198 protein-coding genes, 4 tRNA genes, 1 other RNA gene and 1 pseudogene (1 of these 204 cut by a window edge) are annotated in these 230,686 nt (G+C 51.3%); 88 read left to right on the top strand and 116 right to left on the bottom strand.

Features of this window, described 5'->3' with window-relative positions; genetic code table 11:
- The 3 genes from Q1A69_RS01020 to Q1A69_RS01010 all read right to left on the bottom strand — a co-directional run.
- On the bottom strand, nt 1-420 hold the beginning of the coding sequence (locus Q1A69_RS01020; RefSeq protein ID WP_299579733.1) for an FHA domain-containing protein. The gene continues 621 nt to the left of window position 1, outside the view; 420 of the gene's 1,041 nt are visible here — the first part of the coding sequence; its start codon is at nt 418-420; its stop codon lies beyond the left edge, outside the window.
- Nucleotides 411-1,709: a serine protease gene (locus Q1A69_RS01015; protein ID WP_299579730.1), complete on the bottom strand. Its 1,299-nt coding sequence runs from the start codon at nt 1,707-1,709 to the stop codon at nt 411-413. The genes Q1A69_RS01020 and Q1A69_RS01015 overlap by 10 nt, the downstream gene beginning before the upstream one ends.
- Nucleotides 1,710-1,822: 113 nt before the next feature.
- Nucleotides 1,823-3,604, bottom strand: coding sequence for a PLP-dependent transferase (locus tag Q1A69_RS01010; RefSeq protein ID WP_299579727.1), 1,782 nt, complete (start codon nt 3,602-3,604; stop codon nt 1,823-1,825).
- Nucleotides 3,605-4,141: 537 nt separating this feature from the next.
- On the opposite strand from Q1A69_RS01010, the gene Q1A69_RS01005 reads away from it, so the two are divergent.
- Complete coding sequence (locus Q1A69_RS01005) at nt 4,142-4,624, top strand: hypothetical protein (RefSeq protein WP_299579724.1); 483 nt, start codon at nt 4,142-4,144, stop codon at nt 4,622-4,624.
- Here Q1A69_RS01005 and Q1A69_RS01000 read toward each other — a convergent pair.
- The 5 genes from Q1A69_RS01000 to Q1A69_RS00980 form a co-directional block, all read right to left on the bottom strand.
- Entirely contained in the window at nt 4,621-7,170 is a 2,550-nt protein-coding gene (locus Q1A69_RS01000) for a serine/threonine-protein kinase (protein WP_299579721.1), read from the bottom strand. The genes Q1A69_RS01005 and Q1A69_RS01000 overlap by 4 nt on opposite strands.
- A gap of 441 nt (nt 7,171-7,611) precedes the next feature.
- Nucleotides 7,612-8,589, bottom strand: coding sequence for an FHA domain-containing protein (locus Q1A69_RS00995; RefSeq protein WP_299579718.1), 978 nt, complete (start codon nt 8,587-8,589; stop codon nt 7,612-7,614).
- Nucleotides 8,590-9,371: 782 nt separating this feature from the next.
- Nucleotides 9,372-9,938, bottom strand: a complete 567-nt coding sequence (locus Q1A69_RS00990; protein WP_299579715.1) for a YceI family protein — start codon at nt 9,936-9,938, stop codon at nt 9,372-9,374.
- Nucleotides 9,935-10,546, bottom strand: coding sequence for a cytochrome b (locus tag Q1A69_RS00985; protein ID WP_366525537.1), 612 nt, complete (start codon nt 10,544-10,546; stop codon nt 9,935-9,937). The genes Q1A69_RS00990 and Q1A69_RS00985 overlap by 4 nt, the downstream gene beginning before the upstream one ends.
- A gap of 279 nt (nt 10,547-10,825) precedes the next feature.
- Nucleotides 10,826-11,491, bottom strand: a complete 666-nt coding sequence (locus Q1A69_RS00980) for a hypothetical protein (protein WP_299579709.1) — start codon at nt 11,489-11,491, stop codon at nt 10,826-10,828.
- A gap of 346 nt (nt 11,492-11,837) precedes the next feature.
- Here Q1A69_RS00980 and Q1A69_RS00975 point away from each other — a divergent pair, with 346 nt between their 5' ends.
- Nucleotides 11,838-13,346, top strand: coding sequence for a dipeptidase (locus Q1A69_RS00975; protein WP_299579706.1), 1,509 nt, complete (start codon nt 11,838-11,840; stop codon nt 13,344-13,346).
- Nucleotides 13,347-13,456: 110 nt separating this feature from the next.
- Nucleotides 13,457-14,362, top strand: coding sequence for an acyltransferase (locus Q1A69_RS00970; RefSeq protein ID WP_299579703.1), 906 nt, complete (start codon nt 13,457-13,459; stop codon nt 14,360-14,362).
- Nucleotides 14,363-14,500: 138 nt separating this feature from the next.
- Here the strand turns inward: Q1A69_RS00970 and Q1A69_RS00965 are convergent, their stop codons facing one another.
- Nucleotides 14,501-14,938 carry a host attachment protein gene (locus Q1A69_RS00965; RefSeq protein WP_299579700.1) on the bottom strand — a complete coding sequence of 146 codons (438 nt, stop codon included), beginning with the start codon at nt 14,936-14,938 and terminating at the stop codon, nt 14,501-14,503.
- 343 nt (nt 14,939-15,281) lie between these two features.
- On the opposite strand from Q1A69_RS00965, the gene Q1A69_RS00960 reads away from it, so the two are divergent.
- From Q1A69_RS00960 to fghA, 6 genes are all read left to right on the top strand, one after another.
- A complete protein-coding gene (locus tag Q1A69_RS00960) occupies nt 15,282-15,710 on the top strand; it encodes an Hsp20/alpha crystallin family protein (protein ID WP_299579697.1) in 429 nt (142 codons plus the stop codon).
- 69 nt (nt 15,711-15,779) lie between these two features.
- Nucleotides 15,780-16,196, top strand: coding sequence for a CBS domain-containing protein (locus Q1A69_RS00955; RefSeq protein WP_299579694.1), 417 nt, complete (start codon nt 15,780-15,782; stop codon nt 16,194-16,196).
- A gap of 226 nt (nt 16,197-16,422) precedes the next feature.
- A complete protein-coding gene (locus tag Q1A69_RS00950) occupies nt 16,423-16,998 on the top strand; it encodes an alkylphosphonate utilization protein (RefSeq protein ID WP_299579691.1) in 576 nt (191 codons plus the stop codon).
- A 239-nt stretch (nt 16,999-17,237) separates the two neighbouring features.
- Nucleotides 17,238-18,242 (top strand): AraC family transcriptional regulator, encoded by a 1,005-nt coding sequence (locus Q1A69_RS00945; RefSeq protein WP_299579688.1) that lies wholly within the window; start codon nt 17,238-17,240, stop codon nt 18,240-18,242.
- A gap of 219 nt (nt 18,243-18,461) precedes the next feature.
- Nucleotides 18,462-19,595: an S-(hydroxymethyl)glutathione dehydrogenase/class III alcohol dehydrogenase gene (locus tag Q1A69_RS00940; RefSeq protein WP_299579685.1), complete on the top strand. Its 1,134-nt coding sequence runs from the start codon at nt 18,462-18,464 to the stop codon at nt 19,593-19,595.
- Between the two features lie 18 nt (nt 19,596-19,613).
- A complete protein-coding gene (gene fghA, locus Q1A69_RS00935) occupies nt 19,614-20,471 on the top strand; it encodes an S-formylglutathione hydrolase (RefSeq protein WP_299579852.1) in 858 nt (285 codons plus the stop codon).
- Nucleotides 20,472-20,684: 213 nt separating this feature from the next.
- On the opposite strand, the gene Q1A69_RS00930 is transcribed toward fghA, so the two are convergent.
- The gene (locus Q1A69_RS00930) at nt 20,685-21,110 is read right to left on the bottom strand and encodes a hypothetical protein (RefSeq protein ID WP_299579682.1); all 426 of its coding nucleotides are present in this window, start codon (nt 21,108-21,110) and stop codon (nt 20,685-20,687) included.
- A gap of 272 nt (nt 21,111-21,382) precedes the next feature.
- Here Q1A69_RS00930 and Q1A69_RS00925 point away from each other — a divergent pair, with 272 nt between their 5' ends.
- Nucleotides 21,383-23,590: a DPP IV N-terminal domain-containing protein gene (locus Q1A69_RS00925; RefSeq protein ID WP_299579679.1), complete on the top strand. Its 2,208-nt coding sequence runs from the start codon at nt 21,383-21,385 to the stop codon at nt 23,588-23,590.
- A 487-nt stretch (nt 23,591-24,077) separates the two neighbouring features.
- On the opposite strand, the gene katG is transcribed toward Q1A69_RS00925, so the two are convergent.
- Nucleotides 24,078-26,348, bottom strand: a complete 2,271-nt coding sequence (katG, locus tag Q1A69_RS00920) for a catalase/peroxidase HPI (protein ID WP_299579676.1) — start codon at nt 26,346-26,348, stop codon at nt 24,078-24,080.
- Nucleotides 26,349-26,936: 588 nt separating this feature from the next.
- Between katG and Q1A69_RS00915 the strand changes: the two genes are divergently transcribed.
- On the top strand, nt 26,937-28,916 hold the full coding sequence (locus Q1A69_RS00915) for an alkyl sulfatase dimerization domain-containing protein (protein ID WP_299579673.1): 1,980 nt from the start codon (nt 26,937-26,939) through the stop codon (nt 28,914-28,916).
- On the opposite strand, the gene Q1A69_RS00910 is transcribed toward Q1A69_RS00915, so the two are convergent.
- The 10 genes from Q1A69_RS00910 to Q1A69_RS00865 all read right to left on the bottom strand — a co-directional run bounded on the left by Q1A69_RS00910 (nt 28,827) and on the right by Q1A69_RS00865 (nt 40,200).
- Nucleotides 28,827-30,875, bottom strand: coding sequence for a DNRLRE domain-containing protein (locus Q1A69_RS00910; protein ID WP_299579670.1), 2,049 nt, complete (start codon nt 30,873-30,875; stop codon nt 28,827-28,829). The two genes, Q1A69_RS00915 and Q1A69_RS00910, sit on opposite strands and share 90 nt — an antisense overlap.
- Before the next feature lie 88 nt (nt 30,876-30,963).
- Nucleotides 30,964-31,605, bottom strand: coding sequence for a DUF1566 domain-containing protein (locus Q1A69_RS00905; protein ID WP_299579667.1), 642 nt, complete (start codon nt 31,603-31,605; stop codon nt 30,964-30,966).
- Complete coding sequence (locus tag Q1A69_RS00900) at nt 31,602-33,191, bottom strand: ethylbenzene dehydrogenase-related protein (RefSeq protein WP_299579664.1); 1,590 nt, start codon at nt 33,189-33,191, stop codon at nt 31,602-31,604. Before Q1A69_RS00900 ends, Q1A69_RS00905 begins: the two co-directional genes overlap by 4 nt.
- A gap of 153 nt (nt 33,192-33,344) precedes the next feature.
- Nucleotides 33,345-33,947: a glutathione S-transferase family protein gene (locus Q1A69_RS00895; protein ID WP_299579661.1), complete on the bottom strand. Its 603-nt coding sequence runs from the start codon at nt 33,945-33,947 to the stop codon at nt 33,345-33,347.
- Between the two features lie 85 nt (nt 33,948-34,032).
- Entirely contained in the window at nt 34,033-34,284 is a 252-nt protein-coding gene (locus Q1A69_RS00890; RefSeq protein ID WP_299579658.1) for a YdcH family protein, read from the bottom strand.
- A 734-nt stretch (nt 34,285-35,018) separates the two neighbouring features.
- A complete protein-coding gene (locus Q1A69_RS00885) occupies nt 35,019-35,711 on the bottom strand; it encodes a TetR/AcrR family transcriptional regulator (RefSeq protein WP_299579655.1) in 693 nt (230 codons plus the stop codon).
- A 205-nt stretch (nt 35,712-35,916) separates the two neighbouring features.
- Nucleotides 35,917-36,936 (bottom strand): cytochrome d ubiquinol oxidase subunit II, encoded by a 1,020-nt coding sequence (locus Q1A69_RS00880; protein ID WP_299579653.1) that lies wholly within the window; start codon nt 36,934-36,936, stop codon nt 35,917-35,919.
- Nucleotides 36,929-38,323: a cytochrome ubiquinol oxidase subunit I gene (locus tag Q1A69_RS00875; protein ID WP_299579650.1), complete on the bottom strand. Its 1,395-nt coding sequence runs from the start codon at nt 38,321-38,323 to the stop codon at nt 36,929-36,931. Before Q1A69_RS00875 ends, Q1A69_RS00880 begins: the two co-directional genes overlap by 8 nt.
- A gap of 200 nt (nt 38,324-38,523) precedes the next feature.
- A complete protein-coding gene (locus Q1A69_RS00870) occupies nt 38,524-39,081 on the bottom strand; it encodes a GbsR/MarR family transcriptional regulator (RefSeq protein WP_299579647.1) in 558 nt (185 codons plus the stop codon).
- A 177-nt stretch (nt 39,082-39,258) separates the two neighbouring features.
- Nucleotides 39,259-40,200, bottom strand: coding sequence for a DUF1853 family protein (locus Q1A69_RS00865; RefSeq protein WP_299579644.1), 942 nt, complete (start codon nt 40,198-40,200; stop codon nt 39,259-39,261).
- A gap of 225 nt (nt 40,201-40,425) precedes the next feature.
- On the opposite strand from Q1A69_RS00865, the gene Q1A69_RS00860 reads away from it, so the two are divergent.
- The gene (locus tag Q1A69_RS00860; protein ID WP_299579641.1) at nt 40,426-41,328 is read left to right on the top strand and encodes a bile acid:sodium symporter family protein; all 903 of its coding nucleotides are present in this window, start codon (nt 40,426-40,428) and stop codon (nt 41,326-41,328) included.
- A 7-nt stretch (nt 41,329-41,335) separates the two neighbouring features.
- On the opposite strand, the gene Q1A69_RS00855 is transcribed toward Q1A69_RS00860, so the two are convergent.
- Nucleotides 41,336-42,025, bottom strand: coding sequence for a Crp/Fnr family transcriptional regulator (locus tag Q1A69_RS00855; RefSeq protein ID WP_299579639.1), 690 nt, complete (start codon nt 42,023-42,025; stop codon nt 41,336-41,338).
- A gap of 81 nt (nt 42,026-42,106) precedes the next feature.
- Between Q1A69_RS00855 and Q1A69_RS00850 the strand changes: the two genes are divergently transcribed.
- The 3 genes from Q1A69_RS00850 (at nt 42,107) to Q1A69_RS00840 (ending at nt 44,582) form a co-directional block, all read left to right on the top strand.
- Nucleotides 42,107-42,874 carry a class II aldolase/adducin family protein gene (locus tag Q1A69_RS00850; RefSeq protein ID WP_299579636.1) on the top strand — a complete coding sequence of 256 codons (768 nt, stop codon included), beginning with the start codon at nt 42,107-42,109 and terminating at the stop codon, nt 42,872-42,874.
- A gap of 277 nt (nt 42,875-43,151) precedes the next feature.
- On the top strand, nt 43,152-44,063 hold the full coding sequence (locus Q1A69_RS00845; RefSeq protein WP_299579632.1) for a hypothetical protein: 912 nt from the start codon (nt 43,152-43,154) through the stop codon (nt 44,061-44,063).
- 258 nt (nt 44,064-44,321) lie between these two features.
- Nucleotides 44,322-44,582 (top strand): hypothetical protein, encoded by a 261-nt coding sequence (locus Q1A69_RS00840; protein WP_299579630.1) that lies wholly within the window; start codon nt 44,322-44,324, stop codon nt 44,580-44,582.
- Nucleotides 44,583-44,670: 88 nt separating this feature from the next.
- Here the strand turns inward: Q1A69_RS00840 and Q1A69_RS00835 are convergent, their stop codons facing one another.
- The 3 genes from Q1A69_RS00835 to Q1A69_RS00825 all read right to left on the bottom strand — a co-directional run bounded on the left by Q1A69_RS00835 (nt 44,671) and on the right by Q1A69_RS00825 (nt 49,050).
- Nucleotides 44,671-47,037, bottom strand: coding sequence for an autotransporter outer membrane beta-barrel domain-containing protein (locus Q1A69_RS00835; RefSeq protein WP_299579628.1), 2,367 nt, complete (start codon nt 47,035-47,037; stop codon nt 44,671-44,673).
- A gap of 41 nt (nt 47,038-47,078) precedes the next feature.
- Nucleotides 47,079-47,843, bottom strand: a complete 765-nt coding sequence (locus Q1A69_RS00830) for an OmpW family outer membrane protein (RefSeq protein ID WP_299579626.1) — start codon at nt 47,841-47,843, stop codon at nt 47,079-47,081.
- A gap of 253 nt (nt 47,844-48,096) precedes the next feature.
- A complete protein-coding gene (locus Q1A69_RS00825; RefSeq protein ID WP_299579624.1) occupies nt 48,097-49,050 on the bottom strand; it encodes a LysR family transcriptional regulator in 954 nt (317 codons plus the stop codon).
- 126 nt (nt 49,051-49,176) lie between these two features.
- Here Q1A69_RS00825 and Q1A69_RS00820 point away from each other — a divergent pair, with 126 nt between their 5' ends.
- The 4 genes from Q1A69_RS00820 to Q1A69_RS00805 are packed head-to-tail and all read left to right on the top strand — an operon-like array spanning nt 49,177 to nt 51,913.
- Nucleotides 49,177-49,380, top strand: coding sequence for a hypothetical protein (locus tag Q1A69_RS00820; RefSeq protein WP_299579622.1), 204 nt, complete (start codon nt 49,177-49,179; stop codon nt 49,378-49,380).
- A 2-nt stretch (nt 49,381-49,382) separates the two neighbouring features.
- Nucleotides 49,383-50,312, top strand: a complete 930-nt coding sequence (locus tag Q1A69_RS00815) for a sodium-dependent bicarbonate transport family permease (RefSeq protein WP_299579620.1) — start codon at nt 49,383-49,385, stop codon at nt 50,310-50,312.
- 6 nt (nt 50,313-50,318) lie between these two features.
- Nucleotides 50,319-50,810, top strand: a complete 492-nt coding sequence (purE, locus tag Q1A69_RS00810; RefSeq protein ID WP_299579618.1) for a 5-(carboxyamino)imidazole ribonucleotide mutase — start codon at nt 50,319-50,321, stop codon at nt 50,808-50,810.
- A gap of 5 nt (nt 50,811-50,815) precedes the next feature.
- Nucleotides 50,816-51,913, top strand: a complete 1,098-nt coding sequence (locus tag Q1A69_RS00805; RefSeq protein ID WP_299579616.1) for a 5-(carboxyamino)imidazole ribonucleotide synthase — start codon at nt 50,816-50,818, stop codon at nt 51,911-51,913.
- Nucleotides 51,914-51,933: 20 nt separating this feature from the next.
- Here the strand turns inward: Q1A69_RS00805 and mnhG are convergent, their stop codons facing one another.
- The 19 genes from mnhG to Q1A69_RS00710 all read right to left on the bottom strand — a co-directional run bounded on the left by mnhG (nt 51,934) and on the right by Q1A69_RS00710 (nt 74,670).
- Nucleotides 51,934-52,278, bottom strand: coding sequence for a monovalent cation/H(+) antiporter subunit G (gene mnhG, locus Q1A69_RS00800; protein WP_299579614.1), 345 nt, complete (start codon nt 52,276-52,278; stop codon nt 51,934-51,936).
- Nucleotides 52,265-52,603 carry a cation:proton antiporter gene (locus tag Q1A69_RS00795; protein WP_299579612.1) on the bottom strand — a complete coding sequence of 113 codons (339 nt, stop codon included), beginning with the start codon at nt 52,601-52,603 and terminating at the stop codon, nt 52,265-52,267. The genes mnhG and Q1A69_RS00795 overlap by 14 nt, the downstream gene beginning before the upstream one ends.
- Nucleotides 52,603-53,076, bottom strand: a complete 474-nt coding sequence (locus Q1A69_RS00790) for a Na+/H+ antiporter subunit E (protein ID WP_299579609.1) — start codon at nt 53,074-53,076, stop codon at nt 52,603-52,605. The genes Q1A69_RS00795 and Q1A69_RS00790 overlap by 1 nt, the downstream gene beginning before the upstream one ends.
- A 17-nt stretch (nt 53,077-53,093) precedes the next feature.
- Entirely contained in the window at nt 53,094-54,599 is a 1,506-nt protein-coding gene (locus Q1A69_RS00785) for a Na+/H+ antiporter subunit D (RefSeq protein WP_299579606.1), read from the bottom strand.
- Nucleotides 54,596-54,970: a Na+/H+ antiporter subunit C gene (locus Q1A69_RS00780; protein WP_299579603.1), complete on the bottom strand. Its 375-nt coding sequence runs from the start codon at nt 54,968-54,970 to the stop codon at nt 54,596-54,598. The genes Q1A69_RS00785 and Q1A69_RS00780 overlap by 4 nt, the downstream gene beginning before the upstream one ends.
- Nucleotide 54,971: 1 nt before the next feature.
- Entirely contained in the window at nt 54,972-55,388 is a 417-nt protein-coding gene (locus Q1A69_RS00775) for a Na+/H+ antiporter subunit B (protein WP_299579600.1), read from the bottom strand.
- Nucleotides 55,385-57,670, bottom strand: coding sequence for a hydrogen gas-evolving membrane-bound hydrogenase subunit E (gene mbhE / locus Q1A69_RS00770; protein WP_299579597.1), 2,286 nt, complete (start codon nt 57,668-57,670; stop codon nt 55,385-55,387). Before mbhE ends, Q1A69_RS00775 begins: the two co-directional genes overlap by 4 nt.
- Before the next feature lie 262 nt (nt 57,671-57,932).
- Complete coding sequence (locus Q1A69_RS00765) at nt 57,933-58,628, bottom strand: pirin-like bicupin family protein (protein ID WP_299579594.1); 696 nt, start codon at nt 58,626-58,628, stop codon at nt 57,933-57,935.
- 293 nt (nt 58,629-58,921) lie between these two features.
- On the bottom strand, nt 58,922-59,821 hold the full coding sequence (locus Q1A69_RS00760) for a LysR family transcriptional regulator (protein ID WP_299579591.1): 900 nt from the start codon (nt 59,819-59,821) through the stop codon (nt 58,922-58,924).
- A 199-nt stretch (nt 59,822-60,020) separates the two neighbouring features.
- Nucleotides 60,021-60,998 carry a glutathione S-transferase family protein gene (locus Q1A69_RS00755; RefSeq protein WP_299579588.1) on the bottom strand — a complete coding sequence of 326 codons (978 nt, stop codon included), beginning with the start codon at nt 60,996-60,998 and terminating at the stop codon, nt 60,021-60,023.
- 71 nt (nt 60,999-61,069) lie between these two features.
- Nucleotides 61,070-61,498: a DoxX family protein gene (locus Q1A69_RS00750; protein ID WP_299579585.1), complete on the bottom strand. Its 429-nt coding sequence runs from the start codon at nt 61,496-61,498 to the stop codon at nt 61,070-61,072.
- Nucleotides 61,499-61,683: 185 nt separating this feature from the next.
- Nucleotides 61,684-62,421 (bottom strand): OmpW family outer membrane protein, encoded by a 738-nt coding sequence (locus Q1A69_RS00745; protein WP_299579582.1) that lies wholly within the window; start codon nt 62,419-62,421, stop codon nt 61,684-61,686.
- Nucleotides 62,422-62,704: 283 nt separating this feature from the next.
- Entirely contained in the window at nt 62,705-63,919 is a 1,215-nt protein-coding gene (locus tag Q1A69_RS00740) for a hypothetical protein (RefSeq protein ID WP_299579578.1), read from the bottom strand.
- An 84-nt stretch (nt 63,920-64,003) separates the two neighbouring features.
- Nucleotides 64,004-64,891, bottom strand: coding sequence for a hypothetical protein (locus tag Q1A69_RS00735; protein ID WP_299579575.1), 888 nt, complete (start codon nt 64,889-64,891; stop codon nt 64,004-64,006).
- A gap of 963 nt (nt 64,892-65,854) precedes the next feature.
- The gene (locus Q1A69_RS00730; RefSeq protein ID WP_299579572.1) at nt 65,855-66,814 is read right to left on the bottom strand and encodes a hypothetical protein; all 960 of its coding nucleotides are present in this window, start codon (nt 66,812-66,814) and stop codon (nt 65,855-65,857) included.
- A gap of 434 nt (nt 66,815-67,248) precedes the next feature.
- Nucleotides 67,249-70,449 (bottom strand): DEAD/DEAH box helicase, encoded by a 3,201-nt coding sequence (locus Q1A69_RS00725; protein ID WP_299579569.1) that lies wholly within the window; start codon nt 70,447-70,449, stop codon nt 67,249-67,251.
- A 151-nt stretch (nt 70,450-70,600) separates the two neighbouring features.
- Nucleotides 70,601-73,633, bottom strand: coding sequence for a DUF2339 domain-containing protein (locus Q1A69_RS00720; protein ID WP_299579566.1), 3,033 nt, complete (start codon nt 73,631-73,633; stop codon nt 70,601-70,603).
- Nucleotides 73,634-73,701: 68 nt separating this feature from the next.
- Nucleotides 73,702-74,259: a DUF4166 domain-containing protein gene (locus tag Q1A69_RS00715; RefSeq protein WP_299579563.1), complete on the bottom strand. Its 558-nt coding sequence runs from the start codon at nt 74,257-74,259 to the stop codon at nt 73,702-73,704.
- 51 nt (nt 74,260-74,310) lie between these two features.
- On the bottom strand, nt 74,311-74,670 hold the full coding sequence (locus tag Q1A69_RS00710) for a hypothetical protein (protein ID WP_299579560.1): 360 nt from the start codon (nt 74,668-74,670) through the stop codon (nt 74,311-74,313).
- 421 nt (nt 74,671-75,091) lie between these two features.
- Between Q1A69_RS00710 and Q1A69_RS00705 the strand changes: the two genes are divergently transcribed.
- The 3 genes from Q1A69_RS00705 to Q1A69_RS00695 all read left to right on the top strand — a co-directional run bounded on the left by Q1A69_RS00705 (nt 75,092) and on the right by Q1A69_RS00695 (nt 77,265).
- A complete protein-coding gene (locus tag Q1A69_RS00705; RefSeq protein ID WP_299579557.1) occupies nt 75,092-75,724 on the top strand; it encodes a hypothetical protein in 633 nt (210 codons plus the stop codon).
- Nucleotides 75,725-76,160: 436 nt separating this feature from the next.
- Nucleotides 76,161-76,571, top strand: coding sequence for a thioredoxin family protein (locus Q1A69_RS00700; RefSeq protein WP_299579554.1), 411 nt, complete (start codon nt 76,161-76,163; stop codon nt 76,569-76,571).
- On the top strand, nt 76,564-77,265 hold the full coding sequence (locus Q1A69_RS00695) for a cytochrome c biogenesis protein CcdA (RefSeq protein WP_299579551.1): 702 nt from the start codon (nt 76,564-76,566) through the stop codon (nt 77,263-77,265). The genes Q1A69_RS00700 and Q1A69_RS00695 overlap by 8 nt, the downstream gene beginning before the upstream one ends.
- A 359-nt stretch (nt 77,266-77,624) precedes the next feature.
- On the opposite strand, the gene Q1A69_RS00690 is transcribed toward Q1A69_RS00695, so the two are convergent.
- Nucleotides 77,625-78,749, bottom strand: a complete 1,125-nt coding sequence (locus Q1A69_RS00690; protein WP_299579548.1) for an alkene reductase — start codon at nt 78,747-78,749, stop codon at nt 77,625-77,627.
- A gap of 147 nt (nt 78,750-78,896) precedes the next feature.
- Here Q1A69_RS00690 and Q1A69_RS00685 point away from each other — a divergent pair, with 147 nt between their 5' ends.
- Entirely contained in the window at nt 78,897-79,820 is a 924-nt protein-coding gene (locus Q1A69_RS00685; protein ID WP_299579545.1) for a LysR family transcriptional regulator, read from the top strand.
- Nucleotides 79,821-79,947: 127 nt separating this feature from the next.
- Here the strand turns inward: Q1A69_RS00685 and Q1A69_RS00680 are convergent, their stop codons facing one another.
- Nucleotides 79,948-82,113 carry a winged helix-turn-helix domain-containing protein gene (locus Q1A69_RS00680; protein WP_299579542.1) on the bottom strand — a complete coding sequence of 722 codons (2,166 nt, stop codon included), beginning with the start codon at nt 82,111-82,113 and terminating at the stop codon, nt 79,948-79,950.
- 220 nt (nt 82,114-82,333) lie between these two features.
- Between Q1A69_RS00680 and Q1A69_RS00675 the strand changes: the two genes are divergently transcribed.
- Both Q1A69_RS00675 and Q1A69_RS00670 read left to right on the top strand, forming a co-directional pair.
- Nucleotides 82,334-83,179 (top strand): alpha/beta hydrolase-fold protein, encoded by an 846-nt coding sequence (locus Q1A69_RS00675; protein ID WP_299579539.1) that lies wholly within the window; start codon nt 82,334-82,336, stop codon nt 83,177-83,179.
- Between the two features lie 57 nt (nt 83,180-83,236).
- Nucleotides 83,237-84,439 (top strand): serine hydrolase, encoded by a 1,203-nt coding sequence (locus tag Q1A69_RS00670; RefSeq protein WP_299579536.1) that lies wholly within the window; start codon nt 83,237-83,239, stop codon nt 84,437-84,439.
- 167 nt (nt 84,440-84,606) lie between these two features.
- Here the strand turns inward: Q1A69_RS00670 and csrA are convergent, their stop codons facing one another.
- From csrA to Q1A69_RS00645, 5 genes are all read right to left on the bottom strand, one after another.
- Nucleotides 84,607-84,819, bottom strand: coding sequence for a carbon storage regulator CsrA (gene csrA, locus Q1A69_RS00665; RefSeq protein WP_299579533.1), 213 nt, complete (start codon nt 84,817-84,819; stop codon nt 84,607-84,609).
- Nucleotides 84,820-85,448: 629 nt separating this feature from the next.
- Entirely contained in the window at nt 85,449-85,748 is a 300-nt protein-coding gene (locus tag Q1A69_RS00660; RefSeq protein ID WP_299579530.1) for a hypothetical protein, read from the bottom strand.
- Between the two features lie 705 nt (nt 85,749-86,453).
- The gene (locus tag Q1A69_RS00655) at nt 86,454-87,077 is read right to left on the bottom strand and encodes a hypothetical protein (protein ID WP_299579527.1); all 624 of its coding nucleotides are present in this window, start codon (nt 87,075-87,077) and stop codon (nt 86,454-86,456) included.
- Between the two features lie 370 nt (nt 87,078-87,447).
- Nucleotides 87,448-87,669 (bottom strand): hypothetical protein, encoded by a 222-nt coding sequence (locus tag Q1A69_RS00650; protein ID WP_299579524.1) that lies wholly within the window; start codon nt 87,667-87,669, stop codon nt 87,448-87,450.
- 447 nt (nt 87,670-88,116) lie between these two features.
- Entirely contained in the window at nt 88,117-88,569 is a 453-nt protein-coding gene (locus Q1A69_RS00645) for a nucleoside deaminase (protein ID WP_299579521.1), read from the bottom strand.
- Nucleotides 88,570-89,566: 997 nt separating this feature from the next.
- On the opposite strand from Q1A69_RS00645, the gene Q1A69_RS00640 reads away from it, so the two are divergent.
- Genes Q1A69_RS00640 through Q1A69_RS00630 form a run of 3 tightly spaced genes read left to right on the top strand, consistent with a single transcriptional unit; the run spans nt 89,567 to nt 90,994 of the window.
- Complete coding sequence (locus Q1A69_RS00640) at nt 89,567-89,722, top strand: hypothetical protein (protein ID WP_299579518.1); 156 nt, start codon at nt 89,567-89,569, stop codon at nt 89,720-89,722.
- Nucleotides 89,723-89,757: 35 nt separating this feature from the next.
- Nucleotides 89,758-90,060: a helix-turn-helix transcriptional regulator gene (locus tag Q1A69_RS00635; RefSeq protein ID WP_299579515.1), complete on the top strand. Its 303-nt coding sequence runs from the start codon at nt 89,758-89,760 to the stop codon at nt 90,058-90,060.
- Nucleotides 90,035-90,994: a reverse transcriptase family protein gene (locus Q1A69_RS00630; RefSeq protein ID WP_299579513.1), complete on the top strand. Its 960-nt coding sequence runs from the start codon at nt 90,035-90,037 to the stop codon at nt 90,992-90,994. The genes Q1A69_RS00635 and Q1A69_RS00630 overlap by 26 nt, the downstream gene beginning before the upstream one ends.
- A gap of 1,640 nt (nt 90,995-92,634) precedes the next feature.
- Here the strand turns inward: Q1A69_RS00630 and Q1A69_RS00625 are convergent.
- The 10 genes from Q1A69_RS00625 to Q1A69_RS00580 all read right to left on the bottom strand — a co-directional run bounded on the left by Q1A69_RS00625 (nt 92,635) and on the right by Q1A69_RS00580 (nt 99,923).
- On the bottom strand, nt 92,635-92,823 hold the full coding sequence (locus Q1A69_RS00625; protein WP_299579510.1) for a hypothetical protein: 189 nt from the start codon (nt 92,821-92,823) through the stop codon (nt 92,635-92,637).
- Nucleotides 92,820-93,146 (bottom strand): hypothetical protein, encoded by a 327-nt coding sequence (locus Q1A69_RS00620; RefSeq protein WP_299579507.1) that lies wholly within the window; start codon nt 93,144-93,146, stop codon nt 92,820-92,822. Before Q1A69_RS00620 ends, Q1A69_RS00625 begins: the two co-directional genes overlap by 4 nt.
- Before the next feature lie 10 nt (nt 93,147-93,156).
- Nucleotides 93,157-93,378: a hypothetical protein gene (locus Q1A69_RS00615; RefSeq protein ID WP_299579504.1), complete on the bottom strand. Its 222-nt coding sequence runs from the start codon at nt 93,376-93,378 to the stop codon at nt 93,157-93,159.
- 111 nt (nt 93,379-93,489) lie between these two features.
- Nucleotides 93,490-93,918 carry a hypothetical protein gene (locus tag Q1A69_RS00610; protein WP_299579501.1) on the bottom strand — a complete coding sequence of 143 codons (429 nt, stop codon included), beginning with the start codon at nt 93,916-93,918 and terminating at the stop codon, nt 93,490-93,492.
- 477 nt (nt 93,919-94,395) lie between these two features.
- Nucleotides 94,396-94,602 (bottom strand): hypothetical protein, encoded by a 207-nt coding sequence (locus Q1A69_RS00605; RefSeq protein ID WP_299579498.1) that lies wholly within the window; start codon nt 94,600-94,602, stop codon nt 94,396-94,398.
- 46 nt (nt 94,603-94,648) lie between these two features.
- Nucleotides 94,649-95,881, bottom strand: a complete 1,233-nt coding sequence (locus tag Q1A69_RS00600) for an integrase arm-type DNA-binding domain-containing protein (RefSeq protein ID WP_299579495.1) — start codon at nt 95,879-95,881, stop codon at nt 94,649-94,651.
- Nucleotides 95,882-96,066: 185 nt separating this feature from the next.
- Nucleotides 96,067-96,456: a transfer-messenger RNA gene (gene ssrA / locus Q1A69_RS00595) on the bottom strand.
- 166 nt (nt 96,457-96,622) lie between these two features.
- Complete coding sequence (locus tag Q1A69_RS00590; protein WP_299579492.1) at nt 96,623-97,969, bottom strand: sodium-dependent transporter; 1,347 nt, start codon at nt 97,967-97,969, stop codon at nt 96,623-96,625.
- Between the two features lie 40 nt (nt 97,970-98,009).
- Nucleotides 98,010-98,489: an SsrA-binding protein SmpB gene (gene smpB, locus Q1A69_RS00585; RefSeq protein WP_299579489.1), complete on the bottom strand. Its 480-nt coding sequence runs from the start codon at nt 98,487-98,489 to the stop codon at nt 98,010-98,012.
- A gap of 15 nt (nt 98,490-98,504) precedes the next feature.
- Nucleotides 98,505-99,923 (bottom strand): sodium-dependent transporter, encoded by a 1,419-nt coding sequence (locus Q1A69_RS00580; RefSeq protein WP_299579486.1) that lies wholly within the window; start codon nt 99,921-99,923, stop codon nt 98,505-98,507.
- A 194-nt stretch (nt 99,924-100,117) separates the two neighbouring features.
- On the opposite strand from Q1A69_RS00580, the gene Q1A69_RS00575 reads away from it, so the two are divergent.
- Nucleotides 100,118-100,558, top strand: a complete 441-nt coding sequence (locus tag Q1A69_RS00575; RefSeq protein WP_299579483.1) for a type II toxin-antitoxin system RatA family toxin — start codon at nt 100,118-100,120, stop codon at nt 100,556-100,558.
- Complete coding sequence (locus tag Q1A69_RS00570) at nt 100,555-100,905, top strand: RnfH family protein (protein WP_299579480.1); 351 nt, start codon at nt 100,555-100,557, stop codon at nt 100,903-100,905. The genes Q1A69_RS00575 and Q1A69_RS00570 overlap by 4 nt, the downstream gene beginning before the upstream one ends.
- Here Q1A69_RS00570 and Q1A69_RS00565 read toward each other — a convergent pair.
- Nucleotides 100,902-101,246: an outer membrane protein assembly factor BamE gene (locus tag Q1A69_RS00565; protein WP_299579477.1), complete on the bottom strand. Its 345-nt coding sequence runs from the start codon at nt 101,244-101,246 to the stop codon at nt 100,902-100,904. The two genes, Q1A69_RS00570 and Q1A69_RS00565, sit on opposite strands and share 4 nt — an antisense overlap.
- A gap of 278 nt (nt 101,247-101,524) precedes the next feature.
- On the opposite strand from Q1A69_RS00565, the gene fur reads away from it, so the two are divergent.
- Nucleotides 101,525-101,935: a ferric iron uptake transcriptional regulator gene (gene fur, locus Q1A69_RS00560; RefSeq protein WP_020414626.1), complete on the top strand. Its 411-nt coding sequence runs from the start codon at nt 101,525-101,527 to the stop codon at nt 101,933-101,935.
- A 45-nt stretch (nt 101,936-101,980) separates the two neighbouring features.
- Here the strand turns inward: fur and Q1A69_RS00555 are convergent, their stop codons facing one another.
- Both Q1A69_RS00555 and recN read right to left on the bottom strand, forming a co-directional pair.
- Complete coding sequence (locus Q1A69_RS00555) at nt 101,981-102,583, bottom strand: 1-acyl-sn-glycerol-3-phosphate acyltransferase (protein WP_299579474.1); 603 nt, start codon at nt 102,581-102,583, stop codon at nt 101,981-101,983.
- Between the two features lie 291 nt (nt 102,584-102,874).
- Entirely contained in the window at nt 102,875-104,545 is a 1,671-nt protein-coding gene (gene recN, locus Q1A69_RS00550) for a DNA repair protein RecN (RefSeq protein ID WP_299579471.1), read from the bottom strand.
- A gap of 230 nt (nt 104,546-104,775) precedes the next feature.
- On the opposite strand from recN, the gene grpE reads away from it, so the two are divergent.
- The 3 genes from grpE (at nt 104,776) to dnaJ (ending at nt 108,850) form a co-directional block, all read left to right on the top strand.
- Nucleotides 104,776-105,417: a nucleotide exchange factor GrpE gene (grpE, locus tag Q1A69_RS00545; protein WP_299579468.1), complete on the top strand. Its 642-nt coding sequence runs from the start codon at nt 104,776-104,778 to the stop codon at nt 105,415-105,417.
- Nucleotides 105,418-105,540: 123 nt separating this feature from the next.
- A complete protein-coding gene (gene dnaK, locus Q1A69_RS00540) occupies nt 105,541-107,487 on the top strand; it encodes a molecular chaperone DnaK (protein ID WP_299579465.1) in 1,947 nt (648 codons plus the stop codon).
- A gap of 235 nt (nt 107,488-107,722) precedes the next feature.
- Nucleotides 107,723-108,850, top strand: coding sequence for a molecular chaperone DnaJ (dnaJ, locus tag Q1A69_RS00535; protein WP_299579462.1), 1,128 nt, complete (start codon nt 107,723-107,725; stop codon nt 108,848-108,850).
- Nucleotides 108,851-108,931: 81 nt separating this feature from the next.
- On the opposite strand, the gene Q1A69_RS00530 is transcribed toward dnaJ, so the two are convergent.
- Entirely contained in the window at nt 108,932-109,387 is a 456-nt protein-coding gene (locus Q1A69_RS00530; RefSeq protein WP_299579459.1) for a hypothetical protein, read from the bottom strand.
- 242 nt (nt 109,388-109,629) lie between these two features.
- Between Q1A69_RS00530 and dapB the strand changes: the two genes are divergently transcribed.
- From dapB to greA, 7 genes and pseudogenes are all read left to right on the top strand, one after another.
- Entirely contained in the window at nt 109,630-110,445 is an 816-nt protein-coding gene (gene dapB / locus Q1A69_RS00525) for a 4-hydroxy-tetrahydrodipicolinate reductase (protein ID WP_299579456.1), read from the top strand.
- Between the two features lie 84 nt (nt 110,446-110,529).
- A pseudogene (locus Q1A69_RS00520) lies at nt 110,530-110,937 on the top strand (ATP-dependent zinc protease); the annotation flags it as partial.
- Between the two features lie 84 nt (nt 110,938-111,021).
- Complete coding sequence (gene rimK, locus Q1A69_RS00515; protein ID WP_299579850.1) at nt 111,022-111,963, top strand: 30S ribosomal protein S6--L-glutamate ligase; 942 nt, start codon at nt 111,022-111,024, stop codon at nt 111,961-111,963.
- 3 nt (nt 111,964-111,966) lie between these two features.
- Nucleotides 111,967-112,728, top strand: coding sequence for a YfiR family protein (locus tag Q1A69_RS00510; RefSeq protein WP_299579453.1), 762 nt, complete (start codon nt 111,967-111,969; stop codon nt 112,726-112,728).
- A gap of 332 nt (nt 112,729-113,060) precedes the next feature.
- Nucleotides 113,061-114,209: a glutamine-hydrolyzing carbamoyl-phosphate synthase small subunit gene (gene carA / locus Q1A69_RS00505; protein WP_299579449.1), complete on the top strand. Its 1,149-nt coding sequence runs from the start codon at nt 113,061-113,063 to the stop codon at nt 114,207-114,209.
- A 112-nt stretch (nt 114,210-114,321) separates the two neighbouring features.
- Complete coding sequence (gene carB, locus Q1A69_RS00500; RefSeq protein ID WP_299579446.1) at nt 114,322-117,549, top strand: carbamoyl-phosphate synthase large subunit; 3,228 nt, start codon at nt 114,322-114,324, stop codon at nt 117,547-117,549.
- 85 nt (nt 117,550-117,634) lie between these two features.
- Nucleotides 117,635-118,111, top strand: coding sequence for a transcription elongation factor GreA (gene greA, locus Q1A69_RS00495; RefSeq protein WP_299579443.1), 477 nt, complete (start codon nt 117,635-117,637; stop codon nt 118,109-118,111).
- Between the two features lie 54 nt (nt 118,112-118,165).
- On the opposite strand, the gene Q1A69_RS00490 is transcribed toward greA, so the two are convergent.
- From Q1A69_RS00490 to Q1A69_RS00445, 10 genes are all read right to left on the bottom strand, one after another.
- The gene (locus Q1A69_RS00490) at nt 118,166-119,044 is read right to left on the bottom strand and encodes a hypothetical protein (RefSeq protein WP_299579440.1); all 879 of its coding nucleotides are present in this window, start codon (nt 119,042-119,044) and stop codon (nt 118,166-118,168) included.
- Between the two features lie 442 nt (nt 119,045-119,486).
- Nucleotides 119,487-119,834 carry a hypothetical protein gene (locus Q1A69_RS00485; RefSeq protein WP_299579437.1) on the bottom strand — a complete coding sequence of 116 codons (348 nt, stop codon included), beginning with the start codon at nt 119,832-119,834 and terminating at the stop codon, nt 119,487-119,489.
- 764 nt (nt 119,835-120,598) lie between these two features.
- Entirely contained in the window at nt 120,599-121,489 is an 891-nt protein-coding gene (locus Q1A69_RS00480; RefSeq protein ID WP_299579434.1) for a hypothetical protein, read from the bottom strand.
- A gap of 371 nt (nt 121,490-121,860) precedes the next feature.
- Entirely contained in the window at nt 121,861-122,883 is a 1,023-nt protein-coding gene (locus Q1A69_RS00475; protein ID WP_299579431.1) for a hypothetical protein, read from the bottom strand.
- Between the two features lie 508 nt (nt 122,884-123,391).
- Nucleotides 123,392-124,342: a hypothetical protein gene (locus Q1A69_RS00470; protein ID WP_299579428.1), complete on the bottom strand. Its 951-nt coding sequence runs from the start codon at nt 124,340-124,342 to the stop codon at nt 123,392-123,394.
- 694 nt (nt 124,343-125,036) lie between these two features.
- Nucleotides 125,037-125,576 (bottom strand): hypothetical protein, encoded by a 540-nt coding sequence (locus Q1A69_RS00465; RefSeq protein WP_299579425.1) that lies wholly within the window; start codon nt 125,574-125,576, stop codon nt 125,037-125,039.
- A gap of 33 nt (nt 125,577-125,609) precedes the next feature.
- Nucleotides 125,610-126,482 (bottom strand): CsgG/HfaB family protein, encoded by an 873-nt coding sequence (locus Q1A69_RS00460; RefSeq protein WP_299579421.1) that lies wholly within the window; start codon nt 126,480-126,482, stop codon nt 125,610-125,612.
- A 30-nt stretch (nt 126,483-126,512) separates the two neighbouring features.
- Entirely contained in the window at nt 126,513-126,932 is a 420-nt protein-coding gene (locus tag Q1A69_RS00455; protein WP_299579418.1) for a curli assembly protein CsgF, read from the bottom strand.
- Nucleotides 126,932-127,360 carry a CsgE family curli-type amyloid fiber assembly protein gene (locus tag Q1A69_RS00450; protein ID WP_299579415.1) on the bottom strand — a complete coding sequence of 143 codons (429 nt, stop codon included), beginning with the start codon at nt 127,358-127,360 and terminating at the stop codon, nt 126,932-126,934. Before Q1A69_RS00450 ends, Q1A69_RS00455 begins: the two co-directional genes overlap by 1 nt.
- Nucleotides 127,357-127,950, bottom strand: a complete 594-nt coding sequence (locus tag Q1A69_RS00445; protein ID WP_299579413.1) for a LuxR C-terminal-related transcriptional regulator — start codon at nt 127,948-127,950, stop codon at nt 127,357-127,359. Before Q1A69_RS00445 ends, Q1A69_RS00450 begins: the two co-directional genes overlap by 4 nt.
- A gap of 692 nt (nt 127,951-128,642) precedes the next feature.
- On the opposite strand from Q1A69_RS00445, the gene Q1A69_RS00440 reads away from it, so the two are divergent.
- The 3 genes from Q1A69_RS00440 (at nt 128,643) to Q1A69_RS00430 (ending at nt 132,043) form a co-directional block, all read left to right on the top strand.
- The gene (locus Q1A69_RS00440) at nt 128,643-130,115 is read left to right on the top strand and encodes a hypothetical protein (RefSeq protein WP_299579411.1); all 1,473 of its coding nucleotides are present in this window, start codon (nt 128,643-128,645) and stop codon (nt 130,113-130,115) included.
- 82 nt (nt 130,116-130,197) lie between these two features.
- Nucleotides 130,198-131,109, top strand: a complete 912-nt coding sequence (locus tag Q1A69_RS00435; protein WP_299579410.1) for a glycerophosphodiester phosphodiesterase — start codon at nt 130,198-130,200, stop codon at nt 131,107-131,109.
- Between the two features lie 22 nt (nt 131,110-131,131).
- Nucleotides 131,132-132,043 (top strand): MBL fold metallo-hydrolase, encoded by a 912-nt coding sequence (locus Q1A69_RS00430; RefSeq protein ID WP_299579408.1) that lies wholly within the window; start codon nt 131,132-131,134, stop codon nt 132,041-132,043.
- 109 nt (nt 132,044-132,152) lie between these two features.
- Here Q1A69_RS00430 and Q1A69_RS00425 read toward each other — a convergent pair whose 3' ends face one another.
- Both Q1A69_RS00425 and Q1A69_RS00420 read right to left on the bottom strand, forming a co-directional pair.
- Nucleotides 132,153-135,266, bottom strand: a complete 3,114-nt coding sequence (locus tag Q1A69_RS00425) for an efflux RND transporter permease subunit (RefSeq protein WP_299579404.1) — start codon at nt 135,264-135,266, stop codon at nt 132,153-132,155.
- 116 nt (nt 135,267-135,382) lie between these two features.
- Nucleotides 135,383-136,501, bottom strand: a complete 1,119-nt coding sequence (locus Q1A69_RS00420) for an efflux RND transporter periplasmic adaptor subunit (RefSeq protein ID WP_299579401.1) — start codon at nt 136,499-136,501, stop codon at nt 135,383-135,385.
- A 134-nt stretch (nt 136,502-136,635) separates the two neighbouring features.
- On the opposite strand from Q1A69_RS00420, the gene Q1A69_RS00415 reads away from it, so the two are divergent.
- Complete coding sequence (locus tag Q1A69_RS00415) at nt 136,636-137,277, top strand: TetR/AcrR family transcriptional regulator (protein ID WP_299579398.1); 642 nt, start codon at nt 136,636-136,638, stop codon at nt 137,275-137,277.
- On the opposite strand, the gene Q1A69_RS00410 is transcribed toward Q1A69_RS00415, so the two are convergent.
- From Q1A69_RS00410 to Q1A69_RS00395, 4 genes are all read right to left on the bottom strand, one after another.
- On the bottom strand, nt 137,254-137,547 hold the full coding sequence (locus tag Q1A69_RS00410; RefSeq protein WP_299579395.1) for a GFA family protein: 294 nt from the start codon (nt 137,545-137,547) through the stop codon (nt 137,254-137,256). The two genes, Q1A69_RS00415 and Q1A69_RS00410, sit on opposite strands and share 24 nt — an antisense overlap.
- 56 nt (nt 137,548-137,603) lie before the next feature.
- Complete coding sequence (locus tag Q1A69_RS00405) at nt 137,604-138,365, bottom strand: ABC transporter permease (RefSeq protein WP_299579392.1); 762 nt, start codon at nt 138,363-138,365, stop codon at nt 137,604-137,606.
- Nucleotides 138,362-139,327 (bottom strand): ABC transporter ATP-binding protein, encoded by a 966-nt coding sequence (locus Q1A69_RS00400; protein WP_299579390.1) that lies wholly within the window; start codon nt 139,325-139,327, stop codon nt 138,362-138,364. The genes Q1A69_RS00405 and Q1A69_RS00400 overlap by 4 nt, the downstream gene beginning before the upstream one ends.
- Before the next feature lie 63 nt (nt 139,328-139,390).
- Complete coding sequence (locus Q1A69_RS00395) at nt 139,391-140,617, bottom strand: MFS transporter (RefSeq protein WP_299579387.1); 1,227 nt, start codon at nt 140,615-140,617, stop codon at nt 139,391-139,393.
- Between the two features lie 264 nt (nt 140,618-140,881).
- On the opposite strand from Q1A69_RS00395, the gene soxR reads away from it, so the two are divergent.
- Nucleotides 140,882-141,370: a redox-sensitive transcriptional activator SoxR gene (gene soxR, locus Q1A69_RS00390; RefSeq protein ID WP_299579384.1), complete on the top strand. Its 489-nt coding sequence runs from the start codon at nt 140,882-140,884 to the stop codon at nt 141,368-141,370.
- A gap of 61 nt (nt 141,371-141,431) precedes the next feature.
- On the opposite strand, the gene Q1A69_RS00385 is transcribed toward soxR, so the two are convergent.
- From Q1A69_RS00385 to Q1A69_RS00345, 9 genes are all read right to left on the bottom strand, one after another.
- The gene (locus Q1A69_RS00385; RefSeq protein ID WP_299579381.1) at nt 141,432-142,157 is read right to left on the bottom strand and encodes a dienelactone hydrolase family protein; all 726 of its coding nucleotides are present in this window, start codon (nt 142,155-142,157) and stop codon (nt 141,432-141,434) included.
- A 1-nt stretch (nt 142,158) separates the two neighbouring features.
- Nucleotides 142,159-142,602: a VOC family protein gene (locus Q1A69_RS00380; protein ID WP_299579378.1), complete on the bottom strand. Its 444-nt coding sequence runs from the start codon at nt 142,600-142,602 to the stop codon at nt 142,159-142,161.
- Between the two features lie 341 nt (nt 142,603-142,943).
- A complete protein-coding gene (locus tag Q1A69_RS00375; RefSeq protein WP_299579375.1) occupies nt 142,944-145,712 on the bottom strand; it encodes a nitrate reductase in 2,769 nt (922 codons plus the stop codon).
- Nucleotides 145,712-146,149: a nitrite reductase small subunit NirD gene (gene nirD, locus Q1A69_RS00370; protein WP_299579372.1), complete on the bottom strand. Its 438-nt coding sequence runs from the start codon at nt 146,147-146,149 to the stop codon at nt 145,712-145,714. Before nirD ends, Q1A69_RS00375 begins: the two co-directional genes overlap by 1 nt.
- A gap of 86 nt (nt 146,150-146,235) precedes the next feature.
- Nucleotides 146,236-148,773, bottom strand: coding sequence for a nitrite reductase large subunit NirB (nirB, locus tag Q1A69_RS00365; protein ID WP_299579368.1), 2,538 nt, complete (start codon nt 148,771-148,773; stop codon nt 146,236-146,238).
- A 326-nt stretch (nt 148,774-149,099) separates the two neighbouring features.
- The gene (locus Q1A69_RS00360) at nt 149,100-150,878 is read right to left on the bottom strand and encodes a bifunctional protein-serine/threonine kinase/phosphatase (RefSeq protein ID WP_299579365.1); all 1,779 of its coding nucleotides are present in this window, start codon (nt 150,876-150,878) and stop codon (nt 149,100-149,102) included.
- Complete coding sequence (locus Q1A69_RS00355; protein ID WP_299579362.1) at nt 150,868-152,331, bottom strand: NarK family nitrate/nitrite MFS transporter; 1,464 nt, start codon at nt 152,329-152,331, stop codon at nt 150,868-150,870. The genes Q1A69_RS00360 and Q1A69_RS00355 overlap by 11 nt, the downstream gene beginning before the upstream one ends.
- A gap of 181 nt (nt 152,332-152,512) precedes the next feature.
- Nucleotides 152,513-153,547: a CmpA/NrtA family ABC transporter substrate-binding protein gene (locus Q1A69_RS00350; RefSeq protein ID WP_299579359.1), complete on the bottom strand. Its 1,035-nt coding sequence runs from the start codon at nt 153,545-153,547 to the stop codon at nt 152,513-152,515.
- Nucleotides 153,548-153,584: 37 nt separating this feature from the next.
- Nucleotides 153,585-154,172 carry an ANTAR domain-containing protein gene (locus Q1A69_RS00345; RefSeq protein ID WP_299579356.1) on the bottom strand — a complete coding sequence of 196 codons (588 nt, stop codon included), beginning with the start codon at nt 154,170-154,172 and terminating at the stop codon, nt 153,585-153,587.
- Nucleotides 154,173-155,031: 859 nt separating this feature from the next.
- Here Q1A69_RS00345 and Q1A69_RS00340 point away from each other — a divergent pair.
- The 4 genes from Q1A69_RS00340 (at nt 155,032) to Q1A69_RS00325 (ending at nt 160,209) form a co-directional block, all read left to right on the top strand.
- Nucleotides 155,032-156,597, top strand: coding sequence for a Re/Si-specific NAD(P)(+) transhydrogenase subunit alpha (locus Q1A69_RS00340; RefSeq protein WP_299579353.1), 1,566 nt, complete (start codon nt 155,032-155,034; stop codon nt 156,595-156,597).
- A 15-nt stretch (nt 156,598-156,612) separates the two neighbouring features.
- The gene (gene pntB, locus Q1A69_RS00335; RefSeq protein ID WP_366525533.1) at nt 156,613-158,004 is read left to right on the top strand and encodes a Re/Si-specific NAD(P)(+) transhydrogenase subunit beta; all 1,392 of its coding nucleotides are present in this window, start codon (nt 156,613-156,615) and stop codon (nt 158,002-158,004) included.
- A 209-nt stretch (nt 158,005-158,213) separates the two neighbouring features.
- Nucleotides 158,214-159,830, top strand: coding sequence for a S41 family peptidase (locus Q1A69_RS00330; protein WP_299579347.1), 1,617 nt, complete (start codon nt 158,214-158,216; stop codon nt 159,828-159,830).
- 1 nt (nt 159,831) lies between these two features.
- Nucleotides 159,832-160,209, top strand: coding sequence for a hypothetical protein (locus Q1A69_RS00325; protein ID WP_299579344.1), 378 nt, complete (start codon nt 159,832-159,834; stop codon nt 160,207-160,209).
- A gap of 44 nt (nt 160,210-160,253) precedes the next feature.
- Here the strand turns inward: Q1A69_RS00325 and yhbY are convergent, their stop codons facing one another.
- Nucleotides 160,254-160,556, bottom strand: a complete 303-nt coding sequence (yhbY, locus tag Q1A69_RS00320) for a ribosome assembly RNA-binding protein YhbY (protein ID WP_299579341.1) — start codon at nt 160,554-160,556, stop codon at nt 160,254-160,256.
- A gap of 143 nt (nt 160,557-160,699) precedes the next feature.
- Here yhbY and rlmE point away from each other — a divergent pair, with 143 nt between their 5' ends.
- From rlmE to cueO, 10 genes are all read left to right on the top strand, one after another.
- Nucleotides 160,700-161,323, top strand: a complete 624-nt coding sequence (gene rlmE / locus Q1A69_RS00315; RefSeq protein ID WP_299579338.1) for a 23S rRNA (uridine(2552)-2'-O)-methyltransferase RlmE — start codon at nt 160,700-160,702, stop codon at nt 161,321-161,323.
- Between the two features lie 176 nt (nt 161,324-161,499).
- Nucleotides 161,500-163,428: an ATP-dependent zinc metalloprotease FtsH gene (ftsH, locus tag Q1A69_RS00310; protein WP_299579336.1), complete on the top strand. Its 1,929-nt coding sequence runs from the start codon at nt 161,500-161,502 to the stop codon at nt 163,426-163,428.
- A gap of 97 nt (nt 163,429-163,525) precedes the next feature.
- Nucleotides 163,526-164,365, top strand: coding sequence for a dihydropteroate synthase (gene folP, locus Q1A69_RS00305; RefSeq protein WP_299579333.1), 840 nt, complete (start codon nt 163,526-163,528; stop codon nt 164,363-164,365).
- Between the two features lie 125 nt (nt 164,366-164,490).
- On the top strand, nt 164,491-165,843 hold the full coding sequence (gene glmM, locus Q1A69_RS00300) for a phosphoglucosamine mutase (RefSeq protein ID WP_299579330.1): 1,353 nt from the start codon (nt 164,491-164,493) through the stop codon (nt 165,841-165,843).
- A gap of 130 nt (nt 165,844-165,973) precedes the next feature.
- Nucleotides 165,974-166,708, top strand: a complete 735-nt coding sequence (gene tpiA, locus Q1A69_RS00295; protein WP_299579327.1) for a triose-phosphate isomerase — start codon at nt 165,974-165,976, stop codon at nt 166,706-166,708.
- Between the two features lie 68 nt (nt 166,709-166,776).
- Nucleotides 166,777-167,217 (top strand): preprotein translocase subunit SecG, encoded by a 441-nt coding sequence (secG, locus tag Q1A69_RS00290; protein ID WP_299579324.1) that lies wholly within the window; start codon nt 166,777-166,779, stop codon nt 167,215-167,217.
- Nucleotides 167,218-167,224: 7 nt separating this feature from the next.
- A tRNA-Leu gene (locus Q1A69_RS00285) sits at nt 167,225-167,310 on the top strand.
- Nucleotides 167,311-167,683: 373 nt separating this feature from the next.
- Complete coding sequence (locus Q1A69_RS00280) at nt 167,684-169,909, top strand: hypothetical protein (RefSeq protein ID WP_299579321.1); 2,226 nt, start codon at nt 167,684-167,686, stop codon at nt 169,907-169,909.
- A 34-nt stretch (nt 169,910-169,943) separates the two neighbouring features.
- A complete protein-coding gene (locus Q1A69_RS00275; RefSeq protein WP_299579318.1) occupies nt 169,944-170,198 on the top strand; it encodes a hypothetical protein in 255 nt (84 codons plus the stop codon).
- A gap of 310 nt (nt 170,199-170,508) precedes the next feature.
- Nucleotides 170,509-172,080, top strand: coding sequence for a multicopper oxidase CueO (cueO, locus tag Q1A69_RS00270; protein WP_299579315.1), 1,572 nt, complete (start codon nt 170,509-170,511; stop codon nt 172,078-172,080).
- 58 nt (nt 172,081-172,138) lie between these two features.
- On the opposite strand, the gene Q1A69_RS00265 is transcribed toward cueO, so the two are convergent.
- Entirely contained in the window at nt 172,139-173,200 is a 1,062-nt protein-coding gene (locus Q1A69_RS00265; protein ID WP_299579312.1) for an NAD(P)/FAD-dependent oxidoreductase, read from the bottom strand.
- Nucleotides 173,201-173,632: 432 nt separating this feature from the next.
- Nucleotides 173,633-174,091 carry a helix-turn-helix domain-containing protein gene (locus tag Q1A69_RS00260; protein WP_299579309.1) on the bottom strand — a complete coding sequence of 153 codons (459 nt, stop codon included), beginning with the start codon at nt 174,089-174,091 and terminating at the stop codon, nt 173,633-173,635.
- Between the two features lie 339 nt (nt 174,092-174,430).
- Here Q1A69_RS00260 and Q1A69_RS00255 point away from each other — a divergent pair, with 339 nt between their 5' ends.
- The 3 genes from Q1A69_RS00255 to Q1A69_RS00245 all read left to right on the top strand — a co-directional run bounded on the left by Q1A69_RS00255 (nt 174,431) and on the right by Q1A69_RS00245 (nt 179,624).
- The gene (locus Q1A69_RS00255; RefSeq protein WP_299579306.1) at nt 174,431-175,807 is read left to right on the top strand and encodes an MFS transporter; all 1,377 of its coding nucleotides are present in this window, start codon (nt 174,431-174,433) and stop codon (nt 175,805-175,807) included.
- A 136-nt stretch (nt 175,808-175,943) separates the two neighbouring features.
- The gene (locus Q1A69_RS00250; RefSeq protein WP_299579303.1) at nt 175,944-176,465 is read left to right on the top strand and encodes a hypothetical protein; all 522 of its coding nucleotides are present in this window, start codon (nt 175,944-175,946) and stop codon (nt 176,463-176,465) included.
- A gap of 771 nt (nt 176,466-177,236) precedes the next feature.
- Complete coding sequence (locus tag Q1A69_RS00245; protein WP_299579300.1) at nt 177,237-179,624, top strand: glycoside hydrolase family 19 protein; 2,388 nt, start codon at nt 177,237-177,239, stop codon at nt 179,622-179,624.
- A 162-nt stretch (nt 179,625-179,786) separates the two neighbouring features.
- Here the strand turns inward: Q1A69_RS00245 and Q1A69_RS00240 are convergent, their stop codons facing one another.
- The gene (locus Q1A69_RS00240; RefSeq protein ID WP_299579297.1) at nt 179,787-180,182 is read right to left on the bottom strand and encodes a nuclear transport factor 2 family protein; all 396 of its coding nucleotides are present in this window, start codon (nt 180,180-180,182) and stop codon (nt 179,787-179,789) included.
- A 191-nt stretch (nt 180,183-180,373) separates the two neighbouring features.
- On the bottom strand, nt 180,374-181,372 hold the full coding sequence (locus Q1A69_RS00235; protein WP_299579294.1) for a hypothetical protein: 999 nt from the start codon (nt 181,370-181,372) through the stop codon (nt 180,374-180,376).
- Nucleotides 181,373-182,754: 1,382 nt separating this feature from the next.
- Here Q1A69_RS00235 and Q1A69_RS00230 point away from each other — a divergent pair.
- Entirely contained in the window at nt 182,755-184,143 is a 1,389-nt protein-coding gene (locus tag Q1A69_RS00230) for an MFS transporter (RefSeq protein ID WP_299579292.1), read from the top strand.
- 549 nt (nt 184,144-184,692) lie between these two features.
- Nucleotides 184,693-185,853 carry an NnrS family protein gene (locus tag Q1A69_RS00225; RefSeq protein ID WP_299579288.1) on the top strand — a complete coding sequence of 387 codons (1,161 nt, stop codon included), beginning with the start codon at nt 184,693-184,695 and terminating at the stop codon, nt 185,851-185,853.
- Between the two features lie 73 nt (nt 185,854-185,926).
- Here the strand turns inward: Q1A69_RS00225 and Q1A69_RS00220 are convergent, their stop codons facing one another.
- The gene (locus Q1A69_RS00220) at nt 185,927-186,349 is read right to left on the bottom strand and encodes a GFA family protein (RefSeq protein ID WP_299579285.1); all 423 of its coding nucleotides are present in this window, start codon (nt 186,347-186,349) and stop codon (nt 185,927-185,929) included.
- A gap of 92 nt (nt 186,350-186,441) precedes the next feature.
- On the bottom strand, nt 186,442-187,236 hold the full coding sequence (locus Q1A69_RS00215; RefSeq protein WP_299579282.1) for a PhzF family phenazine biosynthesis protein: 795 nt from the start codon (nt 187,234-187,236) through the stop codon (nt 186,442-186,444).
- 172 nt (nt 187,237-187,408) lie between these two features.
- Between Q1A69_RS00215 and ubiM the strand changes: the two genes are divergently transcribed.
- The 14 genes from ubiM (at nt 187,409) to Q1A69_RS00145 (ending at nt 200,814) form a co-directional block, all read left to right on the top strand.
- A complete protein-coding gene (ubiM, locus tag Q1A69_RS00210; protein WP_299579279.1) occupies nt 187,409-188,575 on the top strand; it encodes a 5-demethoxyubiquinol-8 5-hydroxylase UbiM in 1,167 nt (388 codons plus the stop codon).
- Between the two features lie 270 nt (nt 188,576-188,845).
- Nucleotides 188,846-188,922, top strand: a tRNA-Met gene (locus Q1A69_RS00205).
- A 40-nt stretch (nt 188,923-188,962) separates the two neighbouring features.
- A tRNA-Met gene (locus Q1A69_RS00200) sits at nt 188,963-189,039 on the top strand.
- A 39-nt stretch (nt 189,040-189,078) separates the two neighbouring features.
- A tRNA-Met gene (locus tag Q1A69_RS00195) sits at nt 189,079-189,155 on the top strand.
- A 136-nt stretch (nt 189,156-189,291) separates the two neighbouring features.
- Entirely contained in the window at nt 189,292-189,756 is a 465-nt protein-coding gene (gene rimP, locus Q1A69_RS00190) for a ribosome maturation factor RimP (protein WP_299579276.1), read from the top strand.
- 42 nt (nt 189,757-189,798) lie between these two features.
- The gene (gene nusA / locus Q1A69_RS00185; RefSeq protein WP_299579272.1) at nt 189,799-191,301 is read left to right on the top strand and encodes a transcription termination factor NusA; all 1,503 of its coding nucleotides are present in this window, start codon (nt 189,799-189,801) and stop codon (nt 191,299-191,301) included.
- A gap of 65 nt (nt 191,302-191,366) precedes the next feature.
- The gene (gene infB / locus Q1A69_RS00180) at nt 191,367-194,231 is read left to right on the top strand and encodes a translation initiation factor IF-2 (RefSeq protein ID WP_299579269.1); all 2,865 of its coding nucleotides are present in this window, start codon (nt 191,367-191,369) and stop codon (nt 194,229-194,231) included.
- Between the two features lie 88 nt (nt 194,232-194,319).
- Nucleotides 194,320-194,718 (top strand): 30S ribosome-binding factor RbfA, encoded by a 399-nt coding sequence (gene rbfA / locus Q1A69_RS00175; protein ID WP_299579266.1) that lies wholly within the window; start codon nt 194,320-194,322, stop codon nt 194,716-194,718.
- 3 nt (nt 194,719-194,721) lie between these two features.
- Nucleotides 194,722-195,663, top strand: a complete 942-nt coding sequence (gene truB, locus Q1A69_RS00170; protein WP_299579263.1) for a tRNA pseudouridine(55) synthase TruB — start codon at nt 194,722-194,724, stop codon at nt 195,661-195,663.
- A gap of 145 nt (nt 195,664-195,808) precedes the next feature.
- Complete coding sequence (gene rpsO / locus Q1A69_RS00165; RefSeq protein WP_299579259.1) at nt 195,809-196,078, top strand: 30S ribosomal protein S15; 270 nt, start codon at nt 195,809-195,811, stop codon at nt 196,076-196,078.
- A gap of 263 nt (nt 196,079-196,341) precedes the next feature.
- A complete protein-coding gene (gene pnp, locus Q1A69_RS00160) occupies nt 196,342-198,465 on the top strand; it encodes a polyribonucleotide nucleotidyltransferase (protein ID WP_299579256.1) in 2,124 nt (707 codons plus the stop codon).
- 143 nt (nt 198,466-198,608) lie between these two features.
- Nucleotides 198,609-199,259: a hypothetical protein gene (locus tag Q1A69_RS00155; protein ID WP_299579253.1), complete on the top strand. Its 651-nt coding sequence runs from the start codon at nt 198,609-198,611 to the stop codon at nt 199,257-199,259.
- Complete coding sequence (locus Q1A69_RS00150) at nt 199,252-199,668, top strand: GFA family protein (RefSeq protein WP_299579251.1); 417 nt, start codon at nt 199,252-199,254, stop codon at nt 199,666-199,668. The genes Q1A69_RS00155 and Q1A69_RS00150 overlap by 8 nt, the downstream gene beginning before the upstream one ends.
- Before the next feature lie 177 nt (nt 199,669-199,845).
- Nucleotides 199,846-200,814 (top strand): zinc transporter ZntB, encoded by a 969-nt coding sequence (locus Q1A69_RS00145; RefSeq protein ID WP_299579247.1) that lies wholly within the window; start codon nt 199,846-199,848, stop codon nt 200,812-200,814.
- A gap of 452 nt (nt 200,815-201,266) precedes the next feature.
- Here the strand turns inward: Q1A69_RS00145 and Q1A69_RS00140 are convergent, their stop codons facing one another.
- From Q1A69_RS00140 to dksA, 12 genes are all read right to left on the bottom strand, one after another.
- Nucleotides 201,267-201,419: a hypothetical protein gene (locus tag Q1A69_RS00140; RefSeq protein ID WP_299579244.1), complete on the bottom strand. Its 153-nt coding sequence runs from the start codon at nt 201,417-201,419 to the stop codon at nt 201,267-201,269.
- Between the two features lie 150 nt (nt 201,420-201,569).
- Nucleotides 201,570-202,607: an endonuclease/exonuclease/phosphatase family protein gene (locus tag Q1A69_RS00135; RefSeq protein ID WP_299579241.1), complete on the bottom strand. Its 1,038-nt coding sequence runs from the start codon at nt 202,605-202,607 to the stop codon at nt 201,570-201,572.
- A 390-nt stretch (nt 202,608-202,997) separates the two neighbouring features.
- Complete coding sequence (locus tag Q1A69_RS00130; RefSeq protein WP_299579238.1) at nt 202,998-203,789, bottom strand: thioesterase family protein; 792 nt, start codon at nt 203,787-203,789, stop codon at nt 202,998-203,000.
- A 91-nt stretch (nt 203,790-203,880) separates the two neighbouring features.
- Nucleotides 203,881-204,693: a 3-methyl-2-oxobutanoate hydroxymethyltransferase gene (gene panB / locus Q1A69_RS00125; protein ID WP_299579235.1), complete on the bottom strand. Its 813-nt coding sequence runs from the start codon at nt 204,691-204,693 to the stop codon at nt 203,881-203,883.
- A 5-nt stretch (nt 204,694-204,698) separates the two neighbouring features.
- Complete coding sequence (locus Q1A69_RS00120; RefSeq protein WP_299579232.1) at nt 204,699-205,385, bottom strand: deoxynucleoside kinase; 687 nt, start codon at nt 205,383-205,385, stop codon at nt 204,699-204,701.
- 108 nt (nt 205,386-205,493) lie between these two features.
- Nucleotides 205,494-205,976: a 2-amino-4-hydroxy-6-hydroxymethyldihydropteridine diphosphokinase gene (folK, locus tag Q1A69_RS00115; RefSeq protein WP_299579229.1), complete on the bottom strand. Its 483-nt coding sequence runs from the start codon at nt 205,974-205,976 to the stop codon at nt 205,494-205,496.
- Nucleotides 205,976-207,430, bottom strand: a complete 1,455-nt coding sequence (pcnB, locus tag Q1A69_RS00110) for a polynucleotide adenylyltransferase PcnB (protein ID WP_366525528.1) — start codon at nt 207,428-207,430, stop codon at nt 205,976-205,978. The genes folK and pcnB overlap by 1 nt, the downstream gene beginning before the upstream one ends.
- A gap of 774 nt (nt 207,431-208,204) precedes the next feature.
- Nucleotides 208,205-209,596 carry a sigma-54 dependent transcriptional regulator gene (locus Q1A69_RS00105; protein ID WP_299579226.1) on the bottom strand — a complete coding sequence of 464 codons (1,392 nt, stop codon included), beginning with the start codon at nt 209,594-209,596 and terminating at the stop codon, nt 208,205-208,207.
- Between the two features lie 127 nt (nt 209,597-209,723).
- A complete protein-coding gene (locus Q1A69_RS00100) occupies nt 209,724-212,684 on the bottom strand; it encodes an ATP-binding protein (protein ID WP_299579223.1) in 2,961 nt (986 codons plus the stop codon).
- Complete coding sequence (locus Q1A69_RS00095) at nt 212,674-212,850, bottom strand: hypothetical protein (RefSeq protein WP_299579220.1); 177 nt, start codon at nt 212,848-212,850, stop codon at nt 212,674-212,676. Before Q1A69_RS00095 ends, Q1A69_RS00100 begins: the two co-directional genes overlap by 11 nt.
- Nucleotides 212,851-212,984: 134 nt before the next feature.
- Nucleotides 212,985-213,857, bottom strand: a complete 873-nt coding sequence (gluQRS, locus tag Q1A69_RS00090; protein ID WP_299579217.1) for a tRNA glutamyl-Q(34) synthetase GluQRS — start codon at nt 213,855-213,857, stop codon at nt 212,985-212,987.
- Between the two features lie 78 nt (nt 213,858-213,935).
- Nucleotides 213,936-214,373, bottom strand: coding sequence for an RNA polymerase-binding protein DksA (dksA, locus tag Q1A69_RS00085; RefSeq protein WP_299579214.1), 438 nt, complete (start codon nt 214,371-214,373; stop codon nt 213,936-213,938).
- Nucleotides 214,374-214,627: 254 nt separating this feature from the next.
- Between dksA and sfsA the strand changes: the two genes are divergently transcribed.
- Nucleotides 214,628-215,326: a DNA/RNA nuclease SfsA gene (sfsA, locus tag Q1A69_RS00080; protein ID WP_299579211.1), complete on the top strand. Its 699-nt coding sequence runs from the start codon at nt 214,628-214,630 to the stop codon at nt 215,324-215,326.
- 51 nt (nt 215,327-215,377) lie between these two features.
- Here the strand turns inward: sfsA and Q1A69_RS00075 are convergent, their stop codons facing one another.
- From Q1A69_RS00075 to Q1A69_RS00060, 4 genes are all read right to left on the bottom strand, one after another.
- On the bottom strand, nt 215,378-215,722 hold the full coding sequence (locus tag Q1A69_RS00075; RefSeq protein ID WP_299579208.1) for a Rieske (2Fe-2S) protein: 345 nt from the start codon (nt 215,720-215,722) through the stop codon (nt 215,378-215,380).
- A gap of 87 nt (nt 215,723-215,809) precedes the next feature.
- On the bottom strand, nt 215,810-216,865 hold the full coding sequence (locus tag Q1A69_RS00070; protein ID WP_299579205.1) for a trypsin-like peptidase domain-containing protein: 1,056 nt from the start codon (nt 216,863-216,865) through the stop codon (nt 215,810-215,812).
- Nucleotides 216,866-216,995: 130 nt separating this feature from the next.
- A complete protein-coding gene (gene htpX, locus Q1A69_RS00065) occupies nt 216,996-217,880 on the bottom strand; it encodes a protease HtpX (protein ID WP_299579202.1) in 885 nt (294 codons plus the stop codon).
- Between the two features lie 145 nt (nt 217,881-218,025).
- Nucleotides 218,026-218,310, bottom strand: a complete 285-nt coding sequence (locus Q1A69_RS00060; RefSeq protein WP_299579199.1) for a TfoX/Sxy family protein — start codon at nt 218,308-218,310, stop codon at nt 218,026-218,028.
- A 246-nt stretch (nt 218,311-218,556) separates the two neighbouring features.
- Between Q1A69_RS00060 and Q1A69_RS00055 the strand changes: the two genes are divergently transcribed.
- The 3 genes from Q1A69_RS00055 (at nt 218,557) to Q1A69_RS00045 (ending at nt 220,762) form a co-directional block, all read left to right on the top strand.
- On the top strand, nt 218,557-219,273 hold the full coding sequence (locus Q1A69_RS00055; RefSeq protein WP_299579196.1) for a M15 family metallopeptidase: 717 nt from the start codon (nt 218,557-218,559) through the stop codon (nt 219,271-219,273).
- Nucleotides 219,274-219,458: 185 nt separating this feature from the next.
- Complete coding sequence (gene cysE, locus Q1A69_RS00050; protein WP_366525536.1) at nt 219,459-220,217, top strand: serine O-acetyltransferase; 759 nt, start codon at nt 219,459-219,461, stop codon at nt 220,215-220,217.
- 50 nt (nt 220,218-220,267) lie between these two features.
- Entirely contained in the window at nt 220,268-220,762 is a 495-nt protein-coding gene (locus Q1A69_RS00045; protein ID WP_299579190.1) for a hypothetical protein, read from the top strand.
- Nucleotides 220,763-220,884: 122 nt separating this feature from the next.
- Here Q1A69_RS00045 and ppa read toward each other — a convergent pair whose 3' ends face one another.
- Nucleotides 220,885-221,421 carry an inorganic diphosphatase gene (ppa, locus tag Q1A69_RS00040; RefSeq protein ID WP_299579187.1) on the bottom strand — a complete coding sequence of 179 codons (537 nt, stop codon included), beginning with the start codon at nt 221,419-221,421 and terminating at the stop codon, nt 220,885-220,887.
- 162 nt (nt 221,422-221,583) lie between these two features.
- Here ppa and Q1A69_RS00035 point away from each other — a divergent pair, with 162 nt between their 5' ends.
- The 5 genes from Q1A69_RS00035 (at nt 221,584) to Q1A69_RS00015 (ending at nt 228,132) form a co-directional block, all read left to right on the top strand.
- The gene (locus Q1A69_RS00035) at nt 221,584-222,957 is read left to right on the top strand and encodes a glutamine synthetase (RefSeq protein WP_299579184.1); all 1,374 of its coding nucleotides are present in this window, start codon (nt 221,584-221,586) and stop codon (nt 222,955-222,957) included.
- 89 nt (nt 222,958-223,046) lie between these two features.
- Nucleotides 223,047-224,435: an aldehyde dehydrogenase family protein gene (locus Q1A69_RS00030; protein WP_299579181.1), complete on the top strand. Its 1,389-nt coding sequence runs from the start codon at nt 223,047-223,049 to the stop codon at nt 224,433-224,435.
- 718 nt (nt 224,436-225,153) lie between these two features.
- The gene (locus tag Q1A69_RS00025) at nt 225,154-226,338 is read left to right on the top strand and encodes an iron-containing alcohol dehydrogenase (RefSeq protein WP_299579178.1); all 1,185 of its coding nucleotides are present in this window, start codon (nt 225,154-225,156) and stop codon (nt 226,336-226,338) included.
- A gap of 63 nt (nt 226,339-226,401) precedes the next feature.
- On the top strand, nt 226,402-226,992 hold the full coding sequence (gene msrA / locus Q1A69_RS00020) for a peptide-methionine (S)-S-oxide reductase MsrA (protein WP_299579175.1): 591 nt from the start codon (nt 226,402-226,404) through the stop codon (nt 226,990-226,992).
- Nucleotides 226,993-227,070: 78 nt separating this feature from the next.
- The gene (locus Q1A69_RS00015) at nt 227,071-228,132 is read left to right on the top strand and encodes an alpha/beta fold hydrolase (RefSeq protein ID WP_299579172.1); all 1,062 of its coding nucleotides are present in this window, start codon (nt 227,071-227,073) and stop codon (nt 228,130-228,132) included.
- A 152-nt stretch (nt 228,133-228,284) separates the two neighbouring features.
- Here Q1A69_RS00015 and Q1A69_RS00010 read toward each other — a convergent pair whose 3' ends face one another.
- Entirely contained in the window at nt 228,285-229,757 is a 1,473-nt protein-coding gene (locus tag Q1A69_RS00010) for a PLP-dependent aminotransferase family protein (protein ID WP_299579169.1), read from the bottom strand.
- 729 nt (nt 229,758-230,486) lie between these two features.
- Nucleotides 230,487-230,686, bottom strand: a 200-nt coding sequence (locus Q1A69_RS00005; RefSeq protein ID WP_299579165.1) for a hypothetical protein, incomplete at its 5' end; no start/stop codon positions are given.

Raw genomic sequence — 230,686 nt, 5'->3', positions numbered from 1 at the left:
TACGGCGAGTACCAGAAGAGCGGCATATAAAGGCCGAGACATACTGGAAAAGAGGTTTTCCAGTGAGTGCAGGGGGGTAGCTTCGGCTACGTGGTCATCACAATTGAATACCCGTAACCGCGATTTGCCACATTGAATAAGATCTCCGGAGGCAATCTGGTGGGAGGATATTTCTCCAGGTTTCACCGATCGATCTTTGAGGTTACCCAGCAGCTGGCTGCCATTCACGGAATTCAAATCGTGCAGTGTGTAATTGCCGCTGTCATCCCGGCGAATCTCCGCGTGCCGACCATCCGCGTGTATATCCTCAAGAATGGCATCATTGTTGTAGGCGCGCCCCAGGGTGAATTTGTCGCCATCCATGCGGTAGCGCATCTGTACCCGGTGAGCACGGTTGAGTTCTTCAATTATTAGTGCCATTGGATCTCACTCGTGAACTTCTCGGCAAAGGCGTCGGCGGACTCCCGGGTGAAGCCGGATAGGGTGAAGTGGCTGACCAGCGCGCGATTTTTCTGGTCCACGCTGAGGCTTAGGAAAAAGATATCGTAAAGATCGGGAAAGTTTTTATAGCGCCTTACACAGTAACTGGTGCGACTGATCAGGGGCTTTTTACTGCGTTCTGGTTTTGATAGGGGGCCGTTGCCATTGCGGGGTTGGGAGGTGAAATTTTGGCGGCAGCGGAAATTAGTGACGTCTTCTTCTCCAGCACTATTGCCGGGATAAAAGGTACTCATCTGATGCTCGTATTCCGCGTAGAAACGCGCGGGTAACAAGTCTTTGGCTTCAAGCCAAAAAAATTCGTATTCCACCCGGCCGGTATTGAACTCATCGGAGAGAAAAATCACATCCTGCCCCGTACAACCTTTATCGATGCGCTTGATCGGGTTATCGCTATTTTCCTCGCTGTTACCCCAGCACTTGATGGCAGGCACAATTTCTCCGACGACTTTGGCTTCGCCTAGAGAGCGGCGTTGCCAATCCGCCTCGAGTATGGAATCGATAATACGCTGCTGGTTTTCGCGTAACTGCTGGTAGGTTACTTCCTGGAGATCCAGTGCCACATTGCGCTGTTGGAAATGTTTTACCAGGGTAGTGAGTTTATCCACTGGCACCAGAAAGCTTACCTGATTCCCTGCAGTGGCGACGTTAATACCCACCACCTGGCCGCGGGTATTGATGGCTGGGCCCCCGCTCATCCCGGGGTTGATGGAACCGGCGAAATGAATGCGATCATAAAAGCTGCCGCCGGCAATACCATTATATGTGCCGGGAATCAGGGTCATCCCCAGGTCCAGAGGATTGCCGAGAGACACAATAGTTTCGCCCTTTTTCGGAGTCTCTGTAGCGAGTTGTAGATATTCTTTCCCCGGTTTGTCCTGGCGCAACAGGGCCAGGTCATTGACGACGTCGATATCTAAGAGCTCGAGTGTGCCCTTGGTGCCGTCGGTAGAGAGATATTCCAGTATATATTTATCGGGGTCACTGACCGCCTGGGCGACAACGTGGTAGTTGGTGGCGAGCAGGCCATCGGCAGAAATCTGGAATCCCGAGCCGAGACCGGCTTTCGAGTTGGAGGATTTTTCGATGAGGCGTATTTGATACAAGCTGCCACGGTAATCGCTGTAGAGCTTCTCGTAGCCCTGGGCCAGTGCCAGTGTGGAGAAACAGCAGAGCACCCAGGCCAGAAGTCGGGCGGAAAAATTCGGCATTTTTGTTTGATTAAATTATGGACAGAAACGGTGATACTACGGGATATAGGGTAGTGCAACAAGCGGGGCGCGGTGAAGGATAACCGCTGCGCCCCAACTTGTAAGTGGGTCTCTTAAAGGTAGTCGGTAATTTTTGGCTGTGCCTCTATCACTTTCCGGTGTGACTCTAGGTAGAAATTGGTGAATAAGTCATCCGCTTCTTGTGGGGATATAAAGCCCTCACTAAATCCGGGACTGACCGGGTCCAGGTGCAGGCGTGCGCAATTGATCACATGGGCTGCCAATTGGGCCATATTTTCATCGCCTACAGAGATGCGAATAGTGGTTGGGAAGATTCCCGCCGCCTCCATAGCTTGGGGCGAGAGCTCGGAGTGAGAGGTGAGCGCGGGGCAGAGCACCATGGTATTGGTCTGTCCCAGACTGACCATCTGGCCAAAGGCAGGCTCCAGCGCATCAAAGAAACGCTTGAAAGCTTGAGTTGGGATCTGTGCTGCCTCCATGTCGATACTGAATAGAGGCGTGGGGAATTGGTAGCGCAACAGGGATTCGCGCATCTTGGCGTTTGGGTGACTTTGCACCGCGTGGCTATTTACACGGATTTTGTGGTGGCTGGCGAAGAAATGGCTGAGGCTCAACGTATTAACGCATTTGGTGAGCATACGCATTTCCAGGGTACGCATACCGCAGTGCACCTCCCAGGCCTTATCCGCATCCAAAAAAGCACCTTTGATATAATACACATCCCAGAACATGCACTGGTCCCAATTGAGGCCCTTGGCGCTGTCTCCTTTGGGGATAAACATACGATAATTTTCCCCAATTACCACACCCGCGGTTGCGGCGCCGGTGCCGCCGATATCTTTGGTGTAGGAGTGCACCACAAAATCTGGTCGTTCCTCGCGGTCTTCGCGGCGTAAGGGTTGATAGAGGAAGGGTGTGGCCAGGGTGGCATCCAGGCTGACTAGAATATTTTCCTGATGGGCGGCCTTACAGATGGCCGGCACATCTAGCATGATACCGTGGGGATTACAGGGGGATTCGATATAGGTATGAATCTTGACGCCCGCCGCAAGAGCACTGGTGAAGTCGCGTTGAGTTTCGTTTAATAATTTCTTGAAGTCCTCGCCGCTAGTGCCATCAAACCACACCAGTTGGATGGCCAGTTTATCGGTGCGTGCATAAAAGTCTTGTAATAGCTGGTGTACACCGCCGTAGATATTTCGTGAAACGATCAAAATATCGTCGCGGCGCAGCTGATTGGAAAGTAGTGCGTCAATCGCAGCCATGCCTGAATTAAAGTTCCAGGCCATATATTCATTGGCTGCCGGTCCGCACTCCAGGTCTACAATGGCATTGGCCAGGGAGATGGACGTGGGGTTGAGCAGGCGTGAGTAGATATCGTGGCTGGGCTCGCGGCCGCGGAAGGCGTCGTCGACCCACTCGGTGCAGGCATAGATATAGGTGGCGGTACGCGCAATTACTGGTGTTGCAGAAAAAATTGCCGGGATATTATCGAACAGTGGATAGCCACCGCGGGTGGTGATATTGAAATCGTCTCCCTGCAGGCTTTGAAAGCTGGCCCGCAATGGGTTTTGTAATGTATCTAACAACTTCGCTAGCTGGAAGCTCATAAATCGTTTGGCATTAAAGTAGGCGATTTTATCGGATTTATCTAAGTGCTTTAGGGTTTCAGTGACCTGTCCCCACAATTGGCTCAAATTGCCCTGGGCCCGATACAGAAGTGCGGCCGTTTGCTCTAGCAAGCGTCCGTGCTCTGACTCCGAATCAATACAAAAATGCTGTAGTTGCTCCCGTGCAAGCTCCTCAATGTTAGTGGCCTCAGTACTGTTGCGGCGGGGTGAGAGAATTTTTACATCTTCGAGTTTCGCTTCCATCGTATCCTCACTAGATCATATTTTTTGTTATTTGGTGACTCTAGCAGCCTAAATTGAGGGATGAAACGGTTGGCGTGTAATTCCTTGTAATTGGCCGTGATAGATCTGTAATTCTCAAATCCGTAAAGTAGCATCCAGTTGAGGGGGTACGGGAGTTTGTGAAAGCAGTTTCCCTGCCATGGATGGGCAGCCCCCACAACATATTTTGGATGGATTTAATTTTCTCGCGCTGTCGGAGGTGCGGGGGATGGAAAGAATCAGCGTAAGCTGAGCGGACAAGCTGGAACCGACCGGTGCAGAGTCTTAGTCGGAACTTTTGGATGAGCTTGCCCGGGGCACGGATGCCAAATTTTGCTCTTGATAGTGTTGTTGTAACCGTCGATGGTTGGGACCATCATTTCGGGCCGGTAGTATGTATACTGCCGGCTTTTTTTAAAAGCCGAACTGGTTATGATGACACAGTCACAGACGTATTCTACACAAGATAAAACGTCTTTTGGTGACGCCAAATAACAAATGCTTACAAGGGGATGAACGATGAGCGATTGTGCCGACTTACCCGTACTGGAGTGCGAGGTTCCTAAAGAAGGGTTGAAACTGGATCTGGTTTTAAGACCGAGAGAGCAAAAAGATGGTGAGCCGCAGTACTGGCCGCTATTTAATGCCGATAACCCGGAAGAACATTTTGGCAATATGCGTTTCAATATTCGCAAGGGTGGGGTGGCGACGCTGAAAATAACCCTGGATCTGTCAGAAGTTTCTGGTCGCGACCTAGAATTTGTGCGCTATCGCCAAAATCACAAGCTGGATGGCATCATTGCTCTAAGCCCAGACTTTCGTCACCAGTTTCGTGCCCGTGCCAAAGAAGTAGATGGGGACTTTACAAAGCTAGTTATTAAGATTGCAGATAAAGAACTTATTCCTGATAATTTTTCATTTTTATGGATGTGTGTAGATGCTGAAACGGGAATGCACTTTGTTTCTGGTGATCCATATGCTGTCGTTAGCCCTCTTCCCTAAGAGCAGATAGTTTCTACTACTGCTTCTGCGGTTTGTGGTTGAGTACAGAGACGTTTAAAAACGGGTAGGGAAAACCACTCTGGACTCAGCCCTTGTTCTATGAGCTGTTCCAAGTGATAACTTGCAGATTGCCATTCTTCAGCAAGTGTATAAACCAGAGCTGCTGAACGCATTATATTGGTACTGTCTGGAGCATCTCTTAGTAATTCTTTTATTAAGGAGATTGAAGCTGAAGTTTTCCCTGTATACGCAAGGGCTTCGGCTCGATATCTTCGAGCTAAAATATCTTGGCTTTCAGTTGTGAGGTCTATTATTTTGCTGAAATATTCAGAGGCTTTAGCTTTATTCTGTAATACTAAGTATGTTTCAGCAAGGTGGTAAATCGCCGTTAGGTTATTTGGCGAATCTTTATAAAGTGATTTGTGTGAATTGAGTGCTTCTTTGTAATTACCCTTAAGGAAATAAATAGTTCCCAAGTTGGATTTTGTGGGCCAGTCACGCAGCTTTTCAGGAATTGAGGTTATTGCTCTTTCAGCTTCATTTAGGTTTCCTGTTTCAAGCTCAATAACCCCCAGGAGATTGTACGCCTTCCATCTTTCAGGGTAGGTTTTTATCATCTTGTTTAGGGTGATCCTTGCTGAATCATAGTTACCTAAGGCTATCTCATTAATTGCGATGTAATAAAAATTGTTGAATGAGGGGTTTAGTGCGGCTGCTTCTTGTGCATAAATCAAGCTTTCTTCGTGGCGGCCATGTAAATATTGAAAACGGGAAAATTGAATTAGGAGGTGTGCTGAAGGATGTCCTTGAGTTTGGAGCTTTTTCAATATGGACTCAAAGCCTTTTCGGTCTGTACCTAAAGATTTTATTAACAGTTTGGCCTCTAGGATGGCTGTTTGATTGCTTGCGAAGCCCTCAGCGCTAACAAGAACCCCTAGAGCCCCAGAAAGAAGCCTATTGTCATTAGTTACAGTAAATAAGGCTGCTGATGCTTTTGCATAAGCTGAATATAGATTTGTATTTTGGGGGTATGTACCAATTAACTCTTTCAGTACTTCTAAGTCAGAGGAGCTGACGGCTTCATCACCATCAATTTTATAAAGAACAGTCAAGTAGCGATTGTAATCTCCATTATCCATTCTGACTTCTTGGTTGGGTTTTTTTCGGTAATTTTTAGAGAAAAGCTCTACCACGCTATTGCCGATAGTGTATTGGGCTTCTTGTCTTTTATCGCTAAGGAACACAAAACTAGTTTGATATTGAATTTGGTTGTCCGAAGGGTTTATTCTTTGGAGCTCAATATTGCAACGTAGCTGCATACAGTCAAGGCGTGCTAATAAGGCATCCGTAACGCCTTTATTTTGCAAATTCTTTAGCTGTTCCTCATGGCTGGCATTTTTTAGTGCTGAATAGCTCACCAAGGCACTTGACTTAAGCTGAGTTGGGGCACCTAAAAGGGCCTGGCGAACCATGGCTTTGACTAGCATCTCAGCATTTTCTTCACCCCTTACCGCCCCGTTTATTTCCACTGGGAGAACAGCTATATATTGAGGGGGCAGCTGTAAAAAAGTTCGCCACCCCCAAAAAGTGAAAATTCCTATTAGCGCGAGCCCCATGAAAACCGAAATAATTTGCCTGCGTTTTTTACGAGGCTTAATCAGTAGCTGGGTCACTGTCTCAGAATATTGCTGTGTGCTGGCATCAATACCATGTTTTCGGACAAGTTCCAGGGCCTCAAAAACAGCAGAGGCGGATTCAGGGCGAAGCTCAGGGCGTTTAGATAGCAACCTATCCAATAGAGCTGTGAGAGGCTTGGGGATCTCGGGCCAGGCTTGTTGTGGTGGAATATGAGGTTTACTGGTTATTTGCTGGGCAAAGGCCAGGGGACTCTTGTCACCGCGCTCAAATGGCTTGCTATCGCAAAGCAGTTCATAAGCAATACTGCCAAGGCTGAATAGGTCGCTGCGCGGATCGAGGGTATTTCCCTGCAATTGTTCAGGAGACATAGCCTGCACGCTACCAGCAATATGGTCTTCTCTTGTTAGTTGCTGGTCGCAGTCGAGGTCTTTGGCGATTCCGAAATCCGTGATTTTGGCTACGCCATCATTGGTGACCAGGATATTCTCGGGTTTTAAATCCCGGTGGATAATCCCCAAGCCGTGAGCTTTGCTGAGCCCCTGGCAGATCTGCATTAGCAGGTCAAGTTTCTCTGATAAAGTAGTAGTGCGTTCGCGCATCCACTCTTTAAGAGTAACACCTTCAACCAGTTCCATAACCAGGGCTATATTATGCTCTTTCTCCAAGACATCGTACAAACGTACAATGTTCGGGTGGTTCAGTCTGGCTAATAATTGTGCTTCACTGCGAAAGCGGGCTTCGGCGGAGTTACCGGTCATATCGGAGCGCAACTGCTTGATGGCGACCTTTCGCCCCAGCTTTACGTCTTCAGCCAGGTAAACAACACCCATACCCCCGGCGCCCAGGGTGCGCTCTACCCGATAGCGACCTTGGTATACCTCAGTTTTCTCCAGCGCAACTACGTCCATTGTATTTCGTTCTTTTCGGATGGATAGGGGATTCTACCTGATAGTACATTTTCATGAACCCATCTGTCCCCCCCTCAGAGGAAATGGTTCACGTTATTCCATATCTTTTGGATTGCTATCGGTTGCATAAACCCGCAATTCAGTGAGCCTGCTACCCATCGCTTAGTCGCTGACTCAGCGGGAGTAGACTTTATGAATTACTATCTGCAGCAGTATTTATCTGAGAGGGGCCTATTTCAGATATTCCAATCGTGCTTGAGTATTCAATAATAGAGGCTTGATCTACGAGTTAGTCATTTAGGGCATAAAATTCTGAGTCTATTGAGATTTCCCTGGAAGTGGCTTGGGTTTTACAGGTGGCCTACACCTACCACATCTTGAGCAATAGGCACAGATCCACCCCATTATGGCTAGCAGCCACTAAAGCTTTACGTAGATGCCCTAAGGCTCTACCTCGAGACTCTCAGTTTTTGCCTCCAGCTGAGTGCCTTTATAGATTTCAAACTGGGGGCACCCCAGGCGAATCTCCCAGGAGCGTCTTTCCACCAAATTTGACGTATCGACGGCATCCGGCAGTGACTCTGAGATCTGCTTGCGCGCCCGGAAGATCTGTGTATTCAGGTGGTTGACGGTGATGCCCAGTTCATGGGTGGCAACCTGGATGGAAACCCAGCCTTGCGAATCAGTATCCATGCCGCTTTGCATATCGCGGAAGCGAGCCCGCGCGAGATAAAGCAGCAAGTAGTTGTGGATGCGAGCCGGCAGGGTCTGTTTCATGCCTTCTCGTTGTAGTTGCAGCTGCACATGCTCTTCATGGGAGCTTACTGAAAAGCGCAGGCCGAAATCCGTAATTGAAAGCTGCTGCAAGGAGAGCTCTTTGGTGGCGCCCTGGTTGTCAGCGAGGAACAGTTGCCAGCTGTGCAGGCCGCAGTCGATGCGGTCTCCGTGGTTGACCAGCTTCTTTTCGCCCTCGGCGGAATTACTGGTGAACTCGTACTGCCACTGGGCGGTGACGGGGCTGAAATGCAAGCTGGCGAGGGGTTCACTTTCATCCGGCAGCAGGTGGTATTGTTCGAGGGGTTGGGCTTCGCCGGTCTGCAGGTCGATCAGCAGGTTCTCTGGGGCATCGAGATTCTCAACAATCCAAGCTGGGTTATTGACTCGGCCGAAGCAGATTGTGTCACCCGTTTGTAATGGGTAGCTTTTGGCGGGGACGAGTTGCTGTCCGTTCAGCCAGGTCCCATTGCGGCTGAGATCGCGAATATTCCAATGGGTGCCGGTCCACTGGATAGCTGAGTGGATGCCGGAAATCTCCGCGCTGGTAATACGGGTATCCACGGCACCCTGGCGACGGCCTATGGTGTGGTGTGCCATCAGGTATACGGGTTGGTCCCTATCTGGATGCTGTAAGCAAGCCATTATTTTGTCCTTTTACTCCGGATGACTCCGGGCGCTGTGCTGGAGCTTCTCGCCATTTCGGCGCTGATTCACTGTTCACCGATGGGCTTATTGATCTGGGCGACAATACACTAATCCCAACATACTCTTAGCCAAAACTCGTCCCGGCTATATTTCTATGTCGCTGACAGTCAAGCCGTGTCGTTAGCCTTATTGGGAAAGCAAGTGCTTACCTGCAGGTATCGCAAATTGGAGGCTGTTTGATACTTAACCTTGGAGCGAATGCAATCACTATTGCCCATAGTTGCTATTTTCACTGAAAAACTCAACTGTCGTCAAAAGTACTGTAATAGTTCGTGCTTACTTAGTGTGAGCTAGTTATAACTTTGTGTCTGCTAATCGGTCTTTTTGGGCCCTGAAACGATAGTCAAGAGTGGTCTCTTCCTCATCTGTGAGATTGGCAGCTGCGATTTCTTAATGGAGTCATTTTTTGCAGCTGAATGGGGCGGTATTTAGTGGCTCCGAGTGGAAATCGGCAAGATCGTTTACTTGGTACTAATTTAATGGATTTGTAGGCGCTGAAAAATGCCAAATTAGCGACATTTTCTGCCAGGTGGAGTTCCTGTTGTACAGTTTTTACCCTGCTGGTCAATGAGCGTTTGTTGTCAGCTTCGCTGGCGGAGTTGCGATAGCCTGTAACTTGGGTATTTACGGTGCTATGCACATACTTTTACGATCAGCGTAAGTAGGGGCCCGATCTTTATGGAGTCGAGCCCCAATGAAATTATCTTATTTTAGGCGGCTCAAATACGAACACCTTCAATATCCAGAATCATTTCAACTTTTTGGGAGGCCGGGCCCAGATTGTAATCAATACCGAAATCCTTTAGGTCAAATTCCGTGGTACCACTAAAGCCTTGGCGATAACCGCCCCAAGGGTCCTTACCACCGCCAATGTTGGTGACATCAATGGTTACAGGCTTGGTGACTCCGCGTAGGGTCAGCTCACCTTTTAGTAGGGCTTTACCACCTTCCTGGGGTTCAAAGCTGGTGCTCTTGAACGTTGCGGTAGGAAATTTTTCTGTATAAAGAAAGTCGGTGCCGCGCAGGTGTTTGTCACGCTCGGCGTGGTTACTGTTGAGGCTGGTTACATCGATATTAACGTTGACGGTAGATTTTTCTGGCGTTTTGTCATCATAGAAAAATGAACCGTTGAAATCATCAAAGCGGCCATACAGCCAGCTGTAGCCCAGGTGCTTAATGCGAAACTGCACAAACGCATGAGCGCCTTTGGTGTCAATTTTGTATTCTGCAGCATGGGCAGTTGTGCCCATCAGGATGGCGAACAGAAAAGCGGTGAGCTTCTTCATGTGGAGGTTTCCTTTTTTGTGGTTGTGTTAATGTTTTGCTCTTCGGAGCGAAAGGGGCTAATGGGTAGACCTAGCATTTTGCGCAGGGTGGCATCCCGGTCAATAAAGTGGTGCTTGAGGGCTGCCAGGGTATGGAGGCTCACAAGGACGATAAGTGACCAGGCCAGGATTTCATGTAGGCTGCCGGCAAGGTCTTCCTGGTTGGGAATCCCCTGGATGGTGGCCGCCACGCTAAACCAACCAAAAACATCAATGGCGCGCCCATCGGCAGTAGAGATCAGGTATCCCGACAGCGTTATGGCGAAAAGCAGTAGGTAGATCAGGGCGTGAGTGGCGCTGGCAGCTAGTGCCTGCCAGCGTGGGATATTCGGTTCGTCTCTTGGAATTGTATTTATCGTCCGCCACAGCAGGCGCAGCACCAAGGCGACTAGCAACAAGATACCGATGCCTTTGTGGATATTGGGAGCCTGCTGATACCAGGGGTCATAATAGGACAGCTGGCGCATCCACCATCCGAGTACAAAAAGACCGATAATTGCCGGTGCCATCAGCCAGTGCAGGATAATGGCGACCCAGCCGTAATGGGTTTGATTATTGCGGGCCTTCACGCTGTACCTCACCTCCAGAAGCTCTTTACACACCGGCCCGGTGAGAGAAATCTTCCCCAGAGGCCATCAAAAAGCCTCAGTGTCCACAATGGACCTGGAATCCTGAAGAGAACAGGGAAGCCCGAAAGGGCCCCTTTCTATATCCGGCCGGTTAGCACAGTATTCATTGGCGCTAGGGTATCGTTTTTACAGCCTATGACCAATGGCTGGAGGGAATCTTTGGAAGGGGGTTCAAAAAAGGCTGAAGTGAGCGCCGCTCATAGAGTAAGTCCTTTTTTATTAGTGCGCGCGGTTTTGGCTCCCCTCGCGCTCTGCGGCCTGGAGTATTCGCTCGCAGGCACCCCGATCCAGTGCTGAAGAACGCTGTGCCAATTGCTCGGCCAGCCAGCTGGTGGAATGATGTTCTCCATCCAGGGCTAGCTGTTCAAGCTGCCAGATAACATTGAGCAATAACTGGCGCTCGAGTTTGTCATCGCTTTCTGGGCTGGAAAACAGTCGAGGTTCCAGTCGCTCCAGGTCGCTGCGTTTCAATACCAACTCTGCCAAGCTGGGATACCAGCGGCCGCTGAATGGTTCTGGGCGCTGATGATAGTCAAAACTAATACGCAGGCGGTTTCCCTCGGTATCTTCAAGTAAAGGAGTATCCTGCTCATAGGCGGGTAGGGCGGGGCTGTGGCGGAGTATCCCGACCACTGCGCGCCAGTCACTGCGGTTATCTGTGCACAAGCGCAAGGGTTCAACCAGTTCCCTCTGCCCCTGGCGGTTAAGAAAGGTCAGCTTTTGCCCCGGGCGATACCAATAGAGGTCGAGAAGCTTTTCTTCGGCCAAGTCAGCGAGGTGGGTGCTGGTTAGGGGTTCTTCCGCCAGGGCGCTGAGGTGGCTTACTGCCTGTTGCACACTCAGCCACTGCTTGCGATGGAAATGTTTGCCGTTGGTGGTCCCCATGCGTTACTCCCGTCTCGCGATATGCACAATATTGAGCAATCCAGAAATGATGCCGCCCAGCTGGGAGTTGCTCGCTGACATGGCTGGGCTCTTTTCACTCGTGAGTCTGTAAGCTGTGATTGCCGTTTATTATCCGCCTGAAAATATCCGTATTGACGGGTAATTCGGCGCAAGTATGTGCTGCCGCTAGCCAAGACCAGATTATGAGTTTAGCAGCCGTATATTCGCGTACGTGTGGCTTAGGACGCCAGAGCTGGCGAAAATCACTACGGGGACTGGGATGAAAAGGTGAGTCATGCTACTGGCCGCGGATGTACAATGGCACTTTTATTTGCCCGGGGATCTTATGACGCTACGACAGGCTCTTTTATCGCTACTCTTTTTTGCATCCCTGTCTGCGACTGTTGCCGCGGGGGTTTCTCCTCGGGCTCAGGAGGCTGCTGACTATGCGGTCAGTAAATATGAAACGGCCATGACTGAAACCCTGGCTAGCCTGGTGCGTTTCGAGACAGTGGCCCGCGAAGATCTACCTTTGGCTAGCAATCCCGAATTTACAGGTTTTAAGAATGCCTTGCGAAGCAAGGCCCAGGCCCTGGGATTGGCGTATCAAGATTTTGGTCATGTCGTGGTGATCGCCCTGGGTGAGGGCTCAGAAAAAGTGGGGATTGTTACCCATGGTGATGTCCAGCCGGCCAACCCTGCCAAGTGGCAGAAAAGCCCCTTTGTCCTGGATGCAGAAAGCGAACCGGGCAAATTGATTGCTCGTGGCAGTGAGGATGATAAGGGCCCAATAGCCACAGCCCTCTACGCAATGAAAGCGATCAAAGACCGTGGAGTGCCGATGAAGCGCAGGGTTGAGCTTCTGGTCTATTTAGCAGAAGAGTCTGATTGGGAGCCTCTCAAGGACTTCCTGAAAACCTACCCCACTCCCACTTATAACATCACTATTGACGCCAACTACCCGGTGGTGACTGCGGAAAAGGGCTGGAGCGAGGTACAGGTCAGTACTAAGGGTGTCTTGCCGAAAGGTTTTGATAAGCCCTACCTTGAAAATTTCTCCGGTGGTTACTTTCGCAGCCAGGTACCGGATGAGGCCTCTGCGGTGTTGGCCAACGCCACTTCAGAGTTACTCGCAGCCATTCGTGCACGATCGGCCACACACAAAACCGCCGTGTTTGAATTTACTGAACGGGATGACAAACTGGTGATCTCTGCCCGCGGTGTAGCCACCCATAGCTCAGAACCAGAACATGGGGTCAATGCGGTCGCTTATCTGGCGGATGTGCTCAGTGTGCATCAGTGGCCGAACAATGCGGCGGGCGCGACGGTGCGTTACCTGAATGACCTGGTGGGTACGGGTATCTTTGCCGAGCAGTTTGGAGATATCGCCTACAGCGATGAATTTATGGGCCCCATGACGGCGGCTGTTACCATGGTGAAAGAGACAGACTCCGGTCTGACCAGTTATCTCAACTTGCGCCGCCCTACGGGCAAGACGGCCCCACAGCTGGAAAAAGAGATTCGTACGGCTCTAGCCAGCTGGCAGGAGCGCACGGATATTGCTCTGGCTGATACGGCTATTTCCCTGGGAACACCCTACCGCGTGGATGATGCACCCCATGTACAGCCACTATTACAGGTTTTTCGCCACTTTACCGGTATGGAAAAAGCTGAGCCCGTATCCATTGGTGGCTCGACCAATGCCAAGTTGCTACCTAATGCGGTCAGTTTTGGACCCTCTATGCCTGGCGCTGCTTATACAGGGCATTCCGAGCATGAATTTATTACGGTTGAACAGTTTCGGCTGAATTTAAAAATGTATACAGCCATGATGATTGAGATAGCCAATCTTTAGGTTGGCTATCAATAGAGACTTCGAACAAGAATAAGATACTGTGTTCTCGTGTTGATAGCTCAAGTGCACAGTAAAAGGCCTCTTTTTACTACAAAATTTAGAAGCACAAGATGTTAAATTTTCTTCCCTCCGTTGTGTTGTTGATGTTGGCTTCGGTACTGTTGTTTATCAGTACAATCCTTTGTTTTATCCCAATTTTATTTTTTGTGGTGCTGCGAGTGATTTTCCCATTTGCCGTATTGCGAAAAATATATACCTCCATTTTCATGGCAATTGCCGAAGGCTGGATAACCCTAAATAAAGGCTGGATGAAACTCACCCAGAAAACTCAGTGGGATATTCAGGGGGGGGATGATCTTGAAAAGCAGGGTTGGTACTTAGTGACGTCCAATCACCAGAGTTGGGTTGATATCTTTGTCTTGCAATCTATTTTTAATCGGAAAATTCCCTTCCTGAAATTTTTTATCAAGCAGGAGCTGATCAGGGTTCCGGTTATGGGGATTTGTTGGTGGGCGCTAGACTTTCCATTTATGAAGCGTTACACCAAGGCATTCCTAAAAAAACATCCGGAAATGCGTGGCAAAGATCTGGAGGCTACCAAAAAGGCTTGTGAACGCTTCAAACTAATACCTACAAGTATTATGAACTTTCTTGAAGGGACACGATTTACTCAGGAAAAGCATGACAAGCAAGGCTCTCCATTCAATTATTTGCTCAAGCCCAAGTCTGGTGGTATTGCCTTTGCCATGCAGAGCATGGGGGAGCAGCTTAACCGCTTATTGAATGTCACTATTGTTTACCCAGATGGTATTCCAACTTTTTCAGATTTCCTGGCCGGCAAAGTCAAGCGGGTAATTGTCCGCATTGAGCAGGTTCGTATCCCAGAGAAATATTTCAGTGCTGATTATATGAATGACCAGGTATTTCGCGCCGAATTTAATAGCTGGGTTTACAATCTTTGGCGGGACAAGGACCAGCTTATTGGAAAGTTACTGAGCGACGCTAACAAGGTGTAAGTGCTCAAATTTTCAGTATTTCTGATCATTGTAATTGACGGCTATTCTAAGAAAGTTTTCCCTGTGAGTTTCTCTTGAAGGTGCAGGGGCTGACCACTCAGCCCCTGTTTTCTCCAGCTTTATAGCCGTATTTTTTTATTAGAGCCAAATTGGTAGCTGTGCGCGAATTTCATCTGGCTGGCTGTCGACTAGGTTTTTTCCCGTTTCTCCGGCTACAGTGGCCCGCGTTGGTGTTTTAAGAGCATCGCGCAAACTGCCTACCATGTAGGGCTCGGCCACTATATACAGTTTCTCAAAGCGGCCCTCCTGACGTCCCCGTTCCAGAGTGTGAGCGATTTCCCGAGCAAAGTTTTCACCACTACGGCGGTGCATGTTGGCGAAATTTCCCATCGCATGGCGGCCCTGACCATGACTGTCAAAGCTGCGCCCGGGAGCATCACTGTCAATGTCCCGCCCAGATAAGCGGGATTCCGGGTGGAGAAGGGCTTGAATTTCATGGAGGTTTCCCGCGCGTTTTTGTGCTTCGAAAATCCGGGCTTGTGATTGATTGGCGACAAGGACCCAAGCTAAAGCCATGAGCGTATCCTCATTTATTACTCCCTCCTATCCTAGTTAAATTTGGCGCCACCTACGATCAAGCGGATAAATACTGAATGGAATTATTGTATTTTCTGGTTTTTATAGGTGGCTAATTCGGGAGAGGTGAAAACGTTTTAGGTTAATTTCTGCCGGCCTCCATATATAAAATTTAAATATTGGAAGGCTCTTTTATGTGGTTTGTGATGGTTTTTCTAGGCACATATTCCTACCGAGTGACGCGAAATTACCTAGAATGAAGGCAAGATGTGAGAGGCGTGAGCCGGGCCCTAGGGTCTTGCTTGCGCCTCTTGCGACATAGCGGTAGACGGAGGTTGTAAGTATGAGTCTGATACCCAGAGGTTCCCTACTGGATCTGGATAACATGTTTGAACAAATGTTGTCGCCCGGTCGTGCTATTGGCACTGAGAGAGAGGGTTTTTTCTCTCCGCGCATTGATGTGAGCGAGCGCAAGAATAGGTATGAAATCAGTGCTGAATTGCCAGGTGTCGGAAAAAATGACATCAATATCACCCTGGAGAATGGCGTATTGACCCTTGAAGCGGAGGTGCACCGGGAAATCAAGAAAGAGAAGGATGGCCACGTGTTACGCCAGGAGCGTCGCTACGGTAAGTTCTTGCGCAGTTTCAATTTAGGCGAGGACGTTCGTGAAGATGAAATCGATGCGAATTTTAAAGATGGCATCTTGACTTTGACGGTGCCCAGACACGAGGGGCACCCCCCGCAGAGAAAGCGTATCGAAGTGCATTGATCTATTTTGCCGATGGCGGATTTTTCCGCCATCGGCTGTTCAACTTTCCGCAAATGGTAGAGGTCAACGATGAAAGTGAAACAGGCGATGCATCAGGGAGCAACCTGGTGTACACCAGATACCTCATTGCAGGAATTGGCGAAGATTCTGCGCGATGAGGATATCGGTGCGGTACCCATCGGTGAGAATGATCGTTTGGTAGGTATGGTCACCGACCGGGATATTGTGTGTCGTGGCGTGGTGCAGGGAGGAAATCTTTCTTCTTTGACTGCCCGCGATGTCATGACCGAGGGTATTGAGTGGTGCTGGGAGGAGGATGATCTGCTGTCTGCCGTACACAAAATGGAACAGCAATTGCTTCGGCGTATGCCCGTTCTGAATAGTGAGAAGCGCATGGTGGGCATCCTGAGCCTTGGAGATATCACCTCGGCGATCGCCAGCAAGCAGGGCGGTCACTTCGCCTCGGCAGTCTCGGCGCATCATTGAATGTCTAAAGCCCCATTTGATGGGGCTTATACCAAATTTTATGGGCCCTAAAAGAGGTTTGCCATAACGGGGATCTGCCAATGCGCCCCAAATTTTAACAGCCTCTTCCAGGCCTGCTTCACAGCAGGCTGATACCCTATAGATCCTTTCTGAAAGCCGGGCAAGTGGTGTGGGGGACGCGAACTCATGAGTGAGCGCGTATACTCCGCACTTTTTGAGGTAATTCATGGCGGTCAGTCAGGAACAGCTGCTTCAGCGCAGTGGTGGTCAATGTGAGCTTTGTCAATCTCAGGGTAACCTGCAGGTTTACGAAGTACCGGAATCCTCAGTACAGGCGCAAGCTCAGGTGTTGTTATGTCAGACCTGTCGAGACCAGTTGAGCGATCCTTCTCAGCTCGACAGTGCCCACTGGCAGTGTCTCTCTGACAGTATGTGGAGCCAAGAGCCAGCGGTGCAGGTGCTGGCATGGCGCCTGCTCAAGCGATTGTCCTCGGAAACCTGGGCCCAAGACCTGTTTGACATGTTATATCTGGATGATGATCAACTCAGCTGGGCACAGGCTGGTGCCTTACCGGAAGCGGGCGATGTTCTAGTGCATCGCGACAGCAATGGTGTGCAGCTGCAGGCTGGGGATAATGTGACCATTATCAAGGACCTGGATGTGAAGGGTTCAAGTCTGGTTGCCAAGCGTGGTACCGCGGTGCGGGGAATTAGCCTGACGGATAATCCAGAGCACATTGAGGGACGTGTGGAAGGGCAGCGGATCGTCATTTTGACGAAGTTTGTCAAAAAAATCGGCTGAAATTTCAGAACCTATCGGATGTAAATACCGTACTGTAGATGGCATTTTCTCTTCGGCGGAGATGCAAGTCTCCGCCGTCGCATGTGTTACTCGAATAGGTTCGGCCTGTTACTATAGCCCCGTCTAACTTATCTAATTTCTTTTATCATCGCGTATTGGCTGCAAATGCCCAGTTTGGCGCGGCCCGGTATCCCAATATAGCGACTGCTGAAGTAGCGGCTGAATCCGGAGCAGGATCAATGAACCCCACTTATGAAATTCGCAGCGGTACTCTTGCGGGTTTCAATACTCTGGTGCCCCAACTGGGAGGGTCTCCGGCTCGCTTGCTCGCCGCGGTAGGCCTACCTGTAGATTGTGTGCGTCGACCCGATATCCTGATTCCTCTTGCCACCCTCGTCGATTTACTGAACTTGTGTGTGTGCGAATTAAATTGCAGTGACTTCGGACTGCGGCTCGCTGAAATGCAGGGACTGCGGATGCTCGGTGTGCTGGGTAAATTATTGCTTGGAGAAGAAAACCTGGATGCTGCACTGGGGGCAAGCCATCGTTATATGGTGCTGCATAATCAAGCGGATCACTGGCGCTTAGCCGAGGGGAACGGTTGCCTGATTGCCCGCCGAGTCAGTCACAGTGATGGGGTCAAAGGTAGCGAACAATATAGTGAGCTGGCCCTGGGCGCTGCCTGCCGGTTATTTCGGGAATTAGCGGGGGAAGATATTCGTCCGCGCCAGGTGCACATTCGTCATCCCCCTCTCTCCCCACCGCAACGTTACCACGAGTATTTTGAAGCTGAGGTATTGTTTGCTCAGGAATATGATTGCCTTGTGTTTGAAGTAGAGCTGTTACAGCGGCCTCTCAAAGCACCAAGTGAGAGCCTTGTGCAATACTTTGAAGAGTTTACCCGGGCTCTACTCTTGGAGCACCGGGGGGATGTCGCAGGGCAGGTGCACACGTTAATACTGCAGACCCTAGGCGCCCAGCAGCATAGCCTGGCCCAGGTTGCGCAGCTGGTGGACACCCCAGTGCGAACTTTACAGCGGCATTTGCGCGCAGCCGGAACCTCTTTTAAGCAGCTCTTGCTGGAAGCGCGTATGGAGACTGCCCGCTGGCATCTGCGTGCTTCCAATATCGGAATTGGTTTGCTTTCGGCAAGTCTTGGATACACTGACACGAGTGCTTTTTCCAAAGCCTTCCGCACCGTGCACGGCCGCTCTCCGCTACAGTGGCGAAAACAGCAGCGCTAGTACCGCTGAGTTTACCTCTACGTCAGTTCTCTGTGCCTCTAGTGAGCGGGTATCTGTTTGGTACTGTTCAAGGTCCCTTTTCCTTTCTCTACCGGATTTTTTCCGGCGAAAAATTGGCGCCGGTTTGTCTCTCAAGAGGCCTGTATTTTGCCTCGCCAATATTGGCGGGCTATGCTGGGCTTCTGTTGAATTTAACAAGCGTTGATAAGGAATAACACCATGGGTGCAGAGACGATTCGCTGTAAAGCCGCTGTGGCCTGGGAAGCGGGTGAGCCGCTTTCTATCGAGGAAGTAGAAGTGATGCCCCCGCAAAAAGGCGAGGTGCGTATCCGGCTGATGGCCACTGGGGTGTGCCACACGGATGCTTTTACCCTGTCAGGAGAGGACCCGGAAGGGGTATTTCCCGCAATCCTTGGGCATGAAGGGGCGGGCGTTGTGGAATCGGTAGGTGAGGGGGTAACCGGTTTAGTCGTCGGGGACCATGTAATACCGCTCTATACCCCCGAATGTGGCGAATGCAAATTTTGTCTGTCGGGCAAAACCAACCTCTGCCAAAAAATTCGCGCGACTCAGGGGAAGGGGCTGATGCCGGATGGCAGCACCCGTTTCTCTATTAATGGAAAACCCATTTATCACTACATGGGCACCTCCACCTTTTCTGAGTATACGGTGTTACCGGAAATTTCTTTGGCGAAGATTAATCCCGAAGCACCACTTGAGGAAGTTTGCCTGCTGGGTTGTGGCGTCACCACCGGTATGGGAGCCGTGATTAATACTGCAAAGGTAGAAGCGGGCTCTACTGTGGCTATTTTTGGCTTAGGTGGTATCGGGCTGTCAGCTATTATTGGGGCCAAAATGGCCGGGGCAGAGCGTATTATTGGTATCGATATCAATGAGAATAAATTTGAGCTGGCAAAAAAGCTCGGCGCAACTGAATGTATCAACCCCAAGAATTATGAGCAGCCTATACAGGAAGTGATCGTCGATCTTACCGATGGTGGGGTGGATTATTCTTTTGAGTGTATCGGCAATGTTGATGTGATGCGTTCCGCCCTGGAGTGCTGTCATAAGGGGTGGGGTGAATCTGTGATTATTGGCGTTGCCGGTGCGGGTCAGGAAATTAGTACGCGCCCTTTCCAATTGGTAACTGGCAGGGTATGGCGTGGCACCGCTTTTGGCGGAGTGAAAGGCCGTTCTGAGCTGCCGGACTATGTGGAGCGCTATTTGGCTGGGAAATTTAAATTGGATGATTTTATTACCCACACTATGCCGCTGGAAAAAATTAATGAGGCTTTTGACTTGATGCATAAAGGCAAGAGTATTCGCAGCGTAATTCACTACGAGAAAGTCTGAGCGGATTAACTTATGTCTATTGAGCTTATTAGCAGTGTGCGGTCTTTTAGCGGGCAGCAGCAGCAATACCGGCACCACTCCTCCACGTTGAATTGCTCCATGCATTTCTCGGTTTATTTACCTCAGGGGGCGGATAGCGAACAGGGACACCATTTCCCGGTGCTCTATTGGTTGTCGGGCCTGACTTGTACCGATGCCAACTTTAGCCAGAAAGCCGGCGCCCAGCGCATGGCCGCAGAGTTGGGTATTGTATTGGTGGTGCCGGATACCAGTCCCCGTGGCGAGGATGTTGCAGATGATCCTTCCTACGACCTGGGGCAGGGTGCGGGATTTTATGTCAATGCGACCCAGGACCCCTGGAAGCAGCACTATCGAATGTATGACTACATTGTGGAGGAGTTGCCGGCATTGATTGAGGGAAATTTTCCTGTGAATCAGCGTCGTGCGATCAGCGGTCACTCCATGGGTGGGCACGGCGCACTGGTTATTGGCTTGAGAAACCCTGAGCGCTATACGTCTATTTCTGCCTTTAGTCCAATCTGTAATCCGATTGCCTGTCCCTGGGGAGAGAAGGCTTTGGGTGCATATTTGGGTGCGGAAACCACTCACTGGGAAGAGTACGATGCTTCGGTATTGGTGGGGCGAGCCATAAATCACCGTCCCATACTGGTATCGCAGGGTGATAAGGATGAGTTTTTGGAACAGCAGTTGCGACCGGAAGCCTTGCAGATGGCAGCGGAAGTTTGTGGCTATCCGATCCGGTTTGAGCACCACGGGGGCTATGACCACAGTTATTACTTTATTGCCTCTTTTATCGAAGAGCACTTGCGCTTCCATGCCGATTTCTTGCTGAAAAATGACCATTCAGACAGCTAGATCGCTCATCGAATATCCATACGGATAAGCGAAACGGTTGGTATTTCTCGGGAGGCCCAAAGAAGTGGGGAGAGGATATCCCTCCTCTCGGGGTGCGATAAGACATGGATGTCGAATAGCTATACAGAAGAATGTAATCACCGGCTATCCAGGGAGAGGAGGATTCTTCGTCATGAAGCCAATGCTAACCGCAGTTAAGGATCTGCACTGTTATTAGGGCGATTCTGCTCGGCATTCACCGAGGATTTCTGCCCGGTTTTGATCGATAGTCTGCTCTATCAGGAACCACCCATTGGGACAGAAACTGCTTTCATGGAGCAGAAATTCCATTCTCTCCATTGCGATTTTTCTAATTTCTCCGGTATTGGGTTTATTACCGCTGGGTTTTTCTGCGCCGGGTTTCCCTCCACTAGGCTTCCCACCTTTACGACTTCCCTCTGGGGTACCACCAGGGGGGGCTCTCCGGGGCTTCTGGCCGGAAGGGCGATCAGGGCCCAGAGTAGCTTTATAGGTAAAGCGTTTATGGCCCAGTTCGCCGATCTGGGTTACAAAGGATTCTGTTGTGGGAACCACTGGGGTTGAATTACAGCCGCTAATCATCAGGGCTGCGGCAATAGGGGGGATTAAGTAAAAATTCATTGTAATTATCCTGCGAAAGTGGGTGCCCCAGTATGACCCTAGGACTTAACTAAGGTCGGTAAAGCAGAGTAAAAATTTGTAAAGTCCACTAATTTCAGAATAATCATTTAGAAGTTCTTTAAAAGGAGGTTCGACAGATTACTTGAGGTGCATATTACATTGTAAAATCGCCAAGTATTAAATAAGTTGATGTTAGAACTTTACTCAATTCACCAGCGGCGATTCGGTTGAAAACCGAGTACCGTAGTGAAAATATAAAATTAAGAGCAACTATGAAAAGAACACTTCTGGCCCTGCTTGGTGGTGCTTTCGTGGGTATTTGTACCGCTGAACCACTGACCATTGAAAGAATATTCTCAGATCCTGCTTTGAGTGGTTCTGCCCCGCGGGCCCTGGAGTACTCCCCCGATGGGAGTCGAGTGACTTATCTGAAAGGTCGTGAGGAAGATTACAACCGGTATGATTTGTGGGAATACAATATTGCCGATGGGGAATCCCGAATACTGGTAAATTCCGACAGTCTGCACCGCGGTCATGAAATCCTGTCGGATGAGGAGAAGGCTCGGCGCGAACGCCAGCGTATCTATGGCAGTGGAATTATGGAGTACAACTGGTCTGAGGACGGGCAAGCTCTATTGTTCCCGCTGGCTGGGGATATTTATTACTACGATCTTAATAAAAAGACGGCACAGAGGCTGACGGATACAGACGCCTTTGAAACCGATGTGCGAGTTTCACCCAGTGGTCGGTATGTATCTTTTATTCGTGAACAAAATATTCACCTGGTCGATTTAAAAAATGCACAAGAACGACAATTGACCCTGGATGGCAAGGGGCCGATTAAAAATGGTATGGCTGAATTTGTCGCCCAGGAGGAAATGGGCCGAATGACCGGTTATTGGTGGTCACCAGATGACCGCCATATTGCTTTTCTACAAGTGGATGAATCTCCTGTGGATGAACTGACCCGCAGTGAAATCTATGCGGATCGTATTGAAATGATTCAGCAGCGCTATCCAGCTGCGGGTAAGGCCAATGTAAAAATTCGGTTAGGCATATTGGACGTTGAGTCTGGAAAAACGCGCTGGATCAACCTGGGTGATAACCAGGATATTTATATTCCCCGGGTGCAATGGGCACACAAAAACCTGCTGACTTTTCAGTGGCAATCTCGAAATCAGCGGAAGCTGGAACTTCGAGCTTTTGATTTGCAAAGCAATACAAGTAAGACTCTGCTAGGTGAGTCCAGTGATACCTGGGTAAACTTGAGTGACGATCTCTACTTTCTTGAGGGTAAAGATCAATTTATTTGGTCTTCGGAGAGAGATGGTTACAAACACCTCTATTTGTACAATCTTAACGGCAAGCTGTTAACTCAGCTAACCCAAGGTCATTGGGTGGTGGATGAGCTTGAGGCAGTCGATGATAAAAAGGGCTTGATATATTTCACGGGGCGCAAAGATACGTCTATAGAGCGACATTTATATCGAATGGCTTTAAACGAAAGGGGGGGGATACAGCGGATCTCCAAGGCAAATGGTATGCATAATATTGAATTCGCCAAAGATGCTTCGGGTTATATCGATAAGTTCTCCAATGTGAATACACCACCGCAGGTCAGCCTACATCGTACGGATGGTGAACGGGTGACTTGGCTTGAAGAAAATGCGGTTGTTAAGGAGCATCCCCTATATCCTTATAAGTCCGATTGGGTTGCCCCGGAGTTCGGTTCTATCAAAGGGTCTCAGGGGCATCGGCTCAATTATCGCCTGTACAAGCCGAGACATTTTGATGCCGGTAAGCGTTATCCTGTAATGGTGTATGTCTATGGTGGTCCCCACGCACAGGTTGTCACCAATAGTTGGGATAAAGCCTTCAATCAATTTATGGCGCAGCAGGGCTACATTGTCTTTTCTTTGGATAATCGCGGTTCTGCAAATAGAGGAACGGCCTTTGAAAATCCTATATTCAAAAACATGGGTGGTCCAGAGGTTGAAGATCAGGTTGCCGGGGTGAAATATTTACGCTCTCTACCTTACGTGGATAGTAAAAATATCGGTATTTATGGGCATAGTTATGGGGGCTATATGGCTCTTATGAGTATGTTTAAAGCGGGCGATTACTTTAAGGCCGGAGTTTCGGGCGCACCGGTTACAGACTGGGCCCTTTATGATACCCACTATACTGAGCGTTATATGGGTAACCCTAATACTGATTCGGATGCTTATCAGGCCTCCTCGGTTTTCCCCTATACTGACGGACTCAAGGGCTCTTTGTTGATCTATCACGGTATGGCGGATGACAATGTTTTGTTCACTAATACCACTCGGCTAATTAAGCAGTTACAGGATAATGGTCAACAGTTTGAGTTAATGACCTATCCTGGCAAAAAACATAGTCTGCGAGGTAAGCAGACCCGTATTCACCAGTACACCATGATCAAAGATTTCTTCGATAGACACTTGCGCAGCGATAGCTAATTGTTAGTTTTACCTTCTGTTATTTATCCGGCAGCCGTTGAGTGGATACTCCCGACTGCTGGATAAATAGTTAGCAGTTTGCTCTGCTAGTGTCGGCTTTTTATTTTAATCCTTCCCGCCATCTTTCGTATTGTCTCAGCGTTAATTTTTGCTATCTCATTTTGAGTTTAATTTTGTGCGCCTGTTGATTGCTTTTTACAGGGGTTCTCTCTTTTGAGAAGCTGTGACTGATGGGTGAAAAAATCCTCTGAGGGCTGTATAGCTAGTCTTTCAATAGGGTGGCTTGTGCTGAATTTTGTAGTGATACTTATCCCCGGCTGGGTATCGAAATGTAAGGGGTATACAAGCCTCTCACTTAGGTTTTTTGTTGGGGAAAAATTTTACAAGTCTAGACTGATGTGGAATTTTTTATGGACTGGGGGAGCAAAGGCAAACCGGTCCTTATGCCGGTTTGCCAGATAAAAATGATTGGAATGTAGTTTTCTATTTATTGGTTGGTTATATCAAAACGGTCAAGATTCATTACCTTTGTCCAGGCCTTGGCAAAATCCTGAGTAAATTTTCCCTGGGAATCATTGAAAGCATAAACTTCGGCAATTGCCCTAAGTTCAGAGTTGGAGCCAAATATCAGATCCACCGGCGTTGCCGTCCATTTAACTTTACCGGTTTTACGATCACTGCCCTCATACACACCCTCTGCTTTGTCCGATTTTTTCCATACCGTAGACATATCCAACAGGTTGACGAAAAAGTCGTTGGTTAAGGTGCCTGGACGGCTGGTTAAAACTCCATTTGGTGATCCATCAGTATTGGCATTGAGCGATCGCATACCACCAATCAGTACGGTCATTTCCGGTACACTAAGTGTTAACAGGCTGGCGCGGTCCACTAGCATCTCGGTGGGTGTGCGGCTGTTATCTTTGCTGAAGTAATTGCGGAAACCATCAGCGGTGGGCTCCAGCATGGCGATAGAGTTGACATCGGTCTGTTGCTGGGTCGCATCCGTCCGGCCCGGTTTGAAGGGGACGGTGATTTTTTGTCCGCCATCTGCGGCAGCCTTCTCTACAGCCGCAGAGCCGCCAAGAACAATTAAATCAGCAAGAGAAACCTTCTTGCCATCAGACTGAGTACTGTTAAATTCCTGTTGCACTTTTTCCAATTGTGCCAGCACTTTGGCGAGTTCCTCTGGGTCATTCACCGGCCATTCTTTTTGGGGTTCTAGGCGGATGCGTGCTCCGTTTGCTCCCCCGCGCTTGTCTGAACCGCGGAAGGTCGATGCAGAGCCCCAGGCAGTTCTTACCAGCTCGGGGACGGACAATCCTGAAGAGAGGATTTTGGCTTTCAGCTGGGTAATATCCTTGTCATTTATCAGGGGGTAATCAACTTTGGGCACTGGGTCCTGCCAGATCAGATCCTCTTTGGGAACTTCCATACCCAGATAGCGGGCACGGGGGCCCATATCGCGGTGGGTCAGTTTGTACCAAGCCTTGGCGAAGGCACGTTTGAACGCCTCCGGGTTTTCCTGGAACCGCTTGGCGATCTCCCGGTAACTGGGATCAAACTTTAACGATAAATCGGTGGTAAACATGATCGGCGCATGGCGCTTGTTTTGATCGAAGGCATCGGGGACTAGGTTGGCTGCAGCGGAATCATCGGGTATCCACTGTACTGCACCTGCGGGACTCTTGGTTTTTACCCAGTTAAATTTGAACAGATTGTCCAGGTATTGCTGGCTCCAATTGATGGGGGCGGCCGACCAGGCTCCCTCAAGCCCAGAGGTCATGGTGTCATCGGCGTTACCTTTGCCACATTTGTTTTTCCAGCCGAGGCCCTGTTGCTCGATGGGGGCTGCTGCTGGCTCTGGGCCTAAGCAGTCTACTTTAACGGCACCGTGAGCCTTGCCAAAGGTATGCCCACCCGCGATGAGTGCAACGGTCTCCTCATCATTCATGGCCATGCGGGCAAAGGTTTCACGGATATCGATGGCTGCCGCCTTGGGATCGGGATTACCGTTGGGGCCCTCTGGGTTTACATAGATCAGCCCCATTTGTACGGCGGCCAAGGGCCTCTCGAGTTGGCGATTGCCGGTATAGCGCTCATCGGCCAGCATTTTGGTTTCCGGCCCCCAGTAGACTAGGTCGGGCTCCCAGTCGTCCACGCGGCCGCCGGCAAAACCGTAGGTTTCGAAACCCATAGATTCCAAGGCCACATTTCCGGTGAGTACCATGAGGTCGGCCCAAGATAGTTTGGCGCCATATTTCTGTTTAATGGGCCAGAGTAGACGCCGAGCTTTATCCAGATTGGCGTTATCGGGCCAACTGTTCAATGGGTCAAAGCGTTGCTGGGCACCCCCGGCTCCGCCGCGGCCATCGTTAATACGATAGGTGCCGGCGCTATGCCAGGCCATGCGAATCATAAAGGGACCATAGTGGTCATAGTCGGCCGGCCACCAGGCCTGGGATGTTTTCAACAAGGATTCAATGTCACTTTTGACCGCTTTGAGATCGAGCGTTTTAAACGCCTCGGAGTAATTAAAGTCTTCTCCCAGCGGGTTGGATTTTGGAGAGTGCTGACGTAATGGGCGAAGGTCCAGCTGATTGGGCCACCAGAACTGGTTGGGTTTTGGTTGGTATTCTGTGGGGCCTTTGTGGATTATCTGATCTGTCACAACCTCCTCTTCGGTGGCGAATACTCCAGGCGCCAATAGAGCCATCGTGATGGTTAGGGCGACTCTGACCGTAGATGTCTTTAATTGCATTACAATCATCTCCATTCGATAAGAAATGCAGACCACGGCTATTTCCGAGCCTTCACCGCCGAAGTCAAAGGGAATGTATAGACTATATTGGCGACGCGGTTATTGCGAGTTCCAGTAAACGGTTTTGTAGAGTATGCCGTGATTTCACTGTAAAAAAATAAATAAAAAATATCGATCAAAAAATACTTTATTGTATTCTTTCTTGTTTTTCTGTTTCTTTATAGTACTCGCGTTACGTTTTTATACCCTTGCACTTTTCGTTCTTTTTATTTTTCAGTCAATAGTCTTTATCGCTTTTGAATCCAGCCTTCACTGCTGTGTTTTTTGGCGTGCTTTATTTTTGTGGGGCACTAATCATCGAATAAACCCCAAGGAGGTTGAATTTGGCGCAGGTTTTCTAATGAGCTCTCTGAATGTGTTGGAAATAGTGGTATTCAGGGGGTAGAGAGCGAACGCTTTCGATGTGTGATTCAAAAATAAATTACCTTAATGCGTAAAATTGAGCTGTGGCGCTATAGGTAGAATCGCCCGTTCGCCATTTTATTGTCCAGGTAGAGCCTCGGGCTGGGTTATATAAGGAGATTCTTTATGCGCTTTTTTCTACTTCTAGGATTGCTTTCTGTACTTTTGCTGGCCTGTAGTGAAGACCTACAAAAAAATACGGGCGAGTTAAATGATCAGGTTAAACCTGCAAGTCGCGCCACTGTCGCTCATAACCGGGCTTTGACCGAGCAGCTGCCCTTCTCGGATGACCTGGACTTTCATCTGGCCAAGCGCGGGTTCATCGCCACGATTCCCGGTGCGCAGATAAAAAATGCTATGGGGCGGGAAGTCTATGGCCTGGCGCAGATGCAATTTCTTGAGGGGGCGGCAGAGGATACGGTGAATCCCAGCCTGTGGCGGCAGGCTCAGCTAAATGCCTTGAATAATGGCTTATTCGAAGTCGTGGAGGGCATTTATCAGATACGCTCGCTGGATCTGGCTAATATGACCCTGGTTCAGGGGGAGAGCGGATGGATCATTATTGATCCCCTGACATCAATGGAAACCGCGGCGGCTGGATTGGCCCTGGCGAATAGGGAACTGGGGGAGCGGCCCGTAAGTGCGGTGATTTTTACCCATAGTCACGCCGACCATTTTGCCGGTGTGGCGGGGGTCCTTTCCATGCAGCAGCTGGCAAATGGGTCTGTGGATATTATTGCACCAAAAGGGTTTTCTGCGGAGGCCATCAGTGAAAATGTGCGCTCGGGTAATGTGATGCAACGCCGCGCGCTGTACCAGTTTGGGGATTTACTGCCTTCCAGCCCGGAAGGCTTTGTGTCTTCTGGACTTGGCAATCGCGTATCCGATGGTGAGCATGGTATTGCCACCCCGACCCGGGTTATTCCCGAGTCGGGAGCGAAGATGAAAATTGACGGTGTGGATATCGTATTTATCAACACCCCAGGGGCTGAGGCCCCGACCGAGATGGTATTTTTCTTTCCCCAGTTTAATGCCCTATGCATGAGTGAGATTGCGAATCATACGCTGCATAATCTCTACACCCTGCGCGGTGCTAAAACTCGTGACGCCCAGGCTTGGAGTCGGTATATCGAGCACGCCATGGAAAAATTTGGTGAACGTACGGAGGTGGTTTTTAGCAGTCACCACTGGCCCACCTGGGGAAACTCGGAGGCCATGAATTATTTGGCCAAACAGCGTGATCTGTATAAATATATCCACGATCAGACACTGCGTTTGGCTAACCATGGTCACGATATGGTGGAAATTGCCGAGCAGTTGCAACTGCCGGAGGCACTGTCTCACACTTGGGCCAACCGGGGATATTACGGTACGGTCAATGTTGGCGCTAAAGCAGTTTATAACCGCTACCTGGGTTATTTCGATGGTAACCCAGCCAACCTCTATCCGCTGCCGCAGGAAGAGGCGGCGCTTCGTTATGTGGAGTATATGGGGGGGCGGGATGCGATTATGGCGCGGGCGCAAAAGGACTTTGTCCGAGGTGATTATCGCTGGGTCGCGATGGTGTTAAAGCATCTGGTTTTTGCCGAGCCGGAGCATCACGCGGCTCGCTATCTATTAGCGGATACTTTTGAGCAACTGGGTTATCAGGCGGAGTCCGGTATTTGGCGTAATTTTTATTTAAGTGGTGCCAGGGAGTTGCGCCATGGTGTCGAGTTTCGTGAAGAAATGCGTCCCCCGGAAGAAATTGTTGCGCGTGTGCCCCTGCAACTTTTATTCGATGCCATGGCCGTACGACTCAATGGCGAAAAAGCGGCGAATGCAGATATCCGCCTAAATATAGAGATGACGGACATCGATGAAAAATATTTGGTGGTGGTCAAAAATGGGGTCTTGCACGGTTATCCAAATCGTCACAGTGAAGACCCTTCCGCCAGTCTGGCATTGAGCAGCACCGACCTACGCATGATGTTCAGTGGCTTGGTCGGTGCGCCCACCATGATTAAAGAGGGCCGATTAAAGGTGCGCGGCAACCCCCTGGCCCTGATCCAGTTTGGCCGACTCTTCGACAAGTTTGACCGGAATTTCAATCTTGTGACCCCCTAAGCGGGTGGTGCTAGGAAAAGCTGGCAGCAATAACGTGGGTTTTATATCAGTCGATGGTCGCCGAAATGTGAGGCCTGCTTGTTTTAGGGGCTGGGCTGCCGGCAGAGCTCCCGTGGCCAAGTTGTTGCAGCTGGCCTCTATTTTTAGCGCTGGTGACATACCGGTTTCCTTGGAGGTGGAATCCATTCCGTTGCTGCCAATGCGTGGGGCAATCACAAGACCGGTATTTGTACCGCTCAGCCAACTGTCAATCAGCCCAGAAGAGAGTAGATCAATACTTTCTATCCCCTTATAAAAAGGCACAAAACTCTCGGCTAGGTTGCCGCGCACCGAGGAGCCGCTCACAGAATTCCAGGTGGTGCTCTCTTCATTCCAGTCACTGGCTGCCTGATAAATACCGAAGGTGCTGCCTGAGCGATCGGTGATATTCAGCTCCAGGGTGGCAGAGCGGATGGAAGAGCAGCCGGAGAGGTTGGAAAGGTCAAACTTAATCAGTGTGTAGAGGGTGCCGTAGGTGGAATCACTGCCATCGACAAGGAGTCCATCAGAATCCCCGTCAAAATTACTTGAGGCGTAGCGGGAAGAGATATAGACATCATCAGTCACCGGCAGGGAAAAGCTGCCGCCGTTATCTGAGTCCTCTTCGATCACACTGCGGCCTGCACTGTTGGCCACCAGTGTCATGGCTTCCCCTAAGCGGTTGGCGGTCCACCAATTCACATTATCTGGCAGGATCATTGGATCGGCTGCGCGCTCCTCCCAAGATAGGGTTTCTGCGCTGTCATCGAATTGTGCGGTGCGAACTACCAGCCCCGCTTCGCTCACCTGGATGACTTTGAACTGCTGAATACTGGCCATATCAATGGTCCAGGATTTGGCATCGTTGGCCGAGCGGGCCGGCGCTCCCCAGCTGCCTTCCCCGACATAAACAGTGCCGCCGTTGATGGTGGTAGAAAAGTTATTGCCACTGGGTATCACGGCCTCGGTCATCTTGGTAAGGTGGGTGTCGGATTCCACTACCAGGTTCATGGCGTAATCGTAAAATGACTGCGCCCACCAATTAAACAGGGTTGGGTTGTCGGACTTGCCGCTATAGTGGGGGAACATGGGCTTGTGATACTGGGCGAAACGCCATTGGGTGGCGCTGCCGTAACTGGATAAATCGGCCGCCAGCCAGTTGTTCATGGCACTCGCGTAAGAAGACCAGCCGCTACTCTGGAACTGGCTATTCAAAGTGTACACCCGTAACAGTGGTGATATTTGTACCGCGCCGTAAGTATCACTGGGTGAGCAGTCGCCATCACCATTGAAATCAACGCCAAAGACTTCGCAGATGCTTGAGTAGTTGTCGTCTTCGTGATTGCCATGGGTGGGGATCAATGGATAGATACGCTTATAGCTGTAGCCATCGATCGTATCGCTGGAGTAGGTCAGCGCCCAGTCATCGAGGAACTCGCGCATTTCCGAGGCGCTATTGGCATTGGTAAAGTCGCCGCCGTGCATCACCGCAAGGGGGCGAATCTTGGCCAGCAGCGCATTGCCTTGGCGGCGCGTGGTATGGCCTGTACGGGTATCGCCACCGGCCACCACGACGAAGGGCGATTTTTCTACTGGAGCGGTTTTGAACCAAAAGCGCTCTCCGCAACCACTCTGGTCGCATACACGGAAATAGACTGGGGAATCCGCATTCAGATTTTGTAAGCGCACAAAGTGGCTGGTGATTCCGCCGTCGAAGGTTTCGCTATTGCTGACAAATGCGCTGTTCCAGCTGTTTTCGTTGGTGGAGTAACCGTAACTGATATAGGGATTGGTGCTGCTGCCATCGGGAGAGAAACCGATTACTGCACTGTTGGAGGCATCGCCATCCCAGGCGAGGCGGTAGTGTTTAGTGTCGGCGCTGGCGTCTATTGCCAGCAATAGCGCCGAGGCGGTGAGTGCGCGGCCGAAATATCGTCTCATGGGAGGGCTTCCTTTGAACATGGGGACCTGTGCTTGTGAGAGCGCCACAGCCTGGAGGGGACAGTTGCAGGTCGGCGGCGCGCGGGAATTATTGATGCGTGATGTGACAGACGCTTGAACGATTGGTTACCAAGCGTGTAAAGGCGGCATTGCGATAGGGAATTGTGATGGTCTGCCCATTTATAAAATTTATTGCGGCACCGCCAACCTTCAAGTAGCGGTACACACCTTTTAATGGAAGATTCCCATCGCTGCTCCAATAATCACCGCGCTGGGTTTTAGGGAAGTACCCGGTTTCGATACTCGGGCTTCCGGGTTTTACTTCTGTGGTCACCAGCGAACGCAATTCGGTAGACGTGGGTAGGCGCCAGTGATTTGTGCCGCAGAGCTTTTCCCGATTGGTGTGGTGTATTAAATCCTCGGTATCACAGCGATCGGCTTCAAAGTAACAATCCCCGTTATTGGGAACGCCCTGGTTTTGCAGAAAGCGCGAATAGGTCCAGCGCCCATCGTGTGTATCCTCATTGTCTGTTTTCACTTCCCACAACAAACCGCTGCGGCTGTCACACACACAAGCCCAAGGACCATCCCAGGCATTGATCGCTTTCCCCTTGCTATTCACTTTAAACAGGTGATATTGCGGCGGTTGAGGCGCTTGGGGCGTGTGGATAATGGCGGCGCCGAGTAGGATTGCGGGTAGAAAAAAAAGCAAAAAAAAGCGTGTCATCATAGCGTTTTACCCAGGTGCAATTGGATAGCTCTGGTATGCCGGGTGTGGGCAACTTGCGCGCGATCAAAGGCGGAGACCCACATGCAGATGCCATCTTTGATGGCGATATCCTGAGGGGATTGGGTATTCAGCTTACGCACTAATTCGAGGGACCAATGGCCATCTTTCCAAATGCCTTTTGCGCGAACATCTGCGCGATCGCCCTCGAAGCGGTTGGAGGTATAAAGTACCGAGGGCATTAGAGTGCCCGTAGGGACCTGATCGCTCTCTTTCGAATAGGGTTGGTAATCAAACCAGGAAATGGTCCAGTCCAGCGTTTGATTTTGGCTGGTTTGCTGATAGGGCGCCAATCGGTTCACATCACGGGGGAGGCGTTTGGGGGTGATGGCTTCGGAGGAATACCATTTCCAATTCATCCGGTAGGCGCCAGACTCCTTACCATCCTGCTGATAACCGGCGGTATAGCGGCGCTGGCCCGCGCGAACTTTATCCGCCGCACCGATATAGTTATCATCCGCCAGAACCATTTTATTGGTGCGCACCGCCTTCCAGTGCCACAGGTCATGCAGTTGCCCTGTAGGACTGTAGTGATAGCCCTTGCCGTGCCAGTTGGCCGGCTTGTCCGGCAGCGGCGAGCGTCCCAGATGAGCGGTGCCGGCGCCGGCAAAGTCGCAATGGTTCGAGAGTAAAATGGCAAATTTATCCTCGTAGTATTGGCGCTCATCAAAAGAGTCAAAGCCCTGTTGTTGAATTTTCCAACCGCTATTGGTTTTTTTCAGGGGTAGGTGGGCCAGGCTTTCCGAAGGATCTTGCCAGGTAATATGGAAGTAAATTTCCTGACCATTTTGCAGGGCTTTGATACGCACATCGGTACTGCCCTGGTAAAAATTGGCGCCGCCATCAGTGCTAATTTGCAGTATTTCTGCTTTTCCCCATTGGGCTTCATTGGCGTACCCATCAATATCGATCACCGTGTCTGGGGACATTGCGACTACGGGCAGCGGATGAAGTGAGACTTTTCTCAAGAAAAGCCAACCACCGAGTAAAGAAGTCATTAAAAGACTGCAAAATACAATGGACCAAGTTTGTCTTGCGGCAACGGGCCGTAGGATGTATTGCAGCGCTTTCACCCCTGACTGAGCCAGATAAACGCCAGCATGCAGAAATAGATAAATAGCAAGCCCAAGGGCGGTGTAAAAGTGAACTGTGCGAACTAACGGCAGCGCACCAGTTCCGCTGAAGAGTAGCCAGCCACTCACCAGTGCGCTCCCGATCAGACCGATTCCTGCCCAGGTAACCACTTTGTGATAAGTCACTCTCTTGCTGTGGTAACTATTGTGTTGCTTAGATTGATGGTGACGCAGGACTCTCGAGCATAAATACGCAACGGCGATCAGGGAAAGTAGGATTGCGCCGATGAAGTGCACACTGTGCACTTCTCCCTGAGGTAGTAGCTCCTCAATAGAGGCAACAGTGGGCCTGTTCAGTGTGGCGATACGCAGCCCGCTGAAAAGACTGCAAATCACGCCTATTACCAGTGTGCTGTGTAGAAGTATCCACAGTGAGCTTTTTGAATGGTCAGGCATGGTTCGGCCCCAAAAAAGCGCTCAGGCTAGCGGGAAGAAATGACAGTTTAGAGAAGTATTTATGTCGATGAGAAGTGGCTGGAACTTATTGAATGCCAAAGAAATAGGCTGGCGGGTTAGAAGGCCTTGTAAGATTAAAAATACATCAAGTATCTATTCGTGCAGGGGGGTTGCAATGAAGCTCTCGCGGGCTTCGAGGGTCCTCGCCAGTGCGTTTAGCTGCGGCCTCGCGTCTCGCCAATCGAAATCTTCGTGGCGAAAATCTAGGTAGGACAGCGCAGAACCCAAGGTGATATGTAACAGGCTGAATTGATCGGGTAGTAGGGATACCCTGGTTTCTAGATAGTTCAGGGTACGGCTAATCGCCCGGTTGTAGCGCTGCCACCAAAAGTCCGATTGGAGGTCTTCTCGCCCGCGAATCTTCTCCATTTGCCTTTGTACCAGGGCTTCCATCAGACCCGAAGAAATACTGTAGAGGGTTCTCAGCTCCCAGTCGCTCTGGATGGCGGCGCTGAGGTGGCCGTCTCCCAGTTGCTTGTCCAGGTAGGCACAAATCACTTCGCTATCCATAATGGCATTGCCATTATCGAGAGTTAGGCAAGGAACCTTACCCAGGGGGTTACTGGAAAGCAATTCCTCCAGATCGTGGAACGGGTGAGAAAAGTACTCCTTAATACAGGAGTGTAATTTATGTTCCTCCACCACGATTCTTGCCGTGCGGGCAAAAGGAGAGGAGTAGGTCAGGTAGAGTTGCATACGGCCACTTGGTTAACTCAGTGTCTTACACGGTTAGAGGATTGAGGTGGCGCCGGCAAAATCCAGCCAACTCTTTGCGCAAATATCAGTGATGAGTAGTACCGTCGGTAATGCGGTTATAGAGGTGTTGCTTGAGGTAGGCTCGTTGTTTTTTCAGGCTTGAATAATGTTCGTCATCAGTGCCAATGCCACTGTCCTGAAGTCCGCGAATCTGCTTGTCCAGCTTGCGGTACTGATCATTTTCTAGTTTGAATTCCATATCGTCTTTGATTAAGCGTTTGATGGTGTCGGTGTGCTCGGGAAAATCCAGCTCCAGTTCATGCGCGGCGATGGACATAGAAAATCTCCCCTCAATTCATTCACAACAATGCTTTAAGTTTAGTTGGTGGCTGCCTGGTCACACATTGTGCTTTCGAGAGTAATTTGTTTTCCCTGGCGATAGCCCATAGGTGCAGTTAAGAAGTTTTCAGTAAGTCAGGCGACTTATCTGTTTATTTGCGGCTGGTCCACACTCTGTTGCGGTTTTAAATGGTTTATTGGGTGGGAAAATTATTAGGCCTTCAAAGCGTATGTTCTGAATTGGGGGCGGGGGGTGCAGCTTCTTTATAAGAAAATAATCTAGAAAATAATTAAATAATTCCATTACTCGCTAAACAATCTGCTCAGATCGGGACATGGAGGCTGACATAGAGGCTATTGCTACTGCGATAAGGAATTGTAGCGAAGTGAAGCCACTTGCGTAGGGAGGAGGTTAACAGCAAAAGCTTTTAGGTTGCGAGGGGGCATTTCACATCAGAAAATACCGGTATGTCCGGGTTCTTCTTAAGAATGTTTCTAGGAGTGGTTGAGCGGTGCAAAGATTTCTTCTGCTTGCCGAGCTGAAATAGATCCCTGGTTAAAAATCGACGACTTTTGGTATCAGCAAAGCCATTATCTTTCTATTAAAAGAAGATTTTATTTTGTTAATTGCCCCCCAGGTTAGAAGCGTAACCAAAAAAGCCCGGCATTTCTTTCTGCCGGGCCTCTTATAGGTGGGTTATACCCAAAATTTAACCAGTAATTATTGGGCTTTTAGGCAGAGGCCTCCAGCGGTGCAAAGCGCAACTGACGTCGCTGTAAAAGCTCTCCAAGGTACAGTTTCAGGTAAGCGGCGGCTGCCCGCTTGCCCTCAGCGGCAGCTTCTTCGGTGATTCTGCCGAAGCGAGAATACGCCTGGGAGCAGAATGAATCATTGATATTGATGGCGCACATAAAGCGATCGCGCCAGTCCTGTGATGGAGGCAGCTCAAACTCGCGAGACAGGTTCTTGATCAGGGTATCTGCCAGGCGCCAGTTATTTTCCATCTGTAGTTGGCGCAGTGCCCAGCTGGATTGTGGGCCATAATGCACCTTTAAGGCAGATATATTATCTTCGTAATAGCTGCGCACTAAATCACACAGGTGATACAGCATATCCTGCCAGCTCTCTGCCGGTGAGAAGTCTGAGTGCCCCAGTACGACATCGCCAAACGACTTGTAGTGGCGCTCCGCCAAAGCGGTCAGACTGGCATCTACACTTGGGAAAAAGTGGTAAACGGATGCAGCAGGCACCCCGGCCACCTGACTCAGGTTGGCGAGGCTGATATCGGTAGAATCCTGCTCCGAAATGAGTGTTTCCAGCGCATCAAGAAGCTTTTCATACTTCTCGCGGCCGTTTTTACGTTGTGGTTTGCGCGGACTAGCAGTGTCGCGCCGGCTAATAGCCCGTCGATCGATTTGGTTCAAATTCACCTCCCCTTAGACAAGCGCAGTTGGCAAGCGCCAGAAGTGCGCTTTACTTCCTTGTAAAAAATTGTCTTCTGGAATTGATGATTATTATCGTACCAATTTCGGGGAGCAAGGGGATTTTGTTCGAATTGTGGGATAGTTCCGCATTAGGGGATTGATTTTGGCTAAGTGTTACTATCCCACACAGTTGGATTTTATTTTCCTAATGGTAGTGAAGTTCGGTAGCTTTGCCGCGAAACACCCGGTAGGAAAAAGCCGTATAGATAAGAATAATCGGCACTACGATCAGGGCGCCCACCAGGATGAATTTCAGTGAAGCGGTCGCACTGGCGGCCTGCCAGATATTCAGTTGTCCCGGCACTATGTCGGGAAAGAAGCTGAATGCCAGGCCGGTAAAGCACATCAAGAAGATCGTCACCACCATCGCGAAGGGCACCGCGCAATGTCGATCACCGGTCTTGGGCAGCCTGGCCAGTAGTATGTCGTTAAAGATAAATGCCAGGAAACACAGGGTGGGTATGAGTAGTACGAACATTACCAGTGGGTAGCTAAACCAGCGGTCAAAGACTGTTGGGTTCACCAGCGGATTAATTGCCGAGACAGCGAGCACCCCGAGCAGCGTTGCACGACCCGCTCGGCGGGCCCAGCGCACCGCGCGCTCCTGCAGTTGCGATTCGGTTTTCAAAACCAGCCAGGCCGAGCCCATATAACTATAGGCCGCGGTGACACCCAGGGCACTTACTGCAGAGAAGAGCTGAGCCTGCCAGCCCGGCGTAAACCCCATCACATATTGCCCGAGCATATAACCCTGGGCCAAGCTGGTGGTTAGTGAGCCGCCCTTAAAGGTCCGGTCCCAGGCGAGCTTGTGTCCCACGGCTGCCTTGGCGCGAAAGTCAAAAGCCACACCTCTCAGAATCAATCCCACCAGCATGATGGCTGCCGGAATATAGAGGTGCATCAGCACCAGGTTGTGGGCAATAGGGAAGGCGATAAGCAGTAGGCCAATGGCGAGTACCAGCCAGGTTTCATTGGCATCCCAAAACGGACCGATTGAGGCGATCATGGTATCCCGCTCAGCTTCATCCTCCTCGCTCAGGGGAAGGAGAATACCGACCCCTAAGTCGTAGCCATCCAGGATGGCATATACCAGAACCGCGAGGCCCATGAGGCCAATAAAAACAATGGGTAGCCAGTAGGCTGCGGAAGATGCGGCCTCATTCATGGGAGTCCCCCTTGGATGACTCTTGGGTGGATTTTGGCAGGTTGGTCAAATTGCCCCCGGCGCGAGGTTCCTCGGTTTCAAACTCCTCTACTTTGACTGACTTCAATGCCATGACCTTTAGGGTGTGGATATAGGCGAATAGCAGGATGACATAGACGGTCAGGTAGAGGGTGAGAGAGAAGCCCACATGCGAAGGGGGAATCTTCGTCACAGCGTCTGCGGTTTTTAGCACTCCGGTTACCAACCAGGGCTGGCGGCCAATTTCCGTCACATACCAGCCGGCCAAGGTGGCTACCCATCCGGCAAAGGTCATTGCGACCAGAGTTTTTAACGCCCAGCGTGGCAACTCCTTGCGTCGCCACAGGAGGTAGCATCCGCCCCAGGCCACCGTCAGCATTAATAGGCCCATCCCGATCATAATACGAAAGGCGAAAAATACCGGCGCCACCGGGGGATGATCATCGGGGAATGCCTCGATACCCTTCACCTCGCCATTTAGATCATGGGTGAGGATCAAGCTGGCCATTTTGGGGATAGCGATTTCAAAGTGATTAGTTTTTTTCTCGCCATCGGGGATCGCGAACAGTAGGAGTGGAGCCCCTTTTTCGGTTTCCCACAGCCCTTCCATTGCGGCTACTTTTTGCGGCTGATATTTGAAGGTGTTGAGACCGTGCAGGTCGCCGACAAATATCTGGATGGGGATAAATACTGCCGCCAGGACCAATCCGGTTTTAAGTGCTAGTCGCGGTGCACGCTTGGTGTCACCCTTGAGTATTCGGTAGGCGGAAATCCCCGCGACAAAGAACGCAGCGGTGAGACCTGAGGCCAGCAGCATATGGATCAGGCGATAGGGAAAGGACGCATTAAAAATAATGGCCAGCCAGCTCTCTGGAAAGGCGACTCCATCGCGCATCTCAAACCCGGAGGGAGTTTGCATCCAGGAATTGAGGGCGATGATCCAGAAGGCTGAAAGGGTGGTACCAACGGCAACGACAAAGGCCGAGAAAGTGTGGACCTTACTGGGCACGCGTTTAATGCCAAACAGCATAATGCCTAGGAAAGTGGCTTCGAGAAAAAAGGCGGTGAGTACTTCGTAACCCAGTAACGGCCCGGCAATATTTCCAACCCGAGCCATATAGCCCGGCCAGTTAGTTCCAAACTGGAAGGACATGGTGATGCCACTGACAACCCCTAGGGCGAAAGTGAGTGCAAAAACTTTTACCCAAAACCGGTAGGCGCGCATCCAAACAGGATTATTGGTCTGGTCATAGCGCAGTTTAAAAAAAACGATGATCCAGGCGAGGGCGATGGTGATAGTGGGAAAGAGAATATGAAAACTAATATTAGCGGCAAACTGTATTCTGGAGAGGATCAGAGTGTCTAGCATGGGAGCCTCTGCTGGCCGGAGTAATTTTATAACCAGATAACCAAGCGACTCTTCCCGAGCCGTCTGGGGGTGCCCGTAAAACACCATTGCAGGAGTATGGACCCGCCGGTATTTTTTGAGCGTGTACCGACGCGAGGCCGGCGGCGGTATATCCCTATACCGTTAATCTTTTTCACTCGAGGCGTGTTTCAGGCACGCTTTTAATCGGGAGCGGTCTTGCCTCCACTCATTTTATTTTTCAGCTCCAGCAGCTTGATGATGCCGGATCCGAGCTTCATTAACTTGAGGAGATCATCGTGCTCCAGCTTGCTCAGGGTGTTGGCGAATTCCTCCAGTAATTCCAGCAGGCTGTAGACCTCCTGAATTTTTTCCTGAGCCTGGGCATCCTGCTCATCCTGGGGCTCATTGAGCAATAGCTGGCGCAAGAGACTCAGGGTTGGGTCCAACTCGCGTTTACGTCGCTCCTCGAATACGGTGCGGGCAAGCTCCCAAATAGAGCCTGCAGCGGTGAAGTAGTCTTTGCGGTCTCCCGGTTGATGCTGCAGCTCAACAAGGCGCCAGGCTTGTAGCTCCTTGAGGCCCATACTGACATTACCGCGGCTAATTTTTAGGGCCTGCGCGAGCTGCTCGGCATTTAGCGGGACCGGGTGGATGGTCAGCAGGGCAAACATCTGGCCGACGGTGCGATTAAACCCCCACCGGCTGCCCATCTCCCCAAAATGCAACACAAAGGCCTGAGCTTGACTGGAAAGTTTCATTAGATTCTTAACTTTCAGAAATTTCTGAAAATTGTAAATGTTAATTGATCTAAGTCAATAAATATTTGGAAAAAAATTGTACGGCTCTTTCCGTTTGTGGCGGCTACGCATAGGGCGTGACCAGAGGGCAAGGGCAGAGCAGTGCGCCGAGTGATACGGGTAGCAGGTGGACTCTTGTCAGGAGGGAAGGCTCGCCAATGCGCGCTGAGCCCAGTGGGTGGGAACGATAAAGCCGCGACTGGTTTCGCCGTCCAGGCCCTGTACGGCAAAACACAGCGGTTGGTCCACGTCAGCTTTTTCCAGAGTTTTATAGAGTGACTCAAAAGCGATCCCTCTGCTCCCGCTTGGTGGTACCGGAGCGAGCCATGTGCGCTTGGGAAGTTGTTGCCAACGCAGGAGCGGCGTGTCACTTTCCTGTTCTAAAACGTTTCGGAGCGTTGCCAGGTCGGCCCACCAGTGACTGTGCAGAAGGGGCTGGCTACCATTTATTTCCATGTTAAGGGTTTTCAGGGGCTCAAAGAGCCGGCCTGGCATCCGTGCCCATTGTTGCTCAATGCGGATTCCCAACGCGGTTAAGAGAGGTTGCACCGACTGGCGCTGGACAAGGGGTAACTGGTGTTCCGCCATGCGCTTCAGTTTAATATCCAAACGGTCCCTGACGCCTGGCCCGACCCAAAAGGGGCCGGGTAAGCCGAGATAGAACTTTACCGCTATTTCCCAGTGCTCGCAGCGGTTACTGGGCCGGTGGTGTACAACAAAATCCAGTTCACCGAGGGTTCTGCCGGCACTGCGCAGGGGTAAGTTTTGATATAGCAGCTGGTAGTCGGGGTGGTGTTGGAAGGCAAAAGACCAGAGACGCTCGAAGTAGACACCGAGGCGTCCAGTGGGTTTGTGTTGGTCTATTTCCAGCAGATACTCGTCAAGCTCACCCGCCAGCCGTTGCTTTACTTCTGCACCAGAAAAATAAGCGTGTAACGCCCTATGCCGCGCCTCAGGTAACCAGGGCAGGTGGATAAGATTACCTGTCGTTAGTGCGGTGGCGGGGATATCGGTGCTGTTCAAGGACCAGAGCAGGTTAGCCCAGTTATCCACAGTTGGGCTGGAAAGTTTATCTGCCATCGAAACCCTCGCTGGTTTTCTTTATGGAGGCTCGATGATTCTATCAGGCCCGGCAACTGGCGGTTGACTGTGCTAGTGTTGACTTTCGTAAGAATAATAACAATTCAAAAACAGGTAACCCCAGTACCTCTTTCAGCACGGAGTATAGGCTTTTGTTAAAGCTCAGCCGGCGTTGAAATGTGGGTGGGTTCATACCAGACAATAATAAAAAGAGAGGAAACGAGTGTGGAATCAGGACCTATGATCTCGATCGGTTTACCGATCGCGCTGTTTATTATTATGGTGGGAATTGGAATGACCCTGAATGCCAGGGATTTTCACCAAGTCACGGTAAAACCCGCTGGCTTACTGGTGGGCACTTTCACCCAAATAGTATTTATGCCCCTTGTGGCCTTTGTTCTGTGTTGGGCTCTTAGTTTACCCGCACCGATTGCGGTGGGGTTAATTATTATTGCGGCCTGTCCAGGCGGGACCACCTCTAATCTGTTTACATTACTCGCTCGCGGCAATGTAGCGCTATCCATAGTGCTTACGGTTTCGGCCAGTTTGATTACAATTCTGACCCTGCCTTTCTTTACTAACTTCGCTCTGCGGCAATACTTTGGTGCTGAGCAGGAAATTGTCCTGCCCTTTGCCCGAACAGTGGCTATGTTATCGGTCATCGTTCTATTGCCGGTGGTGATTGGCATGTTGGTACGCGCCTGGAGTCCTCGCCTGGCTAGTCGTGCTGAGGGCATTGTGAGTATTTTTGGTGCCTTGGTATTGCTCATTTTGGTGGTGGGTCTGGTATGGGGAATGAGAGATCGGATAGGGGAGCTTATGTTCCTGGCCGGCCCCTCGTCGATCTTACTGAATCTGTTGGGGGTGTTGGCCGGGCTAACTATTAGCCATATATGTGGTCTCTCTCGGCGCGATAGCCTGGCCGTTGCCACAGAGCTGGGGATCAAAAATGGCACTATCGGTCTTATGGTGACACTCACGCTTCTACATTCCAGTGAAATGTCCGTGCCCTCCGCGGTATATGGAGTTCTCATGTTTCCTTCGGGGATGTTGCTGGCTTATTACGGCCGCAAAAAAGTGCGTGAAGCGGACGAGGGTGAGGCTGCAAACATTGGTGAGACCGGTTGAGAGGCACTCAATCCAATAGCTCGATATAGGTCTTAAGGCGCTCGACATCTGGAACGCAGATACGCCCGTAGGAGGATTCGATGAGCCCTTTTGCCTCAATATTTTTCAGCACCCGATGAACCCCTTGTCGGGTCATGCCCATAGTATTGGCGAGTAGCTCCCTGGTGAGGCGAAAACTCGCCGGGCTGCTCTGTTTCCCGCTGTTGTGCATCTGTGCCATAAAGAAGAGGCGCCGAGCAATCCGCGCTTCTGTGCCCCGTAGTACATCGTCCTGAATAATCGACATCACCGTCCAGAGTCTGCGACTGATCTGTTCCAGTGCCACCGGATAGGCTTCAGGATGTTGTGCCATTTGCTCCCTCAGCAGATCGCCTGGTATGTCGACAACGACACAAGCGCTATGCGCGCTGGCCCCAAATACCCGAGGGTTACCTGGGCAAAACACGGTATCACCAAACCAGGCGCCAGCATCTAAAATGGCCAGGGTTGCTTCGCGCCCGGCACCATTGCTGGAACAAATTCGCACCTGCCCCTCGGCGATAATAGAAAGGCGCTCCAAATGTGATCCGGGAGGATAGAGAATGTCACCGCTGGCAAAACGCTGGTATAGCGCCTTTTTAGCGAGGTGGCCCCGAGCTTTCTGAGGGAGACCGGTGAGTAGTGGACAAGTATCGAGAACACTGGCGGTAATATTCATTTGCCAAGTGTAAACAATTTGACAGTGTTTACGGTGGGGCTGATCCAGAATCTGATTTCCATACATACTAAGGAGAACACTATGGAGCTGGATACTATGCCTTCGCTGAAGGGCAGCGTGAGCGAGGAGGAGTGGCAGTTGCGTGTCGATTTAGCAGCGGCTTACCGCTTGATAGCCCATTACGGCTGGGACGATACCATTTTCACACATCTCTCCGTACGTATCCCCGGGCCCGAGGCACACTTTCTGATCAATCCGTTTGGTCTATTTTTTGAGGAAATCACCGCTTCAAGCCTGGTGAAAATCAATCGGGATGGGGAAAAAGTGGATGAGAATTCAGGGATGGTGAACCCGGCGGGATTTACCATCCACAGCGCTATCCATGAGGCCCGCGAGGATGCCCACTGTGTGATGCATACGCATACCACCGCTGGAGTTGCTGTCTCGGCCCATGCAGAGGGCTTGCTGCCGATTTCCCAACAATCCCTGTTCCCCCTTTCGAGCATCGCCTACCACGACTATGAAGGCATTGCCGTACGCGAGGATGAAAAGGCGCGACTGGTGTCAGACCTCGGCCCGGCGAATTATATGATTTTGCGCAATCATGGACTGCTAACTTGTGCTCCCACCGTTGCCGATACCTTCCTGGCCATGTTTATTCTGCAGCGCGCTTGTGAGATACAGGTTAGTGCTCTCGCCGGAAATCCACCCCTCACGCCTGTTCCTCAAGGTATTGTGGATAAAATCGTTAGTGAGGGAGATATGGTGACTGGCAATCAGGGGGGGCTTCTGGTCTGGCCTGGGTTGTTAAGAAAACTGGATCGATCCGATTCCAGTTATCGTCAATAGTACATTCTTGTAAAGCTTTTCAAAAATTATTAAATTTTTTTAACTTGGTTCGGGAGTAATAGACTTTTACTCCCTATTTTGGGATGGTTAATACGCCCTGAGTCTTAGTTTCTAGACTTTCTTCTACAAATGAGGACTCTGTTATAGCGAAAAGATTATGTAACCGTCACAATTATTAAAAATATCCCTTTTAACTGGTTGCTCAAATAGGCAGCTAGGTGTGCATTTGGGGTGGTTGTGTATTGACAAATGATTGAGAGAGTCGGGATATTGGATTATGTTGAATTACCTTATAAAAAAACAATTAAAGCGTCATGATCTAGGTAATAACATGAAGCTAGAAGCTCTGGTGCGCTCTCATCTTCTTGGGCAGCAAGCATTGATGAGTAACGAACCAGGTGTTGGCAATACGAAGAGGCATAAAATCATCGTCTCCTTAACCTCTTTTGATCAGCGTATTCACGATATTTATTTGTGTATAGAGAGCTTATTTCAGCAATCATTAAAAGCTGACGTGGTTGTTTTGTGGTTATCTTTGCAGGATTTTCCGGATGGGGATATTCCCGAGCTGTTAAAAAAACAGCAGAGTCGAGGTTTGAAAATTTGTTTTGTAGAGGAAGATTTTGGCCCTTATAAAAAATATGTATATGCTTTCGATCAGTTTCCCGATAGCCTGATAATTACGGTTGACGATGATGTGCTCTATCCGCTGGATATGATTGATATTCTTTATCAGGCTTACCTGCGTGACCCATCCAATATTTATTGTCATCGTGCCCACCGTATAGAGGTCGATAAGAAAGGAGAAATTCTTCCCTACCAGAAATGGCGTAGCGGAAGAGAGAATTGGTGCGGAAAATCAAACACGCAACCTTGCCACAGAGTTTTTCCCACAGGGGTTGGCGGTGTACTTTATCATCCCGGTTCACTGCATAAAGATGCATTTGATAGTGAAAAATTTTTAGCGCTTTGCCCCAAGGCCGATGATATTTGGCTCAAGGCGATGAGTGTTCGCCAGGGTACCCGGGCAGCTCGTGTGCCAGATTCGCGGCATTGGCGAGATCGGTTTCTCACAATTCCGAGTGCAAGAGCCCAAAGTCTAAAGAGAGAGAATCTCAAAAGTAAGTATGGTAATGACTATAAAATTCGCCGGGTTTTTTCTGAGTATAAATTGTTAGAGTTGCTTTAGTGAGATTCTTAGTGCCGACCTAGTGGGCCTTAAAGGATGCAAACCTCTTCTGAATAAAGCATGGATGCTCAGTATATGTTGGCGGCGAATCTGTATGGAATAGTTTTTTTAGGTTAGCGAAACGTTTGTATTTTTTCAATTTTTAGCGTGCCAGCAATACTTTCCATAAATGGCTGTGGGTTAAGAGGTTTAGGTTTGAGGTTTTATTGCTTTTCTATATTTTTCTTGTTGCCATGCTTTTCTTATGCGGAGCATAAAATGCTACTTGGTCGATCGAACTTTGATGAGGAGATGATATCCTCTGCGGTTGATATGTTGAAAGATGAGCTCCCCGGTGGGTGGAAGATATGCTCTAATGTTGAAAGAATATATTCAAAAATAATTGAGGAAAGGGTTGCTAAGAACGGCAAAAAATTCTCTAAAGAGAAGTGGTATCTTGTGGGCTGTGACGGTGCGAGTTATGTTTTTGCGACATTGCGCAATAGCCGTATTATACAAATAAGTCAAGTGAGTCCTTAATGGTACTGGTTTGTAGAGGGTTTAGTTGGGGGGCTGATTCATGGACTGTTGGGTAAGTGTGTTCGTCAAATAATGATATGCAGATAGGCTACCATTTATAGCGAAAACCAAGTTCCAGCCCCCCTGCGAAACTGTTCCCAGGATTCTCGAGACTACTGCTATAGAATAACTCTGAGTAGATAGAGCAGTGGTCACCGCACTCCTCATAGCTGATCCCCATACGCAGGTCGGCGTACCAGGCATCTGGTTTTTGTATTAATCTGGTTCCGGAGACCACTAGATCGGTTTCTTGGTCGAGATTAAAAGTCAGTCCCGAAGTAACATAGTATCCAAAGCGTTCAAGGGGGAGGGAGCCGTACATGTTTCTGCTCGACTTTCGCTGACTTTTACGTTTTTCAAAAGTGGCTCCTAGGCGTAGTAAGAGTCCATTATTGTTGATGTCCCCTACCAGCACATCATAAGTATCCTCAAAATCCTCAGCTTCTTCAGAGGTATAAATCAGCTGAGCTTGGGGGGTTATAGAGTAGTAATTATATAGTTTGAAATTCCACCCCCCCTCGAGGGCGAAGCCGTAACCATAGCCTTCGCTACTGTTTTTCAGGGTGCGCAGATCGTCAGCATCAAATTCAAAGTCAAACCAGCTCAGCTTAAACTGCGCATCCAGGTAAAGTCCCTGATAGCTATACCAGGTTAAATAGCTGCTGACGCCATAGGTTTTGGTATCAATCGTGCCGTCACCAAAAAAAGAGTCTACGGTATTTCTTGAGTCACCATAGTGCAACGCCAGGCTGGCAACAGGTGCGCTTCCGTAAACGGATAGATTGAGGGGCAGGTCGGCGCCGACCTGGATCTGATAGAGAGTTTGATCCCAGCTTGCCCAGGTGGTGGATTGTTTAGGGGTAGTGCTCACATAACGTGCGCCATTACGTATCCACAAGCCTCTAGTATCAATGGTGGTTTCTAGTGAGTTGGCATAATCCTCGTTATAGAGGTCTAGGTAACTGCTGCCAACCCAATAGCGGTTGCCCACCCGGCTGCGCAATGGCGAGGGAATATTGAGTGAACGCAGCACTTGTGGGAGGGTTTCATACATGACCGCAGCTGGCTGCCAACGTACCATGCCGCCATTTGGAAAGCGGCTCGAATTACTCACGGTAGAGCGTAGATACCAATCTCCATCACTTTGACCGGATACATCGTTTTGGTGCAAGGTATAGGCATAGGCTCCACCAATGGTCGCTGGTTGCTGATCCCTGGTAACGTAGTCACCACTTAAAATAAAGGCATTGTCTGTGGATTTTCCCTCGACAGACACCAGCTTTATGCCATTGTCCTGGGTACGCGCGCCCGTACCTTCCAGGTTGTATAGTGTTATAAAGGTTGAGCCGCTGGCATCCCCTTTGATTTTCAGTTGATCGCTGCCCGCATTTTCGTTATCGAGTATTACATCCATCCATAGCCGTCCATTTCCACCAATATAATGGCCGTAATTATTGTCACTATCTTTTTGAATAATGAGCGTATTTAATTCTTTATTGGCCAGATCGATGGTGCCATCGTTAGCGACGTTGCCGGTTATGGTGTATTCCTTGGGATCGATAAATGCTTGACCGCCCCACTTAATATGTAGACCAAGAGGATTATTATCGAAATCCAGGCCACCGCCAACATTAAGGCTGCCAGTCAGGATCAATTTCGAACTTCCCCATATGACTACGCGCTCCCAGTTGTTTAGCTGATTGCCATCCACACGATAATCGAGCTTGAATATCAAGGTATCAATATCACCATCTTCCGCACTGAGGTCGTCGCCACCATTTAAAATGGCATCGCCGTCGAAGGAGTAGGAGTCTATGACCAGCATATCTGAACCGGGGCCGCCACGTATTTCATTCGCGATACCCTCATCCCAGTGGATATAATCGTCGCCCTCACCCGCATCCAAGTAGTTAAAAATGAAGCCCCCATCCAAGGTGATCTGGTCATTACCTTCTCCACCCCATACATGGAAACTGAGCCCATCCAATATCTGAATCTCATCGTCACCGACACCACCGTGAATGCCACCACCGTTGAGGTAGTCGCCAATATCGCTGCTGCGCTCATCCAGTACGATTAGATCTTTTCCATCCCCGCCATAGACCGAGTCGTTGACAATCGCTCCACGGATATAGATTTGGTCGTCACCGATGCCACCATAGGCATTATTAATGGTGCCGCCATCCAGTTCCAGGGTGTCATTGCCACCCAATCCGTCTACATCAGCGCTCTCTGCATCGCTATCCTCGTTACAGATGATTTGGTCGGGGCCGTCGGTACCCACATTGCCTGGTGAACACTCCGCCACGGGTTTTGCGGAAAAAAATATCAGAGTGATAACCACAGTCGATAGACCTACGAAGGCGCTTTTTCTACCGGTGGTTAGAAAATTTCGGGCAAGGCTGGTGTTTTCCACAGTGGCTCCGGCCATTGATTAGGTATACGAAATAATGATCCTCAAAATTTTGTACCAACCCCAAGATTGAGAATCCAGGGGTCGTAATCAAAGTGAGCATACAGTCGGTCAGAACCCAATTCGGTGGGGAAATTTACTGTGGGGTCGGTATCCGATAAGTAGTAAAGGGCGGCCAGATTAATTAGTAATGGATACTGAAACTGACGAAAATCCAAGTTGAAATCAACACCGCCTTGAAGAGCCCAGTCCCAAGAATGCCCCATATTGAAGGAGCCTGGTGCGACTGACATATCGGAATCGATCAGGTATTCGTTAAATTGGCGGCTAATAGAAACGGTGTGAAAATCTGTATAATTAATTCCGGCGCCGAGGTAGGGGCGGGCTATATAGCTGGGGTCCAGAAAATACCAGTTGGCAAAGGCCAGGGTGGTCGATGCTTTAAAGTCACCCAGTTTGATCTGGCTGCTGCCGGTGTTGCCGGTAAAATTATCCAGAGAGACACCATAAGAAGCGCTATTGATATGCATCAGCTCGAAACCCCAGCGATCGGAGGGGCGCCAAACTCCAGAGATCTGCCAGGTTTGTGCGGTGTCTAATTCCCAGGTGGTGTTGTATAAATCCCACTGTTGCAGCACTCGGTATTTGAGCGATGTTCCCGCGTCATTGGGCGCGACATAACTGAGACCAATACGCACCATAAATTCGCCCCAGTCGATGTTACGCCAATCCTCTTGGGCTTCCGTATAGGTTGCGCTTGTCGCTAAAAGAAATACGAAAACTCTGCAAATTTTTCCCTGGATTTTCATCACCATTCCCTTCCGTGAAAATCGATGACGACTGGGCGTCATTTATTATTACCAACTACCTTGCCCCCGGAGTTTTTGGGCTCACCGGCAGGTAACCAAAAAGTAGCAGGATTCAGCGAGAACGCCGTAAATTTGACGAGAATTAAAGCGGGAGTTTTTGTCTGTGGCCATTGGATGCCTCGGTAACTTTTACGTCGACATCCGTAAATAGGGGGATCTGTTAATAAAGCTTTGTTGATTTTTTTGTGATTCGTTATGAATTTGGCGGTAGTGGCCAAGTAAGGCCGCTCTCCTCCGGAACGGTTTCCAAATTGCGCGCGTATTCCAAGAATTCTAAGGCTGCAGGTGACAGTGGGCGGGATTTTCGCCTGGCTAGGTACCAGTGGGTAATGATGGGGAGTGCCTCTACCTCGAGGATGGCAAGGCCGGAGTGCCCGCCGAAGGCGAGCGTGTGTTCGGAGAGAATGGAGACGCCTAGGCCCGACATAACCGCATGCTTAATCGCCTCATTGCTCTCAATGGTCATGCGGATATTGAGATCGATCTTTTGCTTTTGCAGAAAGCGCTCGATGGCGTGTCGAGTGCCAGAGCCCTCTTCCCGGCGTAGGAATGGGCAGCTGGCAAATTCCTGTAGAGATATTTTTCCTCTGCCCGCAAGCGGGTGTTTTTCCGGGGCAATGGCCAGGAGGCGATTGGGCAGGAATTCCACCAACTCAAGGTCGGGATTCTTTGGAGGGTGACTAAAAACGTAAAAATCGTCTTCATCCTCGCCGGTATAGTCAATGATCTGCTGGCGGTTACCCACACGGAAGAGAATATCCAGCTGTGGGTGCTGCTCGTAAAACTCGCCGATCAGGTGCGGGATAAAGTACTTGGCGGTGGTGACCACTGCCAGTTGCAGGCGGCCAGTCTCCAGCCCGCGCAGTTTGGCCAGCTTTAACTCCAGATACTCGTAGCTTTTGAGAATCTCGCGGGCACTATCCACCAGAGTAAGACCAGCCTCGGTAAATTCCAGCTGCTTTCCCACCGCATAGTAGAGAGGCAGGCCCACGGCGGCGGAGAGTTTGGCCAGCTGCATGGAAACACTGGGCTGGGTAAGGTGCAGGGTTTTAGCGGCGGCACTGATACTGCGTTGCTCAAAAACGGTGAGCAAAATCTCTAACTGTCTGGCGGTTCCGATACGGGCGTGGGCTCTACTGGTAGGCATGAAGCACCTGTATTCTACTCAATATAGATAAAAGTTTATGGATAACATAATAATTATCTATTTTTATCTATCAATACCATTATCCATAATGCGCCCACTTCAAATTAAGTGGGAGGGGGGCGTTGCATGCATAAGTCACAACTGTATTTTGGTGCGTTAGTTGGGCTGATGGTTATGTCCATTGGCTGGATACTGGCGCTTGTGGGTATTGATGCGGTTGCCCTTATGGCGGTGGGGATGTTGGTCTTGCTGGCCAATATGGGTTACTTGCTAATGAAACGGGTACCCCAGAGAATCCGTCTGCCGCTGTCCCGGCGTCGGAAGCGCTGATTATGCAGCTGGATGTTGTAGTCGGTTTTTTCATCCTGGGGGCACTGGCGCAGCTGGTACGCAGTGATCTGCGTTTGCCGGCGGGCCTCTACCAAAGCTGTGTGATTTTCTTGTTACTGGCCATCGGGTTGAAAGGTGGCGCGGCACTCAGTGCGTATTCTGCCTCCACCCTGGTCCCCCAATCCCTGGCGGTCTTGGCCTTTGGTGCGCTTCTCCCGCTGGTCGCCTTCCCGCTCCTGTATTGGATTGGCCAGTGGACCCGCCTGGATGCGGCGGCCACCGCTGCCCATTACGGCTCAGTCAGTGTGGCTACCTATGCGGTAGCGGTGGCGCTCCTGGAGGCGAAAGGCATCGATTATGAAGCTTATTTCCCTCTGTTTGTGGCTCTGCTGGAAGTCCCCGCCATTGTCGTGGGCATTCTCCTCGCGCGGAAATCGGTGCAGGGCACGAATAAGGGGCGACTGCTTCACGAGCTGACCTGTAATCAGGGTGTGCTTCTCCTGATAGGCGGTATTGCGATTGGTGCCTGGGCGGGAGAGCGCACCACCGCGGTGATGCCTTTCTTCGGCCAACTTTTCCACGGAGTACTGGCCCTGTTCCTGCTCGAAATGGGCCGGGTTGCAGCGGCGCGCCTTGCCGATGTGCGCGGGCAGGGCGTTTTCCTACTGAGTTTTGGCATTTTCATGCCTCTGCTCGGGGGCGCCGCCGGGGGCGCTCTGGGGATACTGCTGGGTCTCTCCGCGGGCGGTATCTTCCTGCTGGCGGTGCTCGGCAGCAGTGCCTCTTATATTGCAGTGCCGGCGGCCATGTCCGTAGCACTGCCAAAGGCCAACGCCAGTGTATCCATCACTCTGTCCCTGGCGATTACTTTTCCTTTCAATGTCCTGGTAGCGATCCCCGTCTACCTGGCGCTTGTTCAACACTGGAGTTAACAGCAAGTGAAATCACTGCCATTTGAAAAAGTCACCATTGTTATGGGATCGCGCTCGGACTGGGCCACCATGGCAAACGCCACCAAGCCTCTGAGCGAACTGGAAGTGCCTTTCGCCACGGCGGTTGTCTCGGCCCACAGAACCCCCCAGCGCCTGGTGGAATTCGCCAATGAGGCCCATAAAAAGGGTACCCAGGTGATTATCGCCGGCGCCGGTGGCTCCGCGCACCTGCCCGGTATGATTGCGGCCATGAGTCCGCTGCCGGTGATAGCGGTGCCGGTGGAGAGCCGCTTTATGACTGGAATGGACAGTTTGCTTTCCATCGTGCAGATGCCCAAAGGCGTGGCTGTGGCGACCCAGGCGGTGGGTGCCTCCGGTGCTTTTAACGCGGGCTTGATGGCGGCGCAGATGCTGTCTCTGGCGGATAGCGAGTTGCAACAGCGACTGATCGCCTGGCGTGAGCGCCAAAGTGATCAGGTCCCCCTCTCAGTGGAGTAAGGGCCGTGAACAAAGGCACCAGACATATCGCGATTGTCGGCTGTGGGCAATTGGCACAGATGATGGCCCAAGAGGGGGAGTCCCTCGGCATAACATTCAGCTTCCTCGCCGAGCGGGATGAGGATGCCGGCTGCGTTGAGGGCCTCGGTACCCTGGTGAGGTTGGAGGGAGGCGATAGTGGCGAGCAGCTCTATCGTGCTCTGGGCTGCCCGGAGGTGATTACCGCCGAGCGCGAGCAGGTGGATGTGCAGCTACTGAGAGATTTACAGCGCTTTTGCCCGGTTTACCCCGACCCCCATGTGTTTGAGAAAGCCCAGCACCGCCTGCGGGAAAAATGTGCGCTCAGCGAAAGTGGTTTGCCAGTTGCCACGTTTATGCCGGCTCAGGGACGCGAAGCCTTACAGCGCGCGCTGGATACCGTCGGCTATCCGGCATTTATTAAAAGCTGTGAAAATGGCTACGACGGCAAGAATCAGTGGCGGGTGAAGGACGCTGCACAGTTACGCGAAGCCGTTGAAGAGGCGCAAAATCTGCCTTGTGTAGTGGAGGCCTCGGTCGCATTTTCCTGTGAGGTATCCCTGATTGGTGCCCGCTCGGTTTCCGGAGAAGTGAAGACTTACCCGCTGACGGAGAACCTGCACCGCCAGGGCACACTTTTACTCTCAAAAGCGCCCTTTTCGAACGCGCAGTTATTGGCCAGGGCTCGAGCCTATCTGCAAAAGCTGATGGACGATTGGGACTATGTGGGCGTACTTTCGTTGGAATGTTTTGTGACCGACGACGGTCTCGTGGTTAATGAAATTGCCCCAAGGGTACACAACAGCGGCCACTGGACTCTGGCGGGCGCATCCACTAGCCAGTTTGCCAACCATTTGCGGGCGATATTAGATATGCCATTGGGAGAGACGGACTGCCCGCGGCCAGCTGCGATGGTCAATATGCTCGGCATTGACCGCCCGCCCTCCGGCAATAATGATGGCGTTTGGCTCTACGGCAAAAGTCTGCGCCGTGGTCGCAAGATGGGTCATGTGCTGTTGTTGGATAACTGCGACATACAGCTGGCAAAGCGCAGTGAGGCGATTATTGCCGATCTCTACCAGTAGTAGGTGCCCAGGGGGAGGGCCTACTTCAGATCCCGCTTCGGATTTTTGAAGCGGGGTTTGGCGGTCCTGCCCCGCCACATCGGTGTACCCACCCGATAGGCGGCGCGGGCAATCATATGCACCCCGATCGGCACAGTGAACAAGAGAAACAGCAGGGCTGCCACAGCGCGTGCTGTTACTTGGGTGTCGTGGAACATGGCCGCTACCCCGCCGAGTAACAGGCCACAGCACAGCGTAGCGGCTTTACCCGAGGTGCTCATACGCGTGTAGAAGTCCGGCATCCGCAACAGACCTAAAGCGGCACTAAAGCCGAAAAGGCTGCCTACCAGTAACAGCGCGGCAATAAACACTTCATCGAAAACCACCGTCGCGGCCCCCCTCGTTTAGTACCGTTTTTTTACCGCTTTTTTCAATAAATCGGGCAAAGGCGACACTCACCAGGAAAGCCACCAGCGCCAGAGCAATAGCCGCGCTCAGGTATACCGGTTGCCCTGAGGCAATCGCCAAGAGTGCACAGTAAGCCACCGCGAGAATATTCAGTACATCGAGAGCAACGACTCGATCCGCCAGTGTTGGGCCGATGAAAATACGCATAAAGCACATCGCCAGTGCCAGTAGCATAATCAGTGAAGAGATATTAATGGCCATTACGATAACTGGCGCGTTTATATCGACGATGGTGCTGTGCATCAGGAAAAGGCCTCCCGCACGCGTTTTTCAAAACCGAGGTGGATTTCCTCGCGGAAAATGTCTGGATCGTCCACAAACATGGTGTGTACAAAAAGCTCTGAATTATCAGGAGTTATCTCAAGCACTACTGTGCCGGGTGTGAGTGAAATCAGATTGGCGAGTATAAAAATCTGAGTTTGGTCGGTAATCTCCAGAGGAATTCGCACCACCAGTGGGCGGCTTTGCAGCTTTGGGGAAAATACCTCGATTGTGGCGCGCAGGCTTGAAAGTACCAGCTCCTGGATAAAAAAGCTGGCCAGACGGATTAAGCGCGGCAGACGTTGAAAATACTTGGTGCCCTCTGGGATTTTTGGCGAAACCCGCAATGCCAGATAGCCGATAAAAAAGCCGAAGCAGAAATTGACCAGCGTTGCATTACCGGTCAGAGCTGACCAGCTGATGGCCAATATCAGATTGAGTAAAAAAACGCGCATGATCTGTGCTCCCCAGCCTATTGGGTCTGCAGACCCAGTACAGCCCCAAGATAACCCGCCGGCTCCAACAACTCTCCGGCTGCGGCCAGGGAGTAATCAATAAAAGGCCCGGGTACCAGCCCGAGCAACAAAGTGATCAGCGCTAACAGCGCTACGGGCAACAGGCGCTGATAGCGTTCGTATCGGGGAATATCTCCCAGACATTTGCAATAGTCCTTCGGATGCGCCTTTAAAAAAGCCTCCGCCCAGATCTTACTCATAGAGAACAGAGTCAGAACACCAGTCACCAGCGCCACGACAACAACCCAATAGGCGGCTTGGTCGAGACTCGCCTTTAATAACAACAGTTTGGCCCAGAAACCCGATAGCGGCGGAAAGCCGGCCAGACTAAAGGCGGCGATAAAGAAAAAAGTGGAAAGCAGCGGGCTCGCTCGATAAATCCCTCCGATTTCACTCAGTTCGAAACTGCCAGTCAGTCGCTGGGCCGTACCACTGATGAGAAACAAATTGGTCTTGGCGACAATGTTGTGCACCATGTAAAAAACGGCTCCAGCCAGTGCCAGTGGTGAGTTGAGGGCGAGGCCCAGCACGAGAAAGCCAATCTGACTAATGATGTGAAAGGCGAGAATTTTTCGAAACTCATAGTGTGCCGCGGCACCCAGTACGCCTGTGAGCATAGTGAGGAGGGCAGTGCCCAATAAAATACTGTGGGTAAAACCCAGATCGTTAGGAAAAATCAGGGTGAACGTGCGAATCAGCGCGTAGACCCCGACCTTGGTGAGCAGGCCGGCAAAGACGGCGGTTACCGCTACTGGCGGCGCGTGATAAGAAGCGGGCAGCCAAAAAAACAGTGGGAAAATTGCCGCCTTGATACCAAAGGCACAGATAAATAAAACGGCCAGCGTAGAAACTGCTGCGGGGTTATCCACTGCAGCCAGGGAAATATGCAGTTGCGCCATATTTAATGTGCCGGTCAATCCATAAATCATACCGATTGAAGTCAGCATCAATAGTGTGGAGACCAGGTTCAGTGCCACATATTTAATTCCGCCATCCAGTTGAATCCGATCCCCACCGAGCACCAGCAGCGCGAAAGAAGCGATCAGCATCACTTCAAACCAGACATACAAATTGAAGATATCTCCGGTAATAAAGCTGCCACAAACCCCAGCCAATAGCAGTTGAAAAAAACTATGGAAACCTAGTTTAACTCGGTATTTACCGATATCGGACAGCGCGAATATGGCTACACAGAGCCCTACGATGCCACTGATCAACAGCATAACGGCGCTCAACCGATCGGCCACTAGGGTGATACCAAAAGGTGCCGCCCAATCGCCCATCTGGGCCGCATGGGTACCATTGCTTTCCACCAATACTAGGATGGCAATTGTCACGACAAGCAATAGAGTGCAGCCAAAAATCGAAAGTACGCCGCATAAACGAGGCCTGGCGCGGGCTGGAAAAGTAGCGAGCGCGGTGAAGATCGGTATCAGGAAAGGCAGGGCCAGTAACCAGCTCAAAGGGATTTTTCCCTCTTGGGTGGGATAGGTTCGGCGATGCGCATGGAATCCACATCCAGAGTGCCAAGCACCTTGTAGGCCTGGGCAATTAATGCGAGAGCAAAGGCCAGTAAACCGAAACCGATAACGATTGCGGTTAGGATCAATGCCTGGGGTAAAGGGTTGGAAATTGGCTCGGGGGGAACCTGCAGGCCTTCAGGGATGAGGGGCGGCGCGGCGCGGGTGACTCTACCCGCAATAAAAATAGCCAGATTAGCGGCGTTACTAATTAATACCAAGCCAAATAAATAATGCAATAAATTACGCGCCAGCATCAAATAGACGCCGGTGGCAATCAATATACCGACAACGAGGGCGAGAGGGCCTTCCATATCAGGCTTCCTCCAGCGCAAAAATCAAGGTCAGTACCGCACCGAGTACGGCCAGATAAACACCGATATCAAATATCAGTACATTGCTGATAGAGATCCCGCCAGTAGTTTTATCGCCAGTGAGTCGCAGCCACTGGCCTGAAAAGGGGGCATCGCCGGAGAATAATGCCAGCATTCCAGAGAGTGCGGCGATCAGCACGCCGCTTGCCGCGAGATTGCCGGGAGGTATTCTAAGGGCACTCTGTGCCGACTCCATGCCCCAAGCTATGGCGAATAATGCGAATGCCGAAGCGGCGATCAAACCGGCAATAAATCCGCCACCTGGATAGTTATGGCCACGCAGTAGCATATAAATGGAAAACACCAGAATCAGTGCGACCAGCACGCGAGTCGCCGTTTGTAGTATCAGTGAATTCATTGTTTTCCCCGCCGCAATTGGTGACCGAGTAAGGTGACTGCCGCTATAGCCGCGGTAAAGACAACAATAATTTCGCCAAAGGTATCCAGCGCACGAAAGTCCACCAGAATCACATTGACGATATTGCGGCCATGGCCCTCGGGTACCGCAGCCTCTACAAAGAATTCACTCGTTGGACTGACTAGTGGTGTTTGCAGAACGGCCAAAAGGCTGAGAGTAATCAGGAGGCCCAGTACTGCGCCGAGTGTCGCGTCGCGAGGCCGAAACAGTACTTTTCTGCCGGGATTGAATACCGGTAGGCGCGGTAAAATTGCGGCAACCAGCACCAGGTACAGGGTTTCAACAAGCAGCTGAGTGATAGCAACATCCGGCGCCCCGAGGAATAAGTAGATTAAAGCAATTCCCACACCCAGAGCACCAAGGGCGCAGATAGCTATTAAAGGCTTGCGCGCAGACCCCGCCATAAAAGCCCCTCCCACAGTTAGTAACAACGCCGCCCACTCTTTTAAGTTTAATTGCGGCCAGTTGTAGTCCAGAGGGTATTGCCCGGAATGAATCAAGGCGAAAGCCAGGGCCAGGGATATCGTCGTAAAAATAACGCTCAAATAGCGGCGCATTACCCCATTTTGCAGAATGCGAGTTTGCGCAGACGCAAAGGCCTTGAGTAACTCTAGGGATTTATCCCACATTTGATCGGCACTGGTGGGCGCGTGTTTGAAGTCCCAGGCCAGCCAAGCGCGCAAGCGGCGCAACCCCAAATACATGGTCACCCCTAAAATAAACGTGAGGATACTCATCAGAAGGGGAATATTGATGCCGTGCCAGAGTTGCAGCTTGATGGTCTCTGGAATGCCCAGTACTGCACTTAAAGCCGGCTCCACCAGACCGCCGCCAACGAGATCGGGCGCCAATCCGAAAGTGAGCCCCAGGCCACTTAAGATCAACGGGCTAATCCACAGTCCCACAGGTGCTTCTTTTACCTTGGGGAGTTGCTGCGGTTTCTTTCGCCAAAAGGGCTTTAATGCGACCATCCCGGCAACGGTCACCGTAACGGCGTTAACAAAAACGGCAACGGTAGCAACGAGGGCGGGCTCTGAGGCCACAGCAAGGGCGCCCTCATATTTTAATTCCTTGCCGATAAAGCCGAGAAAAGGGGGAAATCCGGCCATAGAGAGTGCTGCCGCGGAAGCGGCAATGACAGTGATTGGCATGCAGCGGCCGAGGCCGCCCAGTTTGTTCAGGTTTCGAGTGCCTGCCTGTTTGTCGATGATACCGACCACCATAAAAAGTGCCGCCTTGTAAAAGGAGTGCACCAATAAAAAAGTAATGGCGGCGGCTACCGCGGCCGAAGCGTCGGAGCCAAGAAACATGGTGATCGTGCCCAGCGCTATGAGTGTGGTGTATGCCAGGGCGAGTTTCAGGTCCGTCTGGCGCAGTGCCGCTACCGCAGCCACTGCCGCCGTTGCGGCACCGGTACAGGTTAATATCCATTCCCACCATTCAGTATGTGCCAGTATCGGGTGCATACGGGCGAGCAAATAGATGCCGGCTTTTACCATGGTGGCGGAGTGCAAATAGGCGCTCACTGGTGTTGGCGCGGCCATGGCATTGGGCAGCCAGAAATGAAAGGGTAACTGTGCGGATTTACAGAAGGCACCAATTAAAATCAAGATCAAGATCGGTAAATAAAGAGGACTTTTGTGCACGGCTTCACTTGAAGCTAACACCTGTCGCAACTCAAAGCTATCCGCCACAGAACCTAGTAGCAGCAATCCAACCAGCAGGCACAACCCACCTAAGGTAGTGACTAGTAGGGCTTGAAGGGCAGAGCGGCGCGCGACAGCACTCGTATTATTAAATCCAATCAACAGATAGCTGGAAATAGTGGTCACTTCCCAAAATACAAACAGGGTAATTAAATCCCCCGCCAGCACTAGGCCCAGCATACCGACCATAAAAAGGTATAAATAAAAATAAAAACGACGCAGATCGGGATGTCCGCGTAGGTATGCGGCCGCATAGATGGCCACAAACACACCAATCCCACTAATCAACAGGGCAAAAAGGAAACTCAGGCCATCGATGTAGAAACGCAGGGATATACCCAGTGCGGCAACCCAGGTAACGCCAAAAGAAAATTCTCTACCGTCAGAAATATCCGGCATCAGAATCAGCAGAACAATAGCGAAAAGCGCGGGGGGCACCGGCGAAAGCAGGGAAAGCAATCGCCCTGGCGCGGCCTCATTTCTCTCGCGACCATCCATGTCGCCAGCTTTGTCCATTGCTTCATCCCCAAATGCCTCGCTCTATTTTAGGAGGGAATCGGCGGTTGGGCGGGCGAGTTGGGTAAAGTGTCACGCACTATTCTTTACAGGGTATTCAGGCTCTGCTTAGGGCCGGATACGGCATATCTCAGTTTTTTAATGATTCGCTTTCGGGTTCTTTTTAAATTGATAAAGGTGCAAAGTCCGAATCGAATTCTTAGCCTCGGGATAAGTCCTTGCCGCCGGCCCTGAGCGTGAGGCTAGTCATGAGCTATTTGAATCAAGTGGCGGGCAGGTCAAACCAAAGTGCGGTAAACCCCTCTGCCGAGGATTCAAGTTGTATCCGCTCCTTAAATAATCCCAGACCATCCCCCGCGCTCAGCCGGTGCCTACCATTGACACCGGTTGCTCCCTCAATGACGTGTAGGTAACCGGGGCGTTCAAGGGTGTCCAGTGAGATAGTCTCCCCGCAAGTTAATTGCAGCCGGTACAGATTGGCATCTTGTTGTATGGAAAGTGATTGGCCCCGGCCATCGGCTGTCACCAGAGGAGTCATTTTTCCGATCTGTGCGATCGACCGCTGCTCATAATCGGGCTTAATACCGCGGCGGTTGGGCTGAATCCATATTTGCAGGAACCTTAGATTTTGTGATTTTGAGTGATTGTATTCCGAGTGGGTGATACCCGTTCCGGCACTCATTCGTTGGACCTCGCCGGCAGGAACAACAAAACGATTCCCCTCACTATCACAATGCTCAATTGCGCCCGTCAGGATGTAGGAAATAATTTCCATATCCCGGTGACCGTGCGTATCAAAACCTGCACCAGGTCTCACGATGTCATCGTTTATTACACGAAGTGCGGAAAAGCCCATATGTTTGGGATCGTAATAGTGGCCGAATGAAAAGGTGTGTTTACTGTTGAGCCAGCCAAATCGAGCTTGCCCGCGCCCCTGAGAAGGTCTGAAATAAAACATAGCCTGGGCCTCGCTGGTGATGTAAATAAGTGTGTTATGGCTATGATAGATAGGGGTGGCTCGAATGAATATCGGATAAAGTTGAATTGATTATTCGTTTCTACAGAATGGACTGTTTAATAATGTAGGGGTGCCTCAAAGGGGGCGGGTCTACGCATTGAGGAAAAAATTAATTAAATTCAGCTGAATTCTCTAAAGAAAAAGTAAGCAGGTTTTAGAGATGATATCTACTCTATCAGTTCGTAAGAAGCTATCAGTTGTTATGGCGGCTTCAGAGGGTTGTTGCTGAGGCGTTATCCCGAAAAATCTGAAATTTCCAGGGTAAGAAAACGTAGTTCGCCAATAAATTCTCTGGCGGCAGGACCGAGTTTATCTTGATCTTTAAAGTTTAAATAAAAATTGGATGAGCGCTTTCCCCCCTTTACCAGGCGGAGTAATTTCAGGGTGCCGTCATCGAGTAAATCGGCCACTAATGGTAAGGGTAGCCAGGCGAACCCCATTCCCTGTGCAATTAAATCCAGTGATGCACGCAAACTCCCCACTTTCCAACGTTGCTCTGCCCCCAGCCAACCGGAATCCCGGTTGGTCTGTATGGCGGAATCCCGCACTATAATCTGTCGATAGGATTTTAGATCCTCATAAGTTAGTTCACGTTTATACTGGTGCAGAGGATGATCTTTGTGGGCGACAGCCACAAATTCAATACGACATATCTCATCGTTGAGACTATCATTCATGGTAAATGCCGAGAGACCTAAATCTACCATTCCCTCCAGAATCAGCTCATTGGTACCCGACAATACCGTGTCCACAATATCGATATTGACCTGAGGAAAAATACCGGAGACTTTTTCCAGTGCTTTAAAGACGACTTTTTGTGGAAAGGCCCCATCCACGGCAATACGCAGTTCTGACTCCACGCCCTCGCTGAGAGAGTCGGCGATAGCCTCAATGCGAGAGACTTCTTCCAGCAGATACTTCCCGCGGCGCAGCAGGAGTTGGCCCGCCTCGGTGAGCATCACCTTACGCCCTGAGACTTCAAATAACTTGACCCCAAGAGCGGCCTCCAGATTTGTTACGGCATGGTGAATACTGGACTGGCTCTTGTGCACAACGGATGATGCTTGGTTAAAACCGCCGGCATCCACAACGGCTTTAAACATACGCCATTGCTCTAGGGTGGTTTTTTGCATGGATCTATCCTTGTAAGTGGAGCTCTTGCATAAGCGTTTGATGATTACTGGCCAGTTTTATTAGATCACGCTCTATTATCCAACAGAACTGGAGAAGAGACAGACAATTTACTGGATGTGGTCGAGTATTGAAAAGGTGGGATCCACATGGTTGTGATGGAAGTTGGCCGCAGAGCGGCCTACTTGCTGTTCGTGGCGGTTATTGTTCAGCTCGATTGTGCGGGCTGCTGTAGTCAATATTCGGCCCAGTAGGTACAACCTGGGTTGGATTGATGGACGTATGACTGAAGTAATAGTGCCGCTTGATATGTTGGAAATTTACGGTTTCGACGATACCGGGCCACTGGTACAACTCACGTACATAGTTGCGCAAGTTGGGAAAATCTTCCAGGCGCTGGCGATTGCACTTAAAGTGTCCGTGGTATACGGAGTCGAAGCGTATCAGGGTGGTAAATAGTCGCCAGTCTGCCTCCGTGATTTCTTCTCCTATCAAGTAGCGCTGGCGGGCTAGAATGTTTTCCATCTGATCGAGTGCGGCAAATAGCTGGCGGTAGGCCTCTTCATAGGCTTCCTGGGTAGTGGCAAAGCCACTGCGGTATACACCATTATTGATGCTCTCGTACACCAGTTGATTAATCGTTTCAATCGCCTGTTGTTTATCCTTGGGGAAAAAGTCTTGAGTATCTCCGGTAATACGATTAAACGCAGTATTAAACATACGAATAATTTCTGAGGATTCATTACTGACAATACCGTTTGTCTGCTTATCCCATAGCACTGGCACCGTAACTCGTCCAGAGTAATCGGGCTTGTTGTGGGTATAAACCTGATGCATATAGTGATAATCAAACAGAGCATCACCGCTGCTGCCCTCATCCATATGAAAGCTCCAGCCTTGATCGAGCATATCCGGACTCACTATAGAGAGACTGATATGTTCTTCCAGTTTTTTCAGCTTGCGGAAAATCAGAGTGCGGTGGGCCCACGGGCAGGCCAGGGATACATACAAGTGGTAGCGTCTCGACTCCGCCTTAAAGCCCCCAGTACCACTGGGCCCGGCGCTGCCATCGGCTGTCACCCAGTTGCGCAGCTGCGCTGTCTCTCGTTTAAATGCACCGCCGGAATCTTTAGTATCGTACCACTGGTCATGCCATTGGCCGTTGATCAACAGTCCCATGTTCATCTCCAATATCTGTGTTACAGCTGGCCCTGGATAAAATAGAGTGGGCCCAATTCTTGTTCCAGAGTTTAAATACTATTGCGCTTATCTAGGCTAAGGCGCCCGGCACCATGGGCGGCAACTACCAGAAAACCACCGGCAATGGCCAGATTTTTAAAAAACATCAGAAATTGAATTTGATCCCCCAGATTGTTATGGAACAGGGCGGCAGTGACTAGGCTGAAGCTGGCAAAAGCCAAAGCGGTGAGGCGAACCTGAAAGCCCAGGATTAACGCCAGAGCGCCGCCAATCTCAAACACAATCACCAGCGGCAATAGTATTTCAGGTAGGCCACCATAGGTCAGATACTGGGCGCTGCCCTCATAATTCTGAATCTTGTTGACGCCCGCCAGAAAAAATATTGCCGCCAGGCCGATTCGCCCGGACAGGTCGGCAATGGCTGGAAATAGGGGGGCGTTAGTAGAGGCTTGAGCTGAGGACAGGGTGGAAGTGGTCATGTAGTGCTCCTTAATCTGGGGATTCGTTATAGAGTCATGCTCTGTTTGAGGCATCGTTGTCGATAAAAAGCAGTTTAACGGGAGCAGGCAGAATGAAAATTGGTAAAAATAGGCGAACTCATTCTGTAAATCAGAATGATAGGGTGGGTGTTGTATCGCTATGGACTAAGTAAGGTTAAGCGGTCTCAAAAGTGATAGCCGATCCCCAGGGAGAAAACAAAGGGGTCTATGTCCACATCCACATGGATTCGCGAGCTATCGTCAGCGCCGGTGTGAAAATGGATGTCCGCTTCGGTATCGATATCCAAATACCAAACAGCCGCATTAAACAGCCATCGATTCTCCCGACCTAAGGTGACGTCTATACCAACTTCCCCCGCCAAGCCCCAGGAATTGTCGAGCTTGAGCCTTGCCCGTGACTCAGCACCGAGTACGGTCTCAAAGTAGTTCTGCGTTGCGCGGTTGATATGTTCGCTGAAGAAATGGGTGTAATTGATACCGACGCCAATATAGGGCTGTACCCAAGACTCAGTGCATACGGGATACCACTGCAGGGTAAGGGTGGGTGGCAGGTGTTTGATATCCCCCAGGCGCACCTTGCCGAGGGGTTCGCCAGTATCCGGGTCTGGCAAGCCGCGCACGTCCAGGTCATGTTTGAATGGCAATGCCGCCAAAAGCCCCAGCCCCCAGTGATCGGCGAATAACCAGGTGCCGGTAAAATTAACGGAATAGCCGGTATCCACATAAACTCTTGTGTCGGGCAATTCGGTGCCATTTAGATAGAGATTATCGGAATCGTCCTTCGGATCGACGGCCGCGGCACCGACGCGAACAATATAGTCCCCTTTCTTATACTCAGCGAGGGATTGGCTGCTGATGAATAAAGTGGAAAAAAACGTTGCTAACAGTCCGAGCCGTTGCATCTCTTACTCCCCTGTGCATCCACCCGAAATTAGGGCTACGCAATCAGTGTAGCGGTAAAAATAAGCGCTTATTTCGACAGCTATTTGTAAGAAGGATGAATGTGGTTATCGTTCAGAGAAAATCGAGCAGAAGGGAGAAGGTTTAGTGCAGATGGTTTAACGAGAGGTTATGTGTGAGATCAAATAGCTAAATACTGCATGATTTTATAGGTACCGGCCTATGCCGGCACCTTTGAATTCCAAAATTTACAAGGTTAACCAGAGAGTGATTATCGCTAAGGCATTAGGCTGATAATTGTTCCAGCAGATCTTCATCACTCTCGTACCAATATTCATTGCCACGGCCAAAGGTACTGCTTGCGGTTGCCCTGATCGCGCGGATATTATCTCGCCATTTCGTAAATTGGGTTTTGCCAACGGTAAAGGCAACGAAAGCTGCACCACCAACTTTAAGAGCAGGTCCAAGATCCGTGTTAGCTACAAATGTTCCGACTGCATCCATCAAAGGTTCGACTTGTTTTTGAAGTGCACCAATCCCGCTTTTCTTTAACGCAGTCGGACCAATCCCCGTACTTACAGCCATGGCCCCTATGGCAGTAACTTCAAACCAGGAGTTGCGCCATGCGCCTGCTGTTTTGAAATTTCGTGTATTGATATTTTTGTCCACATAGGTGAGGCCAACGGCCCCACAGAGGTTTTCAATTTTATCGGGATTTGCGCCCACAGGGTTGGAGAGAAAGATTTTCTGGCCTGCCATTTTCATGCGTAATCCGCGCACGATTTCCTCATCTTTCGCCGCAAAACGGCTTAAAGAGGGTGCAGTCTGTAAGACTTCCAACGCCCGCTGGAAGGTTTTTGCACCCTCACCGTGTATCAACCAGTTGACGGATTCACGGGCGTCAGCTGCCTGCTGGATTAGTGAGGTTAGGCCATCCACCGAAGGCAATGCACCATGCTCCCCTCTACTAATCCAATAGAGGGAGTAGTGGTTGTCAACTTTAGCTATATCTTTGGGAAGTATCTCCGTTCCGCCATAAGCTTTTTCAATATGCTTGATAAGCATCTTTCCAGCTGAATCATTTGAGCTGAATTTTCCACTCACTGCAGCATAGTGTGCACCGTTCCATTTGTGTCCAAGCGACATTTTATTCTTGGGTGCTCTATCCGTTGACCACTCATCAGCTACATTTCTGACACCATAGAGACCTGTTCCTTGACCTGCTGTATCAGAGCGTAAAGTGTCATCGAAATGGAGTTTATTAATCAGTACATCGCTGTTGTCTATGTAGTATTCAATAGCCATACCATTGCGCTTTAAATAGCGAATGGTTCCTGCGCCATTTACACTCTGGCTGTTGCCGGTATCAGCATTAAGGCTAATCAGTGCTCGCATTAGTGTTGCAGAATGATAATTGGTGCGAGCTTCTTGTTTTACTTTCGCATACATAGGGTAGTGAGCATTATTTACATAGACATCGCGGCCTCGCTTTATACCCATTGGGGCCATCTCAACTATTTTGGTCCAACCTGCTCTAAAAGCGGGCATAAGATCTCCTTATCATTAATTAAAATCTAAAATAATTTACTGGGGGGTAAATTTTGGTGGTGGAGTTCCCTTCTTAACTATTACAAAAGGGTCTTCTCCACTTTCGTCATCGCTCTCACGAAATTCATGATAAATCCAAGGTTCTGGATTGCGTGTATCGCTAAATTTCGAATTCGGGAATTGTTGAATGACTTCTCTCTTTCTCTGTTGCATAGCCGGACTCAATTCCAGATTAAGGCTTGAGTAAATATCGCTCATCAAGTGATTCATGGCGGTGATACTGTAATTGGCTGGGGCATAACCAATGGCATTGAAGTAAATATCAATAAAATATTGGTCATCAAGAGGAGTGTATAGTTGTGAACTGAACATGGCTTCATTAAATGGATTTGCCTGGACCTCAGCTTCAGTACACTTTCGGTAGGCTTCACAATAGAGCCAGTCATTACCGTTTATCGTTTTTTTCTCCCAGTTAATGGGGGTTAAACTGGGCCATGAATTGATGTTTGCGGGACCATATTGGAAATATAGATCTCTTAAAATTACCTGTTCAAAGTTACTTGGATTAAAACAACTCATACCTTCCGGTATATCATCTACCCGATAGATCCTGATTGATAGCGTTACGAATCCATATTCCATGGAAATCCAGGGCGGTCCATAAAAACCCCAGTTACGCTTAATAATGGACTGCCCTGGCATTCTTCCCTCTTGGTACCATTTGCCGCGACTTAGATCGTCATAGGCTTCCCGGTTATAGATATCAATACGGGGACCATAATATTCCTCATTAATATCGGGCACGCTATTGGGCGGTAATGAGATACTAAAGCGGCTACCGGACAAGTTGGCAGTCAGTGTTTCAAGTTTGTCCCGATTTGGGACAAACGGCTTTTTTCTTGAGGCAAAGAGGCGTTCAAACATAGACTTGGTGGTTCCTATCCACAACGCTAGCGCTTACGGGATTTTGGCCGCCGTATTATAGTGCTGGCTATTTATTGTAAAGTGCAAACTGTTTCACATTTTTATTGTGAGGAAGTTCCTTTTTGAGGTACGTTCGTACAGTAAGCAGGCAGGTTATGGATCAAGTATTGTTGGTGGAAAATGGTTTCTATGAAATTTGGTAGATGAGTACCGTTTATCTTTTTGTTCTTTCATTTTTGACTGCTCGCTTCCGAAGTGTAACCAATGTTTCAATTGACTTATAAAGCCAAATACAAGTGCTTATTTTATTCGCCAATAAAATAGGCATCTTTACCCCTGCTCACCAACTGAATTTGATTGGTGCTGAATTAAGGACAGCTTTAGCAGAAGCCAGGTATGGTAAATGATCCCCAAGAAGTACATCATTATGCAGAGTGGTATGAGAATACCTACAGGGATTAAGGAGTCGCTTTGTATGATTAAGCTGGAAAAATACTCGTAGTCAAAAATATCACCCTCAGTAAATAGTTGAAAAATAAATAAGGTAAAATAGCTATACCAAATAGCTGAGTTGATTTTGGACAGGTGTTGTTTTTGCGGTTCGGATATGAAAGGTTTGCCGGCTTGTAGGTATCGTATGCGATAAATAATACAAACTGAACAAGAAATAAATAGGAACGCAAGAAAACTGGTCGCGAAAATGGTGTTGGCGTTTTGCATATCTAGGTTGGATAGATACTGTAGGTCAAAAATGTCGCCTTCGGTGTACACTTGGTAGATAACTAAAGTTAAATATAGATAGCTAACATTTAAGAGAATCTTTTCAAGATGTTCTCTTGTAGGCTTCGAGATGGAAAATTTTCTCATGGTTCTGCAAACTTCCCCGGTATCGAGTTCATTAGTTCGTTAAAAGTCTGATTCGTTAACTTCTTAAAAGGCATTAATCATGGCCTTAAGTGCTGCTTACTCATCGCCAGTGGCTTGCCAATCCGAGCGGCGCGGGTCGCCGGTTTGGTAGAAGTGGCGAATATTCTTGATGTAGGCGAGGAAGTCTTTGTTCTCTTCCGCGAGGCGGTTGGCGATATCCCAGTCGATGGCCGCGCGCTCGCGGGCAGGGATCAGGATTTGGCTTTCCGCTGGGTTTTCGGTATCCAGCAGCATTAAGCCGATACCGTGGGCGGCGCAGAGCAGGCGCAGTCCTTTTAGGGTATCGCTGTCTTCAATTTCGGCGGCGACCAGGTAGCCGAGATTGGCCCAGGAGGAGTTGGACAGGGCTTGGAAGAAGCACTCGCGGCTGTTGGCGCGGTTGAGTAGGCATTTGACTTCAAAGGACCAGAGGCGGGTGCGCTGGTCGGCGTACTGACTGGCGCAGGCGAGGATTTCTTCGTCCCAACTGTCGGTGAGGTCTTCCAGGGCGACGATATCCGGGAACAGCCAGCGGTTGCCCTTGGGGCCTTTGCTATTGGAGCTGCGCCTTTCGTCGATACGCATGCTGCGCAGCTTAAATTCGGCACGGAGATATTTTCCGAGTGGCAGGTAGAGCTGGGCCTCGCTGTGCTTTTTGAGTGCGAGGGTATTTCTAGTGGCAGTTTTCGGGGTGGATTCCGTGCGGGTGATCTCCTCGGTGGCACTGGCCTCGCTGTAATAGAATTTGCGCGGCCGGGTTTCCAGGGTTTTTATCTGCCGGTAATTTTTTTGCAGGCGCAGGCGCAGGCGCAGGCGCGGGCGCGAGGCGCGGATCTCGGCGGTTATCTGCTGGAGCAGTGCGCTCTGGGTATTGAGCGAGTCACTGCGGGCCAGTTTTGCTGCGCAGGCCTCGGGGTGAAACTCCAATATTTTTTCCGTGATCTGGCGGGGGGGCAGTGGCGGCTCGCGGTGTTTGCGCAGTATCTCAAAAACGCTTTCGCGCAAGTTTAGGGCCATGGGACTTCCTTGTGTAATACTCAGCAGCGCCGGGTGCTACCGGGGATATTTTTTGCTTTTTTACGGGTTAGGTGGCTGCGGTTATATGACGACGCTCTTGGTGCTGGAGGCTAGTTGGACCAAAAGAGTATCGTGTTTGGCAAGAAAGCTGAAGTTTGTAGACAGACTGAGATCTATCGCTGACACATTTCCTCCAATGGCAGGTTCAGATTATACAATGAAGGCTAAGGCTCACTACCCTTTGGGCTTAGCGTTTGATACTCATGAAACGTACCTTTGTATGACTGTGATCCTACCTAAAATTGACGGGTTGTTTAACTATTGATGAAGGAAGGGTTGTTAAGAGGTGCTATCGGCGTTAACCGATTGAGTCAATCCAGAAGAGGATTAGTCTCGGAAGTATCAGGGCCCCCATGGAGCCCCTCTTGAGTGATTTAATCCTGGAACAGTGACAGCCACTGATCAGAATCCATAGTTATATTTTTACCATCTTTATCATAAATCGCATCTGCCAGCGCTTGCTTGTGCGACTGCATATCGATGATTTTTTCCTCGACGGTATTCTCACAGATAAACTTATACACAAACACCGGCTTATCCTGGCCGATGCGGTATGCGCGGTCGGTTGCTTGGTTCTCCACTGCGGGATTCCACCAGGGATCGTAATGTATAACCGTATCGGCAGCAGTGAGGTTCAAGCCGACTCCCCCGGCTTTTAGGCTGATCAGGAACACAGGAATATCGCCATTTTGGAAGGCGTCAATCGCTTCCTGGCGCTTGCGCGTGCGCCCGGTCAGTTTTACATAGGGTATTGCCTGTTCTTCCAGGGCAGTTTCAATCTTGCCGAGCATCTCGGTGAACTGGGAGAATAAAAGTACCTTGCGGCCTTCCTCCACCATTTCCGGGAGCATATCCATCAGTGCTTCCAGCTTGGCTGATTGCTTAACTTTTTTTGCCTTCTCTAGTTTGACCAGTCCGGGGTCACAGCAAATTTGTCGCAGCTTTAATAGGGCATCCAGCATCTCGATATGAGATCGGTTGAGCCCTTTCTTTTTCATCAGGTCCCTTACTCGCTTTTCCATCGCCGAACGCACGGTTTCGTAGAGTGCGGCTTGGGCGGTATCGAGAGTAACCCGCTGTATGATTTCTGTCTTTGACGGAAGCTCCGTGGCAACTTCCTGTTTGGTTCGGCGTAAAATAAATGGAGCGATTCTCTGGTTCAGAATTCCCTGTTTATGCTCATTGGCCTGCTTTTCAATGGGATTACGATAAAGGCCGTTAAACCTTTTCTGGCTGTGTAGAAAGCCGGGCATCAGGTAGTCAAACAGTGCCCACAACTCGCCCAAGTGGTTTTCCAGCGGTGTTCCGGTCAGGCATACCTTGTGCTGAGCCGTGAGGGTGCGGAGCAATTGTGCCGCTTTTGATTTGGGATTTTTAATCACCTGGGCTTCATCGAGGATCAATAAATGAAAGTTATATTCTTTTAATAGATCACTGTCCCTTACAATCAGTGGGTAGGTGGTTATGACCAGGTCTGATTCGGGAATGAGTGGGAAATCCTCATGCCGATCACTGCCGTGAAGTAATAGTGCTTTTAATGTTGGGGCAAAGCGCTGGGCTTCGTTGAGCCAGTTACCAACCAAGCTGGTGGGTACAACCACCAGGGCGGGGTTTATCAGGCGCCGGCTCTCTTTTTCTTTGAGAATATGAGCCAATCCCTGCAAGGTTTTACCCAGGCCCATATCGTCGGCCAGAATGCCATTCATACCGAGCTTGCGCAGGTGTTGTAGCCATTCAAAACCCGTTTGCTGGTAGGGGCGTAACTGTGCCTTCAGGGCCCTGGGTGGTTTGATACTTTGCGGGCCCTTTTGTAGGTTCTTAGCCAGGGCTTTTAGATCTTTATTGCCCTGCCAAGCTGAATCGGCATTAGGCAGCTCCGGCATAGCAAACCTGGGTACCTTGAGGCTTTGGGATTCGCTGTCATACCACTCCTCTAAAACTGCGAAGAGGTTGTGAAATAGTGCACTGGGTAGACGGATATACTGGTCTGGGCCGAGAGGTACTAATATGTCTTCTTCATCGGTAGCCGCATAACCTGATTCCAAATATTGTAATATTAGTGGGGCCAGGTGAATGGGTTGGCCTTCAATATCTACGGTTGCACTCAGGGAAAACCAGTCATTGGAAGATTGATCTGTTTGCCATTCCCAATCTTCAATCTCGTGTACTTTTAGAGAAAAGTCATCTTCGAATTCAACGATCCAGCCCGCTTCTTCAAGCCTTGGGATGCCCCCATTGAGGAAATCGTGCCAGCGCTCTATCGGCGTTTGATCGGTTTCGCCATCGGAGAAGAATAGAGTGGGTTCACCGGCTTCGTTAGCACTCAGGCTCCACTGCCACTGCATCAGATCTTTCAGTACAGCGGCTTCGTGATGAAAATTCCGCTCCACTCTATAAAGCTTATTTTCTTGGGGGTAGATATTATTTTCTGGGCGATTCTCTGCAAGAATTTCCTCTGCGGGAATTATTACCGGGCCATAATGAATGTGAAAACTGGCCGTATGGGTACTTTCAATCCCGCCCGGATTGGGGATCGATTTTAGGATTAAGACCGGCCGCAATGAATCATTCACTTGTATTACAGGCAGTGATTTTGGAGTGGGTAAATGTTCACTGCCATAATGGTTGTTAAGAAAGATAATAGCATTGCCCATTTCACTTTTAGAAATGGCGGGCATAGTTGTGAAGTCATTTAGAGCCTCACCATCCACCGGACTTATAATAGGACCAATGATGTTTTCTTTGGGGGAAAAATAGCAAGGTGGTTCGGTGGGTATTAGTTTCCAGCCATCGGGGAGGTCAGGCATATCTATTTGCAACTGTGCACTGTTCTTGCTTTCTTCCCAGCTGAGTTCCAGCTTGACCGCTTCACCCCAATTAATCGGGGTTAGAGAATCGATATCACTGAAGAAGCGCTGACTGACCAGTAGGTTTCTCAATAGAAGCGCACCTTCCTCTCCAGATATGGCTTTCCTGAAGAAGGACTGTGAGAGTAGTTGTTGAAGGCCAAAAATCTTCTGGTCAATTTTTGATATGGCAAGGCTGCTGTTAATATGGAAGTACTCGCGCTGAGGCTTGCCATAGCCACCTTTTTTGAGTGGTCGGGCTGAATAGACATTAACTCTCGCATGCGCAGGGCTATATCGATCGTCCCAATCCAAGGTGTAGAGCAGGTCTCGCTGTGATGGTGAATCAAGCACGGTTTCACGCTGTTTTCCTATAATATTGTTCTGCCAACTCTCCCAGTTTGTGCTATTTGACACCAGTTTGGATGTCTTCTGGATCTCATTAACAGCTGCCATCAATACAGCGGCTACATGTTTGCAGTTGTACCCCACAGGGCAGGAACATTCGCCATCAATTTCGAATCCCCCCATAACAGGGTCTTCGATTATCTCTATCTGCAGATTGTAGTGGCTGGCATAGGAACCGCTTACCTTTCCGGTGATGGTTTTGCCACCGTGGGACACATTAAATGCCTGAACTTTGCCATTTCGAAAGTAATCTTTTCCTCTAACTAGGCTGTTATTGGGGAGTTGTTGGGATATATGTCTAAAATCTATGGGGATATTCATTTTCTTTGGAACTGCCTAATACTAGCCGGCTAGCTATTGGGGCTCTATGAGTGTCGTTGGAGCGAATGGTACCTGCTCTCAAATGGGCAGGTAAGCAATCGGAAGCCTGTTGATACCAAACTTCCGATATGCGTATCGGTTAACAGTCCGCTTATTGAGGCAGACTGCTCCGGGACAAAAATTTCTGATACTGAAACGCTGCCCCCAGCATACACAGCCCCACCAACATACAAACGACAATTTTCTGTATCAGTGAGAAGTCCTGCATATCCCACAGTACGATCTTCAGCGCGGCCATAGCAAATAAAAGCAGTGAGAGCTTCAACAGTTTTTGGGTGTCGGGTTTCAGCGTCTGGAACAGCAGCAGCGTCGCATGCACCACCAGGGCAAAAGATATTGCCGGTAGCCACATGGTTTCGAGTAACTGTGCCAGTAGGGCGATATACACCGGGATGGCTGTCAGGTGCAGCACCCACAGATTGAACAGTCTACGACCCGGCCATACGGCTCGACTGGCGAAGAAACGCCGGTAAACCAATAGCGTAGCAATCCCCAGGGCAGTCAGGTTATATAGTCCCAGTAGCGGCGCCTTGCTGGAATTGGTAACTACTGCAACAACTTGTAATAAGGTAATAAACTCAAATAGGCGCAAGCTCAGCATGTAAAACGGCATTAGCTGGTTGCGCAGCGGTGCCAGCTTGGGTTTAAAGATATACAGGCTGGCGAAGTACAGTTGGCTCAACAATAGGGCCAGGCCAAAGTCTCGGCTCAGGGCGTAGCTTATAATAAACAACGTTGCCGCGAGATAGTAAAAGGCCAATGGGAAAATTGGCTTGAGTGCCTGGTGTAGAGCCAACTGCCAATCTGGGCCAAGGGGCTTTTGCTGTAACCCTCGACCAATCCACAAGAACCCTGCCAGAGTTATGAGTCCCAAAAGTAGCCCACTCATGGCCATTCCCTGCCAGTTCTCAAACTCTCGCAGTGCACAGCCAAATAGGGCCACAAGGCTTGCGCCCGCAACCAAAATACGCAGCTCCTGTTTCAATAATGCCAGCCGTAGGTGTGAGTAGAGGAGTAGGGCGATAGCACAGGATAGCCACATGGCGATGGGAAAGTAATCGCTGGCTTTATGGAGTACCGTGGGAAGGAAAAATACTGGTAACAACGCATAAAACAGCTTACGTAAATTGAGAGCCAGGGTAAAGCCGTGGGATTGCATTTCCAGGCGTTGGTAAAGCGCTGCCAGCAGCCACAGGCTGAGGAAGGCTTCTATACCGGCAATTTTTCCATAAGGTATTTGATCGTAGAAATGGAAGTTACCCACAATTGACGCACTCGCCAGCAGCGGGATAAACAGCAGCAGGTAATGGCTGAGCCCCAGCCATTCGCTAAATACTGAGCCATTACGCTGGCCGCGCCAGATAAAAAAGCCCATTGGGAATAGGGCAAGTAACCACATGCCCTGGGGCCAGAAAATTCCGATGGACAACAGAAAGCTGGCCGATAAAAACAGCCCAAAAGCGTCATCCGCGAGAGCGGCTACATCGCGCTCCTTTGGAGTAATTTGGTCGGCACAATGGCGCAACAGGTGGGTGAGTCCAAAGGCAGCCGCACAGAGTGCCAGCCAGTTTCCCCAGCCCGCGTCCGCATTTAACGACAGCAGCACTGGAGCGGGCGCAACTCCGCTCGCAACCCAGGCGATCGCTTGCCAAAGCATGGTTAGGCCAGCGATCGCGAGGGCAATGTAACCTTCGCTGCGCACACTGATAAAGCCAAAGCGCGCACCAAGAAAAATCAGGAGTAGCCCTTCAAGGCACCAAACGACGCCCAGTAAAGCCGGGCCGCATAGTGCCAAGATTGCCAGACCCGCCAGTAATCCACCGTGCAACAAGGCCATATTTTGCACTACTCGTGCAGAATCACTGGTGGTGCTGTAACCAAATAGCCGGCGAGAATAGAGCGCGAGGGCGATCCAGGGCAGAAGATTAAGCAGCCATACAACGCCCACGGCCGTAGTGCTTGGGGCCAAGGACCAGCTGATGTGAATAAACAACACCAGGTTCGCGGCAATAATGACTAAACGCCTCGGCTCCAAGCCCTTGGACTCTATTTCCTCAGTGCTTATCCATCGCAAGGCGTAGTGAGCAAAGCCATAAAAGAAGCCATGTAATATGAGTAATGGCCCCCAGGTAGCAGCTGTCTCATCCAGGTTTGAGATTGAATACTCAAACATACCGGCGCTCAGAGCCATGGTTACCATCGCAAGTTGCGGCCAGCGTATTTGCCTGGACAGGTGCAGCATGGCGAGAGCGAGTGCCAATAGATAGCTGAGATAGATAACCGCCGAGGGGTCGAAATGATTGGCAATCAAAGGCATGGTGGCCCCCCCCAGGAGGGTCACCATGGACACTACTCGCGTTTGAAACAACAGGGCGAGTAAATACGATAGGCCTGTCGTTACCACCAATAGGCCAACCCCAACTGGAATGGGTACCAGCTGATAGTAGGGCCCGGCAAAGTATCCACACAGGTAGAGAAGAATCACCCCAAGCGCAATCAGTCCGGAACCGTAGTCCGCCATATGCGGTATACGCCGGCTAAAAGTCACACCGCCAAAGGTGGTTGCCGCGGCAATCAAAAAGCCCAGGGTAACTTTCCCGGCCGGGCCGAGGTAGGCATTGAAAGAGAGCTGCAACAGGTAAGCAAAGCCAAACACCAGGGCCAGGATACCGGCTGCCGTCATAAAGAATACCGGCGCCTTGCCCTGGCGTTGGTAGTGGCGATAAAAGCCGGCAAGGGGTTCCCAGGCCCGATTGAGAGGTTCCAACGCCGGTGCCAACAGGCTTGTCAGTCCCTCTTGCAGCCATTCGGTGGATACCGGTGGTCTATCGGTTTTTTTGGATGTGGAGTGGACTTGGGAGGGGGTTAGCTGGGGCGGTGCGGCTGCTGTGGATATGGCCGCGGGCTGGATTTGTTCTGATGTCCCAGGAGTTTCAGGGGGCTTACCCATCAGCAGCGTCAGCTCATCTTCCAGTTCTACTACTGCTACAGGCTGTTCTACTTGCCTCCGCTGCAGTTGCGTTTCAAGGGCGGACAGCCTTCGCTCAAAGGTCTCTAAGCGGCGCTGATTGTCCCGCTCAAGCAGGGCGAGTTCCGCGCGTAGCGATAGCAGTTCACTTTCCATAACTTGCTCTTATCGTTTTCATTGAGGCTGTCCTGTGTCTATTCACACAGCAAGTGAGCACTTACAACTCAGGCCTGCTCGGCGTATTCCAGCAGTTTGCCCGAATAACCAAAAGCAAAACCCAGCACGGGCAGAGCCATTTTCACTTCAAACTGGTAAAGCGCGTCGATGATCGCTTTCCCCGCTGAAACTTTAGGCATCAATATCGTGGGAATAGGAAGCTGAAAAATAGACACAGATTGCTGCAGCCACTGCCAGTTGCCTCCCTCTATTGAAACACCAAGTTGGATATTGACCGGTCCGCTGGACTCAATCCAATAGCCGCCTTGTCTAAAGGTTTTTACCGGTTGGAATTCCGACGTCATGGTATGGCCATTGGCAAAGGTGCGCGACCAGAATAGTGTTTCCAGGGAGTGACGAATCTCTACGGAAAAAGGGACCTTGCCTGCTTGAGAGGGGATTCCCAGCTTACCGGCAATTCGACGTCCAATCAGACCAGAAATGCCGGTACCAAACGTGATATCCACTTTGCCGTAGAGACGTCCACCCTGTGTGTGCAGTCGCCGCAAGAGAGGGTTTAACTTATCAAAGTCTTCCCCAAACCAATGGGCGACCGCGTTTTTCACTGGGTATCCCCCAAAGGAATCACAGGCGTTTTGGTTGGTAAGGCATCACGTTTACGCCTTGGGGCGTACAAGCGCCTGCATTGCGCAGTAAATGGTTTTATCACCGTCTTGAAGTAGAACTTCTGAAGACTCAGAAATCACTTGGGACACCATTAGATCAGACACACTAACCACCTCCATCAGTTCCTGCTTACAGCCAGCAATATTGGCGGCATTGGAGATGGTGGGGTCGTAACTGGTTTTGTGTGAGTAGCTTCTCTCTTCTTCGCCCCGGCGGTTGCGTTGAATACTCTGGTAGGCGTCTTTGCCCGCGTCCACGGTATCCCCGATAACCCGGCCCGGCTTAACTTCCAGTTGCATACAGGAAGTGGTGACAAGGGCAAATGCAATAATGGTAAAAATCTTGGGCATCTTTTCTTCTAGCTGTAAAAGTTGTATGAATTTAACCCTAAAAATAGCGATGCTTTTTAAGGAAGGTTACTTCCCAAGCTTTGCAATTTGATCGTTGCTCAGAAGTTGCCTGAGTTTATCCGGGTTAATTTTGTAGGATCTTATGTAGATTCTTTTTGAAGTCAATCGATTATCAAAATCGACCTGTCTGCTTTTTATTCAACATGCCTGTTTAGTATTCAGTTGAATACAGTTTTAACTGCTCGTTCAGCAAGAGAATCGAGAATCACAAGATTAATGTAACTCATTGAAAATAATGAACTTTTTGATTTTTTGATGGGTGCGTTAAAAGTTAATACCCCTCCATTAAAGATCCGTAGCCTAAAAGGGTTCGGTGTCTGCTATAACCAGACTCATTGTGGCTAAATGTTAGGGCCCTTTTATGCACCATGTAGACACTGGAACTATTGCAGTCAGGCATCGCCGCTTGCAGCGACTTGAGAACTTTATTGATGTCGCTTACGCCCTTCTCTTTGTCAACTTCGTTTTATATCTTCCTTCGGGGGAAGATATGGCTTGGACCAAGCTTGAGTTTGGGCTTCTGAGCCTTTTACTGGAACATTCCGAGGAAGTTTTCCGTCTATTTATTGCTGTTGGGTTAACGCTGGTACAGTGGAATCTGACGCATAAATTACTTGGGCCCGTTGAGCAGTCCAACAATGCGCATACGGCCCTGGTGTTATTGCAGCAAGTTGTTGTTTGTTTTTATCTCTATTTTGCGATTAGTGACCCTAAGTTAGTCAGTATTTCGTCCACCGCTGGGCAGAGTATATGCCTTGCGCTATCTGGCTTTATTGGGCTCGCAGGTTGGCAGTATGCTCGCAAGAGGGGATTCGCCAATGCTTCCTTGACTCGTAAAGAAAAAGATAACGTATTCAAGACCGCCACCACAGAACCTATTGTCGCGCTACTTACTATTGGGCTTGCCTTCATCGGTCCTGTAGTTTGGTCTATGGGCTGGCTGGTTATTCCACTGATATTGGTCGTCATACATAAAAAGATTGGAAAGAAATAAAAAAGCATTCATACGGTGTTGTATACCCATCGTTCAATTATTTTTGGGTAGGCTATTGGATTAGATTGGCTGGGCTCTGGGCTCTGGGCTCTGGGCTCTGGGTTTATGGCTAGCGGCAAAGCCAGGAATCTTTACGGTTCCACCGGCGAACCAGCAACAACCTTCAGAATGAAATAGATTTCTTTTGTTTGATCTTCTTGTTCACTCAGGCTTCTGGTTTCTTATTAATCCTAAATTGGCTTGGGTATAGCTTAGGGTAATAATCCAGCCAGAGTAGATGTGTAAGACGTGAACATAACCATCCAGGGAGTATCCTATAAGAAATTATTCTCCTGAGAGTGTAATGATTTTCGGCTTATTCCGACTAAGGTTGTCAATGCACCCAATTTTACCTTTCCACTGGGGTGTGCATTTTTATACTGAGGATATGATTAGCATGAACGTTCTCCACTTACTCCTACGCTCCCTGTTTGTAACTTCCCTTCTTCTGATCGTGCCCCATGTATCAGCTGGAGAGCCCTTCTCTAAAGAGCGTTTTATGGAGTTGCAGGCTGCCAAGCAACCGGTATTGATTGATGTGCGGGCTGATTGGTGCCCTACCTGTAAGAAGCAGGGGAAGATTCTTGCACAGTTCCAGAAGGACAACCCCCAATGTGGCCTGACAATTCTAAATGTGGATTTCGACCAACAAAAAAAGTGGGTCAAGCATTTCCGCGCGCCCCGGCAGTCGACCCTACTGCTCTACCGTGGGGAAGAGCAGGTCTGGTTTAGTGTTGCCGAAACACGCGCCGATGTGATCCGTCAGAATATCTTTGATTCCGTGAAGGCGTGTAGCGAAAATGCTTGAACTCGGTGCTATCCCCCTAGCGCTAATTGCAGGCACGCTCAGTATTCTCTCGCCCTGCGTTTGGCCACTGGTGCCAATGGTTGTCGGTGCTTCCAGCAGTGCTGGGCGCTGGGGGCCTTATGCGCTGGCCACCGGGCTCAGCCTGTCATTCGCCCTGGCAGGCACGGTACTGAGTTTCTTGCTGATCTCTTTGGGGTTGGACCCTGAGCTCTTCCGCTATATTGCAGCGATCCTGCTTGTCGCTGTTGCCCTTGTGCTATTGATAAAGCCGCTTTCCAACTGGTTGACACTGCGTCTATCAAAAATCACCGCAGGGGCGGGAATTACCGGTGATGGTGCCTGGGCAGGGCAGTTTGGTATCGGCTTCCTCACCGGAATCATCTGGTTGCCCTGTGTAGGCCCCACCCTGGGTGCGGCTATTGCGCTGGCCTCTATGGGCCAGCAGTTGGGCCAGTCATTTATGGTGATGTTCGCTTTCGGACTGGGCACTGGCGCAGCGCTCCTGGTGGCAGGAGGGTTGTCACGGAAAATCTACAGTCGCCTGTCGCCCTCCGTTGGAGCTTTTGCCATTGGAGGCAAAACGGCGCTCGGCATTATCCTTTTGCTGCTCGGTATTATGGTACTGAGTGGGTTCGATAAGGTTCTGGAGACCTGGGCGTTGAATTGGATTCCTGAATGGAGTCTCAACTTTTGACGGTACCCTGTCCTAACTCAGCGAGTGTTATAGCGGAATTGACTCACTAAGGAACGGAGTGTCCTTTAAACGCAGGAATAAGCTGTAGCCCAAAGCCGCTGAAGGAAATCTTGCAGCGCTCGAAGGGAGTGTAAATTAGCGTAAGAGTTTGAGAAAAAGCCCCAGCAAGCTGTATTTACTGGGGCTTTTTTTATCTTCCAGAAAGCAATATGGACATTGCAACTGGTCGTGTGATTTTATGATTGGGTGTTTAAGGTCTTTTTAATTTCCCGTTATTGGCCGGGAGAGGTTCAGATTTGATTGCACAGAACCAGTTTTTTAATCGGTATTCTGTCAACTCAAATTTGAACCACTGCAGCTTACGGCTGATAAGGGGGGTAATCGGTGTAGCCCTTGTCGGTACCGCCATACATGGTATTCGGATCAACCGGATTGAGTGGCCACTCATTGCGGATACGTTCAGGAAGATCCGGGTTGGCAATAAATGGGCGACCAAAGCCAAAGATATCCCCGTTACCTGCCTGCATTACGCGCAAGGCTTTTTCCGGAGAATATTTGCCCGCGTACATAATGCGCCCGCTAAAAGTTTCGCGCACTTCTTGATAGAAGTTCTCGGGAAGATCTGGAGCCTGATCCCAATCCGCCTCCGCCAGTGATAGATAGGCAATACCCGCATCGCTTAGCAGCTTGATGGCTTCGATATAAGTTGTGTGTGGATCGCTTTCGACCAGTCCAAGATAGACACGGTCCTCATCGGTACTTTCAAATAGCGGAGCAAAACGAACACCCAGTCGATCGCTACCGACTTCTTCTGATACCGCCGCAACAATTTCTTTGAGAAAGCGCAATCGGTTCTCCAGGCTGCCGCCGTACTCATCGTCGCGCTGATTGGTATGCTCGGAAATAAACTGGTTCACCAAGTAACCGTTGGCACAGTGCAGCTCAACGCCGTCGAAACCGGCGTCCAAGGCATTACGCGCTGCCTGAGCATAGAGCTGAACCAGTGCTTTAACTTCCTCTGTCGTCAGCGCGCGAGGCTCACTGGGGTCAGCTAAAGCGCCTTCTCCTGGCCCTGTCTCGATAAATACCTTAACCGCATCTGCACGGATTGCAGACGGTGCTACCGGTGCCTCGCCGCCTGGCTGTAGTGAGGTGTGGGATACACGCCCTACATGCCAAAGTTGAGCAAAGATGATACCGCCTCGGTCGTGCACGGCCTTAGTGACTTTTTTCCAGCCCTCGACCTGCTGCTGCGAATAGATACCGGGCGTCCAAGCGTAGCCCTGGCCCCTGGGTTCGATTTGCGTGCCCTCTGTGACCATAAAGCCAGCACCCGCGCGCTGGGCGTAGTAGTTGGCCATCAGGTCATTGGCAATATTACCGGGCTGGGAACTACGCGAGCGGGTCAGCGGTGGCAGAACAATACGGTTTTTCAGGGTATAAGGGCCCAGGTTGATCTCACTGAATAGTGACTCGTTTTTCATAATGACCTTCCTGTTAAAAACTGATTGCAGCGAGTATTTAAAAAAGACAGAGATAAGCAACAACAACGATAAGGGCTACTGAATAGCCCCAGCCAAATTTGATGGTGCCTTGCGATGGTGGGAATAATAGAGAGGCAAGGATACAATTTGAAACAACTGCTCCTTGTCTTGGTTACAATTATGAATGGTATAAGCCGGCTGGACCTCAAACAGCTACGTATTCTGGAAGCGCTACTGCAAGAGAGAAATCTGTCGCGAGTCGCCGAAAAGGTGGGGCTGACTCAACAAGCGATCAGTGAACAACTGCGTAAGTTGAGAGAAGTATTTGATGATCGGCTGTTTATTCGGCAAGGGAACGGCATGGTACCCACCCCCGTTGCTGAACAGCTGGGCGGCAGGATCAGCAGCATACTGAAGGATATAGAGTCTTTACTAACCCCAATAACGTTTGATCCGGCAACCTATAAAGGCATTTTTAGTATTAGCGCTACGGATTACGCCATTCAATCGGTATTACCCCAGCTTCTGGAGGTTGTGTGTCAATCGGCACCGGAACTGAAAGTGATCGTCAGGGATTTTGAAACGGATAACCTGAATCAGTTGATGGTCGCTGGCGAGATTGATTTAGCGCTCACCTTCCCGGACTTCATCCCCGATAACTTGCCATACAAACTATTATTTGAAGAGCAACATGTCTGTATTGCCGGAAAAAAATCCCCTTTGAAGGGTAAGTCATTAACTTTGGCTGACGTAGCCGAACTTCCTCAATTGATTATTTCGCCTTCTCGGGCAAACCTGAGGGGCTCTCACGATGAATGGTTTGCGATGCAAGGGCTGAAACGGAATATTGTTATGTCTGTACCTTGCTTTTCAGCCGCACCAGATATTATTGCCGCAACCGACACAATAGCTTTTTACCCCTCAAGATTACTGCCCAATAAAAAAGTGATTCCTCTCAACCTGGAAACCCAAACACCAAAATTTGAAGTTATTGTCGCCTGGCATAGTCGATCGAATCACAGCCCGCTTCATATGTGGGTAGTTGAACAGCTTATGAAACTTTTTAAGTAGCTATTTGATTTCTTTAATGAGCTATAGAGGTATACATGAGGGTGGTATTTTGAATTGAATCGTGGCGGGGCAATAAGATGGTTTATAAATAACCATCTTATTTTTGAAAATAAAATAGGCTGTATCCCTACTCCCGTAAGAATAACTCAGCCACTTCTTTTTTAGCGGCAACAACATAGGTAATCATTAGGTTTTCCTGATTAATATCAGTCAAGTAATCGATATCCCTATGCACTTCTCTCAAGACAGAAAAGTTGCCAGTGCTGAGATCGTATGACCACAATTGATTATCCCGATTGATGGAGTAAATCATATTCTCTTTGATTACAAACCTTTTCTCACTGCCCTGATGAACCAGCGCTTCGATTAGCTGGTCTTCCGCAGGGCCGGGCTGCCAGAAGCGGTTCATATGATCCATATAGATCAGCCGTCCATCTTCGCTTCGTTGGGCCCAGTGAACTTGGGTATCGTCGATAATGCTAATTTCAAGATTATCCAAGTTTACTTCTGCAAACTTTGTAACGCCTTTAACCGTTAAAGTTAACAGTGCGAGGTTACTCACACTATCCCACTGGAAAAGTCGGTCAACTGGGTGCGCTAGTGAGAAAGCTTCTCTGCTACCGTCTAGGGAGATTTTAGAAAGTACCTGATTGGCGCTCACCAGTATGCTTTGGCCGTCGGCAGACCAGCTTATACCGTAGATATTGGTATCCATGGGGAAGCGGGTGAGTTGCTGTAAATCACTGCCATCAGCTATCCATACCTGGTCCTCACCAGAGCGCCTGGATGTAAATGCAATCAAATTACCATTGGGTTGGAAAATGCCATCATCTTCTCCCAAAATCGATCGTGTTGTGCTTGGGTAGAGTTCTCTAACATCCTCCTCCGAAGGCGTATTGATTGATTCAGGCTGGTTAAGCGGTATTGATGCAATATCACTATCGTATCGGCCCTTAATGAGAAGTGCCCTCTGCCCATTGGGGTGGAAATCAGGTGTGCTGGCAGATTGATCCAAAGGCAAATCAAGCTTACTGACCTTTCCATCATAAGTAAGAGAGAAAAGTCGTCGCCCTGTGCTAAAGATTAACGCATCTTTAAGCGGCGAAAAGTTAGGGGATAGAGTCCTGCGCTGAGGGATTTCATCCGGATAGTCGATCGGGTGGCTGGATAAAAGCGCTCCCTTGGAATCCAGTATATCGATATAAAGCTGGCCATCTTGGTGATGACTGGTTACAGCTATTAATCCATCTGTGATTGAGTAATCAAAGTAGGCCAGGTTTCCATTTTCCAGGTCATAAAGAACCCGACTGGTATTATCCCTGACTGAATAGTTGATCAACCGCCAACGGTTAGACTCTTTATGCAAAATAGCGAGATCATTGTTATTTAACCATACCGGGTTCTTAATGGCCGAGTTCTTACAGCGCATTAATACAGTTGGCTTCTGTGGGCTGACTAATGCCTTTTGAAAATCCAGGCTTACCAGGTTGTAACAGGTATTTTGGGTTAGCGGTATGGTGCAGTCTTCTTCGGAAATAAATACCAGTTTCTTGCCGTCTGGTGATAGTGTATGGCGGCCATAAGTGCCCCATTCTGGAGTTAACTCCGTTTCCTTCTGGGTATGAATATTCCTGGCCCAGATTTTATTAACGCAGAGCTTATCTAAATAACGATTAAAAATAATATATTCACCGTCAGGTGAATAAGAGGGGCTGAACTCTTTGCGGTCAGTTGCGGTGACTGCCTGTAATCGATCAAATACAAGCTGAGAATTTTGTTCGGGTGGAGAGTGTCTAAATACAACAAATACTAATAATACCAACCCGACAAGCGCAAAGATTGGAAATCGATTTGGTTTGATCGTCTGGGTTTGGTGGTTCGGATTAACCGGTTTTATCTCTATTTCATGCTTAGGGGAAGTGGGGGAGGGGGGGGCCTCTTTCGGTACTGTATTATCCTGCGGAATAGAATCACCGTCTTGCCAAACAATATCGCATTCCAGGCTATAACCCTGTTTGGCGTGGGTTCTAATATAAGACTGCTGTTTTCGATCCTCGCCAAGGGCTTTTCTAAGTTGCGCAATACTTCTTTGCAGCGTATTGGGTGTGACTATTGTATCGGGCCAGACCTCAGATAGTAGCTCATCCTGGCTCACTACTTTTCGCTGATGTTTTGCCAAGTGGGTTAAGACGGCAAGGGCTTTTGGCGGGATGATTTGTGATTGCTCATGGCGCGTGATCTGGTTTCTGGATAAATCAATAAAGAAGTCACCCAACCAATATTGTAAAGCCATTGATGTATCTACCTGAGCAAAATTTGAGCTGTATTTTTGCCGTCGATACTAGCACATACCCTGATTACAGCTAAAGTGTGCCTTGTAACTCATTGATAAGTAAGTATTTTATTCTGACAGCATAAAATCATCCAAAAATCAGGAGCACTTCAGGTGTTTCACTGGCTCCTTGTTTAGATTGAGCGCTTCTCCGGTCACATGTAACGGTATAAATACTGATATGAAAAAGCGTTTACTCGTCGCCCTCCTTTTGTTCTTACCATTAACGGCCCTTAAAGCAGGCGAGCATAAGGCCCTGGAGTTATCCACGGTCCAAGTGATCCCCATTCAGGACTCCAGCAATAACAGAGAATACGAGCTGTTTATCAAGCTGCCTGAGAAATATGCGGAGAGTGATACTAAAAAGCATCCGGTTATTTACTATACAGATGCTTTATGGGCAGTTGAAATACTATCTGCCACTACTGAATACGCACTGGAAGATGCAATCTTGGTGGGTATTGGTTGGCAAAAAGATACGCCAGCTGATGAAAATGAATGGTCGAGTCGATATCGAGACTTTAAGCCAACGCTACCCTCAGATAATAAAGATAAAAAAACCTATAAAGGAGAGGCCCATCAGTATCTCGCTTTTATAAGAAATGACGTTATAAAGTATATCGAAAGTAATTACCGCGCAAATCCAGATAACCGCACCTATTTCGGTTACTCATTCGGGGGGCTTTTTGGTGTCTATACCTTAATAAGTCAACCGAATACTTTTCAAAACTATATTATCGGTAGCCCATCAAGATTGATAAGCACTTATATGGATTCTCTTCTTGAATCAAAATCTAACAAACCATTGATGGATCTGTCCAAAAAAACCAATGTATTTATTGCTTACGGCGCATTAGAGAAGGAGCTCGGCGCTACGGTAGAAAGGTTCGTTAGTGAGTTAAAGGACCAAAAATTGGCTAATTTAACTCTGGAGCCGGCGGTTATCGAATCGGCGAATCACACTACCGCATTCCCAAAGACATCCGTTCGCAGTATCTATTGGCTTGCCGAAAAGCTAAGAGATTAAACGACAATATATCGCACCATATTTATAAATATTTAAAAATTAACTTTAGGATATAAGATGATTATTAAGAAGCTAATCGCAATCGGCTTAATGTGCGGCATAAGTGCTTCGGTAAGCGCAGGAGGCTTGCAGGCACCAGAAATTAATATTGCCGACTATGGTAGTGACCTCACAGGCCAGGAGAGATCAATACCAAAGCTTAAAAAAGCATTTATTGATACAGCCCCAGCGGATAGAAAAGATGGTATTCCTGTTGGTGAGATAGAGGCAGTCAAAGAGAGCTTGCAACAGTTGGCTCAGGAAATAGCAGACAATCAACATACACCTTACGATAGCTTACTAATTGCCCAAAACAACAAACTGGTTTTTGAATCCTACTATTCCCTTGGCCGTGTCAATTTTCCTCACCCACAAGCCTCTGCCAGCAAGGCCTATACAGCCCTGGCGATAGGGCGGGCGATACAGTTAGGTTATTTGACCATGGAAGACCTAGATAAGCCTGTCACTTCCCTCCTGAAAGGATTGGATAGGAAGCAACTTGTTAAAGGCGCAGACCTTGTCACACTGAATCATGCCATGAGCATGCAGTCGGGAATCCGTATTGCAGAGGAAAAACTCGATGCCCTACTGGAAAACAAAGAGCAGTTAACCGGGAAAAAGCTGGCTCAAATCTATCTAAGTCACAGTAAGCCGATCACTTCTGCTTCGCAGACTTATTTATATCAAGGCTCAGACCCAATGATTGCAATGCTGGTTCTGGATGCTGTAGTTCCCGGCACCGCGAGTGACTTTATTAAAGAAGAGCTGCTGGAGAAGATGGGGATAGATATCTATCACTGGAAGGAAGCTGTTAGTGGGGTGCCCCAGGCAGGATCAAGAGCCATGATGACATCGCGCAGTATGGTTAAGTGGGGCACTTTGGTACTTAATAAGGGAAAAAGGAACGGCCACCAGTTAATACCGGAGGCGTATATTGCCAAGGCTACTGGTAAAGTGGCTGTTCCCACAGATGATGAGTTTGACTATACCAATTTTTCATACGGCTACTTCTTCTGGCGAACGCCTCTGAAGGTTGGCGACAAGAAATATATCGCAAAGTTTGGTTGGGGCGGTGGCGGCCAGTATGTGATCTCCATTGAAGATCTTGATTTGGTGATTGCGATCACCGGCCACAGAGATGATGACAAAACCCTGGGCTTGATAGAGCAACGTATTTTGCCGGCTTTTGTATCTTCTGCATTAAGTGGTACAACTGGCTGAGTTTCTACAATAATTGATCTTACCCCGATACTGTAGAAATTTTTTGTTGGGTATCTAGGGCTTCTGGAATAAGGAAGCCCTAAATATTGGACAGATTGTTCGATAACAGCAGGGTTACGGTTGTTCTAGCCCTTGGAGCAGTAGGGCCAAAGCAGGATTGTTAGGGCTCATTCTACTAGGAGAGTCTGCTTTTTATCCCCCCAGTTATCTTGCCCTTGTTGTTTTTTAATTCTTCTATAAATTTCTTCGCGGTGAACTGGTAAGGACTTGGGAGCGATGATACCCACCCGTACCTGATTACCTTTAACCTCCAATATTGTGATTGAGACGTTTTCCCCAATCCTGAGGTTCTCGCCTGTACGGCGGTTTAAAATCAACATATTGGTTTCCTAATGAGACGCAGAGCAATGGCAATCCTTCCATTACGGGAAGGCCAGGAAAGTAATATCGGTTGCAGATAGGGGGAGGGGCGCGAGAACGGTAGGCGTAAAAGAAGAAAAGGCGGGCGCTAGACTCCCGGTGCTTGGGGAATCGTCTCAGGCTGCTAAAGGTGCAACCTTTTATTGAAGACGAGCGGGTTTCTAGCGTACCATTCATGGAGCCACTTTGATAACGTCGATATCAATTTGGTTAGCTGGCCCCGGGTGTTGCCGCACCTTGGGTCAGCGCCTTTTACTTACTCTTACGTCACACTACCGTTCTCCTTTGGGAATGGGTCTTTTAGAAAATTCTCGGTGTTCTTGTTTTATCTTGGGCTGTTCGCTTGTAGAAGCCGGTTTAATCAGTGCCCAAAATCCCAGTAAATATCTTTCGATTCTACGCAGCTTTGACGCTGAAGAAAACTTAATAAAATCTAATAAGATTATTTGTGCGCCTATATTTTTATGTGTACTTACCGCGAAGAAATACAGATTTATAAGGGGGCGAGAAGCTTTCATTTCTCTAGCGCAGAATTTAAATGAAGTTTTGGAGTCTTATAAGAGTTGCAGTTTTCAAAGCAACCAGCTTTTTAAGGTTGCGAAATATCTTTTAAGGGTTTGGCTTTGCGCGTTTTAATTGTAATTGTCTCGCTACTGCTTATAACCCTTTTGATAAAGGTAAAGGTGTCCGCCTGAAGTTTTGTATCGCTTTTCTGGGCAGTATTCTGAGCGCCCATTACAGGATAGTTCTGAATTCTGACTAGGCTTTTAATCATGGCTAAGAAGAACCTGTAGAGGCGAGAAGCTTCCTCTGTATAGAGGTATATATCCACGTTAAAAATATCCAATGTCAATTTTTCTTGTAGTGTTTCAGCAGAAAACAGAGCCATGATTTTCTCCGCTAGGTAGCGATATTCGATCACTCTGGCATTTCGACTACCTTAATCCACCGGCCAATAAATTTGTGCTAGAGGCAACAGTTCCTGGCCTTTCAGCCCCTTACTAGGTGGACTTTGGAGAAATAGAAATTCCTTATAATTTGAAAAAAATATAAAAGGCCAGTCTCACGGTTGGCCTCTCTCGCAATAGATATCATTCAGATAGCGCATGAACCAACTATTATCGGTAAGTCGTGCTTTCCAAATTTTTGCTACCTTTGTGAGTTGGGCAAGTTCGGCGTGATCTAGGGCTTTATCACTGTTAAAACACTAAGATAAAGCTGAGCCTCGGCATAATCAATACTAACAAGACCCCACTTCGACCCCAGTCATCCGTCTGTTGCTGGTGTATAAACAGAACAATATAGTGTGGCGTAGGATGCTTTATCTTCTGTGGGTGTCCCGTTACGCCTTTTATGTGCGTTAGTTCAATCGGGAGTATCGGTGCTCGGGAGCTTTGTGGTGGGGCGCTGCAAATCCTGTCAGCTTCAATCTAGCGAGAAACAGTTTGCCCCGCGGGTAACGGAAATGTTGCTGGGCAGCGTGCGTATGGCCTAACCATAAATGTGGGTATTCCCAACACAATATTGATCTGTCCCCACTTATTTAGAAGGCTCCGACAGGCATTGAGCCTGCCGGATGAAAAACGTACAGCGCCTAGCGAGGTGGTAGAAAGGATATACTGCCAGTCGGTGCTTTAGTACCGACGTACAACGCATATAACCGAATGTACATGGTAATTATGAAAAGTAAACCTGGCGCTGTATGAGTGGGATTGGGTATTTGACTAAATGGCATGATTTCTTCTTGAAGAGTCACCGCGTGCTGTGGATTGGAGTCGTGTATTTTTAACAGCTTCATGGATTTCGTAAGCAAATCATCGTACGCCTTGACTTCATTCGCTAGATTATCCCAGAGTTCCCCTGCTCCCTTGCCTTCCCATGGATACTTATTAAACTCCGCCACAAGTAGACCATGAATCTCTCCGCATTTTTTTGCTAAGTACTCTTCAAGTCCGAGGAGTTTCACAGACTGGTCGCTCTTGGATTGGCCGATTTGATATTGGCCTTGTTTATTAGCGCCTTTCGACATCATTTTACTAAGGTAATCTACCTCATGTTTTTTAGATTTTAGTTTGTTTCCGATTCTGTTGAGGCTTTCCAAGCTCTTATTCATAGCCTTATACCAGGTCGGATCACTTTTCCTATCCTTAATCGCTATCAGAGCCCTGTCAACCAGTATGCTTATAGTTTTCTTGGTTAAAAATTCGTTAGTAGACATATCTTTTTATCCTCGTAAGTCCATTTAAGAATGTGTTCTACCTCTCTGATTTGAGATACATGTGCCACATTCAATTTTTTACCTTGATGAAAACGCGAATTTTAAATCAAATCTGCCGAGTGTCTTGGCCTAATAGAGTACAGGCCATTGCACGGAAGCCGTTGGCGGTTATGGTTTCATTGTCATAGCCCAGTGACCTGAGCGGAGTCCTCACACTGTTATCAGGCAGTGGACAGCTCTGGCTCCGAGCTGATGGGAAAATATATTTGTAATGGCTTGTTAGCGGCTCCAGTTCTTGCAGTAAGGCTAGAGCCTGTTCAGCAAGAGGAATAATGTTGCAGGCTCATTTTCATTTTTTCTCTGGGCAGTTTTATGTGCTTGGCATCCCCTGGTATTCTTCCATGGCAGTGAGTAGGCGCCAAACTTCAGCAGGGTCTGTAATTACTGCCAGGTGCTTTTTCTTGGCGGGGGTGAGTGCGCCGGTCAGGTCTGCGGTGGGGGCACGGTCGTCCCTTCCAGTATTTGTAGAATCATTATGTACGATGGCGCATGATACAGCTATCAGCTCCCCTTTCAGATCTGCCAGTAACAAAACCCCCGTAATACAATCGGGCACCCAGAGTTAAAAGTATTAGAAGCAGAGCTAGGCTCCAGGCTTTTCCATGCAAAGATGATGTTATCCGTTATTGATGGGGTGTATAACAAATTTCATTAATAGTTTATGGGGGCTAGCTTTTTAGTCTATAAATCGGACTGAAACTTCGGTCTAGGCTCGTTATGTACCTCACGTATCCTTAGACTAGGGCCCACATCTGGAGGCTATTGCAGCCTTCATTGATTGAGCCCGCTTGGAGGTTGTCAGGCTGACTAGTAGTGTGTCAGATTGATGCTGAGTAGGGGGGCGTGTAGCTTCTCAAACACAATTGAATTCTTGAAAGCCACAGTGTAAACATCAAATGAATCCATGAAATGTCAATCTTTTCTAATAGTGTGGTTTATAGGCTGGCCACTATAAAGACACTTTGCAGTAGATGGTTTCTTACTCGCCAATATCTTCATTCCAGATTTCAGGAAATTCCTGAATAAATTGATTCATAAGGTCAACACACTCAGAGTTATTTATGACGGTCAGGAATACACCTTCAGACCTGAGCAATGATTCATCGCCCTGGAAAGTTTTGTTTTCACCGATAACAATATTTTTAATGCCGTATAGGCGAATGGTTCCGCTACACATTGAGCAGGGTGATAGCGTTGTATAAAGTGTGCATTGTTGGTAATCGGCAGCGCGCAACCTTCCTGTGTTTTCCAGTGCATCCATTTCAGCATGCTTGATCACACTATTCTGTTGGATACGCTGATTGTGACCCCTGCCGATAATTTCACCATTGCGCACTATTACGCAACCGGTGGGGACACCTCCTGTCGCTAAACCCTTGTGCGCTTCCTCAATAGCTGCACGCATAAAAGTTTCATGCTTGGATTCACTCATTGGAACCCTTTATTTAAGTTTTTGTGGATACTTGAAGTATAGATAGAATGTAGAGTATCTATTGTGACCTCCCCCTTCCCCAGAGTCACAGTCAAAAACAAGGCTGATAGGTTTTAGGAAGAGTTATGGGGGGATAGGTTTTGCAGTCATATGAAAGCGGGGGAGTATGGCCATTGAGTGATGGCATACCTCCGGTTCGCTTGGTGACTGAATTGGGTAATACGACATCAGGGCTTTCGGTCTAGCTTTATGTCTGTATTTTCTGAGACATTGTTTATTCACCGCTGCAAAAAGATTCTAGCTTCGCAGTCACGGCCAAGTAGTAACTACAACATCAATGAAAAATGCTTGGTGGGGTTTGGCTCAAAGGATGGATACTTTTCTGCGGATATGAGCAGGGATAGAAAAAAGGCCAACCTTGCGGTTGGCCTTTTTCAATTTGGTGGAGATGGCGGGAGTTGAAAAGTTGCACTAACTGATTGATTTTATTTGGATATTTTTTTCATTTTCTCCAAAACCCGTCACGAAACCCGTCCACGCTAGCTATGTGTTCGTTACCGGAGTGGGTTGACTTTCTTTATGCTCGGGCTGGTTCGAGCAGGAGGCAACCTGTTGATATTGTTGGGCGTGTAGGTGTGAAAATTGCCTTTATACCCGTAAATTAATGCGCCTGCTCGGGCAAAAAAACAAGGTTCGCTATTTGCGAACTTTGTTAAATGTGGTAATGTGGCACAGCTTTTTGAGAATTGAGAGAGCTTCGCCTTAGATGTAACTAAGTAGCCAAACTGGCTGCTTGTGGAGATAGCAATATCTCTGCCCTGTTCTCCCGCACAAGCCTGGGCCCGTGGGTTTACCAAGCGATGATGCGAGGAGAGCACGCAGTGGTGGCGAGCCACTGCGTGCGAAAGCGAGGGGCACGACCGTTTAACTCTCATCCTCCATGTTGTGGCGAGCCTGTCAGCAATTCCGCTACGGGTGACAAGGAGGAAGCATCCTAATGCTGGAAAAATCACTCAAAAGTAAACGGTCGGCACCGGAGGACGGTACCAAGACCGACAAGAAGAAAAAACGTTGGAAGTGGATCAAGCTGGTAATTATAGCTTGCCGGTTCGCTTATAAGGTTCTGGAATTCTTGTTCGGGGGCGGCGCCTAAGTTCGGTGTTCCCTCGTATTTTTTAGGATATTTTTATGATTCATAGAGCTCTTAAGTTAATTAGACAATTTCATTCAGTTAAGCAGGCAGAATTGGCAGAAAAGTTTGGGATGTCAAAGTCCTACCTGTCAGAAATTGAGTCTGGGAAAAAAACGGTCAGTTTTGAGCTGTTAGAAAAGTATTCGGAAGAATTTGAAATAAGCACTTCGTCTTTGGTGTTTTTTTCTGAGTCAGTTTCTAATAAAAATACAATTCCAGAAAAATTTAAACAGTTTTCTTCTGGGAAAATACTTGACCTAATGGAGTGGTTTGTTGCAAAAGACCGAGCGACCCAATAATGAGAAAAAAAGACTAAAAATTCATGCAAAGGGTAAGGCTTATTTGATACAGGACTCTCCTTTTTTTCGATTGAAGTCTAAGAAAAAGTTGGCTGAGCTTCTTTGTGGCAATTTGCCAGATATCATTGCTCTTACCTCAGATGAAAATTATCGAGTCTTTAATGACAGTTCCTCGGGTAAACCTCGAGAGATCCAGCAGCCGCGACTTCAGCTAGATATTATTCATACTCGAATAGCTAGTCTTCTGTGCCGTGTGCAGCCGCCTGGGTATCTATATTCAGGGGTGAAAGGCCGCACTTACGTCTCTAATGCTCAAGCCCACCTCGGTGACCACCGTGTATTGACAACGGATATCCGTTCTTTTTTTACCTCGACTAAGCAGCAAGCTATTTTTCGTTTTTTTCACCGAAAAATGGAGTGCTCGCCGGATGTCGCAGAACTTATATCTCGCATTGCGACTTACAATGGACATGTTCCCACGGGTTCCAGGTTAAGTCTTCCTGTTGCGTTTTGGGCCAACTTTGAAATGTTCGAAGCTCTTAATAGGCTCTCTGAAAAGCGGTCAATAAAAATGACTGTCTTTGTTGATGATTTGACTTTTTCAGGGAGTGTCGGGAAACAGTTCGCGGCCTTGGTTTCTAGGGTGGTGGCCTCACATGGGCATGTGGTACACGATGGCAAAACTCGTCTTTATTCCGCCGACGCTGTTAAAGTTGTCACGGGAGTAGCTGTTTCTGGTGATGAAATAAAGGTCAGAAATAAGCAGCTTAAAAGTATTTATCAAGATCTGGTGCAATGGCTCCTCTCAAAAGACAAGTTGCAGCTAGATTCACTAAATAATCGTTTGCTTGGACGCTTAAACGCTCAAGGACAAGTGGACTTTCGATTTCGTGACAAAGCAAGAACGTTTCGGCGTGAAATATTGCAAAGGTAGTTTAGTTGTTCACCCCGAGTCTGAAAGCAGATTGACCACTGAGCCTCTGTCCGGGGTGACAGAGTCTCTCGAGACTTCCCGGCCACTTCGCAGATTCACTTAGTAGGGACTTTAGCAGTACCAAAATCCGCTTCTTGCGACCATCGGCAGGCCGATAAAGTGGTTCAAATGGAGTGATATGGACTGAAACTAATCCGGTTCGTTCCTTATTGAGGATATCTGGGGAAAGCCGGTCTGGGTATTGGATATGTACCGCAAGACTGTAGTTGTCTAGCTTTGCCCCGAGGTCATATGAACCATATCCTTCATAATTTCCGATTTAAGTGTCTCGAGCCGCAGTTACAAATTTTTTTCGATACTTACGCTGATGCTTGCCAATACGCTCTTCAACAGGGGAGATGCAGCTCAATCGCCTGCAACAGCGCACTTAATTAGTTACAGCCGGTAGCAGTTATATAGCGAAAGTTCATAGCTTTTAACCGGTTTGAGTTCGGTGTTTGGATCATATGCAAAGTGCCATACTTTCTTTTTCCCGTGGCGAGCAATAACTTCCTCGCCGGCATGGTGGACAGCGGCAATTGCACTGTTACCACTTAGTACATCAAATACTTCGACTAGGTTGTCGCTTGCGTCTAGGGTGAATGGAATTAGGGTTTCTGGTAAGGCTTAGCTCCATTTGAGGGGGCTTAATCCAGCCAGAATAAATAGGGTGAAGCGAAGCTCTGTAGAATCGTTCTACATAACCCATTTATGTGGTATCGGTTGGTCATTCAACTCAAAACTTGTCGCTAGACATTCTCTACATTGCTCTATTTTCATAGTATTTTTTGATGGATGATGAAGTTCTGGTTTTATCAATGACCAACAACCAACCTCCTCAAAAATTACTTCGTAAATAGCGAGGCGTCGCGCTGCTGCGGACCCGTACGAGTAAAGGTGTGGGAAGGACCCGCACAGATTGATGTGTAATTGTCTCTGAGAGACAGAGTGCCCTCCTCTGTTGTTGAGTATGCCTCTTTTGGAAAACATCTGGACTGTATTCGTGCGAACTCACTCATCAGATAAATAAACCGTTGGTACATGGTATATATCTAAAAAGCTGTCCGTGTGACGGCCTAGGGAAACACCATAAAAACACCATATAGGGCCGCACTACGGACTAGAAGGGAATTTAATATTACATTCGTAGGGCCGCCGGGCGGCCTAAATTGGGCCGTAGTGCGGCCGTCAATAAATTGAATCAGAGGTGCGCTTTTCCCAAGTATTCGGAGGTGCTCCAGTAGGGTTCACCTCAAGCTTCCCACCGCACTCATCAATTGCTTGCCAAGTAATAGCATATAAGCTCGCCACATTCGGGCGCCTCCCTTGACGAGTCTGAAGTAAAAAGCCAGTTTCTAGTAACTCTTTGAGCGCTTTCCTTAACTGGTCGTTACTAGTCCAACCGTGAGGCTTTAAAACTGTTAGAGTCGCGCATAGGTCGCCATTGTTGTTCCCTCTGTACTGGTTGGCCATTGGGAACAGCAGGGCCTTAGCTCTGGTGCTGAGCGCGGCGAAATTGGGATGATCTAGCATCCGGCGCGGAAAGGCGGAGAATGGCGGGTTCCCCTTCCGCCGCTTTCCCTGCTTATATCCCTTGGCCATTACACCCCCAGCTTTCGGATACTACGAATGCGGGACGCGCCTGCTACCGGGTCGCCCACAGCCTCGGGATTGGTGTCAGCGGTGCTCTGTAGCGCCTGAGAGGCTAGCGCTCGTGCTTCACGTGTTGACTGGGCATCGACAACCATCGGCATGGTAATTATCTGTTCTATCTCAATAATGTATTTCACAGGGCCCCCCCAATTCGTTCTCGCTCGCTCTCTGGTAGCTTGTAGACCCCATGCCAGCCCCTAACGCCATCCCTGTCGGTATGACTAACGTGCTCGCAGAGAATCAGTATCCCGCGCTGTCTCAGACGGCTTACAAGGTCGGGGCTATTGCTGGTCCCTGCTATTTGGTCTAGTTCCTCGCGGCTGCGTGGGCGCTCCATTAGCGCAGTTAGTGCGCGATGTTGGCGAGGGCTGAGGTGTAACGGTCTGAGGGTGCTACCATTAGATTTGCTCTCCGCAGTAATGGGGCCGCCCTGTGCCGGGACGGTTCTGTTTCCTTCCATGGCCGCGCCCTCAGTTTTGAGATTCTGAAATTAGTTTCTGTTTGAGCTCCAGCAGGTAGCAGCCCTCCCAGACCGTTGTTTTCGGTCCCAGCTTGATTCCGCGTTGGGCGCGTCCGGTCTTGCTCCAGTGCCACCAGGTAGAGAGGCCGATGCCAAACAGTCGGGCGCACTCAGGCGCCCGGTACATAGCTGTGGGGTTGATTACTTCTGGAAATGGATTACTTGATTTCATGTATTAGCCTTTTCGGGTTGGGGTTAGATTGGCTAATACGGATTCTTCATGATGAGCGGCCCTGAGGTAATGGAACTAAAAAGCTTCTTCCAGGCCATTTAGTTCCGGGGGTTACTCGCTAAAGAAGGTTCGCTCTTTGTCGTAGGGGGATTTTTCAATATTGCGACGGGTGGTTGTGTCGCCGGGGTTCACCCCCAGCAGAACTCGGGCTAGCGTATCGACGGTTTCATGTCTGTGGCCGCCTAGAAATGCGGTAAACACCGTACCCATCCGGCGAACAAAAATTATGTAATCCCATCCGTGCTGACCTTTGCTCTCAGCTACAGCTGTATTGTTGGGACACTGCTCACTTTGTGCCTGAGCTAGCCGCTCCAGTAAGTCAGACACAAAAGGCGGGTTCTGACAAAGGAATAGACCGGGTTCGTCGTGACCGACAATGTCGGATTCTGAATATCCCTGCGTAAACCCTGTGTAATAGTGCCGCTCTATAGCTCCCTCAAACTCCTCTGGCTTCATGAGGTCCCAAGTGGTGCTGTCCATGTCGTACTCCCTGAGAGTTGTGGCTAGCCTGGTAAGAGCCTCAACTATTTTCAGGTGCTTCTTCTTTCGGGTTTTGGGGGTGAGATAATCCCAAGGCGAACGGGCAAATAGAGCCCACAAAAGCCGGTAGAAAAACTGGGTTTCCCAGCTAGGGATGCTCTTTTCGGTGAATGCTTTCCCAAGCCTGCGCCATACGGCTTCCATCTCTGGAGCTGTGCATAGTTTGGTAATCACCGGGACCAGCTGGCTCTTTGGGTATCCGTATTCGAATAATAAACCGCACCCCCCCCCATAAGGGCCGCTTCTCCAGATTTCGCCGTCCACGCCATCTAGAATACGTTGGTAGTGAGTTGCTATTGCTTCAGGTACCCATTCTTGAAGTTTTGGAGCCGGCTTCATTTTTAATTACTTGTTATTGAGAGAGTCTTAAATCAATAGGTGGAGCTTTCCTAGAGAACTGAGTAGCTAAAGCCCAAGTTAAGAAGAGCCTGGTGTGAGCTGCTCTATCAGAGATTGACGTATAGTTAACGACTCTTGGACGCTATGTCCTGCGGAAAAAGCTATCATTGCAGCTATACGAGCCGACTGTTCTGCACGATACTGCCACCTTGGAACTTCAGGGCATTGGGAAGTTTTTTTGTGGGCTTCCAAGACTTTTATTAATTCAAACTTATCACTATCCATAAAAACTCTCCTTAGTCTTTCATGTGTAGAAACTGAGTGCCCCTAATTAAGCGGTGCTTGTAAAATTGGCTATAACTACATTTCCGGGGCTAGTGTTTAATTTCACTCTATCTAAATAGTCCGCCCATTTCTGCATCATTTCCGCACGCTGAGATAGATGCTTGGTGCGGTTGTATGCTCGACCCAGCGTATCTTTCACTTCATGGGCCAGCTGGTGCTCTATGTAATCCACACGGAAGCCCAAAACCTCATCCAGTAGGGTGCGGGCCAGAGCGCGGAAGCCGTGGGCGGTCATGGTTTCATTGTCATAGCCCAGTGACCTGAGTGCAGTCCTCACCCCGTTGTCAGACAGTGGGCGGCTCCGGCCTCGAGCTGATGGGAAAACATATTTGCTCCGGCCGGTGAGTGGCTCCAGTTCTTGCAGCAGTGCCAGCGACTGTTCTGCAAGAGGGATAATGTGCGGCTGGCCCATTTTCATTTTTCCGTTGGGCAGCTCTATTTGCTTGGCTTCCCAATTAATTTCGGTCCACTCCAGTTTGCGCAATTCTCCAGGGCGGCAAAATAGGAGTGGGGACAGCTTTAGGGCTGTTCTTACTACGGGGGTGCCTTGGTATTCGTCAATAGCAGTTAGCAAGCGCCCAACTTCAGCGGGGTCGGTTATTGCTGCCAGGTGTCTTTTCTTGGTGGGGGTGAGTGCGCCGGTCAGGTCTGTGGTGGGGTCGCGGTCGGCCCTTCCGGTGGCCACGGCAAAGCGGAATACCTGGCTGGCTACTCGCTTTACCCGGTGGGCAGTCTCCAGGGTTCCCCGGCTCTCAATACGGCGCAGGCACCGCAGCACTTCCGGGGGGCTTATCTCGGAGATAGGACGCTTACCCAAATAGGGCTTTAGGTCACGCTCTAAAGCGAGGGTGGCGCGGTCCTTTGATGAGCTGGATAGGTGCGCCATCTTGGCGGCGAACCACTCATCACTAACGGCGGCGAAGCTGTTGCGATTGGCTTCCAGGGCGGACTCTTTGCGGGCGCGTTTTATATCGCGGGGGTCGACGCCTTCGGCTACATGCTGGCGGGCTTCATCACGGAGTTCGCGGGCGCGCTTTAGGCTTACATTGGGGTAGAGCCCAATTGCCATTTCTGGGCGTTTGCCATGCAGGCGGAAACGGAATACCCAACGCTTGGCCCCGGTCGGGGTCACTTCGATTGCCAGCCCTTTCTCATCGGACTCAATGTACTTCTTCTCGCGGGGCTTGAGGGCGCGGACCTTGGTGTCAGACAGCGGCATAGCTCACCTTCCATGGATTTTGGACGGGTTGGACGGCGGCACTACTATCAACCCGTCCAATAACCCGTCCACTTGAGGCTGGATTTGGACGGGTTAGCTTAGATTAACTGGGATGGTCTAGATAAGCAAAAGCCCCGGAAACACTAGGTTTGCGGGGCTTTCGTGGGCTGTCTGAGACAGCAATTTGGTGGAGATGGCGGGAGTCGAACCCGCGTCCGTCAGCACTCTGCCAGAGGCTCTACATGCTTAGCTCCGTCTATTGATTTAACCCATTACAACCCGGCGGTCAGGACGTATAGGGCGATCCCGTAAAGTGTTTAACCGCTTACCCACGGACATGGCTTGCGGCGATCCAGTTCTGTATAACAGTCTACAGCGCGATACTGGAACCTTGCTGAAGACTGCTAAGGGACGAACCCTTAGTTAGTGCTTCACAAGCTGCTTACGCAGCGAGTTGGGCACCGTAGTTGTCGTCGTTGGCAACTAATAAAATACAGCTTTGGATTTACGTGATTCGCTGCCATCACGGCATGCACCCAAGGTTTCGTCACCGGCGTCGAATCCAAGTCATCCCCGATTAGAAACACTCTCGTGTGTCACATAAGTATACCTCAAAGTTGGGGCTTGCAATAAATTTTTATGCGCCAGCTGTTCTTGAGGTGATTGGTGGTGTTCTTGGTAGGGCGGGTAGGCGGGGGAGTGTCCCGGCGGCGGTTGCCGCCGGGACCTGCAGTCGATCGGTTAAATCACTGACTGGGCGAAGGCCGCCAGGATCAATAGTGGGCAGACTATACGTACATACCAGGGCCAGATCTTCCAGAATAGGGTGTGCTCTATATCTTCGTGGCCTTTCTTCAGCTCACCCAGCAGCTGGTCGCGGCGCCAGATCCAGCCGGCAAAGATACACAGCGCGATACCGAGCAGGGGTTGTCCGTATTCGGTACTGATACTGACTGCGAGTCCAAACAGGGTGTCGAAGTTGTAAATAATGGTGCTGCTGATAGCAAAGATAATCAGGCCCACTACCGGCGTGGCAATACGACGCGGGATACCCAGGTTTTCGATCGAGAAGGCCACCGGTACTTCTAGCATGGAGATGGAAGACGTGAGCGAGGCGATCACCATCAGTGCGAAGAAGGCGATCGCCACAAAGACTCCGGCTTCACCCATGGTATCGAACAGTGCGGGCAGTACCTGCAGAATCAGGTTGGGTCCGGCGATCAGTTCGCCGCTGGCGGAGAAGATCTGCGAACCAGCCTCCTGGGCTACGTACATGGCGGGCAAAATCAGCAGGCCGGCGGTAAAGGCGATGCCCACGTCGATCAGGGTGACCAGGGCGCCGAGGCGCGGCAGGCTCTCCTGCTGGCTTAGATAGGAGCCGTAGATCAGCATGGTGCCCACTCCCAGAGATAGGGAGAAGAAGGCCTGGCCCATGGCAGAGATCAGGAGCTTCGGAGTGAAGTGGCTGAAATCCGGCATCAGGTACACTTCCAGGCCAGTAAAGGCGCCTGGCTGGGTAAGTACATAGGCGATCAAAAGCAACAACAGAATGATCAAGGCGGGCATCAGCAGGGTGGACCAGCGCTCAATGCCTTTTTCTACGCCACTGGCAATAATCAACATGGTAAGGCCGCTGAAGACTGCGGTAAAGATCAGGTTCCGCTGGGTACTGTTTTCAGTGAGCCATTGCGCCGCTTCCTGGGCACCAAACAGGGTGGCGAAGGGTTCGGCCAGGTGGGCTACCATCCAGCCGGCCACTATGGCGTAGAAGCTCAGGATCAGGGAGGCAACGAGGATACCCCCAAAGCCGGTGAGGCCACCGAAGAAGCGGCTTACAGGGCCGTTGGAGATGGTGCGCAGTGCCTGCACCATATTGCGACGCGCATAGCGGCCGATGGTGAGCTCGGCCATCAGGGCCGGGTAGGCGAGGGCGAAGGCCAAAACCAGATAGGCGACAACAAAGGCGGCGCCGCCGTTGCTGGCGGCCTTGGTGGGGAAACCCCAGATATTGCCGAGGCCCACGGCGGACCCGGCGGCGGCCATCAAAAAGCCAATATTCGAGCTGAACTGTCCTCGAGGTGCACTCATGGTAAATCCCGTAATTATTCTTCTAATTGTTCGCCGTGCACTACTTGTGCGTTGCGCGCATTAGGCGCTGCTTCTCGCGGTTCCAGTCGCGCTGTTTTTCCGTTTCGCGCTTGTCGTGCGAAGCCTTGCCCTTGGCTAGGCAAACTTCACACTTAACCAAGTGCCCCTTCCAATACAGTGCGGTGGCCACCACCGTGTGTCCCTTCTGCTCCACAGCGGCAATCAGCTTGGACAGCTCGCGTTTGGTGAGCAGTAAGCGGCGGGTACGGTCTGGCTCGGTCACATAGTGGGTGGAGGCACTGGCAAGCGGTTGGATACGCGACCCCAGCAGCCAGGCTTCACCATTTTTGAAAATGACATAGCTGTCGGTCAGCTGGGCTTTGCCCTCGCGACAGCTTTTCACTTCCCAGCCCTGCATTTCGACGCCCGCCTCAAACTTCTCCTCAATGAAGTAGTCGTGACGGGCCTTCTTGTTGAGGGCGATGGTGTTAGATGTTTGCGCTTTCTTTTTCTTGGCCATGAAAACTTCTGATGACTAGATAAAACTGTGTCCAAAAAACTTCAGGGCCACGGTGTTGATAAAGATCAATAGCAGTATCAACGGGATAAAAGTGCCCAGGGAGAAGTTCACGTATTTTTGTGAGAAAGAGCCGGCAAAGGCGGCATCGCCTTCCTGCAGCTCTTTGTCAAAGTTGGCTTTTTTCCACTTGTAGATCACAAACAGGCACACCAGCAGGCCGTTCAACGGCAGAATGGTGTCGTAGAAAATGATCTCTACCAAATCGAAGAAGGACTTATTGACGCCGGCCAACTGAACAAATTCAGTGAACCAGTTGACCATGCCAAAGGAAACGGCGCAAGCGATGGCCAGTACAAACTGTACTCCGGCAACCACGTAAATGGCTTTTTTACGCGTCATATTGCGCTCGTCGCGCAGGGTGGCGATAGGCACTTCGATAATGGATACCAGCGAGGTAATGGCTGCGACCAGTACCAGGAAGAAGAAGATGGCGGCGACTGCACTTGCCCCCATATAACCGATGCTGTCCTGCAGGGCGAGGAAGATCTTCGGCAGGAACAGGAAGATCATGCCGGCGGAGGATTCGCTCAGCTCGGAGGGATCAATCTGCGGGTTAAAGTGGAAAATACTCGGCAGTATCAGCAGGCCTGCGGTGAAGGCCACCAGCGTATCGGTGATGGCCACGGCACGCGAGGAGCCTGGGATGGAATCCCGCTTCTTCATATAGGAGCCGTAGGTGATCATGATACCCATGCCCAGGGATAGCGAGAAAAAGGCCTGGGCCATTGCCTTACTGATTATCGTACCGTCGATTTTGCTGAAGTCTGGTATCAGGTAGTACTTAACCCCGAGGAGCGCGTTGTCCAGAGTCAGGACAAAAATCACCAGCCCAAGCAGCATGACAAACAACATGGGCATTAGGGTTTTTGCTGCGCGCTCAATACCATCCTTGACACCCATGGAGAGAATAGCGTTGATAATTAGCATCAGCGCCACCAGGTAAATAAATACCTTGGGCGTGTTAATAAAGTGGATAAAGAAATCTTGCGTGGCGAGCAGGTTGAGGTTACCGGTGACCGTTTCTATGAAGTACCCTAGTACCCACACGGTGACCACCAAATAAAATACTGCGATCATAAATGGTGTGATCAAAGCCAGCCAGCCGGGGATACGCCACAGGTGTGAGCCATTAGAGAGTTGACGGTAGGCGCCAACCGGGTCTTTATCGGAGCGGCGCCCCAGCGCCAACTCGGCCATCATCACAGGAAGGCAGATCAGGAAAACGAAGAGCGCATAGACCAGTAAAAAAGCACCGCCTCCGCTCTTGGTGGCCGCTACCGGGAATGCCACAAGATTGCCTATTCCAACTGCGGAACCAGCTGCGGCTAGGATAAAGCCCAGCCTCGACCCAAAATGCTCTCTCACTGCGGTCATAGTACTCTCGCTATTATTTTTTATCAGATACAGCTTGTCATTTTTGTTATTCCAACGGGGCCGGGTTTGTCCCGTGGGCAAAAAATGCGATTGTTACAGGAATTGTCTTGCTTGAGTAGCGCCGACTGGCAAAATTAGCGGCCGAACGACAATACCAGGCGATTTTGCCTAGCGGACTGGATTAGACAACAGGAATGACTGAAATAGAGCGCAGCGCGCTGGTGATGTACAGCGCGGAACAAATGTTTGATCTGGTCAATGATGTGGCCAGTTATCCGCAATTTTTACCCGGCTGTCGCGGAGCCGAGATTCTGCACCGCGACAAGCAAATCCTGGAGGCACGTCTGGATTTATCGCGCGCGGGTATTCGCCAGAGTTTTACCACGCGCAATCAACTGATGCGTCCGACCAGTATGACGCTGACTTTGGTGGATGGGCCTTTCGAGAATTTTACTGGGCACTGGATGTTCACCCCTCTTGCGGAGAGCGCCTGCAAGGTGACCTTCTCTCTGGCGTTCTCCATGAAAAGTCGTTTAATCGCCGCTGCGGCCGGTAAGATCTTCAGTGATCTGGCCAATCAGATGGTGGCGGTGATGTGTGCGCGCGCCGAGGAAATATACGGGAAGCCCCAATGACGGAAGAGAAAACGATCTCGGTGGAGGTAGTGTATGCGCTACCGCACGAACAGCGGCTTATGCGACTACTGGTAAAAGAGGGCACCACTGCGCGGGAGGCCTTGATACGCTCCGGTATTCCCGAAGAATATCCAGAAGTAGACCCAGATAGTGCCAAGCTGGGGATTTTTGGCCAGGTATTGGGTAGTAAGGGTTTACCACCGGCGGAGAGCTATGCGTTGCAGCCTGGCGACCGGGTAGAGGTGTACCGCCCGCTGATTGCCGATCCGAAAGAGGCGCGCAAACAGCGCGCCGAGAAAGCCAAACGCCTGGCGGAGAAGAAAGGTGCCGAGGATTCCTCAGCTTAGGGCCAGTTTGCCGGTTGCCAGTCGCCGCTGGTGGATACCAGGGAATCTTCATCAAAGTAAACGCTGAAGCGTTTCTGAGTGATCTTGCCCTTTTTGTTGCGCACGCGGTTGATATAGTCCCAGCGGTTGGGGTTATAGGTATCTTCCAGCAGCGGCGTACCCAAAACAAACTGCACCTGACGGCGGGTCATACCGGGCTTCAGCTGGTCGATCATTTCCTGGGTAATGATATTGCCCTGCTGTACCTCAATGCGGTGCACACCGGGAAACTTAACCAGTGTACAGGCACCAAGGAGGGCGCACAGGCTGGCGATGGCGATAAATTTCAGGCTAGGCGGCATTCATTGCTCCATTATGTTCTTTCATACGGTACCTCTCGCACCGATATTTTACGGCTAACCGAAGTAGGCCCCTGCGCAAGAAGAAAGTTCCCTCACCTCCGCGATTTGCCCCAGTCGGGGCGCCCGGGGTTCCGCTGACTCCGTAGGGCATGGGATAATACCCGAAGAGTCGGCTCGCTGACAGGCGGGAACCTGTGGTCTCATTTGGGTATAGACCTCTCTAGCGGGCTGATACAAGTAAAGACAATTCATAAAATCCTGTCGGGAAATATCTATTCATGTCGAACGAAAACCAGGAATTGCGCAAGGCCGGTCTGAAGGTCACCCTGCCGCGGGTTAAGATTCTGCAGTTGCTTGAAAGCACCAGTGAACAACATCTGAGTGCTGAAGATGTCTATAAGCTACTGCTGGAAGCGGGGGAGGATGTTGGTCTGGCTACGGTCTACCGGGTACTCACCCAGTTTGAGAGCGCGGGCCTGGTTGTGCGTCACAACTTCGACGGCGGCCACTCTGTATTCGAGCTGGATCGCGGCGATCACCACGATCACATGGTATGCACCGATACCGGCAAGGTGATTGAGTTTCACAACGAGGAAATCGAGGAATTGCAGCGCCAAATTGCCGAGGAGCACGGTTATGAGCTCACCGGCCACAGCTTGGTGTTGTATGTGAAGGCGAAAGAGAAGTAGTCCATTCGGGTGCGGCGTCCGCCGCACCCATTCCATAACGGCTTTCTATCGGGGCTGGCAGGGCGGCGTATAGAGTTCTGGGAACTTGCCAATTTTATCCGCGTAGAACTCCCTCAGCTTATTTAATTCCGCTTCCAGGTTCTCACTCAGTTGAGCGATAGGGCCGATAACCACCTCTTTTTTAGAAAAGTTGATGGAGCCCAATACCAGCGGCACTTTGGCACTGCGCGCGATATGGTAGAAACCGGATTTCCAGCGCTCAGCCATAGCGCGGGTCCCTTCAGGCGGAATAGCGATAACCAGTTCTTTGCGCAACTTAAACTGGCGAACAGTGGCGTCTACCAGGTTGTTGGACTTGCCGCGGTCTACAGCGATCCCACCAAACCAGCGCATGGGGCCGCCGAGGGGAAACTTGAACAGCTTGTCTTTGCCCATCCACTGCGGCGTCATCTTTAGCTTGAGCGCGGCGAGAATAAAGTAATAGCCGTCCCAGTTCGTGGTGTGAGGGGCCCCTATTAATACGTATTTCTTCAGCTTCAGTGACTGTTGGTCACCTTTGGCGCGCCACCCGTGCAACTTCAACAACAGCTTGGCTACCTGGCGCAGTAGCGGCGTGACAACCGGGGTATTAAAAATCGTTCTCTGCATAAACTCGGCCGATACTACTCAAACAAAGTTAAACAAGCGGCCCAGTATATGGTGACTTCAGCCGCCACACCCAGTCATATTTGGTCTATTCGTCCTAAAACGGTATATATCACCGGCAGGACGGCTATTTTGCCCGATTGCTGGCGGTTATTTATTGATCTGCGGGATAAGATTGCACACCACCCCCAGAGGAGGCGTGCGAGTGTCCTATTGGTCAGTTAAGACTTGTGGATAAGAGTGTACTTGGGGGCGTCTCTGAAAAGAGGAAGCGCCCAAGGTTATAAGAGGAGCTCAGGGTACTCTGCCGAGCATCTCTTCCGCATGGGCCAGGGATTGAGGGCTGGGTTGCCCGCCGAGCATGCGTGCGATCTCCTCGCGTCGCTCGCCGTTTTTTAGCTCGCGTAAGGCGACCCATGCTTGCTCCCCGTCGCTGTGCTTTTCCACCAGATATTGCCGGTGAGCGCGGGCGGCCACTTGTGCCAGGTGGGTGACACAGATGACCTGGCCGCAGCGGCCGTTGCGGGTCTCGCCCAGTTGGCGCAGTAAACGGCCGACGACATCGCCGGTGGCGCCGCCAATTCCCACATCCACCTCATCGAATACCAGGGTGGGGGTGCGGGAGGTCTGTGCCGTCACGACCTGGATGGCGAGGCTCACCCGCGACAGCTCACCACCGGAGGCAATTTTGCCCAGCGGGCGCGGCGGTTGGCCGGGGTTGGTTGAAATTAGAATTTCGGCTTCTTCCAGACCGTGACTGCAGGGTTTATCCAGCGCCTGCAGGGCCAGCGCCACCCTGGCATGGGGCATAGCCAAATCCCCCAATTGTTGGTTGACCGCCTCGGCTAAGGATTCTGCGGCCCGCAGCCTGAGCTGGCTCAGTTTGCCGGCGGTAGTGCGGAATTGCTGTTCCAGTTTCGTGCAGGTGCTGGCGAGGCGCTCTAAGGCATCTTCCGTGCCGATGTCGTCGAGTTCCTCCTGCAACTGCCGCTGCAAAGCGGGTAACTCAGAGGGCTTTACACGGTGCTTGCGCGCGGCCTGGTAGATGGCGCTGAGGCGGTCTTCCACTTCGGACAGGCGCTCCGGGTCCATCTCGAAGCGGTCAATATGACGCGACAGGCTACTGGCGGCTTCATCGATCTGGATGCGCGCGCTGTCGAGCATTTGCGTCACTTCCACCAATGCGGGTGCTTGTTCTGGCATGGCGGAAAGCAGTTGCAGTGCCCGGTGCAGCTGCTCGGCGATATCCCCCTCTCCGCCGGATAGCAGGGCGGCCAGCTGGTAGCTGCCACTGAGGATATCTCCGGCATTGGCCAGCTGGCGCTGCTCGCTCTCCAGCGTTTCAATCTCTCCCTCGCTCATCTCCAGCTGTTCCAGCTCACGCAGCTGGTACTGCAGCAGGTGGCGGCGCGCCTCGGCCTCTTCGGCACTGCTGGCCAACGTGCGGTAGCGGCGGTACTGGTCCTGCCAGGTTTTAAAGCGGCTGCGGGTCTCGGCGGCCAGATCCTGAGCCTGGGCGAACTCGTCCAATAGGCGGCGGTGGGTTTCCTTTTTCAGCAGCGATTGGTGTTCGTGCTGGCTGTGGATATCGATCAGCTGTTCGCCCAGGGCGCGCAGCTGCAGTAGGGTCACCGGCTGGCCGTTGATGTAAGCGCGCGAGCGCCCATCAGAGCCGATAGTGCGGCGAAGAATGACTTCCTGGCCGATATCTAATTCCTGAGATTCAAGCCATGCGGTGGCGCTGGGGTGATCGGAGATATCGAAAGTGGCACTGATATCGGCGCGTTGGGCGCCAGCGCGCACCAGTTCGGCGCTGCCGCGGCCGCCCAAAGCGAGCCCCAGTGCATCGAGGGTGATGGACTTGCCCGCGCCGGTTTCGCCGGTGAGGGTGCTAGTTCCGGGGCCGAACTCCAACTCCAGTTGGTCCACCAGGGTGAATTGGCTGATAGACAGATGCAGCAACATAGTTATCGCTTTTATGTCCTTGTTTTGTCGACAGGCACCTCGGCCTTTGGTAGTGGTTATTTATACAGTATCTGTTCCCGGTTAGCTATAGGGCCGGGGCCACATTACCCTGCCGGAATGCGCGGACGCTAAAAACCACTTGAACTGTGCGGAGATGGCCCCATATAGCCCCAGAGCCCGCGGGGCGGGCCCAACTCATTACTGACAGAGTCGACGCGACGGAGAAAGCAGTGGCCAGAGAGCGCAGCGAAGAAGATCAGATCAAAGAGGGGGTGCAGCCGGAATCACTGGCTGATGAACACCTGACAGCGACGGACGAGGCGGTTTCCGCGGAGATTGAAGATCCCTCCGCAGCCGAGCGCGAGCAGGCTGAAGAAGCCCTGCACGAAGAGGCGGAGAGTGCCGATACCCTGCACGATGAAATCATCAAACTGCAGGAGCAGTTGACGGTGCAGAAGGATATCGCCCTGCGTGCCCAGGCCGAGGAGCAAAACGCCCGCCGCCGTGCGCAGCAGGATGTGGAGCGCGCGCGCAAGTTTGCGGTAGAGAAACTGCTGCAGGATTTGTTGCCGGTTGTAGACAACCTGGAGCGCGCCCTCGCCACCATCGATCCCGCAGATGAAGGCAACAAAGCATTGGTGGAAGGTATCGAGCTAACCCACAAATCTTTCGTCGATACTCTGACGAAAAATTCCGTGGAAATTGTCGATCCGGCCGGTGAGCCCTTCGACCCCGAGCTACACCAGGCTATGACCCAGGTGCCCAGTGGGGAGGTGGAACCGAATACGGTGATGGAAGTGTTTCAAAAAGGGTATCGCCTTAACGGTCGCCTGGTGCGTCCGGCCATGGTGGTGGTCAGCAAAGCGCCGTAACGGCAGGTGTGCAAAGCGGCCTTGAATTTCATCGGCCGGCACCAATATAGCTGACATCAGGAATTATTCGCGCGCAGTAAACAGAGAAGAGCTGGCCGCGCGCACCAAATGAGGATTTTACAGATGGGAAAAATTATCGGCATCGACCTGGGTACCACCAACAGTTGTGTGGCGGTCCTGGATGGTGACAAAGCGCGTGTAATCGAGAACGCCGAAGGCGATCGTACTACACCTTCTATTGTTGCCTTCACTGACGACAACGAAATCCTGGTGGGCCAGTCCGCCAAGCGTCAGGCGGTGACCAATCCCCAGAATACTCTGTTTGCGGTAAAGCGCCTGATTGGCCGTAAATTCAAGGATGACGTTGTTCAGAAAGATATCAAAATGGTGCCTTATACCATTACTGAAGCTGACAACGGTGATGCCTGGGTAGAAGTGAAGGGCGATAAAAAAGCGCCGCCGCAGGTATCCGCTGAAGTCCTGAAGAAAATGAAAAAGACCGCGGAAGATTTTCTCGGTGAGAAAGTCGATGCTGCGGTAATTACCGTACCGGCTTACTTTAACGACTCCCAGCGTCAGGCGACCAAAGACGCCGGTCGTATCGCGGGTCTGGATGTGAAGCGCATTATCAATGAGCCCACTGCCGCCGCTCTGGCCTATGGCCTCGACAAGCAGGGTGGCGATCGCACCGTAGCGGTATACGACCTGGGTGGTGGTACCTTCGATATCTCCATCATCGAAATCGCCGACGTCGATGGCGAGAAGCAATTCGAAGTACTGTCCACCAACGGTGACACCTTCCTCGGTGGTGAAGACTTTGACATGCGTCTGATCGAATACCTCGCAGAGGAATTCAAGAAAGATCAGGGTATTGATCTGAAAGGCGATCCCCTGGCCATGCAGCGTCTGAAGGAAGCGGCAGAAAAAGCCAAGATCGAGCTGTCCTCCAGCCAGCAGACCGAAGTGAACCTGCCGTATATCACCGCAGATGCCACCGGTCCCAAGCACTTGGTTGTTAAGCTGACACGCGCCAAGCTGGAAAGCCTAGTGGAAGAACTGGTTGCTCGCTCCCTGGAGCCGGTAAAAATTGCCCTGCAGGACGCCGATCTGTCCGCCTCTGGCGTAGACGAAGTGATCCTGGTGGGTGGTCAGACCCGTATGCCACTGGTTCAGCAAAAAGTGACCGAATTCTTCGGTAAAGAGCCGCGCAAAGACGTTAACCCGGACGAAGCTGTTGCCATGGGCGCTGCCATTCAGGGCGCCGTGCTGTCTGGTGATGTAAAAGACGTACTGCTGCTGGACGTAACCCCGCTGACCCTGGGTATCGAAACCATGGGCGGTGTTGCGACTCCGCTGATCGACAAGAACACCACGATTCCCACCAAGAAGTCCCAGGTGTTCTCCACTGCGGATGACAACCAGACTGCGGTCACTATTCACGTGGTGCAGGGCGAGCGCAAACAGGCTTCCCAGAATAAATCTCTGGGTCGTTTTGACCTGGCCGACATTCCGCCATCCCCCCGCGGTGTTCCGCAGATCGAAGTGACCTTCGATATCGATGCCAACGGCATCCTGCACGTACACGCGAAAGATAAGGCGACAGGCAAAGAGCAGTCCATCGTGATCAAGGCCTCTTCCGGTCTGTCCGAGGACGAGATCGATAAGATGGTGCAGGACGCTGAGGCCAATGCCGAAGCGGACAAGCAGTTCGAGGAGCTGGTGCAGACTCGCAATACCCTCGACGGTCTGATCTCTGCCACCAAGAAGACTCTGGAAGAAGCTGGCGACAAGGCCACCGCTGACGAGAAATCCGCGATTGAAGCGGCAATCACCGAAGCGGAAGAGGCGGTCAAAGGCAACGACAAGGCGGCCATGGAAGCGGCGACCACCAAGCTGACCGAAGCTTCTGGCCCGGTTGCACAGAAAATGTACGCCGAGCAGGCCCAGGCCGCTGGTGCCGAAGAGGCTGCCGGTGCTGGTGCCCAGGGTGAACAGCAGTCCTCCGCGGGCGACGATGCGGTAGACGCGGAGTTCGAAGAAGTTAAGGACGACAAAAAAGAAGGTAAGTAAGCGTTCGCTTGCATTTCCGGTGGCAGCTTTTACAGTGGCCACCGGAGCACTTCAGGGGCGCGGCGCCTTACTTTCAGAGGCCCGCGCCCTGTGTTGTTTCAGGTACCTGCCAATATGGCTGCGTTTGAGCGGTTTGGCAGGGCTCCGCAATGGTAATTTGCGGGGTTTGGTTAGGAACTGAAAAGTAGAAAGAGAGTTTGGCCGTTCTTGATGCCGGACCAGAGAACATAGTTTTATGTCGAAACGCGATTATTACGAAGTCCTGGGCGTCGAGCGTGGCGCTTCAGATGCAGAGCTGAAGAAAGCTTACCGCCGGGTGGCCATGAAGTTTCACCCGGACCGCAACCCCGATGATGCGGAAGCGGAAAATAAATTCAAAGAGGCCAACGAAGCCTACGAGGTACTGTCCGACTCGCAGAAGCGCGCGGCTTATGACCAGTTTGGTCACGCCGGTGTGGAAGGCCAGATGGGCGGTGGCGGAGCCGGCGGTTTTGGTGGCTTCTCCGATATCTTCGGCGATGTGTTCGGCGATATTTTCGGTGGAGGCGGCGGTGGTGGCCGTCGCGGTGGCCCGGCGCGCGGTTCCGACCTGCGCTATGACCTGGAGCTGGATCTGGAAGATGCGGTGCGCGGCACTACCGTCAAGATCCGGGTACCCACGCTGGCCTCTTGTGACAGCTGCCACGGTTCCGGTGCCAAGGCCGGCTCTTCGCCGCAGACCTGTGGTACCTGTGGCGGGGCGGGCCAGGTACGCATGCAGCAGGGTTTCTTCTCTGTTCAGCAAACCTGCCCCAACTGCCGTGGTCGCGGCTCTATCATCTCCGACCCCTGTGGCAGTTGCCATGGTCGCGGCCGGGTAGAGGAAACCAAGACTCTGTCGGTTAAAGTGCCTCCCGGTGTGGATACCGGCGATCGTATTCGCTTGACTGGTGAGGGTGAAGCGGGCCCCGATGGCGGCCCCGCGGGAGACCTTTACGTGCAGGTGGTGGTAAAAGAGCACGACCTGTTTCAGCGCGATGGCAAGAACCTCTATTGCGAAGTGCCGATCAGCTTTTCCGCCGCCGCCCTCGGCGGTGAACTGGAAGTGCCAACCCTAGAAGGCAAGGTGAAGCTGAAGATCCCGGCCGAGAGTCAGACTGGCAAGCTGTTCCGCTTGCGCGGTAAGGGCGTCACTCCGGTACGCGGTGGTGCCACTGGCGACCTGCTTTGCCGTGTTGTGGTGGAAACCCCGGTGAGCCTTTCCAGTAAGCAAAAAGAACTGCTACAAGCGTTTGCCGATACGCTCAGTGAGAAGAAGAATGCGCCACGCCAGACCGGTTGGTTCGAGGGCGTGAAGAGCTTTTTTGGCGATATGAAGCTGTAACCTAGCGGCTACTAATCAACAGGTGGCTTCTATTCTGGGGCTACCTGAGATAGTGAATGTTGGCCCGGTGTCGATACCGGGTCAGCCCTCTTGGGCAGAGCGGGCTCTCAGGCGCGCGGCGAGTCCCTGCAGGAATTCTTGCTGAATTCTGCTCACCTCCTTTAATTGCTGTTTATTTAGTATTCCCTTTAATTCTTTTAGTGTTTGAGCGCTGATAGCGGCTAACTGTGCGCCTATTTCGCCGCGTTGTTTGGGTGTCAGGCGAATTTTATCGCCGCTCAAAAAGCCATAGTGCTCTAGCACGGCTTTTTTTTCCGCGATGCTTTTTTGCATAATGGGCAACACGGCTTTCTTCTGGCCAGGAGTGAGCTGCAGACGCAGCGTCACCCAATCGTTGATATCGTCATATCTCTCCCAAAAATCGGCATTGCTTCCCTGTTGCTGGGCGGACACTGGCGTACTACCAAAAGCCAGAGTCAGGGAAATTACCACCACCAGTACATTCGGCAGGTGGTTTGATCGAATCATAAGTCGCATGATGGCGCTCCATTTACCCCACTGAAATAAGCCTAGCACCGGTACTTGTCACCGTTTTTAAGGCGTGCTGGTTACTTGGTAATAAAGATGTGCTTCGTAATTTCTCTTGTGCCCATAAAAGTGTGGGGGTCAGATTGATCGGTGAAGAAAATGATCACTTTTAATCGGCTCTTTTTGTAGCTGCTTTCTGGCCGTGCGGGGTAATATTCCGCTCCTTATGGGCGTAAAGCAGGAGCGTTGCAATGGCAGTAAAAATAGCGATCACTGGATTTGGCGGACGTATGGGGCGGGCCCTGGCGGAGGCGTTAATGCTCGCTAAAGAGGCGGAACTCTCCGCAGCCATAGTGCGCCCCGGTTCCAGCCTGGTGGGCGCCGATGCCGGTGAGGTTGCCGGCCTTGGTCGCAATGGCATCGCGATTGTAGACCGTTTGGAAAAATCAGAATTCGATGTACTGATCGACTTCAGTGCACCCCAGGCCACGGTAGAAAACGCGGCTTACTGCGCAGCCCAGAATCGCCCCATAGTGATTGGTACCACTGGATTTGATGCCGGACAAAAAACTGCAGTGCTCAGTCACAGTGACAAAATACCACTTTGCCTGGCTAGTAATTTTTCCACGGGCGTAAACCTGTGCTTTAAATTGCTGGAAACCGCTGCGCGGGTAATGGGCGAAGACGCGGATATAGAAATTGTGGAGGCCCATCATCGCCATAAAGTGGATGCCCCATCGGGTACCGCGCTAAGCATGGGCGAGGTCGTGGCGGAAACACTTGGGCGCGATCTGGATAAAGTGGCTATTTATGGGCGCGAGGGCCAGACGGGTGCGCGCGAGCGTGACACCATCGGCTTCGCCACCGTGCGTGGCGGTGATGTGGTCGGAGAGCACACGGTGATGTTTTTGGCCGAGGGAGAGCGGGTTGAAATAAGTCATCGCGCCAGCAGCCGCCTTTCTTTTGCTCGCGGGGCAGTGCGAGCAGCGCTGTGGTTGGCGGGAGAAGAGGGCTCGGCACGGGCACCGGGATACTATGATATGCGCGACGTGCTGGGACTGAATTAATTTGCCCGCAGCAACGGTTTTCTGAAGGGTAGGAAAAGGATTCGGGGAGTTCTCTCGCCCGATAAATTAAAAAATGTTGAGGATTTGTGTTTGGAAAAAAAGCTGATTGTCGGCAGTGAAGAGTGGTGTGCTTTTCCCGGTTTGGGAATCCCCGCGATCAAGGCTCGGGTAGATTCCGGGGCTAAAACATCATGCCTGCACGCATATAATATTCAGACGTTTAAACGCGACGGTGAGCCCTGGGTGAGCTTCGAGGCGCACCCGCTGCAGCACCAGCGCCGTCCCACTGTGCGCTGTGAAGCCCGCATACTCGATAAGCGCCTGGTACGCAGTTCCTCGGGGGAATCGGAGAGGCGGCCGGTCATTCGCACCGCGCTCTCGATCGGCGGTAGTGTCTGGGATATCGAGTTGACCCTGACCAACCGCGACAGCATGGGCTATCGAATGTTGCTCGGGCGCGAGGCGATGCTCGGACGCATGATGGTCGACCCCTCCGAAGGTTTTTGTCTGGGCGAGATGCCAAAAAGTCAGCTCGATGAATTTTATCGGGACGAGCACCATATCGCAGGCACCGGACTGCGCATCGGCTTGTTGGCCTCCAATCCGGATCTTTACAGCAATCGCCGCATCATGGAGGCGGGCGCCGAACGCGGCCACCGCATGACCTTTTTGGATGTGCGCCAGTGTTATATGAAGCTGGATGCGGATGAGCCCGAGGTGCACTACCGCGACGGCCGTGTCCTGAATAACCTGGATGCCATTATTCCGAGAATTCGTCCCAGCCAGACTTTTTACGGTTGCGCGCTGACTCGTCACTTCGAGAGCCTGGAAGTGTTTGCCTTGAATGGTTCTGCGGCGATCAGCCAATCGCGGGACAAGCTGTTTTCTCTGCAATTGTTGCAGCGGAGTGGTTTGAACATCCCCACCTCGGGTTTTGCCAATTCGCCAGTGGACACCAATGAGCTGATTGAAATGGTCGGCGGTGCGCCTTTGGTGGTGAAGCTGCTTGAGGGCACCCAGGGGCGCGGCGTGGTACTGGCGGAAACCCGCAAGGCGGGAGAGTCGGTGATCAATGCCTTTAAGTCACTGAAAGCGAACCTGTTGGTGCAGGAATTTATTCGCGAGGCTCAGGGCAAGGACCTGCGCCTGTTTGTGATCGATGGGCGTGTAGTCGCCTCGATTCAGCGGGAGGCTGCACCGGGCGAGTTTCGTGCCAATATCCATCAGGGGGGCACGGCTTCGGTGGTTAAGGTAACCGCGGATGAAAAGCGCATTGCGGTGAAGGCGGCGAAAGCGTTGGGCTTGAAGGTGGCTGGGGTGGATATTATCCGCTCGCGCAAGGGCCCGCTGCTGCTTGAGGTGAACTCTTCACCTGGTCTTGAGGGGATCGAGAGTGCCACCCGCAAAGATGTGGCAGGCGCCATGATTATGTCGATTGAAAAGGCCTTGAAGTGGCGTTCGACGGCGTCGGCACATGCGCCGCGCAGCGACTCGGAAAGCGATTCGCCTAAGCAGTAAGCCGTGTGGCGGGGCGCCGGCGGTGCCGGGCCCGGTGGACTAACCTTCAGGGGTGGCCGGGCTTTCCGCTGGCGCGCTTATCGAGCCTCGGTAGCGTTTGAGTGCCGCAGGTATCCGCCGATAGACACCCTGTGCCGGGGCCGCTCCTACGGTACAGGCAGTGTGAACCGCAGGGCTTATACGACCGTGAAGACACCTAGCCACAGACTTTCGCTCCCCCGCCTTTCCCTCTTCTTTTCACTGCTGTTGAGTGTATTGATTGCGCCTGTGGCCCTGGCTGCGGTCAATCTTTCGGACACCCCCTTGGGGCGGCGAGTGATGGTGGATTACATCGTGCATTTCGCCTACAACCTGCAGTGGCCGGTCAATGCCTTCGACAATCACAGCGCACCGTTCAAAGTGTGTCTGCTGGGTGGCGATTCTCTGGGAGAGACCCTGGCGGAGCGTTTCAAGAACCAGCGTATCGATGGGCGTCGGGTGGCGCTGGAGAGGATCGATCTCAAAGACATACTGCGCGCGCGCAAGTGCCAGATTGTGGTTCTCGGTTCAATGGATCGCGCCAACCTGCTGAAGACGCTGGTGACCGTGGAATTCTTTCCTGTCCTTACGGTGAGCGATGCCGAGCGCTTTGCGGTAACCGGGGGGATGATCGAGTTTGCCGACACCAATGGTGAGGTGGCTTTGCGCATGAACAAAACCATGCTGGAGAAAGCGGAGTTGAAGATGGGTAACAGTTTGTTCCGCCTCGGCCGCAAGATGGAGTGAGGAGAGGATTTGGATCGCTTTTGCTGCATTTTTGCACTAGCGTCCATGGGTAAATTCGCGTAGAATCTGCGCCCGATTTGGGCCGGTGCCGCGAAGCTGAATCGCACAGCGCGAGCCCACCGAAAAGCCGGTGGCAAGCATCGGCTCAACTTGTGAGAGCCGCGCGTGAAAAGATTTTTAAAGCGAGATGAAGCTGCGATGTTTCATCTCGCTTTTTTATGCGCGCGCCAGTCAGGAGCCTGTATGCTCCTAAGCCCGCAAACCCCGCCCGGAAGCAGTTCTGAAGATTGGAGTTCAATTTGACTAAAGCTGTCCCTACGTCGGAGGCTTTCATGCCCCACAACTTTATGCAGAGTACAACTCCCGCGCTGCTGGTGCTCGCAGATGGTAGCGTCTTTGAAGGACGCGCCATCGGCGCCCACGGCAGTTCTGTTGGCGAGGTGGTGTTCAACACCTCAATGACCGGCTATCAGGAGATCCTTACCGATCCCTCCTACGCCCGCCAGATTGTGACTCTGACTTATCCACATATCGGCAACACGGGTACCAACCAGGAAGACGAAGAGTGCGCCGAGATCTGGGCCGCCGGCCTAGTGATTCGCGATCTGCCGCTGTTGGCCAGTAGTTTTCGCAGTGAGCAGTCCCTGGAGGACTACCTGCGCGAGCGCAATATCGTCGGCATCGCGGATATCGATACCCGTCGCCTGACTCGTCTGCTGCGCGACAAGGGCGCCCAGAGCGGTTGTATTGTCGCTGGCGACAATATCGACCGCGAGGAAGCCCTGGCCAAGGCCAAGGATTTCGCCGGCCTGAAAGGCATGGACCTGGCTAAGGTGGTTAGCACCAAGGAAGCCTACCCCTTTATCGAAGGCACCTGGACCCTTGGTGAAGGCCACAAAGCCGCGCCGGAGCAGCCCTTCAAAGTGGTGGCTTATGACTTTGGTGTGAAGCGTAATATCCTGCGTATGCTGGTGGATCGCGGCTGTGATATCACGGTGGTACCGGCGGAGACCTCGGCCTCGGAAGTGCTGGCGATGAATCCCAACGGTGTCTTCCTGTCCAACGGACCCGGCGACCCCGAGCCCTGCGAATACGCGATTGCCGCTATCCGCGAAATCCTCGACGCCGGTATCCCCACCTACGGCATCTGCTTGGGACACCAGCTGCTGGGTCTGGCAGTGGGTGGCAAAACCGCCAAGATGAAGTTCGGTCACCACGGTGGTAACCACCCGGTACAGGACCTGAACAGCACCAAGGTGATGATCACTGCGCAGAACCACGGCTTCGAAGTGGACGCCGATAGCTTGCCGGGCAATGTGGAAGTTACCCACAAGTCCCTGTTCGACGGCACCTTGCAGGGTATCCGCCTGACAGACAAGCCGGCCTTCAGCTTTCAGGGCCACCCGGAAGCGAGCCCGGGCCCACACGATGTGGCGCCGCTGTTCGACCACTTTATCGATTTGATGAAAGAGCGCGCCTAAGGGTGTAGCTGCCCAGGGTAGGGCGAACAACCGCCGCTTTTGCGGCGGTTTTAACAAGACACGTATGAAATTAAGCGCAGCCGGCCTGGGCCGGTAGTAGAACGGAAGAAAGATGCCAAAACGCACAGATATCCAAAGCATACTGATTATCGGCGCCGGCCCCATCGTTATCGGCCAGGCGTGCGAATTTGACTACTCCGGCGCCCAGGCCTGTAAGGCGCTGCGCGAAGAGGGCTACCGGGTCATCCTGGTGAACTCCAACCCGGCCACCATCATGACCGATCCGTCCATGGCCGATGCCACCTACATCGAGCCGGTGGAGTGGCGCACTGTCGCCAAGATCATCGAACAGGAGCGTCCCGACGCCATCCTGCCCACGATGGGTGGCCAGACAGCACTGAACTGCGCCCTCGACCTGGACAAACACGGTGTCCTGAAGAAATTCGATGTCGAGCTGATCGGTGCGGACAAAGACGCTATCGAGAAAGCGGAAGACCGCGACCTGTTTGATAAGGCCATGAAGGCCATCGGCCTGGAAACTCCGCGCGCCAAGATCGTGCACTCCATGGAAGAGGCGAAGAAGGTACCGGAAGTGTTCGGTTTCCCGGTCATTATCCGCCCGTCTTTCACCATGGGCGGCTCCGGTGGCGGTGTGGCCTACAACTGGCCGGAGTTTGAAGAGATCTGTAAGCGTGGTCTCGATCTCTCCCCCACCAACGAACTGCTGATCGACGAATCCCTGCTCGGCTGGAAAGAGTACGAGATGGAAGTGGTTCGCGATAAGAACGACAACTGCATTATCGTGTGCGCCATCGAGAACTTTGACCCGATGGGTGTGCATACCGGTGATTCCATCACGGTAGCGCCGGCGCAGACGCTGACCGATAAGGAATACCAGCTGATGCGCAACGCGTCTATCGCGGTATTGCGCGAGATCGGCGTTGAGACCGGCGGTTCCAACGTACAGTTCGGCGTCTGCCCGAAGACTGGCCGCGTGGTTGTGATTGAGATGAACCCCCGTGTATCTCGCTCCTCCGCACTGGCCTCCAAGGCCACCGGCTTCCCGATCGCCAAGGTCGCGGCCAAGCTGGCGGTGGGCTACACCCTGGATGAACTGCAGAACGATATCACCGGCGGCGCTACCCCGGCGTCTTTCGAGCCGTCCATCGACTACGTTGTCACCAAGATTCCGCGCTTTACCTTCGAGAAGTTCGGTGAAGCGGATGCGCGCCTGACCACCCAGATGAAATCGGTAGGCGAGGTGATGGCCATCGGCCGCACTTTCCAAGAGTCCCTGCAGAAAGCGCTGCGCGGTCTGGAAGTGGGCAGCTTCGGCCTGGAAAGCAAGATCGATCCGAGCAAAGACGGTGCCGAGAACCGTTTGCGCAGTGAGCTCTCCATACCGGGTGCCGAGCGTATCTGGTATGTGGGCGATGCCTTCCGCATGGGTATGAGCATCGATGAAATCTTCGAGCTTTCCGGTATCGATCCCTGGTTCCTGGTGCAGATCGAAGAACTGATCAAAATCGAAGAGCCGCTCAAGTCCCTGCCCACCTCGGCGCTGACGGCTGAGCATATGCGCTTCCTGAAGCGTAAGGGCTTCTCAGACCGTCGCCTGGCAGACCTGCTGGGCGTGAGCCAGAAAACGGTGCGCGAATTCCGCCATAAGCTGGGTATCTTCCCGTCCTTCAAGCGTGTGGATACCTGTGCCGCTGAATTCAGTACCTCGACTGCTTATATGTACTCCACTTACGACGAAGAGTGTGAGGCAGAGCCGTCCGATAACAAGAAAATCATGGTGCTCGGCGGTGGGCCCAACCGTATCGGTCAGGGCATCGAGTTCGACTACTGCTGTGTACACGCCGCCCTGGCGATGCGCGAAGACGGCTACGAGACCATTATGGTCAACTGTAACCCGGAGACCGTTTCCACCGATTACGACACTTCCGATCGCCTCTACTTCGAGCCGGTCACCCTGGAAGACGTGCTGGAAATTGTTGCCAAAGAGAAGCCGGAAGGTGTCATCGTACAGTTCGGTGGCCAGACGCCGCTGAACCTGGCGCGTCACCTGGCTAACGAAGGGGTTCCGATTATCGGTACCACTCCGGAGCAGATCGATCGCGCTGAAGATCGCGAACGCTTTCAGCAGATGATTATGCGTCTCGGCCTCAAACAGCCGAAGAATGCCATCGTGCGCTCTGTGTCCGAAGCCATCCAGGCAGCCAAAGATGTGGGCTACCCGCTGGTCGTGCGCCCCTCCTACGTATTGGGCGGCCGTGCCATGGAGATCGTCTACAAGGAAGACGAGCTGCTCACTTACATGAAAGAAGCGGTGCAGGTTTCCGATGAGGCCCCGGTGCTGCTGGACCACTTCCTCAACGCGGCCATCGAGGTGGACATCGACGCGGTATCCGATGGCAAAGACGTTGTAATCGGCGCCATCATGCAGCATATCGAACAGTGTGGCGTGCATTCAGGCGACTCCGCCTGCTCCCTGCCGCCTTACAGCCTGCCGGCGGACGTGCAGGACCGCATGCGCGAAGAAGTAAAAGCCATGGCGCGCGAATTGGGCGTAATTGGTCTGATGAACACCCAGCTGGCCTATCAGGACGGCGAGATCTATGTGATCGAGGTGAACCCGCGTGCCTCCCGCACCGTGCCGTTTGTCTCTAAGTGTATCGGTTCCTCCTTGGCGAAAGTGGCGGCGCGTTGCCAGGCCGGTATCAGCTTGCAGGCGCAGGGCTTTACCGAAGAGATCGTACCGGACTACTACTCCGTCAAAGAGTCTGTATTCCCCTTCAACAAGTTCCCCAAAGTGGACCCGATTCTCGGCCCCGAGATGAAGTCTACTGGCGAAGTAATGGGCGTTGGTGCGACCTTCGCAGAAGCCTTCGACAAGGGCCTGGTTGCCGCCGGCGATCGCCTGCCGGAATCCGGTCGCGCATTTATCTCTGTGCGTGACTTCGATAAGGCAGATGCCGTGGGTGTTGCCCGCGATCTGGTCGAGCTGGGCTTCGAGGTGATTGCCAGCCGTGGTACCGCCAAGGTCTTGCAAGAAAATGATATTCCCGTTACAACCGTCAACAAGATGAGTGAAGGTCGCCCGCATATCGTCGATATGATCAAAAATGACGAGATTGCGCTGGTGGTGAACACCACCGAAGGGCGCCAGGCGATTCGCGACTCTGCGGATATCCGCCGCAGCGCCGAGAACCACCAGGTGTGCTACACCACCACCCTGGCGGCGGCACAGGCCATGGCAATGGCGATGCGCCAGGAAGAGCCGCTGCAGGTGCGTCGTCTGCAGGATCTGCATCAGCGTGTGATAAAACTGTCCTAAACAGCTAAAACAATTCGTCAGTTCGGATCGGGCCTTGTGGTGACACAGGGTCCGGTTGCGTAGTAACAATAATGGAGGTCCCATAGTGAATCGGGTACCAATGACCGTAGAAGGCGCGGAAGCACTGCGTTCAGAGTTGGATAATCTGAAAAAAGTCGAGCGCCCAGCCGTGGTGGAAGCGATTGCTGAGGCTCGCGAACACGGTGATTTGAAGGAAAACGCCGAATACCATGCGGCGCGTGAAAAGCAGGGCTTTATTGAAGGTCGAATTCAAGAGATCGAAGCGAAGCTGTCCCACTCGCTGGTTATTGACGTAAAGTCGATTGAGCCCAGTGACAAGGTGATCTTCGGTACTACAGTAACCATTATCCACTTGGATGATGATGTAGAAGTGACTTACAAAATTGTAGGTGATGATGAAGCCGATGTGAAAAAGCAAAAAATTTCGGTGAATTCCCCCATTGCCCGCGCTCTGATTGGTAAGGAAGTGGGGGAGATCGTTGTGGTGCATACCCCATCGGGTGCGGTGGAATATGAAATTGAAACTGTAGAGCACCTGTAACAGGGGCTTCTAAAAAAAGGGCGGCCAGAGGCCGCCCTTTTTTGTGGCGTCGTTTTACTGGGAAATATAGCTTTGGTTGCTGTCGCCATATTGGTGAACTTTGGCGGTTCCATAGCGGCCAACCTGGGAAACCAAGCTGTAGTTGTGGGAGCCAATTTGGGTCGCTTCCGCAAGATGCTTGTTGCCAACCTGTCCGAGATAAACATCGTTACCTTGACCACTTTGCTTGGTTGTCGCAGAGTGATGGCTGCCAGCCTGAGAAATATCCGCCTCGTTATACCAGCCTTCCTGATACATTCTGGCGTCATGGCCGAACCCATGTTGGCGGATGTCACCGTCGTTATTACCGCCATCCCCCTGGATCATATGGGCTCGATGAAATCCACCGGTTTGGTGTATATCACCGCTATTCATTTCCCCGTCCTGTGAAACCATCGCTTCGCTGTTATCGCTAGCGACTTGGGTTACTGTCGCCTTACTGTAGTCACTACTTTGTAAGATGGTGGCTTGGTTGGTATTGCCAGACTGTTGGTAGGTCCAGGCGGTATTTTCCTTACCCTCTTGTGCATGGAAGGAAAAGCTACCCTCCTCTCCAAGCTGGAGTGTCAAGGAGCTGTGGTTCATGCCTATCTGCTCACTCATAGCCACGTTTTCAGATCCACCAGTCTGAAATGCATTTGCATAGTTGCTATGACCATCCTGGTATTGCAAAACAGTACTGTGGTGCTCATAGGCCTGTAGGCTCACAGCTGTGTTGTATTCTCCATGTTGCTCTTGATTTACTAGGTTGTCGTAGCTGTGGGGACCAGTTTGATCAACAAAGCCGAAGTTACCCATGCCGTTTTGATTCTGGTAAGTAATATTGTTGTCGGCTAAAGCGCTACCGCTAACCACGAAAGCGATAGCGGCTGCGATTGAGGTTACAGTTTTCATGAGTATCTCCATTACTGCTTAAAAAAGAGCGTCACGATTGGAGCACTGAGCCGGTGTGCTGATAGAAGGAACAGCGTGCCGTGCCTAATTTTGCAGTACGGCGTTAGGGCCTGACCTTATAGAGCCAAAGTACAATGGCGTTGTAAATACATAGGGAAAGAGCCGGCATAAAGAGGCGGACTCGATGGAGAAAATTCAGGAGAGGAGAAAGTTGCTGCATTCTGGTTGGCATCCCTGATACTGCTAAGGAGCGCAAATGTTTGTTCCGCCTTTTTAAGTTTTGTTCCTATCTCGTTTAAGGGCTATAGGAAAGAAGTACTATTTGAACAGGAAAAAAGTTCTAGTTGTGTCCAGGTGTAAGGAACCTAAATTAACGCGCAGTGTCAGAAATAATGTCACCTCTTACTGTCCCGATGGAATACTAAGGGGGCCATCCTGAACTCTACTGATGAATACGGCTGTGGTTATTAATGCCAATCTGAATGACTTGACTATCCTGATTCTGACCAAATTGCGATATGGATACATGATTAAAACCACCGAGCTGCCCAACGCTCGCGGTGAGAAAACTGCCGGACTGAAGTAAAAAAGCCCCATTGCTGACTTCCAATTGAGTGAGATTACCGCTGTTGTTTTTTCCCGTCTGGGTGAGGTTGATCAGGTTATCCACACCGGTTTGTAGCGCTGTGGCACATTGGCCGCTACCTAGCTGGGTCGTATCAGCCTTATTGAACCCTCCAGTCTGAACGACAGTGACTTCGTGGGAAACCCCTTGCTGGCGACTATTCACGCTATTGAATATACCGGCCTGTGTACTATTAATATCGCCGCCAAAATTTATGCTCTGATGAGCGGTCGCATTATTTAAACGATCGGCTTGTTGAATTTGAATACTATTATTGGACCCAGACGTTGCAATGTTAAGTCAAAGTGACTTTGTCCATCTTGAGTGTGCAGTGAGAAGCCTTGTGTTTGATTAATTTGAAATGTTTCTGGCTTGCTGTTCGCCCCAATCTGCACACTTTGCCCTGTATTGCCACTCCCGAAAGCTTGACTGATTTCAGATGAAAGCCGTTGGCCCGTCTGATACTGTGCGACAGCGCTGCTAATTTCTGCTACTTGGTTTGTGGCTGCATCATTAAAAAAACCAATCTTTTCTTGGATAATTAGATTGCTCCGGGTGAGTGGAAAATTTTAAATAGCGGTAGCGTTGTTCCCGATCCCAATTTGAACTTGGCGAACAGTTTGGTCATTACCTTGAGCTGAGAAAGGGCAGCTGGTTAATATGACGTTGGCTAAATGTAGCTTCCAAGAGGCCTTCATCGTTTTCTCCACAACTGCTGAGTGGGAGTCTTGATTACTTATTTATTCTTGATGAAAAAAAGTACTGCCACCATGAGAGGAAAATGGATAATTTATGAGAGTTTTTTTCAATAAAATATGTAAAAAAGCTCACGGATAAAGAACTTCGGTTGATGAATAGGATATATGACCACAGCGGCCAAAGATCTTTGTTAATCTTTGGCCGCTGTGGTCATTAGGAGACGAAGGTATTTACTGGTGTACTATGGCCGTATTCCCATGTCCTGTTTGGGTAATATTTGCAGAGCCAGCAAACCCACTTTGAGTGACGTTAGTTGTATTCATGCTGCCAGATTGATTCACAACCACCATATGTCCACCACCCATGGCGCCACCCCCAGATTGCATAACAATGGCTTGGTTCATAAATCCATCCTGGGTGACAAAGGCGCTGTTATACCATGATACCTGGATAATAGTGCTCAGGTTGCCTTCACCACTTTGCGTGATGTCGGCTTCATTGTACATGTCGGCTTGAGAGATATCGGCAGAATGGTGCATGCCGGTTTGCGATATCCTGGCATAGTGCCCTGTACCTTCCTGGCCAATGGTTGCTTCGTGATAAGAACCATCTTGGTATATATACGCCTCTGAATTAAAGCTGGCATATTGGCCAACAAGAGCGCCATGAATACTGCCAATTTGTTCAATGACGGATAGGTTATCACTGCCTAGATGCTGTTGAATTTCGGCTTGGTTACCTGTGCCACTCTGGCGGATATGAGCTTCACTATTTTGTATAGAAACCTGATAAGTGTTGGAGCGGTTGTCCATACCCGTTTGATAAATCAGAACACGATTACCAATGCCGCCCATTTGGAGACTGTAAGCATCGTTTAATTTTCCTTCCTGAGTCTGGTGAATCAAGCTGTCAGTCTCATTGACTTGAGTAGTCTCTATATTGTTGAGGCTACCATCTTGGTAGATCTCCACATCATTGTCGATAGCGTTGCTGTCAGTTTGGTCGACCATGACATGATTGTTAGTGCCACTTTGTCCAACCGTTGATGTGTTCCCTGCCGCGTATGTGAGTCCGCTGCCAGACACCATGATTGCTAGTGACAGAATGGTAATCTTCCTCACGTTTAACTCCTGTTTACTGCTGTGTCCATTATGGTTCGGTTAGCTCGCAAGCTTGAGATACCCTGGGTGGAGATATTTTAGTCTGTTCGTATAACTTTAGTTGAAATGTTCCAGAAATTTAGATGGTGACACTAATTGCTTTAATAGATTATTAATTATTTTAAATATTGATTTCTTTGGAGGTGAAGTTGGTTTGGTTCTGCGAGTCAAGGTGCTTGTGTATTTTTTAGTGGTTTCTCTACTCTTTAATAGGGTTTTCGTGAGAGTTGTTGTTGTAGGGTGTGATAAATAAACATATCAGAGAAATAGAGGATTGCTAATGACAAAGCTGACCCCGAGGATCAGCTTTGATAGCGATTTAGATGAAGATTTTACGGGAAAACATACATGTTATTATCACCTATCTGACTGACAACATGCATATCTCCGTTACCGGCTTGTAGGACTGAGATAAGGTTCGAGTTGCCTACTTGCGTTGCATCTAGGCTGTTATTGTTCCCACTTTGAGTTAAGAAGGTTGTATTTTGAGTACCACCAGACTGATGAATGTTAGAAACATTCATGTCACCAGGTTGGCTCACAGCGGCAAGGTTATGTGGGGTGAGCTGTTCGGTCATAGCCCAGTTGTCATCGCCACTCTGATTGTGAATAGCTACGTTGCTTTCCCAGAACTGCCAAATTCCACTGTAGTTGTTATTACCCGATTGGGCGACATTAATGTCATTGACTTTACCATCCTGCCATGAAAAGGAGATATTTCCAGATCCAAAAGCCTGCGAGACAAGAGCGCTGTTTTCTCGTCCATCCTGATGGGCTTCAATCGAATTGAATATACCACCGGTCTGCATAGTGGTGATTGAATTGCCCGTAGCATAGCTTGAAGACTGATTGACAAGAGTGGTGTTAGCTACACCGAAAGACTGGTTCACATTAGCACTATTAGGCGAGCCAGCTTGGTTCACTGTGGCGAAATTTGTGAGAACTGCAAACTGATTTACTGTTGCAGACTGTGCTCCTGTTCCGCTTTGGAAAATGGTAGCTGATGATCCACCTGTTAAAGACTGGTTAGTGGTGGCTTGGTGACTGTCACCCTCTTGATTAATAATACCAAAAGAAAGAGCGCTATTATCTTGAAACGACTCGGCCATATTCATGTCGCCGATCTGAGTATGGGCTATCAGGCTGTTGCTAGTGGTACCAGTTTGTTCTGGGGTGGACTTATTAAAATCACCAACCTGGTTGATGATAATGGTTCCGTTAACTACCGTGACATCTTGGACTGGTGCGATCATATTGCCAACACCATTCTGATTGATAAGTATGGTGTTGGCCATAGCGCCACTTGCTGCAATAGCCAGAAAAACACCTGCGGCTATCGGGGTATATTTGTTCATCGGGTACTCCTTGAAGAAATCAGATTTTGCTAAAAAATTTTTTCGAAAGAATTGCAAGGTAGCATCTAAAGCTTGCGTAAGAGTTTCTTTTCCTGCTGTAGGAGAAGTTCTTCGAGGGGGTTTCTCCAAAATATCAACAGGGGCCCTGAGCCTCTTTGAGTTTTAGGGGAAAGCATTTTAACCTCGTAAATAACAGCTTGATGCTGAGTAGAGTTTTGTGGGGAAAGCGCTGGAAGGCCATGGGAGATAAGTTTCTTTAATCTAAGAAGAAAGTATGTATTTCCTTTTTGTAAACACTTGAGTGCCAAATGACTTGTGATTAAATAACTGTGAGTTATAGGCTGGCGTGTTTGGCTCTATTTTTTGGTCGTAGACAATTTGATTGGAGGGCAGACATTTACAGTGTCATGAGAGATTCTGCGTGCCTGGCAGGGTCGCTAGATATAAAAAAGGCGGCCAAATGATGGCCGCCGTAAGAATCTGTTTCTCTAAGGAGCTACTGTAAGAGCTATTGCAAAATGAAGCCTACATTAGCTACGCCAACTTGACTTGCTACAGCCGTTTCATTTAAACCAAACTGAAGGGTGGTATGTGTATTAGCAAGGCCCACTTGGGTGGTTGCTGCATCATGCCCTAATCCGGCCTGAGTAATTGAAGATACGTTAACTAAACCAGCTTGAGCGGTGAGCGCGTCATTGAATGAGCCGAATTGCGTATGTGCGGAAAGGTTGCCAAAACCAGATTGAAGAGTCTGTGAGTCATTACCCAGGCCAGCCTGCAATGCAGATGTAAAGTTCAAAGTACCTAGTTGGGAGGAGTTTGAATTATTTAATGCACCTGTTTGGATATGACTTGAAAGGTTGAGGGTGCCAGCTTGGTTGGCGACAGCAGTATTTCCGAGAGCTAAAATTTGAGCTATATTGGAAATATTTGCATTGCCAGCTTGATTAGAAGTAGCGCTGTTGCCAACGCTTAAAGTTTGAGTGATTGTAGAAAAGTTTGCAGTACCTAACTGATTTACGGCTGCTACATCAAAAGCTGAGGCTGCTTGTGTTATGAAGCCAACGTTAACGTCGCCACCCTGATTAATGAAAGCTGCGGACGCGAATGCTGGTGCTGATTGGGTAGTAATACCTGTATTACCATTGCCAACTTGAAAAACTGAGGCGGTATTTAGGCTTCCGCCAAATTGAGAAGATGTTGCATTATTTTGATTTCCGGTTTGAGTGTGCAGGACAATGTTTGTATCACTACCGAGAGTCTGTAATGCATTGGAGTCGTTAAAATTACCCACTTGAGTTTGAATCACGAGGTTGTTTACGTTGCCGGGCCCTACCTGGGCGGAAGTGGCCATGTTCCCAGCGCCAAGCTGGCTTTGCAAGGTGGTATTATTTGCGGCTAATACACTGCCACTTGAGGCAATAAGGATTGCGGCTGCGATTGGTGTTAACGCCTTCATGCGATACTCCTTTACTCTGGACGTTTTAGATTCAGCACACTCTGTGCTGAAATTAATGACATCTTCCAGATGTCATGGATTCACAATACAGAAATCCTTAACTCGAGGAATGGCTGTATTGTTGAATTTAGGTCGAATAAAATAATCAGCGATTATTACTTCAATACACTAAATTTTTTCTTGAACGGCTTAACTGCTCGGTTGCCTTTAGGGGGGAGTCGGTTTCTTCCGTGTGCTGTACGGAGAAAATTTCCCTGAGAAAAGGAGCCTATCTGGCTTTGTGAGATTGATCTCTAAACAACCTAATGTCTGCATGACAAAATGTCCAAGAGGTGTAAAACAACATTTGATCAGATATGTTATTAGTTTTGTTGGTAATGCAGTGATTCGCCATAGGATAGAAGTCACTAAAAAATAGGAATATAGTTCCTTTGTTCTGGATGTACTTTCTGGTGACTGGTGAAATTAATTTTTAGAGGTTTTGCCTTTATTTCTGTTGTGTATCTGCCTTATTTTTACGGGGCAAAGCTTTTCCTGGATCACCATTTTATAAGTTCTGACAGGGAGGATGACTTTTCAGGTGTTCGAGTTAGTGCGGATGACTTGGAGGAAGAGATTTTCCAAAGTTGCCCTGTTTGTACATTCTTGGCTTTTAGGTGTGTGCCATTTTTGTAGTCTTGATCGAAGCGTTTAATTAATCAAATTGGCGGATATAGGTTACAGTGGCTGTGCCAGTTACTATTACTGAGGTATTCAGGCCATTGCCACTCTGATAAATATTAACTTTATGTAACATGCCAACCTCTTCCACGTGTGCGCTATTTTGCATGCCAAACTGGGAAACACTGGCTGAATTACCTACACCGTATTGTCCAATATTGATCCAGTTTTCGTATCCAATCTGAATTAATCCGCTGAGATTCTGCTCGCCAACCTGGCGTGAAAGCACGACATTATCTTCACCTGCCTGGGTTACTGAGAGATTGTTTCTGTTGCCATCCTGGTGGGCGGATGTGTAATTTGTTCGACCACTTTGGCGTACGCTGACCGTATTGATGCCACCTTCCTGATTGATTACCGAGAGGTTGGATACGGATAATAGGTTTGCTGAACTCAATTCACTGCTTAGAGCCAGCTCACTGTTGCTGTCCAGATCGGAGGCTGTGCAAACTTCAGTGCACATGCCAAAGATGGCCGTTGCGAGTAAAAAATGATATTTATGACTACCTGGCATGGGTACCTCTGCCTTTTAAACTGTGTGCAATGGTTACATAATTACCGTACTGTCGTTTAAATAGTATTGCAGTATAGGATTGTTAATATCATCGGGATTCGATAGCGCCCAGGAATTATGTACAATGCCTTCGCTGATTAAGTGAATCACTGCAGATTCCATCGCTGATAGCATAGCAAGCTGGGCGGGCTCATTAAATGTTGTCCCCGCTTCTATTTCCAGTAAGCGTCTGAATTTTACATAGCGGAATACATCGGCGCTTATTGCTTTGGAGTAGACTGTCTTTGACGTTAATACGGAGTGTAATATTCTGCCAGACCGTATATCAATCGCACGAAGGTTGACGGTGACTTGATCCACCCGATACTGCTCATCAGCCCCGATACCAAAGTAGCGAGCACCGGCACCGCCAGTTTGAATATTTTGGTCGTAAGCAACGATACCGCCCTCAAGAAGTACATTGGCCGCAATTAATGTTGGCAGGGGAATATTATTATTTACCGGTGCGCCCGGTTTACTGAGCCCGGCGCGTATGATCTTACGCTCAGTGAGTAGATTCTGTAATCCCTCGCGTTCCAACGCAATAAACCAACCAGATTCGTTCAGCACATCCATTAGCATGGCTGCACCACCTTGGGTAACCGCGGTGGAGAAACTACTGTTGGGGGCTGGCTTGTATTGACCGGTTTGGTCTCGAAAGCTGTATACCGCTGCTAGGATTTTTCCTTTGGGCTCTGGTAGGTTTACCAAATCCCGATAGGTATTCATACGCGGGGTCAGCATGGCATCGGTGCGCCCAGGACCAAAAAGGGCATCGCCAATGCTTTTGACTGCAGAGCATCCGCTAAATGTGAGTGTGAACGCCAGTGCGGGCAAGGCTACGGCTTTTTTTATTGCATTGCGCATTGCCAGTTTTCCTTCAGAGTTGATTCTTATCTAATTTGTGGGGTTGAGTCCACTTACAACGATTTCGCTTTTGTCGCCAGTGTTCCGATCGGTGATTAACACGGTAAGTACGCCGTCGTTGTCAACGATCTGTACAACAAAGTCATCAGTAATTAATTCGCCACTGTTGCCATCGCCCACGTCGGTGAGTAGCTGATTGAGCAGACGTGTTTCCAGGGAGTCGGAAAAACGATCCAAAGCACTGGGTTGCTCGTACATGCTGTCATACTTGTCGGGGTCTTCGTTGCTGTCTTGCGACTGCGCATTTTGCAGTAGGTAAGTACCATTCAGTGGATTGCCGCCGAAATTTGGATTTACCGGTTCGTAAATTAATTCGGTTGCCATCGCTGTACCACTTGCAAAAAAGATAGCCGCTAGATAAGAGGAGTAAATGCAATACTGCTTGTTCATTAGAATTCGTCCTTTCCCAAATCAAAGTTATCTGTGAAAGCGCTACTCACTCGGTCTTGTAATACCGCTTGATGAATATACTGAGCAGCTTCATCTGCTAATCGGTGAATGTCATTGGTACTTGGGCTGATAAAGCGCCGAAATACAATTTTGTCGTTATAGGTAACCCATATCAGGTTTCCCCAGCGAGCTGAGGGGCGTTCATAAACTGTCAGGTTATAGGTAGCATCTGGATAATTCAGGTTCCTGTATTCACCGAGATAACGAGCAAAATCATGCCCTGTCCGGGTTATTGTTCGGTCAATATTAAACCCGCTGATTTCATCCTCCAGCCTACCGGAGTCGGTATCTGCCTCAGGAACTCTGGTATTATCTTGTGCGAAAGTTACTGTTGCACAAAGAACCAGAATCAGCGGGGTTAACCTCATATTTTCTCTTCCTGGAGATTGAGTTTTGCCCAGTTGCTGGCTTGCAAGCGATTCTTTACGCCGATTTTTCGGAATATGTTATACATGTGATTTTTAACGGTATGCTCGCTCAAATGTAGTCTGGTTGCGATCACACTATTGGGTTCACCAGTGGTTAACTGTCCTAGAATTTCCTGCTCTCTTCGAGTGAGCGGTAGCGGGGTTTGAGTGTTATCCGAGTGGTTGCTGTCACAGCTATGAATAGCCGTATTGAGTCTCTGGATCAACTTTTCCTGACTTACGTTGCTGTCGCATAATAAGTAGCAGCCAGTTTGGCGCAGTTTCTCTAAGGTGTGGTTTGGCAGATCGGCAGGGAAATTAATGAGGATGTTTTTTGGGTGTCGTATTTTTTTCAAGTCCGATAAAAAATCCTTATAGCAATTGTTGATGCCTATTTGCCAGCAATCGATGATAATTGCTTCGTAATGTTGTAAGCAGTGCCTTTGCTTTCCTATACAGGCCTTTTCCCATGGTATCGAAATGGACTGCGAAAACAGTGAAAATAAAAGATCGCCCTGAAGGCCGGAGTTGCTAAAAAAAAGAACCGGCATATACCTCGTACCTCTCCTTGAAACAAAAGGATCACCCTCAGTGTTGAGTGCAAGATCCGTTGTCGACTCCTGTCGTATAAGTTTCCTGGTTGATGTCTAATGATCTTTAACGGTTTTCTTTGCTGCGCAAGTTACCTCTTTGTTTTAGGGGGAATGACTCACTCGATGAGAATTTAGTTTGGAGTGTAGTAGTGGCGATGGGGTTGTCTGGAAAAATCAGTGCCTTATTTTTCATGAAAAATTAACGCCTGTAGGTAATGTCGTCTTGCCAGTTTGTTGGTTGAAGTAGCCGAGAATCTGATAATTTCTGAATCTTTATTTTTGTTATTTGGCGTATGCAGCCTATTTTTTGCCATTTTTATGGCTATTGGTTTTAGTGTCGGATTATGTCTCTCTGAGAGTTCTGGGTATTTTGTTTTTGGCGGGAAATATTCAGGTTCTCAGTGTGTTCGTATGTAGTTTGAAAAACCGTTCGGTTTGGAGGCGAAAATTGACGGGGTTGAACAATATCCATTTCCATTGCGGGATAAATGAAATGACCTGGCATATTCCCCTCGCCGAACGTAACGGCCTAACTTCGGTCATCGGGGCTGTCGCGATAAAGCAATATAAAGTGTGACATTTTGGGCGATTGCCAGTGTTTCAGCTGGTAGGATGGCGTATCGCTCAGTGTTATAAGGGAATCAAATGTCATGAATCAGCTAATAGAGACTTTGCCACTCTGGCTATGGGGAGGCTTGGCGGTTCTAGCATTATTTCTTGGTAGAGGACCATCGCATAGAGCCATCTACTCTCTGGCCCGTTTTGGCCACCGCTCGCTATTGTTTGCCGCAACCTCTATAGGGTTGGCAGGGCAGCGGGTGAGAGAGCGCAATCGGGAAGTACTACTTGCTATGGGGCGGGAGATGGCTGAGTGGCAGATTGAGCGCGAATTCGAGCGTATAGAGGGAACGCTAAAACGGGATCTAGCGCAATATCCCACATTACACCGCCGTCTTTGTGAACAAATGACCGTGCTGGATGAGGATTATGTGCGCAGCGCAGAGATTCCCCCGGAGCCCTCCAATTGGGCTAGGGCCATTCGCTCGGTGGCGGAAATCCCTACTCAGGATGATACTGTTGTGGCCGATGTGCTGGAGACCATCAATCAGTCCATGCGCAAGGCGGAGTCGCGGGCTCTGGAATCCTACCGGGAAGCCATACGAGAGCGCCACCAACTTTTAAAACGCATGATGCCTGGATGGCGCACCATGCTGAAAACCCTGGGGCGTATCAATCGGAATGTAGAATCTTTGATTTATCGCGGCAAAGTGCTCGATGGGCATATGGCGCGATATGAAGAGATTTTGCAAGAGAGTGATCGCAGCCTCCGTCTTCTGTCCATCTCCTCTTTGAATCGTTTTCTGGTGTCCTCGTTGGTATTGTTTGTGGCACTGGCTGGAGTGTGGGTGAATCACCAGTTAATTGCTCGTCCGATTACAGAGATTGTTGGCGACGGCCACTTCCTGGGCACCTATGCTACGGCGGACATTACCGCTCTTGTGTTGATTTTTTTACAGCTTGTCACTGGTATTGTCGTCATCGAAAGTTTGCGTATTACTCGCCTGTTTCCTTCTATCGGTGCCTTGGCCGACATCGCTCGTCGGCGCTTGATGTGGGCCGCACTACTTCTGCTCTTGTGCTTTGCCGGGATTGAAGCAGGTTTATCCTTCTCGCGTGAATTATTATTGCAACAAGATCAATCGATGACGGGTGTGGTGGCGATTAGCGGGCCTGTCGTTGCGGGTATGGATTCCTATTGGACCCTGGGTCTGGCCCAGCTGGGGTTGGGGTTTATTCTCCCGCTGGCTCTGGCCTTCACAGCGATTCCCTTGGAGCAATTTGTGGCTTCCGCACGTACCGTGTTTGGTTTTTTACTGTTATTTTTCCTTAACTTGGTCTCTGTGTGCTTGCGCTTTTTGGCTGTTACCGCACTACATTGTGGCATTTTACTGAACCGTTTATATGACCTGATCATTTTTCTTCCTCTTTGGCTACAGCGTGTATATCTACACTCTCGGAAGACTGGCTTTTTGACGGCGCAGCCCGATACAACGGTAAGTGGCCAGGGGGCTATGAAAGCGATGGGTGAGGGGCTTTCGACAGAGCCATCAACGAGTGTTTGAGTGCCTCTTAGATGGGGGATGCTGTGAGGATAAATAGGGTTAAGCCTTTCTTACGAATATCGGGTTTGGATGGCAGGAATACATGTCAACGCTACTTCTTTTCTGTGTCATAGTACTTGTGCTTTTCATTTATGCGCGCTCCGGTGTCGCGCCTAGCTCTGCACTTAAGTTGCCTGCGCTCAAGGGGCCAATGGTAATTGCCCATGGCAATGACTGTGGCAATGGAATTTTTCCGGGCAATACCCTCATTTACTTACAAAAAATGGTGGCACTAGGCGTGGATGCTGTCGAGGTAGATCTGTGGCTCAGTGCCGACGGACACCTGATTCTGCAGCACGATCCCGACTTGAACGACACAACCGATGGTAGTGGTTCTATAGAGGAAATGACCCTAGCGCAACTGCGCAAACTGAATGTTGCTTATCACTGGAGTCGTGATGGACTGACTTATCCTTATCGGGAAGCTCCACTGAGAATTGTGACGCTGGAAGAGGCCCTAAAGGTGGTGGGCTCTACACCGCTGATACTGGACTTGAAAAGTGGGCAGTATCGGGCGGCACAAGTATTGAATGATTTACTCGAGCGCACAGGTAAAAAAAGCCAGGTTATTGTTTCCTCTTTTCACGTGGGTGTAATTCGCGAGTTTCGATGTCTGAGCCCCGGTACGGCCACGGGGTCTACAAGTTGGGAGGCGGCGCTTTTATTTTTTGCGCAGCTATTGCGCGCAGAAAACTTGTTGGCACCGAACTATCAGACGATGCAGCTACCCATGCAATATTTTGGCCTCGATGTCGTCACCAGGGGTACCTTACGTGCGGCGCGCAAGCGGAACCTACACGTCTCTGTGTGGACGGTGAATGGTTGGGCCGATTTGCAGCACTACATCGATCTGGGTGTGGATGGTATTGTCACCGATCGACCGGATATCTTGATGGCCTTGCTTCCCGGCCGACAGCCGGTGGCGTCCCCAAAGCGGCTGGTCCATAGCCTTTGAAAATAACAACAAGGATTTTTTAATGAAACAGATAGCAGGTATTGCGGCGCTGCTGGTGTCGCTTTTGAGCGTTCCAGCGTTGGCGGAGGATCGCTTTGCCAAGGTGGAGATTAGCAGTGAACCCGTGGCGGGCAATGTCTATATGCTCAAGGGGGCCGGTGGCAATATCGCCGTACTGGTGGGCGAGGACGGCACTTTTATGGTGGACGACCAGTATGCGCCACTCACCGCGAAAATACAGAAGACGATAGCGGGCTTGGCGGATCAGCCATTACGATTTGTTATTAATACGCATTGGCACGGTGATCACACCGGCGGCAATGAAAACCTGGGCAAAAGTGGTGCCCTGATTGTGGCTCATGAAAATGTGCGCAAAAGGGTCAGTAGCGAACAGTTTATTACGGCCTTCAAGCGTAAGGTTGAGCCTTCGCCGGCGGCGGCGTTACCGGTAATAACCTTCACCGACGCCACCACCTTTCACTGGAATGGCGATAAGGTACGGGTACAACATGTGGGTCCTGCCCACACCGATGGTGATTCCATTGTGCATTTTACCGACGCCGATGTGATTCATATGGGGGATATCTATTTTAATGGTACCTATCCATTTATCGACGTATCTTCCGGCGGCTCTGTCGATGGCATGATTGAAGCGATGGATACTGCCCTGGCGCTGTCTGGAAAAAACACCAAAATTATTCCCGGGCATGGCCCCTTGAGTAATCCCGCCGAGTTGAAAGTGCAGCGGGATATGCTGGCGACCCTGCGCGATCGTATCCAGAGGTTGGTCGATAGTGGAAAAAGCCGCGATCAGGTGGTTGCTGCCAAGCCTACCAAGGATTTCGATGACAAGTTTGGCCAGGGCTTTATGACCCCGGATATCTGGACGGGCATTGTTTACGATTCCCTGGCAGCAAAACCGAAGAAATCCTAATGGACGTTTATTGATAGCTTTTTTGGCTTATCTCAATAAAAAAGGCCCGGATAGAGATATCCGGGCCTTTTCGGTTTGGTTTTACCAGAACTTAGGCGGGCGATCTTTTCTATGCGGATGCCTGTGGTTCAGCACTGCCCAGGTTTGATGAGCTATCCACAGTGTTTTCTTTGTCTTCTTCGCGTACGCGGAACCAGGCGGCGTATAGCGCTGGCAGGAAGATCAGGGTCAACCCGGTGGCCACAATCAGTCCACCCATAATGGCGACGGCCATGGGGCCGAAGAAATCACTGCGCGACAGAGGGATCATTGCCAGTACGGCGGTGAGAGCGGTCAACACGATGGGGCGGAAGCGTCGCACAGTGGACTCAATGATCGCCTCCCAGGCACTCAGCCCCTGGCTGATATCCTGTTGGATCTGATCTATCAGGATCACCGAGTTGCGCATAATCATGCCGGCCAGGGCGATGGTGCCGAGCATGGCCACGAAGCCGAAGGGTTTGCCAAACAGCAACAGAAACAGTGTGACTCCGATCAGCCCCAGAGGCGCCGTGAGGAACACCATGGTGGACAGCGACATACTGCGCAGCTGCAGCATTAACAGGGTGAACACCACCAAAACAAACAATGGCATGCCCGCATTCACCGATTGCTGCCCGCGCTCGGATTCTTCCACGCTGCCGCCCACTTCCAGCAGGTAACCCGGTGGCAGTTGGTCGCGAATACCCTGCAGGCGCGGCCAGACTTCGTTCACTACGCTAGCGGGCAGTTCCTTACCGTAGATATCGGCGCGCACGGTTACTGTAGGTAATCGATCGCGGTGCCAGATGATGCCCTCCTCGAAGCCGTATTCGAGGGTGGCAATTTGATTGAGCGGCACACTGCGACCGCTGTCGGTCTGTACGGCCAAGTTGCCAAGCTGACCCAGGGCGTAGCGCTCTTGCTCGTCGCCGCGCACACGCACATCAATCAGTTCGTTGTCCTCGCGGTATTGGCTCACGGTGATACCGGTGAGGGAGCTCTGCAAGGCGCGGGATAGCGAGGCGCTGTTTACGCCCATGGTGCGGGCGCGGTCCTGGTCGATATTTAAGTTGACGGTCTTGCTGGGCTCCTCCCAATCCAGGTGCACATTGGTAACCTTGGCGTTCTCCCGCACGCGCGCGGCCACCTGGCGGGCTAAGTGACGCACTTCACCAATGTGTTCGCCGGAGAGGCGAAATTGTACGGGGTAGCCAACTGGTGGACCATTTTCGAGGCGGGACACACGGCTGCGCAGAGTGGGGAATTCCCCCTGCATGGTTTCGATCAACCAGCGACGTACCTGTTCGCGCTCTTCTACACTGCGGGTCATTACCACAAACTGGGCAAAACTGGCGGCCGGTAGCTGCTGGTCCAGTGGCAGGTAGAAGCGCGGTGAGCCAGTGCCCACATAAACCACATAGTTTTCCACCTGTTCGTTCTTATCCAGTAGCGCCTCCAGGCGTTTGGCCTGGTACTCGGTGGATTTCAGTGAGGCGCCCTCGGCCAGCTTTAAGTCCACCAGCAGTTCCAGGCGGCCGGAAGAGGGGAAGAACTGTTGTGGCACCAGGCGGAACAGGGCCAGGGCGCCGATAAAAATTGCCAGCGTTGCCACAATCACCGTTTTGCGGTGGTGCAGACACCAGGTGATCAGGCGGCGGAAACGCTGATAAAAGGGTTTTTGATAGGGGTCCTGGACTTCGCCGCTGTGGCTGTGGCGCGCGAGGTTGGGTAGTAGGTAGTGCCCCAGATAGGGCACAAAGACCACCGCGGCAATCCAGGAGACCATAAGAGAAAGGGTGACGACCTGGAAAATGGAACGCGTATATTCACCGGTGCCAGACTGGGCGGTGGCGATAGGTAGAAAACCGGCGGCGGTAATTAGCGTACCGGTGAGCATGGGGAAGGCGGTACTGGTCCAGGCGAAACCGGCCGCCTTTAGGCGACTAAATCCCTGCTCCATTTTTATCGCCATCATTTCCACGGCGATAATGGCGTCGTCCACCATCAGGCCGAGGGCGAGCACCAGGGCACCCAGGGAAATTTTGTGCAGGCCGATATCGAAGTAATTCATCAGTGCAAAAGTCATGGCCAGCACCAGCGGAATCGACAGCGCCACAATCAGGCCGGGGCGACTGCCGAGGGAGAAGAAGCTCACCAGCAGTACAATGCCCAGTGCCTCCACCAATACCTGCAGGAACTCTCCCACACCGCGTTTTACCGCCGCGGGTTGATCGGACACTTTGTGCAGCTGCATGCCGATAGGCAGGTCTTCCTGCAGTTCGATAAAGGCCGTGTCGAGTTGCTTTCCCAGCTTGAGGATATCGCCGCCTTCTTTCATGGAGACGGCCAGGCCGATGGCATCTTCCCCCATAAAGCGCATGCGCGGTTGAGCGGGGTCGCTAAAGCCGCGGTACACCTCGGCAATATCCCCAAGCCTCTGGGTGCGGCCGCCGGCGCTAATGGGGAAGCGACGAATTTCATCGACCGAGTGAAACTGGCCGCTGACACGGATACGTACGCGGTCGCTCACCGTGTCGATAAAGCCGGCATCGGCTACCTGATTTTGGGATTGCAGGGCGCTCTGTACCGCGCTGAGGGGAATACCCAAAGAGGCGAGCTTGGTGTTGGAAATCTCCACCCAGATTTTTTCGTCCTGCAAGCCCAGGAGTTCCACCTTGCCCACATTCTTTACGCGCTGTAGTGATAGCTGCAGGCGCTCGGCATAATCCTTCATCAGGGCGTAATCGAAACCACTGCCGGTCAGTGCATAGATATTGCCGAAGGTCGTGCCGAATTCGTCGTTAAAAAATGGACCCTGGATATCCTGGGGCAGTGTGTGGCGAATATCGTTGACCTTTTTACGCACCTGGTACCAGAGGTCGGGAATATCCCGTGAGTGCATATCGTCGCGGGCGACAAATAGCACTTGGGATTGGCCGGGACGGGAGAAAGAGGAGATACGCTGGTAGTCACCCGTTTCCAGCAGTTTTTTTTCCACACGCTCGGTAATTTGGCGGGATACTTCCTCGGCACTGGCACCTGGCCACAAGGTATTAATCACCATCACTTTGAAGGTGAAGGGCGGGTCTTCGCTCTGCCCCAGTTGCGTGTAGGAGGCGGCGCCGAGCAGCGCCAGCACGATCATGGTGTAGAGCACCAGTGGGCGGTTTTTTAGTGCCCACTCAGAAAGGTTAAAGCCCATGGCAATATCTCTATTTCGATCTGCGACCGCATTGTACGGTTCACACCTTGGCAAATTCGTTGGAGCACCCCTTTGTGGGGCGCTGGGTCAGGTTCTTTTTGGGGGCGAATCGCCACTCAATCCTGCTGGGCAAGGGCCCGGTTTGGATCAATCGGGCGGTTCAAGCGGTCGACAGGGCGCACCTGCTGCCCCTCCAATAACAGGTGGGTGCCGGCGGCGACGATCCAATCGCCCGCGCTCAGGCCGGAGAACACCGGTACAAATTCCTGACCATAGGGACCCACGGTGACTTCGGTCTTGTGCAGGATTTGGTGTTCGCGCTCCAGCACCCATACGAAGGCCTTGCCCTCATCGGCGCTCACTGCCGACATAGGCACTTGCAGGATGTCGGTGGTTGTCGCTTTAGGCGCGAAAACCCTGGCGCTCTGGCCTATTTCAATACCGGTGGTTTGCTGGGTAAAGGCCACGCGCGCTTCAAAGGTGCGCGATACCGGATCTGCAGCGGGAGAGAGTTCGCGCACCTGGGCGGGGAAGGACTTGCCCGGTTGTGACCAGAGTTCCACAGTAAGGGGCTGGCCCACGCGGAAGTGGCTGATGGCCTGCTCGGGCAGGTCGATACGTACTTCGCGCTCACCGTCGGTGGCCAGTTCGAAAATACCCTGGCCGGCGGCCACGACCTGGCCGGCCTCCGCCATACGGCGGGCGATGACCCCGCTCTCCGGGGCTTTCAACTCGGCGTAGGCGGCCTGGTTACGGGCCACGTCGAGTTGTGCCTGCGCTTGCTGCAAACGCGCCTCGCTGGCCTCAAAGCGGGTTTCCACCGCATCGAATTGGGAGTGACTCACCAGTTGGCGTTCCAGCAGTTTGCGGTGGCGCCTCAGTTCACTGCTCGCCAGGCGCTGGTCGGCTTCCGCCGAGGTGAGGCGGGCGCGAGCGGAATCCAGTTGCAGAAGCAGGTCCTCGGTATCCAGCTCAGCCAGTGGCTGCCCCTGTTCGACGCGATCGCCTACATTGACCAGACGCCGCTGGATCTTGCCACTGATGCGAAAGGCCAGAGCCGGTTCGAAGCGGGCGCGCACCTCACCGGGATAGGCATCCAGTTGGGCGCTGGCCACTTGCGGTTGGACCATGACCGCAGGGCGAGGTTTTTCCGCTTGTTCAGTGGGCTCTGATGGCGCACAAGCGGACAACAACAGACTGAACGATAATGCGGCGAAGAGTAGCGATCGGTACATAAGGGCTCCCTTCCTCGACGGCGAGGTGACAAGGTAAGTCCAGCAGTGGACAGGTCATGGCCGAGTGGCCGGTAATGTTATACTGGTGAGTATAGTAAGTTTATTGAACTGGAGAGTCCAGTATATGGAGTGCTATGTCTGAACAATCTCAGGCAGCCGCCCAACGCGGCCGTCCCAAGGACCCGGCCAAGCGCCAGGCCATTCTCGATGCCGCCAAAGAGCTTTTCCTGACGCGGGGTTTTGCCGCCACCAGTGTGGATGCGGTGGCCTCTGCGGCGGGTGTGTCGAAGCTCACGGTGTACAGCCATTTCTCCGACAAAGAGACGCTATTTAGCGCGGCGATCACGTCCCGTTGCGAAATGATGATGCCCCTGCCTATTTTTGACCTGAAAGAGGGCGACGCGGTCGCGGAGGTACTGGAGCGCATTGGCCAGGCCTTTCTGGGTATGGTCGACAGCGAAGATAGCATTCGCCTGTTGCGGCTTTTGTGCGCCCTGGCTTCACAGGAGTCGCAGAATTCGAAACTGGCCCAGTTATTTTTCGATGCGGGTCCTCAACGTATCCTGCGGGAAATTGAGCAGTTGCTACAGCGCGCTACCGAAATGGGCAAGTTGCGGGTGGACGATCCGGCGGAAGCCGCCGAGCATTTTATGGGCCTACTACTGGGCTGCCGCCATATGCGTGTTCTGATCGGTTGCTGCGAGGTACAGGCGGAAGCAGAGCGGCATGAGCGGGTGCACCGGGCGGTGGCCTTATTTATGCGAGGGTACCGCTGAGGGGGCTATTGCACCGGGTTGTCCGGCATCAACGGGCATAAACGGTAAGGTCCAGGTGAGGGCACCGCCGCAATGCGTGCAGAACCCGCATTCGATCCAGCGGCCGGCGTCGGATTCCAGTCGGTGAGTTTTTAGCGCACTGCTGGGCAACTTCACCATTTGCCTGTCGAAATATACCGGCACGCCGATCAAGCTGCCGGTGCGTTTCCTGCACCAGCTGCAGGAGCAGAGGTTCACACGGTGGGGTTGTCCGGCAGCGCGAAAGCGCACCGCGCCACAGACACTTCCCCCCCTCGTGATTCGCCGTTATACGCGCAGCTCAATACTCAGGTTTTAATCCGGTAACCGGTGCGGAAAATCCACCATATGGTGGTTAGGCACAGTACAAGGAAGAGTAACGTCATGCCGACACTGAGCCCCAGGTTGACATCGGACACACCGTAAAAAGCCCAGCGAAACCCGCTGATCAGGTAAACCACCGGGTTAAACAGGGTCACTTTTTGCCAGAACTCCGGCAGCATGCTGATGGAGTAGAAAGCGCCGCCGAGAAACGTCAGTGGGGTGACGATCATCAGCGGGATGACTTGCAGTTTTTGGAAGTCATCTGCCCAGATGCCGATGATAAATCCGAACAGACTAAAGGTAACGGCGGTCAGCACCAGGAATGTGATCATCCAGAATGGGTGCAGGATTTCATAGTCCACAAAAAACCGTGCGGTGATCAGGATCAGTAAACCCAGCAGAATTGACTTGGTCGCGGCGGCGCCCACATAGCCGGCAACAATTTCAAACGCCGATACCGGTGCCGACAGCACTTCGTAAATGGTTCCAGAAAATTTTGGGAAAAATATACCGAAAGAAGCGTTGGAAATGCTTTCTCCCAGTAGAGCCAACATAATTAGGCCGGGGATAATAAAAGCCCCGTAGCTGACCCCTTCGACCTCTCCCATTCGCGAGCCGATGGCGGCGCCAAACACAATAAAGTACAACGAAGTAGAGAGCACCGGTGAGGCGATACTTTGCATCAGCGTGCGCCAGGTGCGGGCCATTTCAAACTTGTAGATTGCTCCAATACCATGCAGATTCATTCCTGAGTCTCCCCACTGAGCTGTTTCTCATGCTCACGGCGTGCGCCGTGCACCAGGTTAACAAAAATTTCTTCGAGGGAGCTCTCCCTGGTATGCAAATCGCGAAACTCTATATTGGCCGAATTTAAGCGGCGCAGAAATTCGGCGATACCGGTGTTTTCACTCTTGATATCGAAGCGGTAAATCAGCTGGCTGCCATCTCCGTTCAGGCGCAGTGGCAGATCGGCGAGGCTATCGGGAATTTTTTGCAGCGGTTCCGGCAGTTGTAGGCTGAGTTCCTTTTCCCCCATTTTCTGCATCAGGGTTTTTTTATCCTCGACCAGTACCAGCTCTCCACGATTGATAACCCCGACGCGGTCGGCCATTTCCTCGGCCTCCTCAATATAGTGGGTAGTAAGGATTACGGTGACCCCGGAATCCCGCAGGCCGCGCACCATCTCCCACATATCCTGGCGCAGCTCCACATCGACCCCTGCGGTGGGTTCATCCAGGAAGAGTACACTGGGTTCATGGGAGAGGGCTTTGGCGATCATCAGACGACGCTTCATACCGCCCGATAGGGTGATGATCTTGTTGTCTTTTTTCTCCCACAGGGAAAGTTGGCGCAGAATTTTTTCTAGGTGGGCGGGGTTGGGTGGCTTGCCAAACAGGCCGCGGCTGAACTTGACTGCTCCCCACACACTTTCAAAGGAGTCTGTAGAAATTTCCTGGGGCACCAAACCAATTGCACGTCGGGCACTGCGGTAATCCCGCTGAATATCAAAGTCACTGACGGTAACGTTACCCTGGCTTGGGTTAACGATGCCACACACGATACTGATCAACGTTGTCTTGCCGGCGCCGTTGGGGCCGAGCAGGGCGAAAATCTCACCGCGCTGAATTTCTAAATCTATATTCTGCAGGGCGGTAAAACCCCCGGCGTAAGTTTTGCCGAGGCCCTTGATGGAAATTATGGGTTCCACTTTTTCTCCTTGCCAAAGTCTTTAGTGCGACCTGGTCACAATGTTTTCGGGCGTGTGTACATCCTACTGCAAATTCATTTCCATGGAGGGTTTGGGTTTCAGCCAATGTAGAGTGAGCGCCAGGCCAGCGAAAACGATTAACGCACAACTGGCTGCGGAAAATCCACTGGCGAGACCGAAGCGGTCGATCCAGGGTTGGCTGACCAGCGGGGAGAGAAATTGCCCGATAAAAACACTGGCGGCGAGCGCTCCAGATATGCGTCCCCGCAGGGTTGGCGCGGCCAATTCCAGGCCGGTGGCGAATATATGTGGAATCAGTGTTCCCATACCCGCGCCGTAAATCGCCGTGGCAATCATTACTGCATACAAAGATTCTGCCCCGGCTATAAGTCCCATGCCGAAAGCCATGACGGCAAACCCCAGGGCGAATACCCCGGTTTTGCCTAAGTGATCACGAGCGCGGGGATAGAGTGTCAACGAGGCGAGGGCGCCCACTAAGTTACTGGTGGCAATGGCGATTCCCGCGAGGCTGGGGGTGTCGATACCAAGCTCTTGCAATAGGAAAGGGAGCTGGGTGGGAATTAGGAAAAAAGCCAGGCTATTGAACATGGCCGCGCCGAGTAGCAACGCAAATGCCGGCCAATAGGGAGTTTCCTTTTTGGCTCCACTGCGCATTTGATGGGCGGTGTTACGGCTGGGTTCCGGCAGGTAGCGCAAAACCGCCGGGATCAGCAGTATGGCCACCGCGTAAATAGCGAAGGGCGCACGCCAGTGTATATCTGCCAGCAGTCCTCCGGCCATAAGACAGACAACGCCGCCGAGGCTGATAAAGGCGCCCTGTTGGCTCATATAGACCTGCCTTTGCGCGGGACTGAAGTAGTCGCCCACCAGGGCGGAGACCGAAGTCATGGTGCCCGCTACGGCGATACCCAGCAGTATGCGGCTGGCCAGCAGCCCTTCCAGGCTGTCCTGTAGTAGCGTCGAAGCGCCGGCCAGGGTGTAAATACTGACAGCCATTATCAGCAGTCGGCGCCGTCCATAGCGGTCGGAAATCAATCCGGCTAGTGGCGCGCAGAGGGCGATCATCAAAGCGGGCAGGCTCAGTATCAGGCGGCTCAGCAGAGCGATGTTTTCATGCTGGGCAAAGTGTGCCTCAAGTGCGGGTAGGGAGGGGGCTACTGTGGCTCCAGACATGATCGTGAGGGCCGCCAGACACAGGAGAGTCAAGCGTCTCTGCGTGGGGATCATGGGCTCCGCTACACCGGGCGATACCGCGCCGATGGCGCTCATCGGTGCCCTCCTTTTTTCTCTATGCTCGCTTTGGCAGGGGCACTAGCCGCCGAGGCCCACAGCCCTTCGTGCACAGCGAGTTTGATACTCAGGCTTTGGACTGTGACCAATAATGTGGTTGTGTTTGTTACGGGTTTTTCTGTGGGCACTGGGTAAATCTGCTTGCTGTTACTGACCATCGGAGCTCTCCCCGGACTTGCATTGGAATGTCGGGCAGTGTAGAACCTCAAGTAAAGTTGAGGTCAATACTGCGGGAGAGATTTCATGAGCGGTACCAACAAAAAGAAAACCGTTGCCAGTTTTGATAGGAAAGGCCGCGGTGAAATGACGGTGGGCGAGGTAGCCGAGCGCAGTGATGTAGCGGTGAGTGCGCTGCATTTTTATGAGAGTAAAGGCCTGATCAGCAGCTGGCGTACCAGCGGTAACCAGCGGCGCTATTCGCGCGATGTGTTGCGACGGGTGGCGATTATCAAGGTGGCGCAGAGTACTGGTATTCCCCTCGCTGAAATTCGCCAGGCCCTGGCAACCCTTCCGGATGGACGTACCCCCACCGCTAAAGACTGGGCCAAACTCTCCGCCGGTTGGCGCGAGGACCTGGATCAGCGCATTCGCCAGCTGACCCAGTTACGCGATCGCCTGGAGGGTTGCATTGGGTGCGGTTGCCTCTCTATGCAAAGCTGCCCCCTGCGTAATCCCGGCGACCGGGCAGCGGAGCAGGGCGGTGGGGCGCACTACCTGGAGAGCGACATATAGCGGGGTAGTATTTTGCTCGGCAACAAGTTCTTACTTGGATAATGTCTTTTCCCGAGAATACTCACTGGAATATCCTTTGGTAAAAATCCAGTGTGCCCTGCCATGCATCTTGTGCGGCTTCCCGGTTATAGGCCAGGGGCAGTCCAAACTTCTCTCCGCGCTCAGTGGCGACAGGATTGGTAAAACCGTGCAGTACACCGGGGAAACTGACCAGGGTGAATTTGGCTTCCGCTTCCTGCATTTCTTGTACGAAGGCGGCAACCTGCGGTGGCGGGATCATACTGTCAGCCCCGCCGGTATAAACCAGTAGCTCCGCTGTTATTTTGCCTTTTTCTGCGCTGATTTTGCTGGCCAGGGCGCCATGGAAACTGACAACACCGCGCAATGCCAAACCGAGACGCGCCATGCTTAAAGCCACGCCGCCGCCGAAACAGTAGCCCTGCGCGGCGATCTGGGTTGGTTCCACGTGATCGTGTTGCTGTAGCAGGGTAAGTGCGGTGCGAAAGCAAGCTTCCAGAGCTACAGGGTTTTTTAGCGCCTCGTCGCGATACTGTTGCGCCTCGGCGGGATCGTCCGTCTGTTTTCCGCTGCCAAAAATATCCACGGCAAACGCGCAGTAGCCCTGTCGGGCGACCTGTTCTGCCTGCTCTCGCACAAAGGCATTGTGGCCCCACCACTCGTGGACCAGGATGACTCCGGGGCGTTTTTCTTTGATGGCGTCATCCCAAACGATATAGCCTGAATAGGACTGACCATCTACCGTGTAATCGATCACTTCGGATTTCATTTTAGGTCTCTCGGGCGAATGATTGATGAACTGAGGCTGGGTTACTTGGCGGCCCTTTGAGTTCCACCAGATTTTGTTCGGGATCGGAAATATAAATGGACGGCCCCATGCCCTCAGCGCCATAGCGTTGTTGTAGTGCCGAGACCTGGATATTTTTCCCTCGCAGAAAGGCGGTAATTTTTTCGGGTTCGAAAGGGTCTATGCGCAGGCAGAAGTGATGCAGGTTGCGCCCTTCTCGCCCCGGTGCGGCGCCCCCTTCACGGCCCGCGGCTTGGTCTACAGGAACCAGGTCAATCAGACACTGGCCGGCACGCAATTGATAGAGGCCGAACTCCGGGTTTTCCCGCTCTATTGTGCAACCGAGAATGTCCTCATAGAAATTGCGCATGGCGGAGAGGGATTGCACGCGCAGCACCACGTGGTCGATATATTGAATATTAAACACGGCATATCCCCGGATCGGTGGAAAGTTGCGATCGGTTATTCATCCGGCAAACAATTGAGCGGGCTCATGTGGGCTAAGGATAGGCCGACAAATGCTCTGAATTACCCACAAATTCGCGTATTTGCGCCAGTATTTTACGGGCGATGGTGATTGGGATTTGTCCCGCTTATATCGGCCTAACGGCAAAGGCCCTTTGGGAAGCCGTTTAGAGAATGGTGCCGATGTCAGCGGACACCCGGAGGGAGAAGGACGTCTTAGGGATCGGATTTATATTTTTTCCGCGGAGCGCCGATCGGGAAAACCGGGCTCCACGTCCAGTAAATTCGACAGAAAGGCTGGAATCAGGCCTGGACACTATAAATCTTTTCTCTTGCCTCACGCAGGTCTTGTTCGGACTGGACGATCTCTGTTTCCAGTGCCGCAGCCACCCCCTGACCCTGTGCAGTTTTTTTCAGTGTGGTGCGCAATAGCGCAGAGATTTCCGGCTTACAGGATCCGCAACGAGTACCACAACCGAGGGAATCTCCCAGTGCCTCCACAGAGTTATTACCCTGAGCAATGGCTTCTTCAATTTGTGGACGAGTTACCTGCATACAGGTGCATACGGTGCGCTCCCCAGGGGAAATAGCCTGGAGAAGCTGCGCAGGGTTTTTTGGCCGTCCCAATTGCAGATAGCGCTCCAGAGTGCGTCGGTCGGGGAGAATCTGCCAATCATTACTGGCAAAAATAAGCAGCTCTATTTGCTCGCTGTGGGCCAGCCATCGTTGACTATTCAGCGTTTCTATGTGCTGCCATTGTACGTTAGGGTGATTCTGTAATAATTGCTTGCCCAGTTGGCGCCCATTCAGCGGGGCACTCAGTGCCAACTCAAAGCGATAGCCGTTTTGACAGGGCACTCGGTACCAGTGCAACAGGGTTTTGTCTCCATGGGTTTGCAACCAGCGCCATAGATTTTCCCCTACCGGCTCCGGGCAAATTAGGGTGGCGTAATTCGAACAAGCTAGGGGTCGCAGTTGTACCGGCACCTGCTTGAACTCCGGTTGCCCGGATATGGGATCCACATCCGCACGAGTGAGGGCGCTGACTTTTGACGCTTGGGCCAGGGTCTGGCTCCAGTGGATCGGGGCGAATAACTCACCGGGCTTTTGACCGCTGTTGAGTATTGCTCGTCCGCACATTGTGCCCTGGGCATTGTACAGCTCTACCAGTGCGCCCTCGTCTATCCCATACTTGCGCGCATCTCCGGGATTGATTTGGATTTCGGCCATTTCACTGTGATCCAGCAACTTGCGCGCACGGCCGGTGCGGGTCATGGTGTGCCACTGATCGCGCATACGCCCGCTGTTTAACCACAGAGGGTGGTTGCTGTCTATTTGCTGTTGGGGCATCCGAGGGGTGATCGCTACGAAATTAGCGCGGCCACTTTCGGTAAAAAATTTGCTATCGGCAAATAATCGCGCGCTGCCTTGGGGATTTTCGCGATTGACCGGCCACTGTACCGGCTGCAGGGCATCGTATTCGATGCGTTGGATGTCGCTAAATAGTGAGATATCAAAGGCGCGCGCCCCGTTGTTTTCAAACCCGGACAACTGGGCATGCTCGCGAAAGATATCCGCAGGGTGGGTAAAGTCGAAGTGTTGGGCAAACCCCAGGCGGCTGGCCAGATCACATAGTGCTTGCCAGTCGTGACGGGCTTCGCCCGCGGGATCGAGAAAAGATCGCTGGCGGGAGATGCGTCGCTCGGCATTGGTGACAGTACCGTTTTTCTCCCCCCAGCCAGTGGCTGGCAGTAGCACATCGGCACAGCGTGCGGTATCGGTATCGGCAACACAGTCAGAGACAATGACCAGGGGACACTTGCGCAGTGCCTCGGTTACACGTTCCGCCTCGGGCATACTTACCGCGGGATTGGTGGCCATAATCCAAATGGCCTTAATCTGACCGCTCTCCACTGCACGGAACATATCCACCGCTTTTAATCCAGGGATGAGGGCCATATTGGGGGCATTCCAGAAACGGCGCACCCGGTCGATAGCGTCACTTTTAAACTCCATATGTGCGGCGAGCATATTGGCCAGCCCACCGACCTCGCGACCGCCCATGGCGTTGGGTTGACCGGTAATAGAAAAAGGACCAGCCCCAGTCTTGCCTATACGTCCCGTAGCCAGATGACAGTTGATAATTGCATTATTTTTGTCTGTGCCACTACTGGATTGGTTAATTCCCTGGGAGTAAAAGCTGATGGTTTTTTCCGTTTCGGAAAATAAACGGAAAAAAGCCAATAACTGTTCTGCGGGCACTCCGCAACTCAAGGCGGTTTGTTGTAGGGACCAGTGTTGTGCCGCGGCCAGAGCCTGCTCAAAGCCTTGGCTATGTTGCTGGATGTAGTGATGATTGAGGCGGTTGTGTTCGGCGAGAAAATTCAACAATCCATTAAACAGTGCGGCGTCGCTACCGGGATTAATTGCTAAGTGCAAGTCGGCCATCTCGCTGGTAGCACTGGCTCGGGGGTCGACCACTACCAGCTTTGCTTTGCCTGCCTGCATGCGCTGGAACAGAATTGGGTGTGTCCAGGCGGCATTGGAGCCAATTAAGACAATGAGGTCTGCTTGCTCCAGGTCGCCGTAGCAGCAGGGTACAGCATCCGCGCCAAAGGCGCGCTTGTATCCGGCCACTGCCGAGGACATACAAAGGCGCGAGTTGGTGTCAATATTGGCGCTGCCAATAAATCCCTTCATTAATTTATTGGCAACATAATAATCTTCTGTGAGCAGTTGCCCGGATAGGTAGAATGCAACAGAGTCAGGGCCATGTTCGCGTATATTGCGGGCAAACTCACCAGCCACAAAAGACATGGCAGTATCCCAGTCACTGGCCTCGCCGTGTAGTTGTGGGCGGAGCAAGCGCCCGTTATCACCGAGGGTCTCTCCCAGTGAAGATCCCTTGACACAGAGGTGGCCAAAATTAGATGGATGCTGGCTATCACCGCTAACTGAAATTGCCGAGGTGTTTACGCGCTCTTCCCTGTTAATAGTGACTCCGCAACCCACGCCACAATAGGGGCAGGTGGTGCAGGAGCGCTGCGCGTTCAGGTATTCCTTTACTGCCATTATTCTATCTTACTGCAACCGATATAAACGGTATTCCCGTTAAAAGCTAATGGGTAAGTATCGAGCTGGATATTGTTATCTTCCATACAAACACCATCGATAAGGCGAAAATGATGTTTATAAAGTGGTGAGGCAATTGTTAATTCACCGTCCAACTCCGCGATAATTCCCCGCGAAATCACTCCAGCTTGTGCGATCGGGTCCCAGTTGTCAACGGCATACAGCTGTCGGTTTTGGCCCGGTAAAAAAAATAGGGCGATACCCTTTTTGTCCACAGGTTTACCGGAATAACCGGTCTCGCTTGAGGAGGTATCGCCCCAAAGGGCACACACCCCAGAGTTGCTGACCAAATCTGTACGTCGACAGATTGGTAGCCATTGGGGGTGGGTTATGGCAACGGGATTAACAGGATTTTGATGGCATGCAGCTTGATACATAACAGTTTCCTTTCAGGATTATGATAAAAAAGTAATTGAAATTAAATTTTCATAAATTAGAGGTGCAGGTAGATCACTGCACACTTCTATGCGGATTCTGCTGTCTCTACTATTTCCTCAACCGTGGCCGGACGAGGCTGGCCGCGTTCCTTAACAAAAATAATTTTGTCATCGCTTTCGCTACTGTTAACAAATTGGCGGAAACGTTTTAGTTTTTCCGGATCGTTGATGGCTGACTTCCATTCACATTGATAGCTATCGACCACACGTTCCATCTGTGTTTCCAATTCCGTACAAATGCTCAGCTTGTCATCAACAATAACGTCGCGCAGATAATCAAGTCCGCCCTCCAAACTTTCCAACCAGACTGAGGTGCGTTGTAATTTATCTGCGGTGCGCACATAGAACATCAGGAAACGATCGATATAACGAATCAGGGTTTCATCATCCAGGTCGGTAGCAAATAAATCGGCATGGCGTGGCCGCATGCCGCCATTGCCGCCGACAAACAAATTCCAACCCTTTTCTGTGGCGATAATGCCCACGTCTTTGCTCTGCGCTTCGGCGCACTCGCGGGTACATCCGGAAACGGCCATTTTTATTTTGTGTGGAGAGCGTAAACCCTTGTAGCGGTTCTCGACGTGTAGTGCCATGGCGACGCTGTCTTGTACTCCGAAACGACACCAGGTGCTGCCGACACAGGATTTGACGGTACGCAGAGATTTTCCATAGGCATGGCCGGTTTCAAAGCCGGCATCAATGAGTTCGCGCCAGATTTCCGGTAATTGTTCCAGGCGAGCACCAAATAAATCGATCCGTTGACCGCCAGTAATTTTGGTGTAGAGGTCGTAGCGTTTGGCTACGTCACCGATTACGATCAGTTTTTCCGGGGTGATCTCGCCACCGGGAATACGCGGCACGACCGAGTAGCTGCCATTTTTCTGCATATTTGCCATAAAAGTGTCATTGGTATCCTGTAGACCAACGTGGGACTGCTCCAGAATATGTTCATTCCACAAGGAGGCGAAGATGGAAGCTGCGGTGGGTTTACACACCTCACAGCCCTGACCGCTGCCGTGTTTCTGGAGGAGGTCGCTGAAGGTTTTGATTTCCTCGACCTGAATAATGTGAAATAACTCCTGTCGATTAAAGGGGAAATGCGCACATAGGTGGTTGTTCACCTCCATCCCCAGTGCCGCCAGTTCATCATCGACAATATTTTTTAGCAGTGCGGCGCAGCCCCCACAGCCGGTGGAGGCCTTGGTCACATCTTTGACCTCTGCCAGGGTATGGCAACCGTTCTGGACAACTTCGATAATTCGACCCTTACTGACGTTGTAACAGGAACATACGGTGGCTGCGGCTGGTAAAGCTGAGGCGCCGAGCGGTGATGCCGCACCGTCGTTTGAGGGAAGAATGAGTTGTTCCGGGTGTTCGGGTAGATCGAGATCATTGAGGTGGTATTGCAGTAGGGTGTCGTAGTCCCCTGTATCGCCCACCAGTACCGCGCCCAGCAGTTTTTTGCCGTTCGCATCGGTGATCATACGCTTGTAAATACCGCCCTGCTCGTCGACAAAAGTGATTGCGGCAGAGCCTTCACTGCGCCCGTGTGCATCGCCGATTGAGCCAACCTGGACACCGAGCAGTTTTAATTTAGTGCTCATGTCAGCACCAGTAAAAAATACCTCGGCACCCGTGAGCTGTGCGACTGCAGTGCGAGCCATGCTATAGCCCGGAGCCACCAGACCAAAGATCCGTCCTTCATAAAGGGCGCACTCACCGATGGCAAAAATATTGGGATCCGTTGTGCGGCAGCTGTTGTCGATTATGATGCCTCCGCGCTCGCCAACCTGCAGACCAGAGGACTTGGCCAGTTGGTCTTGGGGACGAATGCCCGCAGAAAAAACAATCATATCGGTGCAAAGTTCGGCCCCGCCTTTAAATTGCATACGCAAGCGCCCATCAGCCTCAGCGATCAATTCAGTGGCCGTGCTGGTATGCACAGTAACACCCAGAGTTTCAATTTTTTTGCGCAGAAGATTCGAGCCACCTTCATCCAGTTGCGCCGACATTAATCCGGGAGCAAACTCCACTACATGGGCCTCGAGGCCAAGGGCTCTCAGGGCATTCGCGGCTTCGAGACCAAGTAAGCCTCCACCGATAACGACACCACTTTTCGCCGTGGAGGCTGCCGCGCGAATCGCATCCAAGTCTTCGAGGGTGCGATAGACAAAGCAGAGTTCGTGCTGATGGCCGGGAATAGGGGGGACAAAAGGGTAGGAGCCGGTGGCGAGTATTAGCTGATCGTAGAGCCCTACGGCACCGCTTTCGGTCGTAACGGTTTGCGCATCTCGGTCGATAGCCACAACTCGGTCATTGAGCCGCAGTTCAAAACCCCAGCTTCGATACTGCTCAATATGGCCCATCGCCAAATCATCTGCTGTGCGTCCAGAAAAGTACTCGGACAAGTGCACTCGGTCATAAGCGGGTCTGGATTCTGCACAGTAGACGGTTACCTCAAAACGGCTGGTTCCTTTATTCTCTACCAGCTGTTCAAGAAAGTGGTGACCGACCATGCCGTTACCAATCACAACCAGCTTTTGCTTTTTTGTAGTGTCCGCCATTGATATTCCTGCCGTCTAAAATCATTTTTTCCGGCAGGAGGAGGGCCACAGGATATGGCAGGGGCGCCTCCTCTTCTGCCGAAGAGTACAGGCGCCGTTGCCTTGGGGGAGAATTTTGTTGGTAATTAAGAGTATTCAATCTTCATGCCAAAAAAATTACCTCGGAATGGCGCCTATCTACTTCTATTGTCCACAATTTCTGGGATATTTTGGTGCGGAAAATAAAAATTATGCGCTTTCTTAGTGCTTAATAAAATTCTGTGGATTATCAGTTGAGAAAAGATGAGTGAATGGGGTAACCCGAGAGGTTGCTGCCATTGAGGTCTCTAGAAAAAATACAGCAAGTGGGAAAACAGCAGGACTAAGACCAGCAGCTGCCAGAATAAAAGAGGGTTTTTTTCCAGTAAAGGGCGGCCCTTTGGCGATTTGAAGTCTGAATTGGGGACTTCTAAATCCCGGATAAATTCCGATAGGCTACTGTAGCGCTGTTTAGGGTTGGGGGCGCAAGCTTTTTGCAAGGCGCCGTCAATCCAGAAGGGAATATCCTCTCTGTGAGAACTTGCTTTCATAAAGCGCAGGTGTTGGTAACTTTTTAAGTGGTAGTGTAGGCTGCCGAGTCGTTCCGGATAGGGGTAGCTTCCGGTCAGTAACTCATAGGCGATAACGCCCACCGAAAAAATATCCGACCGGTGGCTGGGGCTATCGCCAAAAAAGAACTCCGGAGCCGCATAGTTTTTACTACCTGGAACACTAGGGTCGGAGAACAACAACTGCTCCCTCAGGCCGGGACAATCGACACCGCCGAGGTCAACAACCACTAAGCGGCCATCCCTGCGCATCATAATGTTTTCCGGCTTGAGATCGCCGTGGATAATCTCTAAACGCTGCAGACTACGCAGGGCGCTAATGAGCTGGGCCAGTAAAGTTCGCACCTGGGGAATCTGTGCTTGAGGATTGAGTTGCATCCACTGCCGTAGAGTCTGCCCTTCAACGTATTCGAGAACATGATACAGGCTACTTCGCCCGACCTTGGGAGGGTATAGCTTGATAATACCCGGGTGGTTAACCCGCCTGCCGGTCCACTCTTCGGCGATAAACCGCTCGATATAGTGAGGATCATCGCAGTAATTTACCGAGGGCGTTTTGATTGCGCGCAGCTCGCCGGTTTTTTGGTCCCGAGCCAGATACAGGTGGCTGCGATTACTGGCGTAAAGCTCCTGCAAAATAAGAAAACCATCGAGCTTCTGGCCAGGGCGCAAATCGGGTGCGAAAGGGAGTTCGCGGTTGTGCATTGCCAATTCGTCGCACCGGGGCGATCCGATGGCATTGACCCTGGTAACCACCGCACTCAGATTGTCGCTGGAGCCGGCTCGCAGGGCTGTGTCAATTAGTTGTTGCGGCGTGCTTTCGCCAAATTCGAGCAGTCGTTCTTGAATGGAAGTGTCCGGCAAAAAGTCGTGGATGCCGTCACTTGTGAGTAAATAAATATCGCCAGGCTCCAATGCCTCACAGCGGTAGTCCACATCAATGTGGGCATCCATACCCAACGCGCGACTGAGAAAGGTACGCCCTGGGGCCAGACGGTGGCTGTGATCACGACTGAGACACTCCAACTTGCCCGCGCGCAAGCGGTAAATCCGTGAATCCCCAATATGAACCAAGTGGGCACTGGCACCCTTAAAAATAATGGCTGAAAAGGTGGTCAGCCAACCCCGCTGAATTTCGACACTGCCGCCACTCTGCCGATATAGCCAATTGTTGAGCGAGTGCAGTACCCGCGCGACCGCGTGCCGGGTGGACCAGGTCTCCGGGGTGCTGTAATAGTCGCAGAAAAAACCGTTGATTGCTGCGCGAGCGGCTTCGCCCCCAGCTTCGGCACTGGCGACACCATCGGCTAGTGCGGTGAGGCTACCATGGCGCTGTAACGTGCTTCCCTCGGGCAAGCGCACTGCACAGGCATCGTCATTGTGCCGGCGGTGGCCGGCACAAGTGGCGATGAAAACCTGCAGAGCATCGATTTTATCACTCTGCGGGTTTGCGTTAATCCCTGAGAGTTTGTATGCACTCACCGGAATTACGGTGTCCAGCTCTTTATCAGGCGACATCAATCATAGATACGCTGCCATCGGGATGGACTTCGGCCATTTGACCTTCGGGTTCTTCCAGCAGCAACAGTGCGCCAAAGCCAAGCAGTGCAGTGACGCAGATGACCAGAAAAAATATCTGATAGGAGACCAGGCTCAAGATGGTGAGATAAAAAACCGCACCGACATTGCCATAAGCACCAGTCATACCCGCGATTTGTCCGGTGAGGCGGCGCTTGATCAGAGGAACCACAGCAAATACAGCCCCTTCACCGGCCTGCACAAAGAAGGAGCAGGCCATAGCGGCGGCTACCGCCAAGTAGAGAGGCCATTCGGCATCGATCAGGCTCATAGTGAAATAACCCAGAGCCAGGCCTGCCGTTAAGACCAACAGGGTGGGTTTGCGTCCCCAGCGATCACTGATCAGGCCACCCGCTGGGCGGGACATCAAGTTCATAAACGCATAGGCCGAGGCGAGCAGTCCGGCTTTTACAGGATCCAAGGTAAAGGTTTCTGAGAAAAACAGTGGGAGCATGGAGACTACGGCGAGTTCAGAGCCGAAGGTAGCAAAATACAGAAGATTGAGTACGGCTACCTGTTTGAACTTATAGCGATGCACAGGTGCCGGCGGATTGCTAAAGATATCGCGATTAATACTATAAGTTTTGCGAGTATCCAGCAGGTAAAGTAAGCCGAGCCCACAGTAAATCAATGTGGCGCTGAGACTGGAAATCATGGCAACACCACTTGATAGTTTCCAGGTCAACAGTGCCAGAGCCGCATACATGGGCACCTTCATAATCAGCAATAAAATAAAATCTCCAGTGCTGGTCACCTCCATCGCGCCAATCTTTTTGGGCTTGAAATAAGTGGAGCCCTTGGGGGTATCGGTAACAGACAGGTAGTAAATCACACTGTATACCAGTGCGATCACTCCGGTGATACCAATTGCGTAGCGCCAGCCGTCGTCACCGCCAAAAAACAGTGCAATGGTGGGCAGAGACATAGCGGCAGCGGCGGAGCCAAAATTTCCCCAGCCGCCATAAATACCTTCGGCGGTACCCAGTTGGCGTGCGGGGAACCATTCTGAAACCATGCGAATACCTACAACAAAGCCCGCACCAATAAAGCCGAGTAGGAAGCGGCCGACGGCGGCCTGCATAAAGTTGTCTGCCAGGGCAAAAATAAAACAGGGTATACTGCCGATGGCGAGCAGCAGGGAGTAGGTAAGCCTGGGTCCATATTTGTCCGTGAGCATCCCGATCACAATGCGCGCGGGAATGGTTAGGGCCACATTCAAAATAAGCAGGGTTTTCACCTGATCAGAGGTGAGGGAGAGGCTCTTCGATATGGCCATTAACAATGGTGCGTGGTTGAACCAGGCGAAAAATGTAATGAAGAAAGCTACCCAGGTTAGGTGAAGGATTTTTATCCTTCCCCGAAAAGAAAACAGATTGAGTGATTCACTGGACATGCGCATTTCCTTTATTTGTAATCCCGGCAGGCACAAAAAAAAGCCCACTGCCGCGGCTGTGCGGCCGCAATCAATGGACTTCGTTGCCCGGTATCGTCGGTGAAAGATCGATTGACTGTACTAATGTGCCTGGTAGCAGGCCATTGCATCATCGAAATATTTCCATTCAATTAATGTGCCATTATTTATTTACGCTGAGAAAGTCTACTGTCTGGCGGTAGAGATCGGATCTAAAATTTCGGCTGTTGGCTGGAGTCGTTTCGCTAAAGCTACTGCACATTTCAATCAGCTGTTTAGCTTTTTCCTCACAGGGGCGCCCGTTGTCATTATCACTATGGGCAAACAGGTGCCAGCCAGGATTGGCAATGATTTCGGCATTTTGACGGTATAGCATCTGATCATTTAGTGAGCGCTGTAAAAGGAATTCTGGCAAATCCAGATATTGCTGTTGTGCCAATAATCCTGCAGCTTCATGGCGGTTCTCCCGTGCCGCCAACCAGGTACAGGCCTGTAATAATGCACTGCGTAAGGCCAAGTGGCTGACTGGATTGGCTGTATGCCAACGCTCAGTGACTGCCAGAACTTTTTCCGGCATCGCCGGTAAAAGGGTATTGCAGGCTGTAATCACAACGCCGCTACCCTTATGTGCAGCGAGTGTATTCCACGGTTCGCCAACGCAGTAACCATCAATCATTCCGCTGTAGAGGTTCTCCAGCATCTGCTCGGGGGGCAGTATGACAAGTTGTATTTCCTGATCGGGATTGATGTCTGCAGAGCGTAACCAGTGACGCAGCTGCAGGGCATGACTGGAGAAGGGGTAGACCGTAGCCAGCCTCACCGGCGCCGATTTCGGGTTTTCTCTTAAATAGACTTTGAGTGATTTGGCAATATCGCTTTGTCTCTCGCCTGCACCATAATGCAGCAAACGTTGGTGGAGATCCGTTGACAGAGTAATGGCATTGCCATTGCAGCTAAGTATCAGGCCGCTGATAAGTTGTTCCTGGCAGTTCGGTAGGGCTTGCTGCAAGGTCAGCGGCATTGGAGCCAGCATGGCTGCTGCGTCTGCTTTGCCGCCAATCAGTTTGTCGCGCAGGGTTGCCCATGAAGTCTCCCTCTGCAGCTGCACTTCGAGACCAACTTGGTGAAAGTACCCTTTTTCCTTGGCAACGATAAGTGGGGCACTGTCTGTTAGGCGCAAATACAAAAGCTTGATCAATTTTTTTTCCGGACACAGTAAGGGTGACATCAGTAATTCAATGCTCGCTTTGGAAATAGTGAATAAGCTGTTCAGCCACTGTGCGCATAGTGGCATTGCTGCTCATGGCAAGGTTGCGCAGGGTTTTATGGGCTTGTTCTTCCGTGAGATTTCTCTTGGCCATCAGCAAACCTTTGGCTCGCTCAATCATTTTGCGTTCGGTAAGTTGTTGCTTGGTTCTTTCAAGGGATTGGCGCAGTTGTTGAAAGTTTCGAAATTGTGCCATGGCAATTTCTATGGCTGGGGTTACCCGCTCTGGAGTAATGCCCTCTGCCATGTAGGCGCTGACCCCGGAATCCAGTGCGCGACCTATAAAGTCAGCATTACTGCGACTGGAGAACATGGCCACTGGTGTCGGAGCCTCCCGGTTGACGATGGCGAGGCTTTCCAGGATATCCCTGTCGGGAGATTCGATATCGATCAGAACGACATCGGGGCGATACTTTTCCACTTGAAAAAGAAGTCCCTCGGCACTGTTAATTTGTGCGACAACGGTGTATCCGGCAGCGCGCAAACGCTCGCAAACCAGATGGGCGCGTTCGTGGTTGTCGTCAACCAACATGATTGCGGGGGGTGTATTTGTCACGGCTTAAAAGGCACTCGTTTCCAGTTTTAAATACTGTTCATCTAGTGCCAATCAATACTTGTGCCAAAAGTGCAGGAAAAGCAAAATAAAATAAATTTTTCTATTTCCATGAGGTGTGATAAAGAACTTCCTGTTATTTCTGAGTGCGCTATTTTGCGTCTATTGCTTTTTTAGTACAAGAGACTGGTTCTTGTAAGGCTTTTGGCTGCTGTGTATTGAGCGGCTGGTGGCAATAATAGATGCACGCTAAATCAATATTTACAGCAAGCTAGTCCTACCACTTTTAGATTTTTTAAGATGCAGATCTTCTGAAAGAGTGGTTTAAAGAAATGCTGATTGATAAGGGGTTGGCGTTGTATGAATGTTGGTTGAAAAATTGAATAGAGTGTATATCCGGATAAAAGCGTAGTGGCTTGAAATAGATATCAATCGTTATGCCGGCGTTCCCATGACCTCAGGGGTCCAAAATACGCAGATAAAGCCTTTTAGAGTAGGGATAGTGTTTAGGCGGTTAACCGGATTACAGTTACGTTCACGGTTTGTCCGGGCGCAAGGATATAGTATCCGTAGCGATATCCCGTAGATTGACCTATCTTCCCCAGGGTTAGGTGGCCAGCTAAAGTAGAAAAGTCAGTGCGGCCTAGAGACGCTAATACTTGAAAGTTAGTACCCCTCCATTTGAACAGCTTCTCCTAAGGCTAATAAATCTTATTTATAGCCTTATAAATTTCACCAATTGTGGCTATTAAGTAACTTCCCTTTCAATCCACGTTTTCGGCGTTTACACTCGGGCTGTTTATATATTGGGCAATCGAATCCTTTTTGAGGTAGATGTAGTTGTAAATTCATAATATTAACGATGAGGGGCACGGCGGTGATAATAGCCATACCGAGAGAGACTGCGGAAGGAGAGGCGCGTGTTGCGGCGACTCCAGATAGCGTCAAGCGTTTACTTGATTTGGGCTTTTCTATTGTTTTGGAGAGGGGAGCCGGTACTAAGGCTAGCTTCAGCGATGAACTCTATCAGCAAGCCGGAGCTGAAATTCGCGAGAATATAACGACCTGTCTCACGGGGGCGGATGTTGTACTAAAAGTACAGCCGCCATCGGATGAAGAGTTAGCATTGATACCCAGTGGCGCAACGCTAATTACCTTTTTAAAACCCGCGCAAAATGCTGAACTCCTGCAAAAGCTGGCAGGGAAAAATATTAACGCCCTAGCGGTTGAGTCTATCCCCAGAATTTCCCGTGCCCAAAAAATGGATGCACTCAGCTCCATGGCCAATATTGCCGGCTACCGTGCGGTGATCGAAGCCGCGCACAACTTTGGTCGTTTTTTCACAGGGCAGATTACGGCCGCCGGGAAAATTCCTCCCGCCAAAGTCTTGGTTATTGGCGCGGGTGTTGCGGGCCTCTCTGCAATTGGTACGGCAAAAAGTATGGGGGCCATAGTACGGGCCTTTGATACCCGTGCCGAAGTGCGTGAACAGGTAGAGTCCATGGGAGCGGAATTCCTCACGGTACAGGTGGAGGAGGAGGGCTCGGGTTCTGGCGGTTACGCCAAAGAAATGTCCAAGGAATTTATCGACGCGGAAATGGCCCTGTTCCGGGAACAGGCCAAAGATGTGGATATTGTGATTACCACGGCCCTGATACCCGGAAAACCTGCGCCAAAGCTCTGGCTGGCCGATATGGTGGACAGCATGGCGCCGGGTTCTGTTGTGGTGGATTTGGCGGCAGAAATGGGGGGGAACTGTGACTATACCGAACCCCACAAGAAAGCCGAACGCAGTGATGTGACTATTATTGGATATACCAATTTACCCAGCCGTGCTGCTACGCAATCCTCGAGATTATACTCTACAAATCTGGCTCACCTGCTCAGTGAGCTCACCCCTGAAAAAGACGGTGAGATCGACCTGAACTTTGATGATGAGGTGATCCGCGGCGCAACAGTGGTAAAATCTGGGGAAATCACCTGGCCACCTCCCGCGCCTAAGGTTTCTGCCCAGGCTAAAAAACCGAGTAAAGCAATTGAGGAACCTAAGCTCAAGGTTGAGAAAGAGAAGAAAAATAAAAAATCCCCCCTGGCCATTTTTACATTTTGGGCGGTTGCAGCGATCTTACTTCTATGGTTTGGCAAAGTAGCTCCCCCGGATTTTGTCTCCCACTTCACGGTTTTTGTGTTGGCAATTTTTGTCGGCTGGCAGGTGGTTTGGAATGTCACGCATGCGCTGCATACGCCATTAATGAGCGTTACTAATGCCATTTCCGGGATTGTAGTGGTGGGGGCATTATTGCAACTGGGAGCGACCGGATCGGGGTTGGTTACATTGCTCGCTTTTGTTGGTGTGTTGGTAGCCAGTATCAATATTTTCGGTGGTTTTTTTGTTACCTACCGAATGCTCAAAATGTTTCGTCGATAAGGAAGGAGATAAGTGATGAACGGTATGATTGCAATGGCTTATCTTTTTTCTGCGGTGATGTTTATTTTGAGTCTGGGTGGTTTGTCCAGTCACGAAACCGCACGCAGGGGAAATATCTACGGCATGGTTGGTATGGCGGTTGCCATAATTGCCACTATTGCCGGTATTACCACCGGTGCCTATTGGATGGTGATCATTGCCATGGTGGCCGGGGCTGCGATAGGCCTGTCTCTGGCAAAGCGCGTGGCCATGACACAGATGCCGCAGATGGTGGCGCTACTGCATAGCTTCGTTGGTCTTGCTGCGGTTTTAATTGGCTGGGGAGGTTTTCTCGACCCGCGAATTAATCTGCATGGGGCTGCGCATGTTGTGCACAGCACAGAAATCTATCTTGGGGTGTTTATCGGGGCAATCACCCTGACTGGCTCTCTGGTGGCTTTCTGTAAATTACAGGGCGTAATCTCCGGGAAGCCGTTGATGCTGCCGGCGCGGCACTGGCTAAACCTAACAGCCATCGTGGCTTGTATCGTGCTCGGCGTGCTCTTTGTACCTGCGGAAGTGAACGCGGCAACGGTTCTCAATTTACTGCTGATGACGGCCATTGCGTTACTACTCGGTATTCACCTGGTGGCTGCTATCGGTGGAGCCGATATGCCTGTGGTGATCTCCATGCTGAACAGCTACTCAGGATGGGCTGCGGCGGCAACCGGATTTATGCTGGGTAACGACCTGCTTATTGTTGTGGGCGCCCTGGTTGGCTCTTCCGGTGCGATCCTTAGCTACATTATGTGTCGCGGTATGAATCGCTCCTTTATCAGCGTTATTCTCGGCGGTTTTGGCTCCGATGGTGGAGAGGTCTCCGACGAGGAAGTAGACGGTGAGGTTATTTCGATTGACCAACAAGAACTGGCGGATGACCTTAAGGCTGCCGATAGCATTATTATTGTGCCGGGCTTTGGAATGGCGGTTGCCCATGCACAACAAGCGGTTAGCGATCTGACCGATCGCTTGCGCAGCATGGGTAAAACGGTGCGCTTCGGTATTCACCCTGTTGCAGGGCGTCTCCCTGGTCATATGAATGTCCTCCTAGCCGAGGCCAATGTACCCTATGACATCGTTTTGGAAATGGATGAAATCAATCCGGACTTTCCCGATACAGATCTGGCACTGGTGATTGGAGCCAATGACACGGTTAACCCAGATGCCGTAGAGAAACCGGGCTCGCCAATTGCCGGAATGCCAGTGTTGGAAGTTTGGAAAGCGCGCAGAGTAGTAGTACTCAAACGTTCCATGGCCTCGGGTTATGCTGGTGTGGCAAACCCTCTTTTCTATAAGGAAAATGCGCGCATGTTGTTTGGCGATGCTAAAGACAGTTTACAGGGAGTGCTCGGCAAGGTTTGCGACTAACATAATAGTACCTGACGATCAATTGTCAGGTGGTTTTTCGATGCGGGCTTGGGGCGCTTGTGCCAGATTGGCGTTAAGCACTTTTGGCCCGTTTGCTTTTTTGATGGGTATATTCTTTTCAACTCACTTTGACTATCGCCCGCCTCTATCGATAGTGATAATCTTCCAGCCTTAATCGTTATCAATAAAAAATATTTAGGAGCTTGGGAATGGGGACCCGTTTTCGCGAAATTGCCAAACAGGGCTTGATTGCAATAGGTGTGCTTAGCCTTGCGGCTTGTGGCGGTGGCGGTGGCGGTGGCGGTGGCGGTGGCGGGGGTGGCGATGATACTTCTGCAGAAGAAGAAACTCAGGGTACCTGGGTCAAAGGCAATTTTCTGCCGTCTACTACCTTTATGGGCCGATGTGTATCGCCAAGAACAGGCATCAATCCAGGTACCGGCTATGAATATATCGATCAGCTGGGAACGCGCGAGGATGAGAACAACTGGCTGCGCTCAATTAGTCATGAGTACTATCTTTGGTACGATGAAATTGAAGATAGGAATCCTGCCGATTATTCTGACTCCCTGGCTTATTTTGACCTGCTAAAAACAACCGCTATTACCCCTTCAGGCAAGGCCAAAGACAGTTACCATTTTGCAGAGTCAACTGAAATATTACAGACAGAGAAGCAGATTGGATACGGAATCCAATGGGGCTTGCTTTCTAAGCGAGATGAATTGCCGCGCAAGGCGGTGGTTGCCTATCTCGATTATGAGAGGGGCGATGAGGATAATAAATTACCGGAATGGCTCACCCGTGGTGCAGAGCTTATCAGTGTGGATGGTGTCGACCTCGCTTATGGCGAAGACGTCGATACCTTAAATAATGGTATGTGGCCCGTAGAAGAAAATGAGGCGCATGTATTCAAAATGTTGCCGTTAGGGGCCACAGAAACTGTGGAAGTCACTCTGGTTTCTAAGTTGGTGAACTCAGATCCGGTACAATACGTAAAAATTGATACCACAAACTCTGGCCATAAAGTGGGCTATATCCTGTTTAATGACCACCTCGGCAGGGCGGAAGCTCAGCTGAAAACTGCGATCGAAGGGCTTGCACCGCAAAATATTGATGAGCTTGTTTTGGATCTTCGTTACAACCGGGGTGGTTATTTAGATTTGGCCGCTGAAGTGGCTTATATGATCGCCGGCGATGCGAGTATCGGTCGCCCGTTTGAATATACCCGTTTCAATGACAAGCACCCAGAGATTAACCCGTTTGAGGGAAAGCCGCTTGATCCGGTGCCTTTTTATAGTAAAGCACAGGGTATTACGGATAAATCCCTTGAGGGGCAGTCGCTGCCAACACTGAACCTGCCGCGCCTTTTTGTATTGACGGGTGAAAATACCTGCTCAGCCAGTGAATCTATTATCAATGGATTGCGTGGAATTGATATCGAGGTAATCCAGATTGGCGGGGCTACCTGTGGTAAACCCTATGGTTACTATCCTCTGGATAATTGTGGCACCACCTATTTTTCCATTCAGTTTGCCGGTTCAAACGCTAAAGGCTTTGGCGAATACACCGATGGATTCTTCCCTGGTGGTACTCCGATGGGCGGTGCGAATTTACCCGGCTGTGAGGTAGGGGACGACTTTGAGCATTTCTTGGGGGATACCGATGAAGCCCGTTTTGCTACGGCCCTCAACTATATCGAAACGGGAGAGTGTGGAAACTTAGAGGTAAAAGCCTTTTCCGACTCCGGCGTAAGTAAACAGCCGTTGGAATCCGGTGTGCGTGTGCCAAAGCCCATTTATCGCAGCAGCCGACTCATGGGGAAATAGTATGAAAGTGCTTAGTCGGGCCAGCTTACTTTTCGTAGCTTTTATTGCCAGTGGCTGTGGGGCTCAGCAGCCCTCTGTTGGGTTGCTGCAGCCAGCGCTGCTTGCCGAGGCGGGGCCTCAGAGTCGAAACGAGATACAGCGTATTGTTTCTGAGGCAATGGGAGGGATGGAAATCACTCTTAGCCCCAATGTGTTTTTAGAAAGTAGCCAGCTTGTCTTTGACAAAACACCGCGGCAGATGGGTTTAATTGGCCGTGATATGGGCCGGCCAATTAAATTTGAGCTCTTTTTGCAAGGCGAGCGCTGCTGGTTAGTACGCTTGCCGGATGGTCCGCGCTGGGCGCTGGAGGCCAAGTGTGTTCCAGCGGGCCAAGACTGAGAATTGGTCTGAGGGGAGAGGTATAAAACCGCTCCCCTATTGTCTCAACGCAATAAGTTAGACTTCTTAACATCCGGCTTCTGCGCCGCGCGGTATATCAAGGCGATCTTGCCGATTTCCTGGATCAACTCTGAGGAAGACTTCTCGCAGAGCTCCCCCACTATCTGGTGGCGGACTTCGCGGTCGGCGATCATTAATTTGACCTTAATCAGCTCGTGGTCTTCGAGCGCGCGGTTCAGTTCTTCCATCACCCCCTCGCTCAGCCCATTGCCGGCTATGGTCACGACAGGTTTGAGGTTGTGACCGAGCGAGCGAAGCGCTTTTTTGCGGTCGGCGGTTAAAGGCATACAATACTCCATTACCACTTTGTGGATTTCGATGTGGGAGCGGCCACGGGCCGCGATCGTCGCCAGTATTTGTCCGGCAAACCCGATCGCGGCCCGTGGCCGCTCTTACAATTAAGCTGTAGTGATTGTAGGCATTGTACCCGATGGGCCGATCTAAGAGCAGCCACCGCTGGCTGCGTGAACATTTTAATGACCATTACGTCAAACAGTCCCAAAAAGAGGGATACCGCTCCCGTGCGAGCTATAAGCTGCAGGAGCTGCAAAATAAGGACCGCTTATTCAAGCCGGGCATGACCGTTGTCGACCTGGGCGCGGCTCCAGGGGGCTGGTCTCAGGTCGCCATGGAACTGGTGGGGCACAAAGGCCGGGTTTTGGCGTCTGACATATTGCCAATGGACCCCCTGGCCGGTGTGGACTTCGTGCAAGGTGACTTTACCGAGGAGTCAGTGCTCAGTGAGTTACTGCAGTGCCTCGGTGATGGAATGGCAGACCTTGTGATTTCCGATATGGCCCCCAATATGAGTGGAATACGCGACGTTGATCAACCCGCCTCCATGTACTTGGTGGAACTGGCTGTAGATATGGCTCGGCAGGTTTTGAAACCCGGCGGTGCCTTTGTCGCCAAAGTCTTCCAGGGGGAGGGGTTCGACGAGCTGATCCGCGATCTCCGCGGTAGCTATAGCAGTGTTGTAACCCGGAAACCTGGCGCCTCCAGGCCCCGCTCTCGCGAGGTCTATCTGGTGGCAAGAGGTTTCAAAGGCGGTTAGGTATTACGGCGTATTTCTAGTCGGCGCGCTCGATATGGTATAAGCGATACCAGCGTTGGGCGGCAGGGCTGTTGCTTCCTACTTCTATACTGGATTGATCGGGTATGGATGGGGTCGGCACAGCTGAATGAACGGATTTTGAGTGCGAAAGCGAGAGGGCTATCCCTTTGAATGATATGGCAAAAAACCTTGTACTGTGGTTGATCATCGCGGCGGTGCTGCTGATGGTGTTTCAGAATTTCAAACCACAGTCGCGGGATGAGGCTCTCAGCTATTCCGACTTTGTTCAGGATGTGCAGTCGGGGCAGGTGAAAAATGTGGTTGTGGACGGTCTGGTGATCACCGGAGAAAAGGCCGATGGCAACCGTTTCAAAACTATCCAGCCGCAGATTATCGACGATGAGCTGACCAATGAGCTGGTGCGTAGCGGTACCGAGTTTGTTGGACGTGAACCGGAATCTCCCAGTATCTGGCAGCAGCTACTGGTGGCGAGCTTCCCGATTCTGATTATTATTGCCGTTTTCATGTTCTTTATGCGTCAGATGCAGGGTGGAGCCGGTGGCCGTTCAGGGCCCATGGCCTTCGGTAAGAGTAAGGCTCGCCTGCTCGGTGAAGACCAGATTAAAACCACTTTTGCCGATGTGGCGGGTGTGGATGAAGCTAAGGAAGAGGTGCAGGAGCTGGTGGAGTTCCTGCGCGACCCGACCAAATTCCAGCGCCTGGGGGGCAATATCCCACGTGGTGTGCTGATGTGTGGGCCTCCCGGTACCGGTAAGACCCTGCTGGCCAAAGCCATTGCCGGCGAGGCGAAAGTGCCTTTCTTCTCTATCTCCGGCTCCGACTTTGTTGAGATGTTTGTCGGTGTGGGCGCTTCCCGTGTGCGGGATATGTTCGACCAGGCCAAGAAGCAGGCCCCCTGCATTATCTTTATCGATGAAATCGATGCGGTGGGTCGCCATCGTGGTGCCGGTGTCGGCGGTGGCCACGATGAGCGTGAGCAGACCCTGAACCAGTTGCTGGTTGAGATGGACGGTTTCGAGGGTAATGAAGGTGTGATCGTGATCGCCGCGACTAACCGCCCGGATGTGCTCGACCACGCATTATTGCGCCCAGGACGTTTTGACCGCCAGGTATTTGTCGGTCTGCCAGATATTCGCGGCCGCGAGCAAATTCTCAAAGTGCATATGCGCAAAGTGCCTCTGGACGATAAGGTGAATGCCCAGACTATCGCTAGAGGTACCCCTGGCTTCTCCGGTGCCGATCTGGCCAACCTGGTAAATGAGGCGGCCCTATTTGCTGCCCGCGCCAACAGGCGCACAGTGACTATGGAAGAGTTTGAGCGCGCCCGCGATAAGATCATGATGGGCGCCGAGCGTAAGTCCATGGTTATGAACGAGAAGGAAAAGGTGAATACCGCCTATCACGAGGCGGGCCATGCGATTATTGGTCGCCTGGTGCCAGAGCATGATCCAGTACACAAAGTTACCATCATTCCCCGTGGCCGAGCCCTGGGCGTCACACAGTTCCTGCCCGAAGAGGATAAGTACAGCCTCTCCAAACGAGCCATTGAGTCCCAGCTGTGCTCTCTGTTTGGCGGTCGTATCGCTGAAGAAATGACTCTGGGTATTGACGGCGTCACAACCGGGGCTTCCAATGATATTGAGCGAGCCACGGATTTGGCGCGAAGCATGGTGACCAAGTGGGGCCTCTCGGAAAAATTGGGGCCGCTGCACTATGGCGAAGATGACAGCGGTCAGCCGGGGCAAGGTAATCCGGTATCTGGTAAAACTTCCAATGAAATTGATGAGGAAGTTCGACGCATTATTGACATCTGTTACGAGCGCGCGAGTAAATTGTTGGAGGAAAACCGGGATATCCTTGAGGCTATGAAAGATGCCCTCATGGAATACGAAACCCTGGATGCCGAACAGGTCGACGATCTGATGGCCCGCCGCAAGGTGCGTCAACCCAAAGACTGGGAGGACAACAATTTTGACTCTGGCGGTAACAGTTCCACCGGTGAAACGGACAAGACTGATACCTCTGAAGCCTCTACCGAGGCCGACAAGAGTAGCCCGGTTGGTGGTCCGTTAAACGAACACTAATCCATAGCGATAAATTTAAAGGTCATAACAAACGGAATGCCGGTCGGGATGGCTCCAGTCCAGTCCGATCCGGCATTCCGTTTTTTTATCTCTGCCCATGAAAATGATTTGTGGAAAACACACCCTGGATCTTTCTTCCCCTATTGTAATGGGGGTCCTGAATACCACGCCGGATTCCTTTTCCGATGGTGGTAGCTACTATCAAGGCGGCCGCCTGGACTTATCGCTGGTTCTGCGTCGGGCTGAGCAAATGCTCGGCGAAGGCGCTGCAATCATTGACGTGGGGGGCGAGTCCACTCGACCAGGCGCCTCTCCAGTTTCTGAGCAGGAGGAGCTCGATCGGGTGATGCCTGTTGTGGAGGCAATTTGTGTAAACCTTGATGTCGTTGTTTCGGTTGATACTAGTACACCCGTCGTGATGCGTGAGGCGGCTGCATCTGGCGCCGGTCTTATCAATGACGTGCGTGCGTTGGAGCGTGACGGCGCTCTTGAGGCCGCCGCGCTCACAGGCTTACCGGTTTGTCTTATGCATATGCAGGGCCAGCCGGGCACGATGCAGAGTGCCCCTGTGTATGAACAGGTTGTGGCAGAGATCGCCAGCTATCTGGCTGGGCGCATTGAGGCCTGTGAGGCTCAGGGGATTGGGCGTGGGCGTTTGATAGTGGACCCAGGCTTTGGTTTCGGAAAGACGGATGCACACAACCTGGCGCTATTGCGCGATTTATCGCAGCTGAGATCACTGGATATACCTATATTGGTGGGTCTCTCGCGGAAGTCCATGATTGGTCGCCTGTTGGGCAGAGAGGTGAGTGAGCGACTGCCTGGCAGTCTGGCACTCGCCATGTTGGCGGCCCAGCGGGGGGCAAAGATTCTGCGGGTCCACGATGTTGCAGAGACTGCGGATGTTTTGCGCTTGCAGCAAATAGTGGGTGAATAAAGGTGTAACCCTCTAGATCACGTATGTTTTTGAGGGGGCTGAGGCCACCTTGGCGACATTTGACAAATTATACGTGGGTAAATTAGCGAGCTGCTCGATGGGCTGGCTGACGGAAAGGAAGAATTATGGAAAGAAAGTACTTTGGCACTGATGGTATTCGTGGACATGTTGGGGAGGGTGCCATAACCCCGGATTTTATGTTGCGGCTGGGTTATGCCACCGGCAAGGTACTGGGGAAGATGGCAACGGGTAAGCGATCTAGTCGCCCCTATATTTTGATTGGCAAGGACACCCGTGTTTCTGGCTATATGTTCGAGGCGGCACTGGAGGCAGGCTTGATCTATGCAGGAGTGGATGTGGGCTTGCTGGGCCCTATGCCTACCCCTGCCATTGCCTACCTGACGCGCACTTTCCACGCTCGCGCGGGAATAGTTATCAGTGCTTCTCATAATCCTTTTCATGATAATGGCATCAAGTTTTTTTGCTCAGAGGGTTACAAGCTCCCAGACGAGGTGGAGCGCGAGATAGAGGCGGCACTGGATCTGCCGATGGAAGCGGCCAAAAACCTTGGCAAGGCTTATCGAATTGATGATGCCGCCTCGCGCTATATCGAATTCAGTAAGGCCTCCACCCCCTGGAACTTCTCCCTATCAGGCCTCAAAATCGTTCTGGATTGCGCAAATGGGGCCACCTATCATGTCGCTCCTAAAGTTTTCCGCGAACTCGGTGCTGAGGTCACCGCCCTGAGCGTGAACCCCGACGGACTGAATATTAACCTGGAATGCGGCTCCACCAACCCTAAGCAGCTACAGCGCGCGGTGCTGGAACAGGATGCGGACTTGGGGATCGCTTTCGATGGCGATGGCGACAGGGTTGTATTCGTGGACAGCAATGGCGAGCTTGTCGATGGCGACCAGTTGCTCTTTATTATCGGTCTGCACCAGCATGAATACCTCGGTGGCTGCAAGGGTATCGTCGGCACACTGATGAGCAACTACGGTTTTGAGCTGGCCCTGCGTGAGCGCAATATCCCATTTGAGCGCGCCAAGGTTGGCGATCGCTATGTCCTTGAAAAAATGAGTGCAAATGAATGGATGTTGGGTGGGGAGTCTTCTGGCCATATTATCTGTGCAGATGCTTCCACGACTGGTGACGGTATTGTTGCTGCGCTCCAAGTGTTGCGTGCCCTATCGGAATTTGAGCAGCCCTTACATCAACTAAAGGCGCGTATGAAAATGCTTCCCCAGCACATGATTAATGTGCGACTGGGGCGCCGTGATGGTATACTCGATCACCCCGAGGTCATTGCGGCAGTGGCCGACGCCGAACTTCAGCTCGCAGACAGTGGCCGCGTACTATTGCGCCCCTCTGGGACTGAACCACTGATTCGAGTTATGGTGGAAGGTGTGGACAGCACCCAAGTAGAACAGCTGGCACAGAAAATCTCCTCCGTAGTGCAAAGGGTTGGGGATAGCTAGATCCTTTTCCAGGCCAGATTGGAAAGATAGCCTTCAATGTCTATTGATAGGGGCGAAAACAAACTCGTATATTTTTGGTTGTATGTTGGCGGCAATATCGCTAAGATTTGCGCCCCTTGAAGGAGCACACATGCGAACACCGCTGGTAGCAGCTAACTGGAAGATGAACGGCAGCAAAACGTTTGCCGAACGTTTTTTTAGTGATCTCAACTTGGAAGCCTTAGCCTCAGAAGTTGTGGTATGTCCGCCGTTTCCTTATCTATCCCTGGTCGCTCAGGGAGTAGAGGATAAAAGTGCTCTTAGTCTGGGGGCGCAAAACCTCAGCCAGGAGTCCAGCGGGGCTTTTACTGGTGAGGTCTCCGCAGATATGTTGCTCGATTGGAATGTCCGCTACGTGATAGTGGGGCATTCCGAACGTCGCAGTCTTTATGCTGAGACGAGTGAGCTGGTTGCAAAAAAATATGTTGCCGCCCAAGAGGCTGGTCTCATTCCTATCCTGTGTGTGGGAGAGAGTCTGGAAGAGCGCGAACAGGAGCGTACCCTTGACGTGATTACTGCACAGCTTAAGGCTGTGAGTGACATCATTGAAGGTGATGCCTGGAAGCACTCAGTAGTGGCCTATGAGCCCGTCTGGGCTATTGGTACGGGTAAAACTGCGACACCGGAAGAGGCACAGAGCGTGCATCGGTTTATCCGTGCAGAGCTCGGCGAAGCCGGTGCCGAAGTACAGATTTTGTATGGCGGTAGTGTAAAATCCGCTAATGCCAGCGCACTCTTTGCGCAGGCTGATATTGACGGTGCCCTTGTTGGTGGTGCTTCGCTAGATGCGAAAGAGTTCGCCGCAATTTGCCGCGCTGCTGGTTAATATACAGCGAGCGGATTAGGGAATACTGAAAACGGGTTGATTCAACCCTGGTAGAGAGTTTCCAGAAAATGGAAAAAATTGTTTTAGGTATACATGTTCTGATTGCACTGGGTATTATTGGCCTGATTTTGATGCAGCAGGGCAAGGGTGCAGAGGCCGGTGCCTCCTTTGGTTCAGGTGCCTCTCAGACTGTTTTTGGTAGTCAAGGTGGAGGAAATTTCTTTTCCCGCTTGACAGCAATTTTGGCGACGGTATTCTTCGTCACCAGTTTGGGACTGGCCTTCTTGGCTCGTCAAAACGCCGATACCAACATTGATCCTAATCTGCCGCAAGTACCTGCTGCAGTAGAGCAAATTGGACCGGCAAGTGAGTTGCCTGAAATCCAAAGCGATATCCCGCAACTAGAAGCAGACTTGGAAGCCGGAGATGTTCCCCAGGCTCCAGCTGACAGCAGCGATGCCCCAGAGCCCGCAGCTGATCAGGAAAATGATACGCAGGAACAACAGTAAGATTTTTGCCCAGGTGGTGGAATTGGTAGACACGCTATCTTGAGGGGGTAGTGAGCTATGCTCGTGCGGGTTCAAGTCCCGCCCTGGGCACCACATCAAAGTCTTCAGGAATCTGAAGTAATATAAAAAGCCCCGCTGTGCGGGGCTTTTTTGTTTGTTTTTGTAATTCCTTTTTTCACATAAAAAACCGCTTATTAAAGCTCCTCCTGCTGGAAATAAATCCTCAGTTTTTCTTCCACTCTTTGAATAGTATTTTATCCTGCCCAATAGATCTTACTAGAGAGTACATCTTTGTAATTCGGTGTAATGCTAAGACTAGGAATGTAAGTTGATAGTCTATGGGGCTAATTGGATACTAGCCCCTGGCGTCCAAATTTTTGAAAGATACTTAAGTAAGGGTTGACCGTAGAGGCATCTTTAATAAAGGAGTACTTTGGCGGAATGGCCTTAGGATAGGAAATTGAATATGGTATCGCGTAACTTGTTTTCAAAGAGAGTTTTTTATAAAAACCTACTGGGTTTCTCCCTTTTACTCCAATCTACAGCCGCTCTGTCTGATAGTGATCGTACCGACTTCGACATTGATAATGATGGTCTGATAGAAATTAATGATCTTGCAGACCTCAATGAAATTCGCAATAACCTTAATGGGGCTTCGCTTTATGGAGTCAGCACCGGCTGTCCTTCCAGTGGTTGTCGAGGCTTTGAGTTGAGTCGTAATCTGGACTTTGACACGAATGGTGATGGGGCTTTTGACGAGGATGATACTTATTGGAATGGTGGGGCAGGTTGGGAACCTCTAGGAAGTTCAGAAAATCCGTTTACTGCGATTTTGGAAGGAAATAATTACTCGATTTCCAATCTTATTTGGAAAGTTGATGGGGTATTTGAGTTTCCAGAGGCTAATTACATATTTCTTGCTGGTGCATTAAGAGGCGCAACTGTTCAAAATGTTTACCTAAATATAACTATTTTTACTGGAGATAGTGCGGTACTTATAGGTAGTAATCTAATGCTTACCGATGGTCAGGATGACCTCGTAGAGGCTTGTAGTATGAATGATACAAGTGAGGGAAGTGCAATTTTAACAGCCAATGTAACGCTAACAGCCAGTAATTGTTCTGATGGGTATCTAATAGGGGCATCTAATCTGAACACAGGTGTATTTGAACTTGGAGAGCTGATTTTTTCCCCCGATGTATTTGTAATAAATGATGTTAACGACGTTGCTATCGGCCGGCCAAATTTGGGGGGGGATTTTTCCGGTAGTGTGAATGGTGGTGTAATTGTTATTCCACATGATGGAGCTATTGATGGCTCTGGTTCTGTAACTTTCGAAGGTGTTGGCATTGATTCCTCTGCTGATGGCATCACCATTACAATCCCCGAGAGCGGTTCAGCTACAGGGATTCCAGCTAGCCTTGAGATAACTCCAACCTATAGCACTACTCTCTTCCAGAATGGTGTCCCTACCGCTGTAGTTTATTCTGATGGTGGAGAGGTATCCATAGGGGTAGAACACTTTGATCAGGAGAGAGATGATGGTCATAGTTATAGCTGGTCTAGTAACAATTTGGTCCCTAGCAATGGCTTAAACGAAAACCACTTCACCTTTGATCCGGTGGGGCTAAGCGGCTCTTATGAGGTTAACCTGACCGTTACTCACTCGAGTGGGGGTTGGGCAAGTTCCAATATATTTATCCGGGTGGAAGAATCTCTCCCTCAGTTAAGTGACACTCAAGATACAGATGGCGATGGTCTTAGTGACTTTGTGGAAGGCGTAAAAGATTTAGATAAAGATCGAATAGCGGATTATAAAGATAAGCGGGGGGCTAAAAATCTCCTACTATCCAGTGCTACTGGAGCACAGATGCAAAGTACCCAGGGGACCTCTCTTGCATTGGGCGATAGTGCATATACTGCGGGGAAGGCCATGAGTGAGGTTACTCATGAAGATATCGATAGTAATTTTGGGGAAAATTTGTCGACCCAAAATAGTTATAAATTTTTACATGGTATTTTTGATTTCATAGTGCGTGATATAGAAGTGGCTGGGGTCACTGACGTCGTTATTCCTTTGACTGCTGCAATCCTTCCTAGTGCACGTTACCTGAAATATCAACAAGGAGTGGGTTGGGTTGATTTTGTCGAAGATACAGAAAATTCAATTGCCTCTGCGCCTGGTCAGTTAGGTGAATGCCCGACTCCTGGCGATAGCAGTTATAAGCCTGGGTTAACAGAGGGGCACTTTTGTTTACAGTTAACAATTAAGGATGGCGGGCCAAATGATGCGGATAGAAAAGAAAATGGTATTGTTGTTGATCCGGGTGCCGTTGCAGTTGCTGGGTCTGCTATGCCAGTTATCACTGTAGAGGCAGACTCTCTTCCGGTAACCAAATTCAAGAGGGAAGACGGAGAACAAGTCGTTTTGTCCTTTGTTATAGAGAGCGACTCTGCAGATGCGCTGGTCAGTGCATTAGCGATACAGGCTGGAGGAGATCTTAATGAAGTTGGAGATATTGGAAAGGTAAGAGTTTATCGTGATAGCAATGTAAGTAATGGTATTAATACATCTTACTATGTGGCGGATGGTTATTATTCAGAAGATGATGGATCTTTAGTTATTAATTTTGATACTCCATATCAACTGCCAATCGGTGAAACTAGATTTGTTGTCACTTATCAATTCTAAATCCTGTCAACTAATAAATAAATGGGCTAGCGCTATGAAGTATGAGTGGAATTTTTTTAAGTTTTTCATTTTATTATTTTTTATAGTGACTTTGGCTGCTTGTGGCGGCGGGTCATCGGGGAGTAAAGCTAAAACAGGTGAGGCCTCAGAAGATGCCGAAGCTGCTCCTGAGGCAAAGACATTTGCTGTGGCTTTATCGACAGTTGTTGTTCAGCAAATGAGTACAGGAAGAAACATTGAAGTAAATACTGAAAAAGTTGTTAGTCAAACAATGGAATACTCTTATTGAGAATAAGAAGTTTTAGTTTTAAAGGCCCCATGAGGGCCTTTTTTATCTGATTTTATTTTTCTGTATTATTCCCACCACTAAATAGTGGTAATAGTGTTACCTTCGCCTCAAAGTTAAATAACGGTATAAGAATTCCGATAATCCAGCTGTACTTTGGCTATTTGACTTGGAATATCAGCCTTTGCGCCATTTTTTCTGGCACAGGGGCTATGCTGCCTAATGGCTTGAGCAAGTTTATAGGACACTCAAGCCGAAATCGTTGTTACTAGGCCGGATATGCCATCCCTGGGCTCAAAAAGAGGTGATATTGATGTCTCGTTTATCGCGGCGCGAATTCTGCCTGGGCGCATTGGCGGCATCTATGTTGGTGAGCGAATCATCGAGAGCACAATCTATCGGTGCTGGGGGTTCCATTGCGAGGCCTCAGCTGCCAATCCCGCCGGAATTGAAGGCGGATAACGCCGGAAAAATCAGTCTAATGGTGAAATCCGGCCAGCAGACCTTCTTGCCGGGTAAGACAACCCCCACTTATGGCTTCAACGGGCCTTTTCTTGGTCCGGCCCTACGCTTGCGTAAAGGTGAGACAGTAATTGCTAATGTGCACAATCAATTAACTCAGAATGTAACGGCACACTGGCATGGTTTGATTGTTCCTGGACATGCTGATGGTGGGCCCTATATGCCTATCAAACCCGGCCAGACCTGGACGGTTAAATTACCAATTATTCAACCGGCGGCCACGCTTTGGTTTCATCCGCACTTGTACCCCACTACGGCTGAACTGGTGCTCAAAGGACTGGCGGGGCTGATTATTATTGATGATGAAAACAGCGATGCTCTACCGTTACCCAAGCGTTGGGGTGTGGATGATATTCCGGTAATCATTCAGGATCGACGCTTTAATCAAGATGGTAGTTTTTTTCATCGCTTTAATGAGATTACCGTTGCTGCCGGTTACTGTGGGGACTGTCTACTTACCAATGGAGTAATAAACCCGGTGTTAAAACCGCCTAAGGGTTGGTTGCGTTTTAGAATCCTGGATGGCTCCAATGGGCGCAATTACCGTATTTCTACCAGAGATCAAAGGGTTCTCTATGTGATTGCCACCGATGGGGGGTTTTTACCGGAGCCGGTACCTGTGAAAGAATTACCGATTGCCGCAGGCGAACGCTACGAAGTGATGGTGGATGCTCGCGATGGTAAGCCGTTCGATTTTATAACCCTGCCGGTACCGCAACCGGTGATGCGTTTGCCGCCTTTTGATGGTCCGGTGAATTTTTTGAGCGTGGTGCCCAATAACACTGAGGGGCAGGGTACCCTGCCTGAAGAGTTGGTGCCTTTGCCGGAAATACCGGAGACCCTGCCACCTATTAGTCAGCGCCTGATTATGCAGATGAATCGCCGAAAGATCGCCGATAAACTGATCGATGCAACAGGCCTGGAAAAAATGGTGGATACAGGTAAGACTGATCCGGTAGTTGTCGATAGAGTACTGAAGTTGATTACCGAGGGACCGGCAATGCCTCTGAAAGCACGGCTCACCGCCAACGGAATTAATGGAGTCTCTTTTTCATTTACTGAGCCAGGTTTCAAGGCGCCTATCAGTAAATATTTGCGCTGGCACATATCGGAAGGTAATGATGCTATGTTGCATCCGGTGCATATTCATGGTTGCCAATTTCGGCTATTGAAACTTAATGGGACCATGCCACCGGCGTATATGCGTGGCTGGAAAGATACAGTACCCATCTCCAACGCCGGTGATGCAGAAATTTATGTGCGCTTCCCTCTGGAGGCAATGCCGGATATGCCCTATATGGTGCACTGTCATGTACTCGAGCACGAGGATTCAGGAATGATGACAGAATTTAGTGTGCCATAAATCGCTATTAAGTTATTTCGTATATTGAAATTGTATTAAATACGTAATAACAAACGGGTTAGAACTCAACAACAAACTGACTGATCTTTCTTTTTATAAGGGGCAGATGGTTTGCTGCGGCCAAAATTGTGCTAAATGCTATTCGAGCAACGACTGACTTTGCCGTAACTAATTTTCGGGTGTGCTCGGTAATATCAATCACCCTTTTGTCTTCTCTTTGGCGGATTGGAGAATACTGATCTAAATTATTCTCGACGATGCATCTGGCTAACTCAGCGGCATCTGCAATGCCCAAATTCATTCCTCTGCCTCCAACCGGTGAATGGCAGTGTGCAGCATCTCCTGCCAGGAATACTCTACCTTTAGAGAAATACTTTGCTTGGCGCACAGAAATTTTAAAAACACCCTCGCGGTGAACCGTTTGTATCTTCAGCGGCATGGGAAAGGCTTCTAAAACCTTTTCGCAGTTTCCCACAAAACGATAGCGATTTTTGCCTATAGGCACTGAAACCACCACTATTCCGGGTTTTACCTGTACCAGCGTAAATGTTTGTGGATAAGGCCAACCATCAAGTTCTACGTCGGCTATCGACCACTGTTCAGGTAAATCAAATCCATAGTAGGGAATATTGGCATTTTTACGTACCGTACTGTGAATACCATCGGCACCGATAATAAGATCGAACTCTTCTTCCTTACCGTTAGAGGATAGAGTCACAACGGATTGCCCTTCCTCTTGGAACTTATTGAGTGCGACCTGATACTCTACCGTTACTCCCATGGAAGACAGTGAGTCCGCTAAAATTTTCTCTGTGCGATCCTGAGGGAGCCCCAAAATGGTCGGAAAATAAGATGAATCAGAGTGTAGCGGCAGGGATAGAGCGAGATGATTACCCTGGTAAAGACAGGCACTTTGAATTGGTATGCCCTCTTTGATTAGTCTCTCCGAAACTCCCGAGTGGGATAAAATCTCCAGGCTGCGGGAAGTAATACCAACAGCTCTGCTTAATGTTGAGGCACTATCTCGCCTGTCTATAATCTTGGCAATTAGATTTCGACGGGCTAATTCTACGGCAAGAGTGAGACCAGTTGGTCCCGCACCGACAATTAGTATTTTCATAAAGACCGGACGTTCTCCCAGCCTATCAAAACAGTAGTACAGTATAGGGAGTTATCGGTGAAGATCCTAGGTTTGGGTGCTCCCTAGTTATTTCTTCACAAAATACCATTCTTAATAGCAGATCTATTATCTACAGAATAGCCAAAAAAGTGTAGTCAGGACTACGTTTTTGGTGATGGAGAAACACTGATTTATAAGTACTTAAAAGATGCAAGATCAGTGCATAAACACTTAGATGCATGGTGTTCATTTTTTATCGATGACGGACCGCTGTAGAGCCCGCGCGCTTAGGTTTATTTGGGGATATGCTTGATGACTTTAGGGGGCGCCACTCATGGACCAGATCTATTTTTTAAATCGTGTAAAATCGGGCTATCGAAAGGGAGGGTTGCTCTGCCAAGAGAAAGTATCAGGTTGGTTGTCAGATGTTATTTATTTTTCGGGTTTTTTTTTCAGCTTGACCGATGTCCCCTTACGCTCTTCCTTGTGTTGCAGTTTCATGGCCTTTTTGATTAGGTTCTGAAAGTTTGCGCACTCCAATTGATTTTCTTCCGGGCAATTGGCCACATGCCTCAGGCCATCGCGCATGGCTTCCAAGCGGCGGATGTTCTTGTCCAGTGCATCGGCCTTGTCGAGGAGTTGCTCTCGGTCGATATTGGGTTTGCCGCTGTAAGTGAATAAATTGACAATCTCATCGAGGGAGAAACCGGCATAACGTGCTAGGGAGATCAGGGAAAGCTGCTCTAATACGCTGGCAGGAAAAACTCTGGTGATCCCACGCCTACTAATCGATTGGATAAGGCCTTTTTCTTCATAATATCGTAGAGTCGAAGACGGAAGCCCTGTGCGCTTCGATACCTCGCGAATATCCATTTCCTGTCGATTACCCATCTGTATTGACCTCAAGCAGACTTGAAGTTGTATCCTAGTTTTCACGGCTCTTCCTGGCAAGCTTTCTCTGCAGGGCAGTGAAAGCCTGGGCGCGCCCATAGTATTCCCCGGTTAGCGTAGACCTCGACACCATCGTTGAGGATATACTTGCCCCGCATAAGTGAGGCGGCTACTGGGCCATGTTTGGCCCAGGTTTGAGAACCTCCTTGACTCTGCGCCTGTACTTACCACCGGGGAATAGTGGTGAGAAAATATGTGGATCTTATGTTTGCCATAAAACGGTTTTTCAAGTCTTCCAGCCGCTCCACTGCTGATGGGGCCTCGATACGGGGAGTGCTAGTGGCACTCTGTCTGGCCACTTTGCTCAATGCTTTGGCCGTGAGCAGTGTCAATATGGCACTACCGGAGTTAGTGGCAGGCTTGCAAACCACTTATAGCCGTGCACAGTGGGTTATTGTTGCCTTCATGATTTTTTTAACCGCTGCTCTGGCGGTTGCCGGTCGGGCTAGTGACCAGGTGGGGCGCAAGAAGATCTTTATTCATGGTGTACTGATTTTTACCCTGGCGAACCTGCTTTGCGTCTTTTCTCAAAATATTTGGATGCTGGTTTTGTTCAGGGCGCTTCAGGGTATTGGCGCGGCAATGTCTACGGGGGTGGCCATGGCGATTGCCAGTGATGTCCTACCAAAATCCCGTCTGGGTAGAGCTGTGGGGCTACTGGGCAGTGTCTCTGCCGTCGGTACTGGCAGCGGACCGGTTCTTGGAGGGCTCCTGTTAGAGATCGCTAGCTGGCAGGCGATCTTCCTGATACAGGTGCCACTGGGTATATTAATATATTTTTTGGGTTTAAAGTATTTGCCGGATGACCGCACCGGGGCCAATTCGCCCAAGGGTGCTAGAGCATTGAATATACTCTCGGCATTCTGCATTTTCTCTGCAACGCTTTTTTATACTCTGTCGATCAAGCCAGTGAATGACTATTATGGGCTTTTAAATATCGTTAGCATTGTATTCGCAGGTGTGTCCCTGTGGTTACTTTGGAGGCTTCGGTTTAAAGGGCACAGAGTATCGCCAATTGCGCTAGCTTTCACACACTACCCCCTCACTATTAACTTAGGCACTAATTTCCTGGTCGCGGCATCGGTAATGAGTTCTCTGGTTGTCGGCCCGTTTTATCTGACCCTGGCCCTTGGTCTTGATTTCTCACTGGCTGGTTTCGTGATGTCCGCAGGATCTTTTACGGTTGCAATTTGCTCGACGGTTACTGGTCGCATTGTAGATCGTTTTAAGTCTCGTGCTACGGTGCTATTTGGCCTGGTATGTCTAATACTTGGTGCCCTGGGTATGGTCTATTTACGGGTTAGCCACGGCGTTGGTGGTTACCTGTTATGCACAGCCACTATGGCTGTGGGTTATGGTACTTACCTGTCTGCAAATAACGCCTTCACTATGAGTAATGCGGGAGAGCAGGTACGCGGTAGTATTTCTGGTTTACTCAACCTCTTTAGAAACTTAGGACTATTAACCGGGGCGGCATTGATGAGTATGGTGTTTGCGAGTGTTGCAGATTTTCCCCAAGTCTCTACCTCTGATTATGGTTTGGTGGTGCAAGGCCTAAATCGTGTATACGCTCTGGCCCTTTTGTTTCTCCTAACGGCATTTGTAGCCCAGGGTTTGTCCATTCTCTTGAGCCGCTTTAAAAATCACACATCGTAATTTTTAGTATTTTCTCCGTGACCTTGCCTCATTTCTGTTGACTTAAAGTTGACTTTAAGTAGTACCTTGGACCTGTCAGTGAGTCAAGACACTGTTTCATTAGTGTAGTTTTCGACAGGAAAAAGAGGAAAAGAGAATGGCAGATACTTCCCTCGATCAATGTATCGCAGAGTTAAAAGAACATTGGGATGGATTAAATTCGCAAACCATTATCCGTTGCCGGGCGACGCTGGAACGCCTGGCGGCAACCAATCGTTCAGAAACCTGGTTGGCTGATCTTCATAAAGAGCGGTCAATATCCAAGGAGTTGTACCGGGATCCTAAGTGGGGATTTATGTTGCTCGCCCATGTGGAAACACAGGGGTTATATCGCGTTCCACACAATCATGGTGATGGTTGGGTATTTTATGCACTTCAGTTTGGCCAGGTGCAAATGGCCACTTACGGCCTGCTTTCCGAGACGAATACTGAAGCGCAATTGCTGAGTCGTGGTGCGGACATAATGCACCCCGGTAACTGTCGAGCCTTCTTGCCTGGAGATATACACGATACCCGCTGTATGTCTGATTACAGCCTGATGTTTCGTTTGACCAGCTGTGACTTTTCCAGAGAAAAACGGTTGGGCAGATTGCGACAATTTGAGTCGTATGCAGAGTAGAGCCGGTTTGGTTGCTGGTTGATAGGTTGAAAGCTTCATTTCCTGCAGGGAGTTACTGGTAAACCAAAAGGCCGGGGTATTTATTTGAGGGAAGTGGCCAAGAGGGCGTTATGGAGATTCGCCTTCTTGTATCGGGTTTTCGGTGATGCCGTTCGGTGTTTCACATTAAAGGTTAAAGCAGGAATGTGAAAGAAATATGCAATTTTAACTTCGGCTTTCTCAAGTTTGAGTTTTTGTGTAGGCGGAATTATGCCAGATTTTTATGCTTGTGTGTTTGTGCAAAAAATACAATTCTATTTTTTTGTTCTTTGGGTGTGTGTTCATCCTGGAAATTTGAATTATCCGGTTTTTTAATTCTATGCGGGTGAATTTTAGGGTATTTTGTGCTGTGCTGCCCTATGGTTTTGTAAAGAATTGTTTTTCCCGTTGGGAACCAATATATCTTGGTTCTATCGAATCTGCAGTGCTTGTATGGGGTGTTGGCTACAAGGCGCAGAGCAATTTTAAGGGTTTGTGAAATATATTAATCGGTACAGTTTTCTGTGCTCAATAAGAGTAAAAGTGGGGGCGGGATATTTTCCTGTCAGTAATATAGGCTCGATATCGAAAATCAGACGATTGAGTCACGCTTCCTGTTTTTAAAAATATGTTGCAGATTATTCACGCTAACTCCTAGTCGATTGTTTCTGTCATTGCGGCAGCCTGGCTGTGGCATCTCATTACATAAATTACGTTTTTAATAGAACCCTAAAAACGACTATCGGAGATTCTATGAACCATCTTTTTATTCGAACAGCCATTGCTTCGGCATTGATAATCGGTGCCCAGGGTGCGTCAGCTAATCAGCCTGCTGAAGATTATGTGGACGGCCAGCAGTACCGTGCCGGTAGTCAAGTTTGCTACGGCGGTGACCTTTTTAGAACTCAGTGGTGGGCTACTGCTCAACAGCGCCCGGCCGAGGCTCTGACGGCGGAAAATACCTGGGATTCTCCCTGGATTGTGGAGGAGGCTGGAGCCTGTAATGGTTCCAGCGAAGACAGTGCCAGTAATGGTGATTCAGATAATAACAGCGATAGTGATGGCTCAGACTCGGACAATTCCGGTGAGAACGGAGACTCCGGTAATAGTGGTTCCAGCGATGCAGCCGTTTATCAGTCTGGTCAGAGCTACCGTAAAGGTAGCGAGGTCTGTTATGCCGGCGATATTTTTGTGGCGCAGTGGTGGGCAAATGCCGACCAGCTACCCTCTGATGCCCTGAGTGCGCAAAACACTTGGGATTCTCCCTGGATTCTTCAAGAAGCCAGTGGTTGTGCCGACGATGGCAGTAACAGTGGTGATAATGGCGGAGACAACGGAGACAACGGAGACAACGGAGACAACGGAGACAACGGAGACAACGGAGACAACGGCGACACACTGATATCCCTCCGTGTTTCCACTTCGCAAGTCCAACTGACCGGTGGTGGCCCCGTCCAGTTGAGTGCTAGCGTTTCCGGTGGCGACAGCGCCCTCAGCTATAGCTGGGCACAACTCTCCCCGAGCTCTCCGCAAGCGGATATTGCCGCGGCCACGAGCGCCTCCACGTCTGTTACCCTGCCAGCCAGCACCTATGATGTGAGCTATGTCTTCAGCCTGATTGTCAGCGATGGTGAGAGTACAGAAGAGGCCCAGGTAACGGTACAGAACCTCGCGCTGGATGGTGGCGCCGAGGACTCTGGTGATAACGACAATTCTGGTGGCGCTGTGAATGCGGTGATTTCTACTTCCGCCAACAATGTAGGGTGTTCCGGCAATATCACCCTGGACGGCTCCCAGTCCACCGGTGGCAGTGGTATGAGCTATATCTGGAGCCAGACTAGCGGCCCCTCCATCAAGCTTTCCAGCTACGTGGGCAGTTCCACCCGGGCCGTGTTGTCTGAGGTATACAGCGATGTAATCTACACTTTCCAGCTCACCGCCACCGATGCCACGGCAGCCAGTGACGTGGCCGAAGTCACTATCAACCAAACCGGCTGTGCGTCCATCAGTGACCATGTGATGGGGCTAAGTGAGTTAAAAGCGGAGGAGGGTGCTCGCACTACTGATTCACTTCTTCAAGAAGTCAAGGACACTGTGGAGACTCGCAATAACGCTATCGTAGAAGCGGTTCAGTCCGGTCGCAATGCCAACCCGGAAAACGTGCAGCGTGTCGAGAGCATTATTACCGAGGAGACCTGGGAGTATCTGTTCCCACTGCGCGCCGAAGACTACACCTACACCAACTTCCTGCGCGCGGTGGCCAAGTTTCCCGCTTTCTGTGGTGAATACACCGATGGCCGTGACTCCGATGGGATCTGCCGCAAAGCATTGGCTGTGATGTTTGCCCACTTCGGCCAGGAAACCGGCGCCCACGCGGCAGCCTGGGATGAACCGGAATGGCGTCAGGGCCTGTACTGGATACGCGAGATCGGTTGGACCGAGGAAACCTCAGGTGGTTACGGTGCCTGTGATTCCGGCAGTAGCTGGGCGGCGGATGTATGGCCCTGTGCCATCAATGCCGATGGCGGTTACAAGAGCTACTTTGGTCGGGGCTCCAAGCAGCTCAGCTGGAACTATAACTACGGCCCTTTCTCCCAGGCTATGTACGGTGATATTTACACCTTGCTGGAAAACCCCGAGTTGGTTGCGGATACCTGGCTGAACCTGGCCAGTGCCATCTTCTTCTTTGTCTATCCGCAGCCGCCCAAGCCCAGTATGTTGCATGTAGTGGATGGTACCTGGGAGCCTAACAGTGTCGATCTGGCTAACAATCTGACCCCAGGATTTGGCGTTACCACCAATATCATCAATGGCGCGATCGAATGTAGTAAGGGTTCCGAAGATTATCGTTCGCAGTACCGCATGGATTACTACAAGAGTTTTACCGAGTACCTGGGTGTGGATATTCCAGCAGGTGAAGAATTGGGCTGTGCCAACATGGGGCAATTTGAGACCGGCGGTTCCGCCTCCCTGAATATTTATTGGGATAAAGATTGGGGCTGGTCTACTGAAAACCCCAATAAAGAGAGCTTCGCCTGTCAGTTGGTGAACTATCAAACCGCCTACTCTGCACTGAATGAAGGCGACTACGCCAAGTGTGTGGAAGGTAACTTCGATATGACTATCGACTACCAGAACTAAGAGGTGATTCATTAAAGCGTAGGGGCTGCAAAAGTGCGGCTCCACCTTGCGTATTGAGCCCGGCAATAACAATTATTGTGGGGCTTTTTTACAGGTAATTATTCATCCCCTGTGTGCCTGATAAGCTTAAGGAATTATTTGAGGGTGAGGGAATCTGTCAAGTTATGAATTCTCATCTAAAATTTGCTGAATTAAAGCGGAATCAACATAGGCCGTAGCTTCAGTGATAAGACCTTTTTCAAATTTAACAATCCAGCAGTAGGTATTGTTGTAACGTTTGCCATTGAGTGCGGTACAGATTCCCTCCATTTCCGCGATTGCATAATCCCCATCAACGAATATCCGCTTGACTTCCATCATCACCTTGCCCTCCTTAAGCATCTTGCCCATTCCCTGGAAGGCGCGCTCGACCAATTCTTTCTTTGAATTGTATATTCCAGCCATCTTATGGGTGCCTTTAACAGTCCAGCGCACATTATCGGCGACCCGCTCAAGAAAGGGCTGGGGGTCGGTTTGTAGCGAGTTAAACACCTCTTCTACAAATTTTTTCTCGAGCATATGTCCTGCTCTCTGTTGTGTTAAAAAATGTGGGTTGTTGAAATAAAAAGCCAAGGATTAATTTGGGTCACTTTTAGGTTCGCTGCTCCTGAGTTTCCAAAACTGGATCGACACAAGAATAGCGGGTTCCTGGCCTATCCTCCATTCACCGCCCCCACTGCTTGTGGGGCAGGGGAGGCAGTTAAGAGAGGCTATTGAAGAACCGTCGCCCAATTACGCTCGCCAATCTGGACGGTAAAAGAGGTGTGATCCGAGCCGGTCTGAGTGGCCTGCTTGTAGTGGCCTGAACCGATTTGTAGGGCTGTCAGAGTGTTACGAAATCCATTTTGGCTGAGGTTTGCTTCATTGAGGCTGCCCAGTTGTACGGAGGTGGTCAAGAGTAAGGATCCATCTTGCTGAAGGCTGGCTGTATTCCCTGAACCCGCCTGCCGGGCTGAAAGCTCCACGTCCAATCCAAATTGCTGAGTTGTAATGGTATTTTGGCTGCCGGCCTGGGAGAGATTCTGATTGTTGGTGGCGGAGTTCAGCATGCCAATCTGGGTGATAAAAACCGAGTTGGAAGCGCTGAAGGTCTGGGTAGTCTCGGCGGAGTTTTGTGCCCCGCTCTGTAGTATGCTGAAGGTATCGGCATTACTATCGAGCTGGGAAATTTTTGCAAAATTATTGTTGCCAAGGTGGATAAGCGAGCCCGCGGCGGAGGTGCTATCCAGCTGGTCCACACGGCCACTGTTATCCGCACCCACCTGCAGTGTATTGGCGCTGCTTTTCGAGGTCAAAAACTGCACGGTCACGATATTGCTGCTGTTACTGGTGTTTTCCTGTAGGAATCCCGCGGCATTCTGCTCGCCAACTTGCAGGGTTGACTGATTACTGGAATTCACAACCACCTGTTGTGCATTGGCATTGTTAGACGTTCCAACCTGGAATACAGAATTGCTGCTGTCATTGGTCGTACCTTGGCCCGCGTTGACTTGGTTGCCATCCCCAAACTGTACTGTATTGATACTGCTAGCCGTGCTGTTCTCCTGGAAGGTCTCACTGTTGTTAGTTGTGCCCACCTGGGTTTGCACAATCAAGCTATTATTCACATCAGAATCGGCGTTGTTGGCGCTGGAACTATTGTCGGCACCAAATTGATTGAGGATTACAAAATTATTGCCGGCGAAGGCACCGCCGCTGAGGGTAATCATTGTGTAGTGGAAAGAAAGGTCGATATTTTCATGGGATACTCCCGTACAGCAAAAATCCCTGAGTAATTCGAAACCCCTATCGAAGGCTGTCTGTAATGGCTTTCTTTTTTCTGGATGGTTCAGTAGATTTTAGTCGTATCTTTCGTGAAGATGCTGCGCGCGGATCTATTTTTTTATTGCCCGTGGTCGAAAGATAATTACTGCCCACTAAAAATTAACAGATAGGCTGCCTGCATTCGTAAATGCGGTTGCGTATTGGTTTTCAGTGTTGGGATTTGCCAACGAAAAAGCAGGTAATGATTATTCCCTGTTTGCGGGATGCGATCTCATCCTGGGGTTATAGAATCAGATTGTTGGTAATGGGGTTTGCAATTATCGGTTTGGTTAAAGATATATAAGAGTTAAAGGCTTAGCGGTATGTATAACCAAAAAATCTAAAAGGTTAGCCTGGCTATTAGATTTTTTTTCAGTGCATCTTCTTGATCTTATCATCAGAACCGTGCCTCTGTTTTTATCCTCCTCTGCAGTGAACCTCTATCCATAAAAAGTGTGAAATAACGAAAAGCCCGACCTCAAAACACCGGCGACTATCTTCCGCCTCTGCCAGGCGCTGAAGTCGGGGCTACTGCGATGGAGTGGCTCTGAATGGCGGGAGAAGTTTCAGAACTGCTGATAAGAAAATCTCACAGGCCATTGCTATCGGTATTACTGCTTATCTCTGCCTTAGAACCAGTCTTTGGCGGAATTCTTTGCTGAGTCCTCTAAAAATAGCGATTTCTTAGTGTGCTGTTTATAACTTTAAAACCCCGTGTATCTGTATCTGCGTCTAGTGATTAACTTTCTGGTCCGTCGGTAGTGGATGGCCAAACTAAAAGGCCATTTAAAGATTTTTTGCTCCCTCTACACGCCAATCTTACCTATGTTCCGTATTTAAGGGCGGTAGCACTAAAAGGTATTGGCGCAGATAGATTGGGTTGTTGTTCTCTCTCCTTCTCTCTAGGGTGACTGTTGGGTTCCTCTTGAGTTGCCTGAGTAAGTGTTGATGAAAATTAATAGGGGCGGTATGGGAAGGAAGTTCGGAAATTATAGGAGTAAGTTCTCTTTTATTTGACTGAATTTTAGATTTCTATAGCTGGGGAGTTTCTTCTTAGTCGAGTAGGTAAAAAATACTACATATAGTGCATACCGGTTGTATACAGAACAGGCACAACATAAAAGCGGAAAGCCCATGTTCCCCTGTGCGGCACTAGGCTGCTAATGGTTTTCCGGGTGATCCAAAGCCACTGTGCATTATTTTATAATCGTCATGCACTGGGCTTTTACACCTAGACTTGTGGATAAATAGTACTGGTGCCGATGGGTGTCGGTCGGCGGGAGTATCTATGGTAGAGGCAAAAGAGGCCCTTTCCCCAAAAAAGGTGATTGCCTTAGCAGCATTGACTTTCGCCATATTTTTAATCGCTAATGATTTTACCGCATTTTCAGTGGCTATACCCGCTATGGAGCAGCAGTTTTATGCGGATATCTCTACGGTGCAGTGGGTAATCAACGGCTATGCCTTGGTGTTTGGCGTATTGATTGTAACTGGGGGGCGCCTGGCGGATATGTTTGGGCGGCGCCGGCTTTTTTTTATTGGTACGAGTATTTTTATCCTGTTTTCCCTGTTGGGTGGTTTCGCGGTAAATACTTGGATGTTATTGGGAAGTCGCGCATTGATGGGGGTCGGCGGTGCACTGATGTGGCCCGCCATTTTGGGGATGACCTACCAGATTATGCCCGAGAATCGAGCGGGGCAGGCTGGTGGGCTGATCATGACCGTATGCGGCTTTGCTAATTCGGTGGGGCCACTACTGGGTGGCTTTTTTACCGAGTTTCTCAGTTGGCGCTGGATATTTTTTATCAACTCCCCTATAGCACTTGTTGCCATGTTGATTAGTTGGTGGGTCATTGATGATGATAGTCCCGAGAGCGCTGGTGAGCGAGTAGACTACGGTGGCATTGTGTCTCTTTCTATTTGTTTGCTGACCCTCTTGCTGGCTTTAGATCTTGTGGTGGATGTGGGGCTGGGCAGTGCAATAATTGTTGGGTTGTTAATAGTCTCCGCCTTTTGTTTTTTTATCTTTGCCTGGGTCGAGGCGCATACCGAAAATAATCCTTTAATCCCTGCAGATGTGGCGACTAACTGGCGTTTCCTGACGGTGGGTATTACCACTTTGTTGCTCTCTGTTACTTTTGTTTCGATGTTGTTGTATGTACCCCAGTTTTTGATAAAAGAATTGAAATTTTCCGCAGTTTGGTCTGGCGCGGGTTTGCTTCCAGTTATGGTAACTTACGGTGTCGTTTCTTATGTAGCAGGTCGCCTTTACACAATGCTTGGGGCTAAAGTCATTTTATCGGCAGCGGCCATTTTTTTAGGTGGCGGAATGTTCCTGCTCTCGAGCCTAGTGGAGCATACACGCTATATCCATTTAGTGCCCGGCTTGATTTTCTTGGGCGTTGGCCTGGGCTTTTTTTTTCCCACAATCACTACTGCTGCGGTTACTGCGGTTGGGCCGAGTAGAGCCAGTTTGGCGGCGGCCCTGATTTTTATGTTTCAGATTATCGGTGGGGCAATTGGGCTTGCAATGAATACCACCATTGTGGCCCTGGCCCCAAGTTTGACTGTGGGGATCGACCGGGCTTTTGTTGTCAATGCCTGCTTGGCACTCGCGGCTCTGCTTGTATGTATTTTATTTGTGCGTGGTCAATCCACCCCAGGCACGCCTTCTTAATTGCATTCATCGAGATCCATTGTTGGTTTTTCATATTAGATAAACTTCAAGTTTAACTTAAGGTTTGATTTAAATTTTAACTTAAAGTCCAGCTTTAAGTTTAGTGTCTCTATTTGGTGTTGGCAGGGGTTTGTCAATCGCTATTTTATTTTCTAGGGAATAAATATATCCGGTTTTTAAATAGGGTTATAAAATTAAAAAACTATGGCATTCGCCTATTAACTAATTGTATTGATTGAGTGAGAATAAGCGGCTCACTCAATCCTTGGAATGGAATCTCAGGCGCAACCTCGCATTGTGATGAAACACCGGGCCGGCTTTCGCTGGGCATTGAGCGTAAGTGGGATTTCTGGTGCGGACTTTTCGCTGGTTGCTCTCTTGTGAAGCCGTCTGTGATCGAGGCGGTGGCTTCGCGGTGTGGCGCGTGGATAAGACCCTCTTGGTGCGGAAATCCCTTCGGAGCCAGGTAGCAGGGCAGGCGCTTGGCCAGGTTAGGTCGGGTAGTCGTTCCGGGAGAAATAACCTCCCTTTGTGTAAGGAGAACAGATTGTGATACCTATTGTCGACCGCGCACGCGCGGAATCCATTGCCCCTTTCTGGCGTATGCCTTTTCGGCCTTTCTTTTGGGGGGGCGCTCTATGGAGCATGATCGCACTGCTGATCTGGCAGGCATCTTTGTCCGGTTGGCCGTTACCCACGCTGAGGGTTGGAATCGCCTGGCACTCCCATGAAATGCTATTTGGCTTTGCCGCGGCGGTAGTCGTTGGTTTTCTGGGTACCGCGATGCAAACCTGGACCGGCATTCCATCACCCAAGGGGGTGCAGTTAATGAGCCTAGTGGGACTGTGGCTTCTGGCTCGTGTGGGGTATCTCGTTGCAGCGGTGCCCCTGTGGATGCCAGTGGTGGCCGAGGTGGCTTTCTTTCTGCTGGCTGCGTTCTTGCTGGGTGCGCGGGTACTGCGCACGAAACAGTGGCGCAACCTGTTTGTACTGCCAGCCATGCTGGCGTTTGCCGGGCTGGCGGCCTGTCACTGGTTGCTGCCGGAAGTGCAGAGCCGGGTGGCACTGATGGCGCTGTTGCTGGTGACTTCAATTATTTTGGTAATCGGCGGTAGGGTTATTCCGTTTTTTACCGCGCGGCGTTTTCATCTGAGTCCGCGGGATAAATTGCCCATGATCGAGTGGGGCACCCATATTGCGGTGGTATTACTGCTGTTCAGTGTGGCTCTGGACTTACCCAAAATGTTTTGGGCGGTGTTGGCTTTTACCCTGGGGGTTTTACAGTTGGTCCGTGTGTTGCGCTGGCACCCCAGCAAAATTTGGGCGGAACCCATGGTTTGGTCCCTGCACCTGAGTTATTGGCTGGTGATCTTGGGCTGCTTTCTCGCCGCACTGGCCTGGAGTGGTATAGCGCCCGCCTGGCAGAGCCCCGCGTTGCACGCTTTTGCTGTTGGTGGCATCGGCGGTTTGATATTGGCAATGACCAGTCGCGTGAGTTTGGGCCACACCGGTCGTATTCTACAGGCGCCGCGTCTGATGCCGTTGGCGTTTGCCGCACTGGCGCTGTCTGCCCTGGCTCGTGTGTTTTGGGCGCCGGCCCCGAGCGGCTTTCTCGCTGCGATTATTGCCTGGGTGGTAGGCTACTCGCTGTTTCTGATCTACTACACCCCAGTGTTGTTTCAGCCCAGGGTAGATGGGCACCCCGGTTAAGTTACTGCCGGATTAGTGAGGGCGCTTGAGCGTTCATTGTGGCTTTGTTGAACGCTCAAGCCGCACTGCCCAGCTAGGGAGTGTCGGCGTTATCGGTTTGGGGAAAGCGGTCGAGCTTCGGTGTGTTCTCCAGGTCTTGGTCCCAATCCGCCTTACTGGCCATAAAGATATGTGCGTTGGGTTTGATGGTAATCGGGCTGTTGAGGCTGCCGGCGGGAACCGCGAGAAAGCCACCCTCTCGGTCTTTGTAAGGTAGGGCGGAACCGCATTGGGCGCAGAAACTTTTCACGTGCCGGGTCCCTGGAAGTTTAAAGACTTTAATGTGCTGCTCCCCGCGAAGCCAGTGCAGCTTGGCGGTAGTGGAAAACAAGCTGGCGGCATGGGCGGAACCGGTATCTTTGCGGCAGTGGTTGCAATGACATAAGAAGAAGCTATCAAAATCTCCCTCCGCTTCAAAATGTACTTCGCTGCACAGGCATGATCCCTTGTGATTCATGATTGATCCTTTTATTTTTGGGCGTCCTTCGCTGGGGAAGGTTGTGCGGGATGGTTTTATTTTCATAGAGCGCTGTAAAGCGGGCTCTTGCCTCAGGAGACTTCAATTACACCGCTTAGGTATTGCACGGCGCTGCCGGAAATAATGACTCGCTCCTCCTTGAGCTGGCAGTGTAGCAGGCCGCCGCGCTTGGAGGCTTGGTAGGCAACCAGATCGGACTTGCCCAATTTATCCCCCCAGTAGGGCGCCAGCCCGGTGTGAATAGATCCGGTCACAGGGTCCTCGGCGCCACCATTGGCTGGCCAGAAATATCTGGAAATAAAATCGTATTTCTTTGATTGCGCGGTAACCACTACATCAAAGGGTGCGAGCCTGGCCAGCTTGGTAGCATTTTGCTGCAACTGCAGAATGTCTTCTTCTGCGGTGTAAATAGCAAAGTAGGCTTGATTATTGCGCAGAACCTCTGTGGGTGTGATGGACAGCCCTTCGAGTAGGTCGCTGGGAAGGCTGGTTAGTGGCTGTGGGGCGCGAGAGGGGAAGTCCATGGCGATCAGGCCGTCCCCGTTTCGACTGATGTGCATATCACCAACGGCCTCGGCGAAAAGATCCAGTCCTTTTAAGTGTGGGTGCTTGCGAAACACTACAAAAGCGGAGGCCAGAGTGGCGTGGCCACAAAAATCGATCTCCGTTAATGGGGAAAACCAGCGAATCTCGTATTCGCTATCGCTGCGTTCGCGCAAAAATGCGGTTTCCGAGAGATTATTTTGCGCGGCGATGGATTGCATCAAAGGCTCACTGAGCCACTCTCCGGTAATGATTACCGCTGCGGAGTTGCCGCCAAATTGGGAGTCGGTAAAGGCGTCGACGATATCCATTTCGAGCTGCATATATGATCCTTTGCGTATGTTTTTTCTCTTCTTAATTTCTGGTCTGCAGTTTCCTGATCTGTATCAGTTGCGCAAGCGCTGCTTCATCTTACAGTGCCCGGCAAGTGATGAAAGTTAGCGATTTATCTGTCGCTCGCTGCCAGTACAGTGGTGTGGATTTAGGGGGATTGGGATGCTGCACACAGATGTTGCGATTGTGGGGGCCGGCCCCGCCGGTTTGGCGCTGGCATTAATGTTGGCCCGGCGGGATTGCCGGGTGACTTTGTTAGAGCGTCAGAGCGAAGAAATACTAGCGAGCCCGCCCGACGATGGTCGCGAAATCGCGCTCACTCATCAGTCTGTGCGGTTCATGGAATCTCTAGGTGCCTGGCAGCGGCTCAAACCCGATGAGGTGGGTCTTCTGCATTCTGCGCAGGTAGTGGATGGGAGCGCTCCCTCTCGTTTGGATTTTGATACCCGGGGGCGGGGGCCCTTAGGTTTTATTGTACCCAATGCCGCGATTCGGCGCGTGCTCTACGAGGCAATACGTGAAAATGGCAATATCCAGCTGCAGGCTCGCCGTACGGTTACCGGTACCCAGTGCGGTGGGAATCGGCGCTTAGTGCAGTTGGAGGATGGACAGAGCCTCGCAGCGGTTCTTGTGGTGGCGGCCGACAGTCGTTTCTCTGAAGTGCGTCGTATGGCAGGGATCGGTGTGGACATGCGCGACTTTGGTCGGGTCGCGGTATTGGGGCCGGTACGCACCGAACGGGCGCATGGTGGTATTGCGCGCGAGTGCTTTCGCTACGGTTCCACCCTGGCATTGCTACCTACCGCGGACGGCCACTGCTCCTCGGCGGTGGTAACGGTATGCGCCAGTTCCGCCGATGAGATTATGCAATACAGCGATGAGGCATTCGCGGCTCATGTACAGCGGGAGAGCGCTTCGACGCTGGGGGTGGTCGAGGCTTGCGGCAGGCGCCACCGGTATCCTTTGGTCGCGGTCTATGCGCATCGCTTTTATGCTGAACGTTTCGCCCTGGTGGGGGATGCGGCCGTGGGTATGCACCCGGTCACTGCCCATGGATTTAATCTGGGCTTGGCCGGTGCGGAGACCCTGGCTCGTCAGCTGCATAACGTCACGCGATTGTACCAAGCGGCCGGACTTTCACGAGCGCTGTCGCGCTACCAGGCGCTGCATCGTCTTGAGTCACACCCCATGTATGTAGGGACTAACCGGGTGGTGGATCTTTTTACCGATGATCGCCTGCCGGCGAAGTTGCTGCGCAAGGCGGTGTTGCGTATCAGCGAACACTTCCCGCCGGTGCGGCGCGCCATTGTGCACCAGCTCACTCGTTGAGTGCGCGGGATAGCGAGAGTGGGTTGTAATGAGCGGGTGTAAAAGTAAAAACGAGTGCGCGCCACTGGTCATAGTTGCGGGATTTTCTTCCTTTTCTATACTGATCAGCGTGGCACATTTAGAGTCGCTTTCCGCCTGAAGTGAAAACAAATGCCAATTGTGGCTTGACTCACCGGGATGCTAACCATAGAATGCGCAGCCTCTTGAGTGGTTGGGTAAGTCCCACCGCAGGGAAACAAAGATCAACCAGGCTTTGTTTCTTAGAGTTGTTGCGGGGTGGAGCAGCCTGGTAGCTCGTCGGGCTCATAACCCGAAGGTCGTAGGTTCAAATCCTGCCCCCGCTACCAATTTTGCCTTAGGGCAAATATTTGATTGCGCATTTGTTGTTGCGGGGTGGAGCAGTCTGGTAGCTCGTCGGGCTCATAACCCGAAGGTCGTAGGTTCAAATCCTGCCCCCGCTACCAATTTTGCTTTTGTGCAAAACTTTGATGCGCTTTCTTTGTTGCGGGGTGGAGCAGCCTGGTAGCTCGTCGGGCTCATAACCCGAAGGTCGTAGGTTCAAATCCTGCCCCCGCTACCAAATTTTGCATTCATGCATACTGGCTGCATGAATGTGCGGTCAAAGCCCCGTCAGGGGCTTTTTCGTATCTGCAAGAAAAGTTGCAGGTATTTTTCGAAGTGGGCCGTAGGCCCATTTTTTGTATGTGGTGACGTAAATGGCGAGCAAACGCGAACTGCTGGAAGAGCTTCTGGCGCCGGTGGTGGCATCGCTGGGGTGTGAGCTGTGGGGTATCGACTACCAAACCCATGGCCGCAACGCGCTGCTGCGCATCTATATCGACTCTGAAAACGGCATAGGCGTGGATGACTGTGAAAAAGTCAGCCGTCAGTCCAGTGCTGTATTGGATGTGGAAGACCCCATCAGCGGTAAATATACCCTCGAGGTCTCCTCACCAGGGCTCGATCGCCCTCTGTATAAGCTGGATCATTACACGCGTTTTATTGGCGCCCAGATTGAGGTGCGCCTGCGTATGCCGCTCGACGGTCAGCGCAAGTGGCGCGGCTTACTGGCCGGTGTGGAAGGGGATGAAATCGTTTTGCGCGTAGACAGCGAAAACGAATACCTATTGCCGATCGACAGTATCGAAAAAGCAAATATTATTCCCCAATTTACCAAGTAACCTGTAGGAGCCTGAACTCAGGCGATTTTGAGGCACAGTTGCATGAACAAAGAGATCTTGCTGGTAGCCGAGGCGGTATCCAACGAGAAGGGCGTTGACCAGGAGATTATTTTCCAGGCCATCGAAGCGGCATTGGCAACGGCCACGAAGAAACGCTACGACGAAGATTCAAACGTCGAGGTTATCATCGATCGCCGCAGTGGCGATTACGAGACTTTCCGCAGTTGGGAAGTGGTCGATGATGATACTCTGGCGGAGTTGGGCACCCAGTTCACTCTGGAAGAGGCCCACGAGAAAGATCCTGAGTTGCAAGCCGGCGATGTTTACCGCGAGCAGGTGGAAAATGTAGAGTTCGGCCGTATCGCTGCTCAGACTGCCAAGCAAGTGATCGTGCAAAAGGTACGCGAAGCCGAGCGCGCTAAAGTTGTGGATGAGTACCGCGATCGCGTTGGCGAAATGGTGAGTGGCACGGTTAAAAAGGTGACCCGCGACTTCATCGCTGTAGACCTGGGCAACAATGCCGAAGCGCGTTTGCCCCGCGATCAACTGGTTGGCCGTGAGATTTTCCGTCTCGGCGACCGTGTGCGCGCCATCCTGCTGGAAATTCAGCCGGAAGCCCGCGGCCCGCAGCTGATGCTGAGCCGCTCCTGCCCCGAGATGATCATTGAGTTGTTTCGCATTGAAGTCCCGGAAATTTCCGAGCAGGTCATCGAAATTAAGGGTGCTGCGCGCGATCCAGGTCTGCGCGCCAAGATCGCTGTCAATACCAACGATGGTCGTATCGACCCGGTGGGTGCCTGTGTGGGCATGCGCGGTGCACGTGTACAGGCTGTCTCTAACGAACTGTCTGGCGAGCGCGTAGATATCGTGCTTTGGGATGACAACCCGGCCCAGTTTGTGATTAACGCTATGGCTCCGGCGGAAATAGAATCCATTGTTGTGGATGAAGATACCGGTTCCATGGATGTGGCGGTAGCCGAGGAAAACCTCGCTATGGCCATTGGCCGCAGTGGCCAGAATGTTCGCCTCGCTTCAGAGCTGACTCAGTGGCAGATCAATGTCATGAGCTCCGACGAGTGGCAGAACAAACAGGAGGCTGAGTCCAGCTCCATTATGCAGGTATTTATTGATCGCCTGGATATTGACGAGGACGTGGCCGGCATACTGGTGGACGAAGGCTTTACCTCTCTGGAGGAAGTGGCTTACGTCCCCATCGAAGAAATGCTCGGGATCGAGGGTTTCGACGAGGATATCGCTGAGGAGTTGCGCGCTCGCGCCAAGGACTCCCTGCTCACTCAGGCGCTGGCTTCTGAAGAGAAACTGGATGCCTGTGAGCCCCAGGAAGACCTGCTCACCATGGATGGCATGGAGCGCCAGTTGGCCTTCCAGCTGGCCAGCCGCGGCATTGCCACCATGGAGGACCTGGCGGAACAGGCGGTGGATGATTTGCTCGATATCGATGGTCTCGATCAAGAGCAAGCTGCTGCGCTGATTATGAAGGCGCGTGAGCCCTGGTTTGCCGATGACAACGGCGAACAGGCTTAATTACTCAGCAACAAGATATACGTATAAATAACCCCCCTCCGACCAAGTGACTTTTAGGAGAGAGAATGGCCGAAGTAACAGTTAGCGAACTCGCCAAATCGGTTGGTGCCACCGAAGACCGTCTGCTCAAGCAGATGAAAGAAGCGGGTTTGCCTCACACCTCTGCGGACGCAGTGGTGTCAGACGAGGAAAAGCAGGTCCTGCTCAGTTTCCTGAAAAGCAGTCACGGGGAGCAGGGCGCGAGTCCGCGCAAGATCACCTTGAAACGCAAGACCACAACCACGCTGAAAACCGGCTCTGGCACCGGCCGTAAAACTGTAAACGTGGAAGTACGCAAGAAGCGCACTTATGTGAAGCGTCCACAGGCTGAGCTTGAAGCGGGCGCGGACAGTGAAAACGTTGTCGACGTAGAAGACGTGCGCCTGGGTGCAGAAACGGATGCAGCCGCAGAAGCTGAAGCCAAAGCGGCAGCTGAGGCGATGGCCCTGGCTGAAGCAGAGGCTGCCCGCCGCGCCGCTGAAGAAGAGGAAGCGCGTTTGAAAGCTGAAGCGGAGGCTATAGCCGCCGCGGAAGCCGAAGCCAAGGCTCGCGCGGAAGCCGCCGCAGCAGAAGCCGATAAAGAAGCACAGAAAGCCGATAAAAAGGCAGAGGGTAAACCCGTAGAAAAAGTAGCGAAAAAGGCGGAATCCGCCGCACCCATCCGCTCAACGTATGTAGACGATATTGAGGCGATGCGTATCGCCGCGATGGAACGTCGCAAGCAGCAGGCAGAGCAAGAGAAGCGCGAGCTCGAAGAGAAGAAGGCCAAAGTAGAAGCCGACCGACGCGCCGCCCAGGAGAAGAAAGAGAAAGCTGTCCAGGCCGCTCAGGCTGCCAAGGCGAAGCCCGCCAAACCGGCAGAGAAAGCGGAGAAAACAGAAGAGGTCAAACCCTCCCTGCGCCGCAAACTGGAGGCCGCGCCGACAGAAGCTGCTCGCACCGAGGACGAGCCACGCAAGCGTCGTGGTCGCCGCTCCAAGTCCGGCCCGAAGAAGTCCAGCAAAACCGCTTTGTACGAGCAGGCTCTGGAAGTCTTTGAAGAGGATGAAGCCAGCAAGCGCAGCACGCGCTCCCTGTCCCGTCCAAATGTGAAGGTAAAACCCACGCACACCTTTAAGCGTCCTACAGAGAGGCAGGTGTACGAAGTCCAGTTGGGCGAGACCATCACCGTCGCCGATCTGGCCAGGCAGATGAATGTGAAGGGTGGTGAACTGATTAAGCGCCTGATGAAAATGGGCGAGATGGTCACCATCAACCAGAGCCTGGACCGTGAAAACGCCCAGTTGATCGTTGAGGAGATGGGCCACAAGGTCGTACTGCGCTCCGAGACCGAGCTGGAAGACAGCCTGGTGGCGGAAACCCAGGCCAAAGAAGGTACTGAAGTTTCCCGCGCTCCGGTGGTTACCGTAATGGGTCACGTAGACCACGGTAAGACCTCTCTGCTGGATTACATTCGCAAAGCGAAAGTAGCCTCTGGCGAAGCGGGCGGTATTACCCAGCATATCGGTGCCTACCGCGTGCAAACCAGCCAGGGCGAGATCGCTTTCCTGGATACTCCTGGGCACGCCGCTTTTACTGCCATGCGCGCCCGTGGCGCTCAGGCCACCGACGTAGTTATTCTTGTGGTTGCCGCCGATGACGGTGTTATGCCGCAGACGGAAGAAGCGGTAAATCACGCTCGCGCCGCCGGTGTACCGCTGGTTGTTGCGGTGAACAAGTGTGACAAAGAAGCTGCCGATCCCGATCGCGTGAAAAATGAGCTGGCCGCGAAAGATGTGATCCCGGAAGATTGGGGTGGCGATACTCAGTTCATCAATGTATCTGCGCACACGGGTGAGGGTATTGATGACCTCCTCGAGGCAATTTCCCTGCAAGCAGAAATGCTGGAGTTGAAGGCCAAGGTCAATGTACCGGCTACTGGTGTTGTCATCGAATCCCGCCTGGAAAAAGGCCGCGGTGTGGTTGCAACTCTGCTGGTACAAAACGGCGAACTGAAGCGCGGCGACATTATTTTGGCCGGCCAGAGCTACGGCCGTGTACGCGCCATGACCAACGAACATGGCAAACAGGTTAAAGACGCTGGTCCGTCTACCCCGGTGGAGCTGTTGGGTCTGGATTCGACGCCGAATGCCGGTGATGAGTTCATGGTAGTTGCCGATGAGCGCAAGGCCCGGGAAGTGGCTGAGCAGCGCGCTGACAGTGAGCGCCGCGAGCGCATGCAGCGTCAGCAGGCCGCCAAACTGGAAAATATGTTTGCGGATATGGAAGCGGGTGAGCGCAAAGTGCTGCCGGTTGTCATCAAGGCCGACGTGCGCGGCTCCCTGGAAGCTATCCTGGGTGCGCTGGCGGATATCGGCAACGAAGAAGTGTCCGTCAATGTGGTTTCCAGTGGCGTGGGTGGTATCGCCGAAAACGATATCAACCTGGCCCTGACTTCCGGCGCTATCGTACTGGGCTTCAACACCCGTGCCGACACTGCCGCACGTAAAACTGCCGAAATCGAAGGGGTTGAGGTGCGCTACTACAGCGTGATCTACAACCTGCTCGACGAAGTGAAGCAGGCCCTGTCCGGCATGCTCGATCCGGAAGTTCGCGAAGAGATCGTCGGCATTGCCCAAGTGCGCGATGTGTTCCGTTCTCCGAAGTTTGGCGCCATTGCTGGCTGTATGGTTACCGAGGGTACCGTACACCGCAACAAGCCGATCCGCGTACTGCGCGACAACGTTGTAATCTACCAGGGCGAACTGGAATCCCTGCGCCGCTTCAAAGACGATGTGCAGGACGTGCGCAACGGCATGGAATGCGGTATCGGGGTGAAGGACTACAACGATGTTAAGCCTGGCGATCAGATCGAAGTTTTCGATATCGTCAAGGTTGCCCGCGAACTGTAAAGAGTTCCGGACCGGGTGAAGGAAAACCCGCGCGGCTTGGCCGTGCGGGTTTTCCTGTCTTTAAACCGCCATTCTCAGTAGGTAAACAATGGCAAGAGAATTCCACCGCGCCGATCGCGTCGCCGATGCCATGCGCCGCGAACTGGCCCAGCTGATCCAACAGGAAGTACGCGATCCACGTCTGGGCATGGTCAACATCAACGACGTTGAAGTCAGCCGTGACCTAGCCACCGCCAAAGTGTTTGTTACCTTTGTGGGTGAGGACGACCGCAGCAAGATCGACATCTCCATGGAAGTGTTGAACAAGGCCGCAGGTTTCCTGCGCAGCCAACTTGCACGTCTTATTCAGATGCGCAGTATTCCGCGTCTGCACTTCCGCTACGACGAGACTTCGGTGCGTGGTCAGGCGCTTTCCGCACTGATCGACAAGGCGGTTAATGAAGATCGCCAACACCAAGACGACGACAGCGACTCCAAGGAAGATTAATCCATGGGCCGCAGACCAAAATGGGGTCGGCCGGTTCACGGCGTGCTGTTATTGAACAAGCCCGCCGGGATTACCGCCAACGACGCCCTACAAAAAGCCAAACGACTCTTTTTTGCCAATCGCGCTGGCCATACTGGCGCACTGGACCCGCTGGCGACCGGTGTACTGCCGATCTGCTTCGGTGAGGCGACCAAGTTTTCCCAGTATCTACTCGATGCCGACAAGCGCTATCGCAGCACCTTCGTTTTTGGCATGACCACTGCCAGTGGCGACGCCGATGGCGATGTGCTGGAAACCAAAGATGCTTCCAGCCTGACCGAGCAGAATGTGCTCCAAGCCATGGAGGCATTTCGCGGTCGTATCAAGCAGGTCCCCTCTATGTACTCCGCGCTCAAGCACAAGGGCCAGCCGCTGTATAAGCTGGCGCGGCAGGGGCTTGAAGTGGAGCGCGAGGCGCGCGAAGTCGAGATTTTTGAGTTCGAACTGCTGCGCTTTATCCCTGGAACCCAGCCCCGCGCCGAAGTGAAAGTGCACTGCTCCAAGGGGACTTATATCCGCAGTATCGCCGAGGACCTGGGCCAGGCTCTGGGCGTAGGCGGTTATGTGGAAGTGCTGCATCGCAGTGCCGCCGGTCCTTTCGATGAGGCCGATGCAGTGACCCTGGACGAGCTTACCGATGAGCGCGGCGAGGGCAGGGCAGAAGAGCTGGATCACCACTTGTTGCCGATGGATTCGCCAGCCTCCGCATTGCCCAAACTCGTCCTGCCGGATGACTCGGGTTACTACGTGCGCCAGGGCCAATCGGTAATGGATTTGCAGGTCTACCGTATCGGTGCGGAAGGTGATATGGTGCGCCTCTTCCTGGAAAATGGTGATTTTCTGGGGGTTGGAGAAATTACCGACGAGGGGTGCGTGGCACCGCGACGTCTGGTAAGTGGCACTTGAGTGGAAACCGCTATATTGGTGAGAACCTCTATAAGGTGGAAGTGAAGGTGTTCACGCGGCACCGCCGCAATCACGATTAGCTGGTCTGTAAATATGCACGGGCCAGCCGAATCATTTAAAGCATATTACGACGAGGTAATTCGTTATGGCACTGACTGCAGTTGAAAAAGCAGCCATCCTGAAAGAGCACGGCCAATCCGAAGGCGATACCGGTTCTCCGGAAGTCCAGGTAGCTCTGCTCACCGCTAACATCAACAAACTGCAGGGTCACTTCTCCTCGCACAAGCAGGATCACCACTCCCGTCGTGGCCTGATCCGCATGGTAAACCAGCGCCGTAAGCTGCTGGACTACCTCAAGCGCAAGGATCTGAGCCGCTACGCACAGCTGATCGCCAAGCTCGGCCTGCGTCGCTAAGACCCTGGAATGCCCGCCTCTGGCGGGCATTCTTCTTTAATACTTGCGGAAAAGTGGCGCTGCTGTCATTTTTCGGAAGTTGCACTGCACAAGCCACCGGCAAGAGCCGAACTGGAAGTGCAGTGTCTGCACCGGCCACCCCTGGTCGGTGGCGGCACATCCCCGTGTCGCTCCGGGTGAGGCGTTTGGATTTCTCGTCCGGGCAACCATTGTTGGGGTTACTGGAATGGGCCAGTAACCGTAAGGAAATAGGAAAAAAACTAGTGAATCCAGTAAGCAAAACCTTCCAGTACGGACAATCCCAGGTCACCATCGAAACTGGTCGCATTGCGCGCCAGGCTACCGGTGCTGCCCTGGTTACCATGGGTGAAACTGTTGTTCTGTGTACCGTTGTCGGTGCCAAAGAAGCGAAACCTGATCAGGGCTTCTTCCCGCTGTCTGTGCACTACCAGGAAAAGGCCTACGCGGCTGGCAAGATTCCCGGTGGCTTCTTCAAGCGTGAAGGCCGTCCGTCTGAAAAAGAAACCCTGACTTCTCGCCTGATCGATCGCCCGATCCGCCCGCTGTTCCCCAAGGGCTTTATGAATGAAGTGCAGGTGATGATCACTGTCCTGTCTGCAGAGAAGGACGTGGACCCGGATATCGCCGGTATGATCGGCACCTCCGCGGCGCTGTCCGTTTCTGGTATTCCCTTCGCTGGCCCAATTGGCGCTGCACGTGTTGGCTATACCCAAAAAGATGGCTACCTGCTGAACCCGGGTTACCAAGCGCTGGGCACTTCCGAGCTGGACATGGTGGTTGCGGGCACGAAAGACGCTGTACTGATGGTTGAATCCGAAGCGAAAGAGCTGCCGGAAGATATCATGCTGGGCGCCGTACTGTATGCGCACCAGGAATTGCAGGCCGTTGTAAAAGTTTGTGAAGAGCTGAAAGCGGAAGCTGGCAAGCCCCAGTGGGACTGGCAGCCAGAAGCGGAAAACACCGAGCTGAAAGCCGCCCTGGAAAGCCAGTTTGGCGGCAAGGTTGTTGAAGCGTATCGCATCACCGACAAGCAGCAGCGCACCGCTCGCTTGAACGAGCTGCGCAATGAAGCGGCCGAGGCCCTGGCATCTGAGGAAGTCGATGCCGGCGATGTAAAGAGCTACTTCGGCAAGCTGGAAAAGAAAACTGTGCGTGGCGCAGTAGTGCGTGGCGAGCCGCGTATCGACGGTCGCGATACCAAGACTGTACGCCCAATCAATGTAGAAGTTGGCGTGCTGCCGAAAGGCCATGGTTCTGCACTGTTCACCCGCGGTGAAACCCAGGCATTGGTTGTTGCTACTCTCGGTGCTACCCGCGATGCGCAGATTATCGATGCGCTGGAAGGCGAGCGTAAAGACTACTTTATGCTGCACTACAACTTCCCTCCTTATTCTGTAGGTGAAGCGGGTCGTGTGGGCGCTACCGGTCGCCGAGAAATCGGCCACGGCCGACTGGCACGTCGCGGTATTGCAGCGGTACTGCCGGACCCGGAGAGCTTCCCTTACACACTGCGTGTAGTTTCTGAAATCACCGAATCCAACGGTTCCAGCTCCATGGCTTCCGTGTGTGGCTCCAGCCTGGCGTTGATGGACGCGGGTGTACCACTGAAGGCGCCGGTTGCCGGTATCGCTATGGGCCTGGTGAAGGAAGACGAAGGCTATGCAGTCCTGACCGATATCCTCGGTGATGAGGATCACCTGGGCGATATGGACTTTAAGGTTGCCGGCACTGCTTCCGGTGTGACTGCCCTGCAGATGGATATCAAGATCGAAGGTATTACCGAAGAGATCATGGAAACGGCGCTGGAGCAGGCCCTGCAAGCGCGTTTGCATATCCTCGTGGAAATGAACAAGTTGATCGGCGAGTCCCGTTCCAGCGTGAACGAGAATGCGCCCCGCTTCGCAACCCTGAAGATCCACCCGGACAAGATCCGCGATGTGATCGGCAAGGGCGGTGCAACTATCCGTTCCATCACCGAAGAGACCGGCGCTTCCATCGATATTGAAGATGACGGCAGCATCAAGGTCTTTGGTGAAGATGGTGAGAGCCTCGAAGCCGCGGTTACCCGCATTGAGGAAATTACCGCAGAAGCTGAAATTGGCACCATCTACGAGGGCACCGTAGTGCGCATCGTGGACTTTGGCGCTTTCGTCAACTTCCTGCCGGGTAAAGACGGTCTGGTACATATTTCCCAGATCGCCGAGGAACGTGTGAACGCGGTGACCGATTACCTGAGCGAAGGTGAGAAAGTCAAAGTGAAGGTGCTCGACGTCGATCAGCGTGGACGCATCAAGCTGTCCATCAAGGAAGTGAAGGCTGAGCAGGCCGCTGCCGAAGAGGCGAAGCAGGGCTCCGAAGAGGCCTGAGCCTCCTCCGGAGCTGGCAAAGCTTGAAAAAACCCGGCCAAGTGCCGGGTTTTTTTATGCTCTCTTATTGCTGTTATGCCGTTGACAAAGGTGTTTCCGCCGGCGATTTTTCGGTTAGAATTTGCCGAAAAAGAGGGAAAATCTTGCACAACTTCTGGCTTCTCGACACGCTCCTCGGGCTCGCCTGTCTGTTGGTCGCCAACCAGTATTGGTGTCTCACCCGCTCGCGCTATCAATCGGCGGCGCTGATTATTGTCGCGGCCCTACTGTGTATGGCACTGGCGGCACTGGTGGGGGCTTACCGCTATGGCATAGACCCCTCAGTGACAGAATTGCACCGGGCGTTTGCGCGTATTTCCGGCTTTGCCTCGCTTCTTTTGATTGGCATTGGTCTTACCTGGGCGCGCCTGGGGGTGTCTTGGGGCACTGATAATCGTGCGCCGGCCTACGCGGTGGTGGTACTGGTGTTGGCAAGCGCTATTGGTCTAGCGCAGAGTAGGTGGCTGTCACCGTTGGGGGTCGTCGATCTCTATTCCGCTGTAGGACTGGCGCTTTGGTTGCTGGTGGGAATGTTGGAGCTGTTAGCTCCGGTGCGACTTAAGCGGGGCCAAGCCCTGATACTTGCCGCTGGTGCTCTGTTGATACTGCTCAATGGGCTTTTGATTGACACCGGTGCCTCGCGTCTTTTGGGCTTGGCCCGTACCAATTGGTTCCACCTCCTTCTCGCGCTCTCAGTGTTTACCTTGCTGTGGGCGCGCCCACTATTTGATCTGGAGCTATCCATTCGTGAATGAAATAAACATAAACCTGCACGGTGGTTGTCATTGCGGTGCTGTGCGCTTTCACGCGACTCACCGGCGTAAAAGTTCAGAGGCGCTAGTGGCGCACGCCTGTAATTGCTCTATCTGTGAAAAGGTTGGCTATCTGCACCTCATCGTACCGGCGGCAAATTTTCATCTGGAGCAGGGTGAGGAGGCTCTCAGCTGTTACACCTTTAATAGCGGAGTGGCAAAACACTATTTTTGTCGCCACTGTGGAGTAAAACCCTTTTATATTCCGCGATCCAACCCCGATGGCTACAGCCTCAATGCGCGCTGCTTCGACAGTGTGCCGCAAGATCTAAACATAGAGCCTTTCGATGGACAAAATTGGGAGCAGAATGCCGCCGAACTGGCGCACCTGAGTGAAGTGAAAAACCATTAAACCGGCACTGCTAAAGCAGTTAACAAGGTTTGGAACTCTGCTGCCGCGGAGCAAAGGCTATTGTAACTCCGTAAGGATCCAGCCGAGGGGTGTTTTGAAACCAGCCTTTTATCGTCAAAATAATAATCGTTTGCGCTTTCAAGTATTGATTACTTGTCGGCGAGGGGAGAGGTAATAATGCAACCCGGATTGATTCACGCCTATCTACTCGATCACAGTGGTGGTGGTAAGGAGCTACCCTGGGCTGAAGTGGCAAGCTGGCAGCCCACACAGGGGGTATTGTGGTTACATCTGGACTACACCGATGATGGCGCAGCCCAGTGGTTGCGCACTGAGAGTGGCTTGGATCGATTGGTGGTGGAGGCCTTGCTGTCCGAGGAAACACGCCCCCGCGCCACCCCGCTTGAGGACAATTTATTAATCGCATTGCGCGGCGTGAATTTAGATCCGGCTTCTCAGCCTGAAGATATGGTCTCAATTCGCCTGTGGGTCGAGGAAAACCGAATTATCAGCACCCGCAAACGACGCCTGCTATCGGTGGAGGATTTGCTTGGACGACTGCGTATCGGTCGCGGACCCAGCGGGCCTTCAAGCTTTATCGTTTCCCTGGTGGATTTACTGGTGCGGCGTATGGGGGATATCGTGGACCAGCTCGAGGAAAAAATTGATGAGCTAGAGAGTCTCGCCCTGGATGCTCCTGGCGGTGAACTGCGCTCCGAGCTTGCCTATCTACGCAAGCAGGCCATTACCCTACGGCGCTACCTCTCCCCACAACGGGAGGCACTCTCGGGCATTATGGCAGCGGAAATGCCCTGGTTTCACGAGAGTAACCTGTTGCACCTGCGTGAAGTGAGTGATCGTTTGCAGCGGCATATCGAAGATATTGATGTGGTGCGGGAGCGGGCTTCCGTCACTCAGGAAGAACTGTTGAGTTACAACTCTGAGCAGTTGAACAGCCGCATGTATATGTTGTCGATCGTGGCGGCAGTCTTTCTGCCTTTGAGTTTTTTGACCGGATTGTTTGGAATCAATGTCGGTGGAATGCCCTGGGCGCAAGCCCAGGAGGGTTTTCTTATTTTCTGCGTTCTTTTGGGGGCTGCACTTGGGCTACAAATTGTCCTTTTTTATTGGAAAAAGTGGTTGTAAGGCTTTCCTCGCGCACTGTTGAGTACGCCTTTTTCGAGGTTAGTGGGTTCACTCAGAAAAACTACAAACCGTAGTCATGGCCACATGGTCTAGATAGGTTTACAGCCTCATAACTGCCCCTTCTTCGGGTAATTGGCATTATTGCCGTGAGTATATTCTTTGATTCCCTGTGTTCATAATACTATTTCATACGCCGGACTTATTGCTTTTTAAGTGTATCTAAACAGGCCGAGAGATATTTTTATTCTGTTGTAAGGTTGCTGCAGATTGGTAATCTAGAGGCAAAGCTGTCGTTGATAGCCTCTTTTTTTAGAGCAAATAAATATCGACTGTGAAGGCGGGTGTGTTGCTTATTCTAGCGCTTTGTTTCTTGTTAGTGGTTTCTTTGGTTGGCGCGATCGAAAAACTGATCATGTGTTAGGCGGAGTGGCTGTAGAAACAATGAATCCGGGTCAGTCCACTGTATCTTCCGTAGCAACCGGAGTGACAAAATGATTTTGGTTGGGGATGATGCGGGAAATAGAAAATACATCGATGATAAAACAGATGTAATCGATCTTGATGGCAAGTATGTAGTCCAGGGAATAATTGAATCTCATAACCATGTGGATGCTTCCGCATGGATCACTTATACGGGATAGGTAAGCGACTCCCCTTTATTTTGTCATTCTCTACGCTCTACTAGATGTTGAATTTAGATGCAGTAGGGGGGAGAGGCTTCTTCCGAGCATCGCTGGGAGAAGCCTCTACGGGGGTTAGTGCTTAACCCAGGAGAAATCCACAAAGACCGGGTCGTGATCGCTTAACCCGGTATATGCGGGTGAGCCGATAAAATAATTGGTGACCTCTAATGTGTAGTCGGGATTATTGTTAATGACTACCACGTGATCCGTATCATTTTGCAGCGTATCGGCGCAGGCTTCCAAACTGGTATCACTGCCAGTAAGCATGTATTGACAGGCGTGTTTGCCACCAGTTTTTTCAAAGAACGCTTTCCAGTTCTGATAATTGATGCCGCGCCAGTCGTCATCATTTTCATCAAATGCCATATTAAAGTCACCCGCTAAAATAACAGTGGCATTGTTTGAGTGGGTAATAATCATGTTGGCGATCTGGTCTAGCTGCTTCGCTTTGGCGACCAGATCGGCCTCCTGATGGCCAGCATCCATATGAGTGTTATAAATATGAACGTGATAATTTTCAGTCACCTCGACCTTGGCCACGCTGAAGCCTTTCTCGGTATCGCAATCAGTGCCTGAGCATTTGTTGAAAGTTTCCTCCTCATAAGTAGCAAAGGAGTAATCATTATCATCGCGGTTGTCACGGTCAAAGGGAAATTTTGAAAAGGTCAATAAGCCATTGCCAAAAGAAGTACCGCTACCTTTCCAGTGCTTGGAGCGATAAGGCACCGTGTCATTGCTGAGTTTGTCATCATCATCAAGGTAGTTAGCTTTGGTTTTATTCCACACTTCCTGCATAAGCCAGAGGTCTGTGGGGTTTTCATTGAATGTACGGATAATTTGTTTGAAGTCTGACTTACTGTTACCGCCGATACATGGCAAAAAACCATCCATGTTGTACACCAGCATATCAAAACTGCCAGAACTGGCATCCTCGAAGTGGGTATCCCCGTATTCATAACCATCCAGATCTTTTGACCCGGTGTCATCCACATCGCCAATAAATTCGAACCAATTGCACGAAGTAATAGCATCCCATACATCTTCAAAGTCCGCAGCGCTGGCGGGGTAGCTGATCAGCAGGGTGAGGGAAAGGCATATTTTTTTTATCATTTTTTTTCTCCATAGTAATTATCGCTGGTGGGCACGGAATTCGAAATGCCAGGCATTTTATGGTTTGGCCTTTGTGTTTCGAAGACGGGGATGATGGATAGCGTAGGTTACAAATTGGAGTAAGAAAGATTTTTTTTATTTTATTTTCTTTTTTGAGGGATTCAGAGGTCAGATTTTTGACAGAAATGAAGGAATTATGTGAAAGAATAAATATATATATTCGAGGTCGACACGATATTTCTGGGAATTGTGATTAACCCTCACTGAAACCGATGCAGGTCTATCTCGTTTCAGTGAGGTTAATTTCATTTTGACGCTGCCCTTGCGGGATCGATGAATTTTGTTACTTACCGAGATGGCTGACCTGGGGGAGGTTCGCAATTATTTTGATCAGCCGAAGATTGTGACCATCTGTCGGGATAGGGCGGCGAGCTTGCCATGACGATCCCATAGGCGTGCCTGGATCACAGCGTAACCATCCTCCGCCTGCTCCACTTCCGCTAAGTATTGCCACCAGTCGGATGCACGGCGCTGGGGCAGGGGTTCCATCAGTTCCACCGTCCAGGTTAGAGAACTGGCCGGTGCCGGCGCTTTTAGCATCGCCAGGGTGGCCGGTGGCCAGGCGTCTATCAGGGCGAGTAGGTGGCTGATACCCACAGTCCCGTCGCTACCATCGTTAAAGCGAACCCAGCCGCCCAGCTGCCGTTCCTCGGTACCGCTAAAGGGCAGCTGCCCGCGGGCAATACGGTAGTCATACTTCTGTGTGAACTCCGGTACAACACCCTCGATATAGGGTAGGGCCAAGCATTGCTCTGGTGCGGCAAATTCGGGTGCGGCTGGAGTATCGACCTTCACGGAAGACTCTCTGCCGCAGCCAAAGCTGGCGAGTCCCGCCAGCATAACGGCGCCCTCTTGGAGTAAATGGCCCTGTGCCTGTGTCACCGAGCGTCCAGCGCGCAGAACTTGTGCATCGAGTTGTACTGCGCTGGCGCCTACCGGGCTGACAAAGGAGAGGGTGAGTGAGCGCAGACTGCTTTCCCCGATGACTTGGGCTGCCATCTTTTCATACAGCATTGCCGCAATCAGGCCGCCAAAAGTGGCGCGCCCCTGGCTCCAGCCCGAGGGCACAGTTGTGGCACCTCGGTCGGTCTGCCATTCAAGGAGAAGTTGGTCAAAGGTCATAGTGTTACCGCTGGGAGGGCGAACGCTTAAGCGTTCGCCGAGTAGAGTGTCGGGGGCCATGAGGTGAGAGTTAACAAGCCCTAACAAAAGATTAATTGAAAGTGTGGGCGTCCTCAGGGAATACGCCGAGTTTGACGTCTTCTGCATATTTGCGCAGTGCACCGGGAATATCCTCGGCTTCCACTAGGAAGTTCTTGGAGAATTTTGGCGGCTGCTCGGTGAGGCCCAGAATATCGTTAATCACTAGGACCTGGGCGTCGGTATCGCGCCCGGCGCCGATGCCAATCGTCGGCATAGAGACCGCTTCCGTGATGCGCTTGGCCAGAGTGCTGGGAATACATTCGAGGACCAGCAGATCGACGCCGGCCTGGTCTAGCACCGAGGCGTCTCGCAGCATTTGTTCGGCGTGCTCTTCATCGCGACCCTGCACCCGATAACCGCCAAGTTTGTGTACGGATTGTGGGGTGAGCCCCAGGTGACCGCAAACTGGGATACCCCGGTCGGTAAGCATCTTGATTGTTTCAGCGAGCCAGGCGCCGCCCTCAATCTTCACCATATGGGCGCCAGCCTGCATGATACGGGTGGCGTTGGTGAGTGCCTGCTCGGGAGTGGCATAGGTCATAAAAGGCATGTCCCCCATGATCAGGGACTTTTTGTTGCCGCGAGCCACCGCCTCCACGTGGTAGATCATCTGCTCCATGGTGACCGGTACTGTGCTGTCGTAGCCCAGAACAGTCATTCCCAGGGAGTCGCCGACCAGCAGGGTTTCCACGCCGGTCTTCTGCGCCATGGCCGCCATGGGTGCGTCGTAGAGGGCGACAGTAATAAACTTTTCCCCGCTCGCCTTCATTTTGCGCAGGGTTTGCACGGTAACGAGTTTCTCTAATTCTGAGGGTGCGTACATAGCGGTTAACTTCCTGGGTTGTAGTAGTGTCGGCCCTTGGTGACTGTGAGCATGTACTCCACCAGCTGGTGGTAGTCCTCTGGGCGATCGACAATATCGATTTCCTCGCTGTTCACAATCAGTAACGGCGAGCTGTCATAGAAGTGAAAAAACTGGGTGTAGGCGTCATTCAGCGTGGTCAGGTACTCGGTGCTGATAGCGCGCTCTGCGGGAATGCCGCGATTGCGGATGCGGGCCTGCAGAACTTCCAGAGGCGCCTGCAGGTAGATCACCAGATCTGGCCTGGGGGCTTCCAGGGTGAGATGCTGGAAAACCTGTTGGTAGAGTGCGAGCTCGTCCGTGTCCAGGGTAATCTGGGCGAACAGGTGGTCTTTCTCGATGAGGAAGTCCGCCACCCGCACCGGTTCGAACAGATGGTCCTGGCGCAGTGCCTGGATTTGCTGGGAGCGCTGCAGCAAAAAATGTAGCTGGGTTGGCAGTGCAGCATTTTTGGGGTCGCGGTAGAAGCGCTCGAGAAAGGGGTTCTCCTCTGGCAACTCCAGCAGAGTGTCGTAATTAAAGGTGGTGGCGAGCTTTTTGGCCAGTGTGGTTTTCCCCACGCCGATATTGCCTTCAACGGCAATAAATTTGGGGGGCGCGCTGTCCGGCTGGCCGAATTCACACGAATTGGTTTCGCTGTTATCGATAACCACGTGTTCGACTCCTCTTGTTGGGGCGTCTTCCCTGATGGGCTACAGGCGCAAAAATACTATCAAGCGGGGCGGCCAGTCGAGTACTTTTAGCGTTGTAGCGGGAGCTGTTTAGATTTTCTGCAAGGGATTTTGCGGGCAGTTTTGCAGTAGGTGCTGCAGTGACTCCCCCGCAGGCAGTGTCAGTTGTGGCTCTAGTTCGGCCAGCGGTAGTAGGACAAAGTTGCGTTCGGCCATACGTGGGTGCGGCACCTGAAGACGTATTTCGTCTATTTGCCGCCCACCGAACAACAGTATGTCCAAGTCTAAGGTGCGCGCTCCCCAGCGCACCGAGCGCTCACGCCCGTGGGCCAGCTCTATGGTCTGCAGTCGGTCGAGTAACTCCAGCGGAGGTAGCTCGCTCTCTAACTCCAACTCCGCTACGGCATTGACATAGTCTGGTTGGTCCCCCGGACCTATGGGGGCGCTGAGGTAAAAGCTGGAGCAGCGCAACAGGCGGCTATTGGGGATTTCCTCCATCGCCGCCAAGGCGCTGCGCAGTTGCTTTTGCGGATCGGCCAGGTTGCTGCCGAGCCCGATAAAAATGCTCTCCATTATTCGGCGGCCTTGGGCTTGCGCCGCCGCCCGCCGCGGGAATTGCGGCCGCGGCGGTTTGCACCGCCTCCGCTACGCTGCAGTTTGCCCACCATTTGCTGACGTTGCTCCTCGTCGGCCTGTTGGAAGTCGGTCCACCATTTGCCCAGGCCGGCTTCGATCTCGCCACACTCTTCGCGCAGCAGAAGAAAATCGTAAGCGGCACGGAATCGTGGGTGCTCCATCTGGCGCTGGGCGCGACTGCCGCCGCGCTGGGGCAGGCGGTGTTGCAGGTCCCAGATCTCGCGCATGGGGATGGAAAAGCGCTTTGGGATAGCGGTATGGGCCAGTTGATTGCTGGTGATTTTTTGGGCTGCCTGGGCCAATGCCGGTGCGGGCGGTACCCCTTTGTCCACCAGTTTCTTCTGCTCTTCGTCCACCGCCGGCCACAACAGAGCCGCATACAAGAAGGCGGGGGTGACACGCATATCCGCCTGGATGCGCTGGTCGGTATTGCGCAATGCGCGCTGAGATAACTCCAGCGCGGCGGGGTTTTTCTCTATCTGCGCGGCATTGTCCGGGAACAGGTGCTGCCACAGATGATAGCGGTGCAGCAGTTCAAAGGTGCGCTCGCCGTGGCCGCCCATCAGCAGTTTGAGAATCTCGTCAAACAGCCGTGCGGGGGCGATATTGCGCAAAAGGGGGGACAGCTCCTGCAATGGGGCCTCGGTTCCCGGTTCAATGGCAAAATCCAGTTTGGCGGCAAAGCGCACAGCGCGCAGCATGCGCACGGGGTCTTCTTTATAGCGGGTCGCCGGCACCCCGATCATACGGATGAGGCGATTCTCGATGTCTTCTACGCCACCGGTGTAGTCGTGAACGGCGAAGCCATCGGTGGTGTAGTAAAGGGCGTTGACCGTCAAGTCCCGTCGAATGGCATCTGTTTCCAGGTCGCCGTAGACATTGTCGCGCAGCAGCATACCGTGCTCGGACTGCCTGGCCTCGTGTTCCTCGCCATCGCTGTGGTGGCCGCGGAATGTGGTGACTTCGATCACTTCGCGGCCGATACGCGCGTGCAGAATACGAAAGCGTCGACCGACGATACGCGCCCCGCGGAACAGGGTTTTAGCCTGCTCTGGGGTGGCATCGGTGGCCACATCGAAATCTTTGGGGTGTCCGCCCAGCATCAGGTCGCGCACACCGCCACCAACAATGTACGCTTGATAGCCGGCGTCCTGTAGGCGCTTCATGACTGTCAGGGCCGCGCGGCTGATATCTCGGCGGGAGATGTTATGGTCGTTGCGGGCAATAACCCTGAGGCCTTTCTTGGCCGGCTTGCGCCAGCGCTTGATACTACTAATCAAATTATTGAGCATACGGCTGTCTGTCTTGACTGCTGCCATTCGTTGGTGACCGAAAATACCCTGGTGGTGCTGAGGCCACGTCTCTGGTGGCGGCAGGTTCCATTCCTGCACTTTTCTACCCCTTTGAATCGGGGGGATTGTCTTTGCACTACTGGGGCCTCTGAACCTGGGCGGGCCCAGGGGCGAAGTCCATAACAGGGGGCGGCAATGGCATCTGCTGTCAGTGAGTAGGACTCGCTGGCGCGATTCTAACACAGGCAAAGGAATGCGCCCGCAATCTGCGGGTGCCGAGGGGTTTGGGGAAAATTTTGGAATTATTATTACCAGTATGAAGGCAGCGGCTTCCTTGCGCTCTCAATTTGCTATCAAGCAAACACCCTCTCCCAGGTACAAATCAGTCAGTTTGCAACGCGCTTGTTGTTATTTTTATTCTTCTTTCGAATTTATTGTTATTGTTTATTGTTGTTCTCGCGGTTTTGGCCACTCTTTGCTTTTATTGTCGGCCGCACCATTATTTTTATTATGTTTCGCCCACTTATTTTGAGTAGTTATAGGGCTTTTAACGGTCATTTATTTTTATTGTTGGCCGTTTTTAATTTTTGTACTAAGAGTAAAGCACTTAGTGTGCCAACTTTTAAAAATACTTATAAATCAATAAGTTACAATCTTTACGAAAATTGATGGAACTTTTCGGAAGACTATTCCGTTACGGAAGGTGCGGAAACTGTTACTTGAGGTAGGCCTGGGGTAACACTTCTTCTTGTTACCCTCTGGAGAGCCATAGAAACACGGAGTTGACCCCGGTTACCCAGGGCCGCTAGTGAACAGAGCGGTTATCGAGTCACGGTGTGGCAGGTGAGGGCCGGGCCCTCGCGGAGCGGGGCGTCAGGCTTCGACGGTGGCGCTGCGGCGGGCCTTTTTGCGCGGGATGCCCAGTTTTTGGCGGCGTTCCCAAAGGCATTTGCGGCTGACCCCCAATTTTTTGGCCAGTTCTGTCTCGCTCATGGTGTCCTGGTGCTCGATAACGAAGCGTGCGAAATAGTCTTCCAGCGAGAGGTCCTCGCGAGGGTCGGTGTGCCGGCTGCGCGGTCGGGGCTCGCCAATGGCCTCTTCTACGGGCACAAGGTCCAGGTCAATATCCAGGGTTTTGTGGTCAATCTCCCGGCTGTCGCGGTCGGTGAGGATGACTGCGCGCTGAATAGCATTCTCCAGCTCCCGTATATTGCCGGGCCAGGTGTAGGTGGTGACTGCCTGAATGGCTTCCGGTGAGAGGCGTAGCAGCGGGCGCTCAATTTTGGTGCAGAATTTTTCCAGCAGGTGCTCCGCCAGTGCGAGGACATCGCGGCCGCGCTCGCGCAGCGGCGCTAAAGTCATTTGCACCACGTTGATACGGTAGTAGAGGTCCTCGCGGAATTTGCGTTCTGCGGCGAGCTGGCGCAAATTGCGGTGCGTGGCCGTTACCAGACGCACATCCACTTTGCGGGACTCGATAGAGCCGATAGGGCGCACTTCGCCCTCCTGTATCACACGCAATAGTCGCGCCTGGGCTTCCAGGGGCAGCTCGCCGATTTCATCGAGGAACAGCGTGCCGCCATCGGCGGCTGCTACTAGGCCTTCGCGGGCACTCTGGGCGCCGGTAAAGGCGCCTTTTTCGTAGCCGAACAATTCCGATTCGATCAGGGTTTCGGGGATGGCGGCACAGTTAACCGAGATCAGTGGCTTGCCGGTACGGCGGCTTTCTTCATGGATCGCCTTCGCCACCAGCTCTTTACCGGTTCCGGTTTCTCCGTGTACCAGTACAGTGGCGTCTGTCGGGGCCACTTTGTGGATGCGCCGGTAGAGTTCGCGCATGACTTGGCTGTCGCCGATCATCCCAGCGATAGTACCGGGGTTACCTTTGTCTACAGGGGCTTGGGCACGGCTCTGCTCGGCCTTGCCAATTACCCGGCGCACAGTGGCAATCATCTCATCGTGATCGAAAGGCTTGGCGATATAGTCGGCGGCCCCCATACGCATGGAGTCCACAGCGGAGCGCAGGCTCGCATAGCTGGTCATAATCAGTACGGGGACTTCCCCGGCGTGTTTGAGCAGATCGGTACCGGGCGCGCCGGGCAGGCGCAGGTCTGAGATAATGAGGTCGACTTCGTTGACCCTGTGCTTGCTGAGGGCCTCCCTGACTGAACCCGCTTCACTGACCTTGTAGCGGTGCCGCTCTAGCAGTTTTCGCAGCGCCGTTCGAATAATGGCTTCATCTTCGACGATCAGGATGTGGCTCATATGTTACGCCTGGTTACAAAATGCTCAGTAAACGCCTAGTTTTACCCGCCCGCCGTTTCTATGCAACTCAAAAACGGCGAATCGGGGTGTTTTTGCACAACTTGTGATCGATTTGGTTGCTTGAGACTCAACCTGCCAAGGGCAACTGTACGGTAAATTTGGCGCCGCGCCCGGTCTTCGGATTAGCGGGGCTCTCTAATTCCAGCTGGCCCCCGTGCTCCTCAACAATGCTGTAAACCATGGCCAGGCCAAGGCCGGTACCCTCACCGGGCTCCTTGGTAGTGAAGAAGGGTTCGAGAATGCGCTCGCGGTGCTGGGCCGAGATTCCGGGGCCATCGTCGGTGACCGAAACACACGCACAGCCCCTGGCCTCGCGGCCTTCAATTCGAATCAGGCCACCATCGGGGCTGGCGTCGCGGGCGTTGCTGAGTAGGTTGATAAAGACCTGGATCAGTCGTTGATTATCACCGGGGGCGATCAGGCTTTCAGGCACCACATTCTCAAAGCGCACCTCGGTTTTGTCTCTCTGCAGAGACAGCAGGTGCACGGCTTCCTGTACACAGGCGAAGAGGTCTACCGGAGCGCGCTCGCTTTCCTGGCTGCCGCTGTGGGAGAAATTCACCAGTGAGTGCACGATGCGACTGATGCGTTGGGTTTGGCTGAGAATCTGATCGGCGGTCTCCAGTACCTCCGGATTGTCACAGTCGAATTGCAGATTTTGCGCCAGGCAGGCGATGCCGGTGACCGGGTTGCCCACTTCGTGGGCGACACCCGCGGCGAGCCGTCCCACCGAGGCCAGGCGCTCACTGTGAATTAGCTCCTGCTCCAGTACCTGGGTTTCGGTGATGTCTTCAAGCAAAAGCATCAGTCCATCGCCACGCTCCTTGCGGCCGCGCTCGCTGCGACTGAGCTTTTGCTGGGTCTTGTGCAGATTGAGCCAGTGACTGTTGCCATTCAGGCTCACCTGCTGCTTGAAGCGGCTGTCATCGCTGGATTCGGCAAACTCTGCGAGCAGGCCGCGCCAGGGCTCGGCCAGGTATTCCAGTTTGGAGCCGATCACCTCGCCGGCGGAAATGCCGGTGAGGTCCTGCATGGCGTAGTTCCACAGCAGTATTTCGCCGTCGCGGCCCAGGGAGCAGGCGGCCATGGGCAGTTCTTCCAGCATCTGCCGGTGGTACAGCCGCAGGTTATTCAGCTCTGCGGCGAGCCCGGTGAGCTGGTGTTTGTAGCGCCCCAGGCGGGTTTCAATCAGGTGGATATCCTTGTTGGCCGGTTGATCACTGTTTTGAAAGGGAAAGTGGCGATCGATAATCTGACCCGCCAGCACCCGCCCGAGGAGCCCAGACAGATTGGCCTCAAGGCGGTTGCGCAGTTGGCGCAGGGCGTAGGGACGGCGCTCATCATCGGGCAGGTTGAGTTGGTTGAGGGCGCGCTTTACCTCGGTATTGGCGGTGGCTGCTCCCAGGCTTTCCGCCAGGCGCAGGCGAAAGTCCACCGCGGATTGCACATCGAGCCCCAGGCGCAAGGCCTGGGCGATAGTGTCGTCGCTGCACAGATCGGCGGCGTACTGTTCCAGGCTGCTGGTCGAGGTGAACAGGGATAACCCCACGAACAGGAGGATGTTGATGCCGAGGGAAAGAGTGGTGATCTGTGTCCAGATGGACATGCCCAGAGGAATCTGAATAGTGGTGCCGGGCAGGGTGATACCGGTAATTTCAAACACCGATGGTAGCAGCAGTCCGCAACCCCAGATCAACATCCCGGCCAAGAGCCCGCCAATCAACCCGCGCCGATTCCCGCGGGGCCAGTGAATCACCGCGAAGATACCCGGCAGGAACTGCAGTGAGCCGATAAAGGCCAGCAGGGCCAAATCCGATAGGGACAGACGGTTGTCGAGCAGCAAGTAAAAGGCAAAGCCCGCGATAAACAGGGCGGCAATCAAGGCGCGACGCAGCCATACAAGCTGGCGGTACATATTGTCTTCGGAGTGCCAGCGGGTGCCCGGCAGCAGCCAGTGGTTCATCACCATGGTGGACAGGGCCAGGGTGATCATAATCAGGGCGCCGGTGGCGGCAGAGAGACCGCCAATAAAGGCCAGTGTGGTGAGTAGCGCTGAGCCGCTGGCGCGCGGCACTGCCAGGGAGAAATACTGAACCGGCTCGGCTACATCCAGGGCAAAGCCCGCCCACATAATGGGGAAAATCGGCAGTGCCATCAGCAACAGAAATAAGGGGAAGCCCCAGCTGGCGGTGCGCAGTGCCTGCCCGGTGGGGCGCTCGGCGATGCTCAGGTAGAAAATGTGCGGCATGGCTACGGCGGTGGCGATAAATACTAACAGCAGCGTGTGCGAAGAACCCTGCTCGATGGGGGTGTAGAGCAGTTGCTGCATATCATTGTTTTCCGTCAGCCACTGGTCGAGGCCGGAAAAACCGCCGAAGACCCCGTACACCGCATAGCCACCAACGGCGGTGAGGGCGACCAGCTTCACGAGCGACTCCAAGGCCATGGCACTGGCCAGCCCTTCACCGCGCTCGCGAGTGGCGCCGTACATACTGGTAAAGACGGCCAACAACACGCAGTAGAAAAAGGCAATCAGGTTTTTGCTGGAAACGCCGCTATCCGGCAGTCCCAAAGCGGCCACACTGTCCCGCGACAACAGCGCCAGGGTTTCCGATACCGCCTGTATTTGCAGGGCTACCAAAGGTAGCAGGGCCAGCAGCATAAACAGGGTCGCGAGAGTGCCCACCTGGCGGCTGTGGTAGCGGAACACCAGGAGATCTGCGGGGGAGTAGAGCTGGTAGCGCTGGGCCAGGCGCGCCAGGGGCTCCAGCGCCACTGGCGCAAAAAGGAACATGGCGCCAGTCCCCAGATAATAGGCCAGCACGCCGTAGCCATACTGCCAGGCGAGGTCGACAATGCCGTAAAAGGTCCAGGCGGAGAGGGAGACCCCCAGCGAGAGCACATACACCAATGGGTGGCGTACCCAGCGTGCAGGCAGCCAACCTTTGGAGGTGGCGAAGGCGACAAAAAACAAAGTGGCAATATAGGCCACCCCGATCAGGGCGATATGGGCTATTTCAAAGCTCATTCGATTTGCGCCTCCACTGGATAAACATCGCCAGCAGGATCAATACGAACCAAAGGATAAATGGTCGGTACCAGGCGCCAACGGGGTTGATCATCCAGGTAAATATGGTGGGGGAGAACACATAGCCCACCAGCACGAGCAGGATTAGCAGGGTGCGGTTGCTCATAGGTTGCTTGGTAAATCCGCGTGGAGGAAAATTTAGTGGGTGACCTTGCCGGCCGATGTCTCTGCGGTGTTCTGCAGGGTGCTGTAATGTAGATGCGGCGCGGCTGGCGCAAAAATGTTAATTGCCCTTCGCGATCAGTGCAATTGTCGGTCGCGTTTATCGACCTGATGGCGCTGCCAATGCGCCGCGGCCCACTTGAGAATATGTTCAGGTGTGACCTGCTTTAATGCATCGGGCACATGGAAGCCGAGAAAATCCAGGGCCGTGCAGAGGTTGCCAGAGGCATTGTTGTCATTAATTGCCGCCGCATGATTTTGCTTGCTAAGTTTTTGTCGGCCTCCGGGGCCCATGACCAGGGGCAGGTGGCCGAAGCGTGGAGCCTCGGTGCCGAGTAAACGGAACAGGCGGATTTGTGCGGCGGTGGTGTCAAGGAGATCGGCACCGCGCACGATATGGGTAATCCCCTGAGCGATATCATCGACCACCACGGCCAGCTGATAGGCGTAGAGCCCATCGCGGCGCTTGAGGATCGTATCTTCGCGAACAGACTGGATTTGCGTGCCGCGCCAGATATCCTCGAAGCGCTCTTCGCCTCCCGCGCACTGCAGGCGCAGAGCGCAGGCGCCTTGGTCATCGTTTTTTGTGCGACAGGTCAAGTTATCGTGCCCGCCGTTTTGACGGATCTGGCTGCGCGAGCAGTAGCAGGAGTAAAGCACGGCCTGTTGGCGCAATTGCTCTAGCGTTTCTTCGTAGAAGCCATGGCGTCTGCTCTGCCATTCCACGGTGCCATGCCAATGCAGTCCGTGGGATTCGAGGGATTTTAAGATGCGGTCTGCTGCGCCGGGCTCTTCGCGTGGAGGGTCGAGATCCTCCATACGCACGAGCCAGTGCCCGCCGTGCGCGAGGGCGTCGAGATAGCTACCGAGTGCGCACACCAGCGAGCCGAAGTGCAGAGGGCCGCTCGGTGAAGGTGCAAAACGACCGATGTAGGGATTCGTTTTCTTCAAGGTGATTGGGGCGATCCTGTCGGTCGCCCTATCGAGCTGGGCGATCGGGGATGACCGCCGTAATGCGATTGGAATACATCAGCCGGAAAGCTGCTTTTCCTTGATTTCTGCCAGGGTTTTACAGTCCACACACAGGGTTGCGGTGGGACGTGCTTCCAGCCGGCGAATACCGATTTCAACACCACAAGCCTCGCAGAACCCGTAGTCCTCCTGGTCGATAAGTTCCAGGGTGGCATCGATTTTCTTAATTAATTTACGCTCGCGATCGCGGGTGCGTAATTCCAGGCTGAACTCTTCTTCCTGGCTCGCGCGATCAGCGGGGTCGGGAAAATTTGCGGCCTCGTCTTTCATATGGGAAACGGTGCGGTCCACTTCCGCCATCAGCTCGGCCTTCCAGGCCAACAGCAAGTTGCGGAAATGCTCCTGCTGCTTCTCATTCATGTACTCTTCGCCCTTAGTCTCCTTATAGGGCTCAAAGCCGTGCAGAGAATCGGTGCTCGCAGCAGTTTTGGGCATAGTCGTTGCCTCTCTTTCTTTACGGGCCCCCGATAATGGGGGCGATACCACCAAATTCAATCTAGCCTAGACCGGAATCTTTTTGAGTGATGTTTTTTTCACCAATCAAATCACTTGCGGTGGCAGGCTAATCCTTGCCCCGGTTGCCTGTACCCCGGCGACCGAGAGCGAGGAAACTATCAAATCTGCGCGATTCGCGCCACAAATAGTTGTCTGCTATTTTGTGGCGCCGGAATGTACAAGAGTGCCAGCCAGTGAAGTTTTCCCCCGAGTTACACAAGGCGACGCTGTTGCGTCGCTACAAACGTTTTCTCGCCGATGTGGAGTCGGCAGACGGTGAGGTGTTTACTATTCATTGCCCAAACACCGGCTCCATGAAGAACTGTTGGGTTGAGGGCGGTGCCTGCTGGTATTCGGATTCTGGCAACCCCAAACGCAAGTATCGCCACACACTGGAGATCACTACTACGCCAGACGGTGCGCTCGCCGGAGTGAATACCGGGCGTGCCAATGCCTTGGTGGAAGAGGCGATACGCTCTGGGGTGGTCACTGAGCTGCAGGGATATGATGCTCTGCGCCGCGAGGTGCGCTATGGCGATGAAAATAGCCGTATCGACTTTCTCTTGTCTGGCGATGAGGGAGATTGTTATGTCGAAGTCAAGAATGTCACTTTGGCGGAGGGGGCGCGCGGTTATTTTCCCGATGCGGTGAGTGCTCGCGGCGCCAAACATTTGCGTGAGTTACAAAAATTAGCCGAGGGGGGAGTGCGCGCAGTGCTCTTTTACTGCGTGCAACACAGTGCAATTGAAAGTGTGCAAGCCGCGCGTGAAATTGATCCCGCTTATGCGGAAGCCCTCGACAAAGCCGTATCTGCCGGTGTGCAGGTACTCGCTTACAAGGCGCAGATCAGCGCGAGTGAAATCGTCCTTACTAAGGCCCTGACCTTTTGCTGAGATTGGCGGGAAAGGACTTGCCGGGCTGAGTTTCTCACCCGGCGGATAAACTTATTTTGCTAGCAGGGCGTAGAGACCATCCTGGGCGTACTCCACTGGCACGGGCGTGAGAGCGTCGCCGGTGCAGGGCCCTGCAATACATTCGCCGGTTTCGATGGTAAACAATGCCCCGTGGGAGGCGCACTGGATCAGCGCACCATCGGGGTCGAGAAACTGATCTTCCTGCCAGTCGAGGTTGATACCGCGGTGGGGACAGGTATTTTTATAGGCGAAAACCTCTCCGCCTTTCATTACCGCAAATACATTGTCGGTACCGGCGGCGGTGTCACCGAGGGAAAAGCCTTTGGATTGCCCTTCCGTAAATTCTTCGTAGCGGCACAGGAAGTATTTTTGCATAACTGGTCGGCCCTAGGCGCAATTATTGGTATTGGCGGCGCAATACCCTGCTAGAGAACAGCGGGGGGCGCCGGATACTGCTCGCAATTACTGCGGCGCGGCGAGTGTAATCGAGGTGTAGCGGATTGTCCCGTCGCGCAGGACTCCCAGGGTGACCTGGTCGCCGGCCCGATATTTCTCCAGTGCGTTGAGCAGGTCGTCGTAGCTGCGGATAGGCTGGCGATCCACTTCCACGATCACATCCCCCAATTGCCACCCCCCCTGGCGAGTGCGGTGAATACCTTGCAACCCGGCTTTTTCCGCAGGCAAGCCCGGCGCTGTTCGCAGGACTGCGACCCCTTCGAAACCGTAGCGGCTGCTCCACTGATCCGGGGCGGATTCAATACCGAGAATCGGTCGTACCAGACGGCCGTGGTTAATCAATTGCGGCACAATTTTCTTTACGGTGTCCACCGGGATAGCGAAGCCGATACCCACACTGGTGCCGCTGGGGCTGTAGATAGCGGTGTTTACCCCGATCAGGCGGCCGAGGGAATCCAGCAGGGGGCCACCTGAATTGCCGGGATTAATGGCGGCATCGGTTTGAATCACATTGCGGATGGTGCGGTTGTTGGCAGCCTCGATTTCGCGCCCCAGTGCGCTGACAACGCCTGTGGTCAAAGTGGTGTCGAGACCGAAGGGGTTGCCGATAGCGAGTACTTTGCGCCCTACCGCCAAGTTGCTGGAGGTGCCTGCCACCAGGGGTTTGAGCAGCTTTCTCGGAGCCTCAATTTTCAACACGGCCAGATCTTTTTCCGGCGCCGAACCAATCAAAGTGGCGGGCCATTCGCTGCGATCCTGCAGGGTGATGGTGACTTTTCGCGCCCCCTCGATGACGTGAAAGTTGGTAACCACATGCCCCAGCTCATCCCAGATAAAGCCACTGCCGGCGCCTTTGGGCACCGCGTGCAGGCGCAAGGTTCTGCGGTCGCGCACCAGTGTTTCATTGGTGACATAGACCACTGACGGACTGGCGAAATTAAACACCTGCATGGTGTTGCGCTCGTCATCGGTGGCGAACTCCTGCACCTGTGCGCACAGGGAGCCGGTGATAATAAACAGCAGTGCTGACAGGAGAATGGGCAGAGTTTTCAGCGGTGTCATGGATGCTAGTCTTCCCTTGATCACATTTGCGAGAAAGTTTACCTCGGCCACTGTGCGCGAGTGAAGACGGGGGCGCCTCAACAAACGGTGCCGCCCCAAAAAATTGCGGATAGATGGGGGTGAGCGTGGATTACTTGCGGAAATTTTGCAGAGCGAGGATGCGCTCATCCAACGGCGGGTGAGTGGCGAGCATCGCCCCCATATTGCCGAAGATACCGAAGGCTTTCATATTGCCGGGTAGAGGTTCCTCGTGGCCGCGTTCGGACTCGACTTTAAGACGCTGCAGGGCCGCGATCATGGCGTTGGGACTGGCCAGAGTGGCGCCGGCGTGGTCTGCGCGATACTCTCGGCGGCGGCTGAACCAGGCGACGATAAACATGGCAAAAAAGCCAAAGACAATATCCATCACTATTGAAGTGACGAAGTAACCGATACCCAGGCCCTGCTCATTGCGCAGTATCACCCGGTCCACAAAGAAACCGACCAGGCGCGCGAAGAACATCACAAAGGTATTTACCACCCCCTGGATCAGGGCCAGGGTCACCATATCTCCATTGGCCACATGGCCGATCTCGTGGCCTATAACCGCCCGCGCTTCTTCGCGGCTGAAACGCTGAAGTAGTCCGGCACTGACAGAGACCAGGGCGTTGTTGCGATTCCAGCCGGTGGCAAAGGCGTTGGCCTGGGGCATGGGGAAAATACCTACGTCCGGCATGCCGATATTGGCTTTGCGCGATAGCTCCCGCACGGTTTCCACCAACCACTGCTCATCGGCGCTGCGTGGATCAGTGATAATTTGAGTGCGGGTACTCATGCGGGCGATGGTTTTGGAGAGGAGTAGCGAGATGAAAGATCCGCCAAACCCAAACAGCCCGCAGAGGAGCAGCAGGGCGCCCAGGTTCAGGTCCACACCATTGGCCTGGAGGATGCCCCCAATACCGAAAATATTGAAAATGATGCCGACCAGAACCAACACCGCCAAGTTGGTCAGCAGGAATAGTCCAATGCGCAACATCGGCTCTCTCCTTCTCTTTGCCCTTAGGCAAGTTTAGATAGGGCGCGGCGATTTGTGTGACAAAATTTGAATAGAATTTGAGCGCTCGGCCCCTCTCCAGGTCATTGCATTACAGGGAGGTAGCCGGGAAGTCGATGTGTTCGCTTTAGTCTGAACTTTGAGTGGCCAACAGACGGTCTGCCTCACTGGCCAGACGCTGTTTGAGGTCGGGGTCCAGGTCGTTCCAGTGAACGTCCATCAGCGCCCCTTGCAGGGCGTACAGCATAACGCGAGAAGCGTTGATGCCCCGATTGCGGATACTGATAAAGGCTTCCACAGGGCCGATGCGATGGAGATCTTCGTAGGAACGGATGCCTATAGAGTGAAGGATATTGACGGAGGCGAGCCCCAAATTCTTCAGTTTGAGTAGTTCTGATTGACTCGGGTGCATTCAGTTTTCCCTGCAAGTTTTTCCGTCCAGTGGCCGCGATCAGTCCTCAATCGCGGGACTGAACTTAACATAAATTAATGAGCTGCCAATAAAGATTACCGTCGCGGTTCATAAGACAGCGCCTATTACATTGTCTAGCAAATTCCGGTGGGTTTGCTTATTACACATTGCTCTTTGATAGAGTAGTGCCTGTGGGTTTACTCACTTTAGCCCGCCTTTTAAAAATCGCCTGCCGATGGGAGTCAAATGTTATCCACACCGCTTCAGCGTATGCTCTTTGGGCTTACCGATGAACACGTTATTCTCGATCCACCTTCAGGGCAGCTATTGCACCCGGAGGCCCTCGTCGCTTTCCAGCGTCTGAGTCGCGATGCACGCGATGCCGGTTTTAACCCTAAAGTGGTCTCCGGCTTTCGCAGTTTTGAGCGCCAGCGCACAATTTGGAATGGCAAGGCCCTAGGGCAGCGACCAGTGCTTAATAACGACGGGGTAGCACTGCAAATCTCTGAGCTGCCGCCGCGGGAACGGGTACTGGCCATACTGCGCTGGTCGGCCCTGCCCGGCGCCTCGCGCCACCACTGGGGTACCGATTTCGATATTATCGATGCCGCCGCCGTCGCTGCTGATTACCAGGTCCAGCTAACCCCGCAGGAAGTGGCCGATAACGGGGTCTTCGGGCCCTTTCACCAGTGGCTGGATCAGCGCATAGCCGCGGAGCAGAGCTATGGCCTGTTTCGCCCCTATGCGGAGGACCGCGGTGGTGTGGCACCGGAGCGCTGGCACTTAAGTTATGCTCCGCGAGCCCTGGAGCTACAGCATTTACTGACTGTTGAGCGCTTGGAAGAGCAGCTACGCGCTTGCGAACTGGCTTTGTGCGAGACGGTTTGCCTCGAGCTAGAGCACATCTATACGCGTTTTGTATGGATACCGGATCACTGCTATCCGGCAACGATGCCACTGTGAGAGAAAACCCGTGTACAGGGCCGTTGATTCTGCTGGGTGGCGCTTGAAAGGTCCTGATATTCTTGCGAAGCTGCGCCAGCCCAGGCGCCTAGATTGGATACAATGGGAAGCGCAGGGAAATGAGACCGAAAGGTGAGGAACTGATTATCGATAGCCAAATCGAGCCCCGTGACGTATGGAGTGCCATGCGCGTCGAGGCTGCCGCAGCCGCCAGTGACGAACCGATCTTGGCGAGTTATTTCCACAATACGGTGCTACGGCACAAGTCGCCGGAGCACGCCATTGCCGATCAGTTGGCCTCGGTGCTCGATCACAGCGCATTGACCGCCACGGCTTTGCAGGAGGTGATTGCCTCCGCCCTGCAGCGCGATCCGGAAATATCTCGCAGTATGCTGGCAGACATTTGCGCCTGGTACGATCGGGACCCGGCCTGTGATCAGTATTTAACACCATTTCTTTACTTCAAGGGGTTTCACGCCCTGCAATCGCATCGTATCGCCCACTGGCTGTGGAATCAGGGGCGTACTACCCTGGCGCTATATTTCCAGAGTCGGGTATCGGAGCAGTTTTCTGTGGATATTCACCCGGCGGCTAAATTTGGCCGCGGCATTATGATTGACCACGCCACAGGCCTGGTGGTGGGGGAGACCTCCGTGGTGGGGGATAACGTCTCCCTCCTGCACTCGGTGACACTGGGCGGCAGTGGTCGTGGTTCCGGGGACCGCCACCCCAAAATTGGTCGCGGCGTGATGATTGGCGCAGGCGCCAAGGTACTGGGGCCGGTGCGGGTGGGGGAAGAGGTAAAGATTGCCGCGGGCAGCCTGGTTTTGCACGATGTGCCCGATCACACCACAGTGGCCGGTGTACCGGCGCGCCAAGTTGGTGGGCGTATAGAAGGTGCCCCCGCCTTCACTATGGACCAGACTCTGGATTCCGAAGAATAAACCAGCCGTACAGGCATAACTCGCCAAGCAAGACAGAGAGGGATTGAGTGATGACGCAACGCACCTACAGCTTGATTTTTCGCGGGGATCTGGTTGCCGGGTATACCGCCGGCGATGTGAAGGCCAATATGGCGCGCCTGTTTAAAAGCGGCCCGCAGGGGGTTGAAAAGCTGTTTAGTGGACGACCGCTGATCTTGCGCAAGGGGCTCAGCCGGGCCCAGGCCGAACAGTTTCAAGCGACTTTAGCCAAGATCGGTGCCGAGGTAACTCTCAGGGATGAGAGCGGTAGCGAAACGGCCAGAACCACCATGGAGCAAAAATCGGCCGTTGAGCCCGAATCACAGGGACCTCGCGTTCCGACTTGGACGCTGGCGCCTATGGAAGGCAATCTGATCAAGGATCACGAGCGAGAGCGAAGCCAGCCTGTTGAGGTGTCCGTGGCGCATATTACCCTGCGCGCAGCGGAGGGCCCTTTGCTCGATAAGGGTGAGCGGCCCGAGCCTGTGCCAGTGCCACTCAATATTCCCCAGTGGACGCTCGATTAGGCGTGTGGTGGTGGTTGTCCTGCCCCCTGGGTTACAGGCATAAAAAAACCGGCATACAGCCGGTTTTTTTATGCCTGCCAGCCCGGCAATACGGGGTATTACCGGGCCAGAAGAAGCGGCAATTAGCCTTCTTCTTTCAGGTAGCGCTCGCGGGAGGACATTATTTCTTTGCGCGCTTCTTCAGCGTCGGCCCAGCCTTCCACTTTCACCCACTTGCCAGCTTCGAGCGCCTTATAGTTCTCGAAGTAGTGCTCGATCTGCTTGAGCAGCAGCTCGGGCAGGTCGCCGATTTCCTGAACGTGATCGTACAGTTTGGTCAGCTTGGTGTGCGGTACCGCCAGCAGCTTGGCGTCAACACCGGATTCGTCGGTCATTTTCAGAACGCCGATCACACGCGAGCGGATTACGGAGCCAACCATTACCGGGTAGGGGGCCACTACCAGTACGTCCAGGGGGTCGCCGTCTTCGGACAGAGTCTGGGGCACATAGCCGTAGTTGGCCGGGTAAAACATGGGTGTGGCAACGAAACGATCCACAAATACGGCGTCTGAGTCCTTGTCCACCTCGTATTTGATGGGGTCGGAGTTGGCAGGGATCTCGATGATTACGTTGATGTCGCTGGGCAGGTCGTTACCTGCGGGGATCTTGTCGAAGCTCATTGCTGGTCCTGACTGGATAAAACGAAAAATTTGGAGCGCGGATTATATATGCAGTTCGGCACGGCTGAAAGCCACGCCCTTGGAGGAAATATCGGACGTCAATGATTGGCTGGCGGGTCTATCCTGTAAGTCATTGATAACAACAACGGGGCAGGGACGGTCATGATCAAAGCTCGGGAGGTAAAAACCGTTCAGGAGGCCCGTGCCATCGTAGAGGCGCGCGGTCTTAGTCATGTCAAAGTGGGCCTGTTTGATTTGGACGGGGTCATGCGCGGCAAATATATGAGTCGTGAAAAATTTTTCTCCTCTCTGGATAAAGGGTTTTCCTTCTGCGACGTGATTCTGGGCTGGGATGTTAAAGACCAACTCTATGACAACGCCCGCTACACCGGCTGGCACACAGGTTACCCGGATGCCGCAGTACGCATCCTGCCGGACAGCTGCCGCGATATTCCCTTCGAAGACAATATGCTGCTGTTTTTGGCCGAGTTTGATGACCGAGCTCAGGCCGTGTGTCCCCGTGCAGCCCTGCGCCGGGTGGTGGAGCGCTGTCGGGCAATTGGTTTTGAGCCCTTTGCCGCCCTCGAATATGAGTTCTTTTTATTTGATGAAACACCCGAGTCGGTACGGGAAAAGGGTTTTCGCAACCTGAAGCCCTTCACACCGGACTGGTTTGGCTACTCGATGCTGCGCAATTCGGTGCATGCCGAGCTCTACCGAGGAATCCTCGATATGGGCGAGCAGATGGACTTCCCCATGGAAAGCCTGCACACAGAAACCGGTCCCGGCGTTCTCGAGGCAGCGATTACAGTGGATGGTGCCGAGGCTGCAGGGGATAAGGCGGCGCTGTTTAAAACATTTATGAAAGTGTTGGCACAGCGAATGGGGTTAATGGCGACCTTTATGTCCCGCTGGTCCAGTGATTACCCAGGACAGAGTGGACATATACACCTCTCGCTGTGTGATGTTGATCGTGGCCATTCTGCTTTTTTCGATGGAAGCCGGTCCCAGGGCATAAGTGAAACCATGCGTCACTTTATTGCCGGTCAACAGCGTTTGATGCCGGAATTTCTGGCTCTGTTCGCGCCCACGATTAACAGCTATCGCCGCTTGGTACCTGGGTTCTGGGCGCCGACTGACGCTAATTGGGGAGTGGAAAATCGCACCACGGCCCTTCGTGTTATTCCCGGATGCGATAAATCCCAGCGGGTGGAATACCGCCTCGGCGCAGCCGATGCCAATCCCTATCTGGCCCTGGCCGCCGCACTGGGTTCCGGCCTATACGGCGTGATGCAACAGTGGCAGCCCAGCGATCCGATTGAGGGCAATGCCTATGCTTTGGCCCCGCAGGCACAGCAAATACTGCCGACCACGTTGTGGGATGCAGCGCAGCGCCTGAAAAACTCTGAAGCTGCATATGAATTGTTTGGCAGTGAATTTATTGAGCACTTCGCCGCCAGTCGCGAGTGGGAGGAGCGCGAGTATCGCCGCCATGTCACTGATTGGGAATTGGATAGGTATTTCGAAATTATTTAAATGGCATTCTAACAGTGCGCTTCAGTGGTTTTTTATGTTGAAGGGAAATCAATGTATGCCGGTTATGCCGGCGATAACGGATAGTTAAAATGCACCACCTGCGCTGTATTTCCCCCGTTGATAACAGTGTGTATCTAGAGCGGGCCTTGGCCGGCGAAGCTGAAATTCGTGTAGCCCTGGATAGGTCGGCGTCTTCGCAAAGGGCCTGGCGCTTGACCCCTATGTTAGAGCGTATTGCCATAGTCCACCGTGCGGTGGAATTTTTTACTGAGCGAAAACATCGACTGGCAGAGGAAATCTGCTGGATGATGGGCAGACCCATTCGTTATGCGCCGGGAGAAATAGATGGTTTTGCTGAGCGTGCCATCGCCATGGCGAACTTGGCGGAAGAGGCTCTCGCAGATATCCATCTGCCAATCAAGCCGGGGTTTTCCCGTTTTATACGCCGTGAGCCGCTGGGGACTTCCCTGGTGATCGCCCCCTGGAACTATCCCTATTTAACTGCGGTTAATGCGGTGGTGCCATCCCTGCTGGCCGGTAATGCGGTCATATTAAAACACTCTGCGCAAACGCCTTTATGCGCGGAGCGCATGGTGGAGGCTTTTAGGGAGGCGGGCCTGCCCTACGGGGTCTTTCAGTTTCTACATCTCAATCATTCAAATACACAACGTTTAGCCTGTGCTGATGAAATTCAACATATTGCTTTTACCGGTTCTGTGGATGCGGGGGCCAATATAGAGCGCACTATCGCTGGCCGATTTATCCAGTTGGGGCTGGAATTGGGCGGTAAAGACCCGGCTTATGTGCGGGAAGATGCAGACCTTAAGCAGGCGATAGAAGCAGTTGTGGATGGAGCCTTTTTTAACTCCGGTCAGTCCTGTTGTGGTATTGAGCGCGCCTATGTGCATGAAAATCTGTTTGATGAGTTTGTTGAGCGTGCCGCTTCATTAGTGGGTGACTACCAGTTGGGGCGGCCCGATAATCCTGACACAACCCTGGGTCCGTTGGTCAATGCGGAGGCTGCCGAAAAAGTGCGAGGTCAAATTGACGAAGCACTGGCACAGGGCGCCCAGCCCCACCTCCAGAGTAATAAATTCTCCAAGGACAAACGCGGCACTCAGTATATGGCGCCGCAACTACTCACCGGTGTGCGCCACAAAATGCGGCTAATGCGCGAGGAATCTTTCGGCCCGGTTTTAGGGGTGCAAAAAGTGCATGACGATGGTGAAGCTCTAGAATTAATGAATAATAGCCCTTTCGGTTTGACGGCAGCTATTTTTTCACAAGATGAAGAAACTGCCCTGGCAATTGGCGATCACTTGCGAGTGGGCACCGTTTTCCTCAATCGCTGCGACTATTTAGACCCAGAGTTGGCCTGGAGCGGAGTTAAACAGTCTGGCAGGGGGTGTACTTTGTCCAGAGTCGGGTTTGAGCAGCTAACCAGGCCCAAATCATTTCACTTTAAAGTTGGGGGCTAGTAAACCAGTAAAGAGGGAAAATTTGTGAGGTGGATTACTTGTTGTATTTATGGATTGTTCTTAACTTATCCCCTAGTGCTAAACGCGGAGTCCTATGTTTATAGAGATATTGCTTTAGAGGTCCCTGATGGTTGGTCGATACGCAGAGAATATAATGACTATGTGGGGATAGAATTTTGCCAGAATGATACAGGCAATGTGATGGGGTTTTTTCTGAGGAAAGAGTTGTCGGTTAATGGAGGAGCCCCAGTGCGTTCTTAAAAATGCATCCTTTGGAGCATCCAGTTTCTTCGGTACAGATTGGCAAATATTCCGGTTACTTTGTCACTTTTACATCGGAAGGGAAGTGTTCGGCAAATTGGTTTTTGGGGGATGGGAGCGATCTACTGATAGCGTCCTATCAAGGTGACTGTCATTCAGTGGACTTTACTCCAGTGATTAAGTTAGTTGAATCTATCGAGCCCTTAGAAGATGTAGTCGATTAATGATGCTTCTGCTGGTTTTATAGGTCCAATTACTAAAATGACAATCGTGCTTTTTTCAGCTGTAGTTTGGCCTATGGATAATAACCCCGAGCTTTTACAGGTGGGATATCCAGATAGCGGCGAGGCCATGCACAGAAAGTTTGTTTTTAACCTTATCCTATCGGTTAAACGCATAGAGACTGTGGATAACTAGAAATTTTAAGTGGTTAGGCGGTAAAGGCAGAGAGGATAATGTGGATAAATACCGGGTTAACTGGAATTTCCCTACCAATATTTGGGTTGGTCCCGGCCGGATATCAGATCTTGCCAAAGCCTGCTCTGATCTCAATATGCAGCACCCCTTACTGGTAACGGATCCCGGTATTGCCGGGATACCATTGCTTCAACGCGCATTAGCGCCTTGTAAGGAATATGGCTTGGAGGTGGAGATTTTCTCCTCAATCAAGGGGAATCCCAACGATGAGAATATTGACTGTGGTGTCGAGCTGTTACGAGATAAAAATTGCGACGGCGTAATCGCCTTCGGTGGTGGCTCGGCCATCGATGCCGGTAAGGCGATCGCCCTAATGGCCGGGCAGCATCGTCCCATTTGGGATTTTGAAGATATTGGCGATAACTATAAACGCGTCGACCCGAACGGCATGGTTCCGGTGATCGCGGTACCCACCACGGCTGGAACGGGTTCAGAAGTGGGGCGGGTAGCCGTGATCACTGATGACGCCGCGCAAATCAAGCGATTGATTTTTCATCCGAATATCTTGCCGAATATCGTAATCCTGGATGCTGAACTAACCCTTGAGCTGCCCCCCGAAGTTACTGCGGCCACAGGGATGGATGCCCTTTCCCATAACCTGGAATCCTATTATTCGCGGATGTACCACCCCATGGCGGAAGGCATTGCCCTGCAGGGCATGCGGCTGATCAAGAATTATCTTCCTCGAGCGTACATGATTGGTACCGAGCTGAAGTCGCGACAACAGATGCTGGTAGCCTCCTGTATGGGAGCAACGGCTTTCCAGCGAGGCTTGGGGGCCATTCACGCCCTCGCACACCCTCTTGGTGCGCTTTACGATAAGCACCACGGCCTACTCAATGCCATATTGATGCCTTATGTCCTTATCGCAAACCGGCCCGCCATAGAGATTCCCATGGGGCAATTGGCGCTTTCATTGCAATTGAGCGGAAAAGACAGATTTGAGAGTGGCTTTGATGCCGTGTATGACTGGGTTATAGGCCTACGCAAGCAGCTGGGTATTCCGCATACCTTGGAAGAAATTGGCATTGGAACGGATGATGCCGATAAGGTTGGTCGTATGGCTGCGGATGATCCCTCTGCCGCCAGTAACCCTATGTCTTTTAATGCGGTGGAATACCGCGATATTTTCCTGCGCGCCTGCCAGGGTGCTGTCACACTGTAAGAGTTTCCCTCTATAAGCCGACAGAAGATTACCTATCAATAGAATTGTCCAGAGGAATTCGTTATGCGCGGTATTTTAGCTCTGTTACTTCTTTTGTCAGCCACCCTCGGATATGCCCAGGATTCTCCTAATATCCGCACAGCGATTTTTGCCGGCGGTTGCTTCTGGTGTATGGAGCCACCATTTGACAAGGTCAAAGGTGTGCTGGAAACCACTTCAGGTTATAGCGGTGGCCATGTGAAGAACCCCTCCTATGATCAGGTTTCTGCTGGTGGTACCGGCCATGCCGAGGTGGTGCAAGTTAAATATGATGCAGACAAAGTGAGTTATTCTGAGTTACTCAATATTTTTTGGCACAATGTAGACCCCTTTGATGCCGGTGGCCAGTTTTGTGATCGGGGCGACCAGTACCGTGCAGAGATCTTTTATGGCAATGAAGAAGAGAAGAAGCTGGCTGAAGAGAGTAAGAAGAAGGTAGAGGCTGAGCTGGGTAAGAAAGTTGTCACCCAGATAAAACCGGCGGCGACATTTTTCCCCGCAGAGGCCTACCATCAGAACTACTATCAACGTAATCCCCTGCGTTATAAATACTATCGTTTCCGCTGTGGGCGCGATCAAAGGCTTGAGGAAGTTTGGGGTAAAGCATCGGGTTAATTAAGTGATGCCTATATCGATATCTCTCTGAGGTCCACTCCTAAAGCTTAAAAAGTGGGTGGCGGTTATGACAAGAGTATGAAAAAAACAGCAATAGGGAAGTTACAGGAAGGTGAAGTCTTAGTTTCTGCGGCCGGGTTTCCCGTTCTCTACCGCTATATTGCTGCCGATGCCTCTAAGCCTTTGATGGTGTTTGTTCCGGGAAACTCTCATCTGGCGCGTATCTTTTATGGTTGCCCAGGAACTCGTGAAGATGATTTTGTCAGTTATTGGGTACATCGCGCAGGCTATCCTTTTCTTGCGATATCTTATCCTATTGCTAATCAAATATTTGATGGTTTCTTTCCCAGTTTCACAATTGCTGACTGGGGTAAGCAAGTTGTGGAAGTGATTGAAAAAGTGAGATCAAAAAATAACTTACAGGGTGAAGTGATTGTTTGCGGCTGGAGTATGGGGTGTAAAATTGCCGGAGCGTTAGGACGAGCGGCTATAGGTAAAAATATTTCAATTGCGATGTTTGTCGCTATGTCTGGAGATCCTGCAGTTCCTGGTTTTATCCCAAAGGCAAATGCAGAGAATATCACAATGACACCAGAGGGTTTGGCTAACCGTGAGTGTTTATATCCATGGTTCTTTAAATCTTTAGAAAAGCAGAATAGCTATAGCGGTCATACTATTCTGGAGCAGGATGTCTATCGGGAGCGAATATTGGGAGCCACTCCTGTGGGTTTGATCGGTGCAGGTTTAATGTACAAAGCTAACCGTTTTATTGAGGATTTTAAAGGAAGTTTGTTTTCTGCGAATACTTTCGACTATGAAAGTTATCCTTTTCCTGTAGTTATCCATGGTAACTCCCAATGTGATGCGGAAAATGTTTTGTTGAATGTATCTGATTGGGCGTTTATTCGGGATCGAATTTTGATTAAGGAAATACTTGGTGTTAAGAGCTTAGATAAACTTTCTCCTGCGCAATGGGAAGGCTTGAAAACTATTATTGAAACCTCAGGGAAATACTTTTCTCAGAGTGTGCCGGGGGGGCATTTCTTCTTTTTAGGCAGTGTTGGAGCAAGAGCCATTCCAGAAAAAATCAAATTGCTTTTTCTGCGTGTCAAAAGTGTTCAAGGCTTATTTAACCGTTAGTCAATGAACATATAGCTCGATCTAGGATGGTTTTTATAAGTTCGTTAGGAGGGAGTCCCAATGGTTTGTTGTAGGCTTTCTGGAAACTAATTAAGCGTTTACAATAAAACCAAAGGGATAATAGGTTAAGCAGGTATAGAACCTAAAGAGTTCTATTGTTCTTGTTTTTTTAAAATGTCAGCTAAATACTGTACAAGCTGTTCGCGCTGAAGCCGGGTTGTATTGGCGCACCCGAGTACCAGGCCAGATATTTTTTTTTCTCTAGCATCAGATAGTGAAAGAGGCGCACTGCCAAATCCCCTTTGGATTAGTTTTTCTGAAAGACGAGTATCATCATACATGGGGGTAAGTATAACTACATACATAGCTACACTACTTGTAACTAGTTCGACACTAGGCTCTAACCAGAATCTAATTAACTCACATAAGTGGTCCCATTTCTTTTGATAGTTTTTTTGCATTCTACGTATATGTCGAACGAAATGTCCTTCGTCCATAAAGTCAGCTAACATTGCCTGGTAGAGTAGGGTGGATGGGCCTGAAAGTACAGATTTTGTATCTGTAAATGATGATGCCACTGACTTGGGTACCACAAGGTAGCCTAATCTTAAGCTGGGAATTAAAACCCTATTGAAGCTACCAATAAATATTACAGGGGTATTTTCCCGCATGCCTTGTAAAGCAGCTTGTGGTTTTTCTTGAAATGAGAAAGAGCTGCTGGCTTCATCTTCCAGTATCCAGCACTTAGAGTTCTCTGCCCAGTCCAATAGCTTATTTCTATCATCAGGTGGGATAACTCCGCCCATAGGATGCTGATAGTTTGGAGTTGTATAAAGAATTTTAGCGTTTAAGTCATCATTTAATATTTGATCTATGTCTAGATGATTTCTTTTTAATTTTATTAGATTAATCCTTGCATTCATTGAGTTAAATGCAAATCGGGCACCCCGAAATCCAGGGTTTTCCATTAATACAGAATCACCAAAATTTAATATGGTTTGAGCGCAAATGTTTAAAGCCTCCTGCCTCCCGTTCGTAATAATGATCTGATCTGAAGTGCAGCGAACACCCCGTGAAACAAGCAAATACTCTGCTAGCCTTTCTCTTAAAGGAAGATATCCGGCTGGGTCTCCATATCCGCTAATTGGAATTCTATCTTGATGTTGTCGATAAATTTTATTCCAAATTGAAAAAGGAAAAGCTTTTAGATCAGGAACACCTGGTGAAAAAGGAAGTAGTGTGGGCCATCTGGATATTGTGCGGGGTCTGGATTTTAAAAACTCACTAAATTTTGACAGCCTAGGCAAGGAGTTGTCACGGAGTTTTTCCTTGTTGAGAGTGTGAGGTTTTTGGAATTCAACAATACCGGGAGGTAGGTGTTTGGAAACAAAAACACCTTTGCCAGCCTTGCTAATTAGACAACCCTCGTTTTTTAATTGTTCTATAACTTGGGTAACTGTATTGCGACTAATATTTAAGCATTCGGACATTCTTCGTGATGACAGAAGTTTTGAGCCTGCTGCTAATCGGCCGTTAATTATCCACTCTATCAATGCTTGATAGAGTTGCTTCTGAAGGGGTTGAGTTCTATTGAGGGATAAGTCAGAAAAGTCTGGAGTGCTCACCGCTTGCACCATGGAATATTCAAAAGTGGATCTTGTCAGGTTTTATTTTTTATCTATATTGGCTTGCTTATAATTAATTTTTTGGCTGTGTAAGTGTAGGAAATATCCATAAAAAATTTTCTCGGGAGGTTTTTATTGTTTAGCTGTGGCATCTTGTTGAGAATAGTAATCATTTGTAATTTTGTGTGTTTTATATTTGTTTGTAGTGAGCGAGGGGTTCCTCAATAGACTTTTAAATTGACCTGTATTTATAGATTATATTTTCAACTCAAAGTATTTTTTACTTGGGACTGCAATTCCTTAATGGTATCAGTCTGTGTGTCTTATCGGGAGCTGGCACCATAGTTTTTTTCAAACTGGCCCTTACTCTCTACAGGAGGTTTGTCAAATTTTATCAGGCAATTGATACTATACAGTTTCAAAAAAAAATTAAAAATATTTTGATAGGTATCTAATAATAAAATAGGTAGTCTTGTGTAGGTGCTGCCTTGGTGAGTATTTATCAGTCTGTCATTGTAAAAAATTAGTTGGTATATTTTTCTGTCCTTTGGCGACAAAGGTCTCCTCAGCTGATATATAAAGGCCAACATGTGGGTTCTTATTGCAAACTAAATGGTATCTAATTTAATTTTGTTCATATCATTAATATCGGTAGTATATCTTTGGAGACTCTGAAAAATGGCTTTCTAACTATGCATTAGGTTTCACACAGCAAAAAATGAATGTTTTTTAGTCAAAAATCAGGTTTCCATACGTATTTATCCCCATTTTCATTCCCTGAAATCTGCGTTTTGCAGATTTCAGACGCACTGGACCTAGTGCGGCAGATATTTTTTTCCAATTAATAAGTTGGTAAAGCCGGCCAGCATACACAGACGCTGGGTGTTTTTCTTTAAACCTCGATAGCGGACTTTTCCATATCCAAAAAT

Origin of the sequence: uncultured Microbulbifer sp., assembly GCF_947498635.1 — a bacterium.
GTDB classification, from domain to species: Bacteria; Pseudomonadota; Gammaproteobacteria; order Pseudomonadales; family Cellvibrionaceae; genus Microbulbifer; species Microbulbifer echini.
The sequence above is the reverse complement of the archived record's forward strand: the minus strand, read 5'-3'. Positions and strand labels throughout refer to the sequence as shown.

What these genes read in the sequence shown, in the direction of transcription:
- fur (WP_020414626.1), top strand. Translation starts at nt 101,525, where the DNA reads ATGTCGAACGAAAACCAGGAATTGCGCAAGGCCGGTCTGAAGGTCACC.
- Q1A69_RS00995 (WP_299579718.1), bottom strand. Translation starts at nt 8,589, where the DNA reads ATGGCTTGCTTACAGCATCCAGATAGGGACCAACCCGTATACCTGATG.
- carA (WP_299579449.1), top strand. Translation starts at nt 113,061, where the DNA reads ATGCCCCACAACTTTATGCAGAGTACAACTCCCGCGCTGCTGGTGCTC.
- ppa (WP_299579187.1), bottom strand. Translation starts at nt 221,421, where the DNA reads ATGAGCTTCGACAAGATCCCCGCAGGTAACGACCTGCCCAGCGACATC.
- Q1A69_RS00435 (WP_299579410.1), top strand. Translation starts at nt 130,198, where the DNA reads ATGTCAACGCTACTTCTTTTCTGTGTCATAGTACTTGTGCTTTTCATT.
- Q1A69_RS00135 (WP_299579241.1), bottom strand. Translation starts at nt 202,607, where the DNA reads ATGATAAAAAAAATATGCCTTTCCCTCACCCTGCTGATCAGCTACCCC.
- Q1A69_RS00980 (WP_299579709.1), bottom strand. Translation starts at nt 11,491, where the DNA reads ATGGGGACCACCAACGGCAAACATTTCCATCGCAAGCAGTGGCTGAGT.
- Q1A69_RS00645 (WP_299579521.1), bottom strand. Translation starts at nt 88,569, where the DNA reads ATGAGTGAATCCAAGCATGAAACTTTTATGCGTGCAGCTATTGAGGAA.
- Q1A69_RS00950 (WP_299579691.1), top strand. Translation starts at nt 16,423, where the DNA reads ATGGCGGTCAGTCAGGAACAGCTGCTTCAGCGCAGTGGTGGTCAATGT.
- Q1A69_RS00455 (WP_299579418.1), bottom strand. Translation starts at nt 126,932, where the DNA reads ATGAACAAGCAGTATTGCATTTACTCCTCTTATCTAGCGGCTATCTTT.
- Q1A69_RS01005 (WP_299579724.1), top strand. Translation starts at nt 4,142, where the DNA reads ATGAGCGATTGTGCCGACTTACCCGTACTGGAGTGCGAGGTTCCTAAA.
- Q1A69_RS00240 (WP_299579297.1), bottom strand. Translation starts at nt 180,182, where the DNA reads ATGCTCGAGAAAAAATTTGTAGAAGAGGTGTTTAACTCGCTACAAACC.
- cysE (WP_366525536.1), top strand. Translation starts at nt 219,459, where the DNA reads ATGCGCGTCGAGGCTGCCGCAGCCGCCAGTGACGAACCGATCTTGGCG.
- Q1A69_RS00755 (WP_299579588.1), bottom strand. Translation starts at nt 60,998, where the DNA reads ATGGGACTGTTGATCAACGGCCAATGGCATGACCAGTGGTACGATACT.
- Q1A69_RS00910 (WP_299579670.1), bottom strand. Translation starts at nt 30,875, where the DNA reads ATGAGACGATATTTCGGCCGCGCACTCACCGCCTCGGCGCTATTGCTG.
- Q1A69_RS00875 (WP_299579650.1), bottom strand. Translation starts at nt 38,323, where the DNA reads ATGCTAGACACTCTGATCCTCTCCAGAATACAGTTTGCCGCTAATATT.
- Q1A69_RS00675 (WP_299579539.1), top strand. Translation starts at nt 82,334, where the DNA reads ATGAAAAAGCGTTTACTCGTCGCCCTCCTTTTGTTCTTACCATTAACG.
- Q1A69_RS00895 (WP_299579661.1), bottom strand. Translation starts at nt 33,947, where the DNA reads ATGCAACTCTACCTGACCTACTCCTCTCCTTTTGCCCGCACGGCAAGA.
- Q1A69_RS00780 (WP_299579603.1), bottom strand. Translation starts at nt 54,970, where the DNA reads ATGGAAGGCCCTCTCGCCCTCGTTGTCGGTATATTGATTGCCACCGGC.
- tpiA (WP_299579327.1), top strand. Translation starts at nt 165,974, where the DNA reads ATGCGAACACCGCTGGTAGCAGCTAACTGGAAGATGAACGGCAGCAAA.
- Q1A69_RS00015 (WP_299579172.1), top strand. Translation starts at nt 227,071, where the DNA reads ATGAAAAAAACAGCAATAGGGAAGTTACAGGAAGGTGAAGTCTTAGTT.
- Q1A69_RS00430 (WP_299579408.1), top strand. Translation starts at nt 131,132, where the DNA reads ATGAAACAGATAGCAGGTATTGCGGCGCTGCTGGTGTCGCTTTTGAGC.
- Q1A69_RS00720 (WP_299579566.1), bottom strand. Translation starts at nt 73,633, where the DNA reads ATGGAAAGTGAACTGCTATCGCTACGCGCGGAACTCGCCCTGCTTGAG.
- folK (WP_299579229.1), bottom strand. Translation starts at nt 205,976, where the DNA reads ATGGAGAGCATTTTTATCGGGCTCGGCAGCAACCTGGCCGATCCGCAA.
- Q1A69_RS00970 (WP_299579703.1), top strand. Translation starts at nt 13,457, where the DNA reads ATGTTAAATTTTCTTCCCTCCGTTGTGTTGTTGATGTTGGCTTCGGTA.
- Q1A69_RS00840 (WP_299579630.1), top strand. Translation starts at nt 44,322, where the DNA reads ATGCTACTTGGTCGATCGAACTTTGATGAGGAGATGATATCCTCTGCG.
- carB (WP_299579446.1), top strand. Translation starts at nt 114,322, where the DNA reads ATGCCAAAACGCACAGATATCCAAAGCATACTGATTATCGGCGCCGGC.
- secG (WP_299579324.1), top strand. Translation starts at nt 166,777, where the DNA reads ATGGAAAAAATTGTTTTAGGTATACATGTTCTGATTGCACTGGGTATT.
- Q1A69_RS00030 (WP_299579181.1), top strand. Translation starts at nt 223,047, where the DNA reads ATGCACCACCTGCGCTGTATTTCCCCCGTTGATAACAGTGTGTATCTA.
- Q1A69_RS00415 (WP_299579398.1), top strand. Translation starts at nt 136,636, where the DNA reads ATGTCTGAACAATCTCAGGCAGCCGCCCAACGCGGCCGTCCCAAGGAC.
- panB (WP_299579235.1), bottom strand. Translation starts at nt 204,693, where the DNA reads ATGTACGCACCCTCAGAATTAGAGAAACTCGTTACCGTGCAAACCCTG.
- Q1A69_RS00900 (WP_299579664.1), bottom strand. Translation starts at nt 33,191, where the DNA reads ATGCCTGACCATTCAAAAAGCTCACTGTGGATACTTCTACACAGCACA.
- Q1A69_RS00035 (WP_299579184.1), top strand. Translation starts at nt 221,584, where the DNA reads ATGATCAAAGCTCGGGAGGTAAAAACCGTTCAGGAGGCCCGTGCCATC.
- dksA (WP_299579214.1), bottom strand. Translation starts at nt 214,373, where the DNA reads ATGCCCAAAACTGCTGCGAGCACCGATTCTCTGCACGGCTTTGAGCCC.
- Q1A69_RS00690 (WP_299579548.1), bottom strand. Translation starts at nt 78,749, where the DNA reads ATGAAAAACGAGTCACTATTCAGTGAGATCAACCTGGGCCCTTATACC.
- nirB (WP_299579368.1), bottom strand. Translation starts at nt 148,773, where the DNA reads ATGGCGGACACTACAAAAAAGCAAAAGCTGGTTGTGATTGGTAACGGC.
- Q1A69_RS00915 (WP_299579673.1), top strand. Translation starts at nt 26,937, where the DNA reads ATGCGCTTTTTTCTACTTCTAGGATTGCTTTCTGTACTTTTGCTGGCC.
- Q1A69_RS00705 (WP_299579557.1), top strand. Translation starts at nt 75,092, where the DNA reads ATGCACCATGTAGACACTGGAACTATTGCAGTCAGGCATCGCCGCTTG.
- rpsO (WP_299579259.1), top strand. Translation starts at nt 195,809, where the DNA reads ATGGCACTGACTGCAGTTGAAAAAGCAGCCATCCTGAAAGAGCACGGC.
- csrA (WP_299579533.1), bottom strand. Translation starts at nt 84,819, where the DNA reads ATGTTGATTTTAAACCGCCGTACAGGCGAGAACCTCAGGATTGGGGAA.
- Q1A69_RS00260 (WP_299579309.1), bottom strand. Translation starts at nt 174,091, where the DNA reads ATGGGTAATCGACAGGAAATGGATATTCGCGAGGTATCGAAGCGCACA.
- Q1A69_RS00230 (WP_299579292.1), top strand. Translation starts at nt 182,755, where the DNA reads ATGGTAGAGGCAAAAGAGGCCCTTTCCCCAAAAAAGGTGATTGCCTTA.
- Q1A69_RS00450 (WP_299579415.1), bottom strand. Translation starts at nt 127,360, where the DNA reads ATGAGGTTAACCCCGCTGATTCTGGTTCTTTGTGCAACAGTAACTTTC.
- Q1A69_RS00880 (WP_299579653.1), bottom strand. Translation starts at nt 36,936, where the DNA reads ATGAATGAGGCCGCATCTTCCGCAGCCTACTGGCTACCCATTGTTTTT.
- Q1A69_RS00740 (WP_299579578.1), bottom strand. Translation starts at nt 63,919, where the DNA reads ATGGGTATAAAGCGAGGCCGCGATGTCTATGTAAATAATGCTCACTAC.
- Q1A69_RS00590 (WP_299579492.1), bottom strand. Translation starts at nt 97,969, where the DNA reads ATGAGTGCACCTCGAGGACAGTTCAGCTCGAATATTGGCTTTTTGATG.
- Q1A69_RS00945 (WP_299579688.1), top strand. Translation starts at nt 17,238, where the DNA reads ATGAACCCCACTTATGAAATTCGCAGCGGTACTCTTGCGGGTTTCAAT.
- Q1A69_RS00405 (WP_299579392.1), bottom strand. Translation starts at nt 138,365, where the DNA reads ATGAATCTGCATGGTATTGGAGCAATCTACAAGTTTGAAATGGCCCGC.
- Q1A69_RS01015 (WP_299579730.1), bottom strand. Translation starts at nt 1,709, where the DNA reads ATGCCGAATTTTTCCGCCCGACTTCTGGCCTGGGTGCTCTGCTGTTTC.
- htpX (WP_299579202.1), bottom strand. Translation starts at nt 217,880, where the DNA reads ATGTTGCGCATTGGACTATTCCTGCTGACCAACTTGGCGGTGTTGGTT.
- Q1A69_RS00475 (WP_299579431.1), bottom strand. Translation starts at nt 122,883, where the DNA reads ATGAACAAATATACCCCGATAGCCGCAGGTGTTTTTCTGGCTATTGCA.
- Q1A69_RS00820 (WP_299579622.1), top strand. Translation starts at nt 49,177, where the DNA reads ATGCATAAGTCACAACTGTATTTTGGTGCGTTAGTTGGGCTGATGGTT.
- Q1A69_RS00220 (WP_299579285.1), bottom strand. Translation starts at nt 186,349, where the DNA reads ATGAATCACAAGGGATCATGCCTGTGCAGCGAAGTACATTTTGAAGCG.
- Q1A69_RS00775 (WP_299579600.1), bottom strand. Translation starts at nt 55,388, where the DNA reads ATGAATTCACTGATACTACAAACGGCGACTCGCGTGCTGGTCGCACTG.
- Q1A69_RS00850 (WP_299579636.1), top strand. Translation starts at nt 42,107, where the DNA reads ATGGAGCTGGATACTATGCCTTCGCTGAAGGGCAGCGTGAGCGAGGAG.
- Q1A69_RS00360 (WP_299579365.1), bottom strand. Translation starts at nt 150,878, where the DNA reads ATGTCGCCTGATAAAGAGCTGGACACCGTAATTCCGGTGAGTGCATAC.
- Q1A69_RS00340 (WP_299579353.1), top strand. Translation starts at nt 155,032, where the DNA reads ATGAGGGGCACGGCGGTGATAATAGCCATACCGAGAGAGACTGCGGAA.
- dapB (WP_299579456.1), top strand. Translation starts at nt 109,630, where the DNA reads ATGGCAGTAAAAATAGCGATCACTGGATTTGGCGGACGTATGGGGCGG.
- Q1A69_RS00830 (WP_299579626.1), bottom strand. Translation starts at nt 47,843, where the DNA reads ATGAAAATCCAGGGAAAAATTTGCAGAGTTTTCGTATTTCTTTTAGCG.
- soxR (WP_299579384.1), top strand. Translation starts at nt 140,882, where the DNA reads ATGAGCGGTACCAACAAAAAGAAAACCGTTGCCAGTTTTGATAGGAAA.
- Q1A69_RS00575 (WP_299579483.1), top strand. Translation starts at nt 100,118, where the DNA reads ATGACTGAAATAGAGCGCAGCGCGCTGGTGATGTACAGCGCGGAACAA.
- Q1A69_RS00745 (WP_299579582.1), bottom strand. Translation starts at nt 62,421, where the DNA reads ATGCAACGGCTCGGACTGTTAGCAACGTTTTTTTCCACTTTATTCATC.
- Q1A69_RS00280 (WP_299579321.1), top strand. Translation starts at nt 167,684, where the DNA reads ATGGTATCGCGTAACTTGTTTTCAAAGAGAGTTTTTTATAAAAACCTA.
- Q1A69_RS00105 (WP_299579226.1), bottom strand. Translation starts at nt 209,596, where the DNA reads ATGAGCCACATCCTGATCGTCGAAGATGAAGCCATTATTCGAACGGCG.
- Q1A69_RS00725 (WP_299579569.1), bottom strand. Translation starts at nt 70,449, where the DNA reads ATGAATATCCCCATAGATTTTAGACATATATCCCAACAACTCCCCAAT.
- Q1A69_RS00660 (WP_299579530.1), bottom strand. Translation starts at nt 85,748, where the DNA reads ATGGCTCTGTTTTCTGCTGAAACACTACAAGAAAAATTGACATTGGAT.
- Q1A69_RS00815 (WP_299579620.1), top strand. Translation starts at nt 49,383, where the DNA reads ATGCAGCTGGATGTTGTAGTCGGTTTTTTCATCCTGGGGGCACTGGCG.
- Q1A69_RS00470 (WP_299579428.1), bottom strand. Translation starts at nt 124,342, where the DNA reads ATGAAGGCGTTAACACCAATCGCAGCCGCAATCCTTATTGCCTCAAGT.
- Q1A69_RS00695 (WP_299579551.1), top strand. Translation starts at nt 76,564, where the DNA reads ATGCTTGAACTCGGTGCTATCCCCCTAGCGCTAATTGCAGGCACGCTC.
- Q1A69_RS00465 (WP_299579425.1), bottom strand. Translation starts at nt 125,576, where the DNA reads ATGCCAGGTAGTCATAAATATCATTTTTTACTCGCAACGGCCATCTTT.
- Q1A69_RS00620 (WP_299579507.1), bottom strand. Translation starts at nt 93,146, where the DNA reads ATGGAAGGAAACAGAACCGTCCCGGCACAGGGCGGCCCCATTACTGCG.
- rlmE (WP_299579338.1), top strand. Translation starts at nt 160,700, where the DNA reads ATGGGCCGATCTAAGAGCAGCCACCGCTGGCTGCGTGAACATTTTAAT.
- Q1A69_RS00250 (WP_299579303.1), top strand. Translation starts at nt 175,944, where the DNA reads ATGGCAGATACTTCCCTCGATCAATGTATCGCAGAGTTAAAAGAACAT.
- Q1A69_RS00580 (WP_299579486.1), bottom strand. Translation starts at nt 99,923, where the DNA reads ATGACCGCAGTGAGAGAGCATTTTGGGTCGAGGCTGGGCTTTATCCTA.
- Q1A69_RS00635 (WP_299579515.1), top strand. Translation starts at nt 89,758, where the DNA reads ATGATTCATAGAGCTCTTAAGTTAATTAGACAATTTCATTCAGTTAAG.
- Q1A69_RS00385 (WP_299579381.1), bottom strand. Translation starts at nt 142,157, where the DNA reads ATGAAATCCGAAGTGATCGATTACACGGTAGATGGTCAGTCCTATTCA.
- Q1A69_RS00395 (WP_299579387.1), bottom strand. Translation starts at nt 140,617, where the DNA reads ATGAGCGCCATCGGCGCGGTATCGCCCGGTGTAGCGGAGCCCATGATC.
- Q1A69_RS00445 (WP_299579413.1), bottom strand. Translation starts at nt 127,950, where the DNA reads ATGCCGGTTCTTTTTTTTAGCAACTCCGGCCTTCAGGGCGATCTTTTA.
- Q1A69_RS00490 (WP_299579440.1), bottom strand. Translation starts at nt 119,044, where the DNA reads ATGAAAACTGTAACCTCAATCGCAGCCGCTATCGCTTTCGTGGTTAGC.
- Q1A69_RS00075 (WP_299579208.1), bottom strand. Translation starts at nt 215,722, where the DNA reads ATGCAAAAATACTTCCTGTGCCGCTACGAAGAATTTACGGAAGGGCAA.
- pntB (WP_366525533.1), top strand. Translation starts at nt 156,613, where the DNA reads ATGAACGGTATGATTGCAATGGCTTATCTTTTTTCTGCGGTGATGTTT.
- Q1A69_RS00710 (WP_299579560.1), bottom strand. Translation starts at nt 74,670, where the DNA reads ATGCCCAAGATTTTTACCATTATTGCATTTGCCCTTGTCACCACTTCC.
- rbfA (WP_299579266.1), top strand. Translation starts at nt 194,320, where the DNA reads ATGGCAAGAGAATTCCACCGCGCCGATCGCGTCGCCGATGCCATGCGC.
- Q1A69_RS00265 (WP_299579312.1), bottom strand. Translation starts at nt 173,200, where the DNA reads ATGAAAATACTAATTGTCGGTGCGGGACCAACTGGTCTCACTCTTGCC.
- Q1A69_RS00570 (WP_299579480.1), top strand. Translation starts at nt 100,555, where the DNA reads ATGACGGAAGAGAAAACGATCTCGGTGGAGGTAGTGTATGCGCTACCG.
- Q1A69_RS00680 (WP_299579542.1), bottom strand. Translation starts at nt 82,113, where the DNA reads ATGGCTTTACAATATTGGTTGGGTGACTTCTTTATTGATTTATCCAGA.
- ftsH (WP_299579336.1), top strand. Translation starts at nt 161,500, where the DNA reads ATGGCAAAAAACCTTGTACTGTGGTTGATCATCGCGGCGGTGCTGCTG.
- Q1A69_RS00600 (WP_299579495.1), bottom strand. Translation starts at nt 95,881, where the DNA reads ATGCCGCTGTCTGACACCAAGGTCCGCGCCCTCAAGCCCCGCGAGAAG.
- Q1A69_RS00375 (WP_299579375.1), bottom strand. Translation starts at nt 145,712, where the DNA reads ATGGCAGTAAAGGAATACCTGAACGCGCAGCGCTCCTGCACCACCTGC.
- Q1A69_RS00055 (WP_299579196.1), top strand. Translation starts at nt 218,557, where the DNA reads ATGTTATCCACACCGCTTCAGCGTATGCTCTTTGGGCTTACCGATGAA.
- Q1A69_RS01010 (WP_299579727.1), bottom strand. Translation starts at nt 3,604, where the DNA reads ATGGAAGCGAAACTCGAAGATGTAAAAATTCTCTCACCCCGCCGCAAC.
- rimP (WP_299579276.1), top strand. Translation starts at nt 189,292, where the DNA reads ATGGCGAGCAAACGCGAACTGCTGGAAGAGCTTCTGGCGCCGGTGGTG.
- Q1A69_RS00975 (WP_299579706.1), top strand. Translation starts at nt 11,838, where the DNA reads ATGACGCTACGACAGGCTCTTTTATCGCTACTCTTTTTTGCATCCCTG.
- msrA (WP_299579175.1), top strand. Translation starts at nt 226,402, where the DNA reads ATGCGCGGTATTTTAGCTCTGTTACTTCTTTTGTCAGCCACCCTCGGA.
- Q1A69_RS00235 (WP_299579294.1), bottom strand. Translation starts at nt 181,372, where the DNA reads ATGATTACCCTCAGCGGCGGTGCCTTCGCCGGCAATAATTTTGTAATC.
- Q1A69_RS00565 (WP_299579477.1), bottom strand. Translation starts at nt 101,246, where the DNA reads ATGCCGCCTAGCCTGAAATTTATCGCCATCGCCAGCCTGTGCGCCCTC.
- Q1A69_RS00965 (WP_299579700.1), bottom strand. Translation starts at nt 14,938, where the DNA reads ATGGCTTTAGCTTGGGTCCTTGTCGCCAATCAATCACAAGCCCGGATT.
- Q1A69_RS00760 (WP_299579591.1), bottom strand. Translation starts at nt 59,821, where the DNA reads ATGCAAAAAACCACCCTAGAGCAATGGCGTATGTTTAAAGCCGTTGTG.
- smpB (WP_299579489.1), bottom strand. Translation starts at nt 98,489, where the DNA reads ATGGCCAAGAAAAAGAAAGCGCAAACATCTAACACCATCGCCCTCAAC.
- Q1A69_RS00140 (WP_299579244.1), bottom strand. Translation starts at nt 201,419, where the DNA reads ATGGTTATGAGATTCAATTATTCCCTGGACTACATACTTGCCATCAAG.
- folP (WP_299579333.1), top strand. Translation starts at nt 163,526, where the DNA reads ATGAAAATGATTTGTGGAAAACACACCCTGGATCTTTCTTCCCCTATT.
- dnaK (WP_299579465.1), top strand. Translation starts at nt 105,541, where the DNA reads ATGGGAAAAATTATCGGCATCGACCTGGGTACCACCAACAGTTGTGTG.
- Q1A69_RS00855 (WP_299579639.1), bottom strand. Translation starts at nt 42,025, where the DNA reads ATGAATATTACCGCCAGTGTTCTCGATACTTGTCCACTACTCACCGGT.
- Q1A69_RS00605 (WP_299579498.1), bottom strand. Translation starts at nt 94,602, where the DNA reads ATGGATAGTGATAAGTTTGAATTAATAAAAGTCTTGGAAGCCCACAAA.
- Q1A69_RS00960 (WP_299579697.1), top strand. Translation starts at nt 15,282, where the DNA reads ATGAGTCTGATACCCAGAGGTTCCCTACTGGATCTGGATAACATGTTT.
- Q1A69_RS00940 (WP_299579685.1), top strand. Translation starts at nt 18,462, where the DNA reads ATGGGTGCAGAGACGATTCGCTGTAAAGCCGCTGTGGCCTGGGAAGCG.
- Q1A69_RS00765 (WP_299579594.1), bottom strand. Translation starts at nt 58,628, where the DNA reads ATGTTTTATTTCAGACCTTCTCAGGGGCGCGGGCAAGCTCGATTTGGC.
- Q1A69_RS00955 (WP_299579694.1), top strand. Translation starts at nt 15,780, where the DNA reads ATGAAAGTGAAACAGGCGATGCATCAGGGAGCAACCTGGTGTACACCA.
- Q1A69_RS00070 (WP_299579205.1), bottom strand. Translation starts at nt 216,865, where the DNA reads ATGACACCGCTGAAAACTCTGCCCATTCTCCTGTCAGCACTGCTGTTT.
- Q1A69_RS00610 (WP_299579501.1), bottom strand. Translation starts at nt 93,918, where the DNA reads ATGGACAGCACCACTTGGGACCTCATGAAGCCAGAGGAGTTTGAGGGA.
- Q1A69_RS00870 (WP_299579647.1), bottom strand. Translation starts at nt 39,081, where the DNA reads ATGAAACTTTCCAGTCAAGCTCAGGCCTTTGTGTTGCATTTTGGGGAG.
- Q1A69_RS00145 (WP_299579247.1), top strand. Translation starts at nt 199,846, where the DNA reads ATGCAACCCGGATTGATTCACGCCTATCTACTCGATCACAGTGGTGGT.
- nirD (WP_299579372.1), bottom strand. Translation starts at nt 146,149, where the DNA reads ATGTATCAAGCTGCATGCCATCAAAATCCTGTTAATCCCGTTGCCATA.
- Q1A69_RS01000 (WP_299579721.1), bottom strand. Translation starts at nt 7,170, where the DNA reads ATGGACGTAGTTGCGCTGGAGAAAACTGAGGTATACCAAGGTCGCTAT.
- Q1A69_RS00640 (WP_299579518.1), top strand. Translation starts at nt 89,567, where the DNA reads ATGCTGGAAAAATCACTCAAAAGTAAACGGTCGGCACCGGAGGACGGT.
- Q1A69_RS00750 (WP_299579585.1), bottom strand. Translation starts at nt 61,498, where the DNA reads ATGACCACTTCCACCCTGTCCTCAGCTCAAGCCTCTACTAACGCCCCC.
- dnaJ (WP_299579462.1), top strand. Translation starts at nt 107,723, where the DNA reads ATGTCGAAACGCGATTATTACGAAGTCCTGGGCGTCGAGCGTGGCGCT.
- yhbY (WP_299579341.1), bottom strand. Translation starts at nt 160,556, where the DNA reads ATGCCTTTAACCGCCGACCGCAAAAAAGCGCTTCGCTCGCTCGGTCAC.
- Q1A69_RS00735 (WP_299579575.1), bottom strand. Translation starts at nt 64,891, where the DNA reads ATGTTTGAACGCCTCTTTGCCTCAAGAAAAAAGCCGTTTGTCCCAAAT.
- Q1A69_RS00060 (WP_299579199.1), bottom strand. Translation starts at nt 218,310, where the DNA reads ATGCACCCGAGTCAATCAGAACTACTCAAACTGAAGAATTTGGGGCTC.
- recN (WP_299579471.1), bottom strand. Translation starts at nt 104,545, where the DNA reads ATGTTGCTGCATCTGTCTATCAGCCAATTCACCCTGGTGGACCAACTG.
- Q1A69_RS00215 (WP_299579282.1), bottom strand. Translation starts at nt 187,236, where the DNA reads ATGCAGCTCGAAATGGATATCGTCGACGCCTTTACCGACTCCCAATTT.
- Q1A69_RS00530 (WP_299579459.1), bottom strand. Translation starts at nt 109,387, where the DNA reads ATGCGACTTATGATTCGATCAAACCACCTGCCGAATGTACTGGTGGTG.
- nusA (WP_299579272.1), top strand. Translation starts at nt 189,799, where the DNA reads ATGAACAAAGAGATCTTGCTGGTAGCCGAGGCGGTATCCAACGAGAAG.
- Q1A69_RS00925 (WP_299579679.1), top strand. Translation starts at nt 21,383, where the DNA reads ATGAAAAGAACACTTCTGGCCCTGCTTGGTGGTGCTTTCGTGGGTATT.
- Q1A69_RS00330 (WP_299579347.1), top strand. Translation starts at nt 158,214, where the DNA reads ATGGGGACCCGTTTTCGCGAAATTGCCAAACAGGGCTTGATTGCAATA.
- infB (WP_299579269.1), top strand. Translation starts at nt 191,367, where the DNA reads ATGGCCGAAGTAACAGTTAGCGAACTCGCCAAATCGGTTGGTGCCACC.
- mbhE (WP_299579597.1), bottom strand. Translation starts at nt 57,670, where the DNA reads ATGGACAAAGCTGGCGACATGGATGGTCGCGAGAGAAATGAGGCCGCG.
- Q1A69_RS00420 (WP_299579401.1), bottom strand. Translation starts at nt 136,501, where the DNA reads ATGTACCGATCGCTACTCTTCGCCGCATTATCGTTCAGTCTGTTGTTG.
- katG (WP_299579676.1), bottom strand. Translation starts at nt 26,348, where the DNA reads ATGCAATTAAAGACATCTACGGTCAGAGTCGCCCTAACCATCACGATG.
- Q1A69_RS00275 (WP_299579318.1), top strand. Translation starts at nt 169,944, where the DNA reads ATGAAGTATGAGTGGAATTTTTTTAAGTTTTTCATTTTATTATTTTTT.
- Q1A69_RS00245 (WP_299579300.1), top strand. Translation starts at nt 177,237, where the DNA reads ATGAACCATCTTTTTATTCGAACAGCCATTGCTTCGGCATTGATAATC.
- Q1A69_RS00425 (WP_299579404.1), bottom strand. Translation starts at nt 135,266, where the DNA reads ATGGGCTTTAACCTTTCTGAGTGGGCACTAAAAAACCGCCCACTGGTG.
- Q1A69_RS00655 (WP_299579527.1), bottom strand. Translation starts at nt 87,077, where the DNA reads ATGTCTACTAACGAATTTTTAACCAAGAAAACTATAAGCATACTGGTT.
- Q1A69_RS00845 (WP_299579632.1), top strand. Translation starts at nt 43,152, where the DNA reads ATGTTGAATTACCTTATAAAAAAACAATTAAAGCGTCATGATCTAGGT.
- Q1A69_RS00555 (WP_299579474.1), bottom strand. Translation starts at nt 102,583, where the DNA reads ATGCAGAGAACGATTTTTAATACCCCGGTTGTCACGCCGCTACTGCGC.
- Q1A69_RS00700 (WP_299579554.1), top strand. Translation starts at nt 76,161, where the DNA reads ATGAACGTTCTCCACTTACTCCTACGCTCCCTGTTTGTAACTTCCCTT.
- Q1A69_RS00890 (WP_299579658.1), bottom strand. Translation starts at nt 34,284, where the DNA reads ATGTCCATCGCCGCGCATGAACTGGAGCTGGATTTTCCCGAGCACACC.
- Q1A69_RS00615 (WP_299579504.1), bottom strand. Translation starts at nt 93,378, where the DNA reads ATGAAATCAAGTAATCCATTTCCAGAAGTAATCAACCCCACAGCTATG.
- Q1A69_RS00095 (WP_299579220.1), bottom strand. Translation starts at nt 212,850, where the DNA reads ATGAGCAACCGCACCCTGCTAATCCTGCTCGTGCTGGTGGGCTATGTG.
- glmM (WP_299579330.1), top strand. Translation starts at nt 164,491, where the DNA reads ATGGAAAGAAAGTACTTTGGCACTGATGGTATTCGTGGACATGTTGGG.
- Q1A69_RS00825 (WP_299579624.1), bottom strand. Translation starts at nt 49,050, where the DNA reads ATGCCTACCAGTAGAGCCCACGCCCGTATCGGAACCGCCAGACAGTTA.
- Q1A69_RS00730 (WP_299579572.1), bottom strand. Translation starts at nt 66,814, where the DNA reads ATGGCCCTAAACTTGCGCGAAAGCGTTTTTGAGATACTGCGCAAACAC.
- Q1A69_RS00795 (WP_299579612.1), bottom strand. Translation starts at nt 52,603, where the DNA reads ATGCACAGCACCATCGTCGATATAAACGCGCCAGTTATCGTAATGGCC.
- Q1A69_RS00990 (WP_299579715.1), bottom strand. Translation starts at nt 9,938, where the DNA reads ATGAAGAAGCTCACCGCTTTTCTGTTCGCCATCCTGATGGGCACAACT.
- Q1A69_RS00790 (WP_299579609.1), bottom strand. Translation starts at nt 53,076, where the DNA reads ATGCGCGTTTTTTTACTCAATCTGATATTGGCCATCAGCTGGTCAGCT.
- Q1A69_RS00130 (WP_299579238.1), bottom strand. Translation starts at nt 203,789, where the DNA reads ATGACCTTTGACCAACTTCTCCTTGAATGGCAGACCGACCGAGGTGCC.
- truB (WP_299579263.1), top strand. Translation starts at nt 194,722, where the DNA reads ATGGGCCGCAGACCAAAATGGGGTCGGCCGGTTCACGGCGTGCTGTTA.
- Q1A69_RS00865 (WP_299579644.1), bottom strand. Translation starts at nt 40,200, where the DNA reads ATGGCAGATAAACTTTCCAGCCCAACTGTGGATAACTGGGCTAACCTG.
- Q1A69_RS00355 (WP_299579362.1), bottom strand. Translation starts at nt 152,331, where the DNA reads ATGTCCAGTGAATCACTCAATCTGTTTTCTTTTCGGGGAAGGATAAAA.
- Q1A69_RS00440 (WP_299579411.1), top strand. Translation starts at nt 128,643, where the DNA reads ATGAATCAGCTAATAGAGACTTTGCCACTCTGGCTATGGGGAGGCTTG.
- Q1A69_RS00670 (WP_299579536.1), top strand. Translation starts at nt 83,237, where the DNA reads ATGATTATTAAGAAGCTAATCGCAATCGGCTTAATGTGCGGCATAAGT.
- ubiM (WP_299579279.1), top strand. Translation starts at nt 187,409, where the DNA reads ATGCTGCACACAGATGTTGCGATTGTGGGGGCCGGCCCCGCCGGTTTG.
- Q1A69_RS00325 (WP_299579344.1), top strand. Translation starts at nt 159,832, where the DNA reads ATGAAAGTGCTTAGTCGGGCCAGCTTACTTTTCGTAGCTTTTATTGCC.
- Q1A69_RS00045 (WP_299579190.1), top strand. Translation starts at nt 220,268, where the DNA reads ATGACGCAACGCACCTACAGCTTGATTTTTCGCGGGGATCTGGTTGCC.
- Q1A69_RS00930 (WP_299579682.1), bottom strand. Translation starts at nt 21,110, where the DNA reads ATGAATTTTTACTTAATCCCCCCTATTGCCGCAGCCCTGATGATTAGC.
- Q1A69_RS00460 (WP_299579421.1), bottom strand. Translation starts at nt 126,482, where the DNA reads ATGCGCAATGCAATAAAAAAAGCCGTAGCCTTGCCCGCACTGGCGTTC.
- Q1A69_RS00905 (WP_299579667.1), bottom strand. Translation starts at nt 31,605, where the DNA reads ATGATGACACGCTTTTTTTTGCTTTTTTTTCTACCCGCAATCCTACTC.
- cueO (WP_299579315.1), top strand. Translation starts at nt 170,509, where the DNA reads ATGTCTCGTTTATCGCGGCGCGAATTCTGCCTGGGCGCATTGGCGGCA.
- Q1A69_RS00100 (WP_299579223.1), bottom strand. Translation starts at nt 212,684, where the DNA reads ATGAGCTTTGAAATAGCCCATATCGCCCTGATCGGGGTGGCCTATATT.